Origin of the sequence: Pseudoalteromonas rhizosphaerae (assembly GCF_902498845.1) — a bacterium.
Taxonomy (GTDB): Bacteria; Pseudomonadota; Gammaproteobacteria; order Enterobacterales; family Alteromonadaceae; genus Pseudoalteromonas; species Pseudoalteromonas rhizosphaerae.
The window spans coordinates 57672-256072 of the sequence record NZ_CABVLM010000008.1 but is presented as its reverse complement, the minus strand read 5'-3'; the positions used below and the strand labels follow the sequence as shown (position 1 = coordinate 256072).

168 protein-coding genes, 1 tRNA gene and 4 pseudogenes (1 of these 173 only partly in view) are annotated in these 198401 nt (G+C 40.8%); 93 read left to right on the top strand and 80 right to left on the bottom strand.

What is annotated here, in order from left to right:
* Positions 1-188: 188 nt before the first annotated feature.
* From PSR9079_RS14295 to gpmM, 4 genes are read right to left on the bottom strand one after another with little or no spacing between them, the layout of a single operon-like run.
* Positions 189-953: a divergent polysaccharide deacetylase family protein gene (locus tag PSR9079_RS14295; protein ID WP_179959193.1), complete on the bottom strand. Its 765-nt coding sequence runs from the start codon at positions 951-953 to the stop codon at positions 189-191.
* A gap of 42 nt (positions 954-995) precedes the next feature.
* Positions 996-2255: a S41 family peptidase gene (locus PSR9079_RS14290; RefSeq protein ID WP_149982156.1), complete on the bottom strand. Its 1260-nt coding sequence runs from the start codon at positions 2253-2255 to the stop codon at positions 996-998.
* 35 nt (positions 2256-2290) lie between these two features.
* Positions 2291-3445, bottom strand: a complete 1155-nt coding sequence (locus PSR9079_RS14285; protein WP_149982155.1) for a murein hydrolase activator EnvC family protein — start codon at positions 3443-3445, stop codon at positions 2291-2293.
* A gap of 3 nt (positions 3446-3448) precedes the next feature.
* Entirely contained in the window at positions 3449-4993 is a 1545-nt protein-coding gene (gene gpmM / locus PSR9079_RS14280; protein WP_149982154.1) for a 2,3-bisphosphoglycerate-independent phosphoglycerate mutase, read from the bottom strand.
* Between the two features lie 200 nt (positions 4994-5193).
* On the opposite strand from gpmM, the gene PSR9079_RS14275 reads away from it, so the two are divergent.
* From PSR9079_RS14275 to gpsA, 4 genes are read left to right on the top strand one after another with little or no spacing between them, the layout of a single operon-like run.
* Positions 5194-5625, top strand: coding sequence for a rhodanese-like domain-containing protein (locus PSR9079_RS14275; RefSeq protein ID WP_149982153.1), 432 nt, complete (start codon positions 5194-5196; stop codon positions 5623-5625).
* A gap of 31 nt (positions 5626-5656) precedes the next feature.
* Positions 5657-5914, top strand: a complete 258-nt coding sequence (grxC, locus tag PSR9079_RS14270) for a glutaredoxin 3 (protein ID WP_145235234.1) — start codon at positions 5657-5659, stop codon at positions 5912-5914.
* 38 nt (positions 5915-5952) lie between these two features.
* Entirely contained in the window at positions 5953-6441 is a 489-nt protein-coding gene (secB, locus tag PSR9079_RS14265; RefSeq protein WP_145235236.1) for a protein-export chaperone SecB, read from the top strand.
* A 3-nt stretch (positions 6442-6444) separates the two neighbouring features.
* Positions 6445-7452, top strand: coding sequence for an NAD(P)H-dependent glycerol-3-phosphate dehydrogenase (gpsA, locus tag PSR9079_RS14260; RefSeq protein ID WP_145235238.1), 1008 nt, complete (start codon positions 6445-6447; stop codon positions 7450-7452).
* 73 nt (positions 7453-7525) lie between these two features.
* On the opposite strand, the gene PSR9079_RS14255 is transcribed toward gpsA, so the two are convergent.
* Both PSR9079_RS14255 and trmL read right to left on the bottom strand, forming a co-directional pair.
* Positions 7526-11371, bottom strand: a complete 3846-nt coding sequence (locus tag PSR9079_RS14255; RefSeq protein WP_149982152.1) for an EAL domain-containing protein — start codon at positions 11369-11371, stop codon at positions 7526-7528.
* A 162-nt stretch (positions 11372-11533) separates the two neighbouring features.
* Positions 11534-11998 carry a tRNA (uridine(34)/cytosine(34)/5-carboxymethylaminomethyluridine(34)-2'-O)-methyltransferase TrmL gene (gene trmL / locus PSR9079_RS14250; RefSeq protein WP_149982151.1) on the bottom strand — a complete coding sequence of 155 codons (465 nt, stop codon included), beginning with the start codon at positions 11996-11998 and terminating at the stop codon, positions 11534-11536.
* A 108-nt stretch (positions 11999-12106) separates the two neighbouring features.
* Here trmL and PSR9079_RS14245 point away from each other — a divergent pair, with 108 nt between their 5' ends.
* On the top strand, positions 12107-13018 hold the full coding sequence (locus tag PSR9079_RS14245; protein WP_149982150.1) for a cation diffusion facilitator family transporter: 912 nt from the start codon (positions 12107-12109) through the stop codon (positions 13016-13018).
* Here the strand turns inward: PSR9079_RS14245 and PSR9079_RS14240 are convergent.
* Genes PSR9079_RS14240 through PSR9079_RS14230 form a run of 3 tightly spaced genes read right to left on the bottom strand, consistent with a single transcriptional unit; the run spans position 12994 to position 16032 of the window.
* Positions 12994-13938, bottom strand: a complete 945-nt coding sequence (locus tag PSR9079_RS14240; protein WP_149982162.1) for an alpha/beta fold hydrolase — start codon at positions 13936-13938, stop codon at positions 12994-12996. The genes PSR9079_RS14245 and PSR9079_RS14240 overlap by 25 nt on opposite strands.
* An 11-nt stretch (positions 13939-13949) precedes the next feature.
* Positions 13950-15365, bottom strand: coding sequence for an ATP-binding protein (locus PSR9079_RS14235; protein WP_149982149.1), 1416 nt, complete (start codon positions 15363-15365; stop codon positions 13950-13952).
* A complete protein-coding gene (locus tag PSR9079_RS14230; RefSeq protein WP_149982148.1) occupies positions 15343-16032 on the bottom strand; it encodes a response regulator in 690 nt (229 codons plus the stop codon). Before PSR9079_RS14230 ends, PSR9079_RS14235 begins: the two co-directional genes overlap by 23 nt.
* Positions 16033-16204: 172 nt before the next feature.
* Here PSR9079_RS14230 and PSR9079_RS14225 point away from each other — a divergent pair, with 172 nt between their 5' ends.
* From PSR9079_RS14225 to PSR9079_RS24195, 3 genes and pseudogenes are all read left to right on the top strand, one after another.
* Positions 16205-16729, top strand: coding sequence for a Spy/CpxP family protein refolding chaperone (locus tag PSR9079_RS14225; protein WP_149982147.1), 525 nt, complete (start codon positions 16205-16207; stop codon positions 16727-16729).
* A gap of 438 nt (positions 16730-17167) precedes the next feature.
* On the top strand, positions 17168-17386 hold the full coding sequence (locus PSR9079_RS14220) for a hypothetical protein (protein WP_149982146.1): 219 nt from the start codon (positions 17168-17170) through the stop codon (positions 17384-17386).
* A 278-nt stretch (positions 17387-17664) separates the two neighbouring features.
* A pseudogene (locus tag PSR9079_RS24195) lies at positions 17665-17733 on the top strand (transcriptional regulator); the annotation flags it as partial.
* 32 nt (positions 17734-17765) lie between these two features.
* Here the strand turns inward: PSR9079_RS24195 and PSR9079_RS14210 are convergent.
* Genes PSR9079_RS14210 through PSR9079_RS14200 form a run of 3 tightly spaced genes read right to left on the bottom strand, consistent with a single transcriptional unit; the run spans position 17766 to position 20094 of the window.
* Positions 17766-18953, bottom strand: coding sequence for a vWA domain-containing protein (locus PSR9079_RS14210; RefSeq protein ID WP_149982145.1), 1188 nt, complete (start codon positions 18951-18953; stop codon positions 17766-17768).
* Between the two features lies 1 nt (position 18954).
* Positions 18955-19803 (bottom strand): AAA family ATPase, encoded by an 849-nt coding sequence (locus tag PSR9079_RS14205; RefSeq protein WP_145235255.1) that lies wholly within the window; start codon positions 19801-19803, stop codon positions 18955-18957.
* 51 nt (positions 19804-19854) lie between these two features.
* On the bottom strand, positions 19855-20094 hold the full coding sequence (locus PSR9079_RS14200) for a DUF1653 domain-containing protein (protein WP_149982144.1): 240 nt from the start codon (positions 20092-20094) through the stop codon (positions 19855-19857).
* 60 nt (positions 20095-20154) lie between these two features.
* Between PSR9079_RS14200 and PSR9079_RS14195 the strand changes: the two genes are divergently transcribed.
* The 11 genes from PSR9079_RS14195 to rpoS all read left to right on the top strand — a co-directional run bounded on the left by PSR9079_RS14195 (position 20155) and on the right by rpoS (position 27807).
* Entirely contained in the window at positions 20155-20637 is a 483-nt protein-coding gene (locus PSR9079_RS14195) for a DUF2947 domain-containing protein (RefSeq protein WP_149982143.1), read from the top strand.
* A gap of 90 nt (positions 20638-20727) precedes the next feature.
* Positions 20728-21357, top strand: coding sequence for a hypothetical protein (locus PSR9079_RS14190; RefSeq protein ID WP_145235262.1), 630 nt, complete (start codon positions 20728-20730; stop codon positions 21355-21357).
* Positions 21358-21418: 61 nt separating this feature from the next.
* Positions 21419-21709 carry a cell division protein FtsB gene (gene ftsB / locus PSR9079_RS14185; RefSeq protein WP_145235264.1) on the top strand — a complete coding sequence of 97 codons (291 nt, stop codon included), beginning with the start codon at positions 21419-21421 and terminating at the stop codon, positions 21707-21709.
* On the top strand, positions 21699-22400 hold the full coding sequence (gene ispD / locus PSR9079_RS14180; protein WP_149982142.1) for a 2-C-methyl-D-erythritol 4-phosphate cytidylyltransferase: 702 nt from the start codon (positions 21699-21701) through the stop codon (positions 22398-22400). The genes ftsB and ispD overlap by 11 nt, the downstream gene beginning before the upstream one ends.
* Positions 22397-22879, top strand: coding sequence for a 2-C-methyl-D-erythritol 2,4-cyclodiphosphate synthase (gene ispF / locus PSR9079_RS14175; RefSeq protein ID WP_149982141.1), 483 nt, complete (start codon positions 22397-22399; stop codon positions 22877-22879). Before ispD ends, ispF begins: the two co-directional genes overlap by 4 nt.
* Entirely contained in the window at positions 22876-23925 is a 1050-nt protein-coding gene (gene truD, locus PSR9079_RS14170) for a tRNA pseudouridine(13) synthase TruD (protein WP_149982140.1), read from the top strand. The genes ispF and truD overlap by 4 nt, the downstream gene beginning before the upstream one ends.
* Complete coding sequence (gene surE, locus PSR9079_RS14165) at positions 23906-24670, top strand: 5'/3'-nucleotidase SurE (RefSeq protein ID WP_145235272.1); 765 nt, start codon at positions 23906-23908, stop codon at positions 24668-24670. The genes truD and surE overlap by 20 nt, the downstream gene beginning before the upstream one ends.
* Complete coding sequence (locus tag PSR9079_RS14160; RefSeq protein ID WP_149982139.1) at positions 24660-25298, top strand: protein-L-isoaspartate(D-aspartate) O-methyltransferase; 639 nt, start codon at positions 24660-24662, stop codon at positions 25296-25298. The genes surE and PSR9079_RS14160 overlap by 11 nt, the downstream gene beginning before the upstream one ends.
* Positions 25299-25307: 9 nt before the next feature.
* Positions 25308-25886: a YqaA family protein gene (locus PSR9079_RS14155; RefSeq protein WP_145235276.1), complete on the top strand. Its 579-nt coding sequence runs from the start codon at positions 25308-25310 to the stop codon at positions 25884-25886.
* A gap of 40 nt (positions 25887-25926) precedes the next feature.
* On the top strand, positions 25927-26751 hold the full coding sequence (locus PSR9079_RS14150) for a peptidoglycan DD-metalloendopeptidase family protein (RefSeq protein ID WP_145235278.1): 825 nt from the start codon (positions 25927-25929) through the stop codon (positions 26749-26751).
* Between the two features lie 60 nt (positions 26752-26811).
* Positions 26812-27807 (top strand): RNA polymerase sigma factor RpoS, encoded by a 996-nt coding sequence (gene rpoS, locus PSR9079_RS14145; protein WP_145235280.1) that lies wholly within the window; start codon positions 26812-26814, stop codon positions 27805-27807.
* A gap of 104 nt (positions 27808-27911) precedes the next feature.
* On the opposite strand, the gene mutS is transcribed toward rpoS, so the two are convergent.
* The gene (gene mutS, locus PSR9079_RS14140; protein WP_149982138.1) at positions 27912-30482 is read right to left on the bottom strand and encodes a DNA mismatch repair protein MutS; all 2571 of its coding nucleotides are present in this window, start codon (positions 30480-30482) and stop codon (positions 27912-27914) included.
* A gap of 21 nt (positions 30483-30503) precedes the next feature.
* Between mutS and PSR9079_RS14135 the strand changes: the two genes are divergently transcribed.
* On the top strand, positions 30504-30992 hold the full coding sequence (locus PSR9079_RS14135) for a CinA family protein (protein ID WP_145235284.1): 489 nt from the start codon (positions 30504-30506) through the stop codon (positions 30990-30992).
* A gap of 68 nt (positions 30993-31060) precedes the next feature.
* On the top strand, positions 31061-32107 hold the full coding sequence (gene recA, locus PSR9079_RS14130; RefSeq protein WP_149982137.1) for a recombinase RecA: 1047 nt from the start codon (positions 31061-31063) through the stop codon (positions 32105-32107).
* A 198-nt stretch (positions 32108-32305) separates the two neighbouring features.
* On the opposite strand, the gene PSR9079_RS14125 is transcribed toward recA, so the two are convergent.
* Complete coding sequence (locus PSR9079_RS14125) at positions 32306-33469, bottom strand: DcaP family trimeric outer membrane transporter (protein WP_145235291.1); 1164 nt, start codon at positions 33467-33469, stop codon at positions 32306-32308.
* A gap of 307 nt (positions 33470-33776) precedes the next feature.
* Here PSR9079_RS14125 and acs point away from each other — a divergent pair, with 307 nt between their 5' ends.
* Together acs and PSR9079_RS14115 are read left to right on the top strand one after the other, a co-directional pair.
* Positions 33777-35717, top strand: a complete 1941-nt coding sequence (gene acs, locus PSR9079_RS14120; RefSeq protein WP_149982136.1) for an acetate--CoA ligase — start codon at positions 33777-33779, stop codon at positions 35715-35717.
* A gap of 97 nt (positions 35718-35814) precedes the next feature.
* Positions 35815-36468: a response regulator transcription factor gene (locus tag PSR9079_RS14115; protein WP_145235295.1), complete on the top strand. Its 654-nt coding sequence runs from the start codon at positions 35815-35817 to the stop codon at positions 36466-36468.
* A 75-nt stretch (positions 36469-36543) separates the two neighbouring features.
* Here the strand turns inward: PSR9079_RS14115 and purU are convergent, their stop codons facing one another.
* The 3 genes from purU to PSR9079_RS14100 form a co-directional block, all read right to left on the bottom strand.
* Positions 36544-37374: a formyltetrahydrofolate deformylase gene (gene purU, locus PSR9079_RS14110; RefSeq protein ID WP_149982135.1), complete on the bottom strand. Its 831-nt coding sequence runs from the start codon at positions 37372-37374 to the stop codon at positions 36544-36546.
* 82 nt (positions 37375-37456) lie between these two features.
* The gene (locus PSR9079_RS14105; protein ID WP_149982134.1) at positions 37457-38497 is read right to left on the bottom strand and encodes an AraC family transcriptional regulator; all 1041 of its coding nucleotides are present in this window, start codon (positions 38495-38497) and stop codon (positions 37457-37459) included.
* Positions 38494-39414, bottom strand: coding sequence for a GGDEF domain-containing protein (locus tag PSR9079_RS14100; protein WP_149982133.1), 921 nt, complete (start codon positions 39412-39414; stop codon positions 38494-38496). Before PSR9079_RS14100 ends, PSR9079_RS14105 begins: the two co-directional genes overlap by 4 nt.
* Before the next feature lie 335 nt (positions 39415-39749).
* On the opposite strand from PSR9079_RS14100, the gene PSR9079_RS14095 reads away from it, so the two are divergent.
* From PSR9079_RS14095 to PSR9079_RS14080, 4 genes are all read left to right on the top strand, one after another.
* Positions 39750-42521 (top strand): TonB-dependent receptor, encoded by a 2772-nt coding sequence (locus tag PSR9079_RS14095; protein WP_149982132.1) that lies wholly within the window; start codon positions 39750-39752, stop codon positions 42519-42521.
* Positions 42522-42569: 48 nt separating this feature from the next.
* On the top strand, positions 42570-43892 hold the full coding sequence (locus tag PSR9079_RS14090; protein ID WP_149982161.1) for a metallophosphoesterase: 1323 nt from the start codon (positions 42570-42572) through the stop codon (positions 43890-43892).
* Between the two features lie 203 nt (positions 43893-44095).
* A complete protein-coding gene (locus PSR9079_RS14085; RefSeq protein WP_149982131.1) occupies positions 44096-45460 on the top strand; it encodes a hypothetical protein in 1365 nt (454 codons plus the stop codon).
* A gap of 106 nt (positions 45461-45566) precedes the next feature.
* The gene (locus tag PSR9079_RS14080; RefSeq protein ID WP_149982130.1) at positions 45567-48218 is read left to right on the top strand and encodes a DUF2339 domain-containing protein; all 2652 of its coding nucleotides are present in this window, start codon (positions 45567-45569) and stop codon (positions 48216-48218) included.
* Positions 48219-48315: 97 nt separating this feature from the next.
* Here the strand turns inward: PSR9079_RS14080 and PSR9079_RS14075 are convergent, their stop codons facing one another.
* Positions 48316-51756 carry a PAS domain-containing hybrid sensor histidine kinase/response regulator gene (locus PSR9079_RS14075; RefSeq protein ID WP_149982129.1) on the bottom strand — a complete coding sequence of 1147 codons (3441 nt, stop codon included), beginning with the start codon at positions 51754-51756 and terminating at the stop codon, positions 48316-48318.
* A gap of 389 nt (positions 51757-52145) precedes the next feature.
* Between PSR9079_RS14075 and PSR9079_RS14070 the strand changes: the two genes are divergently transcribed.
* The 5 genes from PSR9079_RS14070 to PSR9079_RS14050 all read left to right on the top strand — a co-directional run bounded on the left by PSR9079_RS14070 (position 52146) and on the right by PSR9079_RS14050 (position 57206).
* The gene (locus PSR9079_RS14070; RefSeq protein WP_004586074.1) at positions 52146-52409 is read left to right on the top strand and encodes a DUF4212 domain-containing protein; all 264 of its coding nucleotides are present in this window, start codon (positions 52146-52148) and stop codon (positions 52407-52409) included.
* 10 nt (positions 52410-52419) lie between these two features.
* On the top strand, positions 52420-54144 hold the full coding sequence (locus PSR9079_RS14065) for a sodium:solute symporter family protein (RefSeq protein ID WP_149982128.1): 1725 nt from the start codon (positions 52420-52422) through the stop codon (positions 54142-54144).
* A 119-nt stretch (positions 54145-54263) separates the two neighbouring features.
* The gene (locus PSR9079_RS14060; RefSeq protein ID WP_149982127.1) at positions 54264-56102 is read left to right on the top strand and encodes a DUF294 nucleotidyltransferase-like domain-containing protein; all 1839 of its coding nucleotides are present in this window, start codon (positions 54264-54266) and stop codon (positions 56100-56102) included.
* A 35-nt stretch (positions 56103-56137) separates the two neighbouring features.
* On the top strand, positions 56138-56761 hold the full coding sequence (locus PSR9079_RS14055) for a 3'-5' exonuclease (protein ID WP_149982126.1): 624 nt from the start codon (positions 56138-56140) through the stop codon (positions 56759-56761).
* 184 nt (positions 56762-56945) lie between these two features.
* Positions 56946-57206 (top strand): hypothetical protein, encoded by a 261-nt coding sequence (locus PSR9079_RS14050; protein WP_149982125.1) that lies wholly within the window; start codon positions 56946-56948, stop codon positions 57204-57206.
* Positions 57207-57254: 48 nt separating this feature from the next.
* On the opposite strand, the gene PSR9079_RS14045 is transcribed toward PSR9079_RS14050, so the two are convergent.
* The 9 genes from PSR9079_RS14045 to PSR9079_RS14005 all read right to left on the bottom strand — a co-directional run bounded on the left by PSR9079_RS14045 (position 57255) and on the right by PSR9079_RS14005 (position 67294).
* Entirely contained in the window at positions 57255-57746 is a 492-nt protein-coding gene (locus PSR9079_RS14045) for a PaaI family thioesterase (RefSeq protein WP_149982124.1), read from the bottom strand.
* Positions 57747-57769: 23 nt separating this feature from the next.
* Positions 57770-59017 carry a phenylacetate--CoA ligase family protein gene (locus PSR9079_RS14040; protein WP_149982123.1) on the bottom strand — a complete coding sequence of 416 codons (1248 nt, stop codon included), beginning with the start codon at positions 59015-59017 and terminating at the stop codon, positions 57770-57772.
* Positions 59018-59062: 45 nt separating this feature from the next.
* Positions 59063-59884, bottom strand: a complete 822-nt coding sequence (locus tag PSR9079_RS14035; protein WP_145235336.1) for an ABC transporter ATP-binding protein — start codon at positions 59882-59884, stop codon at positions 59063-59065.
* 82 nt (positions 59885-59966) lie between these two features.
* Positions 59967-61217 (bottom strand): ABC transporter substrate-binding protein, encoded by a 1251-nt coding sequence (locus PSR9079_RS14030; protein WP_145235338.1) that lies wholly within the window; start codon positions 61215-61217, stop codon positions 59967-59969.
* Between the two features lie 96 nt (positions 61218-61313).
* Positions 61314-62387 carry a branched-chain amino acid ABC transporter permease gene (locus PSR9079_RS14025; protein WP_149982122.1) on the bottom strand — a complete coding sequence of 358 codons (1074 nt, stop codon included), beginning with the start codon at positions 62385-62387 and terminating at the stop codon, positions 61314-61316.
* A 68-nt stretch (positions 62388-62455) separates the two neighbouring features.
* A complete protein-coding gene (locus PSR9079_RS14020) occupies positions 62456-63349 on the bottom strand; it encodes a branched-chain amino acid ABC transporter permease (RefSeq protein ID WP_145235342.1) in 894 nt (297 codons plus the stop codon).
* On the bottom strand, positions 63346-65307 hold the full coding sequence (locus PSR9079_RS14015; RefSeq protein WP_145235344.1) for a long-chain fatty acid--CoA ligase: 1962 nt from the start codon (positions 65305-65307) through the stop codon (positions 63346-63348). Before PSR9079_RS14015 ends, PSR9079_RS14020 begins: the two co-directional genes overlap by 4 nt.
* Positions 65307-66113: an ABC transporter ATP-binding protein gene (locus tag PSR9079_RS14010; RefSeq protein ID WP_149982121.1), complete on the bottom strand. Its 807-nt coding sequence runs from the start codon at positions 66111-66113 to the stop codon at positions 65307-65309. The genes PSR9079_RS14015 and PSR9079_RS14010 overlap by 1 nt, the downstream gene beginning before the upstream one ends.
* 140 nt (positions 66114-66253) lie before the next feature.
* A complete protein-coding gene (locus PSR9079_RS14005) occupies positions 66254-67294 on the bottom strand; it encodes a DcaP family trimeric outer membrane transporter (protein ID WP_149982120.1) in 1041 nt (346 codons plus the stop codon).
* Between the two features lie 181 nt (positions 67295-67475).
* Here PSR9079_RS14005 and PSR9079_RS14000 point away from each other — a divergent pair, with 181 nt between their 5' ends.
* Positions 67476-71015, top strand: a complete 3540-nt coding sequence (locus PSR9079_RS14000) for a hybrid sensor histidine kinase/response regulator (protein ID WP_149982119.1) — start codon at positions 67476-67478, stop codon at positions 71013-71015.
* Here PSR9079_RS14000 and PSR9079_RS13995 read toward each other — a convergent pair.
* Positions 71012-71674: a response regulator transcription factor gene (locus PSR9079_RS13995; protein ID WP_145235355.1), complete on the bottom strand. Its 663-nt coding sequence runs from the start codon at positions 71672-71674 to the stop codon at positions 71012-71014. The two genes, PSR9079_RS14000 and PSR9079_RS13995, sit on opposite strands and share 4 nt — an antisense overlap.
* A 569-nt stretch (positions 71675-72243) precedes the next feature.
* On the opposite strand from PSR9079_RS13995, the gene epd reads away from it, so the two are divergent.
* The 6 genes from epd to PSR9079_RS13965 all read left to right on the top strand — a co-directional run bounded on the left by epd (position 72244) and on the right by PSR9079_RS13965 (position 79574).
* Positions 72244-73260: an erythrose-4-phosphate dehydrogenase gene (gene epd, locus PSR9079_RS13990; protein ID WP_145235357.1), complete on the top strand. Its 1017-nt coding sequence runs from the start codon at positions 72244-72246 to the stop codon at positions 73258-73260.
* Positions 73261-73329: 69 nt separating this feature from the next.
* Positions 73330-74505 carry a phosphoglycerate kinase gene (locus PSR9079_RS13985; RefSeq protein ID WP_145235359.1) on the top strand — a complete coding sequence of 392 codons (1176 nt, stop codon included), beginning with the start codon at positions 73330-73332 and terminating at the stop codon, positions 74503-74505.
* A gap of 230 nt (positions 74506-74735) precedes the next feature.
* Positions 74736-75800 (top strand): class II fructose-bisphosphate aldolase, encoded by a 1065-nt coding sequence (gene fba, locus PSR9079_RS13980; RefSeq protein ID WP_145235361.1) that lies wholly within the window; start codon positions 74736-74738, stop codon positions 75798-75800.
* A gap of 625 nt (positions 75801-76425) precedes the next feature.
* Entirely contained in the window at positions 76426-77115 is a 690-nt protein-coding gene (phoB, locus tag PSR9079_RS13975) for a phosphate regulon transcriptional regulator PhoB (protein WP_145235364.1), read from the top strand.
* 71 nt (positions 77116-77186) lie between these two features.
* Entirely contained in the window at positions 77187-78494 is a 1308-nt protein-coding gene (gene phoR / locus PSR9079_RS13970) for a phosphate regulon sensor histidine kinase PhoR (protein WP_149982118.1), read from the top strand.
* Positions 78495-78605: 111 nt separating this feature from the next.
* Positions 78606-79574, top strand: a complete 969-nt coding sequence (locus PSR9079_RS13965; RefSeq protein ID WP_145235368.1) for a PstS family phosphate ABC transporter substrate-binding protein — start codon at positions 78606-78608, stop codon at positions 79572-79574.
* 77 nt (positions 79575-79651) lie between these two features.
* Here PSR9079_RS13965 and mdoH read toward each other — a convergent pair whose 3' ends face one another.
* From mdoH to sfsA, 10 genes are all read right to left on the bottom strand, one after another.
* The gene (gene mdoH, locus PSR9079_RS13960; RefSeq protein ID WP_145235370.1) at positions 79652-81613 is read right to left on the bottom strand and encodes a glucans biosynthesis glucosyltransferase MdoH; all 1962 of its coding nucleotides are present in this window, start codon (positions 81611-81613) and stop codon (positions 79652-79654) included.
* Positions 81585-83249 (bottom strand): OpgD/OpgG family glucan biosynthesis protein, encoded by a 1665-nt coding sequence (locus PSR9079_RS13955; protein ID WP_246175569.1) that lies wholly within the window; start codon positions 83247-83249, stop codon positions 81585-81587. The genes mdoH and PSR9079_RS13955 overlap by 29 nt, the downstream gene beginning before the upstream one ends.
* Positions 83250-83584: 335 nt before the next feature.
* Positions 83585-83824, bottom strand: a complete 240-nt coding sequence (locus PSR9079_RS13950) for a hypothetical protein (protein WP_149982117.1) — start codon at positions 83822-83824, stop codon at positions 83585-83587.
* A 17-nt stretch (positions 83825-83841) separates the two neighbouring features.
* Positions 83842-84693, bottom strand: coding sequence for a pantoate--beta-alanine ligase (gene panC / locus PSR9079_RS13945; protein ID WP_149982116.1), 852 nt, complete (start codon positions 84691-84693; stop codon positions 83842-83844).
* On the bottom strand, positions 84693-85487 hold the full coding sequence (gene panB / locus PSR9079_RS13940; protein ID WP_149982115.1) for a 3-methyl-2-oxobutanoate hydroxymethyltransferase: 795 nt from the start codon (positions 85485-85487) through the stop codon (positions 84693-84695). The genes panC and panB overlap by 1 nt, the downstream gene beginning before the upstream one ends.
* A gap of 31 nt (positions 85488-85518) precedes the next feature.
* Entirely contained in the window at positions 85519-86004 is a 486-nt protein-coding gene (folK, locus tag PSR9079_RS13935) for a 2-amino-4-hydroxy-6-hydroxymethyldihydropteridine diphosphokinase (RefSeq protein ID WP_149982114.1), read from the bottom strand.
* 2 nt (positions 86005-86006) lie between these two features.
* A complete protein-coding gene (gene pcnB / locus PSR9079_RS13930) occupies positions 86007-87365 on the bottom strand; it encodes a polynucleotide adenylyltransferase PcnB (protein ID WP_246175570.1) in 1359 nt (452 codons plus the stop codon).
* Positions 87366-87752: 387 nt separating this feature from the next.
* Complete coding sequence (gene gluQRS / locus PSR9079_RS13925) at positions 87753-88697, bottom strand: tRNA glutamyl-Q(34) synthetase GluQRS (RefSeq protein WP_149982113.1); 945 nt, start codon at positions 88695-88697, stop codon at positions 87753-87755.
* Positions 88698-88714: 17 nt separating this feature from the next.
* Complete coding sequence (dksA, locus tag PSR9079_RS13920; RefSeq protein ID WP_145235383.1) at positions 88715-89158, bottom strand: RNA polymerase-binding protein DksA; 444 nt, start codon at positions 89156-89158, stop codon at positions 88715-88717.
* Positions 89159-89383: 225 nt separating this feature from the next.
* Positions 89384-90100, bottom strand: a complete 717-nt coding sequence (gene sfsA, locus PSR9079_RS13915; protein ID WP_149982112.1) for a DNA/RNA nuclease SfsA — start codon at positions 90098-90100, stop codon at positions 89384-89386.
* 90 nt (positions 90101-90190) lie between these two features.
* Here sfsA and pepB point away from each other — a divergent pair, with 90 nt between their 5' ends.
* Both pepB and PSR9079_RS13905 read left to right on the top strand, forming a co-directional pair.
* On the top strand, positions 90191-91486 hold the full coding sequence (gene pepB, locus PSR9079_RS13910) for an aminopeptidase PepB (protein ID WP_149982111.1): 1296 nt from the start codon (positions 90191-90193) through the stop codon (positions 91484-91486).
* Positions 91487-91720: 234 nt separating this feature from the next.
* The gene (locus PSR9079_RS13905; RefSeq protein ID WP_145235390.1) at positions 91721-92287 is read left to right on the top strand and encodes a phosphoribosyltransferase; all 567 of its coding nucleotides are present in this window, start codon (positions 91721-91723) and stop codon (positions 92285-92287) included.
* 72 nt (positions 92288-92359) lie between these two features.
* Here PSR9079_RS13905 and PSR9079_RS13900 read toward each other — a convergent pair whose 3' ends face one another.
* From PSR9079_RS13900 to PSR9079_RS13890, 3 genes are all read right to left on the bottom strand, one after another.
* Positions 92360-94516 (bottom strand): YjbH domain-containing protein, encoded by a 2157-nt coding sequence (locus PSR9079_RS13900; protein WP_149982110.1) that lies wholly within the window; start codon positions 94514-94516, stop codon positions 92360-92362.
* A 154-nt stretch (positions 94517-94670) separates the two neighbouring features.
* Complete coding sequence (locus PSR9079_RS13895) at positions 94671-96569, bottom strand: hypothetical protein (RefSeq protein WP_149982109.1); 1899 nt, start codon at positions 96567-96569, stop codon at positions 94671-94673.
* A 355-nt stretch (positions 96570-96924) separates the two neighbouring features.
* Positions 96925-97581 carry a Crp/Fnr family transcriptional regulator gene (locus tag PSR9079_RS13890; protein ID WP_145235393.1) on the bottom strand — a complete coding sequence of 219 codons (657 nt, stop codon included), beginning with the start codon at positions 97579-97581 and terminating at the stop codon, positions 96925-96927.
* Between the two features lie 268 nt (positions 97582-97849).
* On the opposite strand from PSR9079_RS13890, the gene PSR9079_RS13885 reads away from it, so the two are divergent.
* Positions 97850-98077 (top strand): YgjV family protein, encoded by a 228-nt coding sequence (locus PSR9079_RS13885; protein ID WP_145235395.1) that lies wholly within the window; start codon positions 97850-97852, stop codon positions 98075-98077.
* Positions 98078-98086: 9 nt separating this feature from the next.
* On the opposite strand, the gene PSR9079_RS13880 is transcribed toward PSR9079_RS13885, so the two are convergent.
* The 5 genes from PSR9079_RS13880 to PSR9079_RS13860 all read right to left on the bottom strand — a co-directional run bounded on the left by PSR9079_RS13880 (position 98087) and on the right by PSR9079_RS13860 (position 100945).
* Complete coding sequence (locus tag PSR9079_RS13880) at positions 98087-99751, bottom strand: amidohydrolase (RefSeq protein ID WP_149982108.1); 1665 nt, start codon at positions 99749-99751, stop codon at positions 98087-98089.
* A gap of 120 nt (positions 99752-99871) precedes the next feature.
* Positions 99872-100108, bottom strand: a complete 237-nt coding sequence (locus tag PSR9079_RS13875) for an EF-hand domain-containing protein (RefSeq protein ID WP_149982107.1) — start codon at positions 100106-100108, stop codon at positions 99872-99874.
* Between the two features lie 12 nt (positions 100109-100120).
* Positions 100121-100357: an EF-hand domain-containing protein gene (locus PSR9079_RS13870; RefSeq protein ID WP_149982106.1), complete on the bottom strand. Its 237-nt coding sequence runs from the start codon at positions 100355-100357 to the stop codon at positions 100121-100123.
* Between the two features lie 110 nt (positions 100358-100467).
* Complete coding sequence (locus PSR9079_RS13865; protein ID WP_145235404.1) at positions 100468-100695, bottom strand: hypothetical protein; 228 nt, start codon at positions 100693-100695, stop codon at positions 100468-100470.
* A gap of 22 nt (positions 100696-100717) precedes the next feature.
* Positions 100718-100945: an EF-hand domain-containing protein gene (locus PSR9079_RS13860; RefSeq protein WP_149982105.1), complete on the bottom strand. Its 228-nt coding sequence runs from the start codon at positions 100943-100945 to the stop codon at positions 100718-100720.
* A gap of 316 nt (positions 100946-101261) precedes the next feature.
* Between PSR9079_RS13860 and PSR9079_RS13855 the strand changes: the two genes are divergently transcribed.
* Genes PSR9079_RS13855 through PSR9079_RS13840 form a run of 4 tightly spaced genes read left to right on the top strand, consistent with a single transcriptional unit; the run spans position 101262 to position 105136 of the window.
* Positions 101262-102731 carry a sensor histidine kinase gene (locus tag PSR9079_RS13855; protein WP_145235537.1) on the top strand — a complete coding sequence of 490 codons (1470 nt, stop codon included), beginning with the start codon at positions 101262-101264 and terminating at the stop codon, positions 102729-102731.
* A gap of 1 nt (position 102732) precedes the next feature.
* Positions 102733-103275, top strand: a complete 543-nt coding sequence (locus tag PSR9079_RS13850) for a hypothetical protein (RefSeq protein WP_149982104.1) — start codon at positions 102733-102735, stop codon at positions 103273-103275.
* Between the two features lie 2 nt (positions 103276-103277).
* Positions 103278-104627, top strand: coding sequence for a sigma 54-interacting transcriptional regulator (locus PSR9079_RS13845; protein WP_149982103.1), 1350 nt, complete (start codon positions 103278-103280; stop codon positions 104625-104627).
* A gap of 8 nt (positions 104628-104635) precedes the next feature.
* The gene (locus PSR9079_RS13840; protein WP_149982102.1) at positions 104636-105136 is read left to right on the top strand and encodes a DUF1543 domain-containing protein; all 501 of its coding nucleotides are present in this window, start codon (positions 104636-104638) and stop codon (positions 105134-105136) included.
* A 28-nt stretch (positions 105137-105164) separates the two neighbouring features.
* Here PSR9079_RS13840 and PSR9079_RS13835 read toward each other — a convergent pair whose 3' ends face one another.
* The 4 genes from PSR9079_RS13835 to pdsR all read right to left on the bottom strand — a co-directional run bounded on the left by PSR9079_RS13835 (position 105165) and on the right by pdsR (position 108531).
* Positions 105165-105398 carry a hypothetical protein gene (locus PSR9079_RS13835; protein ID WP_145235415.1) on the bottom strand — a complete coding sequence of 78 codons (234 nt, stop codon included), beginning with the start codon at positions 105396-105398 and terminating at the stop codon, positions 105165-105167.
* Positions 105399-105448: 50 nt separating this feature from the next.
* A complete protein-coding gene (locus PSR9079_RS23670; protein ID WP_179959192.1) occupies positions 105449-105607 on the bottom strand; it encodes a hypothetical protein in 159 nt (52 codons plus the stop codon).
* Between the two features lie 102 nt (positions 105608-105709).
* A complete protein-coding gene (gene pdsS, locus PSR9079_RS13830) occupies positions 105710-107842 on the bottom strand; it encodes a proteobacterial dedicated sortase system histidine kinase (protein WP_149982101.1) in 2133 nt (710 codons plus the stop codon).
* Positions 107842-108531, bottom strand: coding sequence for a proteobacterial dedicated sortase system response regulator (gene pdsR, locus PSR9079_RS13825; RefSeq protein ID WP_145235419.1), 690 nt, complete (start codon positions 108529-108531; stop codon positions 107842-107844). Before pdsR ends, pdsS begins: the two co-directional genes overlap by 1 nt.
* Positions 108532-108755: 224 nt before the next feature.
* On the opposite strand from pdsR, the gene pdsO reads away from it, so the two are divergent.
* The 3 genes from pdsO to PSR9079_RS13810 are packed head-to-tail and all read left to right on the top strand — an operon-like array spanning position 108756 to position 112147.
* Positions 108756-109493, top strand: coding sequence for a sortase-associated OmpA-like protein PdsO (gene pdsO / locus PSR9079_RS13820; RefSeq protein ID WP_149982100.1), 738 nt, complete (start codon positions 108756-108758; stop codon positions 109491-109493).
* A gap of 39 nt (positions 109494-109532) precedes the next feature.
* Positions 109533-111554 carry a marine proteobacterial sortase target protein gene (locus tag PSR9079_RS13815; RefSeq protein ID WP_149982099.1) on the top strand — a complete coding sequence of 674 codons (2022 nt, stop codon included), beginning with the start codon at positions 109533-109535 and terminating at the stop codon, positions 111552-111554.
* Positions 111551-112147: a class GN sortase gene (locus PSR9079_RS13810; RefSeq protein WP_149982098.1), complete on the top strand. Its 597-nt coding sequence runs from the start codon at positions 111551-111553 to the stop codon at positions 112145-112147. Before PSR9079_RS13815 ends, PSR9079_RS13810 begins: the two co-directional genes overlap by 4 nt.
* Here the strand turns inward: PSR9079_RS13810 and PSR9079_RS13805 are convergent.
* Positions 112039-113001 carry a DMT family transporter gene (locus PSR9079_RS13805; protein WP_145235428.1) on the bottom strand — a complete coding sequence of 321 codons (963 nt, stop codon included), beginning with the start codon at positions 112999-113001 and terminating at the stop codon, positions 112039-112041. The genes PSR9079_RS13810 and PSR9079_RS13805 overlap by 109 nt on opposite strands.
* Positions 113002-113130: 129 nt before the next feature.
* Here PSR9079_RS13805 and proB point away from each other — a divergent pair, with 129 nt between their 5' ends.
* From proB to gltX, 3 genes are all read left to right on the top strand, one after another.
* Positions 113131-114234, top strand: a complete 1104-nt coding sequence (proB, locus tag PSR9079_RS13800; RefSeq protein ID WP_149982097.1) for a glutamate 5-kinase — start codon at positions 113131-113133, stop codon at positions 114232-114234.
* A gap of 261 nt (positions 114235-114495) precedes the next feature.
* A complete protein-coding gene (locus PSR9079_RS13795) occupies positions 114496-114855 on the top strand; it encodes a glutaredoxin family protein (protein ID WP_145235432.1) in 360 nt (119 codons plus the stop codon).
* A 75-nt stretch (positions 114856-114930) separates the two neighbouring features.
* The gene (gene gltX / locus PSR9079_RS13790) at positions 114931-116415 is read left to right on the top strand and encodes a glutamate--tRNA ligase (protein ID WP_149982096.1); all 1485 of its coding nucleotides are present in this window, start codon (positions 114931-114933) and stop codon (positions 116413-116415) included.
* Positions 116416-116671: 256 nt separating this feature from the next.
* On the opposite strand, the gene PSR9079_RS13785 is transcribed toward gltX, so the two are convergent.
* The 7 genes from PSR9079_RS13785 to lptD all read right to left on the bottom strand — a co-directional run bounded on the left by PSR9079_RS13785 (position 116672) and on the right by lptD (position 125592).
* The gene (locus tag PSR9079_RS13785) at positions 116672-118687 is read right to left on the bottom strand and encodes a methyl-accepting chemotaxis protein (RefSeq protein WP_149982095.1); all 2016 of its coding nucleotides are present in this window, start codon (positions 118685-118687) and stop codon (positions 116672-116674) included.
* A 133-nt stretch (positions 118688-118820) separates the two neighbouring features.
* On the bottom strand, positions 118821-119636 hold the full coding sequence (locus PSR9079_RS13780) for a symmetrical bis(5'-nucleosyl)-tetraphosphatase (protein ID WP_149982094.1): 816 nt from the start codon (positions 119634-119636) through the stop codon (positions 118821-118823).
* A 202-nt stretch (positions 119637-119838) separates the two neighbouring features.
* Complete coding sequence (gene apaG, locus PSR9079_RS13775) at positions 119839-120228, bottom strand: Co2+/Mg2+ efflux protein ApaG (protein ID WP_145235442.1); 390 nt, start codon at positions 120226-120228, stop codon at positions 119839-119841.
* The gene (rsmA, locus tag PSR9079_RS13770) at positions 120212-121021 is read right to left on the bottom strand and encodes a 16S rRNA (adenine(1518)-N(6)/adenine(1519)-N(6))-dimethyltransferase RsmA (protein ID WP_145235444.1); all 810 of its coding nucleotides are present in this window, start codon (positions 121019-121021) and stop codon (positions 120212-120214) included. The genes apaG and rsmA overlap by 17 nt, the downstream gene beginning before the upstream one ends.
* Positions 121018-122010: a 4-hydroxythreonine-4-phosphate dehydrogenase PdxA gene (gene pdxA, locus PSR9079_RS13765; RefSeq protein ID WP_149982093.1), complete on the bottom strand. Its 993-nt coding sequence runs from the start codon at positions 122008-122010 to the stop codon at positions 121018-121020. The genes rsmA and pdxA overlap by 4 nt, the downstream gene beginning before the upstream one ends.
* A 3-nt stretch (positions 122011-122013) precedes the next feature.
* On the bottom strand, positions 122014-123309 hold the full coding sequence (gene surA, locus PSR9079_RS13760) for a peptidylprolyl isomerase SurA (RefSeq protein ID WP_149982092.1): 1296 nt from the start codon (positions 123307-123309) through the stop codon (positions 122014-122016).
* 36 nt (positions 123310-123345) lie between these two features.
* A complete protein-coding gene (lptD, locus tag PSR9079_RS13755) occupies positions 123346-125592 on the bottom strand; it encodes an LPS assembly protein LptD (protein ID WP_149982091.1) in 2247 nt (748 codons plus the stop codon).
* A 103-nt stretch (positions 125593-125695) separates the two neighbouring features.
* Here lptD and PSR9079_RS13750 point away from each other — a divergent pair, with 103 nt between their 5' ends.
* The 3 genes from PSR9079_RS13750 to djlA are packed head-to-tail and all read left to right on the top strand — an operon-like array spanning position 125696 to position 128267.
* Positions 125696-126700, top strand: coding sequence for an aminoglycoside phosphotransferase family protein (locus tag PSR9079_RS13750; RefSeq protein ID WP_149982090.1), 1005 nt, complete (start codon positions 125696-125698; stop codon positions 126698-126700).
* Entirely contained in the window at positions 126700-127371 is a 672-nt protein-coding gene (gene murU, locus PSR9079_RS13745) for an N-acetylmuramate alpha-1-phosphate uridylyltransferase MurU (protein WP_149982089.1), read from the top strand. The genes PSR9079_RS13750 and murU overlap by 1 nt, the downstream gene beginning before the upstream one ends.
* Positions 127372-127394: 23 nt before the next feature.
* Positions 127395-128267: a co-chaperone DjlA gene (gene djlA, locus PSR9079_RS13740; RefSeq protein WP_149982088.1), complete on the top strand. Its 873-nt coding sequence runs from the start codon at positions 127395-127397 to the stop codon at positions 128265-128267.
* Here djlA and PSR9079_RS13735 read toward each other — a convergent pair.
* Together PSR9079_RS13735 and rluA are read right to left on the bottom strand one after the other, a co-directional pair.
* Positions 128250-129179 (bottom strand): DUF3530 family protein, encoded by a 930-nt coding sequence (locus tag PSR9079_RS13735; RefSeq protein WP_149982087.1) that lies wholly within the window; start codon positions 129177-129179, stop codon positions 128250-128252. The genes djlA and PSR9079_RS13735 overlap by 18 nt on opposite strands.
* A 76-nt stretch (positions 129180-129255) precedes the next feature.
* Complete coding sequence (gene rluA / locus PSR9079_RS13730; protein WP_149982086.1) at positions 129256-129909, bottom strand: bifunctional tRNA pseudouridine(32) synthase/23S rRNA pseudouridine(746) synthase RluA; 654 nt, start codon at positions 129907-129909, stop codon at positions 129256-129258.
* A 1485-nt stretch (positions 129910-131394) separates the two neighbouring features.
* On the opposite strand from rluA, the gene PSR9079_RS13725 reads away from it, so the two are divergent.
* Entirely contained in the window at positions 131395-132294 is a 900-nt protein-coding gene (locus tag PSR9079_RS13725) for a Dyp-type peroxidase (RefSeq protein ID WP_149982085.1), read from the top strand.
* Positions 132295-132313: 19 nt separating this feature from the next.
* On the opposite strand, the gene argR is transcribed toward PSR9079_RS13725, so the two are convergent.
* Positions 132314-132781 (bottom strand): transcriptional regulator ArgR, encoded by a 468-nt coding sequence (argR, locus tag PSR9079_RS13720; RefSeq protein WP_145235470.1) that lies wholly within the window; start codon positions 132779-132781, stop codon positions 132314-132316.
* A 224-nt stretch (positions 132782-133005) separates the two neighbouring features.
* Between argR and mdh the strand changes: the two genes are divergently transcribed.
* Positions 133006-133941, top strand: coding sequence for a malate dehydrogenase (gene mdh, locus PSR9079_RS13715; protein ID WP_145235472.1), 936 nt, complete (start codon positions 133006-133008; stop codon positions 133939-133941).
* 80 nt (positions 133942-134021) lie between these two features.
* On the opposite strand, the gene ispB is transcribed toward mdh, so the two are convergent.
* Entirely contained in the window at positions 134022-134993 is a 972-nt protein-coding gene (ispB, locus tag PSR9079_RS13710; protein ID WP_149982084.1) for an octaprenyl diphosphate synthase, read from the bottom strand.
* Between the two features lie 422 nt (positions 134994-135415).
* Here ispB and rplU point away from each other — a divergent pair, with 422 nt between their 5' ends.
* The 7 genes from rplU to PSR9079_RS13675 all read left to right on the top strand — a co-directional run bounded on the left by rplU (position 135416) and on the right by PSR9079_RS13675 (position 140503).
* Positions 135416-135727, top strand: coding sequence for a 50S ribosomal protein L21 (gene rplU, locus PSR9079_RS13705; RefSeq protein ID WP_006794538.1), 312 nt, complete (start codon positions 135416-135418; stop codon positions 135725-135727).
* 16 nt (positions 135728-135743) lie between these two features.
* The gene (gene rpmA / locus PSR9079_RS13700) at positions 135744-136001 is read left to right on the top strand and encodes a 50S ribosomal protein L27 (protein WP_064665557.1); all 258 of its coding nucleotides are present in this window, start codon (positions 135744-135746) and stop codon (positions 135999-136001) included.
* A gap of 141 nt (positions 136002-136142) precedes the next feature.
* Positions 136143-137297, top strand: a complete 1155-nt coding sequence (gene cgtA, locus PSR9079_RS13695; RefSeq protein ID WP_149982083.1) for an Obg family GTPase CgtA — start codon at positions 136143-136145, stop codon at positions 137295-137297.
* An 85-nt stretch (positions 137298-137382) separates the two neighbouring features.
* Positions 137383-137862 carry a type 3 dihydrofolate reductase gene (gene folA / locus PSR9079_RS13690; protein ID WP_404688085.1) on the top strand — a complete coding sequence of 160 codons (480 nt, stop codon included), beginning with the start codon at positions 137383-137385 and terminating at the stop codon, positions 137860-137862.
* Between the two features lie 79 nt (positions 137863-137941).
* Complete coding sequence (locus PSR9079_RS13685; RefSeq protein ID WP_145235479.1) at positions 137942-138319, top strand: DUF3718 domain-containing protein; 378 nt, start codon at positions 137942-137944, stop codon at positions 138317-138319.
* Positions 138320-138456: 137 nt separating this feature from the next.
* Positions 138457-139158, top strand: coding sequence for a DUF3581 domain-containing protein (locus PSR9079_RS13680; RefSeq protein WP_149982081.1), 702 nt, complete (start codon positions 138457-138459; stop codon positions 139156-139158).
* Positions 139159-139255: 97 nt separating this feature from the next.
* Positions 139256-140503, top strand: a complete 1248-nt coding sequence (locus PSR9079_RS13675; protein WP_149982080.1) for a DEAD/DEAH box helicase — start codon at positions 139256-139258, stop codon at positions 140501-140503.
* 198 nt (positions 140504-140701) lie between these two features.
* Here the strand turns inward: PSR9079_RS13675 and PSR9079_RS13670 are convergent, their stop codons facing one another.
* The 3 genes from PSR9079_RS13670 to PSR9079_RS13660 form a co-directional block, all read right to left on the bottom strand.
* Positions 140702-141370: a hypothetical protein gene (locus PSR9079_RS13670; RefSeq protein ID WP_149982079.1), complete on the bottom strand. Its 669-nt coding sequence runs from the start codon at positions 141368-141370 to the stop codon at positions 140702-140704.
* On the bottom strand, positions 141367-141864 hold the full coding sequence (locus tag PSR9079_RS13665) for a hypothetical protein (RefSeq protein ID WP_064665912.1): 498 nt from the start codon (positions 141862-141864) through the stop codon (positions 141367-141369). Before PSR9079_RS13665 ends, PSR9079_RS13670 begins: the two co-directional genes overlap by 4 nt.
* 240 nt (positions 141865-142104) lie before the next feature.
* Positions 142105-143061 carry a methylenetetrahydrofolate reductase gene (locus PSR9079_RS13660; protein ID WP_145235486.1) on the bottom strand — a complete coding sequence of 319 codons (957 nt, stop codon included), beginning with the start codon at positions 143059-143061 and terminating at the stop codon, positions 142105-142107.
* A gap of 247 nt (positions 143062-143308) precedes the next feature.
* Between PSR9079_RS13660 and PSR9079_RS13655 the strand changes: the two genes are divergently transcribed.
* The 4 genes from PSR9079_RS13655 (at position 143309) to PSR9079_RS13640 (ending at position 149349) form a co-directional block, all read left to right on the top strand.
* Positions 143309-146194, top strand: coding sequence for a M16 family metallopeptidase (locus PSR9079_RS13655; RefSeq protein WP_149982078.1), 2886 nt, complete (start codon positions 143309-143311; stop codon positions 146192-146194).
* A 180-nt stretch (positions 146195-146374) separates the two neighbouring features.
* On the top strand, positions 146375-147319 hold the full coding sequence (locus PSR9079_RS13650; RefSeq protein ID WP_149982077.1) for a sensor domain-containing diguanylate cyclase: 945 nt from the start codon (positions 146375-146377) through the stop codon (positions 147317-147319).
* A gap of 516 nt (positions 147320-147835) precedes the next feature.
* Positions 147836-148651 (top strand): serine O-acetyltransferase, encoded by an 816-nt coding sequence (cysE, locus tag PSR9079_RS13645; protein WP_149982076.1) that lies wholly within the window; start codon positions 147836-147838, stop codon positions 148649-148651.
* Between the two features lie 29 nt (positions 148652-148680).
* Complete coding sequence (locus PSR9079_RS13640) at positions 148681-149349, top strand: hypothetical protein (RefSeq protein WP_149982075.1); 669 nt, start codon at positions 148681-148683, stop codon at positions 149347-149349.
* Positions 149350-149355: 6 nt separating this feature from the next.
* Here the strand turns inward: PSR9079_RS13640 and xseA are convergent, their stop codons facing one another.
* Positions 149356-150690, bottom strand: coding sequence for an exodeoxyribonuclease VII large subunit (xseA, locus tag PSR9079_RS13635; RefSeq protein ID WP_149982074.1), 1335 nt, complete (start codon positions 150688-150690; stop codon positions 149356-149358).
* A 135-nt stretch (positions 150691-150825) separates the two neighbouring features.
* On the opposite strand from xseA, the gene guaB reads away from it, so the two are divergent.
* Both guaB and guaA read left to right on the top strand, forming a co-directional pair.
* On the top strand, positions 150826-152295 hold the full coding sequence (gene guaB, locus PSR9079_RS13630) for an IMP dehydrogenase (protein WP_149982073.1): 1470 nt from the start codon (positions 150826-150828) through the stop codon (positions 152293-152295).
* A 103-nt stretch (positions 152296-152398) separates the two neighbouring features.
* Complete coding sequence (gene guaA, locus PSR9079_RS13625; RefSeq protein WP_145235498.1) at positions 152399-153976, top strand: glutamine-hydrolyzing GMP synthase; 1578 nt, start codon at positions 152399-152401, stop codon at positions 153974-153976.
* Between the two features lie 162 nt (positions 153977-154138).
* Here the strand turns inward: guaA and PSR9079_RS13620 are convergent, their stop codons facing one another.
* Entirely contained in the window at positions 154139-155023 is an 885-nt protein-coding gene (locus tag PSR9079_RS13620) for a LysR family transcriptional regulator (protein ID WP_149982072.1), read from the bottom strand.
* 139 nt (positions 155024-155162) lie between these two features.
* Here PSR9079_RS13620 and PSR9079_RS13615 point away from each other — a divergent pair, with 139 nt between their 5' ends.
* The 4 genes from PSR9079_RS13615 to rimI all read left to right on the top strand — a co-directional run bounded on the left by PSR9079_RS13615 (position 155163) and on the right by rimI (position 157895).
* Complete coding sequence (locus PSR9079_RS13615; protein WP_149982071.1) at positions 155163-156518, top strand: MATE family efflux transporter; 1356 nt, start codon at positions 155163-155165, stop codon at positions 156516-156518.
* A 478-nt stretch (positions 156519-156996) separates the two neighbouring features.
* Positions 156997-157073 (top strand) — tRNA-Trp (locus tag PSR9079_RS13610).
* Positions 157074-157138: 65 nt separating this feature from the next.
* Complete coding sequence (locus PSR9079_RS13605) at positions 157139-157447, top strand: hypothetical protein (RefSeq protein WP_145235500.1); 309 nt, start codon at positions 157139-157141, stop codon at positions 157445-157447.
* Positions 157434-157895 (top strand): ribosomal protein S18-alanine N-acetyltransferase, encoded by a 462-nt coding sequence (gene rimI / locus PSR9079_RS13600; protein ID WP_179959191.1) that lies wholly within the window; start codon positions 157434-157436, stop codon positions 157893-157895. The genes PSR9079_RS13605 and rimI overlap by 14 nt, the downstream gene beginning before the upstream one ends.
* On the opposite strand, the gene PSR9079_RS13595 is transcribed toward rimI, so the two are convergent.
* Positions 157881-160562 carry a hybrid sensor histidine kinase/response regulator gene (locus PSR9079_RS13595; protein WP_145235502.1) on the bottom strand — a complete coding sequence of 894 codons (2682 nt, stop codon included), beginning with the start codon at positions 160560-160562 and terminating at the stop codon, positions 157881-157883. The genes rimI and PSR9079_RS13595 overlap by 15 nt on opposite strands.
* A gap of 262 nt (positions 160563-160824) precedes the next feature.
* Between PSR9079_RS13595 and prfC the strand changes: the two genes are divergently transcribed.
* From prfC to PSR9079_RS13575, 4 genes are all read left to right on the top strand, one after another.
* Positions 160825-162408, top strand: coding sequence for a peptide chain release factor 3 (gene prfC / locus PSR9079_RS13590; protein WP_145235504.1), 1584 nt, complete (start codon positions 160825-160827; stop codon positions 162406-162408).
* Between the two features lie 55 nt (positions 162409-162463).
* Entirely contained in the window at positions 162464-164206 is a 1743-nt protein-coding gene (gene argS / locus PSR9079_RS13585) for an arginine--tRNA ligase (RefSeq protein WP_149982070.1), read from the top strand.
* Positions 164207-164712: 506 nt separating this feature from the next.
* Complete coding sequence (pdxH, locus tag PSR9079_RS13580; protein ID WP_145235507.1) at positions 164713-165351, top strand: pyridoxamine 5'-phosphate oxidase; 639 nt, start codon at positions 164713-164715, stop codon at positions 165349-165351.
* A 6-nt stretch (positions 165352-165357) separates the two neighbouring features.
* Positions 165358-166131 carry a TatD family hydrolase gene (locus PSR9079_RS13575; RefSeq protein ID WP_149982069.1) on the top strand — a complete coding sequence of 258 codons (774 nt, stop codon included), beginning with the start codon at positions 165358-165360 and terminating at the stop codon, positions 166129-166131.
* On the opposite strand, the gene PSR9079_RS13570 is transcribed toward PSR9079_RS13575, so the two are convergent.
* Positions 166098-166718, bottom strand: a complete 621-nt coding sequence (locus PSR9079_RS13570; protein ID WP_145235511.1) for an AhpA/YtjB family protein — start codon at positions 166716-166718, stop codon at positions 166098-166100. The genes PSR9079_RS13575 and PSR9079_RS13570 overlap by 34 nt on opposite strands.
* A 134-nt stretch (positions 166719-166852) precedes the next feature.
* On the opposite strand from PSR9079_RS13570, the gene serB reads away from it, so the two are divergent.
* The gene (gene serB, locus PSR9079_RS13565; RefSeq protein ID WP_149982068.1) at positions 166853-167866 is read left to right on the top strand and encodes a phosphoserine phosphatase SerB; all 1014 of its coding nucleotides are present in this window, start codon (positions 166853-166855) and stop codon (positions 167864-167866) included.
* A gap of 5 nt (positions 167867-167871) precedes the next feature.
* Here the strand turns inward: serB and PSR9079_RS13560 are convergent, their stop codons facing one another.
* Positions 167872-170358 carry a PilZ domain-containing protein gene (locus PSR9079_RS13560; protein ID WP_149982067.1) on the bottom strand — a complete coding sequence of 829 codons (2487 nt, stop codon included), beginning with the start codon at positions 170356-170358 and terminating at the stop codon, positions 167872-167874.
* A gap of 374 nt (positions 170359-170732) precedes the next feature.
* On the opposite strand from PSR9079_RS13560, the gene radA reads away from it, so the two are divergent.
* The 4 genes from radA (at position 170733) to PSR9079_RS13540 (ending at position 175064) form a co-directional block, all read left to right on the top strand.
* Positions 170733-172118: a DNA repair protein RadA gene (radA, locus tag PSR9079_RS13555; protein ID WP_145235514.1), complete on the top strand. Its 1386-nt coding sequence runs from the start codon at positions 170733-170735 to the stop codon at positions 172116-172118.
* A gap of 170 nt (positions 172119-172288) precedes the next feature.
* Positions 172289-173221, top strand: coding sequence for a hypothetical protein (locus PSR9079_RS13550; protein WP_149982066.1), 933 nt, complete (start codon positions 172289-172291; stop codon positions 173219-173221).
* A gap of 569 nt (positions 173222-173790) precedes the next feature.
* Positions 173791-174003 carry a hypothetical protein gene (locus tag PSR9079_RS13545; RefSeq protein WP_149982065.1) on the top strand — a complete coding sequence of 71 codons (213 nt, stop codon included), beginning with the start codon at positions 173791-173793 and terminating at the stop codon, positions 174001-174003.
* A gap of 326 nt (positions 174004-174329) precedes the next feature.
* Positions 174330-175064 (top strand): hypothetical protein, encoded by a 735-nt coding sequence (locus PSR9079_RS13540; protein WP_149982064.1) that lies wholly within the window; start codon positions 174330-174332, stop codon positions 175062-175064.
* Between the two features lie 566 nt (positions 175065-175630).
* Here the strand turns inward: PSR9079_RS13540 and PSR9079_RS24010 are convergent.
* A pseudogene (locus PSR9079_RS24010) lies at positions 175631-175926 on the bottom strand (hypothetical protein); the annotation flags it as partial.
* 14 nt (positions 175927-175940) lie between these two features.
* On the opposite strand from PSR9079_RS24010, the pseudogene PSR9079_RS24270 reads away from it, so the two are divergent.
* Together PSR9079_RS24270 and PSR9079_RS13525 are read left to right on the top strand one after the other, a co-directional pair.
* Positions 175941-176180 (top strand): annotated as a pseudogene (locus PSR9079_RS24270) (transposase); the annotation flags it as partial.
* Positions 176181-176409: 229 nt separating this feature from the next.
* Positions 176410-176769 (top strand): hypothetical protein, encoded by a 360-nt coding sequence (locus PSR9079_RS13525; RefSeq protein WP_149982063.1) that lies wholly within the window; start codon positions 176410-176412, stop codon positions 176767-176769.
* A 68-nt stretch (positions 176770-176837) separates the two neighbouring features.
* On the opposite strand, the pseudogene PSR9079_RS13520 reads toward PSR9079_RS13525, so the two are convergent.
* A pseudogene (locus tag PSR9079_RS13520) lies at positions 176838-177184 on the bottom strand (group II intron maturase-specific domain-containing protein); the annotation flags it as partial.
* Positions 177185-177562: 378 nt separating this feature from the next.
* On the opposite strand from PSR9079_RS13520, the gene PSR9079_RS13515 reads away from it, so the two are divergent.
* A complete protein-coding gene (locus tag PSR9079_RS13515) occupies positions 177563-178039 on the top strand; it encodes a hypothetical protein (protein ID WP_149982062.1) in 477 nt (158 codons plus the stop codon).
* Positions 178040-178381: 342 nt separating this feature from the next.
* On the opposite strand, the gene PSR9079_RS13510 is transcribed toward PSR9079_RS13515, so the two are convergent.
* Positions 178382-181099, bottom strand: a complete 2718-nt coding sequence (locus PSR9079_RS13510; protein ID WP_149982061.1) for a TonB-dependent receptor — start codon at positions 181097-181099, stop codon at positions 178382-178384.
* A gap of 509 nt (positions 181100-181608) precedes the next feature.
* Between PSR9079_RS13510 and PSR9079_RS13505 the strand changes: the two genes are divergently transcribed.
* Positions 181609-182568, top strand: a complete 960-nt coding sequence (locus PSR9079_RS13505; RefSeq protein ID WP_149982060.1) for a pectinesterase family protein — start codon at positions 181609-181611, stop codon at positions 182566-182568.
* Positions 182569-182632: 64 nt separating this feature from the next.
* Entirely contained in the window at positions 182633-184717 is a 2085-nt protein-coding gene (locus tag PSR9079_RS13500; protein ID WP_149982059.1) for a pectinesterase family protein, read from the top strand.
* Between the two features lie 244 nt (positions 184718-184961).
* Here PSR9079_RS13500 and serA read toward each other — a convergent pair whose 3' ends face one another.
* The 5 genes from serA to PSR9079_RS13475 form a co-directional block, all read right to left on the bottom strand.
* Positions 184962-186191, bottom strand: a complete 1230-nt coding sequence (serA, locus tag PSR9079_RS13495) for a phosphoglycerate dehydrogenase (RefSeq protein ID WP_145241268.1) — start codon at positions 186189-186191, stop codon at positions 184962-184964.
* Between the two features lie 13 nt (positions 186192-186204).
* Positions 186205-186858 carry a ribose-5-phosphate isomerase RpiA gene (gene rpiA / locus PSR9079_RS13490; protein ID WP_145241270.1) on the bottom strand — a complete coding sequence of 218 codons (654 nt, stop codon included), beginning with the start codon at positions 186856-186858 and terminating at the stop codon, positions 186205-186207.
* 53 nt (positions 186859-186911) lie between these two features.
* On the bottom strand, positions 186912-187508 hold the full coding sequence (locus tag PSR9079_RS13485) for a 5-formyltetrahydrofolate cyclo-ligase (protein ID WP_149982058.1): 597 nt from the start codon (positions 187506-187508) through the stop codon (positions 186912-186914).
* A gap of 20 nt (positions 187509-187528) precedes the next feature.
* Entirely contained in the window at positions 187529-188083 is a 555-nt protein-coding gene (locus PSR9079_RS13480; RefSeq protein WP_149982057.1) for a hypothetical protein, read from the bottom strand.
* A 107-nt stretch (positions 188084-188190) separates the two neighbouring features.
* Positions 188191-189708, bottom strand: a complete 1518-nt coding sequence (locus PSR9079_RS13475; RefSeq protein WP_149982056.1) for a S10 family peptidase — start codon at positions 189706-189708, stop codon at positions 188191-188193.
* A gap of 265 nt (positions 189709-189973) precedes the next feature.
* Here PSR9079_RS13475 and PSR9079_RS13470 point away from each other — a divergent pair, with 265 nt between their 5' ends.
* The 5 genes from PSR9079_RS13470 to mrcB all read left to right on the top strand — a co-directional run bounded on the left by PSR9079_RS13470 (position 189974) and on the right by mrcB (position 196058).
* Complete coding sequence (locus tag PSR9079_RS13470) at positions 189974-191206, top strand: GGDEF domain-containing response regulator (protein ID WP_149982055.1); 1233 nt, start codon at positions 189974-189976, stop codon at positions 191204-191206.
* Between the two features lie 176 nt (positions 191207-191382).
* The gene (locus PSR9079_RS13465) at positions 191383-191721 is read left to right on the top strand and encodes a P-II family nitrogen regulator (protein WP_149982054.1); all 339 of its coding nucleotides are present in this window, start codon (positions 191383-191385) and stop codon (positions 191719-191721) included.
* A 9-nt stretch (positions 191722-191730) separates the two neighbouring features.
* Entirely contained in the window at positions 191731-192960 is a 1230-nt protein-coding gene (locus PSR9079_RS13460; RefSeq protein WP_149982053.1) for an ammonium transporter, read from the top strand.
* A 176-nt stretch (positions 192961-193136) separates the two neighbouring features.
* Positions 193137-193298, top strand: a complete 162-nt coding sequence (locus tag PSR9079_RS13455; protein ID WP_145241282.1) for a YqaE/Pmp3 family membrane protein — start codon at positions 193137-193139, stop codon at positions 193296-193298.
* A gap of 411 nt (positions 193299-193709) precedes the next feature.
* Positions 193710-196058, top strand: a complete 2349-nt coding sequence (gene mrcB, locus PSR9079_RS13450) for a penicillin-binding protein 1B (protein WP_149982052.1) — start codon at positions 193710-193712, stop codon at positions 196056-196058.
* A gap of 71 nt (positions 196059-196129) precedes the next feature.
* Here mrcB and hemL read toward each other — a convergent pair whose 3' ends face one another.
* A complete protein-coding gene (hemL, locus tag PSR9079_RS13445) occupies positions 196130-197410 on the bottom strand; it encodes a glutamate-1-semialdehyde 2,1-aminomutase (protein WP_149982051.1) in 1281 nt (426 codons plus the stop codon).
* Positions 197411-197439: 29 nt separating this feature from the next.
* On the bottom strand, positions 197440-198401 hold the 3' portion of the coding sequence (locus tag PSR9079_RS13440) for an aspartate carbamoyltransferase (RefSeq protein WP_145241288.1). 55 nt of this gene lie beyond the right edge of the window; only the last 962 of its 1017 coding nucleotides appear in the window; the start codon falls outside the window, past its right edge — the gene reads right to left on this strand; it ends in the stop codon at positions 197440-197442.

Below are 198401 nucleotides of genomic sequence, written 5' to 3'. Positions count from 1 at the left end.
GGGAATGGCGCCGAAATAAAGAAGGCGTCAGTATAAATTGGATGTTTAATGTTGATTCAGCACGTGAAAAACTAGAGAGAGCTTACGGTGCTCTCAACTAGTCAAAATTTGTGTGACGAAGTACTAGAACCTAGAACCTAGAACCTAGAACCTAGAACCTCGCTCCTTTCCCCTTGTAACTTTAAAGCTTACCTCGCACTCACTCCTTTATGCTCAGCTTGTGCGAGTTGTATATATTTACGCTCAACTAGTTGTGATAGCGGCACGAGTTCAAAACCTTGTTGTTCAAGTTCGGGTAGCATGCGCTGTAAAAATTCAATGGTTTCAGGGTAAGGGTGGGCAATCGCGATGGCGAAGTTATAACGTTCGGCTTTATACTTTAGTTCGTTGAGGCGAAATTGTAACTGTTTCTCATTGGGAATATTATCTAAAAACACATGGCGGCCGACATTTTCAACGCCATATAAGTTGGCAACATTTTGCGCTTGGCTTAAGCCTGTAGTGCGGCTATCTAAAAAGTACAGGTTGCGCTTTTTCAGCACCTCCATAGTCCATTTCATGGGCAGGCTTTCTTGAGTAAGTGCTGAGCCCATATGATTATTTACACCTTTCACCTGAGGTAAGGTTGCAAGCGCATTGCCGAGGGTGATTTGTAATTGTTCTTTACTCATATTGCTGGTGAGTGCGCCGGGGCCAAGTGCTTTGCTGCTGTCGAGTGCTTGCATGGGAATATGCAGCAGTAATTCTTTATTCGACTTACTGGCTAGGCGCGCAAAAACTTGCGAATACGGGGTATGAGGCAAAATCGAGAACGATATTTTACCTGGTAAATTTAGGATTTCGAGGTCGCGTTGATGATTGCCAATATCATCAATCACAATCGCTATTTGCTTATTTGCGGCAAATGTTGGCAAGCTAAAAAACAGCCAGAACAACCAAGTTAATTTTTTCACGTTTATAATTTTTATTATCTTTTTTATAGTGAGCTAAAAGCTTTATTTCATAGTTAATAGCTGCTGTGCTTTTAATAACAGTGGATCAGCTGAGTCTTTGCGTGACCATGGCCGATCGTCATTTCCTTGTTCGTTTTTTATTATAACTACTTTATCAATTTGCGAAAGGGTTGATTGATTAATCGCCACATCGGGGGTGACTCCAATCCCCTCAATAGATTGACCCGATGGGGTAAAGTATTTTGCAGTGGTTAATTTTAGTGCTGTATTACCATTGCCTAATGGGATCAAAGATTGCACCGATCCTTTGCCAAATGATTGGCTGCCAATTAGTGTGGCACGGTGATTGTCTTTAAGTGCAGCGGCTAAAATCTCTGCTGCTGAGGCCGAGTTTTCATTAATAAGTACGACGATTGGCGCACCATTTAAAATATCACCTTTTTTGGCGCGAAAGTGCTGGTTTGCATCATAAAAGCGACCTTTGGTGGTGACTATGGTGCCACTTTGTAAAAATAGATCCGATACCTCTACAGCACTTTGTAATGTGCCGCCTGGATTGTCGCGTAAATCGAGCACTAAGCCTGTAAGTGGATTACCGTAATGGCTTTGCAGTGCTGTTATTTGCCGCGCAACATCATGCAAGGTGTGATTGGTAAAGCTATTTATTGCCAAATAACCAATACCAAACTCTGATAATGAACTGGTGACACTCTCTAAGTTTATTTCTGATCTAGTCAGAGTAAAATAAATGGCTTGTGGTGAATTACCTCGTTCAATCGTTAAGGTAACCGTTGCTGTGTCACTCGCTTTAATCATTTGCGCAACTTGATTGATGTCTTTATGTGCGACCGTTTGCTGATTAACGGCAAGTAGTACATCATTCATTTGTACTCCGGCAATGGCTGCGGGAGAATCTTTGATCGTGTTTACAATAATAATTTTTTGTTGTTGCTGTTTTACTTCAATCCCAAGGCCTGTGTAGCGGCCGTTGGTGCTGCTAAATAGCGCTTCTAACTCGTGTTCATCAAGGTACTTAGAGTATGGGTCTAGCTGTGCAAGCAGGGCTTCAAATTGTTGGCTGCTTTCAAAGCTTTGTTGCAAAGCTAAGTCTTCAACATAATAGGCATGGATATTAAAGAGGATTTCGTTTTTTTGTTGGCTTTTTAAATCGCCCACCGAGGTCACTGCAAAGCTATTAAAACTCAGGCACAAAAAAACGCTAACGAGTAATAAATAGCTTATTAGAATGCGATTAAAAGCAGAGTATTGTAACCGCTGTATTTGTAATTGTGTATTTAGCATCAGCTGCTCCCAGTGGGGTGCAGCTGTTTAATCAATTAAATGCGTCTGCACCATGTTACAGGATTTACTGCGCGTCCTTTGTGGCGTATTTCAAAGTATAGACCAGAATTTGCTTGTCCGCCGCTTTGACCAACTAAAGCGATAATATCGCCTTGGCGTACTATATCACCTACGTCTTTTAGTAAGGTTTGAGTATGGCCGTATAAACTCATAAAGCCTTCACCGTGGTCAATAACAATAACCCAGCCGTAGCCTTTTAACCAATCAGCAAACACGACTTGACCGTTGTGGACGCTATGCACATTATTGCCTTCATTAGCGCCAATTAATACGCCTTTCCAGTCAATACCACCGTGCTTATGTTGGCCGAAGCTGTGCTCAATTTTACCTTTTGTTGGCCAGTTTAATTTACCTTTACTGGCTGATAGGCCCAGTAACTCAACCTTTTTAGTTTTTTCTTTTTCAAGTTCTTGCAAGGTAGCTACTAGAGTTTTTTCATTATCTTTTAAGTAATCAATTGAGTTTTTGGTTGAGCTAAGCTTGGTTTTTAATTCACTGATGTTGGCTTTTCGTTGTTGTTGCGCTGCAATGAGTGCTTGATGACGATTGGCTTGCTCTTTATGGAGCACAACTAAGTGTTGTTTGGTTTTTTCAAGTTCGGTTTGTACATCCGCTATTTCAATCAGGAGTGCTTTTAACTCATCAATTTGCTCAATACGCGCTTTGTTGAGGTAATTATAATAACTTAATGTGCGTTCAACCTGTGCAGTATTTTCTTGATTTAATAGCATTTTAGAGTAGTCATGTCCGCCAGACATATAGGCACTTTTAATTTGTGCGGCGAGTGCATGTTGCTGCTCTAGGCGTTTTTCCTCAAGTGCTTCAGCTTGCTGCTGTTGCTGCTGTTGTTGTTTTTCAGTATCGCGAATTGATTGCTCGGCAATATTCAGTGCCTTAGCATTTTTTGCGATCTCGAGTTCGTGCTGTTGCAGGTTCTTTTGCGATTTTTCGATGTCTTTACGCTGGGCGGCAAGTTCAGCTTGGCTTTGCTTTAATGCTGTTTGGATTTCGCTGAGATCTTTTTTAGTACGATCTTCATTAGCGACGGCAGGGGCCGTCACTAATGAAGTGAGTATTAACGCAGTAACAACGAGCGTACTAAAAATTAATGGGTTAATACTTTTGTTCATGGTTTATTTCAATGTCATGATTGGTGTGCCAGTCATCTCGCTTGGTTGTTCCATGCCCATTAGGTGCAACATGGTTGGCGCAACATCACTGAGGGCTTTGCCTTCGCTTGGTGTTGCATCACGACCAACATAAATGAAATGAACCGGTTCACTGGTGTGTGCGGTATGCGCTTGGCCAGTTTTAAGGTTAGCCATTTGTTCAGCATTACCGTGATCAGCTGTAATTAATGCTTCACCACCAAATTCTTCAAGGGCAGCAACAACACGACCAATACAATGATCGACTGCTTCACAGGCTTTTACTGCGGCTTCAAATACACCTGAGTGACCGACCATATCGCCATTTGGATAGTTACAAATAATTGCATCGTATTTACCGCTTTTAATCGCTTCGACGAGTTTATCAGTGAGCATTTCTGAATTCATTTCAGGTTGTAAATCGTAAGTCGCAACTTGTGGTGATGGGATCAGCTCGCGGGTTTCACCTTCAAATTCATCTTCACGTCCGCCACTGAAGAAAAACGTCACATGTGCATATTTTTCAGTTTCAGAAATACGTAGCTGTGTTTTATGGTGTTTTTCAAACCATTCACCCAATACATTAGTCAAAGGGACTGTGGCAAAAGCTGCTGGTGCGTCGATGTCTGCGGCGTATTCGGTCAACATAACAAAGCCGCTTAGTGCGGGGGCTTTTTTCTTGGCGAAACCGTCAAAGTCTTTATCAACAAATGCGCGGGTCATTTCACGAGCACGGTCGGCTCTAAAGTTTAAGAAAATAACCGTATCACCGTCATTAATTTGTACTGCGTCTTGGCCTTGTGCTGCTATGGTAGTTGCAGCAACAAACTCATCGTTTTCATCACGTTCGTAAGCCGCAGCTAATGCGTCAACACCATTTTCGTAGCTATGTTGTGCGATCCCACTGACCATTAGGTCGTAGGCTTGCTCTACTCGGTTCCAGCGATTATCGCGGTCCATTGCATAGTAGCGGCCAATGATCGATGCTAAGCGACCACAGTTTAATTTGCTAAACAGTGCTTCAATACGTTCAATTGACGCTTTTGCGCTACGTGGTGGAGTGTCTCGGCCATCTAAAAATGCATGAAAGTACACTTCTTTAGCACCGCGCGCTGCAGCTAATTCAATTGCAGCTACAATATGATCTTCATGACTATGCACACCACCTGGGCTTAATAAACCCATTAAATGCACCGCTTTATCGGCATTCACTGCTTTATCAATGTTTTCAACTAGTGTTGGATTATGTGCAAACTCACCGTCGTTTATTGCTTTAGTGATACGGGTGAAATCTTGATAAACCACTCGGCCAGCACCTAAGTTGACGTGGCCTACTTCTGAGTTGCCCATTTGCCCATCAGGAAGACCAACATCTAAACCTGATGCAGAAATTAGGGTGTGCGGGCGAGTTGCCCAAAGTTCGTCTAAAACAGGGGTATTTGCCGCTAAAATTGCGTTGCTTTGGGTATCTTCACGGTATCCCCAACCATCTAAAATCATTAATATGAGAGGTTTTTTATGTTGTGTCATTTTTGTTCCTGAAAATTAGCTCCTGCTTAGCCTTAGCATACCGTGTTTTGTGGTTATGATCAGCAATCAAAGGGACATATTAAAATATTTCACTCTCTGGTAATTTCTAATCAAGCACGTATACTTGCGTGGCTAGGGCATTGCCCTTACGTTTAACCCCAGTGCTACAGGCGCGGGACAATTTTCATAGTGGAAGACGCATGGATCAATATATTGAATTTGTCGGTAATCATCCGATATTAAGTTTAGCTTGGGTTGCTTTAGTTGCACTCATCGTGGGCGGCTGGTTTAAAAGTAAGTTTTCAGCAATTCGTCAAATAAATCCGCAACAATTAACGTTATTAATTAACCGTGAAGACGGTGTCGTTGTAGATATACGTGCACAAAAAGAATTTAATAATGGCCGTATTGCAGGCGCTGAGCATATTAGCCCTGAAAAAGCGAAACAATCTGACTTCTCAAGCCTTGAAAAGTCTAAGAGTAAACCCATTATATTGGTATGTACCACAGGCATGACAGCCTCAGGTATCGCAACTGCTATGCATAAAGCTGGTTTTGAATCGGTTTATGTTTTATCTGGTGGTATGGGTGCATGGCAAAGTGCTGGTCTACCAACGACAACAGGTCGCTAATTAAGTTAGTTAGGCCGATAGAGGAATTGTTATGAGTAATGTTGTTCTTTACACCAAAGCGTATTGCCCTTTTTGTCAGCGTGCTTTAGCGTTGCTAACAAATAAAGGTGTGCAATTTACAAATATCGACATTGGTGTACAGCCTGAATTACGTGACGAAATGATCGCCAAAGCAGGTGGCGCGAGCACAGTACCGCAAATTTTTATTAATGATGAGCATATCGGCGGTTGTGACGACATGATGGCGATTGAAGCCCAAGGCAAACTTGACGCTAAGTTAAACGCTTAAGCATTTATTATAAAAACGATTAAAAGTTAGGAATTATCATGAACGAAGAAAATCAGAACGTAGCAGCACAAGAAGAAACTGGCGCACAATTTACGATCCAACGTATTTACACAAAAGACGTGTCTTTTGAAACGCCTAATTCACCTGCTATTTTCCAAAAAGAATGGACACCAGAAGTTAAGCTTGACCTTGATACACGTTCTAATAAATTAGACGAAGGCGTGTTTGAAGTAGTATTAGCACTGACTGTTACTGCTTCTATCGGTGAAGAAACGGCTTTTTTATGTGAAATTCAACAAGCGGGTATTTTCACTATCGCTGAAGTTGAAGAAGTACAACTTGCACATATGCTTGGCGCATTCTGCCCGAACGTATTGTTCCCGTACGCACGTGAAGCGGTATCTAACTTAGTTAACCGTGGTACATTCCCACAGCTTAACCTTGCACCTGTGAACTTTGATGCGTTATTCGCTCAATACATGCAGCAACGTGCAGCGCAAGCTGAACAGGCAACTGCAGACGCATAATTTATGAGTACAGCCAATTCAGCTGTTACTGTATTAGGGGCGGGGTCTTATGGCACCGCCCTTGCTATTTGTTTAGCCCGAAACGGTCACCAAGTGACACTTTGGGGTCGCAATAGCGATGACGTTGCCACGCTTGCAGCTGAGCGGAAAAATCAACGTTACCTACCTGATGTCACTTTTCCTGACACTTTACACCTTGAAGCCGACTTACACACAGCAGTAACTGCAAGCCAAGTGATCTTGGTTGTTGTGCCAAGTCATGCATTTGGCGATACGCTACAGCAAATTAAGCCTTCATTACTTGAAGGGGCACAAGTTGCATGGGCCACCAAAGGGCTTGAACCAGATACAGGCCGACTTTTGCAAGAGGTTGCACAGCAAGAATTAGGTGATGATGTGCCACTTGCGGTGGTATCAGGCCCTACCTTTGCTAAAGAAATGGCGATGGGTTTACCTACTGCAATTTCAGTGTCGTCAACATCAACAGCCTTTGCAAAACAGTTAGCTGAACTATTGCATTGTGGTCGCTCATTTAGGGTCTATAACAATAATGATTTTATTGGTATTCAGCTCGGTGGCGCGGTTAAAAATGTGATTGCGATTGGCGCTGGTATGTCTGACGGCTTTGGTTTTGGTGCTAATGCGCGGACAGCATTGATCACCCGTGGTTTAGCTGAGTTATGCCGGTTAGGCTGCGCGCTTGGTGCTAAGTCAGAGACCTTTATGGGCATGGCTGGGCTGGGAGATTTGATCCTAACGTGCACCGATAATCAGTCTCGTAACCGTCGTTTTGGTTTAGCACTGGGTAAAGGTGAAAAGGTAGAGCAGGCGATAGCATCAATTGGTCAAGTGGTCGAAGGTTATCGCAACACCAAAGAAGTCTATTTACTTGCACAACGTACTGGTATCGAAATGCCGATCACTGAGCAAATCTATCAGGTACTTTATGAAAATAAAGACGTGAAAGAAGCCGCGATGGCTTTATTAGGTCGCGAGCAAAAATCAGAGTAACAGTGCCTTGTAGCTGCCAGCGTTTATGGGTTTGTATAAACGCTGGTAGTTAATCTTATAACTAACAAGGTACTTAGTCATTCATCAAATTAGATTGTTTTCTCAGATTGTTTTTTTCGAGATAAGTAGCTACCTTTTCAGCACAAAGCGGACGACTATAATAATAGCCTTGCATCATATTACAGCCCATAACATGCAGCATATAAGCCTGCTCTTTAGTTTCAACTCCTTCGGCAACAACATCGATATTTAAGTATTTAGCGAGGCGAATAATTGTCGCGGTAATATTACGATCCTGCTCACTATCGACAATATCTTTAATAAAAGAGCGATCAATTTTTAAAGTATCGATTGGAAAACGTTTTAAATAACCCAATGATGAATGACCAGTACCAAAGTCATCCAGCGCAATGGTAAAGCCAAGTGCTTTTAAGCGGTTCATTTGCTGTTGGGCAAATTCAGGGTTATCCATCATGGCACTTTCGGTTATTTCTAACTCAACACAGCGTGCAGGCACATCATAGTTTGTTAAACACTCAGTGAGGGTTTCGACTAAACTACTTTGCTGAAAGTGCAGAGCCGAAATATTAATTGCCACTTTACCAAAACTTACTCCTTCATTACGCCATAACTCTAGTTGTTTAAATAGCTGCTTCATTAGCAATAAAGTGAGTGGAATAATTGCGCCATTTTGTTCTGCAAGGGGGATAAATTCAGCCGGGCTAATGATGCTGCCATCAACTTGCGGCCAACGCACTAAGGCTTCAAAACCATGTATTTGATCTTTATCTGCGTTATATTTTACTTGGTAAAATAATTGAAAATCCTGATGTTCGATAGCCCGAAAAAGTGCGCTTTCTTTACTAAGTTCATTCATATCAATTGTGTGTTTAGATTTATCAAAAAATTGGTAATTATTATGACCCATCTTTTTAGCGTGATTGAGCGCACTATTGGCGCTGCGCATCAGTGCTTCGCTGTTATAACCGTTTTCTGGGTACCCGGCGATACCACAACAGGCAGAAATAAAGCTCTCTATACCCTCAAGCATAAACGGTGTTTGGAATTGTTTAAGAATATTATCGGCCAGTTTTTTGGCGAAAAAGACGGACATGCCTGAATATAAATAGGGCGGTACGAGTATAGCAAATTCATCTCCCCCTAAGCGGGCCAAGGTATAACCAGAATCAAGATTACGAGTGAGTCTGCCCGCAACTTCTTTTAATAGTTCATCACCGATTGCGTGACCAAGGGATTCGTTAATTTTATTAAAATTGTCTAAATCTATAAAAATAATCAGTAAATTAGGGAAGTTGTTATTGCAGCTGGCAATTGCCTTATTTACAGATTCAATAAAAATAGTGCGATTGGAAAGCCCAGTGACAGAATCTCGAGTGGTTAATTTAAGCATCGCACGTTCATTATTCTTACGTGCAGTTACATCTGAAAATAACCCAATATAATGCGCGCTACTGGTACGTAGGTTAGGGGTTTTTACTTTGGTTATCGATAAATCTAAGGCATAAGGTTGCCCGTCTTTACGCACATTCCAAATTTCACCAGACCAATAACCATCAACCTCTAGATCATTATAAATGAGGCTTTCTAATTTTTTATCGCGACCGTTTACAGTAAATGCTTTTGGTTTTTTACCCACTACATCAGCAAGAGTAAAACCACAAATAGTTGTAAATGCTTGGTTTATGTTCGTTATTTGAAACTGCTCATTGGCGATCCAAATGGCATCTTTTGATTGCGTCATTAACGCGTTGACCAAATTATGCTTAGCACCACTTTTTAATCTATAAACAATTAACAGCAGTAAAATAGCAAAAATAGCCGCTAAAACGAGGTGGTTGATCCAGTGAGGGAAGGCAAAAGCCGTTTGTTTAATCATTAACACTAACGGCTCGTTATTTACTTGATTAAGGTTTTTAACTTCAAGATAAATATTCTTTGCATTACTAGCCAGAGACAGCATGGTCTGAGCATTCGGCAGTGCTAGCCAATCGCCATTGGGATCGAGTCGGTAATTGAGCTGCATAGGTAAGAGGCCATTACTGCTAAACCAAACAGAGATGCCTTTTAGCGGTTGGCTGGTATTTACTGCGTTGGTTGCTAAGTGGTAATAGTCTTGGTCTTGCTCTTGATAGTGTAAAGTCAGATGACTGATTAAAAAAGAGCTGTTTTGAGGTGGTACTTGTGTTGAATGCACTTCTAATAAAATATTACCCGTTGGCGCAAACAACATTATTTTATCACGGTAGCTAACGCTAAAGAGTGATTTTGGAAGTTGCTCATAACTAATAGAATCATCAATATAAGCGGCAATACTATGAGTGGCATTTTCAACCCATAGGTTAGTGCTGGGTTTGTAGAGTTTTATCGCTTGAGAATCAACTATCCACAAAGCATTTTGTGGTGCTTCGTAAATGGCTGTGGTGTTAAATGTACTTACTTTATCAAAATTTATCTCAAGTGTTATTTGCTGAGAATTTTCAGGTGCTTGCCATTGGCTCTGCCATAAGCCGTTACTTGTCGCAAGCCAAAGCCTTGAAGAGTTGCGTTGATAATACATAGCATTGATCTGCCCGAGGGCTTCAGTTTCAAGCTCAAGGGCGGTGAGCTGTTGTTTAGCAATATAAAATAATTGCTCACCATCACTTGCGAGATATTGCTCGTCATTAAGGGATGTTAAAGCATTAATGTTACTAATTGGTAGTGTTTGGCTTTGTTGCTGCGTCGCAAAATCATATTTTATTAATTGCTTTTTGGTTGCTACCCACAGTGTTGTTGGGGCAGTTGAATGCAGCGCAGCAACTTGATCCTTTATTAATAAATCAAAAGTGAGGTTGCGGGCACTGTATAAATATAAACCAGTGTCGGTTGCAACAGCCCATTTGTCTTCGCGCAGATAAGCGATGGTAATAATTTTTTTATGTTGTGTAAAATTACCTAACTGCTCCAACATGTCAAAGTATTGCTGCATACGCGGAGCAGGATTATCGGTGATAGGGCTTGTGATAATTTGCATTGCAGGGAGCTTTAGCCAGCTTTTAGTGGCAGTTTGCAGCCACAGTTGTTGGTTGTTTTGTTTAATTGATAAAAAGCGTGCAGGAGCACTATAAAACAAAGGATTCGTGTTTTTGGTCGTTAAATCATGTTTATAAGCGCGATTTTTATGCAAATAATAGAGCTGATCATCAAAGTAATTTAGTTGTTGAATATGCGCATGCTGGAGTTTTATTTCTTGCATAGAGTGCGTGTTGTTAAACAGGTAATGTTGGTCGTTATTGGTATTGATAAGGATCGCTGCTGAGGTTTGACTTGGACTTAACTGCGCGATAGGCGCGGGGACGATGAGCTGAGCTGTAATTGCATTACTTGCTAAATCAAAGTGACTAACTAAATTACTACCTGAATGTAGCCATAGGCTGTTGTTAAATCCCAATGCGAGTTCGACGATCTGCTCTGAAAAGGCGAATGGGGAATGGAGTTTTTCGTCTTTTATAGTGTGGATCTGACCTTGGTACAGAAAGTAAAAGCCGAGCTCGGTGGTTAATATCGGCTGTTTTAGCGGTGTTGCGGTTAGTTGAATTAACTGGTTGTTAATTAAGTTGATTAAACTCAGCCCTTGCTCAGTGTTAATTAATAACCAGGATTTATAAGTCGCTACTTGTAAAATGGCTTGATTCGCAAATGATGAAAAAGGCGGTGCTTGGCCACTAAAAAGATGCACCGAGTCGTAGTTAAACAGCCCTTTATTAGTTGCGAGCCAAAACGCATTACTCGGGTCTTGAGTAAAGTCATTAATGGCGGGTAGCGAAAGCTCATTCGCATTTAATTCAGCTACACTCGCGTTTACATTTACAGTAGATAACATACTAATAAAACAGCATGTTTGAAGGATAAAACGCATTACAATCCGTTGAATCAGTTTAAAAAGAACTTATTTAGAATAGTGTAGGAATAGAAATAATGCGAATCCACGCAAGGCAAATTTATTGCGCTAGGCGGTGCTAAATTTTAAAGATAATTAGAGGGGAAAGCGCCCAATGGTATAGGCGCATTTTAATATCACTTACTGCGCGTTAGGAAAGCCTAACTGACGCCATGATTCATAAACAAAAACAGCCACTGCGTTAGATAAGTTCATGCTTCTACTGTTAGCTTGCATAGGAATACGCACGCGTTGTTCATTAGGTAGTGATTGAATTATATCATCTGGTAAGCCACGGGTTTCTGGGCCAAACACTAAACAATCACCCGCTTCATAACTTGCTTGATGGTGAAACTGACTGCCTTTAGTGGTACATGCATATACTTTTTTAGGTTGGCATTTTTCTAAGTAAGCTGCAAATGATGGATGGCGTTGCACATGGCTAAATTCATGGTAATCAAGGCCAGCTCTTTTCACGCGCTTATCGTCCCACTCAAAGCCCAAAGGCTCGATTAAATGCAAAGCATAGCCCGTATTTGCACACAGGCGAATAATATTCCCTGTGTTAGGTGGAATTTCAGGTTGGTATAAAACGATATCAAGCATAACGAGCCTTATTGGTGATCTACATTTTGACGTTCGAGAGTATACACGAAACAGATAAAAAAAATGATATACTCATTTTAAGTAAACACTTTAAGCATAGGCAAAAACGTGCATCAGCGCAGTTATGAGTTTTGGGTAAAAACAGCAAGTGTGGTCACTATGGTAATGGTGAGTTTAATGATTGCTGCTAAATGTTGGGCATGGCTTGCGTCTGGCTCTGCGTCTATGCTCGGATCACTTACCGACTCATTGATGGATATTACCGCTTCAGCAATGAGTTTTATGGTGCTCTTTTATGCACTGCGCCCAGCTGATGACGATCATCGTTTTGGCCATGGTAAAGCTGAAGCCTTGGCGGGTTTAGGGCAAGCGGCATTTATTGCCGGCTCTGGCTGTTTATTGGCGTTTCATGGCATTGAACGATTATTTAATCCTGTGGTACTAAATCATTCAATGCTCGGGGTATGGGTTAGTCTATTTGCGATTGCTTGCACCTTAGTGGTGGTTTATGTACAAACTCAAGTCATTAAGCATACCGAGTCCATTGCAGTTAAAGCAGACTCTGTGCATTACAAAGGCGATATAATTTTAAATGCAGCAGTACTGCTGGCCATACTGCTTGCGCAAAATGACATGCTGTACGCGGATCCTATTTTTGCCATTGGCGTGGCAGGTTATTTGCTTTATAACAGTTGGGATATTGCTAGGCAAAGCGCTGACCATTTAATGGATAAAGAGCTACCTGAGGACGAAAAAGCCAGTATCATATCAATCGCTAACAGTCATAACGATGTATTTGGCGTACACGATGTACGCACGCGACAAGGTGGTAAAATTAAGTTTATTCAAATGCATTTAGAGCTTGAAGATCAACTCCCCTTGATCCGTGCTCATTATGTAGCGGATGAAGTAGTGGCGATGATCCAACAAGAATTTAATTGTGAAATGGATATTTTGATCCATCAAGATCCCATGTCATTGAGTCATAGCCGCGCTCAAGTTAATGAATCACAAAACTGATAAAAACGGCTAAGCACAGCTTTGCGAATGGTGTCTTGTTCGAACAGTAACTCGTGCTTAGCATTCGTAAATGTTTGTAAAATAGCATTACTTTGACGGTGAACTAAGGCTAATTGGGCTTGGTTATCAACCACAGTATCGTGCTCAGCACTGGCTATAAAAAGTGGAATCGATAGCTGTTGTTGCTCAATAGTTGTCATAAAACCAAAAGCTTCATTCAACCAGCCGTAAGTCACCCCGCCTAATTGTAGCGCGCTATCCGTTTGGTAGGTCTGTCTAAATAAATCATAGCGAGTTTCGCTACTGGTAAGGTCGTTCTGTGTAAAAGCAATAGGCAGATAATCTGCTTGGCCAAATGCATAGTGTTTATTAAAACCAAATAAACAGGCAATACGAGCGGCAAGTTTAGCAACTGGTTTGGGAATACCTTTAGTGAAAATATCAAACATGGGCGAAGACAAAAATACACCACTGTAGTTATGTTCAAACCGGGTTAGGAAATCAAAAGCAATCGCGCCGCCCATTGAATGCCCGAGGATGACCTTTTTGCCTTGGTAGAGTTTACTGACAATTAAACGGTCAAACAGTGCTAAATCATCAGCATAATCACTAAATTTATTAACAAAACCTTTATGAGGGTTGGCTAAAGCGCGATAAGAACGGCCTTGGCCTTGATGATCAATAATAAACACCGCATAGTTATTTTTGTATAACTCCCAGATTAGCTCTTGGTATTTATCTAATCCTTCAATGCGTCCAGAGCAAATAACAATAGCGGCCTTGGCATGCTCAGGTATCACATAGCCATAATATAAATCGCCATTATCGGTAGTCAGCTGCGCTTTGTGCAACTGCTGCTGAAAAAACTCTGTGATCTCAGGTTGTTGGGAAAGTAAGTTTTGCTCTGTGCTGTAAAACATAATGGCCATGATTATTTTTGTTTATCCAGAGGTAAGGCGATACGCACACATAACCCACTTGGTTGTTTATTATGCAGCGTTAAACTGCCAGAATGGGCGGCAATTGCATTTTTAGCAATTGCTAAGCCAAGTCCTGTACCGCCGCTAGTTCTGTCTCGTGCATCAGATTGGCGAAAAAATGGCTCACATAATTTGGCTAAATTTTGCGGTTCGACGCCCGGGCCATCATCGCTGATCTCTATATAAATAGCATCACTTAAACTCAATGTTAGGGTGATTGTTTGCTCTGCATATTTTATTGCGTTGCGTAAAACATTCTCTAGCGCACTGGCAATGAGACTCTCGTCACAATAAATATCAACATTGAGTTGACCATTTATAATTAATTGCTTATTGGTCTGTTTAGCTTCAAATTGCGCATCATTCAAAACATGATCAATAATGATCTGTAAGGATTGTTGATGCAGCGATAGCGCCTGACTTTTCGCCTCTAAGCGCGATACTTGCAGCACATCAGCGATCATTTTATCGAGCTGATTTGCTTCTTTTTCAATGCGTAATAAATAGGTTTGGTTTTCTTCTGGGGTCTGCATTTGCGCAAGACCCGTAGCCATTTTAAGGCGAGTTAGGGGGGAACGCAACTCGTGAGATATATCAGCCAATAAGCGCTTTTGTGCAGAAATCAGTTGCTCTAACTGAGTTGCCATACTATTAAAGTCACGGCCAAGTACGCCCAGTTCATCTTGCCTGTTTGGATCAATTTCAGCGCGCGCGGTTAAATCGCCGTCAGAGAGCTTAATTGCAGCTTGCTTTAAGTGATTAATAGGTGCAATTAGGTTACGACTAAATATAAAACTTAAAGTTAATGAAGCCAGTAAAGCAATGATCACTTTTAGCCAAATCGGCATCAGCTTTAACCGTATAAAAAAAGGTGGTTGATGATTCTCATCAATTTCGTATAGGTAAAATTGCCCCTCAGGAAGGTTTATTTTTATCGGTCCGAATGCTTGATAATACTCGGTAAAAATAATTTGTGGCGGCATGTTTTTAGTGAAATTAAGTAAACTTAAATCAATCTCACTTGATGGTACTCTGCTACTGAGCGAGTGATCTGGCTGATCTGAATTTAAATATAGTAACTTTTGTTTTGCAAGCCGCGGATGAGTTAAAATTTCGGCAATCGATTTATTATGTTTGACTACCATACGTTCGATGCCTTTGGCCGTGTATTGCAAGTTTTTCTGCATGGGCCCATGTAAGTTCTCATAACTGACTTGATTGGTCGCAATGTTACTTAAAAACACCAATGCAGTTATGGTGCCTATTACTGTTAGCCAAAACCACACAAAAATTTTGAAAAATAAAAAGTGCTGAGGATGTTTTAGCCAAGAAAACCGAGTTTTATTACTCCCCTTGGATAAAGACATAACCAGTCCCTCGCATGGTTTTTATTCGTTCTGCATTGTTGAACTCGGCAATTTTTTTACGAATATTACTCACATGCATATCAATTGAGCGATCAAAAGAGGCTAGGCGTCTACCGAGCACCTCTTCACTTATTTGCTCTTTACTGACCACTTCACCTGCATGTTTAACCAGTAAGGCAAGTACTTCATATTCAGTACCGGTTAGGCTTAGCGGGTGTTCATCTACATACGCTTCGCGGGCAGCTAAATTTATAACAATATTATTAACGGTTAACTTATTACTGCTGGTATTTGCTAGGCTAGTAATATGTTCAATACGACGAGTAATCGCTTTAACCCGTGCGAGTAATTCACGATGATTAAATGGTTTAGGAATGTAATCATCAGCGCCTAGTTCAAGACCAAAAATACGGTCAAAGTCTTCACCTTTGGCGGTTAGCATGATCACCGGCGTTAATTTTGTTTGCCTAAGCTGTTTTAATACTTCAAAGCCATCTAGTTTCGGTAACATAACATCGAGTAAAATTAATGCGTATTCTTGCTCAAGCGCTTGTTTTAAGCCTTGTTCGCCATCATGGGCACATTCTATTTGAAAACCTTGCGCAGTTAAGTACTCTGAGAGTAACTCACATAAACCGGTATCATCATCAATCATTAATAGCTTCATTATTTGCTCACCTTAACCACGCTGGAATAACTTCATTTTACGCCTTAACGCACTTAAAAGTGAACCTTTACACAACCTTTACATTGCTTTGCGTTGCTTTGCACTTGGTTAGTTATAGTGAACATAACAACTGAACAGACACTAAGTTACAAGCAACTCAAAGGTAATGATTATGACTATTTCAAGTAAAGTTTCTAAACTAGTATTAATTTGTGGATTAGCGACAGCAACATTAGGCACTGGCGCCGTAATAGCAAAAGAGGGCATGGATCATAAACCAGGCCATTCTCAACAGCATAAACAAGCGCGCTTTTTACTCTCTGAGCGTGGCGTTAAAAAGCTTGATTTAACTGAGCAACAACAAACTCAGTTAAAAAGCATTTTTGATGCGCAAAAAGCACAGTTTAAAGCGCTACGTGGTAACGATAAACAGGTCATGAAGCAAGAGCGTGCTGCCCATAAGGCACAAATGCAAGCATTGTTAGATATGCCAACCTTTGATGAAGCCGCAGCGAAAGAGTTATTAGCGCAGCGCCAAAGCAAAGGCGAGCAATTTGGCTTAATTAACCTAAAAACGCAGCATCAAGTATGGCAAGTATTAAATGCTGAACAACGTGAAAAGTACCAAGAAATTAAAAAGCACATGCGTAAAAAAGGTGACAAAAAACGCAGCCGTGACGAACAAACGGCAGGCTAAGTAATTACCAAAATTACTAAAGCGAAAAATGAAGCGCGGGAGAGATCCCGCGCTTTTCTTTTTTAACGAGCCATGTGGCAGCTATTTTATATCGCGACAGAGTTTGCTCTGCAGCTGAGTTTTATCCAACGTCTAAATTATATATTTGACGGGGTATAAACCTGCGGCTACACACTGGTAGCAGGTTTATATCGCGTCATAGTGCTAACTTAATAAGTGTAAGTAATTTGCGTACATTTAAGCGCATGCACAAGACAAGCTAACCTTACTCACTTATGCTATGAATGATGCAAATAAGCCCGCCATTTCACCCGATGAAATAATCAATATTCGCGAAGCATTTAATATGTCACGTGGGGTATTTGCAAAGCTATTGCATACATCGGCAAGAATGTTACTAGATTTTATTATTTGATGTTTAATCTACAAGGAAGAAACATGAAATTTGATATGGCAATTACAGACAACTTTGCATCATTTTTTGATGAACAAAAAGGAAGTCATATTTTTATAGATAGTTTTGATAATGAAAATTTTGACGTGAGAATAGGAAGCTTAGATGATTCGAAGCCAGCCGGTAATATTGTTGCTTTTACTGATGATGAACTGAATTCGAAGTTATTGGAATTATATAATAAGCACATTGGAGGTGCATAAAATGATTACTGAAGCTGAAATATTTGCATTAGAATGTTCGGTCAATGAAATACTTCGTCAACATAATATGTCCTTTAAAATGTCAAAGTACTTTGTGAAAGACTTGATGAATGACTCCCGTAACACCCCCAATGATAATGACTGCTGAACTAAACAGTATATTCAACCGTTTAGCCGCTAGACACAAAGAGAGCATTCTAAATCTTAAACACAATAGTACATTTAATATTTGCTGCACAATTTCTCACATAGATATGCGTGCGCTGTAAATAAGATTCCAAGCAATTACTTTACTAAAACTGGTGCAGCGTTATCCAGAAACATTGAATCATATAGCTGAGTTGTAGAGTTAGTTTTCCTAGCCCCTATAATCTAGCACCTATGTTAGCTCTCTTATCGCATTACTAATCCCATCCAAACTCAGTGGGTACATGCGGTTATCCATTAGCTGCTTGATAAAATCAATTGATTGGTAGTAACGCCAGTGTTCAACCGGTTGTGGATTGAGCCAAGCGACTTTATCAAAGTGGTTGGTGATACGAGCAAGCCAGGCACTGCCGGGCTCTTCGTTGTAGTGTTCCACTGAGCCGCCGGCATAGGCAATTTCATACGGGCCCATAGTGGCGTCGCCAACAAAGATCACTTTATAGTCACTGGTGAACTTGTTGATCAGCGCCATGGTATCAATGACGTTTGAGTGGCGGCGTTGGTTGTCTTGCCAAACATGTTCATATAAGCAGTTATGAAAGTAGTAAAATTCTAAATGTTTAAACTCGCTATGCGCGGCGCTAAATAGCTCTTCGCAGGTGTGAATGTAATCATCCATTGAGCCGCCAATATCAAACAGCATCAATACTTTTACCGCGTTGTGGCGCTCTGGTGCCATTTTTACATCCAGCATGCCGCCTTGCTTGGCGGTCGCGCGAATGGTCTCGTTTAAGTCGAGAGTGTCACTGGCACCAGTGCGAGCAAACTTGCGCAGTTTTTTAAGGGCGAGCTTAATAGTGCGTGAGCCAATTTCACGATCGGAATCTAGGTTACGGTATTCGCGTTTATCCCATACTTTTACCGCTTGGCGATTGCGGTTGCCGTCTTGACCAATCCTTACGCCCTCAGGGTTATAGCCATACGCGCCAAATGGAGATGTACCACCGGTGCCCACCCATTTATTGCCACCAGCGTGGCGTTTTTGTTGTTCTTCTAGGCGCTCTTTGAGGGTTTTCATTAGCTCATCAAGGCCGCCCATGGCTTTAAGCTGGGCTTTTTCTTCATCGGTTAGGTGTTTTTCAAACTCTTTGCGCAGCCAATCTTCAGGTAAGTTGTGCTGCTGTTTTAAGCTTTCGAGTAAGTCCAGATCGGCAATGCCGCTAAAGTAATCAGCAAAGGCTTTATCAAACCTGTCAAAGTGGGTTTCGTCTTTAACCATAATGGTACGGGCTAAATAATAAAATCCGTCAACATCGGCAAATACCGCGCCTTTTTTTAGCGCGTTGATCAAATCAAGCAGCTCGCGCAAACTAACAGGTAAACGGTATTCACGCAGTTTGAAGAAAAACGCAATCAACATCTTAACGGCGACTCATAAAGGCAAGTTTTTCAATTAAGCTGATATCTTGCTCATTTTTAAGTAGTGCGCCAAACATTGGCATTAAACCGCCTTTTTGAGTTTTGTCATGCAGAGTTTTTGCATCGATGTCTTCAGCCATAAGCAGTTTTAACCAATCAAGTAACTCGCTGGTGGAAGGCTTTTTCTTAATGCCGTTGACTTCACGTAGATTAAAAAATACTTCTAGCGCTTGGCGAACTAAATCTTGTTTTACGTGTGGGTGGTGAACATCGATAATTTGCTGCATTTCGTCACTAGATGGAAAATCAATGTAATGGAAAAAACAACGGCGTAAAAAGGCATCGGGCAGTTCTTTTTCGTTGTTTGAGGTGATGATCACAATAGGGCGTTGTTTTGCGATTACACGCTCACCGGTTTCATAAACATGAAATTCCATTTTATCGAGTTCTAATAGTAAGTCGTTCGGGAATTCGATGTCGGCTTTGTCTATTTCATCAATTAATAATACCGGGCGTTTGTTATGTTCTTCACCATAGGTAAATGCCTGCCACAACTTGCCTTTAATAATATAGTTGCCAATGTCGTTTACCCGGGCATCACCTAATTGGCTGTCGCGAAGGCGTGATACTGCATCGTATTCATATAAGCCTTGCTGCGCTTTAGTGGTTGATTTGATATGCCATTGGATCAGTGTGGTATCTAAGCTTTTAGCTAACTCCTCAGCCAGCATGGTTTTACCTGTGCCGGGCTCGCCTTTGATCAAAAGTGGCTTTTCCAGCAAAATAGCCGCATTAACCGCTTGTTTTAACGCTGAACTTGCGATGTAGTTATTAGTAGAATTAAATTGCACGTAAATACCTATCTGGTCTGAGCAGTAAACAATATGCCTATCATGCCATAGTTAATCGGCTTCACCAAGGTAGCTAAAGCGTGGAATAATTTGGCCATCTTTCTCGACGGTTTCGCTAAACATACTCAGTGGTCGTGCCCACATGCCAAACTCACCATACAAGGCTTGGTAGATAACTAATTGTTCGTCTGTTTCACTGTGAATGGCGACGTATAGAACTTTGTACTTTGGGCCTTTGTAGTGTTGGTATATGCCTGATTTGAGGGTATGTGGTTTTATTGCTGTAGTCATGTTTTGATCTCTTGTATAATTTGTCTTTGCACTTTTAATGCTAACTAATTTGCCAATACTATGAACTATATTTCGTTAGATGATTACAAAAAAGCGTGGGTTTTTCGTCATAAAGATGCGCCAGTAACAGAACAAGACCTTGCCTTAATTAAACCTATGAGCCATGAGCGTGCCGCTGTTTTATGGAGCACCATGGTGAGCCGTGAACATGACCATCCTGATTTTTTTGAAAAAACAGACTGGTGTGGTAACGAAGACAATTTCTCGCAAACTATTCACTGGGAAGCTGCATGGGAAGCCGGCGCTGAGCAATTGCCAGCTGAGATCCTTGCGCACTTAGGTTGGCAAGCTAATACTACAGTGTATTTTTGTATCGCCCGCGATAATATTATCGAAACCAGCTTTGATGTGTTTAAACGCAATTGGCAAAATTTTATGTTTTTAGCTGATGGTAGTCTGTTATTAGGTAAGAAACGTGATGAAGTAGTGCAGTTTTTAGAAACTGGCGATGCTAAATTAGGTATAAAGTCACAAATTAAGTAACTTGAGCTTTGCTTTTGTAAATTGCAGAGCTTAAAAAGCAGTCAATACTGTGCTATAAAACAAGCAACTAGATGTTTTAGAGTATGATCGTTGGCTGCAAGCGACCCCTTTCAACAAGTCGATATTTGGCAATCAGATACACAACGTGTGCTATATGCGCAGTTGTGCAATGCTTTTTATGCGCGGGAAATAGGTCAATTAGTTGTTGAAGTGAATGAGCAGCGTTTACGCAAGCGATTAAAAAGTCTTCCTTATTATATAGAACGCGCAGCAACGGCCGTGGTAAATGGTCAAGTTCCTTTTCAGTTAGATCCGCACAATGGCTGTTGGCTTGATAAGCAAAAAGCTCAGCCTCCCAACGCAAAAAATAATGATGATTTTTATCAAACACATAAAAATGTAGGTTTAATTGTTCCGCTTTTACTCAATAGCGCAAATCAAACCCGTGTTGCAATAGACAGCATCGACCAAGTAAGCGACAATAAACTTCATTGTAATGAGCATGGTTGGTTTGACTGCCAAGGTCAGCCGCTTGAAGGGCAGTCGGTGGTGTTATTAAAGCCCACAAAGGCAACAATGGCCGCTGCTTGTTGTGGCCATCAGTGGTCTTTTGATAAACGCACGACACCGCGTATTTTATCACTGAGAGAAATGCTGCTAGCAGGCAATATCAATTGGCGTAATTTAAAACGTCCCCATGTTCGAGTTAAAAAAATATAATACCAGTAGCCTTAATCGCATTATAAATTTGTACTGGTAGAGTAAAATCAAGGAGTGTTTAATGCGACTGTTTCAATTCACGCTGCTGTGCTTAGCGTTATTTGTACAATATCGATTATGGTTTGGCCACAACGGTGTACAAGATTATAGTCGTTTAAAAGCTGCTGTTACTTCACATCACGATACTAATGCTCAATTGATCAAACGTAATAAAGTGCTTAAAGCCGATATTGAAGATTTAAAGCTTGGTCAAGAAGGGGTGGAAGAGCGCGCTCGAAATGAATTAGGGATGATCAAACCCGGCGAAACATTTATTCGTGTTTTACCTGGGCAGCAACAAAATGACAACTAATTATACCCTTGCAGCCATAGTCCCAGCCGCTGGCGTGGGAAGCCGTATGCAACATAGCGCACCGAAGCAATACATTCGCTTGGCTGGTAAAACAATTCTTGAACATACACTTGCTAAACTAGCGCAACTCAAACAATTAACGACTATTGTGGTGGCCGTCAGCGATGATGATCCTTATTTTGCTACACTGGAGTTTATTGATCAGCGCATTGTCCGTGCAAGTGGCGGCAAAGAGCGAGCTGACTCGGTACTTAATGGCTTATTAGCGCTTGCAGATAACCCGCCTGATTGGGTGTTAGTGCATGATGCGGCAAGGCCGCTGGTTACCTTGGCTGATATTGAGCGCTTACTTAGTGAGTGCATTAACGCTGACGAAGGCGGTATATTAGCAAGCAAAGTGAAAGATACTATTAAGCGCGGTGCAACTCATAGCCAACAAACAGTGCCACGGTATGACTTATGGCAGGCGTTGACCCCGCAATTATTTAAGTACCACGATTTAATGCAGGCATTGCAAACTGCGCTTGCTCAGCAGGTTACGATCACTGACGAAGCATCGGCAATAGAATGGGCGAATAAGCCCGTAAAGCTAGTGGCTGGGCGTAGCGATAATATTAAAATAACCACTCCAGAAGATTTAGATTTAGCCAACTTTTTACTCCAAAAACAACATAGTGAGAATGCATCATGATTCGTATAGGCCATGGCTTCGATGTCCATAAATTTGGTGGCGAAGGCCCGTTAACTATTTGTGGTGAAAAGATTGCCTACCCACAAGGCTTTTTAGCGCACTCTGATGGTGATGTTGCGATCCATGCACTATGCGATGCTATTTTAGGCTCATTAGCAATGGGCGATATTGGCAAGCACTTTCCTGATACCGCCAGTGAATATGAAAATATAGATAGCCGTATTTTATTACGCCATGTTGTTGATTTAGCTAAGCAGCAAGGCTATGTACTGGGTAATGCGGATGTAACGATAGTAGCGCAAGCGCCAAAAATGCTGCCGCATATTCAAGCCATGCGTGCAAATTTAGCCGCCGATTTAAACACTGACCTAGATCAGGTAAATGTCAAAGCAACAACCACTGAAAAGCTCGGTTTTGAAGGGCGAAAAGAAGGTATTTCAAGTCATGCAGTGGTTATCATGAGCAAGCAATCACTATGAGCGAGTTAAATTATTTATACGGTGCACCACTATCTAAAGCTGATTTTAAAACCTGCGCTGAAGATTTTATGGTGGACGAAGACTTAGGCATCGAATTTACTGGCAGTGGTGAACACGTCTGTTTACAGGTCGTTAAAAAAGGCGAAAATACCCAATACGTTGCTAAATTACTTGCCCAAAAAGCGGGGATTTCGCCACGTGATGTCAGCTTCGCTGGTATGAAAGATCGCCACGGAGTGTGTAGTCAGTGGTTTAGTGTGCCAGTACCCATTAAGAAAGACATTGATTTTACTGAACTAAACAGTGAATCACTGTTTATCATTGCTCAGCAACGGCATAATCGTAAGCTGCGGACTGGCTGCCACAAAGGTAATAAATTCAGCATTATTCTGCGTAATGTAACTCATCCGTTAGACATTCTTTGTCGTATCAACGCGGTACGCGCCGGGGTGCCTAACTATTTTGGCGAACAACGCTTTGGTCACGATGGTCATAATTTAGTGATGGCTAAAAAGATGTTTGCCGGTGAGCGCATTCGTGACAAAAAACTACGTGGTTTAATTATCTCTGCTGCACGTTCTTATGTGTTTAATCAAATAGTGAATTTGCGTGTTGCTGAGCACGGCTTAGCTAAAACCATGCACCGTGAAGTGTTTATGCTCAGTGGTAGCAATGCATTTTTTGAAGATGCCATTAGCGATGAAAATATCGCTCGTCTTGCCTCTGGCGATATTATGATGTCTGCGCCATTGGTCGGCACTAGCGAAAAAGGCCTCACCGAACAAGAAAAAATATGGCTAGAGCCGTATCAAGATTGGTGTGAAGGGCTTGGTAAGTTAGGGCTGAAAAATGAGCGCAGAATGTTGCGTTTGATCCCACAAGATTTAACCGTTGCAACGATTGATGAAACTACCATTAAATTGAGCTTTGGTTTACCCAAAGGCACCTTTGCCACGGCATTGTTACGTGAGCTGGTGGATTACACAGATGCAAGCCCACGAGTACATAAAGAACAGGACGCTGAAAATGAAAATTCTTCTAAGTAACGATGATGGTGTTAATGCAAAAGGTATTGCAGTGTTGTATCAGGCATTGACGCAAATTGCAGACGTAACGTTAGTTGCACCTGATCGCAATTGCAGTGGCGCAAGTAACTCACTGACGCTACTTAATCCACTGCGTGCTACCACGCTAGATAATGGGTTTATTTCGGTCAATGGCACACCAACTGATTGTGTGCATTTGGGTGTGAATGAATTACTTAATGAAAAGCCCGATCTAGTCGTTGCCGGTATTAACCACGGTGCAAATTTAGGTGACGATACTTTGTACTCAGGGACTGTTGCAGCAGCAACCGAAGGACGTCATTTAGGCTTGCCCGCAGTGGCGGTGTCTTTGTGCTCAAAAGAAGGTAATCACTTTGAAACGGCAGCAGCGGTGACTGTCAGCATAATTAAAGAGCTGGCGTCACATCCATTGCCAAAAGATCAAATCATCAACATTAATGTGCCAGATATTCCGTTATCTGAGCTAAAAGGCGTGCAAGTAACGCGTTTAGGTGCGCGTCATAAAGCCGAAACCATGACTAAACAACAAGATCCATGGGGACGAGACATTTATTGGTATGGGGTTTTAGGTGCCGAAAGTGATGCCGGAGAAGGTACAGACTTTTATGCTATCAATAATGGCTATGCATCGGTTACGCCACTAAGTGTTGATATGACAGCGAAAGATAGTTTGGCTGCGGTTGGTGAGTGGCTTAAAACAATGGAGATCAACGGTGCTGGCTAATTATACTCGAAGTGCCCGTGCGCTCGCTGACCTATTACAGCGTGAAGGTGTTGAAGATAAATTGGTACTCAGCGCTATTGCTGATATTCCACGTCATGTATTTGTTGATGATGTACTTAAGCATAAAGCGTATCAAAATACGGCGTTGCCAATAGGTCAAGGACAAACAATTTCACAGCCATATATTGTTGCCCGTATGACCGAGTTACTGCTTTTGGCTGGCGTGCGCGATAAAGTACTTGAGATAGGCACGGGTTCAGGCTATCAAACAGCGGTGCTGGCGAAAACCTTTTCAAAAGTATTTTCGGTAGAACGAATTAAAGCGTTACAATGGCAGGCTAAGCGCCGTTTACATAACCTAGACTTATACAACGTTTCCATGAAACATGGCGATGGTTGGCAAGGCTGGCAGTCACAAGCGCCGTTTGATGGCATCATTGTAACCGCCGCTGCATCGCAAGTCCCGCAGGCATTACTTGATCAACTCAGTGATGGTGGGGTGATGATTGCGCCAATCGGTAATGAAGATCAACAACTGGTTATGGTTGTGCGCGAAGGCGAAAAATTTACTCAACATGTTATTGCGCCAGTTAGATTTGTACCTTTAGTCCCTGGCGACATTGAATAGGAAGTCACTTTGAAATTGTTTACTAAGTTATACGATATGGCATTAGTGTGGGCAAAACATCGCCACGCAGAGCGTTATTTAGCTGGGATGAGTTTTGCTGAATCGGTTATTTTTCCTATTCCACCCGATGTAATGCTCGCGCCGATGTCGCTTGCACAACCGAGCAAAGCATGGCGCTATGCTACTTTTGCTACAGTTGCTTCGGTGCTTGGCGGTATTTTAGGTTATTTGCTCGGATTTTGGTTATTTGAACCTGTAGTAGAGCCATTAATAGCGCAAATGGGTTGGCAAGAAAAGTTTAATACCGCTTTAAGCTGGTTTAAAGATTATGGCGTATGGGTGGTGTTTTTAGCCGGTTTTTCGCCAATACCCTATAAAGTATTTACTATTGGTGCTGGGCTTTTGCACATGGCGTTTTTACCTTTTTTATTAGCTTCTGCTGTCGGGCGTGGTGCGCGGTTCTTTTTAGTTTCAGCGCTAATGAAGTGGGGCGGAGTAAAAATGGAGCAAAAATTACGTCAATATGTTGAGGTACTTGGCTGGGGGGTAGTGATTTTAGTGGTGGTTGCATACTTTTTATTACGTTAAGCATCTAAATAACTACTTTTAGCACAAGGAGCAAAACACCATGAATAAACAGTACGTCTTCTATGTTACTTTATTTACAAGTGTTTTGCTCAGTGCCTGCTCATCTCGACATGCCCCCGCTCCGGTCAGTAGTTTAAATACCAGTGTTAAACCTTATACTAGTAAAGTAAATATTAATGGTGACCGCTACACGGTTAAAAAAGGTGATACGTTATACTCGATAGCCTTTAGCGCCCAGCAAGATTTCCGCACGTTGGCAAAAAATAATGGCATACCAGCCCCTTACATAATCCAACCGGGGCAAACAATTTCTTTTAAAAATGTACCTGAAAAAATAAAAAAGCATAAAAAATATACGAAACCGAGTAAAAAGTCTACAAGTGGCATACAAAAAAATAACAAAAAATTAAAGAAAGAGCTTGATCAGCCAAAACAACGAGAGTATGTTCAAAAACAAGCCAATAGGAAAATTAGTAAAAATAACAGTTTGTCCTCGACCCAAGTTAAGTGGTCGTGGCCAGCTAAAGGAACAGTAACTCAGCGTTTTTCAACCAAGGAAAGCGGGTATAAAGGGTTACAAATTACTAATAAAAAAGGTGTCGCTGTTTTTGCCGCAGCACAAGGGACTGTAGTTTATGCGGGTAATGCACTTAGAGGATACGGTAATTTAATTATTTTGAAACATAATGATGATTATCTTAGTGCCTATGCACATAACTCTAAGTTGCTAGTTAAAGAAAAACAGGATGTGAAAGCTGGGCAAAAAATAGCCGAGATTGGCAGTTCAGACTCTGAAGTGACGGCATTGCGTTTTGAAATCCGTTACCGAGGACAAGCTGTTAATCCTGAGAAGTATTTGCCTTAGCTATCGGTCGGGTATTGATCATAGTGATATAAGATCACTTGTTTGCTTGAGGGTACGCTCATGGGTAACACAGCAAAAATAGAAAAAACGAAAGATGCGATTGATGATAAATTTGATGATATAGCTGTCGCTGATACAGACTCTGAATTATTAGATGACGTCGATAAAGATGATGACAAAGAAGATGAAATATTTGCCAAAGAGGAAATCACTAAGAATTTAGATGCGACTCAGCTGTATTTAGGTGAAATTGGTTTTTCGCCATTATTAAGTGCTGAAGAAGAAGTCTTTTTTGCTCGCAAAGCATTAAAAGGTTGTAGCGCTTCTCGTAAACGAATGATTGAAAGTAATTTACGTTTAGTTGTTAAAATCGCCCGCCGTTATAACAATCGTGGCCTTGCGTTACTTGATTTAATTGAAGAAGGTAATCTTGGTTTGATCCGCGCCGTTGAAAAATTTGATCCTGAACGTGGTTTTAGATTTTCGACCTATGCGACTTGGTGGATCCGTCAAACAATTGAACGCGCCATCATGAATCAAACCCGCACAATTCGCTTACCAATCCATGTAGTGAAAGAACTTAACGTTTATTTACGCACCGCACGTGAACTAACGCAAAAGCTGGACCATGAGCCCACTGCCGAAGAAATTGCAGCGTGTTTAGACCGACCAGTTGAAGACGTAACTAAAATGCTGCGTTTAAACGAGAAAATCACCTCTGTAGATACACCTATTGGTGGTGAAAACGATAAAGCATTGTTAGATATTATTGCCGATGAAAAAGGCTTTGGTCCGGAAGGCGAAGTACAAAATAATGATATCAATAAGCACATTGTAGACTGGTTAGGTGAGCTTAATCCTAAGCAACGTGAAGTGCTTGCACGTCGTTTTGGTTTGTTAGGTTATGAGCCATCAACGCTTGAAGATGTGGGTCGTGAAATCGGTTTAACGCGTGAACGAGTAAGACAAATTCAAGTAGAAGCACTGCGCCGCTTAAAAGATATTTTGCAGCATGAAGGATTAAGCACTGATAGCTTGTTTGATCAGTTTTCATAACACTGACTGATACAGCAATAGACGCAGCAACACAAACACACACAGAAAATAATTATTAAAAGCTGAAGAGCTAACTCTTCAGCTTTTTTTGTGCTTAAAGCATGCTACAGCAGCGATTTTAGCTTATATAGTAAATCTTGAGCTTGGCGTGGGCTTAAGTTATCTAGATCAACCTCAGCGAGTTGTGCTTCTACCTGTGATGGTTCAGCTGCAAACAATGATGGCTGTACTGCATTGATATCCGCAGTAACTGGCTGATGATTCTCCAGCATTTTAAGCTTTTGTTTTGCCTGTTTTATAACTGCTTTTGGCACCCCAGCTAAGGCCGCTACTTGCAAGCCAAAACTTTTACTTGCGGCACCATCAAGTACGGTATGCATAAAGGCGATTGTGTCGTTGTGCTCTATTGCATCTAAGTGAACATTCACCAGTCCCGCTTGTTGCTCGGCCAGTTCGGTAAGTTCAAAATAATGGGTTGCGAATAAAGTTTTAGCGGATATTTTTGATGCTAAATGATCTGCTGTTGCATAAGCTAATGATAGACCATCGTAGGTACTCGTCCCTCGGCCAATTTCATCCATTAATACCAGTGACTGCGCGGTAGCATTGTTTAAAATAGTGGCTGTTTCGGTCATTTCGACCATGAAGGTTGAGCGACCTGATGCTAAGTCATCACTGGCGCCAATACGTGTAAATATACGGTCGATATTACCAATCTTAGCGCTGTCTGCTGGCACAAAGCTACCAATGTGTGCCATTAACACAATCAGTGCAGTTTGGCGCATATAGGTTGATTTACCGCCCATATTTGGTCCCGTAATGATCAGCATTTTACGCTGAGCATTAAGCTCTACAGGATTGGCAATGAAAGGGTCTTTCATTACTTGTTCAACAACTGGGTGGCGACCTTGCTTAATACTAATGTCATCGTTATCGCACAGTAGCGGTTTTGCATAGTTCAATGCAATTGCACGCTCGGCAAGGTTATTTAGCACATCTAAATCTGCCAGTGCTGCCGCCATTATTTGTAGCTGTTCAATGTGCGGGGCAATAAATTCAAACAGTTGTTCGTAAAGTTGCTTTTCAAGCGCCAGAGCTTTTGATTGGCTACCTAACACTTTATCTTCATGCTCTTTAAGCTCTGGAATTATATAACGTTCGTTATTTTTAAGCGTTTGGCGACGAATATAATCAGCAGGCACTAAATGTGCGTTGGCACGACTTACTTCAATAAAAAAGCCATGCACACGGTTATAACCGATTTTAAGGGTGCTAATACCGGTGCGTTCACGCTCGCGCTGTTCGAGTTGTTCAAGAATGTCGGTAGCGCCTTGGCTGAGTGAACGCCATTCATCGAGTTCACTGTTGTAACCCGGTGCAATTACGCCACCATCACGAATAAGTACCGGTGGGTTTTCAATCACTGCTTGCTCAAGTAATTGCTGTAAATCAGGTAATTCAGGAGATTGCGCGATGATCTGACTAATGCGAGGATCGCTGGCATCGGTTAATAGCTCGTGCAGTGGAGCTAGGGCTTGTAGTGCGCTACGCAGACGGGTTAAATCGCGCGGACGAGCGGTCCACAATGCTAAACGAGCAATAACACGCTCAATATCACCTATTTGTTTTAACGACTCATGTAGCTCACCACACAGCTGTACATCGATAATGGCACTAATCGCATTAAGGCGAGCGTTAAGCTCAGGTTTAGAACGTATTGGTGTATGAATACGACGCTTTAATAGCCGTGAGCCCATCGCTGTTGCTGTTTTATCAAGTACTTGTGCTAAGGTGTTTTCAAAGCCACCAGAGAGGTTAACGGTCAACTCTAAATTTTTACGGGTGGCAGCATCTAAGATTACTGCATGTTCGTTATGTTCTAATGTGATGGCGCGAATATGGGGTAGAGCAATACGTTGCGTGTCTTTCACATATTGCATAAGGCAACCGGCGGCAACTAATGCAGCAGTTGCTTTATTAACCCCAAAACCGACTAAATCTTTAGTGCCAAACTGCTCGCATAACAAATGTTGTGCAGTGTCTAAGTCAAACTCCCATTCAGGACGACGGCGAATACCTTTGATATGCTCAATCAAATGAAAGTTGGCAAAGTCTTCGCTATAGAGTAACTCTGCTGGTGCTAAGCGTTGTAAAGTTGAACTAAATGCTTCTTCAGTATTTACTTCAACAATATTAAAACGGCCTGAGTTAATATCTAAGTAAGCAATGCCATACACGCCTTTTTTACTTTGCCAAACGCTGGTCAGTAAATTATCTTGGCGCTCTTGTAATAGTGCTTCATCAGAAATGGTGCCAGGGGTAACAATGCGTACAACTTTGCGCTCAACAGGCCCTTTGCTGGTTGCAGGGTCGCCCACCTGTTCACAAATAGCGACGGATTCACCCATTTGTACCAAACGAGCTAAATAGTTCTCTACCGCATGATAAGGGACGCCTGCCATAGGAATAGGATCACCGCCGGCTTTACCACGGTGAGTTTGTGAAATATCAAGCAGTTGTGCTGCACGTTTTGCATCATCAAAAAATAGCTCGTAAAAATCGCCCATGCGATAAAACAGTAAAATATCACGATGCTCAGATTTTATTTTTAGATACTGCTGCATCATCGGAGTTTGTTGACTTATATTGTGCGGTGCATAAAGATCGAACGACATGTATTTACCCAAAGGCTGAATATGGAATTACATCAAGAGATTAAAACACTTGCTGCGCAGTTAGGTGCTATTTTAACGGATAAACGCTTATGGATCACTAGTGCTGAATCATGTACTGGTGGTGGAGTGAGTTATGCGTTAACAGATACCCCTGGCAGCTCGGCTTATATTGACCGTGCATTTGTAACATACAGTAATCAAGCTAAGCAGGATTTACTAGGGGTTACAGAGCAAACCTTAACTTTATACGGCGCAGTGAGTGAGCAAACTGTTTTGCAAATGGCCGCGGGTGCGTGTAAGGCCGCAGGGGCAGATATTTCGGTTGCAGTATCGGGTATTGCAGGTCCAGGTGGTGGCAGTACAGAAAAACCAGTAGGTTTAGTATGGTTTTGTATTCAAATTGGCGAGAAACAGTATCCGAGCCAACAGATATTCGCAGGCGATAGAGCGCAAGTTAGGTTGCAAGCTATTGTTTACTCATTAAAAACCATTATAGAAAAGATAAATTAATAAAATTAGCTTGATACTGTGATTTCATACAGTATACTTGTCTGCATTAGCCGGATTTGGAGAGTAAAATGAACGATAACAAACAAAAAGCGTTGGACGCTGCTTTATCTCAAATTGAACGTCAATTTGGTAAAGGCTCAATAATGAAATTGGGTGACAATAAAGCGTTAGATATTGATGCTATATCAACAGGCTCTCTGGGCATTGATATCGCATTAGGCATAGGTGGTTTACCTATGGGGCGTATTGTTGAGATATATGGCCCTGAATCATCAGGTAAAACAACGCTAACATTACAAGTTATTGCTGAAGCACAAAAAGAAGGTAAAACCTGTGCTTTCGTTGATGCTGAGCATGCACTTGATCCAATTTATGCCCAAAAATTGGGTGTAAATATTGATGAGTTATTAGTTTCACAACCTGATACAGGTGAACAAGCACTTGAAATTTGTGACATGTTAGTACGCTCAAGCGCTGTTGATGTGGTTGTTGTCGATTCGGTTGCGGCATTAACACCGAAAGCTGAAATTGAAGGCGACATGGGTGATTCACACATGGGCCTACAAGCACGTTTAATGTCACAAGCATTACGTAAGCTAACTGGTAATATCAAACGTTCAAACACTTTATGTATTTTCATTAACCAAATCCGTATGAAAATTGGTGTTATGTTTGGTAACCCAGAAACCACTACTGGTGGTAACGCACTTAAATTCTACGCGTCAGTACGTTTAGATATTCGTCGTATCGGTTCTGTTAAAGAGGGCGACGAAGTGGTGGGTAACGAAACCCGCGTTAAAGTGGTGAAAAACAAAGTTGCTCCTCCGTTTAAGCAAGCTGAATTTATCATCATGTATGGTGAAGGCATCTCTAAGCATGGCGAGTTAATTGACTTAGGTGTTAAGCATAAGCTGGTAGAAAAAGCAGGTGCTTGGTATAGCTACAATGGCAGTAAAGTTGGCCAAGGTAAGTCAAATTCCATTAAGTTTTTAAAAGAGAACCCTGAGATCTCTAACGAGATTGAAGGTAAGTTACGTGATATGTTGTTATTAAAAGCAACAATTAAGCCTGACGATATTGAAGACACAGTGTTAGCAGATGATGCTGAGCTTTAAAAGTATTTAATAAGCGCGATTTGACCCGCACTTAACATTAAAAAAGCCGCTAAATAATATTTAGCGGCTTTTTTGTATTTGTAACAGCCAATACCTTAAGCCAATTGGGTGTAGATAATTTAACTTTGATAAGGTATATCACAGGCATAAAAAAGCGGCCAAAGCCGCTTAAGGAAGTAATATAATTTTAGTTTTAGCTTAGAACGCGTATTTAACTGAGAACTGCAGGCGATCTAAATCACCATCAACACCACTTTCTGTTTCGCGTTCTGCATGCTTTAACTCAGCACCAAACGTTAAACGTTTAACTGGTGAGTATAAAATATTAGCGCTATAGCTTTGGCTAGATTCAGTTGGGTCACCGGTAATCGTAAGCAAATCAGTGTTATTGTCTGCTGAGAAGAACGAGTAAAGGAATGTTGAGCGCCATTGGTTATTCCAATTGTGCTGGTAAGCAATAAACCCTGATGTAGAGTCAATTGCATCTAGCTCATCACCATTAAGCACTGCACCATGCGCAACATTTAAGCCAACGTAACGACCTAAGCCTTTACCTTGGGTAAGCATAAATTTAACGTTGTCTTGGCCAACTTTAAACATACCTGATGCACTAATGCCAATTGATGTTTCATCAGCGTCAAGGCCGCCCACTTTATAAGTAAGTTGACGAGCAAGCGCTGCAACCACTAAGTTACCCCAATCAGCAGTATGTGTGTAACGTGCTGTGAAATCCGGTAATGATGCATCATCGGTTACAGCCATACCATTTGAAGTTGTAATTGTACTTTCAGGGTTTTCTAGCGAGAAAGACCATGCGCCAGTTGTGTATTTAACTTGTGCTTGGCGAACAAATACCGTGCCTTCAGCTGGACCTACAAAATCAAGAGTTTCAGGCAGTGCACCAACATTTTGGAAGTTTGACCATGTTTGACCAAACAACCAGCCGTCGTAAGAAATAAATGCGTGGCGAATACGTGGCGCATATGAGTTAGATACGCGTTCATTACCGCCAGCAGCAGATGCTAAAAAGTCTATTTCGATTTTACTACTTATGGTTTTGCCGTTGTCTAGGAGTGTTGATGTGCCAAAATTAAAACGAGACTGACGTGCGTGCATATCAAATACAGCATCAGAGTTGTTGTCGGCACCGACTGTTAATGTACTTGGTACATAAAAGTCACGCCCTACATTTGTTCCTGCAGGCGCGCCAGCTGAATAATCACTCCACATTGCATCGAGTTTTATATAACCACCATAAGTAACATCAGTGCCACCAATCGTTGCGGCTTGTGCTGTAGCTGAGAGCGCGCACAATACGGCAGTGGCAGTAAGTGTTTTTAATACTGTTGATTTTGTTGTCATAGTCAAAGTCCTATTCGGGGCTGCTTGTTGCATCATGATACTTGTGTTGTGATACCACTTTTGATTAAGTATGCTTTTTACTCAATTACCTATTGGTCTATTAGACTAAGGTGGCAAGCTTGCTACCCTAGTTTAAACATATCATTAACATTTTGTATTAATAGCGTAAAATGATGAAATTTTAAAACAATTAGAGCGTTCAGTGAAATAAATCAAAGATAATACAACTAAGGTCTAATACTTTCGCCCGCTATGCTGGGTGATCCTAAAGATAAGCCTTAGGCAAGTAATTAAAATGGAGACGACTATGTCACAAAGTATCTATCCAGTTCCTGCACATATCAAGAATGCAGCCTTAGTTGATAACGATAAATATAATACACTTTACAAGCAATCTATTGATGATCCAGAAGGTTTTTGGGCAGAGCACGGTAAACGTCTCGATTGGTCAACACCTTTTACTAAAGTAAAAAATACCTCTTTTGATAAAGGCCATATCAGTATTAAATGGTATGAAGATGGTGAGCTTAATGCTTCGTATAACTGTATTGACCGCCATCTGGCAACTAAAGCAGATAAAACGGCATTGATCTGGGAAGGCGACGATCCATCGCAAAGTGAACATATTTCTTATCAACAGCTGCATGACGAAGTGGCAAAATTTGCCAACGGTTTGAAAAAACTCGGTGTTAAAAAAGGCGATCGTATTGCTATTTACATGCCTATGTCACCGCAAGCTGTTTATGCAATGCAAGCATGTGCGCGTTTAGGTGCAATTCACTCGGTGGTCTTTGGTGGTTTCTCACCATCAGCAATTGCTGATCGTATTAAAGATTCTGGTGCTAAAATTGTTATTACTTCTGATGAAGGGCGTCGTGCAGGCAATACAGTGCCGCTTAAAGCAAATGTTGATGAAGCCGTTGCACAACAGTCGGTCACTACCATCGAACACGTTGTTGTACATCAGTTAACGGGTGGCGAGGTACAATGGCATGAACATGATGTATGGTGGCATGATTTAGTTGCTGATCAAGCCCCAGACTGTGCACCAGAGCCGATGAATGCAGAAGATCCACTCTTTATTCTTTACACCTCAGGTTCAACAGGTCAGCCTAAAGGGGTGGTTCATACGACTGGTGGTTATTTAGTATATGCATCGATGACTCACGAATATGTATTTGATCTAAAAGAAGATGATATATTTTGGTGTAGCGCCGATGTGGGCTGGATCACAGGTCACAGTTACATTGCTTACGGCCCATTAGTTAATGGTTGTACGCAAGTCTTATTTGAAGGTGTACCCACTTACCCAACCGCAGGACGTATGGGTGAAGTAGTCGATAAGCATAACGTTACAATTTTATACACAGCGCCAACGGCAATTCGTGCACTGATGGCCAAAGGCGATGAACCAACAGCGACCTCAAACCGCGATAGCCTACGTATTTTGGGCTCGGTGGGTGAGCCAATCAACCCAGAAGCATGGACTTGGTATTACGAAAACATGGGTAAAGGTAACTGCCCAATTGTTGATACTTGGTGGCAAACTGAAACTGGTGGCATCATGATCACACCTTTACCAGGTGCAATTGATATGAAACCAGGTTCTGCAACCCGTCCATTCTTTGGTATTGCGCCAGCATTATTTGATGCTGAAGGTAACACTCTGGAAGGCGCAGTTGATGGTAACTTAGTTATTCTTGATAGCTGGCCATCACAAGCTCGTACAGTTTACGGCGATCATGAACGTTTTGAACAAACTTACTTCTCAGCTTATCCGGGTGTGTACTTTACTGGAGACGGTTGTCGTCGTGATGAAGATGGTTACTACTGGATAACCGGTCGTGTTGATGATGTATTAAACGTATCAGGACATCGCTTAGGTACTGCCGAGATTGAAAGTGCACTGGTTGCTCACCCTGCGGTTGCCGAAGCTGCTGTAGTTGGTTACCCGCACGATATTAAAGGCCAAGGTATTTATGTTTACCTAACGCCAAACGAAGGTGTAACGGTCAGTGACGAATTAACCAAAGAGGTACGTAACTGGGTTCGTAAAGAGCTTAGCCCAATTGCATCGCCAGATATGATCCAATGGTCACCAGGTTTACCTAAAACCCGCTCAGGTAAGATCATGCGTCGTATTTTACGTAAGATCGCTGCAAATGAGCACGAGCAATTAGGTGATACCTCAACACTTGCAGACCCTGGTGTGGTTGATGAATTAATCGAGAACCGATTAAATCGTTAAATATGCGTTAAAAACTTGATTAGAAGTTGATTCTAAACGTAGTATATCGGCTGTCAGCTATTTGATAGATGGCAGCCGAATTCATTAGGAGTGAACCATGAGTCAGTTTTTAATAGCGGATGACCACCCGTTATTTCGCGAAGCACTAAAAGGGGCATTAACGGCAAAGTTTGATGGTTTAGAGGTTTTTGAATCTGAAAATTTTGAAACTACATTGCAAGTGCTTAGTGAACAAGAAGATTTAGATATCTTACTACTAGACCTACATATGCCCGGCAGTGGCGATTTATATGGCCTAATTCGCATTCGTGAAGATTATCCAAGCTTGCCAATTGCTGTTGTCTCTGGCAGTGAAGATATCAATATTGTTTCAAAAGTTATGAGCTACGGGGCGATGGGATTCATTCCTAAGTCATCATCATCAGATGATATTGCCGGAGCAATTAATCAAATACTCGATGGCGATGTATGGCTACCACCTGAGCTTAAAGACAAAGTAGCGAGCGTTACCAATGAAGATAAAGAAATCGCCGCTCAAGTAGCCTCCCTTACCCCACAGCAATATAAAGTGCTGCAGTACTTGCACGAAGGTTTGTTGAATAAACAGATCGCTTATGAACTACATATTTCAGAAGCAACGATCAAAGCGCACATCACCGCGATATTCCGTAAGCTTGGAGTGTATAACCGCACGCAAGCGGTGTTGATAGCTGCAAAATTACAACTCGAACCTATCGAACAAACACATTAAGTACAATATAAAAGTGTCAATAATAATAAAAATAAAGAGGCGTTGCGCCTCTTCATTCTACTCTATTTCTAGAGCCTAGCTAAATACGACGGTTCTATTACCATTAATAAATAGCTTATGTTCTGATGCTAATTGCAGTGCTTTACAAAACACAGTTTTCTCTACATCTTTGCCCATTTTAGCCATCATTTCAGCGGTGTTTGCATGGTTTACATGGGTGACGTCTTGCATAATAATCGGCCCTTCATCAAGCTCATTATTAACAAAATGCGCCGTCGCACCAATGATCTTCACACCCCGTTCAAATGCCTGATGATACGGTTTTGCACCGATAAAAGCAGGTAAAAATGAATGATGAATATTGATAATTTTACCGTCAAAACGGCCTACAAATTCAGGGCTTAAAATCCGCATATATTTGGCAAGGCCAATGATATCGGGATTGTAGCTGGCAATTAAGTCACCCACTTGCAGGTCGTGTTCAGCGCGTGATAGCCCTTCATGGCTGACCACATGAAACGGCACATCAAAGCCCTTCGCCAATGGCGCTAAGTCAGGGTAATTAGCAATCACAGCCAATACTTCAATATTCAGTGCTTGCTCAAATTGCTTTAGCAATACGCCCCCTAAGCAGTGGGCTTCTTTAGTCGCTAGTAACACCACTTTAGTTTTCTCGTCAGTGTGCAGTGCTAATTGCGCGCCATCGGGTAACAAAGCTTGTAATTGATTTAAAAAATCTGGATGTGGTTGGCCCGTTAGTTCAGTGCGCATAAAAAAGCGCTCAGCATCTTTATCTACAAATTCATTATTGCGGGTAATATTTAAATTATGCTGATGACAAAGTCCGGTGATTTTCGCTATTAAGCCGACATCATCGGCACATTGCGTGGTTAGTATTGTGTTCATGTTTCCTCATTCTAATCCCGTGAACAGTGGCTCCATTATTTGTTAATTTGTCACAATAGCAAGGGCTTTATTGAATGATTGACTATAAATCACCTTGCTCGGAGTAATTAAGTTGACAACGCAAGTTACTGGGAGTCGTCCCAGTCCAGCGTTTGAAGGCGCGGCGAAAATTAGTTAAGTCGCTAAAGTTAAGTTCGCCTGCTAGGGTTTCGTTACTTTGCGCTAAAGTGGCGATATTAAACACCGCGGTTTGGCGATTGATACAATCTTGCAAGGCGCTAAAACGAGTATGATGTTGTTTCAGTTTTCGCTTAAAAGTGGCGGGGCTCATAGCGAAATGCTGGGCAACTGTTTCGAGGTTTTGTTGTGGTTGAGCACTAATATGATTGCGCACTAATTGCAACCAAGGCGCAGCGGGTAAAGGGTGCTGCTTTATGGTTGCTAATGATTGCTGCAGCAGGCTCGGACAGCTATCTATTAAGTGTTTGTTATAAAGTTCATCACTAATACTGACCATAAATAATTGTTGTGAAAACTTGCAGTTGGCTTGTAGGTTAGTTTGATATTGCTCTATGTGTGAGGGCTGCGCATAGGGAAACGAAAAACATAAATCACTGTTATTACCTATTCGCCATTTACATGTTGCAGCGATAAAACTGGCAAATAATTCGCAGCAAAATTGTTCAACGGCTGCATTTATAGCCCCAAAGCTGAGGTTGATAATGAAGTAATGTCGGCCTTGGTGGTATTTATGTTCGGCATTAAATAAGTTAAAGCCATGCAAAGGAGTGCGTGTGAGTAGTTTTTGCAGTGTGCGTAAACTTTCTGCTTGAGAAAATGCGCTATATAACGGATTGTGATTAAGTAGTTTTCGCCCTAGTAAAAAACTGAGTTGGTGTTGATTATCAAATTGACGACAGTTTTCTTGTAATCGATAAAATTGCTCAACACTGATCGAAGCCGTTCCAGCTGCAAAATCTTGATAAAATAATCGAGTTCCTTTGAGTAACTTATCAGGGTGTACCCCTCGGTGTTTGGCTAAATCAACTAATTGCGCCGCCCATGACTGTAAACCTTGATAAGGAGAGTCGATATAACTGCTGTTGCTAAGGCTTGCATTCACGCAGTATGTCCATGTAAGTTTTTGTTCGTTAGTAATTTTTGATGCAATTGACTGAGTAAACCAGAGGTCGAATCACGGTGTGTTGCGGCTACTAAACTAGTGTGTACTTTTTGTTTGTAGCTCACAGCTTTGTCGCTGCTATTAAACGAAAACGCTTCTAAAGCACTGACTAACGATACGCTTAGCTGCTCTGCGACAGCGAGTTCGGTATTGGGCAACATGACAATAAAGCAATCACTGGCGTAACGGCAGACTAAATCTTGTTCACGTACATTCAAGGTGATCACTTGAGCAAACTCTTGTAACAGCTTATCGCCTTCTGCATCACCGAATTGACGATTAAACCGATCAAATTGAGCAATATCTAACATCAGTAATGAAAATCCATGCAGGCTATGATGGAGCAAATTTAGCTCGCGGTTGATCTGGCTTTTCATATAATCGGCGCTAGCTAGGCCGCTGATAGCATCACTGAGTTGATGCTCTCGATAAAAGCGCTCGCGATTACGTAATTGTTGATTAATGGTCATTTGCTCTTGGTGCCAATGATACAAAGCGACGGTCATTAAAATCATCCCAAATGGTGCGGGAATAGATTCAATGGTACTGAGCCATGCTTGTTCATCGCTGTAATATACAAATTCATCAATAAAATCGAGGGTCATCGATAAGTTCATAATCGCAAGGCCTGAGAATAATAAGTTAGTTACTCGTCCCTTTGGCCTACTTAATAGAATAAAAAAGATCCATAGCAGGGTCATTGCAGTAATACCGCCTTCGCCACCGACATCAAACCAGTCGATCTGGCTATGGCCTTTGTAGTGGCCGTAGCTAAGTGTCAGGGTTAATACGCTGGTTAACATCACCACTAAGATAAGCAGTAATGAGCGATGTAATTTTAAAAACGATAAATTCATTGTCAGCTCAATAGGTATATTTGATAGGCAGAATAAGCAAACAGCTTAAACACCACTAGGGTCAGATTAGCTCACAGTGATGACATATTTTTTACGGTGGCAACTTTTCAAACGGATTATTGTTGATTTTTGAATTAAAAAACCACAAAAACAGGGGGTCAAATCAGCTCATTTTACCGTATTTAACTACTTAAAATGCTCATACAACGGCTAATTATCAAGGGTGTAACGGGTACTGACATATTTCTTTCATGATTGCCCTTTAGGGTGTTGCTGCGAGCCAAGCATGGCCAAGTAAACAATCAAAATCATTAGCAGCAACCAAGAGAACAATTATGAACCCTTTTATCAAATCGAGTATTGCATTAGCGTGTTGTGGTATTTTATATGCGACCCCAGCCTTAGCGGATGGTCGTGTGCAAGGTCGCATCACTGATGCCAGCCAAAGTGTGTATTTTGGCGGCGCGAAAGTATCGGTTAAAGAGTTAAACTTAAATACGGTAAGTAACCGCGATGGTTCTTTTTCATTTAATAAGTTGCCAGCGGGTGATTACACCCTAGTGGTTGATTACATTGGTGCACCATCGGTAGAACAAAAAATTACGGTGGTTGATTCACAAGTTTTTACACAACAAATTATTATTGGTGAGCAACAAGAAGCCATCGACAATATCATTGTTTATGGCCAAAGTGCTGGCCAAGCAGGCGCAATTAACCGTCAAAAAAACGCAACTAATTTAAAATCGGTAGTCAGTGCAGACTCGATTGGCCAGTTCCCTGATCAAAACGCAGCAGAAGCATTACAGCGTTTACCGGGTATTTTTATCGCTCGCGACCAAGGTGAAGGGCGATTTGTTGGTATTCGCGGTATTGATCCAAATTTAAACAACGTTACGGTTAATGGCTTAAATGTGCCGTCGCCTGAGGCCGGTGTTCGCTCTGTGGCGATGGATGTATTGCCAAGTGAACTAATTCAAAGTTTAGAAGTAAGTAAAACTGTTACCCCAGACATGGATGCCAGTGCTATTGGTGGCTCTATCGAAGTAAAAAGCTTAAGTGCCTTTGATAAAGCAGGTGAAAGCTATAGTTTTACTGCGCAGGGCTCATATAACGAATTAGAGTCAAAAACTAGCCCGAAGCTTTCAGGTAGTTACACTAATGTTTATGAGCTTGATGGTGGTCTTGATCTAGGTGTAGCAACAGCTATTTCGTGGTTTAAGCGTGATTTTGGTTCACGTAATATGGAGACCGACGGTGGTTGGAGTGAATTTGATGTTGAAGATGCAGCAACTGGCGACAAGGTCTCATTATTTGGCGCTGAAGAAATTGAGCAACGCCAGTATCAAATTACCCGTGAGCGTTTAGGTGCAGCACTTAATTTAGATTTACACAGCGGCGCCACTGATAAATATTATTTACGCACACTATATAGTGACTTTTCTGATGATGAGTATCGCCAACGTAATGAGTATAAGTTTAGCGATGGCAAACTATTAGATAGCAACGAGAGCGGTGCAAACTTTAGTGGTGCAGAAATGGACCGCGATACCAAAGACCGTTATGAAGAACAAAGTATTCTTTCACTGGTACTTGGTGGTGAAAATCAATTAGATAATTGGTTTGTTGAATATAATGTTGGTTATTCTAAATCAGAAGAAAAAGAGCCAAACCGCTTAGATGTGACCTTTGCTGGTAAAGATATTGATATGGGCTACATTGCGCGCGTTGATACTCCATTATTAAGCCAATCGACTAATGCCCACGATTTAAGCCTGTTTGAGATGGATAAAATTGAAGCGGCCAATAACCTTAGTGAAGACGAAGAGCTTAGCTTTAAACTCGACTTCAGCCGTGATTTTGTGTGGCAAAATAATAATGGTGAATTTAAGTTTGGTTTTAAACATCAAAATCGCGAAAAGCGTAATGATGTAAAGGTTGCTATTTATGATGGCGACTTTTTAGATGCTCTTGGTAGCGACTTTGCCGCGCCTGCACCTGACTTTGATTTGGGAAGTTTTGGACCGGGCCTTGATCGCGGCGCGATTCAAGCCTTTGTGAGAAAAAATAAAGAGGCGTTTGCTTTCAATAGTAATGAGTCACAAGTTGAATCTGATGGTCAAAGTTATGTAAGTAATGAAGATATTACCGCCGCTTATGCGATGGTTAGCATGGATATTGATAAGTTACATGTTGTCGCGGGCGTGCGTTATGAAGGTACTAAGTTTGAAACGCAAGGTAACCAAGTTGACTTAGTAGTCGATAAAGTAAGTGATACAGAAACTGTTACCACAACGCCTTGGCAAGTAAGTAAAGATTATGACTACTTTTTACCAAGCTTAAATTTACGCTATAGCATCAGCGATAAACTAGTTACCCGTTTTGCTTACACCAATACCATCGCGCGGCCAACCTTTAGCGATTCGGCCGCTTACCAATTAATTGAAACTGAAACAGTTGAAGATGAAGGTGTAATGGTTACAGAGCGTAAAGCTGAAGTTGGTAATCCAGCTCTCGACCCTTATGAATCAATGAACTTAGACGCATCAATCGAATATTATCCTGGTTCAATTGGGGTGTTATCTGCTGGTGTTTTCTATAAAGACATCGACAACTTTATTATTCAACAAGAAGTACAAGATAACGGTGATTGGGATGGTTTTGACGAAGTAGTGCAAATGGTTAATGGCGGTAAAGCGTCATTAACGGGGATCGAGCTAAACTGGAACAAAACCTTTAAATCAGGATTTGTGCTTGGTGCAAACGGAACCTTTATTGATGCGGATGAAAAATTACCAAATCAAGCAGACACAGTGGCAAATATCATTGTGGGCTTTGAAAATCATGCTATTAGCACTCGTTTAAGCGCATCATATAAGAGTGAGAGTTTCCAGTTTGATGATGCTGATATGGCGGTTTATGAAGATAGCCACATGCAATTGGATTTCAGCAGTAAATATTACTTAAACGATAATATCAACGTGTATTTCAATGCCACCAACCTAACAGATGAGCCAATGTACTTGTACCACGGCGAAAAACGTTACAACTACCAGTACGAATCTTACGGTCGTACATTTGAGCTAGGTTTTACGTTATCTTCTTTGTAAGGTGAACATATGAGCCTGCTTAACAGTAGGCTCATTGTTGAGGATATTATGATTAATAAAACTATTTTGTATATTGCACTAAGCGCTTGTTTAGCAACGGTTGGTTGCACAGCTCAAAGTAACAAACAAAGCAGTACTGACGTCGCAAGTACCAGTAAAAAAGCCTCCGACAAGATTGAGTTTTTAGCTTTTGGTGATGGTGGTTATCATGTTGACTATCCAAAAACTAAACACATAACCAACCCTAAAAACAAGCAACAGTTTATAGCCGCAGAGCTTGCTGATTGGTTAGAGGATTATCGCCCTCGCGATGAATTTGACCATGCACCAATATATATTTATCCAGGCACTGAGATTGCTACAGAGCAAGGGGGCGCTCAGGCTGTAGGGATCGCAATGGCAAAATTGTGTGAAACAAAAGCGTGCCAATTTGCTATTCAGCTCGGTGATAACGTATACCCTGATGGTGCCGATGCTAATGATGGTAAAGACGACCAAAAACGTTTACACGACTTAGTGTATGCGCCGCTTAAGCCATTATTTAAAGCTGAGCCTAATTTAGTGGTGTATTCCGCGTTAGGTAATCATGATTGGAAAAGCTCGCGCAAAGGCGTAGCGGTACAAACGCAATGGATGGCAGAGCAAGCGAACTTTCACCTAGACGAAAAAGGCTACTATAGCTACAAAATGGGTGAGCCGGGTAACGATGTGGAATTTTTTGTACTCGATACCAATATGTTACTGGCAGGGCAAAGTTATTATGATGTGCCGCTAAACCCAGATGGCAGCGAAGCAGATGAGCAACAAGCAATACGTGATGGCCGCGCAGATCTTGAAGTACACGACCCCCATGAAGGGCCACAAAATGATGAAGACCTAGCTCAGCTTATATGGCTTAAACAAGGCATTGCAAACTCGACTGCTAAATGGAAACTGGTTTATGGGCATCATATTTTATGGTCAATTGGGGGCACTAAATATAGTGAAGGCCACGTACTGCGTAAATTACTAATGCCAACTCTTTGCAAATATGCAGATGGTTATATTGCCGGCCACGAGCATGACTTAGAGTTACTAACCGATGATTGCTCAAAGTTTGATACCGGTAATAGCGTTGGCAAATTGCCGCTGATCATTTCTGGCGCTGCGTCTAAAATGCGTGGTAAACACACCCCGTTTGCACAGTTTCAAGAACGCCAATATCCTGAATATGATTTGCTTTGGTCAAAAAGCTTTGTATGGGGGTTTAGTCATATCAGTTTGGATAATCAAGCCAATAAGCTTGATGTGAGCTTTTATACCACGCCACGAGATTTAACGGGCAGTATTATTGATGAAGGTAGTTTTAGTTTTTCTAAACGCACTCGATAAACTTATATTTTGCATAAAAGCCAGTGTAACCACGCTGGTTTTTTGTTGTTTTAATGTGTAAAACTGTGCATTTTATTACATATTTGTACATTTATTTACGGTTACGTAAATATTTGTAAGTGGAGGTAATGCTTTGTAAATCATGGAATTATTGCTTTTGTTAATGGTCAAATTCAAACTATTAACAATAAGGAATTGATTACATGCGTGGCCCGTTATTTAAAACTGCACTAACAACCTCTTTACTTGCAACCCTTACTGCGTGCTCTGGCGATGACTCAAGCTCGAGTAAAAGTGGTTATATCCAATTATACAATGGCTCTTATAATAGCCCGTATACCCGTTTATTTATCGAAGATGCTGAGCGCTCAGGCACTGATTTTGGTGGCGTTACCACTCGTCATAATTACAGTACTAATAACTATGATGTGAGCTTTAAGTACCTTGATGCAAACGACAGCTATATAACGATCAGTGAAAAAGCAGTTTCGGTAAAAGATGACATGACCCAATTATGGGTGATGAATGGCGATTTTTCAGGGCCAACATTCAGTGAGTTAAGTTTACCAACCGGCAGTGATGAAGGGGCTGTTAATTTAGGCTTCTTTAATATTGCCGGAGAAGACATTAGTTTTGATGTGTATTTAGCAAATGATGATGGCTTATTTGAAACCGCTGAGTTAATTGCATCACCACGGTATTTAAACGAACTGGCACTGCAAAGCTTTGATGAAGGATATTACACACTGTATTTAACTCAAAGCGGCAGTACTGATGTGCTATTTGAGTCTGCTTCGATTTACCTAAATGATGATGCCAGTTATGTTGCGATGATCAGATCAAGTTACGCCACTGAAGAACATGGTATTACGCTAGATCTCGTTACTTCAAGCAATACCGTAACCACGCTCAAACATCAAAATGCCCAAGGGCAATTGCGTTTTATCAATACTATTGATGATTACCCGCAAACTAGCTTTAGTGCAACGCGGGGGAGCGCAAGCAGCACTTCGCAAGTAACCGCTAATGACAGCTACTCAAATTACATTGAGCTTGCTCCAAACAGTTACAGTATTGCTATGTTAGATGAGCAAGGAAATGCAATTGTTGATAACTTTTTACTAACCCTTGAGCGCGAGCAAAGTAATGTTGGTGTTTTTTATAAAGATAAAGATTACGGCCCGCGAATGATGACAGTAAAAGAAACCTTAACGCCAAGTAGCTACAGTCATAAGGTGACAGTCGTTAACTTAATTGATAGTTACGCGGGGCAAAATATTACTGACGTTGATGTAGTATTTACCCTCAATGGTGAAACCGTAGATGATGCTAAAAATATTATTGATGGCATCGATCAGTATGATCAAGAAGATCAGGTTGTCGATAATGAAATTTACACCACTTATGTGCTTTATGAAGATAATGGCCAGCAAATTGTACTCATGCAACAAGGCGATATGGACTTTAGCCAAGAAGGTAACTACATATTAATTCTTGAGCATGATGAAACAACCAGCACTGGCTATAAAATGACGCTAGAGCGAACGGTTACTGATTCGGTAGAGTAATCTTACTTTAATTTCAGCCTCGTAATAGCGAGGCTGAGATTTTTGGGTATATTTTCAATACACTTTACGTTATAAGGGAATATTAAAAGCAGTCAAGGATTGAAAAATGGACGATATTTTAGGGCTCATAGTCATTTTATCGTTAGTTGTAGTCGCAGGCTCTATTGCCGGTCTTATTGCTTTAATGCAAATAAGTACGTTAAAGCAAGATATTGCGATATTAAAAAAACAACTGCGTGGAGTCATGGTAGACAATACCGGGCAGCATCAAGTGTCGCGAGACATTGCTGCTAATATAACTGAGCCGCAAGTAGAGCATCCGGTTACGCTAGAACGATCATCCCAAGCTGAGGCAACTTTACATCAGCAACCACCGGTAAAAAAATACGTAAACACCGCACCGACTATAATAACAACTTCTCGCCAGAAACAAGCTTCTCCCTCAGTTATTGATATTTTCTTTAGTAAATTAAAAACACAGTTCCAAGAAAATTGGATGACCTGGATTGGCGGCATCGCGCTGGCCTTTGGGGGGATATTTTTAGCAAAATACAGTCTTGATGCCGGCTTATTATCACCAAGCTTACGACTCACCTTAGGGGGCTTATTTGGTGTCGCATTAATTGCCGGTGCCGAGTATTTACATAGAAAAGGTATTGTCTTCGAAGGCTTTAATAATTACGTGCCTGCAGCACTTGCAGGTGGCGGGTTTATTAGCTGCTTTGCATTAACGTTATTAGCTTATTCAAGCTATGCCATGTTAAGCCCAACCATAGCGTTTGTGATGCTGGCAGTAATTGCACTGGCCGCAAGCTCTATGGCGCTGCGTTTAGGGCCTTTATTGGCAGTGCTTGGCATAGTTGGCGCTTACAGCGTGCCGATTTGGGTTAATACTGGCAGTGGTAATTTAGCTGCTTTACTGATGTACATTGGCTTTATCACTTTTGCTGCGGTATTAGTGGCGCAAAAGGTAAAACGTAATTGGCTGTGGTATTTACTATGGGCTGGGCATATTGGCTGGTATTGGGTGGCACTGAGTGTCATCAATACGCAGCAATATTGGATTGTTGGTGGTTTTGCACTGCTCTCTATTATTGGTTTAATTGCCATAGCTCGATTAGGTTTAACTTTGCGTTTATTAGAATATCGCCCACATAGTTTACAGCGATTATTAAAATTACAGCCGGATCATCCGTTATTGTTAGCGATAGTAATTCCTTTATTGCTGGCGATAATGACAGAGGCGGTGAGCTTACAATGGCAAATAGTGATGGTGTGTTTAATCGTCATGCTGTTATTTTTAGTGCTGCAAAATAGTCGTTGGGATCTTTGGCAAGGTGTGGCGTTAGTGGTTGCGATGTTATTAGTCCTTAGCCAACAACGTTATAGTGTCGATAGCAATGATCATTTGTTTGTATTTAGGGAAATGTATGGCGTAGGGTTATTACTCGCGGTTGGGCTTTGTCTATACGGGCTTTATTTTGGCGCGCGTTACTATAAACGTTTAACGTTTCATTTAGTGGCTGCGTTTAGTGTGTTTGCCTTGATTGCAACGCTCTATACCATAACACCCGAGCAAGGCTTAGGCGTTGCGTATCCGCTATGGACTGTATTGTTGCTAGTAACGAGTGGTGTATTAATTAAACGCGCACAAACAGCTCACACTCAATGGCAGCAGTTTAGTTATTGGGTTGGCGCTAATGCTAATATAACTCTTTGTTTAACTATGTTATTAGCCGATAGCGGGTTAACCCTCGCACTGGCTGCTCAAGTGTTGGTTATTAGCTATCTGGTGAAACGCCATGATGTGCCTATGCCGTATTGGCCTATTAAAGTGCTGGTGGCTGTGGTGTTGGCAAGGCTAACCTTTGCACCGTGGACGGCACATTATTTTGATCTAACCATATTTTCAATGCATTGGAGCGCAATTGTGTATCCATCAGCGGTTGGGTTATTTTGGTTTGCCGCAAAACAGTGGCAACAAACAGATATGAAAATTTGGCTCGAAGGGGCTGCATTACATTGCTTAGCATTATTTATCACCACCGAGACCAGCTATCAACTAGTCGGGCATTATCCACAGCTTACTTCTTTAAGCTTTTATGAGCAGGTATTACTCAGTTGTAATTGGTTAGCACTTGGCTGCGTTTATTTGCATCGGTCACACAGCGCAGGGCAACTGGGTAAACTTTATCGCATTGCAGGGCTTGCACTTGCGGGACTCGCTGGCTTGTTGTTGATAAGTACAGCATTATATGAAAATCCACTATTTATACGCCTTTACGTTGGTGAAATACCATTATTTAATTGGCTGTTATTAACCTGGCTCGTACCAAGTATTCTTACACTGTGGTTGGCTAAATTAGTTAAACCACTTAATGCTAAGTTTAGTCAAATAGTAATGGGTGCATCAGGCTTATTAGCAGTGTTAGCTATCAACACATTGATCCGCCAATATTGGCAAGGCGGGTTCATTTATCTTGATAAAGCGACCAGTGACGCCGAGCTATACAGCTATTCGATCATTTGGTTATTACTTGGCGCGTTGGTGGTCATTACCGGGCATTTAAAACAACAATTACTACTACAAAAAGTCGGCTTAGGCATTCTCGGCGCGGTTATCGTGAAGGTATTCTTAATTGATATGGCAAGCCTAACCGGCTTGCTCAAAGCTGTATCATTTATTGGTTTAGGCCTGTCGCTCGTTGGCCTAAGCTGGCTGTTTCAAAAGCTCAGGAGTAAAGCACCAGCGGGGTAATTTAACTCAAGCAGTACACCCAATAAGATTGTTGGGTGTACTTAGTTATGTTGTTTAACGCCAATCTGTTCTAATCTTTTGCCTAGCGCCTTTCCCTTCACGTACTATGGTTTAGCAGTGCTTTTAATTTCCCTGGCTTGATTGGTTTAGACAAATAATGAATATCAGCGGCTTTAGTCGCTTGTTTTAGCTCTACGTCGCGTACTGCGGTGATTAAAATTGCCGGCACATTGGTTTGCCAAATTTCCCGCAGGGCTTTAATTAATGTAATACCATCGTGTTCATGGCCTAACTGATAATCCATTAATATCACATCCGGTGCGCTGTGTTCATTTGCGTATGCGAGTACGCCTTCAACTTGATCAAACAACTGATAATTAGCTTGCCACTTTTGTAATAAACTGGCCATGGCGTTTAGGTTTTCAGGGTCGTCATCAACGGCAACGATATTCATTGCAGAGCGCTCTTCAAACAAGCTATTGGTAATGTGTTTTTGCTGAACAAATTGGCTTTCGCCAAAAGGGACTTCAATACTAAAGCAGCTACCTTTTTGCGGGGTTGAGCGCACATCTAAGCGAATCGACAGTAAATCAACCATCCGTTTTACTACGCTAAGGCCAAGGCCAACGCCTTTATTGTCAGAGGCCTCTACGCGGTAGAAGTCGTTAAATATTTTTGCTTGCTCTACCTCGCTAATGCCAGGGCCGGTGTCCCACACTTCAATGCGCAGGTGATGTTTGCGTTTACGACAGGCTACTAATACTTTGCCCGTATTGGTGTATTTAACTGCATTTGATACTAAGTTCTGCACAATTCGCCGTAGATAGGTGATATCACTGTGGACAATATGCTGTCCGCTGCGCACTGTGAGCTTGAGGCCTTTTTCGCTTGTTAAAATGGCGTATTCATTGCGCAGTGGTGCGAGGATATCATCAATACTAAAATGGCGAGGGGTGGGGGTCATCGCACCTTGTTCAAGTTTGGCAATTTCTAATAGGGCTGACATTAAATGCACTGTTGAATCGAGGCTGGCACCGAGCTTTTCGAAGTTATTGATATTATTATCAGCGAGGGATTTTTCATCTATCGCAGCAAGGTATAAACGGGCGGCGTTGAGCGGTTGCAAAATATCGTGACTTGCTAAAGCTAAAAAGCGGGTTTTACTGTCATTGGCTTGCTCTGCTTCTCGTTTTGCTAAAGTGAGTGCTTGCTCTGTTTGTACGCGGCTTTCTATTTGTGCTTCGAGATCTTTATTGATAGTTCGAATTTCTTGGGTACGCGCTTCAATACGATTTTCCAAATCCATATTCACTTCTTCAAGTGCATTTTGTGTGGCAATGTGAGTGGTAATATCTGAAAAGCTAGTAACAAAGCCGCCATCAGGCAGTGGGTTACCGATCATTTCGTACACTAGGCCGTTACGACGGTGACGGATAAAGTGATGCGAACTACCATTTTTTAAATGTTGCACGCGCTTTTCTACTTGGCGTTCTATTTCACCAGGGCCACATTCACCGCGCTCGGCATTGTAACGAATAATTTGCTCAATCGGTTGACCTACTTCTAAAAATCCTTCGGGGTAATTAAACATCTCTGCGTAGCGCTTATTCCACGCAACAAGATTAAGCTCTTTATCAACAACTGAAATACCATGACTGAGATTCTCTAAAGAGGTGAACAACAGGTTTTGGTTAAACTGTAGTGCTTGCGTTGTTTCATCAAAAAAGTTAACCACTTCTTCAAATGCCATTCGCTTGCCCGATGCTACCGTGTGGATCAAAGCTTGCGCTGAAGAGGCGCCTAATACACCAGTCAAGGCGCGTTCGCAGTAAGCTATAAACTCAGGATCGGGGTGAGTGTTATTGTCTCCGAGTTGGTGAGTTAGTGAAAAATGCGTCAATACTTGTTGGCTACGCTGGACTCCTAAAAAGGTTTGTAACAGTACTTTAAAATCGTATACCGTGGCTTTTACGTTTTTGTTTAAACGTCTTGCAAGTACTGCTTGCTCCTTGGGATTAACGAATGCTGCTGCTTGAATTTTATCAATTAACCGCTCATCAGCTCCCAGTGAAAAACTAATATAACAGCCAATATTGGCAAATAAAGCGATCAGTGTGCCGCGGGTAATAAGGGTTTGTTGTAGTTCGGTGTCAAGTGTATTACCTGCATCTAAAATAGGTAACATTAAAAATAATATCCAACAAATCAATCCTGCTAATAAACCAGCATAAACACCGTAGGCATGACCTTTGCGCCAGTATAGGCCGCCCACAATGGCCGGTAATAATTGCGTTACCAAAGAAAATGCCACTAATCCCATGCTGGCAAGTGCTTTGCCGTGACCAAACCATTGCTGATAAAAATACGATAAGATCAAAATACCGGCGATGGTAAAACGCCTTACCAGTAATATTTGTGGCTTATAACTGCTGGTGATCAGGTTGCGTTTGAATTTACGTCGCAGCATCAGCGGTAATACCACATCATTTGAGATCATAGTACTTAGGGTCAAAGTGGCAACCACAATCATCGCAGTCGCCGCAGATATTCCGCCAATAAACACAAACGTGGTAAGCAATGCATTGTCATTCATTAATGGCAGTGCCAATACAAAACTATCAGGAGAGAAGCTATTGCCGATCTGTGGATGAATAGCTGCGGTGGCTATTGGTAAAATCATTGCTGCAGTCAGCAGTAAATACAGTGGAAATGCCCAACGAGCGGTAAATAGGTGACGTTTGTCTTGGTTATCAACCACAGTAACGTGAAATTGTCGTGGCAAACAGATGATTGCAGCAGCGGCCATCAGTGATTGGCCAATAAAGTTAAAGCTTAAAAAGTTAAAATTATTCCAATGTTGCCATAAAGATTCTTTTATTTGTCCTTCATTAGCACTGGGTAAATTATACAAGGTGTACACCGCCAAAGCCGCCACTGCTACTAGTGCCAGTAGTTTTATCATTGATTCAAATGCGACTGCGAGCATTAATCCTGAACGGTATTCGGTTACATCAACTTTACGGGTGCCAAAAAATATTGCGAACATAGCCATGATCAGGGTGGCAGAAAGCGCGACCATTGAACCCGATATTTTATTGTCACTTTGTAGTAGTAAGAAGCTGTTGCTCAGTGCCTTTAACTGTAAGGCGATATAAGGAATAGTTGCTAGTAGCGCAATCATAGTCACCATAATGGCGGTGGTTTGACGCTTACCATAACGGGCAGAGATAAAATCGGCTATGGTGGTGATATTTTGTTTTTTACTCACTAGTACCAGTTTGCGCAAAAATCCTTGTCCGAAAAAAAACAACAGTGCAGGACCAAGTAGAATGGGTAAATAACTCCAACTGCTGGTAGCTGCAGTACCAACAGAGCCGTAATAAGTCCACGAAGTACAGTAAATACCCAGCGAAAAGGAGTAAACAAAAGGGTGATGGCTAATTCGTTTTGCCAGCGGTGTGGTTTTATCGCCCCAGTTTGCTAGCCAAAACAATATGCCAATGTACGCTAAAGCGACAAAAATTAGTGCAGCAGTCATGTTTTTATTCAATTTTTATTATGTTATTGCACACCATACCAGAAGTTTTCACTATTTTGAGCTGTCAATTTTTGTGAGTATTCTGAAAATAAACATATTTATTTGATATATATGAGAAATTTAATGTTTTATTGATGTATTAGACTAATGTCGCAAGTGTGCAATATAACCTGGATGAATAGTTAAAATCACCGAGTGGAAATACTTAACATTATGATAAAAAACGTTTTTTACTTTTTTGTAACAAGCGCTTCAGTACAGTTTACGTAAACGTTAACCTGTTGTTACGACTATGGTCTCAATTCAATATTGTTCAGGCATTGCTAAGTTTATAGCCGAGAATAAATCGAACACATCACTTTTTACAGATGTTAAAGAGGAAATAAAAAATGGCTTTTAAAGATGAAGAACAAGCAAAAGCTTATTGGGCGGAAAACATTTCACTGCTGTTTAAATTATTAGCAGTTTGGTTTGTCGTGTCGTTTGGCTTTGGCATATTACTGGTTGATGTACTTAATGAAGTGCGTTTCTTTGGGTTTAAACTTGGCTTCTGGTTCTCCCAGCAAGGCGCGATTTACACCTTTGTGGCTTTGATTTTTGTGTACGTTTTCAAAATGAATACGTTAGATAAAAAATACGGCGTAGACGAATAGGAGCTAAGCAATGGATGTTCAAACACTCACGTTTATAATTGTCGGGTTGAGCTTCGCGCTTTATATCGGCATTGCAATTTGGGCCCGAGCAGGCTCAACAAAAGAGTTTTATGTAGCAGGTGGTGGTGTTCCGCCTCTGGCTAATGGTATGGCAACAGCCGCTGACTGGATGAGTGCTGCGTCATTTATCTCAATGGCGGGTATCATCTCTTTTGCAGGGTATGATGGCGGCGTTTACTTAATGGGGTGGACCGGTGGTTATGTACTACTTGCTATGTGTTTAGCACCTTACTTACGTAAATTCGGCAAGTTTACTGTGCCAGACTTTATCGGCGACCGTTACTATTCACGCACCGCGCGTTTAGTGGCAATCTTATGTGCCATCTTCATTTGTTTTACGTACATTGCAGGGCAAATGCGTGGTGTAGGCGTTGTATTCTCACGTTTCTTAGAAGTTGAAATTGAAACGGGTGTTTACATTGGTATGGTTATTGTCTTCTTCTATGCGGTACTCGGTGGTATGAAGGGCATTACTTATACCCAAGTAGCACAGTACTGTGTACTGGTATTTGCTTACCTTGTTCCTGCCATCTTTATCTCTATGATGATGACGGGTCACTTCTTCCCACAAACAGGCTTTGGCGCGACATTAATTGGCAGCGATGGTGTATACGTACTTGATAAACTGGACGGTTTAAGTGCTGAACTTGGCTTTGCACAATACACTGAAGGCTCTAAGAGCATGATTGATGTGTTTGCTATTACTGGTGCCTTAATGGTGGGTACTGCCGGTCTTCCTCATGTAATCGTACGCTTTTTCACTGTACCTCGCGTTAAAGATACGCGTATTTCAGCGGCATGGACTTTAGTATTCATTGCGATAGTTTACACAACAGCACCAGCGGTTGCAGCATTTGCCCGTGTTAACATGATTGATACCATAAATGGTAAAGACGGAAGTGGTACTGAATACGCTGAAGCACCAGTATGGGTAAAAAATTGGGAAAGAACGGGCTTAATCACTTTTAATGATAAAAACGGTGATGGCAAAATGTTCTACACAGCAGGTAAAATTGATGATCCAAACAGCGCTAACGAAGTTAACGTTGACCGCGACATCATGGTACTTGCTAACCCTGAAATTGCTAACTTACCAGCATGGGTCGTGGCACTTGTGGCCGCCGGTGGTATTGCTGCGGCACTATCAACAACAGCAGGGTTACTGTTAGTTATTTCGACTTCGGTATCGCATGATTTACTTAAGCGGACCTTAAAACCAGACATTAGCGATAAACAAGAGTTACTCGCAGCGAGGTTGGCAGCCATGGTTGCGATTGTTATCTCCGCTTACTTTGGTATTAATCCGCCTGGATTCGTGGCGTCGGTGGTGGCATTTGCATTCGGCTTGGCCGCAGCAAGTTTCTTCCCGGCGATCATTATGGGTATCTTCTCTAAGAAGATGAATAAAGAAGGTGCGGTTCTAGGTATGGTTACAGGTATTACCTTTACTGCGGCATATATCATCTTCTTCAAGTTCATCAGCCCAGAACTAAATAGCCCTGAGCATTGGTTCTTAGGTATTTCACCAGAAGGTATTGGTCTAGTTGGTATGCTTATTAACTTTGCAGTTGCTGCAATCGTGGTTAAGTTTACCGCTGATACACCGCTTGAAATTCAAGAAATGGTTGAAGGCATTCGTAATCCTAAAGGGTCTAGTGAAGCTCACGCTCACTAACAACGCTGATACTCTATTAATTAATATTGATAGATCCAAAAGCCCGACTTAAGTCGGGCTTTTTATTTACCGTTGATAGCAGTACAGTGATCGTACGATTGTTTTTTGCGAGTAGACAAATGAATAATGAGCAACAGGAAGTCGCCCAGTTTGTGCTAGCACAAATGCCATTTAGCGACCTTGATAGCAGCGCAACAGATTACTTTATAAAACATCTCGATGTTATTTATCTAACCCGTGAAAACCAAACGCAATGGCTGCAATCAGCCTCACCTAAGCTGTTTTTAATTCGCTCTGGTTTGTATGACTTAGTGGATGCAAAAGGCGATGTGATCACTCGTTTAGCACAAGGCGATTATTTTGGCTTTCCTTCACTGCTGACCGGCGAGGCAATTCAAAACCGTTTAGAAGTGCAAAAAGAGGGCATAGTTTATATGCTCAACCAAGATGCTTTCGACTACTTACGCCGTGAATATAAAACGTTTGAGCAGTATTTTGTTCGCGCGCATGCAAATCGGCTGCTTTCTTCACATTATAAAAGCCAAAACGATAGTTGGTCTGAACGTAAGATATCTGAACTGATGTCACGTAAAGCGGTCACTTTGTCGCCTGATGCAAGTATTCGCCAAGCAGCTAAAAAAATGAAAGAGCACGGCGTTTCGTCGATTATGGTGACAGAATTTGAACGCTTGGTTGGTGTGGTTACAGATCGCGATTTACGCAACCGGGTATTAGCCGATGAAATCGATCCCAAACAAGCGGTTAGCACTATCATGAGTGTCAAACCCAAGTTTATTTTTGAAAATAACCGCGTTTTTTCAGCGCTGCATTTAATGCTCAAACATAATATTCACCATTTACCAGTGTTGGATGAACACCATAAAGCGTTGGGCATGATCACCAGTACTGACTTATTACGTCAGCAAAAGAGCGACCCCGTTCAATTGATTGGCCGTATTTATAAAGCTCATAGTGTCGCAGATTTAAAGCGTTATGCGGCAGAAGTACCTAAATTATTGCGGAGCTTTTCTCATAATATTGATGATATATCGTTGATAGGTAAATTACTCAGTGGTTTAACTGATGCGTTAACCTCACGACTAATATATTTATTCCAAGAAGAGTGCGGTGCCGCTCCTACTAGCTTTAGTTTTATTTGTTTTGGCTCTCAAGCGCGTGAAGAGCAAACCTTGCATTCTGATCAAGATAACGGCTTATTACTGCCTGATGACTTAAGCGAGCAACATCAAGATTACTACCGCCGGATGGGGGAGTTTGTTTGTGAGCAGTTGGTCGAGTGCGGTATCAGGCGTTGTCCAGGTAACATAATGGCCAGCAGTGAATTATGCAGAATGAGTATATCTGATTGGTGTGAAAAGTTTTTTGCTTGGATAAAAAGCCCAACGCCGCAGGCTATGCTGAACTGTAAAATATTTTTTGACTTACGCTTTATTGAAGGCTCTACAGCGCTTTACACCGCATTTTGTGAGCAGCTAACCCGTATTTCTCGTAACGAATTATTTTACGCGGCAATGGCAACCGATATTAAATCTAACTCAGTACCAATTGGTTTATTTAATCAGTTTAAACTCGAAAAAGATGCGAAACAGCACAAATACATCGATTTGAAAAAACGTGGCGTGGTGATCATTAACGATATTGTTCGTCTATATGCGTTAAAAGCAGGCATACGCCGAGCGAACACCCAAGAGCGCTTAGATGCATTACTGAAACATTCATTGTTAAGTAATCACGATGTATATAATTTGAAAGACTGCTGGCGATTTTTAACTCAGTTACGTTTGCGCACGCAAATAAACGAAGAAGGGCTACCGAGTAACTGTATTAACCCAGATAAACTAAACTCCCTTGAACGTCATCAATTAAAAGAAGCCTTCTATTTACTCAAGCTCGCACAACAAGCTGCGGCATTTAAGTTTGCTCGTGGAAGTTTATAAATATGTGTTTTGCTATGAATAAGGTGACAAGCTAAGTGGTTAAACGTTGGTTGAGTCGCTATTTTGCGCGTAAGCAATTACTTGCTCAAAATGCACTAGTACAGCGCTATATAGTAATTGATTTAGAGCTGACTGGGCTTGATCCAAAACAGCATGAAATTGTCTCGATTGCATGGGTGTTGATAGAAAAGCAATGCATTAAATTGAGCCAAGCTCAGCACGCCATAAATAAAGATGTACTGCGCCTTGAGCAAAGCCCTGTTTATCATGGAATTGCCCAGCAAGATGTGGCAACAGGGCAAAGCTTAGCGGCCATTTTAGCTAAGCTAAGCGCTCATTTTTCGGACGCTATTTTGGTATTTCACAATGCGACTTTAGATTGGGGATTTTTAAAGCAGGCATTTCAAGCACATAATATTGATGTGCAGCCTTTATTGATCATTGATACTTTTCAGATTGAAAAAAAGCGCTTGCACCAACAAGGCCATGAAATCGGCTTGGATGATTTAACCCTTGGTGCTTGTCGGGCGCGTTATGAGCTACCTCATTATGGTTGCCATCATGCACTTACCGATGCCATGGCTACCGCAGAATTGTTGTTGGCACAATGTCATCAAATAAGCTGCGGTAAGGAATTGAAATTGGTTGCGCTGGTTTAAAGTGATGCTAGCTTGAGTATTGTCGTAATTTATCGTAGCTGAATGACTGCTATAATTAGCATCTAAATCAACTCATAAGTATTAATTTTTATTTTCAAAAATAGGCTTTTGTAGTGCGGTTATCCGGTACTGTGCTTGCTATTATAGGAGGCTGTTATTTTACTTTCTCGTTTGTTTTTTATCTATGAAAAATAATTTACTGCCATCTTTAGCTGGCGTTTTAGTAAGCTTGTTTGTTGTATGGTGGCTACATGGATTTTTATTGGTTGACCGCTGTTTAGACAGTGGTGGAGCTATTAATCATAAAACAAACTTATGCGTGGGCGCAAACGAGCAAATAATAGAACTTGCTACACCGTCAGGTATGTTAGTTATTTATGGTGTGGTGATTATGGCTTTGTCGCTATCAGTCAGTGTACTGCTGAAAAAGCTAGGTAAGCGCTAAGTTTTGAATTGAAGAGCGAACACGGCAGTTCGCTCTTAACTTTGAATGCTAACTGATAAAGCTCGCTGGCATTTTCACAGCAATTACGCTGCCTTTAACACAGATCACGTTGTTCGCTGATAGCGTGATGTCGACAATCACTTTGTTGGGTTTTACTTCAATGAAGCTACCTATTAGCTGCAGCTCTACCCCCATTGGAGTCGGCGCTAAAAAGTTAACATTTAAAGCCCCTGTAACAAAACGAAATGCAGGTTGAGTCCCCATCTCTCGCTCTGCATATCGATAAGCTATAGCAGCGGCACTGCCTGTACCATGGCAGTCAATCAGGGACGCAAGCAGCCCACCATAAACAAAGCCAGGGATTGCTGTATGGCAAGGTTGCGGCGTAAAGTGGGCGATAGTTTTATCGATATTGCCTTGATTTTGCTCATCCTGATACCAATAACTTTTTAATTGGTGACCCTGCTCATTGTTTTTGCCACAGCCATAACAATGGCTGAGCTCATCGGGGGAATAATCTTGAAAGGCTATATTGTTCATTAAAACTCCTAGTTCTAATTGGGTTATCCGATGACTCGTTGATCATCAATCACTTTGCCATCATCAGCTAAGCTGCCTAGCTCGACCAACTCAACACTGCCATTTAATTTTGTGTATTGTTTTAAGTTATCTAGCAATACGCCGGTGAGTTCCAGTTTAGTTAGCTCTGATTGGTCTTGATCGTATTCACACAATAGCTGCATTTTGTCTTGATGATCTTGTAGCTTGACCACTAAGCGCATTTTCTTTATCCCCTTAACACTGAGCCTAATTCGCTCTATTTGTTGAGGATGAACAAACATACCTTTTATTTTCGTGGTTTGATCGGCTCTACCTAACCAACCTTGAATGCGCATGTTAGTCCGACCACACGCACTTTGCCCTGGCTTGATAGCCGATAAGTCACCGGTTGCAAAACGGATTAACGGATAATCAGTATTGAAACTTGTAATAACCACTTCACCAATCTCACCATCTGCGACTGGAGTGAGGCTGCCTGGGCGCACAATTTCGACAATTAAATCTTCAGCGATAATTAACCCATCGTCAGCAATGGTTTCATAGCCAATTAAGCCTACATCGGCACTTGCGTAAGCCTGTAAGGTGTTGATACCTTGTTGTTTAAATAACTCGCGCAGTTCATGAGATAATGCTTCTCCAGTCACCAGTGCTTTTTTGAGGCTGCTAACGTCACGTTTAGTTGCCTGCGCTTTATCCAGTAATATTTTTAAAAAAGAGGGAGTGCCACAATAACCTTGCGGGTGTAAATCTTCTATTACGTCAAGTTGTTGATCTGTTTGCCCTGGGCCTGCGGGTATAACCACACAGCCACACGCACGCGCCCCTGAATCAAGAATAAAACCGCCAGGAGTCAAATGGTATGACAAACAATTTTGTACTAACTCACCTGCTCTAAACCCCGCAGCATAAAAGGCTTGGCCCATTCGCCACCAATCTTGCTGGCAATTTTCAGGATCATAAATAGGCCCCGGTGATTGAAAAATTCGATTTATATGGCCACTTTTAGATGCGAGACCGCCAAGCGGAGGCTGTTGCTTTTGTATGTCTAAAAGGTCAGATTTTCTGGTGATCGGCAAAGTCGCTAGTTGTGAGCGAGTAGTGATATTCGTGGCATCAATGTTCGCTAATATAGCCTGATAATAGGGGCTGTTATTTTTTGCATAGGTAATAAAGTCAGCTAAACGGGACAATAAATTTTGTTCTCTGGTTTCAGAGTGTTGATGTTCATTGGCATGATAAAAATGGCTCATAATAGCTCCAGTAACATAGAAAAAGTAGAGAGATAGATAGGTTGATTACAACCAGCGTTTGCGACGTTTATATGACTTAAGATCTTTAAAGCTTTTACGTTCTTCGTTACCTCCACCGAGGTAAAACTCTTTTACATCTTCGTTGTTTAAAAGCTGCTCTTGTGTGCCATCTAATACAACTTTCCCTGATTCAATGATGTAACCATAATTAGCCGCTCTCAGTGCATAGTTGGCATTTTGTTCTACCAACAGCATAGTAATACCTTGATCTTGGTTAATCTTTTTTATGATTCCGAACACTTCTTTAACCAATAATGGCGATAACCCCATCGATGGCTCATCGAGGCAAATCATCTTTGGACGTGCCATTAATGCACGGCCAATTGCCAGCATTTGTTGTTCGCCACCTGATAAATATCCAGCTAAGCCTGTGCGTTCTTTTAAGCGAGGGAAATAGTGGTACACCATTTCAATGTCTTGATTTATTTGTGCGTCTTTGCGGGTAAAGGCGCCGAGTTTTAAGTTTTCTAGAGAGGTCATATCTTCGATGATACGACGCCCTTCCATAACCTGAAACAATCCACTGCGCACCACATCTTCGGCATTTTTATTGTCTATTCGTTCGCCCATAAAGGTAATGTCGCCTTTAGTGACTTCGCCATTTTCAGTTTTTAATAAGCCAGAAATGGCTTTTAATGTGGTTGATTTTCCTGCGCCATTTGGCCCAAGTAGGGTGACTATTTCACCCTCTGGCACATCTAAACTAACACCACGTAAAACTTGGATGACTTCATCGTAAACAACTTCAATATTGTTAACGCTTAGAATTGGTGATGCAGGTTGTATTTTTATAGCTGCTTGTGACATAGCTAACTCCGTGAAAAATTAATAATTTATCAGCGGATGAAAATAACGAGATGCTTCATCCGCTGCTATGTTTAACGAGCTATTAAAAACCTAACCACGCATCACGGCGCTCAATGGTTACCAGTGATAACTCTTCAACGACGACATTGCCTTCGTTATAGTTGCCTTTGTAAATGTAAACTTGGTTAGTGCCACGGTGATCTTGTTCACTCCAGTTGCCCGCAAGGCATACGCCTTCAAGTCCTGCTGGTACCCAATCTTTACGGGCATACATGGCTTTTTTAATATTTTCACCGGTTATTCCGCCGTTATCTTTTGCCCATTCCATAGCCTCTTTCATAAAGAATGTTGAGCACACGCCACGAATGTAATGATGAACACGCTCTTCTTGGCCTGAAGGGTCTGATTGTTTTGAAATCTCCCTAACGAGTTTCATGCCAGGTACTTGATCAGTCCAAAACGGCGTCATAGCTGGAAATACATAATCTTTAATGCCTTCGCCCGCAGCTTGGAATATTTTTTTATCGCCCCCCCATATATTCGACATAAACTGAATATCGGTACCAACGGTGTTACATGATTTAACTAAAGACAATACTGAACCACCTAGATTGCCTATATATCCGTAATTTGAGCCTGAGCTTTTTAAGCTTAAACATTGCGCTTTAAAATCACCTGGTTTCATCGAAATAACAACCGCAGGTTGTACATCAAAGCCTAATTCGGTGGCGTACTCTGCACAGGCTTCTTTCGGTGCATTAGGGAAGGGGTGATTTGCACCAATATGAGTAAACTTAGGTTTGCCTTTGCCCCCCTTTTTTTGCCAGTCCTCAGCTGCCCACTGGACTAAACCGCGGCACGCATCTGAATAGGATGCGCCGTAAAAAAAGTTATAAGGAGCTGGTTTCTTTGTATGTGGGTTTTTACCCATAGGATCCGTTAAGTGGCCAGAGTAAGACGCTGAAAATACTGGTAGTTTATCTTTGGCTACAAATGAGATCAGTGCTTCGGTATCAGCGGTGCCCCAGCCTTGCATGGCAACCATGTTTTTACGCGAATGCCACTTTTTATAAGCGGCAATCGCTTGCGGCACTTTGTAAGCGTAATCAATTGTTTCATATTCGAGTTTAGTGCCATTGATGCCACCATTTTCGTTAATGTAAGCTAGGGAATCACGCACGCCGTCAGCGTAATTTTTACCAACAAAAGCTGTCGGGCCACTCATATCAGCTAGATGACCAACAAAGACTGAGTCTTCAGCGAATGTTTGTTGGCTGGTGCACAGCGCGCTTACTATTAATAGAGACGTTAATTTTGCCTTATGATTGTGCATAACTATTTCCTTTTTCTTTTTATGGCTAGATTGCCAATTATTTACGCATTAATGATGCTCATGTGTGTTGTATATGCTTAAGTTAGTGTCTATTGATTAGTACGAGAACGGGTAAAACTTCCAATAGTTTTTAATTTGTGCCCAGCGGTGTGCCATGCCTTGCGGCTCAAAAATAAGGAATAAGATAATCACTAAGCCAATGGCCATTTCTTTGATATAGGCCAGGCCATCAACCACCATAGGAATATTGCCCCAGTCGGTCATCTTCATTAAACCAACGCCGCTTTCGAGCACTTCAGGTAAAAACACCATAAATACCACACCCATTAAGGTGCCTTTAATTGAACCCAAGCCGCCGATGATGATCATGGCTAAAAATTGAATCGACATAAATAAGGTGAAGCCTTCGGCAGAAACATAGCCTAAGTAATGGGCATATAAGGCACCGCCAATACCGGCATAAAAAGACGATATACCAAAAGAGAGTAAGCGATATTTATTGAGCTTGATGCCCATGATCTCAGCTGATAGATAATGGTCACGTACTGCAACAAAGGCGCGACCATCACGACTGCGCATCAGATTACAGCCCCAAATATACATAATAACTAAGGCTGCTAAGGCGATATAAAAGAAGCTTTCATCGCTATTAAAAACAAAGCCAAATATACTAATTGGGTCGGCAGATGAGCCGGCAGAACCACCAGAAAACCAGTCAGCACGGGCAAAGAAGTCTTCTAAAATAAACTGCGCAGCCAGTGTGGCTATAGCTAAGTACAAGCCTTTAATTCTTGAGGCCGGTAAACCAAACATCATGCCTACAGCCATTGTTAAAAAACCAGCCAGTGGAATACACAGCAATACAGGAATACCAAAGGAGATATTGAGCCATGCTGATGCAAAAGCACCAAAGCCAAAAAATGCGCCATGACCTAATGAAATTTGTCCGGTGTAACCGACCAAAATATTGAGCCCTAGTGCGGCTATCCCTAAATATGAAATTTGAATAAATAGGGTTAAGTAATATGCATCGACTAAGTATGGCGCTGCACATAATAGGGCAATTGCGAAAATTGCCACATTTTTGATGGTTGTTGTTTCAAAAATTGTATTATCTTGTTTATAACTGGTGCGGAAATCGCCGCAGGGTCTCATGGTTAAACTCGACATAATAAACTCCTAAAATTTACCTTTATCTGCACTTGTTAGGCGCTATTGATGCACCTAAATCGGCTTGTTTAAATACGTTCAATATCTTTTGTGCCGAACAAACCGTATGGTTTGAACCAAAGGATGACGAGCAACACGTAAAATGGTGCGATGTCATACATATTGCCAACATGCAGATATTGGCTGTCGAAAAACTCAGCGACATTCTCTAATACACCAATGATCAAACCACCGACAATTGCGCCGATGATAGAATCTAAACCGCCAAGAATAACTGCAGGGAAAACTTTGATACCAATTAATGACAGTGAATTTGAAACCCCGTTTACCATGCCAATAACAATTCCAGCTGTGGCTGAAACCGTAGCAGCAATACCCCAGCTCATAGCAAAAACTTGTTTTACCGAAATACCTAAGCTTTGTGCAATCTGTTGATCAAAGGCTGTGGCTCGCATTGCTAAACCGTATTTTGAATGTTTAAAGAATAGATAGAAGGCAACCATAATTATTAAGGCGATTACGGTGCTCATTAAGTAAGCGGCTTCAATGTTCAAGCCAAATATTTGGATGCTATTAGTGGTAAATACTTGCGGGTAACTTTGCGCTGAAACACCAAAAATCCATTTCATCAAGGCTTGAAAAAAGATTGATAAGCCAATGGTGATCATGATCACTGAGATAATAGGTTCACCTATCATCGGGCGTAAAACAATCATTTGCAGCAGCACACCAAAGATTGCCATAAAGGCCATTGTCAGTAAAAAGCCCACTACAAAAGGCAGCTCTAAATAAATCAGTACTGCCCAGCATACCCAGGCACCCACTAATAAAAACTCACCTTGGGCAAAGTTTACAATTTGCGTTGATTTGTACACTAATACAAAGCACATCCCAACGACGCCATAGAGTAAGCCGACAATTAAACCATTGACGATTAGTTGAATTAGCAATTCAAAATTCATGAGACTCTCCGTGTTATGTTGATAGTGTTATCAGCAGCCGTGCAGGCTGTTTCGATCAGCGAAGTGACTTTAAGCTGGGTTTGAATACGGGTTTTAGTACCATCTTGAAATACCACCATGGTATCAATATCAACATTTTCCTTGTTGTCATAAATGGATGAAATAATGTCGCCATATTTATCCGCAATAACACTACGGCGAACTTTACGGGTTCGTGTTAATTCGCCATCATCGGCATCAAGTTCTTTGTAAAGTAATAAAAATTTATGGATTTTTTGTGATTCAGGAAGTGACTCATTGACGCGCATTATTTCTTCGCCAATTTTTTCGTACACTTCAGGCAGGGTTGATAAGTTGGTGTAGTTGGTAAACGACAGCCCTTGTTGCTCAGCCCATTTCGCAACAATACTAAAACGAATACAAATGATGGCTGATAGATAAGGCTTTGCTTTACCTAAAATAACGGCTTCGCCAATAAATGAAGAAAACTTAAGTTTGTTTTCTATATATTGAGGAGAATATTGTGCGCCGTCGCTGGTGCAAGCGAGATCTTTGATCCGATCAATCACCACTAAATGGCCAGACGGTTTAAAGTAACCGGCATCACCTGTTTGCATCCAGCCGTCAATCACGTCTTCATCATAGGCTTGTTGATTATTAAGGTAGCCACTAAACATTCCGACTGTTTTAGCAATAACTTCGCCAATACCGGCTTTATCGGGATTAATGACTTTAATTTGTGCATTATCAAACGCGACGCCAACACTGTCGTAGTCAACATCGGCTTCATGATGGATGGTGTAAGCTCCGCACATTTCTGTTTGGCCGTAGAGTTGGCGTAAAGGCACACCAATGGTTTGGAAAAACTTAAAGGTGTCAGGCCCCATCGCAGCTCCGCCGGTGGCAGCCGATTTTAAGAATGAAAAACCGAGTCGATCACGAAGTGCTTTTAGCAGTAGAATTTCAGCTAGCCATGATTTTTTGCCTGTTACTTGGCTTTGCTCAGCCAGCTTCATGGCAAAATTAAATAGCTTTCTTTTAAAAGGTGTTGAATCCATCATACGGGTTTGTACGTCAGCTAAAATGCCTTCCCATACCCGTGGTGCTAATAGTACAAAGCTGGGGCCAATTTCTCGTAGGTCAGCCATGAGTGTTTCTTGTTCTTCAACAAAATTTACAATTTGACGGGCGATCAGTGCTTGGCCAATTGCATAGACTTGCTCCATGATCCAAGGTAAGGGCAATACAGATACATAGTTGTCGCCAGCTTGACGCGGGTCAGCACGTAAATATGAACTACAGTGCTTAATAAAATTGCCACCATTGAGTAGGGCAATTTTGGGTTTTGATGTGGTACCTGAAGTGGTGCAGTAAATAGCAATGTCGTCAGGGGCTGAGGCATCTATCATGGCTTGATAACGATCAGGGTATGCTTGTTCGAGTTCTTGGCCCAGTGTGTATAGGGTATTGATATCTATAAGTCGCGAGTCGTTGTATTTGCGCATACCTCTTGGGTCGCAATAAACAATGAATTTTACTTGCTCTATGCCATCACCTAAATCAAGTAATTTATCGCATTGCTCTTCGTTTTCAGCAATCACAACGGTTGCGCCACTGCTAGCGAGTAAATAGATTACTTCGTCATGCATTGAATCTTGATAAATACCTAATGAATGGCAACGTAAAGCGTGAGCAGCAATTTCGCCCCATATCCATTCTGGGCGGTTATCACCAAGTAAGGCAATGGTATCATCTGTATTCACGCCTTTGTTACTCAACGCGAGCGACAACCACTTTACTTTATTGTTATATTCGGCCCAGCTGAACTCGTTCCAAATACCAAACTCTTTTTCTCGCATCGCCACCATATCAGGCCAATGCGTGGCATTGTGTTGTAGAATTTTGGGGAAGGTATTCAGTTCACCCATCTCAAAATCTTGATTGATTTGGCTAGTCATTAGCTTACCTCCTCTAAGGTGTCTGGCTCTGCGTCGTCTTCAAGACCAAGGTAGGCACGTTTAACATAGGGGTCAGCCATGACTTCGTGTGGTAAACCAGAAATTAATTTTTTACCAAAATCCAGCACCATAACTTCATGAGAAATATCCATTACAACTCCCATATCATGTTCAATCATAACGACCGTAATACCGAATTCTTCATTTAAATCGAGGATGTATCTGGCCATGTCTTCTTTTTCTTCCAGATTCATTCCAGCCATTGGTTCGTCAAGTAAAATCAGTTTTGGGTTTAGAGCCATTGCACGAGCTAATTCAACGCGTTTACGAAGCCCGTAAGACAAGGTGCCAGCGATGGATTTTCTGATATGAGAGATCTCAAGGAAGTCGATCACTTCTTCTACTTTTCTTCGGTGAGCGAGTTCTTCTTTTTGCGCCCCAGAAGCCCAATATAACGGCCCTGTTAACCAATTGTTTTTTAATAAGTGATGGCGACCAACCATAATATTATCGAGCACTGACATATGGCCAAATAAGGCTAAGTTTTGAAAAGTACGGCCCATACCTAAGTCTGCGCGGTCATTGGGTTTTAAGTGGGTAACATCTTGATCTGCAAAGGTGATTTTTCCACTGTTAGGTTGATAGCGGCCAGAAATGCAATTGAGCATTGATGTTTTACCAGCCCCATTTGGGCCAATAATTGAAAATACAGAGCCTTTAGTCACCGAAAAACTAACATCTGTTAAGGCTTTAACACCACCAAAGGCTAGCGATATTTGCTCTATATTGAGTATCGATGTTGTCATACTCATACTCCTAAATTTAACTGAGAATAAAAATGAATAACGAATGCGTTGAAAAATAAGAGGGGGTGAACCCTCTTTAAAATGTATTAACGGTTGGGGTCGTTATTACACACAACAAACATTAGAAAGTGTTCTGTCAGCTAGAGGATGTATCTCATTGTGGCTTGTAGGTAATTTGAATCTTTATCTAACTCATCAATTGAAAAGTTACCGACTTCAATACCCACTTCGAGTTCTTTAGTTAAGTTTTGAAAGAGGTTTATACCCCATTGCGTACACTCACGATTGGATACATCTCCATCAACTTTGCCGTACAGCACGCTTGAACGCAGTGAATCATTCCAAAAATGACGATAGGCAACTAATACAGAGGTAATATCTTCAACTTCTTCACCATAGAGATCTTTAACAGCCGCAGCCCCTACATAGCGGCCTAAATCACCTTTATGAATTTGTAGGCGTAAGTCATCTTTTCCTGTTGTTTTAATTCGTGCCGCAACAGATGCGCCAAAGGCGCTTTCAGTGTTACCTGATAAGGTATGTAATTGCCGTGCTAAGCCAGAAATAGAGACATTGCCCCAATCACCTTTGATGTTATAGCGTGCGATTAAATCAGGAATATTATCGTTTGCGGTATCGCCCCCCCAGCTCTCAGGATTTTCAATGGATACTTGGAAGTTGCCCATGTTATAACGTACTTGTCCTTGACGAATAAATACTAGACCTGTTGTTGCGCCAGCAAAATCGGCAGTTTCAGGAATTGCGCTAGTATTCATAAAGGTTGACCAAGTTTGGCCAACAGTGAGATCTTTGTAGTTTATAAAAGCATGTCGGATGCGCGGGTTAGCTGAGTTAGAGACAATTTCATTACCGCCGCCGCCCCAAAAATCCATTTCGATGAAGCCTGTTATCTCGCCGTGTTGGTATTTAGTATTGAAACGGGTTTCGTTAGCAAAGATACGAAACTGGGATGCGTCTTCTTCTAAAGCAATGCCATCACCAATCCAGTAATCACGATAGGCAATGTCACCGTCAACGTATCGTGCATCAATTTTAATGTAGCCACCGAAGGTTAATTTATCGTTTTCAGTTATGTTGATCTCGTAGCCTGCCAGTGCGGATGTACTGGCAGTAAGAAAAGCAGATGTAAGCAGTAATTTTTTATATTGTGTGTTGAACATCGACCAAATTCCTTTGTTATTATGTGTGATTCATACTAGGTGAGTCGAAAAAATCAACAATTGTAAATAAGGGCTAGTACCTTGCGCTTAGTCCTTTAGTCCAATGTTATATGCTGTGTTTTACGGGCAAAGTAAGCATTGAAAATAATAATAAATACAATTTGATACAAAGAAGAGCGCGATGTTTTCTAATTGGTTGTTGGTTAGTGTAAGTATTGGTTACATTAGTTTGTTATTTCTAATTGCCCACCTTGGGGGCAAGTATCGACATAAGCTAGTTGCCAAACAGCATGCTATTATTTATGCCTTATCATTAGGGGTTTACTGTACGTCTTGGGGGTTTCTAGGTACTTCAGCGCAGGCGGCAAATAGCTCTTTTTCTTATATTTCGGTTTATTTAGCCCCTATTTTATTATTTATATTTGCTTGGCCTTTTATTCAGCGGATCATAAAAACCTGCCTCAAACTCAAAAGTACTTCCATTGCTGATTTACTTTCGGCTCGGTTTGGTAAATCACAAAGCTTAGCCTTGTTGGTAACGTTAGTGGCCATGATTGGCACCTTGCCTTATATTGCTTTGCAGCTTAAAGCGATTGTTTACTCTTATAAAATTTTACAGCAAAGCCAAGATTTTCCGATTTGGCAATTAGGTTTAATCGTTAGCCTGATTTTAGCTGGATTCACCATTATCTTTGGCATTCGAACTATCGATGTAACAGAGCGTCATCCCGGCGTCATGATAGCGATTGCCTTTGAATCGTTAGTTAAACTGATCGCTTTTTTACTTGTTGGCTTATTTGTATCATTTGTTATTTATGATTCCCCCGCTGATATTTGGCAAAAGTCACAAGATTACGTGTCCTTATCGCAGCAGTTTGAAAGCTATAACCTAGTAGGTATGGTGGGTTTATTGATCATCGTTATGTCGGCTTTTTTATGTTTACCAAGGCAATTTCAAGTTATGTTTGTTGAGATTAAAGAACAAAAAACCAGTAATTTAGCGCGCTGGTTATTACCTCTTTATATTTTGGTATTCGCTTTTTTTGCAGGTCCCATAGGCCTTGCTGGCACATTAAATTATGGCCAGTCTTTAGACCCTGATGCTTATGTTTTATTTTTGCCCGCCTACAACGGCCAACAGTGGCTGTCGTTATTTGCGTTTTTAGGGGCGGTTTCTGCGGCAAGTTCAATGGTGATTGTATCGACCATTGCATTGAGTACTATGCTCAGTAACGAAATTGTTTTTCCGTTAATTTTTAAATTAGCGCCTCGTAAGCACCATGACTTTTTACACTTTCAATCCCGATTATTATTGATCCGTAAAATCTTAGTCGTTGTAGTTATTGCGCTTAGTTATTGTATGTTATTAGTTTCTCCACCTGATACGCTGGCATCACTTGGTGAGGTTGCGTTTGGCGCGATTGCGCAAATAGGGCCTGCATTGGTTGCTGCTTTTTTTTGGCGAAGAGCGACTCAAAAGGGCGTTTTTTGGGGCATGTTTTGTGGTTTCTCTATTTGGGCACTGTTTAATTTATTACCACAGCTTGGGTTTTATGCACACCCGTTAAGCAATACAAATTGGCCTGCTACAACGGTGGCTACCTTGTTTGGCTTGGCTATTAACCTTATTGTGCTGTTTATTGTTTCACAGCTTACTCGGCAAAATATTCGCGAAGAAATGCAGAGTAAATATTTCTATGAAACCGATAATAAACAAGATTCACATCTGCCTAAACAACCAAAAATAGATCGTCAGGAACTCGAGCTGTTAATTGCTCGCTTTATTGGTCAAGACAAAGCAGCCGAGTGCTTTGCTGAATTTAATCAATCAAATAAAATTAAAAAGCATAAAACCTATAATGAGGCTTTATTACTGCATGCAGAGCAGACATTAGCGAGTGTAATGGGCTCGGCATCAGCCAAATTGGTGATTTCTTTTGCTTTGGCTGGGCGTGATATCGCATTTGATCAAGTTGCTAAAATTGTTGAGGATAACTCTACTCAACAACTTGAATTTAGTCGTTCAGTATTGCAAGGAGCGATTGAAAATACCAGTGAAGGGATCTCTGTGATAGATGCTAATTTGAATTTAGTAGCATGGAATAAGCAGTATCTAGATATTTTTAATTACCCTAAAAATTTAATCTATATTGGTTGCCCAATTAGCCAGTTGATCCGCTTCAACCTTAGCAATCAAAATCGCTATATACATAATATTGAGGGGCAGGTTAATAAACGTCTTGAGTACTTAAAAGCCGGTAGTAAGCATAAATCAGAGCGAAAGTTAGCCAATGGTAAGGTGCTGTTAATTGAAGGGAACCCAATACCTGGTGGAGGATTTGTGATGATTTTCTCAGATATTACGGAGTTTCGCCGAGCAGAAAATTATTTAAAAGAAGAAAACACCGATCTTGAAAGTCGTGTTCTTGCGCGCACGACAGAATTAGAACTAGCAAACTTAGAGCTTGAAAAAGCCAATCGAGAACTCGCTGATGCAAGGTTAAAAGCAGAGCAGGCTCATTTGAAAAAGAGTCAATATTTAAGAGCCTGTAGTCATGATCTTTTGCAACCATTGTCGGCTGCTCGGTTGTTTTCTTCTGCGGTATGTTTGAGCCCTAGAGTGTCAATACAAGAGCGTGAGCAAATTAAGAAAATTGATAATTCGTTAGAGATAGCAAATAACCTATTACTTGATTTAAATGAAATTGCGCGGATTGAAAGTGGCAATATCACCCCTGTTTTCAATGACATTGCACTGGAGCGGGTATTTAGTATGTTGCATTCGGAGTTTTCTGCCTTGAGTAAAGATTATAAAATTGATTTTCGCTGTCACTCAAGTCAATTATTTATCCGCACAGATCTAACTTTGCTAACGCGGATTGTGCAAAACTTTTTAAGTAATGCATTTCGCTATGCAAATAACGGTAAAGTATTGCTGGGTTGTCGTCGTAAGGGCAATTACTTAAGTATTCAAGTGATTGATAACGGACCTGGCATCCCCGAAGATAAGCAGCAAGAAGTATTTGAACAATTTACACAATTATCGACGCAAATGATTGGCCCTAAAGGCTTGGGGTTGGGTTTAAATATTGCACAAAGCCTGGCTAATATTCTTGAGCATAAGGTTGGCTTGGTATCAGAGCCTGAGCATGGCTGCTTGTTTAGCGTTGAAGTACCGATTGTAAACCGTGTACAGCAAACAAAGCCGACACTTGCCCCTAAGAATATGACTTTGCAAGGAGTTGGGGTGCTATGTATTGATAACGAAAAAGATGTTATTGCAGGTATGACCGAGCTTTTAACAGCCTGGAAATGTCGTGTATTTACCGCGACAACCGCAGCTGAGGCGTCTGCACTTTATAAAACACATGAAGATGAAATTGATATTCTCTTAGTTGATTATCAACTTAGTGCTGAACCAATGTTCCCCGCTAACCCTTTGCATATTGTAACAGTAGACTACTCTGAGCGACAGGAGCAAAAGCCTCACTCGGAGCATCTTGATGGCTGTAATGGCATTGAATTAATCAAGCGTATTCGAGCAATCAGCCAGTATCCATTACCTGCGATTTTAATCACCGCAACAACTGATGAGTTAGTGCAAGTACAGGCAAAGCAAGCCGATATTGGCTATTTGCGGAAAATCATCAAGCCCGTCGCATTACGGGCGTTGATGAGTGCTTTATTAACTAAACAGCTAGAAAAAAATTATAATAGTTAATGGCGATGAAAAGGTGAAAGAGATGCTTGTGCCAGTTGCTGCTCGTTTAATAAAATCACGGCTTGAGTTCGACTTTTTACCCCAAGTTTTAAGTATATTGTGCTGGCATGGCTTTTGATTGTAGATTCAGACAAGCTAAGTTCGTAGGCGATTTGTTTATTTAACAAACCATCGGCAAACATGTGTAATATTTTATGCTGTTGGGGCGTTAATGTTGCTAACTTTTCTGCTTGCTGTTGCTCTGGCGTATTTTTATTGTGATCATCGGTGGGTGTCCATAGTTTGCCTTGTAGCACATCTTCTATTGCTTTTATCATCTCAGGGACGGGAGTTGATTTAGGTATAAAGCCTGCTGCACCCAGGCTCATCGCTTTGCGTATAGTATCAGGCTCTTCAAAACCTGATACTACAATCACCCCTATTTCAGGATACAGCTCACGTATATTACTCAGCGTATTAAAACCCTGTGCACCCGGAATATCAAGATCGAGTAAGATCAGATCAACATCTGTGGTGTTTGCTAATTTGTGCTCTAATTCGGGAATTGTTTCGGCTTCAAGTAGGCAAGCATTATTAAAGCTTGATTCCAGCATAAGTAATAGTGCTTGTCGAAACAGCGGGTGATCATCTGCAATTAAGATTTTTGTGTGTGTTGTCATTTTATTTCTAACCTAATGTTTAGATTAATGATCTTTTAGTTTCATCAATTGTTTTTTGATTGAATAGTGTTCGTTGTCTTGAATAAAGTAACGCTATTATAAAATAATTCAATAATAATAAACCTAAATAGCATAAATTGACTAAAATTCACTCGTGAAAATGAACCTATAAGCGCTGTTTTATTCTATGTTATGAGTAGATATCAGGAAGAAAGGAGAGGGAGTAAACATTTATTTAATCTTGCCTTTTATATTCAGATTAAAGGTCGATTACCAAAATTGCAGCATCAAAAGCAGGCTTAACACATTTATTTAACTTTCCCTCTTATAATCAAGACAAAAGTCGATTACCAAAATTGCAGCATCAAAAGCAGGGTTAACACATTTATTTAACTTTCCCTCTTATAATCAAGACAAAGGTCGATTACCAAAATTGCAGCATCAAAAGCGGGCTTAAAACATTTATTTAACTCTCCCTCTTATAATCAAGACAAAGGTCGATTACAATACGCGCATCTAAAAGGCAGGTTGCCTTTATCTGCAAGCAACTAGAGTGGATTTTCTTCTTCATGGCAATCAAACTTGCAATCAATGGTTTTGGTCGAATTGGTCGAAATATTGTTCGCGCTCTTTATGAATCGGGCTTAAGCGACGAGATCAAAATTGTTGCGATTAATGAACTTGCTGATCCTCAAGGGATCGCTCATCTTCTTAAATATGATACGTCTCATGGCCGTTTTGCGTTTCCAGTTACTTTAGGTGAAGACACCTTATCGGTAGCGGGCGATACAATTGCTTTATTTGCAGAACAAAACCCGCGTGAATTACCTTGGCAGTTACTTGATGTTGATGTGGTTTTAGAATGTACTGGTGTGTATCACTCTCGTGAACATGCGCAATTACATCTTGATGCTGGCGCAAAGAAAGTCTTATTTTCTCAGCCCGCAGATGCGGATGTTGATGCCACGATTGTCTATGGTATCAATGATGATGAACTACTCGCTGAGCATACGATTGTCTCTAATGGATCATGTACCACAAACTGTATAGTACCGGTGATTAAAGTACTTGATGATGCCTTTGGTATAGAATCAGGGGCGATTACGACTATTCATGCGTCGATGAATGATCAGCAAGTAATTGATGCTTATCATCATGATTTACGTCGTACCCGCGCTGCGAGTCAGTCGATTATTCCCGTTGATACTAAATTAGCTCGCGGTATTGAGCGTATTTTACCTAAGTTCCATGGCCGCTTTGAAGCTATTTCGGTGCGAGTACCTACTATCAATGTTACTGCGATGGATTTGAGTGTGACTGTCAACGCCGATGTTGATTTAAAAGCGGTAAATAAGGTATTAAAAGCAGCAGCGAGAGATCGCCTAGAAGGTATTTTAAGTTATACCGAAGAGCCATTGGTCTCGGTTGATTTTAATCATGACCCACATTCTTGTATTATAGATGGCACACAGACACGAGTCAGTCATAAACGACTGATAAAGTTGTTAGTGTGGTGTGATAATGAGTGGGGGTTTGCTAATAGAATGCTCGATACAGCACGAGTGATGATGGCAGCAAGTAATTAATATAAAAGTTCAAACCTAAAAATAAAACCTATATATTTCAAGTCAGTATCGTTAACTAAGGAGAAGTCCATGTCGGTCATAAATATGGCGGATTTAGATTTAAACGGCAAACGCGTGTTAATTCGTGAAGATTTAAATGTACCAGTAAAAGCAGGTAAAGTGACCTCAGATGCACGTATTCGTGCTGCATTACCGAGTATTAAATTAGCCCTTGAAAAAGGCGCTAAAGTAATGGTTATGTCACACCTAGGCCGCCCTACGGAAGGGGAATATGATGAAGCGTTTTCTTTAGCGCCAGTTGTTGATTACCTTAATGAAGCACTTGAACAAAATGTACGTCTTGAAAAAGATTACTTAAATGGCGTTGAAATTGCTGATAATGAAGTGGTCGTTTTTGAAAACGTACGCTTTAATGTTGGCGAAAGCAAAGATGACGAAGCGTTATCTAAAAAGCTTGCTGCATTATGTGATGTGTATGTAATGGATGCATTTGGTACCGCCCATCGTGCTCAAGCGTCTACCCATGGCGTTGGTTTATTTGCAGATGTTGCTTGTGCAGGCCCACTATTGGCGGCTGAATTAGAGGCATTAGGTAAAGCACTTGATAACCCAGCTCGTCCATTAGTGGCGATTGTGGGCGGCTCTAAAGTATCAACTAAACTAACAGTACTTGATTCACTTTCAACGATTGTTGATCAATTAGTCACTGGTGGCGGTATTGCAAATACCTTTATTGCTGCGGCAGGCTACCCGGTTGGTAAGTCATTATACGAAGCTGACCTAATTGATGAAGCAAATAAGCTAAGTGCGGCTGCTAAAAGTAATAATGGTGAAATACCAGTACCTACGGATGTGGTTGTTGGCAATGAGTTTTCAGAATCAGCCGTTGCAACATTAAAAGATGTTAGCGAAGTAACAGACACAGATATGATTTTTGATATTGGCCCAGATACAGCGAGCAAACTTGCAAAAATTATTGCTAATGCAGGTACTGTTGTATGGAATGGTCCGGTAGGTGTATTTGAATTTGACCAGTTTGGTAATGGCACCCGTGCTATTGCTCAAGCAATCGCTAATTCAAATGCGTTCTCAATAGCTGGTGGCGGTGATACGTTAGCAGCGATTGATAAATACGGCATTGCCGATAAAATTTCGTATATTTCAACTGGCGGTGGTGCTTTCCTTGAGTTTTTAGAAGGGAAAAAATTACCAGCAGTTGCTATGCTTGAACAACGCGCTAAGTAATTAGCGTTTACTCAATGTAGTTAGCAATCGTTAGTTTAGGCTGCTAACTACACTGAGTGTGATCAGATATTAAATACCTCTCACCCTTATTTAATAGCTGGTTTTGTATAACGGTAGATTTGGCAAGAGCCAATACTATCGAGGTGCAGTGATTGCACCGAACTCAACTATTCCGTTCGAACTAGGTAGTTTTGCGCGTGCGCAGCTATCGACAATTTGGAGAATACCAAATGGCTTTAATCAGTATGCGACAACTTCTTGATCATGCAGCTGAACATGGTTATGGCGTACCAGCATTTAACGTTAATAACCAAGAGCAGATCCGCGCTATTATGATGGCGGCTGACAAAACTAACAGCCCAGTAATTGTACAAGGTTCAGCTGGCGCTCGTGCCTATGCTGGTGCCCCATTTATACGTCATATGATTTTAGCTGCGATTGAAGAGTGGCCACATATTCCAGTGGTAATGCATCAAGATCACGGTACCTCACCTGGCGTTTGCCAACGTTCAATTCAATTAGGTTTTTCATCAGTGATGATGGATGGCTCGTTAATGAGCGATGGTAAAACACCATCATCATATGAGTATAACGTTGATGTAACACGTAAAACTGTTGAACTTGCACACTCTTGTGGTGTGTCTGTTGAAGGCGAGTTAGGTGTGCTAGGCTCACTTGAAACTGGCGAAGCTGGCGAAGAAGATGGCGTTGGTGCTGAAGGTAAACTAACCACAGACCAAATGCTAACCGATCCAGAAGAAGCGGCCGATTTTGTAAGTAAAACCCATGTTGATGCCTTAGCGATTGCGTGTGGTACTTCACACGGCGCGTATAAATTTACACGTCCGCCAACGGATGATATTTTGGCGATTGATCGTATTAAAGCGATCCACGCACGTATTCCTAACACTCACTTAGTTATGCACGGTTCGTCATCAGTGCCGCAAGAATGGCTTGAGATCATCAACCAATATGGTGGTGAGATCCCAGAAACATATGGTGTGCCAGTTGAGCAGATCGTTGAGGGAATTAAGTTTGGTGTGCGTAAAGTAAATATCGATACAGACTTACGATTAGCATCTACAGGGGCTATTCGTCGCCATCTTGCGCTTAATCCAGCAAACTTTGATCCACGTAAGTATTTAGCTGAAGCGACAAAAGCAATGACAGAGATCTGTGTTGCACGTTATGAGTCATTTGGTACAGCGGGTCAAGCAGGTAAGATCAAACCAATCTCACTTGATGAGATGCACCTTAAATATTTAACGGGTGAATTAGATCCGAAAATTAAATAATTTAATTTATTAAGTTATAAAACAGCCAGTAGTGTTAAAGCTACTGGCTTTTTTATGCCTGATCGTAAAAGATCATTATTTTACCAAGCAGGGGCTTTGGGATCATTGCTTTACTAACTGTGCTTTGTTGGGATCAGATTTTTACTAAGGATCAACTTGATTGGCAGAGGTTTTGTTATAAAAATAGCCATTTCAAAGCTTTGTTGTATAAATGATCAACAACTTATGGCTTTGGCTAGGTAAAACACTGATCCCAGATCTAACTCGGTTGGTAAACGAATGATCCCTGAAATGAAACTTGGTAGGATTTTGATCTCTGTTAATGATCGCCGATGTTAATAGGCGTTTTAATTGAGTTAGAGTATGAAGATGCTTTCGTGGCTTACATCGTGATACTGTATAGTTGATTATTGAAAGGGGAATTTAATACAAAGTAGTAATGTAGCAATTATAAAGTATGATTTTTAAATGTGAAATTTGATAATGCATGCTAATTATGTACCTTAAAAAGGTTTATTTTGCATTTTTTACCCCGCATTTCGATTTACACGTTACACTTTCATAAAAATGTCATACTTAGTCATAATAATGAAAACTAGTTCGATAACGAAAGAGATAAATTGGAATGTCACGTAAAGTACTTGTCGTCGATGACGAAGCACCGATCAGAGAGATGCTGGTTTTTGTATTAGAGCAAAATGGTTTTCAAGCAATTGAAGCGGAAGATTACGATTCAGCCATTGCAGCGATGGTAGAGCCTTATCCAGATATGGTGTTATTAGATTGGATGCTACCAGGTGGTAGTGGAATTCAAATTGCTAAAAAGTTTAAGCAAAGTGAATATACTCGCCAAATTCCTATTATTATGCTGACTGCTCGCGGCGAAGAAGAAGATAAAGTTCGCGGTCTTGAAGTCGGTGCTGATGATTATGTTACTAAACCATTTTCACCAAAAGAATTAATGGCGCGTATTAAAGCCGTTATTCGTCGTGTGTCGCCTACTTCATTGGAAGAAGCGATTGATGTACATGGTTTACGTCTTGATCCTATTTCACACCGTGTTACCTCTGAAGGTAGCGAGTTGGATATGGGACCGACAGAATTTCGCTTATTGCATTTCTTTATGACTCACCCTGAACGTGTTTATAGCCGTGAACAGCTACTAGATAACGTATGGGGGACTAATGTCTATGTTGAAGATAGAACCGTAGACGTGCATATTCGTCGCTTACGCAAAGCGATTGCACCGCTTGGTCATGACCGTTTAGTACAAACTGTACGTGGTGCAGGCTATCGTTTTTCCAGTAAATTATAAGTGTCATGGAGATGACCAAGCCAATAACTAATTTTGGCTTAAATTTACTTACTCTAAGGTAAAGTGAGTGTATGTATCGAGTTGTTAATAAGCAGGCGTTAGCAAAGCGTCTGTTTATCTATTTCCTACCTTTATTATTAATTGGCGTGCTTATTGGTGCGCCATTTTTGCTTTTATTTTTAGGATCTTTTTCACTGCTTGTTTGGCATTATCATCAACTCTATCGGCTCAGTGATTGGCTATTGAATCAACGTAGTTTTAATCCACCTGAAGGCGAGGGGGCATGGGAGCAAGTATTTGAAGGGATCTACCATTTACAACATCGCAACCGTAAAAAACGCAATGAATTAGCTGATTTGATCCGTCGTTTTCGCGATGGCGCAGAAGCAGTGCCTGATGCGGTTATTGTTCTACAACGTGATTTAAGTATTGTTTGGTGTAATCAACTAGCTTTAAAAGTACTTGGATTACAGTGGCCAGCGGATCATGGTCAACGGCTTGACAACCTTATTCGCGATCCTAAATTTGCGAAATACATGCAAACGGAATTGTTTGATGAAGCATTAGAACTTGAAAGTGGTCACAGTGTTGAGCAAGTTTTAGAGTTTCGGGTAATGCCATATGCCAGCTCACAATTAATGGTTGTTGTGCGTGATGTCACGCGGCTGAAGCAACTTGAGCAAATGCGCAAAGACTTTGTGGCCAATGTATCTCATGAGCTACGTACGCCATTAACCGTTGTTACAGGTTACTTAGAAATGTTTGATGGCGATATGGTGCCACCACCGGCAATGTGGAATAAAGCACAAGGTACTATGCTTGAACAGTGTAAACGCATGGATAGCTTGGTAAATCAGCTATTGTCGTTATCACGTATTGAAGGCGCTCGACGTCAAGATAATGATAAAGCGATCAATGTACCACAGTTACTTAGCTATATTAGGACTGAAGCACAATCATTAAATCAAGACAAAGGGCATGAGTTGATATTTGATATTGATGCTAACGTCGATATAAAAGGCGCTGAAGAGGAGCTGCGCAGTGCCTTCTCTAATTTAGTGTTTAATGCCATTCATTACACCAAGGCGGGCGGTAAAATAACCGTAAGCTGGCAGCTAAAAGATAATCAAGCGTACTTTTCAGTAGTTGATAATGGCGATGGTATTGCACCAGAGCATATTAATCGTTTAACTGAGCGTTTTTATCGGGTTGATAAAGCACGTAGTCGTACCACCGGTGGCTCAGGGCTGGGTTTAGCCATCACCAAACATGTATTAACTCGTCACGATAGCCAATTGATAATTAAAAGTAAATTAGGCGAAGGATCATGTTTTTCGTTTGCTTTTAGTCGTGAAAAAACAGTGCTATTAAATAATTGAGTCAAAAAGCCAAAGTCATAAAAGTGTCATTTTAGAGTAATCTAACTGTCATCTATTCTCTTTAGAGTAGACGACAGTTAAGAAATGGACGAACAAAATCGGAGCAACCTAATGAGATTTAAAAACCTAGTAGCCGCAATGGGTGTGGCAGTAACAACATTTGTATCTGCACAAGCAATGGCAGTAGATACAGTTATTCCTGAGTATCAAAAAACCAGTGGTATTTCAGGTAATTTTTCATCTGTGGGCTCTGATACTTTAGCCAACATGATGACCTTTTGGGCTGAAGAATATAAACGTATTTACCCAAATGTGAACATCCAAATTCAAGCGGCTGGTTCATCTACTGCGCCACCGGCATTGACAGAAGGCACAGCAAACTTTGGCCCGATGAGCCGCAGAATGAAATCAAAAGAAATCGAAGCGTTTGAAAAACGTTACGGTTATAAACCTACTGAAGTACGTGTAGCGATTGATGCATTGGCAGTATTTGTTCATAAAGACAATCCAATTGAAGGTTTACGTATCGACCAAATCGATGCGATTTTCTCTTCAACTCGTAAATGTGGTGCTGATGCAGATGTGACTCGTTGGAGTGATGTAGGTTTAACGGGGAATTGGGCTGCAAAAGACATTCAGCTTTATGGCCGTAATTCTGTATCTGGTACTTACGGATACTTTAAAAACAAAGCGCTATGTAAAGGTGACTTCCGTAACAACGTGAACGAGCAACCAGGTTCAGCATCGGTAGTGCAATCAATTTCTTCATCAGTGAATGCAATTGGTTACTCAGGTATCGGTTATAAAACATCAGGCGTACGTACTGTACCACTGGCGAAAAAAGGCGATAACTTTGTTGATGCAACACTTGAAAATGTAGCAACAGGTAAATACCCACTGTCGCGCTTTTTATATGTTTATGTGAATAAACACCCGAATAAACCGCTTGCACCTATTGAAGCAGAGTTCTTAAAAATGGTGTTATCGCAAGATGGCCAAAAAATTGTAGAGAAAGATGGTTATGTACCACTTTCTGGCAAGATGGCAATGGGCGAACTTAAGAAGCTAGGTCTTCTTTAAACTTAACGCCAACTATGAATTAATAAAAAACCGCGCAATGTAAATTGCGCGGTTTTTTTATATCAACTAGGTTCAGGTTAGTTAAATAGCTTCTTTTTGAGCTGTTGATGGGCATTTAAAACGCGTTTACGTTTACTTAAACCTTGGCGCTTAAAGCTCTGAATTGGCATTACGCTAGGTTGCTCTTGCCCCAATGTAGGGATTGTAAAGTTAGCAACATCATCATTCGGTAATGCTATTTCTTGCTCATGTACACGTAATGCTGCAAGGGTGTCGTTATTATCAACTTCACTCGGGCAAATAAATATGCCCATTTTACGTAATTTAACCCCTAAGCCTATGCTACTTGAATATCGTACAATTGGGGCTGCTAAGATCAATCCAACTAAAATCGGCGATAACCACCAAAAGAATACAGGCGTAAAGTAATAAGCAATACCGCCCCAAGCTAAGGCGATTAAGGTTGATAGTAATGTGTAACCTATCGCTTCTTGCCACGGAACCATGCGGCCTGATCGAGGCTGGGCGTCCCACGTTACTTTTTTACCTAAAAATACACACACCACAAAGTAGCTATGAAAAACCATCATCAGCGGGGCGATAATAATGGCAAACACGGTTTCAATGATTGAGCCTAAAATTAATTTAAATGAGCCGCCAAATTGTTTATTACGATGGATCAGTGTGACAATAATCCCCATTAATTTCGGTAATAATAACAACACAATTGTGACAAAAAGCAACGAGTTAATTAATTCTGTTTTTGCTATTTGCCAAGTCGGAAATAATTGATACGCCTGATTAAAATAGACATTACTGTTTAGTGCGCGGGTGACCGCATCTATGGTACTTAGCACTAACATTGATAACCAAATTAATGATGAAATATATGCCGTTGCACCTAATAAAAAGTGCAGCTTGCTGATTATTTTTAAACCCGACGCAGGTAACAAACCTAAATGTTGAATGTTGCCTTGCACCCAACGCCTGTCGCGAATAGCGTAATCTAAAATATTACTCGGTACTTCTTCGTAGCTACCTTGTATATCACTGAGTAATAATACATCCCAGCCAGAACGATGCAGCAACGATGCTTCGACAAAGTCATGGCTTAAAATTTCGCCGCCGAAAGGGGCATTACCTTTGAGCACCGGTAAACCGCAGCAATCAATAAACGCTTTAACCCGAATGACGGCATTGTGTCCCCAGTAATTAGCGTGATTAGTCTGCCAAAAAGCTGAACCGGTTGCTAGCATTGGACTATAAAGTACTGACGCAAACTGTAGAAAGCGACCAAAGAAGGTATCTTGCCTAACAGGGATCGGAATCGTTTGAATAAGCCCTGCTTGTGGATTGTTGATCATGCTGCTGGTGAGCTCAAGCATACACTGACCCGTCATGATACTATCTGCATCAAGTACAATCATGTGCTCGTATTTACTGCCCCAACGCTCGCAAAAGTCAGTTAAGTTACCTACTTTACGGTGTTTGTTATCTTCACGGCGGCGGTAAAAAGTTTGTTTGGCAAAATCACCTAGGCGTTCGGTCAAGGCATGCCACGCTTTTAGCTCATTGTTAGCTATTTCTTTATCTTGTGTATCACTTAATAAGTAGAAATCAAAATGCGCAAATTGGCCTGTTTTTATCAGTGAACGTAAGCTCACTTCAAAACCTGCGATAACTCGCTGCGTATCTTCATTGTAGATAGGCATAACGACAGCAGTTCTGGTTTTACTCAATGCTTGCTGATCAATTTCGATTGCTTTTTGGCGCGTCAGTGTCAGCGGGTCAATTCTAAATAATTGTAAAATAAATCCCATACAGCCACTGCAAAATGCGGTCACAATCCAAGTAAAGGTAATTGAAAACAGCGCAAGTAATGCATACTCAAGCGGAGTCATGCCATTTGAATTTAAAATATCAAACATGATCCACATACCATAAGCTGAGATGGCTAACACTAACAGTGAAAAAAGCCATACACGAGTCTTTTTAAAAGGCATTGTGCTGTTACTCGACGTCATTTGGATACCAGACATAACTCCATACCTCGCTAACTTCTTTGTCACGTAGTGTTAATGATAAGCGCATGTCTACAGGCTTACCGCCCTCTGGCGCGACTTTAAAAGCAACACGCCATCCTTCATTATTTGGTAATTGTTGAACTGTTTTATCGCTTATTTCACCTGAATTTAGGGTCAAATTAGCAAGCAATTTTAGTTTGGCTGACAAGTTGTTAATATTGTCACCAGTGAAGTCAACCGTAAATTGGCGATGACTTTTTGGTGGTGGATTTTCTTCACCGGGTAATGCAGCACTGCCAATGCGAGTGCGTAAAACTCGGGCTTTATCTTGGCTTGCAAGCGCCGCGTTAAATGTTGACAATTTATAACTAAAACTAAGTGTTTCACCTGCTTTAAGTGGTTGCTCTGGTACCCAATAGCTAACGATATTGTCATTGGTCTCGGTATCAGTCGGTATTTCTACTAACTCAACTCGACCATTTCCCCATTGTCCTTGTGGTTCAATCCACAGGCTTGGGCGGGCATGATAATGTGCCTCAGTATCGAGATAGTTATTAAACTCACGGTCGCGCTGTGCTAGTCCAAAACCTTTTGGATTGTCATAACCAAATGACGTTACACTAAGCTGTTTAGGGTTATTTAGCGGACGCCACACCCATTTATTGTCTTGTGATTGCATTAGTAAACCATCAGAGTCATGTACTTCTGGTCGGTAATCATCAAAGAATTTAGTGCTATTTTCGCCGTGGTAAAACATGCTTGTAAGCGGTGCTATACCTAGTTTTTTGATATCTTTTCGGGCGAATATTTGCATTTTAGTTGTTACTTCAGTTGCTGTTGATGGACTGATCTCAAAACGATATGCGCCAGTAACAGAAGGACTATCAAGTAATGCATATAACACAATGTGAGTGTCTTCAGGTTTTGGCTTAACTAACCAAAACTCTTTAAATACTGGAAACTCTTCACCAGAGCTGAGTGCTGTATCAATCGCCAGGCCGCGTGCTGAAATACCATACACTTGGTCAGGGCCCACTATGCGAAAATATGAAGCGCCTTGAAATACCGCTACCTCATCTTTGTACTCATTATTATTGAGTGGAAAATGTACTCTAAAACCAGCATGCCCTAACTGAGTGGTGCCTAAAGCTGTGGTAATTTCCTGCTCAAGTGGTGCTGCGGTGCCATCATAGCGGTAGTAATCAGTTTTAAATGGTAGATTTTTTACCTTCGCATCAGCATCAACAGTGTTAATCGCGATAGGGTTTTTATAGAGAAAACCTGGATGGAATAACTGTACCTCATATAAACTTTCATCTTTCCAGATCGCATGATCTTGACGAAAACGAATCGCTCGATAGTCCTGATAATTAATATTATTTAACGCATCAACAGCAATTACGGGAGCTGCTACGTAGTCTTTGGCAGCCAGTTGTTTGGCTCTAGCTGTTACCACCGCAAATAATTTTTCAGAAGGGATTGTAAGCAAAGTTGGCTGTGTAGTTGGTACAGCATCAGCAGTATCCGCATCAGATTTTGTTATTGGTTGTTCTGCCGCACTGACATTACATGCACACAAGGCTAATAATGCACTTAATAATGCCCTCTTTTTAAATGATGGATACAGAGCTGCCCGCGTTATCGTTTCCATGAGGTTTTTTCCTTTAGCCGTTATCTGGTTAATTTTAAAATGCTTTAGTTAGTTGAATTCAAGTTTGCAAAAAACGAACCTAAAATAAACTTATATATTTCAATGACTTTATATTTATTAGTATCGTAGAGGGTGTACTTTCTTTGTGTAAGCTGGAAATAATTACACGCAATGTATGACTACTTCTTACTAATATAAGTAGATATTACTAAACTAAACCTTGCTCTAAGGTGAATGGCAGAAAAATCACGATGGTTGGATGTAGAAAGTTTGCCTAAAGTAGGCGCAGGGGCGAGGAAACTTGCCAATCATGATAATTGGCAAGTTAATATCAGTTATTGCACATTACCTAAAGCTTGAGCATTTTCTTTGCATTGGTTATAGGCTTCAATACATTTGGTATTACATACTTTATATACCATGCCTTCGCCGGTACTTTGCTGTTCGCAGTTCACTTCACATTGATAATTCTGTTGTGCGCATTGCTGCATTTCTGGGTTTTCTATTTGGTTTTGACACCCAGCTAATATGCCTATACACAGCGAAATGCTTGATAATTTTAATAATGAATTCATGCTTATCCCAATTATTGTTATGTAATATCAACGAGCAGATTGTCTATTAGCCTTACTGGCCCTAAGAAGGCTGCCGCCAAAATCACTAGTTGACTATCATTGAGTGTAGCTTTTTTTAAGGTATCGCGCTGAGCTATTTCAAAGTAGTCAATTTTGAGCCCTGCTTGCTCTAGTTGCTGCTTTGCTTGTCGGCATATGTCGTCAAAATCACGCTGCCCCGAGTTTAACTGTTCTGCGCTCCAATTAAGGGTTTTAAATAGCACTGTCGCTGTTTCTTTTTGAGCTTCTGATAAGTAGCCATTGCGAGAGCTCATCGCCAACCCTGACACTTCACGGCTGGTTGCAACGCCAATAATTTCTACTGGAATTGACAGGTCATGAGCCATGGTTTTAATCACTTGCAACTGTTGATAGTCTTTTTCACCAAAGCATGCATAGTCAGGCTGTACTAAGTTAAATAATTTAGTAACCACCGTTGCTACACCGCGAAAATGACCTGGACGTGATCCGCCGCAATAACCCATTGATATATTTGGTACATCGACAAAGCTTTGCGCATCTAAACCGTTAGGGTAAATGGCTTCCACACTTGGGGTAAATACAATATCAGTACCAAGCTCTGCCAGTCCTTGTTTATCCGCAATGAGGGTGCGCGGGTAGTTATCAAGATCTTCGTTGATACCAAATTGCATTGGGTTTACAAAAATACTAACCACGACTTTATCAGCCATGTTTTTGGCTTTCTCAACGAGTGAAAAATGCCCTTGATGTAGATTACCCATAGTTGGCACTAGTGCTACACTAAGCCCAGCTTGGCGCCATGCTTTAATTTGACTACGTAATGATTTTATTTCAGTGATCGACTGCATTATTTAAACTCATGTTCCGTGCTTGGAAAAGCACCACTTTTAACGTCGCTACAATATTTTTTAACCGCATCCGGCATATTGCCTGTTTCGAGTAAAAAGTTTTTAGAAAATTTAGGGATGTAACCTGCTGAAATGCCAACTAAGTCATGCATGACTAGAATTTGGCCATCAGTTTGATTACCTGCACCAATACCAATGGTAGGAATATTAACCGCGTCAGTAATTAATTTGGCAAGTTCAGATGGAATACATTCAAGAACCAGCATTTGTGCGCCTGCCGCGGCAAGCGCCTGAGCATCGCTAATCATTTTTTGTGCTTGTTGTTCACTACGGCCTTGGATTTTAAAACCACCAAACACATGTACTGATTGCGGTGTTAAGCCTAAATGTCCACATACCGGTATACCTTGTTGAGTCAGCGCAACAACTGAGTCATACAGCCATTCGCCCCCCTCAAGTTTGACCATGTTAGCGCCAGCTCGCATTAACTCTGCTGCATTTTTACAGCTCTCGGCTGGGCTTGAATAGGTCATAAATGGCATATCTGCAATGACGAATAAATCACGGCTCCCGGCGCGTACGCTGCGAGTATGATAGGCAATATCTTGATTGGTGACAGCCAGGGTATCGTCGCCACCTTGTAACACCATGCCTAACGAATCACCGACTAAAATAACGTCTACGCCGTTATCATGAAATAACTTTGCAAAGCTGGCATCGTAGGCCGTTAATGCCGTGATTTTTTGTTGGTCTGCTTTCATTTTATTAAGCGTAGAAACGGTTATTTTAGACATAGTATCCTCGTAGGCAACAGCCTGAAATTAATTACAGAGGTAATTGTTGTAATTCGTTTAGTGCCAAATTAGTGCTAATACTGTGAAGTAATGTACCATTTGGCAGCGTAATATTTGGGGCTATTTCAAGTAGCGGGTAAACCACAAACTCGCGTTCAGTTAGACCATAATGTGGCACAATTAAACGCTCGCTATTAATGACTTGATCACCAAATAATAAAATATCAATATCTAAGGTGCGCGGCCCCCAGCGCTGTGCTTTTCGTACTCGACCGTGTTCAAGTTCTATCTGTTGTGTTAAATCAAGCAACTGCTCAGGTAATAGCGTGGTTTTTAGCGCCGCAACAGCGTTAACGTAGTCAGGTTGATCTTGCGGGCCCATTGGTTTGCTCGCGTAATAATGCGATACACCAATAAACTCGCAATCAGCCAATGCACGAAGTGCTGCAACAGCATGATCTAGCTGAGTACGAGGGGCGTTTAAATTAGCCCCTAAACCAAGGTAGACGGTTTCCATGATCATTCAGCCGCTGGTTTTGGGCTGCGTCGGCGAGTACGACGACGGCCTTTTGTTGCGCCTTGCGTACCTAACGCTTTAACTAGCTCTTTTTGACCATTGATGTCTTGTTTTAAATAGTCAGTCCACCAGTTAACTAATTGCTGATGCTGTTTTTCACCGGCCTGTACGCGCAAGAGTAAAAAGTCATACGCAGCTTTAAAACGTGGTTGCTGTGTAAGGCGATATGCACGTTGTCCTGAGCGTTTATCTAAGCGGTGTTGAATATGCCAGATATCACGAGCGCCAAGAGTAAAGCGTTTTGGTACGGCAATATGTTGGGCATTATCACTGAGTACTTTGTTCATACCTTGAGCGAAGGCATCGTATTCAGATAGTTGCTCTTGTTCTTGCAGTGCTTTAGTGATCTGCAATAATGGGAACCATAACAATGCAGCAAAAATAAATGCTGGAGTTACTTTTTTCTCCGCATTAATACGTTCATCTGTATTACGGAACATCTGTTGAATTAAAGCGAACTCTAAGCCATCAGGATTACTATCTAAAATACTATCAAGAGCTGGAAATAATGATTTAAAAAGGCCATATTTACGTAGCATTAAAAAGTTTGCTTCGGCCTTGCCATTTAAAAACAGTTTCAGTGTTTCTTCAAATAACCGCGCTGCAGGTATATTATCTAACAGGCTTGCTAATTCATTTAATGGTTGCTCTGTTGCCGGTGCAATCGACATATCGAGTTTGGTTGCAAAGCGAACTGCGCGCAGCATACGTACAGGATCTTCGCGGTAACGGGTTGCTGGATCACCAATCATCTCGATTTGTCGAGCGTTAATAGCGGCTAAGCCATTAGCATAATCATGGATTGAAAAATCATTAATTGAATAATATAACGCATTGATTGAAAAATCGCGGCGTTCAGCATCTTCTTCAATACTACCAAAAACGTTATCGCGCAGCAGTTGTCCTTGGTCACTCGATTGGCTAATTTGGTTTTTATCTTCAGGCGCTTCGTGATGACCACGCATAGTGGCCACTTCGATTATTTCACGACCAAAAACAATGTGTGCTAAACGAAAACGACGGCCAATTAAGCGGCAATTACGAAATAGCTTTTTAACCTGATCAGGAGTGGCATTGGTGACTACATCAAAATCTTTTGGTTGTTGACCTAACAAAATATCACGAATGCAACCACCAACAAGGTAGGCATCAAAGCCTCCGTCTTTCAGGCGATATAATACCTTGATTGCATTTGGGCTAAATTGTTTGCGAGAAATACCATGCTCATTGCGTCCAACTATTAAAGGCTGCGCAGAGACTTGGGTATGTTCGGCTGTTACAGAGGCGGTTGGGCCAATAATTTGCCGACAAAATTGAAAAAGCTTGGAAATAATAATCTGTCTCCTACAGAATTCGGTTATTTGATGGACGCCATCAAAATCAAACCAAGTATAGCTTCACTTTGCTATTAACTGCACATGTGTTGCGTTTACTTGGTAATACCTATGGTATTAGAGTCTTGTTCATTCTAGTCAGTTAAACAGTCATTGCTAGGGTTAAAATTTTCTAGCATCACGATGCTGAAAATTATTATCCTGTTATTGGGCTACTTGACTGCTGAATCGTGTACAACCTTAACGCAATTGGTATTAATTAAATGAATTGCACATTTAAGGTGGGCTATCATATACCAGCACAGCTTAAAAATTAAGTTGAAGGCCTTAAAATTAGCCTTTTTTAGTGAATTTTTATTTGTTTAAATGCGTAAAGGCGGTTGTATGGCTGTGTGGGTTTTGCGAAATTTGAATTTGTGTCATTTTAGGGACGTTTTGCAAGCTGTAATTGTCGACTGCCCAAGCTAGCATTTGCTCGATATTTAGTTCAAGTAATTCATCTTTGGGCGCCAACCCTAAAAATTCGAATGCACTCAGCAAAGCCGGTTTGGGGTTACTTTTGCTAATAGCTGGGGCATAGTTTTGTTTTGATAATTTAAACCCAGGTTTAGCAACGGCTAATGGTAAATGTGCGTAATGGGGGGCCGTGGCAGCTAATTGTTTAAATAAACTCAATTGGCGTGCGGTTGGTTCAAGCAAGTCTGCGCCGCGTACGACATGAGTGATACCTTGGGCAATATCGTCTGCGACCACCACTAGTTGATAAGCAAATAGCCCATCACTGCGCTTTATTAAGTAATCTTCGTGGGCGAGATCATGAGCTACATTTATCTCACCTTGAATGAGATCATGGTATTGGCATGTAGCATGTTGCTGAATTAACCGTAGTGCGCTGCTGTTCTGACTATGCTTTAAATGACGACAATGGCCTTGATAAATACCGCCAAGCGCTTTAATTTCTTTGCGCGAGCAGTGGCAAGCATAAATTAGCTGCTGGTTATTTAGATTATTAATGGTATGCGCATACAAGTCATGGCGTTGAGTTTGATAGACTACGTCTTCATCCCAGTACAAACCATAGGCTTCTAAGGTATTGAGAATATCTTTAGCGGCGCCGTCTACAACACGTGTGGTGTCGATATCTTCAATACGGACTAACCAAGTGCCTTTGTTGCTTTTCGCGTCAAGGTAGCTGCCCACAGCCGCCACAAGAGAACCAAAATGAAGTGGTCCAGAAGGTGACGGCGCAAAGCGACCGCGATAGTTGCGCATAGGCGCAGTAACGGCTGTGGTAGACATTGATTAATTACTAGTAACTAACCACGTCCAGATTGTTTTTCTTTGATTTCCGCAAGCGTTTTACAGTCTACGCATAAGTCAGCTGTAGGACGTGCTTCTAAACGGCGGATACCAATTTCAATCCCGCACGAATCACAAAAACCAAAATCATCTTCTTTGATTAATTGGATCGTTTTTTCAATTTTTTTGATCAGTTTACGTTCACGGTCACGAGTACGAAGTTCTAAAGAGAACTCTTCTTCTTGTGCTGCGCGGTCAACTGGATCAGGGAAGTTAGCTGCTTCGTCTTGCATATGCGATTTAGTACGGTCAACTTCATTGCGTAAATCGTTGCGCCATGCTTCCAAAATAGTTTTGAAATGAGTGCGTTGTGCATCATTCATATACTCTTCGCCCGGCTTTTCCTGGTATGGTTCTAATCCGGCCTGAGCCAATAACCCTAATTTTTTTTGGTCTGGCATAACTTTCTCCTAAATCCTTAATATAATGCCCAGCATGAGCCGGCGGCTATAAATAACAGAATCCTATGGCCTAGGCAAATTTATTTTTCATTAATTAGTCTTACTTAAACCGCATCAATAAAATTAAAAAAGGTACGATAAGTGGTTTTTACACCGATTACTTTTAAATAAGTGCTTAAAAACTTGCCTTGTTATATGGGCGAAAACCTTAAAAACAAGTCGCTTTTAATTAAAAGTAAGCTTTTCTGTTAGTGTAATTTCAGCGCTCGAAATATCGGCTTTATAAGCAACTACTTCGACACCTTTAGTTATTGCTAAATCAACTAGTTGGGCGTACTTTTCGTCAATGTGGCGCGCCGCACTAACTTGCTTAATCCCTTGATGTAATACAGCAAACAGCAGCACTGCACGGTGGCCTTGTGCAACCATTTCAATTAATTCACGAATATGTTTTTGACCGCGAAGAGTTTCGGCATCAGGGAAGTAGCCTTGGCCACTTTGTGGATCATTTTGACTGAGTAAAGTGACAGATTTTACTTCAACATAGCAGTCTGGGCGTTGGGGAGCTGTCAGTAAAAAATCGATACGGCTATTTTCATCACCATATTTAACCTCTGGCTGTATTTTAGTGTAGCCGTTAAGCTCGCTGATTAGCGCTGCGTGCAGTGCTTCTGCAACGATTTTATTCGCGATTGCCGTATTTACACAGATCAGATGGCCAAACTGGTTTTGCGTCAATTCTAATGAATGAGGATATTTTCTTTTTTGATTGTTACTGGTGGAATAAAAGGCTGCAAAATCAGGCTCCGCGCAACCAGTCATTTTACCTGTGTTGGCACAATGGGCAGTAAACTCTGAGCCATCGCTAAGGCGTAAATCGGCTAAAAAACGTTTGTAGCGTTTGATCAAAGTAGCGTGTTGGAGTGGTGTTGTATATTTCATTATTTTAGTTATTTGGTCTCAAGCAGTTGGGAAGTTGTTGTGGCTATAGTAAACTCATTGTCACAATTTTAGCGCAAAGAGTATTCTATCATGTCTGAAAAATTTGTTGTTCAATTAAGCGAGCAGGGTGCTGCATCGCATTGGGGCGAAACCGCCACGTTATCTTTTAATGAGCACGGTGCAACGGTTCATTTATCTGAACAAGAAACATTAGTAAATGTACAAAAAGCCGCGCGCAGTATTGCCAATCAAGGCGTTAAAAATGTCGTGCTAGCTGGTGATTGCTGGTGTACAGAAACACAGTGGGCTTTTTATCAAGGGTTTGTATCGCCTAAGTCATTACACGGTGTTGAATTTGCTGAAAATGCTAAAACAGATAGCCAAGAGCTTGCTTCATTACTTCGTTCTGCTACTTGGGCGCGTGAAATGATCAATGGCACGGCGGATGACATTTTCCCTGAAAGTTTAGCTGGTAAAGCTGCTGAATTTATTCAATCACTAGCTCCTGAACACGTGAGCTATCAAATCATCAAAGGTGATGCGCTACTTGAGCTGCAGTGGATTGGTATCCATGCTGTTGGTCGCGGTAGTGAGCGCCCACCTGTATTACTTGCACTTGATTACAATCCAACTGGCGATGAAAATGCGCCTGTGGATGCAGCGCTTGTTGGTAAGGGGATTACTTTTGACTCTGGCGGTTATTCAATTAAAGCCAGCGAAGGTATGTTAGGTATGAAGTGCGACATGGGCGGTGCTGCAACGGTTACCGCAGGTTTGGCATTGGCTATTAGTCGTGGTATTAATAAACGTATTAAACTGTTTTTATGCTGTGCTGAGAATCTTATTTCAGGCCATGCATATAAGCTGGGTGATATCCTTACCTATAAAAACGGCACGACAGTTGAGATTGTTAACACTGACGCTGAAGGACGCTTAGTACTTGCTGATGGCTTAATGGCTGCAGCTGAAACAGGTGCTCCTTTAATTATTGATGCGGCGACACTAACAGGCGCTGCGCTAGTTGCTGTTGGTCAAGAGTACAATGCCTTATTTGGACTTGATAAAGAGTTTGTACGTGAAGTTGAAGGCTTTGCTGGACAAGAAATGGAAGGCGCGTGGCCACTACCACTTGAAAAGTGGCATCAACAAAACTGTCCTTCACCATACGCTGATACAGCTAACAGCCGTGCCCAAAAAGGCGGTGGTTATGGTGGTGCATCAAATGCTGCTGGTTTCTTGTCACGCTTTGTACCAAACGACGGCAAAGGCTGGGTGCATATGGATTTAGCGGCAGCGTTTAATATGGGTAGCACAAGTCAATGGGCTGCCGGTGCGACAACAGTCGGGATGCGCACAGTTGCACGTACTTTACTAGAAAAAGCGTAATCTTGAATATGTTTAAAAAAGCGCTGTTTTAGGCGCTTTTTTGTTGGCTATAAAAATGTAATTACAAACAGAAACAAGCTTTTTTAGTTTATTTGCGCTAAAATCTCGCCCCACTTTTGCATTTCAAGTGATTAAGGTTTGAAGTTATATTTCTTACATTAAAAGCGCTGCTTTTATTTAAGTCGTATTCATAAACTATACTTGAATGATCAACTCACACTGGGAATTCTAATTATGTCAGATAAGTGCTACATCACAGCGCAACAATTGCTTGAAGATTCATTTCGCGTTGCGGCGCAAGTATACCAAGATGGTTTTCGTCCTGATTTTATTATTGGTATTTGGCGTGGTGGTGCCCCAATTGGGATTGCAGTGCAAGAGTATTATGATTATAAGGGCATAGAGACAGATCATATCGCGGTGCGAACTTCATCATATTACGGTATCAATAAGCAGTCGAAAGAAATTAAAGTACATGGCTTACACTACATTATTGAAAATGCTAACGCAGGTGACTCCTTATTGATTGTTGATGATGTATTTGATTCAGGGCGTAGTATTTTTGCACTGAAAGAAAAGCTTTCGGAATTGATGCGTTTAAACTTACCTAAAGATATCCGCATTGCATGCCCGTATTACAAACCAAAAAATTCTAAAGTAGATATGAAGCCTGACTACTACATTCATGAATCAGAAGAGTGGTTAGTATTCCCGCATGAATTATCGGGTTTAACACCTGATGAGATCATCGCTGGTAAGACAGATTTAGTAAAAATACACGATATTTTATTAGCAAAATAAATCTATCGAGTAAAAATAAAAAGGCCTTAACTAGGCCTTTTTTTATTTATCAATTAGCTGTCTAAACTAATATTATTTATAGATTTCAAACGCTTCTTTTAATCGTGCTAAATGAGCATATACGTAACTGCTTGACATACGATCTTGGTTTAAGAAAGTATTATCGAGGTCGATTGACGATTTGAGTATTGTCGCACTACTGGTGTTTATCAAATTTACTTTTTGATTAATTATAGTATTTACGCTATGTGTCCAGCTTTTAGTCCCTGTAACTTGCCAATTACCTGCATCCATATCTTTGCGTGGTGATAATGGAATACTAAAACCAATCCCCACTTTCTCTACGTCAGTGTCGCTATACATTACGGTTATATTTGCATCACCAAACCAGAACTTAGTTTCAAGTTTATAGCCGGTATCTTCATTCCAGAATTGTCCACCAGAGATATGGAAAGAGACATCCTTTTCAGCCCATAAATAACGGTATGAATAAACCGAGTAGTCGCGTTTATCAGTGTCATAATCTTTATACTCAAAGTAGCCTAACTTTGCTTGTATCTTGTGGCGGCCTGCGGGGCTTTGCCATGCAGTTTCGTTGGTAATACCTGTATAATCAAAGTAATCTTGGAATAAACCGACTTGAGTCTGGTTATATATGTTAAACGGTAAAGCGAATGTTTGATATACAACGGCACGTTTAATCCCCGTTTCTTGGCGTGAATTACTAAATACACTACCTTTTTCAAAGTGATCTGTATTAGCTACATTAACTTGCCCAGTAATATTTACACCTGCACCTTGCCATAATGGTACATGTAAATCGGCTTGTAGAGCTAACGAGTAATCATAAACACCTAATTCAGTTGCATATCGTGATGATAACGATGGTGAAAATGAAACTCTAGGTACAAAATAAGGGCTCGTGCTTTGGGTATTTCCGGCCCATTTTACACCCACAGCATCTTTATCACTAAATTGAGTGCTGACCATTAAATCAGGAGTGATATTTTCATCAATAAAGCGACGGTAATTATCTAAATACCCATTGACTTGTAACAGTGGGATATCTTGTTTTGCCAAGCGAACAATAAATTCATTATTGCCAGTAGCAAAGCTTTCAGTTATGCGGCCTAAAACAAGCCCCAACGCATCAATTTCATTACGATTAAATACTGAGTTTTCAAATTCAACAATGATTTGTTTGCTCTCGCTAATACCAACACGGATATTTTCAAAACCATCGTTAACTAAGCTGCTTTTTAAGCTGTGAATTTGTTGATTGTTATTTTGTGCAGTGGAAACTTGTTGATTTTGTTTGGTCGCTGTTAATACTTTTACTGGTTCCGCAGATACTACTCGACTAACAGACTCTTCCGTTTGATTTGGGGATGTAGCAAGAGTTGCTCTCGTACGCTGATTTGAACTCTTAGATAACTTTGCCGCTGCAACTGGTTGAGGTGCTGGTTTTAGATTGTGGTAGTTATCTTGTGCTTCATCACTGAGCGGCATGCTAATATTGACACCCCAATAAGTATCATCACTAGCAAGTTCTGTATTTGAGTAAAAGCGGCTATTAAATGAAACCGTGGCAATATCATAAAGCCACTCTTTTGGAACTGTAATACGGGCGCCTAAATTAAATGCTTCTGCATCATGCTCAGCGAGTACTGAAAGCCAAGTGTAAGGTTGATATTCAATACCAGCAAACGCGCCGTCTAGTTGCCCTGTAAGCGTGTCAGATGCGCCAATACCGGCACTAAAGCGAAAATCCCACCACTGTTTAGAAGCAACAGCATAAAACGCTTCATACTGATTGGCTGCGCCACCGAAATCTTTAGCGCCAACAGCGACACTAAACCAGTCTTTTGGAATGAATGGAATTTGGTATTTGGCATTAAATGATAAGTCGCGGATTTGGCCTTTATTTTCATAGCTAAATGTTATGTCGTGCATCGACGATGAGGTAATCCTACCACTGACTTCTAAACCTTCAAAAAGTCCAGCTGAAAATGTAAAGTTATGACCGTCGGTGTACTTTCCTCTAGCTTCTAGCTGGTTACTGTAACCTATATCAATATTACCTTTGTCGATTACAACAGCGGTAGGAGTGTTGAAAATACCGGTAAATCCATTATATGCAATACCATGATTAATGTTTTGATCAGCAAAAACGGAGGTACTGGCACTGAGTGCGCAAAGTGTCGCGAGGGTTGTTTTATTATAAGTCACGTGATTAACCAATTTAGATTAGAGTTAGGTTTTAAACTTTTAAAACCCGATAATTATTTTAGCTATAAATACTATAAACCAAAAATAACTTAATAACGAGATAAACAAAAGCCGCGCAAATGCGCGGCTTTAGGAAGTACAGTTCTACCTCAGATTAAGAACCTGAACCTGAACCAGAACCAGATACTGGTACAGTATCAACTTCACACACTACTGGGATATCAAATGTAGCTGCAGTTGTGTTTGCCGCTACTGGAGTAGATGTCCACACATTAGTGTTGTAGTTAAGGTAACTAGCAGAGTAAGTGCCACCTTGCTCTAAGTTCAGGTTGAAAGTACCTTTCGAGTAAATAGTTTGCTTGAAGTTGCCATCTTTAAACAATCTGACTAGCGCAGGTGTTGCAACCGGTGGAGTACCTATTTCAAAATCTCCGGTATTGCTACACACTAGCTGTGTTGTTATTTTTTTAGTTACAATTGTTGGCGGAGCAATTGTAAGTGTTAGATCTTTATCATTTAAGTCACAGATATTGCTTACAGATAATGCCGATGCAGTGCTATCAGTGTCAGTTGACAAGCCATCTAAAACGTTAACACCATTGCGCAATACTTTAACTTTAACCGGGAAACCTGGAGGGTTGTTAAACGTTGCTGATCCATAATTACCGTTACGGCTAGTGAAAGATCTTCTATAGCCATTAATTTCAAGTAAAATAGTTGTTTCAGCTATATTAGCGTCACCATTTCTATCTAAAATATCAAATTTTACACTTGAACATTTATTGTTGTTGAAGTAATCAAGGTTCCAGTAAGATAGGTGATTTACATCTACTGATACATCAAATGTTGATGCATTACCGCTATCAGTTACTTCACCGTAGCTTTCGAATCCCCATTTACCAGCTTCTTCATCGTAACTCCAAACTGGGAAGATATCACCAACCGCAATTTTACGAGCTACAGGAGCTGCAACAGTACATACACCATTTTTGAAGCCATTTGCTTCGGCGTATGCTTTGATATCAGTAGTACCGGCAGGTAAAGTTACAGGACAAGGGTTTGAAGTCTTTTTGTCGACCTGCATTGCAACAGTGATTGAATTGCCTGCACCAAAAGATTTCACTTTATTACCAGCATCATCAACTAGCTCGATAGCAACAAAGCCACCTGAAGTAAATGAACCTTGCACTTGATCAGTACTGTTAGGATCAGAAGCTACAGATAGAGCTAAACCTCCAGGGAACGCATCTAATGACGACGAGGTTGCAGCTGCAGCTTCGCCTTCTTCATCATTACGTGTTGCTTCATTCGCAAAGTAGGCAACAGTAATTTTTGGAACTGTCGTTAACGGTTGATTATCTTTATCTAAAAATTGCGTGCCGCTTTTGATTTTAACGGTTGAACCGCCAACAGCAACACCTGCTTTGTTAATTGCTTGTGGTAATGTAATCTCTGTTTTATCGCCAGAAATTGATAACCCTGAAGCTGGGTCATACGACACAGTTGTATTTTCGCCAGTAGGTACAAGCTCAGCTAATGTTTTAGTGTCAGCAACAATCGCTACATCAGAATCTGCTAGTGTACGTGGTGTTAAACGAATTTCTTGTGCTACAACGTTATCAGTTGTTGATAACGTTAAAGTACCAGAGTTGTTTAAATATCCAGCAGCAGAAATAACATAGTCATAGCTAACACCATTAGCTGGGATAGAGTCTACTGTGTATGCAAACGAACTAGCTGTTGATGATTTGTCGGTATCAGCTAAAGCGTTGCCTGCAGCTGTTAAAAGGCCGTCTTCAGAAGAAGTAAAGCTAATCGTTGCTGTAACCGTATCAGCTAAAGCAGCACCCTTTACATCTACGATATTAACAGTAACTGAACCTGCTTGAGCTTCAATTGCTACTGGTGGTACAGCAACATCAACGGTTGGTTCAGGTGGAACTGGTGGCTTTACATAATCATTGTTGTCGTTATCGCTAAAACAGCCACTTAAAGTTGCTGTCAGACCAAGTGCAAGAGCTAGCTTGGTGAGCTTGAATTTATTATTTCCCATAATCGTTACCTTTCTTTCCTTTCTCTTTAAAGTAAACAGACTTAATTGCAGTTCTATAAATGTACCGAAGCGCGCACCAGGTCAGGCTTGCACCTATAATACAATAATTTGTTCATCAAGGATAAGCGCACATTATATATACGTCAAGTGAACATTATATATACTTTTATTAATTAAATAAGAAAATTGTTACCCTGTTATGTAATAAATCTCTTATTTAATTTTTACGGATTTAGCGCAGCTTCGTTATTAGCTTACTATGCTAAAGTAGTAGGCTGCGGTTGTAAATGTAAATAGTTGCATTTTAGGCAGTTAAACGTTGTTTTTTTCGGCTGAATTTTAATGTGAGTCAACTTCATAGCTGCGAAAAACTATCCACGTAATCGCTAAGTTTATCTAAATCAACCGCTTTGAGTCCATCATTTGAGCGTGCGACTAAACCTCTTTCCACCAGTTCCGATACTACGCGGCGATAGGCTCGCTCTGTGGTGGCAAAACGCTCAGCTTCAGCATTTACCGTTGGGTATGCGCGCAGCAGGGTGGGGTTATTATTTTCGGCACGTAATAAACAGTCTTTGGCGATATTGTAACCCAATGGCAACAATAGTTTATCTAAATTAATTTTTTGGTTTTCTTGAAACTTAGCGGCAATAGTTTGTGCTGTGTATAAACTCAGTTCTGGCTTTTCAAGTAACAGGGCACGCCAGTGCTTTAGCTCTATTAGGTTGTAGCTAACGTCACTGAAGCAGGTAACTGTATAAATGCAGGGATTATTGTTTAGCGCTTCAATTTCACCAATTAAGGTGTTGTTGCAATCAAGTTGGCCCAGCAGTAAGCGGCGGCCATTACCGACATCATAACTAAACGATACGGTGCCACTTCTGACTAACACTAATTTTGTAAGAGGTTGATCTTGGTGGATCAGTACTTCTTTTTTAGATTGTTGATAACGGCTGCCAGCAAAGGTTAGTAGCTGGTCGACGAGATAACTAGAAAAATGATATTGAAACATCAACAATGCCCTTCGGACAATTGTCCTATTTATTACATCTTAATGACGTTAGCATTAAGATTCTAAGAATTTACGCTAACTTACTAGCTTAGTTAACTCGGTTAATTAAGCTTAATACCTGATATCCCGTGTAATGATTATTAAAGTGTGCTTTTAGCAGCTTTGGGTTTTTAGTAAGTTAGCCTTTTTATACTATTGCTATATTGTGGAATAACTTTGCCTAAACTACAACATTTGCAATGCTAACCTAAAGTACCGGAGAGAACAAATGAGTTGGGAATATTTGGGGTATTTTGCCTCAGCTTTACTTATTGCCTCTTTAACTATGAGTGATGTGAGCAAACTTCGTTGGTTTAATCTTGCCGGTTGTATTGCTTTCACTGCTTACGGTATTGCGATTGCTGCATGGCCTGTGGCTATCACCAATGGTTTGCTAACCTTCGTAAATATTTATCATTTAATTAAGCTCAAACGTCAACAACAAAAACCGCAATAATAGCGTGATTTATTGCGCCTTACTCTGGTTATCAGTTTGCGCTTTTTGGTAGCGTAATTCACCGCCAATCCATGTTTGATTTACGACAATGGTAAAAATTTCTTGTACTGGCACTTTAAAATAGTCTTTGTCGATTAAAATAAAGTCAGCCCACTTTCCTTGCTCTAAACTACCTAATTTAAATTCTTGATGTGCGGCATATGCAGCACCTAACGTGAATGCTCTGAGTGCATCTTCTCTGCTCAGTACTTCGCTGACACGCCAACCATTGGCAGGTAATTGGTTATGATCTTGACGAGTGATTGCTGAATATAGACCATCAAATGGATTGGCCAGCTCAACAGGATAATCAGAGCCTGCAGCCACTACCGAGCCTTGCTTTAAAAAAGTTTGCCATGCATAAGCACCTTGTAATTGAGCCTCATCAAGACGTTGCTCTGCCATGTGCATATCAGAAGTTGCATGTACCGGCTGCATTGATGGAATTATTTTCAGTGTTTTAAACCGAGGAATATCAGCAGGGGCAACTATTTGTGCATGCTCTATGCGATTGCGTAATAAAATACCGCCGGTTTTTTTAAATACGTTTTGATAGGCATCTAACACAATATGATTTGCCTTATCGCCTATGGCGTGAGTATTAGCGCTAAAACCGTGGTTAAAGCTCAATGTGTACAGCTGCTCTAGTTTTTGTTGAGTTTCGAGCATTAAACCTTGGTGATTCTTTCTATCTGCGTAATCGGCCTGTAGTGCGGCGCCACGGCTACCTAGCGCACCATCAGCATATATTTTTACACTACGAATAGACATGAAATCGTTAAGATCTTTATAGCGACCGGCTCTGAGCATATCTTCAAGGGACGGATCTGTTGCACTTAGCATTGCAACAATACGCAGTGGGAGCGTGCCTTGCTCAGCTCTTTGCTTATAAATTTGCCATGTTTGTTTATCAATACCGGCATCGTGAGTTGAGGTTATACCTAAGCTGAGCAGATGTTGGCCAGCTTGATTTAAGGCATTATTTACGTCTTGATCAGATGGCGTTGGAATATGTGCAGTAATTAAACTTTCGGCTTTATCGACAAAAATACCGCTAGGTTGACCTGCTTGGTTGCGAATAATTTCACCACCTGCGGGTGACTGTACTGAGGGTGTTAATTTGGCTAACTCCATCGCTTTGCTATTAACCCAAATCGCGTGGCTATCGACACGAGAAAGCACCACCGGAACATCTTTGACAACTTTATCTAAGTCAGCAGCAGTAGGAAATTGCTTATTAGGCCACAGTTCTTGATTCCAACCGCGGCCAATAATCCAGCCCTGGTTATTGGCCGCAAATACAGCGAGCTTTTTTTGTATTTCAGCAATTGACGTACTGCCACGTAAATCGAGTTGCGCTAAATTATTACCAAGTCCTATCACATGACCGTGGGCGTCAATTAAACCAGGTAATAAGGTTTGTTGCTCGGCATCAAATATTGCAGCATTAGGGAAACTCGCTTTTAGTTTATCGTCTCCTACTTTTACTACTTTGCCATCTTTAATAACCAGTGTAGAAAATTGCTGTAATTGGCCACTGTAAGTTGGAGTGTAACCATTAGCATTGTAGATCACCGTGGTATCAGCTAGCACAGGTAAAGATAAAGTGATTAAACAGGCGAGTAAGCATCTCATTGTTAGAATTCTTTTTCTGCTTTTGTTAGTTAAACAGTAACAGAGAATACTGAGTCTGCAAATTAAATATAATAAATTATTTATCGTTGTGCATTTCAACTATGCTGATGAATTAGCTATTCATTTATTTGCATATAGAGTAAATTCAGACAGTGATAATCTACCATCTTTATCGCTGTCATAGTTTTTAAAACGAGACCACAGGGCAGGATCTTTTGCTGACTCTGAACGCGTGATAAGACCGTCTTTATCGCGGTCTAAGTTTTTGAATTGTTCTGCTATATTATCAGTTGTTGCAAAACTGCAACAGCTACTGACAAATAACAAACTTAGTCCCAGTTGTGTACAAAATTTCATTGGGGAAACTCGTTAATCTAGATTATTAGTTAAAAAACGCTTAAATTCAGATAGGGAAATTTTATTGTCTTGGTTTTTGTCCCAACGTTTAAAGTTACTCAACAATTGTGGTTGTGGTTCAAGCTCATTATGCGTTAAATAGCCATCTTTATTGCTATCTAAATGATCAAAACGTTGCTTTACATCCAGTGCCATTGCGCTAAAACTGGTGGCTAGCGACACACTTAATATTATTAATATGCTTTTCATTATTTACATCCTACCAACAAAAAGAATAAAGCATTTGCCATAATTTAAATCCCAACATTAAATCCGTTTACACATTCCCTCCGGGATTATGGCAAATACTTTAAAGCCTTTTAAAATTTAAACTTTGCGAACTCTTGCTCAGATAATTGCTCGTCGTTATTATCATCAAGATCAGTAAACTGCTTTAATAGCGTGTTGTTTTGCTTGGCTTCAAGCAATGAAATTTGTCCGTCAGAGTCGGTATCTAATTGCGCAAACTTAACGTTTAATTGTGATGCTAAAACAGTGGCGCTAATGACTAAAAACATCAGTGAAAAAGCGGCGATAAGTTGTTTCATAGCAGTGTTTCCTTAGGGGAATTTATTGCAAAAATTGTTTAAACTCAGCAAATGAAATTTGACCATTTTGATCTTTGTCAATTTGCTCAAAACTTTCGTGTAATACCGCATCTTCAGATGCTTCTGCTTCACTCAATGTGCCATTATTGTCTTTATCAAGTTCTGCGAAGGTGGCCTCGACATCAATGGCAAAGCTGTTAAAGCTAAGCAGTAGGCTGATGCATAAGCACAGCGGTGTTAATATTTTCATATTATTTCCTTATAAACAGTCGTTGATACGGATATTACAAGAACGATGCCAATTGTTTTTATTGTATAAATATCAATGGTTTAATGTTTTGGCATGATAATAAGTGGGAAAAAATGACCGGGCAGTGTGTCTTTTTTGCAACAACTTTTAACGGGTATTCATTAAGTTTTTAAAAAACAGTTGGTTAAGTTGTTTCAATTTAGCGTCAGTCGCTTTATATAGCGCTACACAGTTCGCCTTATTCATTATTCTTATTGATTCAGCTAGTGTATAAGTAACACCTTCCATAATCAGACTTTTAACTAAAGGAGTGGCGATAGTGGCCTCATTCGCTAAAAAGTACAGTGCATTACTTAGTTGGCGACCCAATTTAATAGGCCAGTTTTTGTTTAGTACTTTGTTATCGCTGCTGCCATTATCACTGGTAGTGATTGTATTTTTAAATGCGCTGAATAAACAGCTAGCAGTAACTCAACAAATCGTCAGTGAAAATTATCAAATTACCAAGTCATTTAATAATCTTAAGCAAGACCTCAATAGCTTAGAGCGTGCAACGCGACAAAACTGGGTGCTGAAAAGCGAATCACTCGATGAATTGATTGTTGATAAGTGGCAATCATCACTACAAAGCATTGATGAACTAACTTTTATAAGTTCTACGGGGGAGTATATTAAGCAATGGCAGCAACTCGCACAGGTATTGCAATTAGCGCATACTCAACTCGTTACTGAAGGACAACAAGATGCGCAATTGTTTATTCCTGTGAGTGAATTAATTGCGCGTCAAACGGTGTGGCTAAGAGATCAAAATGAGCTGCAAATAACTAAAAATCAGCAACAGTTAAAAGCTTTGCAAAGCTCATTTATCAATTGGTTAATAGCACTTATCCCATTAACTTTACTAGTAGGTGGTGGTTTTTTATGGCGTATAAGTGGTCGCTTAAAAGGATTAACGTCGGTTATTGATAAGCTTGGGCAAGGTCATTGGCAACAAAAAATAGCTGTACAAGGCTCTGCTGAGTTGGTTGAACTAGGAAATAAATTACAATGGGTGCAAGAGCAGTTGCATCAATTAGAGCAACAAAAAGATACTTTTTTACGTCATGTTACCCATGAATTGAAAACTCCATTAGCGTCAATGGTTGAGGGAACTGACTTACTTGCCGATGAAATCGTTGGGCCAATTAACAAAGAGCAGCAAGCGGTGTTGGCGTTAATTACTCAGAGCATGGTGCGTTTGCGCGCTATGATCGATAGTTTACTTAGTTACAATGCGATTCGCAGCAGCAAAGAAGACTTAAGTGAGCTGGAATTCTCGCAATTAATAACCAAGATAAACAGCCATTTTGAACATCGTTTAGTGGCGCGTAAGCAAAGCTTATGTTGGCATTGTGAGTTACCCGAGCAACCACTGGAAATTGCTGCAGAGCTTGTTGAAATGATCTTAATTCAGTTGATCTCTAATGGCTTAAAGTTTTCACCAGCAGGACAGGCGGTCAATATTGCTCTGTCATTAGCTGGTCGTACTTTGACTATGAGTGTGAGCGATCAAGGCACCGGTATTAAAGAGCAAGAGAAATCACATATATTCAGTGCCTTTTATCAAGGTAAGAATGCTAAAGATGTAACCGCTCAAGGTAGTGGCTTAGGGCTTACCATTGTAAAAGAGTCTGTTGAGCAATTGATGGGTACTTTACACGTTGAGCATAATGAACCACAAGGCTGTCGTTTTATAATTCAAATCCCAATCATCCCTCCAACCAATAAAAACCAAGGAGTTAATTAGCATGGGCGTGCGTTTAAATGCCATTTTAGTGGTTTGCATTACAACCTTAGGGCTCGCAGGGTGTGAGTTAACTGAGCAGCCAGTAAATAAAAGCAACCCTGAAGCTGAACAAGCGGGTAAGGTGACTACACCACAAGGGGATAGTTTACCGAATCCGAAACCTAGGCCGAAAACCGATCCTATGTATGCACCTGCCGAAACGGTCATTGGTTGGCATGCAAAGTCGTGCGGTGGTTTTCAAGTGGCAGCGAGTAAAACGGTTTATATTGGTGCTAAAGAGCTTCAGAATTATTTTGATTTTAGTTGTAAAAATAATGTATTAGCACCGGAAAAAGTATTAACGCAGCTGCTAAAACTGGATCAAGCTTATTATTGGCCAGATGATATAAAACAGTATTTATGGCTGCAAAAACAACAAATAAAACAGCAGATCAACGCTAAAGAACAGCAGCAAGCGCTGAATAATAAAATGCAAGAAACCCTGTCATCACTGGCAGCCATCGAGCAGCAACTATTACTACGCGAAGAAACTAAGGAGCAGTAATTATGTCAACAGAGCAAAACCAAGGCGCGCGAATTTTACTGGTCGATGATGATGCAAGTTTATTAAAACTATTGGCTATTCGCATAGAATCTAAAGGCTATCAAGTGACTACCTGCGAAAGCGGTATCGCTGCGCTACAGTTATTAAAAAATAATGTGTTTGATGCTGTGGTTACAGACTTACGCATGGATGAAATGGATGGTATGGCATTACACCGTCAGTTACAAAATCGCTACCCAGCGCTGCCAGTGTTGATGATGACAGCTCATGGGTCTATTCCTGATGCTGTTGAAGCGACGAAGCAAGGTATTTTTGCCTTTATTACTAAACCGGTAGATAAAGATGAGTTATTTGATAGTTTAGCAAAAGCGATTGAAATTCATGGTCTCAGTGCCGATGAAAGCGCATCAAACAGCAATATCGTGACCCGCAGTGGTGCTATGCTGCATTTACTTGAGCAAGTTAAATTACTAGGTCCGACTCAGGTCAATGTGCTGATCTCGGGGGCCAGTGGTACAGGTAAAGAGCTACTAGCTAATGCTATTCATCAACATAGCCATGTTAGTAAAGGTCCGTTTGTCGCAATAAACTGTGGTGCGGTACCGGGTGAATTACTCGAATCAGAACTATTCGGTCACAAAAAAGGGGCTTTTACGGGCGCGATTAAAGACCACCAAGGGTTATTTCAGCAAGCGCAAGGCGGTACTTTATTTTTAGATGAAATCGGTGATATGCCACTTAATTTACAAGTTAAGTTACTGCGCGTATTACAAGAAAAAACTATTCGCCCTGTGGGCTTTGAAGAAGAAATTCCAATTGATGTGCGGATTGTATCAGCAACTCATAAAAACTTGCCTGATGCGATTGCTAATCAGCAATTTCGCGAAGATTTATACTATCGCTTAAATGTTGTGAATCTTAAATTACCACCACTGTGTGAGCGCAGAGAAGACGTTAGTTTATTAGCGCAGTATTTTAGCGCTACCATTGCTAAACGTATGGATCAAAAAGAAAAGCGTTTTGCCAATGATGCAATGCATGCATTAGTACGTCACGATTGGCCGGGTAATATTCGCCAGTTACAAAATGTAGTAGAGCAGGTTGTCGCACTTACCCCAGGTGAAGTAATATCAGCACAGCTGGTTGAAAGTGCGCTTAATAGTAATACCAACAATGTTGAGCCGCTTTCACTTAACGATGCTAAAAAAGAATTTGAGCGTGATTATGTGATTAATGCTTTAAAGATGGCTGGCGGTAACGTGGCTGAAGGGGCAAAACTAGCTAAGCGAAATCGCTCAGATTTTTATAAGTTGATCAAAAAACACAACATTGACGTTGATACTATTTGTTAGGAGAGAAAATGCAGTTATTTATGGTGTATTTAGGTGGGCGTATTCAGGGCTGCCATATTGAAATGCATGATGTTCGTTTTGTTGTTGGGGAATTGATTGAACAAACTTACTCAAAATTAAAAGCGCAGTGGGTCGGTGATAAAAGTAGCGTGCACATGGACAGCTATATGGCGGTAAATCACATTGATGGCTTTGCAGTAACCGTGGTTGATGAACCCGTGGCCCAATCGCAGCAGTTATACTTTGTAAATTTAGGAGCGTATCGTGCTGATAGCTTAGCTGAGCAGCATGACTTTGCGTTATATGTAGCTAGTAGTAGCGACGAAGCTAAACAAAGAGCAAAAGAGGATTTACTAGCAGGTTTAAGTCATATTCATAAAGATGACTTACATGATGTAGATGATTGCTTTGCAATTGACTTGCTCGACAGTCAATTACATATCAAGCTAACCCCGAGCGAGCAATCTCAAGCGATTAAGCCCGATTGGTTTGGTTACCATATATTATAAATAATCAAGAGAGTGTGTGGTACAAGCGTTAGCCGTTATCACTTTGTTCTGCACGCTCTTTGTCTTCACTGTTACTGGCAATTTTAAAAGCGATAATCACTAAGCCAAACATAGCAAAAGGTAACGCAGCAAGCATATACTCGGTAACATTGCTATCTTGGAAGCTGGCTTGTAGTAAAAAATGCCCAGCAATACACAGTAAAATAACAATAAGTAAGATCGGTAATAAAATAAGTTCTTTTTTAGCAGAATGAGTTTTCATTATTAGGCAGTACTTTTACAAGGTGCGCCATTGTAATGAGCAAACCGCTTTTAGGTCAAACAACTAGGCTGATAAATTACTTTTGATTGCGTTATGTCATGTTTTTCAGTATCAGAGTTAGGTTCGCTACTGTTTAACTCATCACTATCTTCATAGCTGTATAAATCAAAAATAAAATCAATTTCTTCACGTTTCAGTATCGCTTGCATATTGCCTCCTATCTTATCAACTTAGTTAAGTAGTAAGCATATGTCTGCGCGACTGAATTGTAAGTGAACATTAACCGTACAAAATGTGTATAAATGTAATCCTTAATTATTATTAATAGGCAGTCGAACGGTAAAAGTCACACCATCAGCTTGTTGATTATTAGCCGCGCTAACTGTGCCTTTATGGTATTCACACACTAAACGTACTATATAAAGCCCTAAACCCAAGTGTGGTTGCTGCTGCAGTTGTTGACTACGTACCGACACCATTGAATCAAAAATATGCTCTGTTAATCCCTCGGGTAAAAGTGGACCTAGATTACTGACACATAACAGGGCTTCATTATCATGTTGATCAAGGCTGACACTTATAGCGCTATCTTCAACACTAAACTCTAAGGCATTATTGATTAGTTTATCTAGCAACTGAGCAATAAACTCAGGCGCGCCGCTAAGTAGTAATGGTTGCGGACAAATATTAAGGCTAAATTGTTGCTGTGCATAGGTTAGCTGGTAGCCTTGCATACAGCCATTGATCACATTTCGCAAATCAAATGGTTCAGCTTCAGCGCTTTGAATACTTTGCTCAAGGCGAGTTGCTTCGCTCATGGTGGTGATTATTTTACCTAAACGCTCGACCCCTTCACTGGCACGATCAAGGTATTTTTGGCTCAGCTCACTTTGTGGCTGCATTTGTAAGTTTTCAAGGGAACTACGTACGACCGCAACGGGTGTTCTGAGTTCGTGAGATAATCGCGACGACATGGTTTCTAAATAGTTAGTGTAACCACCTAAGCGACTTACAATATTTGCAAAACTGCGAGATAAATCGCCAATTTCATCGTTTGAATCGCTGTAATTAATAGTGCCAGTTACTCGCCCTTGAGCATCAATGGCTTGCTCTGCGGTATCTCTTAAGCGACGAATACGACTGGAGATCCTTGATGCAAAAAAGAATAACGTTACTGTGCCTATTAGCATCACTGCTAAAATCACATTAAATAGTTTCTCTAACGATTTGTTGCGTAATGTGCGAACACCATTGGTAGTCTCTTCGGCCACTACAGCACCAATGACCTTATCTTGGATCCAAATAGGATATGCGGCTGATAAAATAACCGCTTTGTTATCTGGAGTGAGTCGCCAAGACGATGCTGGTGTGCCACTGAGTGCTTTACCTATATGTGTGCCTTGCATTGCTGCGACATCGTGCAATGTATCTAAAAATTCATTTTCAGGGCGGGTAAGTACTTTATAGTAAAGTGGATGTAAGTAGTTTTTCTCAAATCGTTGCCACCAGGTTTTTGCTGGCTGGTCATTAAGTCCATCAGCCCAAACGCCGTCGGCATGATGAATTGATCCCGACTGCGCTAACACGCGGTGATGATTATCAACCACCCAAATTCGGCTGCCGCTGTGACCCATACCTTTTAATATACGATTTATTTCAGGGGAGGGCACCAGCACTGAGCCAATATCATTGGGGTTTTGTAAGTTTGAAGTCGACATAGTCTGTGGCTCAGGCTTGCCTTGATCCCAATCTTCAATTGCAAAGCCGAGCTTATTGCCAAGCATCGTTAGCGGAAACCGCAACTCTATGTTGTAGCCAGTCTCTGTACTGACAAAATAGCCTTGAATTTTTGTTATTGGGGTTTTGCTTTGTGCGTCAAATGCGTTGATCCAGCCATCTTGGCGAGCGGCAACAATATAGTGCTTAAATTCCCCTTGTGGGGTTTTTAACATGATCTGTAAGTGATCATTACGGGTTAAACTTAGGGTGTTTTTAGCGCGATAAACCACCGAGTCATCGGTAACTTTAAATACTGCATATAAAAAGTTTTCATATTTGCCAACCATATGCTCAAACGATAAGTCTTTAAGCTGATGATCGGGTTTATTGGTTTGTAAATAGCGCTCATCGTAATGCCAAAAAAGACTTTGATAAGGCTGCCAGTCCGACAGTTTGCCATCAAGTTGAATGGGGTTGCTAAGGTTATAGGCGTAAAGATCACGGCCTTTTATAACCTGATCTAAAAAATTGGTTTGCGAGTCAAATAATGCTGGGCGCTCATGCAGGGCCGTGGCGAGTGCTCGGGTAGTGCCGACTAAGGTTTTTTCTTGACCTTGGCGCAGAAATTTTTCCATTTCCCACACGTATTCATAGCCAAGCCAAGGCAGTAAAAATAAAAAACACGACAGCAATATAAATTTACTGCGCAAACCAAAGCGCAGCATTACACTTGCTCCCAGCGATAACCCATACCGTACACGGTATCTATACAATCAAAGTCAGTATCTAAAGCGATAAATTTTTTGCGAATACGTTTAACATGAGAAGTGATAGTGCTGTCATCAACGTAAATCTTTGCATCACTCATTAGTTCGTTACGGCTTTTTACATGCCCAGGGCGCTGTGCCAGTGAATGCAGCATCCAAAATTCAGTTACGGTTAAATCGACTATTTGCTGCTGCCAAAATACTTGCATGCGTTTAGTATCAAGCGTGAGCGGGCCGCGATTGAGTAAAGCATTTTGATCAGCGGGTTGCTCGAGTGCTTCCATACGTCGAAACAGTGCACCAATACGAGCCGCCAAATGCGCCATGCTGATATCTTTAGTGAGATAGTCATCAGCGCCCATGCGTAGGCCACACACTGTATCTATTTCGCTGTCGCGGGCGGTTAAAAAAATAATCGGCAAGGTTTTAGAAAGCGAACGCAGAGTTTGGCATAGTAAGAAACCGCCATCAATTTCATGACCTAAACCAATATCGACAATCGCTAAGTCTGGTAGTGCGTCATTAAAAGCATGCTCTGCACTTTGACGGTTGCTATAGCCGCTGACCAGATAACCCTGCGCGCTGAGCATTTCCATGTAATTTTCGCGGATCGCGGGTTCGTCTTCAATAATTGCAATCTTCTTCATTTACAGCACCTTCTTATATTCTAGTTGCACTATACCTAATTTTTTTGCTTTCGCACTGGCGAAAAAGCAATTGCCATTTTTTTGCCACAATTGCTCAGCAGTTTGCCTTTTTTGCTCCCCTTTGTTGCCACTTGAGCTTGCTTTAATAGCGTTATACCAAATCGGGCAGCTACCAACCCATGAGTTGCCAACTATTAAGTAATTAAGCAAAAAAGGATTACACCATGAAAAAAATGATTATCGCTTGTACTGTCGCGACTATTTTTGCAGCACCTAACTTAGCCCACGCTGACACAGTTGCAGTTAAAGCAAAAGAAACTCATAAAGAAACGGTGATAGGTTTAAGTACGGGGGCAATTGTTGGCGGTATTGTTGGCGGCCCAATTGGTGCCTTTGTTGGTGCATTTGCCGGAGGCTTGATTGGCGAGCAAGAAGTGGCAGAAGATAAAATTGCCGAGCAACAACGTGCGTTAGTTGTGCTGCAAGATAAAACCGATGATTACCAGCATGTACTTGCTCAAAATGCGCAAATGAGTGAGCAGCTCGATAAGCTTGAGAGTAATAACGAACGACTTGCATTAGCAAAAATGCACAACCTAATGGCAATGACCATTCAATTTAAAACCGGTTCAAGTGAGATTGCCCCGCACTTTGCCAGCCAACTTGATCAACTAGTGAATTTACTACAAAGCCAGCCAGACTTGCAGTTGGATTTAAATGGCTTTGCCGATCAACGTGGTGATGAGCTCGCTAACTTAGTGCTTTCAAAACAGCGAGTCGCAAATGTACAAAGCTACTTAATAAAGCAAGGTATAAGCCATACCCGCTTAACGACTACCGCATTTGGTGAGCAACAAACTGTGGCAGATAGCGATAATTATGAAGAAAACATGTTTGACCGCCGTGTAACGTTAACAACTCGTCCAAGCACGCAGCCGTATAACCAAACCGCGAGTAACTAATCGCCATTTTGCCAAGTAGCCGCCAAGGGAGTGATTTTTATGTTGAGTAAACCAAGCAAAGTGCTGACCCGTAGCCATTTATGGTTACGAGGAAGCCTTTTTACCTTCATCGCGTTTGTTAGTTGTGCGAGTAACGCCAGCACATCGCCAGAACTAACTATGTTCGACAGCAATGGTGCAAAGGCAGCGCCTGGCGTTATCTTAAAAAGTGATGCCACCATGACAGTCACCGGATTGATAAACCATGTCGTGGTAACTCAACATTATCGCAATGAAAACCCGTTTGCTGTTAATGCACGCTATGTCTTTCCGCTGCCCGATGAAAGTGCGGTTCATGCTATGACTATGCACATTGGTGAGCGAGTGATCAAAGGTGAAATTGATAAAAAAGCACAAGCCGAGCTGCGTTTTCAACAGGCGCAACAAGCGGGTAAACAAGCCGCTTTAGTGCGCCAGCAGCGTGCAAACATGTTTGTCACTAATGTGGCAAACATAGGCCCTGGCGAAGAAGTGCAAATAGAGCTGCAATACCAAGAAGTGATTGATTATCGCAGTGGTACATTTGCACTACGATTTCCAACCACGATAACGCCGCGTTACCATCCGATTAATGGGGTATTAAATGAAACAGCAGAGGATATGATTGACTCGCAGAGTAATGAGTTATCATCAGCGAGTATTGCTGCCACCGGTTGGATAGCACCGATTTACATGGCCACTAAAAATGCAGGCTCGGTTCAAGGCGAGTTTAAGCTAACGGTTAATATTGATGTTGGCCTAGAGCTGGTGGATATTCAGTCTAAATATCATCGTATTAATACTGAAAATCTGGCATTTGGTCAGTATCAAGTTACTTTAAATGAACAACGTGCCGTGAATCGTGATTTTTTACTGGAGTTTAAACCGCTGCAAAAAGAGCAAGCGCAAGCCGCATTTTTTACTGAGCAGCTCAGTAATGGTGAACGTTATGGATTATTAATGTTGCTGCCGCCGGATGATCATTTTACGCAGACTCAGCGTCTAGCAAGAGAAATGATTTTTGTAGTCGACACTTCCGGCTCTATGCACGGACAGTCAATGGAGCAAGCCAAAAGTGCACTTCATTATGCGTTATCGTTACTTGATAGTAACGACAGCTTTAATATTGTCGGCTTTGACGATCAAATTATGCCTATGAGCGATAAACCTGTGCCGGCTAATGATTTTAATTTACGCCGTGCTGAGCGCTTTGTATATAATTTACAAGCTGATGGCGGCACTGATATTAAAGGGGCATTAGATGGTGTACTAGATGCTCGTGAGCATCTAGGGTATGTGCGTCAAGTGGTATTTTTAACCGATGGCAGTGTCAGTAATGAAGATGCATTGTTTAACCATATTAGTGCGCAACTAGGTGATAGTCGTTTGTTTACGATTGGTATCGGTAGTGCGCCTAATAGTTACTTTATGCGTCGAGCTGCAGATGTTGGACGCGGAACGTTTACTTATATTGGCAGCAGTAGTGACGTGCAACCAAAAATGCAGCAACTATTTGATAAGTTAGCTCATCCTGCAATTACTCAACTTGCGCTTAGCAGTGATTTGGCAAATCAAGCTCTTGAATATTGGCCATCGCCGTTACCCGACCTGTATTTTTCAGAGCCGGTGATGGTTGCTATAAAGCTTGATAATAATGCCGGCGTTACTTTAGCGGGGAAAACGGCGCAAGGACCGTTGTCGATAAAGTTAAATACACAACAAGGGCGACCGGCTCATGGAATTGCAAGGTTGTGGGCACGGCAAAAAATTAAATCATTATTACTTTATAACGAGCAAGAGCAGGTTAAAGCACAGGTTGAGAGTCTAGCGCTTGAACATCAATTACTTAGTCCGTTTACCGCCTTTGTAGCGATTGAACAGACACCATCGAGCACTGTTGCTGAGCAGAATGTGCAAGTGGCTAATCAACGACCTCAGGGTCTAGCAATGAGTTTGCCACAAACTGATGGGCAAAGCAGATTACATATTTTACTCGGTTGCATGCTGTTGGCTGGATTTGCAGTGTCGAGACTGAAAAAATGAAAGCAGTGATTGGCGCTATATTGTTGATTGTTGGCTTGGCGTTGCTTGGTCATGGTAGTTATATGCAAGCTAAAGCGTGGCTGGCACAACGCCTTATAGAGCAGGCTTGGCAAGTGGCACTGACAACGCCAGAGCAACAAGTTAACCCCTGGTTCTATGCTGATAGTTATGTAACTGCACAACTGAATTGGCCAAGCCAAAAGCAAACCTTAACAATATTAGCAGGAGCCAGTGGCCGTAACTTAGCGTTTGCCCCGAGTCACTTTTTAGCTAGTGCAGAGCTAGGCTCTGAGCAAGCAGGCGTGTTAATTGCTGGACATAATGACACTCACTTTGCTTTCTTACAAAAAGTGAATGTGGGTGAGCAATTTAGCTTACAAACGCAAAATGGCCAAATTGATCGCTATCGAGTGCGTGGGATTGCGGTTATTCATCAGTCCCAGTACGATTTTTTAGCGCATAAAGGCTTGTATTTATTAACCTGTTATCCGTTTGACTCTTTAGCCTCCGGGACTGAATTACGATTATTAGTCTCTGCCGATAAATTGCCATCACCTGCATCGGTGTTATCTATGTCTACTACCAATTCTTGATGACGCTGACTTATCATTACACCTACAAATACCACGCCAATGCTGAGCCATTGGCTAAGAGAGAGCACTTCTCCCAAGATAATTGCTGATAATATTAGGGTGAAAATCGGTATTAAATTTGAATAGGCAGCGGCAGTGAGCACCGACACCTTACTAATTGCGTAATTATACAAACCATAGCCGCCTAAGGTGACGCAAGAGCCTAAATATAAAATACTTAATAATGCGCCAAGGTCGTGTTGATTTTCACTGGGTAAATCAATAAACAGTAAAAATGGCGCAAAGAACAGACTACCGCTAAAACCTTGCAGTGCAATTAAGGTTAATGGTGAGTAGCGAGCAACTAAATGTTTAACTGAAATAGTATAAAATGCAGCGCAGACCATTGCCATTAACTCCAAAAAGTTACCCAGCAATGGATTGGGAGCCTGCTCTGAGCTTGGTGACATTAAAGTTAATAAGATACTGCCGCCAATACAAAAAGTGAAACCAATAACAATGGCCTTACTGATGTACTCTTTGAGCATAAAAAACGCTAAAAGTGCTACGATAATCGGTAAGCACGATACAATAACCCCCGCTTGAGAAGCTGAAGTATATTCCATTGCATGGCCTTCAAATAAAAAATACAAACAGGGCTCAGCCAGCGACATCCCCACCAGATATTTCCAGTCACCTTGATGATATTTAAAGCGAATAACGTAACGCCATAAGCACAATGCCATGACTAAGGTGGTTAACATGCGTAAAAAAATCACCAGTGCAGGGTCATAAATGGCGATCGCGTATTTTAGCGCGATAAAAGAACTGCCCCATAAAAAGGTGGCGATTATTAAACATAAACTGGCTGGCATGAAGGTCGCTTTAAAGTGAATTAAAACACGATCCTAGCACGTCAGCACCGTGATTGAATATTTTTAACTTGTTCAAAAATCGATAACTGGTATAAATAAATCCTTCAATATTTTTGTGTAGTAAAAAGCATGCAAAGGGCACAGGTAATAGTGGTTAAGCTGGGAACGAGTGTACTCACTGGTGGAACCGATAAACTCGACAAAGCACACATGGTTGAATTAGTTCGCCAATGTTGTGAATTAAAAAAGCAAGGTCATCAAGTTGTGCTGGTATCAAGTGGCGCGGTGGCTGCTGGCCGAGAGCAACTATTAAAACCCTGCGGTCGTTCTTTGATTGATAAACAGATGCTTGCCGCGATTGGTCAAGGTCAGCTTATCCACATTTGGCAAAGCTTATTTGCTTTATATGGCGTGAATGTAGGGCAAATGCTACTGACTCGCGCTGACGTTGATGACCGAGAACGCTACCTCAATGCCCGCGATACTTTAACTGCATTATTAAGTTATGACGTGGTGCCAATCATTAATGAAAATGATGCGGTCGCAACTGCTGAAATTAAAGTAGGTGATAACGACAACCTCTCAGCACTGGTCGCTATATTAGCTAATGCCGACAAATTATTATTACTAACCGACCAAGAAGGTTTATTTACCAGTGATCCACGTACTGATGTTAATGCGCAATTAATTGACGAAGTGGCACATATTGATGATGAGTTACGCCAGCTTGCTGGTGGCAGTGGAACTAGTCTAGGCACGGGTGGTATGGCAACGAAATTGCAAGCCGCTGATATCGCTCGTCGAGCCGGGGTGGAAGTGATTATAGCCAAAGGCGCTGGTAAAAATGTGATCCTTAATTGTATGAGCGAACAGTTACCAGGCACACGCTTTGTAAAGCTAACAGCGCCAAGAGATGGCCGTAAAAAATGGCTGTTAGCTGGACCTAAAAGTAGTGGCCAAATAGTGATTGATGATGGCGCAGTAAATGCTTTACAGCAACAAGGCGCTAGTTTATTAGCCAAAGGCGTACGCGGTGTGCACGGGCAGTTTGAACGTGGCGATTTGATTGATTTAGTCACCAGCGATCAACAATTAGTGGCCCGTGGATTAGTACGTTTTAGTAAAGCTGAAACCGATACTATTAAAGGTTGTCATTCAAGTGAAATAGCTAAGTTACTAGCTTTTGATTGCGGTAGTGAAGTGATCCATCGAGATGATTTGGTGTTGTTTTAGATTATCAAGCTACTACATTGTAAAACATTAAAGTCATCCCTTGAGGATATAAATGAATAGTTTAATAATACAGCAAGACTCAAGCTTTTATTCTTTGATGCCGGCCTTTTCACTGCGGTATTGAGTTTTGCTTTATATTTTTAAAATAACGTGGATTGCTTTACCTTTTAGGAGATGGATTCGCGTTCTTTGATGCTATTTTAGCTTTATATTCTGTGCTAAAATCTGTGCCCTTAAATTGTTGTAAACAGGGCCCAGTTGATGAAATTAGTTCGTTGGTTATTAGGTAGTTTGATCTTATTTTTTGATTTTGTTTTTACACCACGTAGTAAAAAACGTCCTGCGGGAGAGCAAGCTCAGCTTGATCAACTCACTGCACAATTTAAACTATATCAATTCAAAGCTTGCCCATTCTGCGTAAAAGTGCGCCGTGCAATTAAACGCGAAGGGTTAAAAGTTGAAACGCGCGACGCGAAAAGTAATGAACAGTATCGTCAAGAATTGCTCGAACAAGGCGGAAAAATAAAAGTACCGTGTCTACGTATCGAAAAAGATAACCAAGTCACTTGGTTATATGAATCAAACGATATCATTGCTTACTTAAATAAAGCTGCAGCTTAATATTCATTTTTCAAGCGCATTTGCTGTGTTAGCATTTAGCGCATATTTTATTGCCCATAGAAAGAGAACATAACCATGACAATTCGTACACGTGTTGCGCCGTCACCAACCGGTGACCCGCATCTTGGTACCGCTTATATCGCCTTATTTAATTACTGTTTTGCTAAGCAGCAAGGTGGCGAATTTGTACTTCGTATTGAAGACACAGACCAAGTACGTAGCACTTCAGAATCAGAACAAGCGATTATGGATAGTCTTCGTTGGTTAGGGCTTGAATGGGATCATGGTCCTGATGTCGGTGGTGAGTTTGGTCCTTATCGTCAATCAGAGCGTAGCGATTTATATAAAAAATATGCGTATCAGTTAGTTGATGATGGCAAAGCATTTTATTGTTTTGCAACTAGCGAAGAGCTGGACCAAATGCGTGAAGAGCAAATGGCTGAAGGCCTGCGTCCTAAATACGATGGCCGTGGTTTAAACCTTACGGATGACGAAATTAAAGCCAACTTAGCTGCCGGTAAGCCTTACGTTATACGTATGAATATTCCAAGCGAAGGTACCTTTAAATTTAACGATTACTTACGTGGTGAAATTGAGATCCCGTGGGAAAACGTTGATATGCAAGTGTTACTTAAAGCCGATGGTTTCCCAACTTACTTTTTAGCTAACGTGGTTGATGACCACCATATGGAAATTAGCCATATTTTCCGTGGTGAGGAGTGGATCAACTCTGCGCCTAAGCTGCTAAAATTATATGAAGATTTTGGTTGGCAAGCGCCGGTGCTTGGTCACTTACCACTATTACGTAATCCAGATAAGTCAAAGCTATCTAAGCGTAAAAATCCAACTTCTATTAATTACTATAAAGAAATGGGTTACTTACCTGAAGCGGTACTTAACTACCTTGGACGCATGGGCTGGTCAATGCCGGATGAGCGTGAAAAGTTCACGCTTGCTGAAATGATTGAACATTTTGATATGAAGCGTGTATCACTCGGTGGCCCAGTATTTGACGTTGATAAACTAAGCTGGTTAAACGGCATGTGGATCCGCGAAAACTTCAGCAACGAAGAGCTGATCCAACGCTTTGTAGATTGGAAGTTTAATGGGGCAATGCTTGCTAAAGTATTACCCGAGGCGAAAGCCCGCATTAATACCCTATCAGATATGGTTGATTTAGCCGGTCATTTTGTCGGTGGTATTCCAACTTACGACCCTGCGTTACTGACCGCTGGTAAAGCCGATGAAGATGTAATTCGCCAAGCTTTACAGTTTTTTATCTGGGAGCTTGAGGGCTTACGAAGCTGGGAAAAATCAGCAATATTTGCTATAGCTAAAGCGGTGTCTACTTTCCATGAGCTGAAGATTAAAGACTTTTTAGAGCCGATATTTGTCGCTATTACTGGCAAAACGTCATCAACATCAGTGCTTGATGCAATGGAAATATTAGGCTCAGATCTATCGCGCGCACGTTTACGTGTAGCACTTGCGCATTTAGGTATCTCTAAAAAGCAAGCGAAGAATATTGAGCGTGCGTATCGAGAGTATCCTGCTGCATAGGTAAAGTAATCTAGCTAAGCTTGATGATCATTAAAAGCCGAACTTTATTAACGTGGAGTTCGGCTTTTTTGTGGAAAAATAATGGAGTATTGCCAACAAGCAAAGCTAGTGTGTGGACGATGAAATTATAACAGTTGGCTGTTCTCACGCAATTTGTTAGCTCAGCAGTGAAAAGTGGGGTATCGGTGGTTTATTTTTTCGAAAAAAAAGCCGTGTTTTAAATCAACACGGCTTTGTTGTTTTAATTTGCTTTGCCCTAGACTTTGAACTCATCTACAGACAAGCGTAACTCTTCGGCAAGTTTAGCGACCTCAGAGCTTGATATATTAGTCTGATTAGCTCCTTCAGCGGTTTGTTCAGCAATGGCTACAATAGACTCAAGGCGCTCGCTAATCTCTTGTGAGACTTGTTGTTGCTCTTGTGCTGCTGTCGATATTTCTTCACTCACATCATGTGCTAAAGCAACCGCTGAGGTGATTGAATCCAGTGCTGCGTTGGCTAGGTCTGATTGTTCAACACAAGAATCAGCTTGTTGCTTGCCTTTAGACATTGCAGTTACGGCTGCTTCCGCGCCTGTTTGCAATGATTCGATCATGGCTTGAATTTCTTGAGTCGAGGCTTGTGTTTTACTAGCCAATGAACGAACCTCATCAGCAACAACGGCAAAACCACGACCTTGTTCACCGGCACGTGCTGCTTCAATAGCTGCATTAAGTGCTAGTAAGTTAGTTTGATCCGCGATACCACGAATAACATCAAGAATACTACCAATCGAGGCGCTATCTTGATGAAGCTTATTAATGACTAGTGAGGCTGATTCAACTTCACGAGCTAGCTGCTCAATGGTCGATTTATTCTGGCTAGAAATACCCTTAACTCGTTCAGCTTCTTTATCGGCATTTTTGATTTCTTTAAGTGCCTGTTGTGCGCTATTACTCACCGTTTGTGAGGTACTGCTCATTTCTGTTGTCGCTGTTGCCGCTTGTTCTACCTGTGCTTGTTGATTACGAATTGCTTGGCTTGATTCACCGGTAATAGCAGACGTTTCTTCTGAGGCCGCAGCAAGTTGTGTGGAACGAGATATAATGCCTTTGATCAAGCTGCGTAAGCTGGCGATAAGTGTATTACAACTACGCGATAGCTCACCAAATTCATCTTTAGCCGTATCATCAAGACGTTGTGTCATATCGCCACTAGCAACAATATCAAGAATGCGGTTAACTTCTGCAAGTGGTTTAGTAATGCGATTAACTGTTATATAAGCCACGATTATAGCTAGTAAGGTAGCACTTATCATACCAACCCAAGTCCATAAGTTGGCTGAGTCGACGTCGATCCTAACTTCTTTTTGTAATTCAAAAGCTACATTACTCGCTTGAGCGACTAGCTCGTTGAGTTGTTTTAATGCAGTTGCCGTAGCTTGCTCGGCCTCAGTAAGTTCCGTTTCAGTCATTGCGATCACATCAATTAAACGTTTTTTATTAGCTGAAATACTATTGTTGCCGAGAATGTTATCGCGAATAGAGACAAAGTAGTTGTTTAGATCGTTATATAAACCCGGCTCAGCGGCTTCAACAACCGGTTTGAGTAGCTTTAAACTACGCTCAATTTCTTCTAAATAATAAAGCTGCTCATTTTTGACGATATCTAAGGTATTTTGGGTTTTAACTGTCAGCATGTCAGTGCTGTTAGTCACCAAAGATAAAAAGTTATTTTCTAATTTATTAGCTGCTTGATAGGCTCTGCTATCACTGCTTTCTAAACCATCAATATCGATAATATCCAAAACCACAGAATTAGCATCTTCCGCAGCAAGCTCAATAGTTTCTAACTGTGCTCGTAATGATTTATTGAGTTCTAATTGAGTTTTTTTATCTTTTAATAAATCTTCTACTAATTTAATAAAACTTTTGTAAGTTCGTTCCACGCTTTGACTACTTTGATTTAGTTGAGCATTGTCACTGACAACTTGTCGTAATTGCGAGTAAGATTTATCAAAGCGTTGTTTTTGTTCGAACACTGATTTTTCAATTGGCGCAAGCTCTGCAGCTGAAGTGGTATAAAAGCTTGCTTGGGCAGCTTTACTCATTAAGATAAACTCAACCTGAAGTTCAGAACTTTGTTCCAGTGCAGGCAATGATAATTGATTTACTTGCTGCGCTGAATTATTAATATTTGCGATTCTGAACAGTGAATTACCCCCAATTAAAAGAAGTAATAAGGTGATACAAATAAAACCACCCCAAATACGCTGGCTGACAGTTAAGTTCATATAAAAATTCCATAAAGAGAGTAGCAATTAGACTTTATCGGCTTTATTGCGGATAAGTTAAGTAATTAAATTTAATTACTTTTAACATTTATAACTTTAAATCTAACAGAAGATGAGTTTTTTTTCAGGTTATTTAGATAGAATTAGCTGAATTAATGCTGAATAATTGTTTGTTTTTTAATTCTAGCAAGGTCATAGCTCCACCCCACACACAACCAGTGTCTAAAGCGTAGATATTTTCATGATCTGTTACACCTTCAAGAGCAGCCCAATGACCAAAAACAATATATTGTTTAAAAGTTGTAAATCTTGGGTGCTTGAACCAAGGGATCATTGCAGTAGCGTTAGCAATACCACCTTTATAGCTTAACTCTAATTGTTCATCAAGGGTTAAAAATCGCATTCGAGTAAAGTAATTTATAATATAACGAAACCGCTCAAAGTCATTGAGTTGTTCACTCCAAAGGCTAGGGTGCTGCTCATACATATGTTTGAAAAAATCGCGCGCATTCTCACCTTGATAGCAGGATTCAGCAAATTGTGCATGTTGTAGAGCCTGTTCAATTGACCATGCAGGGTTGAGACCGGCGTGGCTAATAAATACCTGTTCTTCTTCAAGCCATAAAGCAAGTGGTTGCTGCTGTAACATGGCTATATAAGCAGGTAGCTTTGTGGAATCAAGCAGGGCGGTGAGCTTGTCTTTAGGATTAGCGGGTTTATCTAACATGTAATTGGCAATCAGGTGTAAGTCGTGATTACCCAAGGTAACGGTGATGCTATCTTGATGTGTATATATATAATCTAGGCAGGCAAGTGAGTCGGGGCCGCGGGCGACAATATCGCCCACTAAATAAAGGTGATCTTTGCTTGGTTTGAAGTCAACTTGCAGCAACAAAGCTTGAAATTCTTTATAACAACCTTGTAGATCACCTATCGCATAATTTGCCATTATTTAACCTAAATTCGGGAGAATAAATCTATCTCCTGTGGCTATTTTCAACGCTAACTGCGTTGAATCTACTTGCAATAGGCCAGCTATTGACGCGTAAATTCGGCTTGTTATCTCTGAAAATCTCCGACAGGACAGCTTAAAGGCTAGTTATATCATTAAATCAATGCGTTAATAAATATCTCACCCGATTTCAGGTTATTTAATGTAAAATATTAGGCAGTGATAAACGAAAAACATTAATAGGTGCATCAAACTCTGTACCGAACTCATTCTTCAAGGTGTAATAACCTTGCATCGTTCCTACGGGAGTATCTAGCACTGCACCACTGGTATATTTATAGCTTTCACCAGGACCAATAGTTGGTTTTTCACCGACGACGCCTTCACCTTGTACTTCGATTTCTTTACCATTTGCATCAGTGATCAACCAATAGCGGCTAATTAACTTTGCGCTGCATAGACTGTGATTTTTAATGGTAACGGAATAAGCAAATACATATTTATCAAGTTCAGGTTGTGATTGACCCTCAACATAAAATGTTTCTACCGATACTTTGATGGGTGAGCCCAAATTACTGCTTGTTGTCATAAATCCAATTAGCTATATCAATAAATTGTTGTAACGAAAGGCTTTCAGCACGCAACGTGATATCTATACCAATGCTAGTTAATTCATCTGCGGTGAGTAAATTAGCTAAGCTGTTGCGCAGTGTTTTGCGGCGCTGATTAAAGGCCTCTAAACACACAGTGTTAAGAATTTTAGTACTTTTTGCTGTACGTTGCTCTGGCTTTTTCGGTATTAAACGAATAACGGCAGAATCAACTTTCGGTGCTGGTTTAAAACACTCTGGTGGTACTTCGATGACAGGCATTGCATTACAGTAATACTGTGTCATTACACTCAAGCGACCAAATGTTTTACTACCAGGTCCTGCTACCATGCGTTTTACCACTTCTTTTTGTAGCATAAAATGCATATGCTCAATGTTGTCGGCAAACTCGAATAAATGGAACAGTAACGGTGTTGAAATATTGTACGGTAAATTACCAAACACTTTTAGTTTGTTGCGGTCAGCTTTGATCAAACTTGAAAAATCAAATTTCATTGCATCACCTTGATGCACAGTAAGCTTAGGCCCTAAAAAAGGATGCTCAGTTAAGCGCTGGGCTAAATCTTTATCTAGCTCAACAACCGTTAAGTGGCCACTTAGCTCACTTACCGGTTCAGTGATAGCACCTAGACCAGGACCGATTTCAACTAAATTATCTTCAGGTTTAGGATCAATCGCGGTGACGATTTTATCGATGATCATCTCATCACATAAAAAGTTTTGCCCAAAACGTTTGCGGGCGCGGTGTCCTAAATGTACTTTATCTGTCATTGATTTTGTGCTTTTTCTTGGGCGAGCTTAATTGCTTCGCGGATCGCTAATTCAAAACTACCAACATCAGCATCACCAGTACCGGCTAAATCGAGCGCCGTACCGTGATCAACTGAGGTGCGTATAAACGGCAAACCAAGGGTGATATTAACCGATTTGCCAAAACCTTTGTATTTTAGCACAGGTAAACCTTGATCGTGATACATTGCCAGCACAGCATCAGCTTGTGATAGATATTTGTCTTGGAACAAGGTATCAGCAGGCAATGGCCCGATTAAATTCATACCTTCACTATTTAGCTGTTCAATGGTTGGGGTGATGGTGTCAATTTCTTCACGCCCTAAATGGCCATCTTCACCCGCATGAGGGTTAAGCCCACAGACTAGAATACGTGGTTTTTCGATACCAAATTTAGTTTGTAAATCATGGTTTAAAATACCCGCAACTTTACTTAAACGCTCACTTGTAATAGCACGTGATACATAAGCTAGTGGTATGTGCGTGGTCACTAGTGCAACTCTTAAGCCTTCAGTAGCTAACAACATCACCACATCAGGGGTGTTTGATTGCTGGGCAAAGTATTCGGTATGGCCGCTAAATGAAATGCCGGCTTTATTGATAATACCTTTATTAACAGGGCCAGTTACAACCGCAGCAAACGTACCATTCATATTTTTTTCGCACGCGATACGTAAAGTATCGAGTACGTATTGGCCGTTGGCATCATTTAATACACCCATTTCAACTTCGGCACCTAAATCAACTTGGTGCAGATAGACACTCCCTGCTGGGGCGATTGCTGCTGCTGCGTTTTCATCAAATGGAATTAAATTGATTGTTAAACCAAGCTGTTTGGCTCGCTGTTGTAATAACTGCTTATCAGCAATCACAACCAGCTGCGCAGGCCAATCATGCTGTGCAAGTTGCAACAGTAAATCTGGGCCGATCCCGGCAGGTTCGCCGGGAGTAATTGCAATACGTAGAATCATTGGTTATTCATCAATTGGGAAAATTTCAACATGGGCTTGCTCACGCATTTCTTGCTGCCAGTTAAAGCTTTCTTCTTTAAATTTACGATTAAAGAGCATGCCATGAGCACGGTTACGTTTAGCTAGTTCGGTTTTATCAGCAATGCGTTTGTCTAATAGCTGCACTATATGCCAACCAAATGTGGTTCTAAACGGGTCACTGATCTCATTTTTATCAAGTGATAGTAGGGCGTCTCTAAACTGTGGCACATAGGTTGTAGGATCTGTCCAATCGTACTCTCCACCTTTAAGTGCAGAGCCTGGATCTTCTGAATACTCTTTAGCAAGCTCACCAAAATCAGCTGTACCTGCGCGTAACTCTTTGGCAAAACCATTTAGCATATTGCGGGCTTTTTCTTCACTTAAGATAATTGACGGCTTGATTAGGATATGGCGAGAACGAACTTCAGTTGTTTCAACAACCTGGCGACCACGAATATCTTGCACTTTAATGATATGAAAACCAGCGCCAGAGCGTAGCGGGCCGATAATGGCATCTTTTTTAGTGCCTTTCACTGCTTCAGCAAATAATGACGGCATTTCATTGATACTCATATAACCTAGCTGACCACCTTCAAGAGCTTTTGAACCACTTGATGATGAAATAGCGATGCGTTTGAATTCTTTACCTTCTCGTAAAAATTCGATGACTTTATCGGCACGAGTTTTTGCGCTAGCAATTTCATCCGCAGTGGCATTATTTGGAATATCAATGAGGATATGACCAATGTCATACTCTTCCGTATTTTGACCTTGGCTTTCCATTATTTTTAAAAGGTTATCAACTTCTTGCGGGCTAATATAAATACGACGATCTACGTTTGCGCGCATCACTTGTTGAGTAGTAATTTCTTTACGAATTTCTTCACGATAAGACTGGAAACTCTCGCCTGACGCTTCAATCGTACGGCGCAAGTCTGCAATTGTTCCGCCTTGCTCTTTAGCCATACTAACCAAAGTTTGATCCAGTTGACTATCAGATATTTCTAACCCCATACGCTCGGCTAATTGCATCATCAGCGCTTGATTTACTAAGCGCTCCATTGCTTGAATGCGTAGCGTATCATCCGAAGGTAATTCTTGTCCTTGCTCTTTAGCTTGGGTTTTTACACGGTTAACTATGGTGTCAACTTCACTTTGTAAAATAACTCCTTGGTTTACAATACCAACCACCTTGTCTATTTCAACAGGGGCTGCGAAAGCGCTTTGGTATAAACCAAGCGTCAAAAATGCTGATGCTAATAATTTTTTTAAATTCATACTTTTTCTAATACTCTTGCTAATAGTACGGTAATACTAGTTATTAAGAAAATACGGTCTACGATAGCCAAAAATACCTTGTTGTAATAATTTTTGTGCATCATAACGGCTTTTACTACCTAACCCTTTTAAGACAATATTAAACCCAATGCTTGAATCAAAAGTGGCTTGTTCTTGGCCTATCGCTTGATTTAAATCAGTTGCGATTTGGCGACGACCGGTAATTTGAAAGGCCCAACAGCAGGATTCATATTGCAATCCGCTGAACACCTCGACACTACGACCGCTTTCTAAATCGCGGTGATAGCTACTTACAAACTGCCATTGATCACTGAGCGGAATGCTAGTAAAAAAGCCAACTTGTTCGATTGTATTGCCTGAGACATCATTTGCATAGCGATGGTTCAATTGTACCAGCTGATTATCGTCACCTTTATAATCTAAAGTCACATTTGACTGGATAATCTGCTTTCCATCGGTGTCATACTGAATTCCGCCTGATAAATACCAGCGGCGGTGCCAATGTAACATGGTTTGTGCGGCAAACAAGGCATTATAGTTGGTATCTGAGTTTAACCCTTGTGATGTCGGCTTGGCAGAGTCACTTAAATAAAATATTTGACCAGCACTAAAATTAAACAATTCTTCGCTTTTATTATTAAATAAACGCGTGGTTGCACCCAATGTAAATTGATTCGCTGCGGCTATACGATCAACGCTTGAGAAGCGACTATCACGGAATAAACCAAAAAAATCATCTTGTAGTTTTGTCGTATCGTATAAACCTATATCGGATTGATCTTTATTTGGTGTATACAAATATTGCACTTGTGGCTCTAAGGTTTGAATCCCATCATCAGCGAAGATAGTGGTATCACGCTCAAAGTTTAATTGGCTGTATAAACGCACTTTAGGCAAGGTACGTGAAACTGATTTAGCATAATCGGTATTAGCTAAATCACCTTCTTGCTTATAGTTAGTGTGCAGTACGCTAAATTCAGATAAAAACGACCAAGCATGCTCTTGATAACCATAACTTACTTTGGGTTCGATGTGCACCCGAGTGGCTTTTTCTATGATTGCCGTATCATTAGTAAAGTGGCTCAGTTCACCGTCTAGGGTCAGTTCAATATCCTGAAAACTAAATGGTGCTGTTTGTGAAAAGCTAATTTGTGGCCATGCCGCATACGATTCAAGATGATCACCGAGCACTTCAAAGTTTTGTACTTTAATATCTGTACGCCAAGTATCACCTAAGTGTGATAACGAGCCAGTACGATACAGTTGGGTGTCAGTACGTGTTGCGTAATTAGAACCCAAATCAGTGAGATAGTTATCATCGCTGACGTTGGTTATATCAACATTTGCACGCCAGTTTTCGGCAAAATAACTTTGTTGTTGCCAGTGAAATAGAAAGCGCTCTTTGAGTTCTGGTTCGGAGTCGTCTTTGTCAAGGTATTCAAGTGCTACGAGACCTTCATTGCTATCACTTAAATAACGAAACTCGGTTTGCAGCTGTAAGCCTTTTTTAGACATATAGCGAGGTGTAATCGTGGCATCAAAGTTTGGTGCAATATTCCAATAATATGGAGTAACAGTTTCTACGCCGTAGCGATCTGAACTGGAAATATTGGGTGTTAATAAGCCTGATTTTCTTCGATTATCAATTGGGAAAGTGAAATAGGGTAAATAAAGTACTGGCGTATCCATAATACGTAATACCATATCATGGGTTTCGCCCCAGCCTTCTTCACGGGATAATAAAATTTGTTCAGCTTGAATTGCCCACACGGGCGTATCGCTTGGACAGGTAGTAAAGCTTGCGTTCAGCAGATCTAAGCCAGACTTATTAATGGTGAGCTTTTCTGCACCGCCGTGTGCTTGTTGATCCGTCAGCTTATAATCGGCACCAAGTAGGCTGATTTCAGAACTATTTAAATCAGCATTAAGACCTGAGCTATTTACTTCACTGATAGTGTCACGGTAAGTAATAGGGCCAGTTGCATTAAGTAACCCACGCTGTTTGTCAATTAGTGCACTTTGTGCGGACAAACTCATAGTAAGGGTGTTAATATCAACATTACCGGTAAATTCTGCGCTTTGGGTGCCAAGCAGTTCAATATCATCTGAACGGATATCGATCATGCCTAAGTCAAGGCCAGCAAGCGGTTGCCAAGCTCTGGTTTGCATTGAATTGCCACAAAAGTTGTGTGTCAGTTCAGTTTCGGCGAACGATGGTGCGCTGATCACACTTAGCATCATCATGCCCCAGGTTTTGCTCATTTATTAACCTTAATATGCTGTCGTTGGATGTAAGAATGACATAATAAAGGAAAACAATGGCAAATACAGTAATTGACTTAGTGAAAAATAGATATCTTGTAAAATGAATCGTTATAAAAGTTTACAGCAGTTTTTAAATCCGCACTTCGAAGATGAAGTATACCAGCTAGCTGCGATCACCGGAGACGCCAGCTTTCGTCGTTATTTCCGCCTAAATCGCGGTCAAGATAGCTATATAGTTATGGACTCAGATCCAGCTAAGCTCGATAACACTCCTTATATAGAACTCAACAAAGTTTTTTCTGAGCATGGTTTCAAACTACCAAAAATATTACATGCTGATGAAAAGCAAGGGTTCTTCTTATTAAGCGATTTAGGCAACACACATCTTGCTGATATGCTGGATGATAAAGAACGTATCAATCACTATAAACACCTTATAAAACTTAGTGCACAATGGGCAAAAATGCCGCCTGTTGAGCACATGAAAGATTTTGATCGGGCATTTTTAGAATTAGAACTAAGTATTTTTTTAGAATGGTTGGTAGAGGGATTTTTAGAGCTAGAAGTTACTGCTGCAGAACGTAATTTATGGCAAACGAGCTGTGAGTTATTAATTGAAAATATACTCGCGCAACCTAGCGTCACCGTACACCGTGATTTTCATAGCCGTAATATTATGCACAGTGAACAGCAATGGGCAATTATTGACTATCAAGATGCCGTGCAAGGCCCGGTATGTTATGACCTGGTATCGTTACTGCGTGATTGTTATTTTAAACTTCCTCACGATGAACTTGAATACTTACTTGAGCATGCATTTGCTGAGTTTGAGCAACAGGGCTTGCTCAGTAACATCAGCTTTGCAACCTTTAAACAATGGTTTGATTTAACCGGTATTCAACGCCATTTAAAAGCGGCGGGTATTTTTTGCCGGTTAAATTTACGCGATGGTAAACTCGGTTATATGGATAATGTATTACCGACACTGCGCTACATTAGTGATGTGGCGCAAGATCATTCATCGTTGGTGGAGCTGGGTAAATGGATCAACAGTAAGATTATTCCTGCTACCTTAGTCGCACTTAATAAAGTGCCAACTAAATAATGAAAGCGATGATTTTAGCCGGGGGTCGCGGTCAGCGAATGATGCCACTTACCGCAGAATTACCTAAACCTATGTTAAAGGTGCAAGGAAAACCATTAATCGAGCATCATATTGAGCGACTAAAAACAGCAGGGATCACTGATTTTATTATAAACCTTGCTTGGCAAGGAGATAAGATCCGTGCTTACTTTGGCGATGGTAGCCAGCTTGGAGTACATATTGAGTATAGCCAAGAGCCTGAGCAGGGATTAGAAACTGCAGGTGGTATTATTCAAGCATTACCTTTGCTTGGTGAGCAATTTATTGTTATTAATGGCGATATATTTACCGACTATGATGTTAGTTCATTACTGCATATTCACTTAGATGCGGGCGAGGCACATATTGTGTTGGTTGAAAATCCAGCCCACAACCCAAATGGTGACTTTACGTTGCGTCATCTAAGCGCAGATAGCCCCAAGTATACATTTTCTGGTATTAGTCGCTTTCATCAGCAATTTTTTGCAGGAATTACAGCGGGTACTCATCGCTTAGGGCCATTATTAAAAAGTAAATTGGCTGAGCATGTTGTCTCTACGGAGCTTTACATAGGTAACTGGGACGATATCGGAACTCCAGAACGATTAGCTCAATTGAATGAGTTGTTGATAGAGCAACAACTCATTAAGTAATTCACATATAATAGGAGCGCCTCATGTGGGGTAAAATTTTAGGTGCCTGCTTTGGCTTTATGTTTGGGCGCATTATAGGCTTATTTATAGGCTTATACCTGGGCCATATGTTTGACAAGAGTTTAAAGCAGAACTTTGATAAAGCCGGCGGCTTTTCAAGCTTATTTAAAGGCGATGATGATATTAATCAGCGCCAAGCGTTATTTTTTACTAGCTGTTTTGGAGTAATGGGGCACATTGCTAAGTCAAATGGCCGCGTAAGCGAAACCCACATCCGTGCTGCCAGTTTATTTATGGATGAAATGGGACTCACTGGTGATGATCGCAAAGAGGCACAAGATGCGTTTAAAGCGGGAAAAGACGCTGATTTTTCATTAAAAGAAACTGTTTTCGATTTTAAAGAGCGTTTTGCTCGTCGCCATGATTTATTACAACTGTTTTTAGAAATTCAAATCCAAATGGCGTTTTCTGATGGGGTGTTAGCTGCGCAAGAAAAGGAGCTACTCCAAGAGGTAAGTAAGTTATTAGGGATCTCTAAAACTCACTTTGCATTTGTACTTAAACGTTACCAAGCTGAATTTTCATTTCGTCAGCAACAACAACGCTATCAACAGCAGCAACAACGTCAACAAGGGCAAAGCAGTAGTTATCGTGAAGGCTCAGGGCATCATGTACCGCCAAATAGTGGCATGAGCCGTACTCAAGCGCTGGCTTTGCTGGGGTTAAATAATGAGGCGAGTGAACGAGAAGTAAAAGTAGCGTACCGTAAATTAATGGCGCAGCACCATCCTGATAAATTAGTTTCTCAAGGTTTACCTAAACATATGATGGAACTGGCAGTCAAGAAAAGTCAAGATATTCAAGCCGCTTACGAATATTTAAAAAAGGCGGCGTAAAAACCCGTCTACTTCTTTGGTCAAGCGCTCATGTTGCTCAGGCTCAGAGCGCAAACCAAACAGCTCACGTTGGCGGTAATCATATTTACTGTGACGTTTAACCCAGCGTTTTCTATCCGCCACACTCAGCAGTAAGTCCGGGTTATCTATGTTGTAGTAAATATCCAATAACGGCGGGCTAATAGTCGATATAATCGCGTTAAGTTGTTGGTTACGTTTACTGTTTGGTAAATAACTGCTAAGGCTGACAAATGCATCTATGTTGGTATTTGGATATTCGCCATAGTGTTCGAGCAATACTCCCGCAGAGGCACCTTGTGCAATAACAACAATTTTCCCATCTTCATCCAATGCACTTTGATACAACGCATTAAAGCGTGCAATTAAGTTGAGTTTATAATTATCTATTATCGCATTGCTTATATGAGCGATAGCATCAACATGTACAACAGGAGTGGCTGTGTCAGCTGATGGTTCGCCATTGTCTGAACTTGTAGTTTGCTTAGCCGCTGCAGGTTCAGTTGTTTCACTTTCATCCGCAGGTGGCACTGCTTGCCAATCAATATCGGGTACCGTCATAGCAATTGTGGCATAGCCTAAATCGTTAAGTTGCGTGCGTAAAAAGTTGAGCCCGTTGTTATTGGTAGGTAAGTGTTGCCAATCAGGGATAATCAATACCACACCGCGCTGCTGGGCACTCATGTGTTGGCGATATAAACTTAAAAACTCAGTATCACCAGCGAGTAGCGGTTTTAGTTCATCTTGCGGCATTAGGCGTGATAAATCATTACTGCTGATTGTTGACCATGGTGTGGGTGCAATAAAGTCGGCTGCTTGGGCTGGCATGGCCAAGAAAGTCGCGTAAACCAAACTAATTAATTGCCATACTTTAAACTGTTTGCCGATAGCCATATAAACCACCACGATGAATCAATAAGTTGTTATCGGCGTGTACAGCAAAAAGTTTAGTGTGATTTTAAGCTCGTAATCAAAACTCTGGCTCAGCTTCAAAAGTCATAATTTGTGCTGTTCCCGGATGAGTGAGCTGTAGCATTTGTGCGTGCAATTGCAAGCGCGGGGCAGCAGCCAGTGCATCAGGGTGAGCATAGAGCCTATCGCCTAAAATAGGGTGCCCCAATGACAACATATGCACACGTAATTGATGTGAGCGTCCGGTAATAGGGGTAAGTTCCACACGAGTGGCGTGCAACTCATGCTCCAGTACAGTGTAATGAGTTAAAGAGGGCTTCCCCTTGTCATGATCAACCATTTGCTTAGGGCGGTTTGGCCAATCACAGATCAGTGGCAAATTGACTGATCCCGTTAATGGCTCTAGTTTACCGTACACTCGTGCAATATAGCGCTTTGCAGTTTGGCGTTCTTGAAACTGCATACTTAAATGACGATGAGCCGCTTTATGCATTGCTAAACAAATAATTCCAGAGGTTGCCATATCTAAGCGGTGAACTATTTTTGCCGTAGGAAAAACACGGTTAACGCGAGCTATCAAACAATCGGCGTGTTTAGGATCTTTTCCCGGCACAGTCAAAAGTTCACTGGGCTTGTTGACGATCAGTAAATCATCATCTTGAAATAAAATGGTTAAATACGGATCTAATGGAGGATTGTAGTTAATTAACACGGCCGACCTCAATGATTTATGAGCGCGCTATTTTAGAGAAGTCATCGCTTATACACAATCAATAACGTATTAGATTAGACGCGAGAGTATTAATGAGCGAGTTAATTGGCAAGTAGTCGTTAAGCTGAGGGTATTTTTGGGTAAAAGAAAAGCGCGAACTATCTCTAGTCGCGCTTGCGGAATCTTCTAATTTTTTGCATCCTGCAATTGAACTTAATCAACTCCTAAACTTTACTAATCCATGTGATCACACTGTTACTTGTTCGTTCTGCGTGATATAGGCTATCCGTGCCTCTGTCCTATGTGCTTCCTTTTGATCCTTTTTGGTAATCTCTATTACCGGTCCTTTACGCATCGTCCTGATGCTATCCCTTAGTTAACAGTTCCATTGTGATACCCTTTAGGGCCTGTCCATCTGTCCGCTTTTATAACATCCTGTCTAACAACTCTCTTGCGAGCCCTGTTGTTATTCCTTTTCGCATCATCTTGACGCTGTCCGTATATTTACTATCCTTAGTGCTACTCATCCTGAGCCTGTCCGTGAATCCATTTTTTCCTAACGTAACCTTTAATTCGAGGTTTATGAGTAATCATTCCTTGTCCGTTTACTCATTTAAGCGTCACTGCTTAACCGATGAAGTAAGTATAGAGAGTATCTGCAAACAAAATAGGCTAAAAATAGTAACGAAAATACAGTCATTATTTTGAAATTTAATAATAGTTATTATATTTCATGTGGTTAGTTTATTTTTAGACTTTTTTTATGATGCTTTATACTCAATAGCTGTCATAACCGTGAGATATATCGCACAAGTGATTTCCATTATGGGCGTGGTTGCCTTTAATAGTGGATGTAATTGTAGTGTTGCTTAGACGATTTCTAATCGTATATGGTTTAAGTTTATTGCATATATCCCTTAAATGATTAAAAACCAATATGTATTAAGGCGCTTTGTAATTCTTTAAAATAAATGCGACTTGCCGATAAATAAGCGGCTATGAATTGTGGGGAAATTGCTCAACAAGACACGTTTGAGCCGCTATTTAGCGCTTCAAGCTCAAAGGTAGTTGCAGAATTTCTTGGTCAGGGCATATACTTAGGTGCAGATGTATTAACAGCAACTGAATATAGTAATGCTTACGGGGGCTGAGTCATTAGTTACTTATCGTCGAGTAAAGCAAGTTGGGTAACTTTATGTTCGCCCATGCCATCTTGAGTTAATACCTTTTCAATCACAAGGCTGTAGTGCAAATACGGTGACTATTTTAAACCGTCGTTTTGTTGTTCTGCATTTTGTGTATAAGGTTATGATCGATGGACAATAAATTGAAGTTGCTGTTTAGTTGGGCCAATCATTTTAGCAAATGAGTAGGTGACAATAAAAATAACACCACACACGGTTAACTTTTTCGCAGATTAAGTGTTTTAGTATTTTTAATTTCATTAAAAACGCCGTGTATGAGACTTTGAGTTAAGGAAATACCATGGCGCAAGCGCAATCTGGAATTTGTGCTGAAGCAAACTTGCACGGTTTACATTTGTTTTTTAATGTATTTGATGGCCACGATGAGTCATTACGCAAAAAATTAAAATACGTTAGCGCTATCCAAGATGAGTTTTCAGATCAGTTTTCTGAATCTATGCTCTCCAGCCTAGTTGCAGTAGGGGCGCAGTACTGGCCGCACATTCTGCCTGAATTTCTGCCTAGTGAATTACAGAGCTTTCCTAATATTACTCATAATGATCATATTATGGGGGCTCAGCCTTTTGATTTATTTGTCCAAATTCGTTCCGATAGGGAAGATGTAAACCATTTATTTGCTTTGCAAATTCTCAAGTTATTTGCCCCCGATGTTGAATTGGTTGAGCAAGTGAGAAACTTTCGATTTTTAGATGGTCGCGATTTTAATGGTTTTATACTCGGTGGTGACACTCCTCATGGTCGCCAAAAGCGCATCACAGCGTTAATCAATAAACCCAACCATTTTGAAGATCAAGGCAGTTACGTACATATACAGCGCTATAAGCATGATTTAAGTGTGTGGCAAAACCTACCACTGAGTGAGCAAGAACAAATAATGGGACGCACTCGCTTAGATAATACCTTGATTATGCCAGCGACTGAAAATAGTCATGCTGTACGCACTGAGTTAAAAGATGAGCAAGGGCAACCACTGCAATTAAATCAAAACATGCCTTATGGTGACGTTTACGAACAGGGTATATTAGCGATTAGTTATGCAGCACAGGGAAATGCATTTGAGCAAGTATTACGAAGTCGATTAGGTGATGGCGATTGCTACGATCATTGGCTTGATTTTACTCAAGCCGATATGGGGTCTGCGTTTTTTGCCCCATCAATTAACTTTTTAAAGCAGCTGTAAAAAGTTTGAATCGGTAGACTTATACCGTATCAAATAAAATACGCACGCGTTCAAGAGTTACATCAATTTCAGATACTTTAGCTGGAGCGATAAAAATAGTATCGTCACCAGCAATGGTGCCTAGTACGCCATCTGCTTTACCTAATGAATCTAATAGCCGAGCAATTAATTGTGCAGCTCCTGGGCTGGTTCGAATAATGATCATCATTTCGTTATGCATTATATCAATCACTAACTGACGTAATGGGCTTTTCGCTGTAGGTACGCCCATTTCAGCAGGCAAACAATAGACCATTTCTTGTTTGGCATTACGAGTGCGTACCGCGCCAAACTTGCTTAACATCCGCGACACCTTACTTTGACTAATATTATCAAAGCCTTGCTCTTTTAGGGCGTCAACAATCTCACCTTGTGAACCAAAGTTTTCTTCTTTTAAAAGTGCCTTAAAGGCCTTTACTAATGCTTCTTGTTTATCTTGTGGTTGCATATTATAGGTTCTTATTCATAAGTGATGCGCTAATTGTACACAATATTGCATACTTATGCAGTAGTTGTTTGCTTTTGCGATGGATTTTAGTGCTGTAAACCAGCAAGTTTACAACTATGGTCTAAATTATATGTGAAATAAGCAGGATAAATTTGTCTTTAGTCGTTAATTTCATTATCTTTAGAGCCACAAATATTTCCTACCTCAAATTACGGAGAATTCCAATGAAAGTTGCTGTATTAGGTGCTGCTGGCGGTATCGGCCAAGCGTTGTCTTTATTATTAAAAACAGGCTTACCAGCTGGTTCTGAATTATCACTTTATGATGTTGCTCCAGTTGTTCCTGGTGTTGCTGTTGATCTTTCTCATATCCCAACAGACGTTAAAGTTGCAGGCTTTGGTGTTGATGCACTAGATCAAGCGTTAACTGGTTGTGATATCGTTCTTATCCCTGCTGGTATGCCACGTAAGCCTGGTATGGACCGCGCTGATTTATTTAATGTTAATGCTGGTATTATTAAAACATTAGCAGAAGGTATTGTTGCTAACTGTCCAAAAGCATTAGTGGGTATTATCACTAACCCAGTAAATGGCACAGTGCCAATTGTTGCGGAAGTATTCAAAAAAGCAGGTACTTACGACGCGAAACGTGTTTTTGGTATTACCACTCTTGATGTGATCCGTTCAGAAGCATTTGTAGCTGAGCTTAAAGGTGTTGACGTTGCAACTGTGAAAGTACCAGTCATTGGTGGTCACTCAGGCACAACAATCCTTCCGTTACTATCTCAAGTTGAAGGCGTTACTTTCACTGATGAAGAAGTTGCTGCGCTTACTCCACGTATCCAAAATGCAGGTACTGAAGTAGTAAATGCAAAAGCGGGCGGTGGTTCTGCAACATTATCAATGGGCGCTGCTGCTGCACGTTTTTGTATGTCTTTAGTTAAAGGCTTACAAGGTGAAGACGTTGTAGATTACGCTTACGTTGCTGTTGAAAATGGCGATGCTGCATACTTTGCACACCCAGTACGTTTAGGTAAAAACGGCGTAGAAGAAATTCTTTCTTACGGTGAACTAAGCGCATTTGAAGAGCAAGCTAAAAACGACATGCTTGATACGCTGAAAAAAGACATCCAAGAAGGTGTTGATTTCATCAACGCTTAATTGCTAAGTCGATTGATACAAAAAAGCCTGCATTTGCAGGCTTTTTTATGCTCGAAGGATTTTTATACATTAGGTATTTATTAGTGATTACGATCAACGGCAATACGAGCCAAGCTAACGAGTGCTTCTTTATACGGTGATTCATCTAATACAGATAAACACGCAATCGCTTTATCAGCTTCTTCGTTGGCTTTATTCATCGTAAACTCAAGTGCTTTGGTTTCATTGAGGGCACTTAGAATCGCTTCTAAGTGGTCCATACCATTACTGTGCTCAATGGCATCACGGATCAACTGTACTTGCTCAGCATTACCGTGGCGCATAGCATAAAGTAGTGGCAGGGTAGGTTTGCCTTCGGCCAGATCATCACCGATGTTTTTACCTAACTGCTCAGCATCAGCATTGTAATCAAGCACGTCATCCACTAATTGAAAAGCGGTTCCTAAATGCATACCGTAAAGATTAAGCGCTTGCAGCATAGAGTCGTCTTTTTCGGTAATAATCGCAGCAAGGCCTGTTGCAGCTTCAAATAATTTAGCTGTTTTAGAGTAAATCACCTGCATGTAGCTATCTTCGGTGGTATCAGGGTCGTTACAGTTCATTAATTGCAGTACTTCACCTTCGGCAATCACGTTGGTTGCATCAGCGAGTATTTGCATAACTTGCATTTTACCAATACCAACCATTAGCTGAAATGAGCGGGTGTAGATAAAGTCACCAACAAGTACGCTGGCTGCATTACCAAACTCAGCATTTGCCGTCGGTGTTCCTCTGCGTAAATTTGATTCATCAACGACATCATCATGCAGTAATGTAGCTGTGTGAATAAATTCAACAATAGTTGCTAAAGTAACATGATCTTTGCCTTCATAGCCAAGTGCTTTAGCCGCTAAAATAGCCAACATAGGGCGAACACGCTTGCCGCCGCTGTTTACTATATATAAGCCTAGTTGATTGACTAATGCTACATCAGAGCGCATTTGCGCGTAAATTAGTTGATTGACGTCATTCATATCGTTTTCGATTAACGCCTGGATAGCTTTTATATCCATTGATCTCCGAGCCAATTTTAATGGGTATACGGGGCTGATTGTACAACAAAAAACAGCTTTGCTCGACAGTTTGTGACGATTCACTGAAAAAACACGGTTAAGCAGCTTAATTTAGCCTTAATTTGGAAAGATAACTTTTTTATTTGAGAAAATTTACGGTAATTCAACATGGTTGTTTTTTATTCTTAGCGCGTGTTTGTTCGTGGTGTAATTTATTTGTCATGAAACGCTAAAAAGGCTTGGCATAATGCCAATTTAATATAAAATAGGTGAAAATATTGAATCGCCTTCAATGCAGCTATTTTTTATTCATTTAATTAATAAAACAGGCTTGCTAGTTTTTGCACATTAGCGTAAACTTCGCGCCCTATTGAATAATATTTTAGTTGCGTCGATTTGAGGGCGCACAGACGGAGTTAATTATGTACGCGGTTTTCCAAAGTGGTGGTAAACAGCACCGTGTGACTGAAGGTCAAACAATTCGTCTTGAGAAATTAGACGTTGAGACTGGTGCAGCAGTTGAATTTGATTCAGTACTTTTAGTTGCTGATGGTGAGAAAATCGAGATCGGTGTACCGTTCGTAAACGGTGGTAAAATAACAGCTGAGGTTGTTTCACATGGTCGCGGTGAGAAGATTAAGGTTGTTAAATTTAGACGCCGTAAGCATTCTCGTAAGCAAATGGGCCATCGTCAATGGTTCACAGAAGTTAAAATCACTGGCATTAGCGCTTAATTAGAGGTACTTAGAAATGGCACATAAAAAAGCAGCTGGTAGTACTCGTAACGGTCGCGATTCAGAAAGCAAACGCCTTGGTGTTAAGCGTTTTGGTGGCGAATCAGTTCTAGCGGGTAGCATCATTGTTCGTCAACGTGGAACTAAATTCCATGCTGGCACAAACGTAGGTATCGGTAAAGACCACACTATCTTCGCAAAAGCAGATGGTAAAGTTCAGTTTGAACAAAAAGGTCCTTTAAACCGTAAATACGTAAGCATCGTATCTGAGTAATCAGAATCGGTTCTTAAAAAACCCCGCCTTTGCGGGGTTTTTTGTTTTGAAAATAAATATATACCTAAGCCAAGCCTGCAATCAGCTTGGCTTAGGTATATAATAGTGAAATTAACAAGCCAATCCCTAAAGTGAGTAATCATGAAGTTTGTAGATGAAGTAGAAATTCGCGCAGAAGCTGGAGACGGTGGCAGCGGCATCGTATCTTTCCGTCGTGAAAAATATGTCCCAGATGGTGGACCAGACGGCGGTGACGGTGGAGATGGTGGTAGTGTTTATCTACAAGCTGATGAAAACTTAAATACCCTTATCGATTATCAGTTTGAGCGTTTTCATAGAGCTGAACGTGGTACTAATGGCCGCAGTCGTAACTGTACCGGTAAAAAGGCTGATGACTTATATGTGATGGTGCCTGTAGGTACTCGGATCATGGATGTTGATACCCAAGAAGGTCTTGGTGATTTAACTCAACATGGTCAAAGAATTTTGGTTGCAAAAGGCGGTTTCCACGGCTTGGGGAATGCGCGTTTTAAATCAAGTACTAACCGAGCGCCTCGTCAAAAAACATTGGGCACACCAGGTGAAGTACGTAACCTTAAACTAGAGCTATTATTATTAGCTGATGTTGGTTTATTAGGTTTGCCAAATGCAGGTAAGTCTACTTTTATTCGTAGTGTATCGGCAGCGAAACCAAAAGTAGCTGATTACCCATTTACTACGCTGATTCCAAATTTAGGTGTGGTACGTCCAGAAGCAAATAAATCATTTGTTATTGCAGATATCCCAGGGTTAATCGAAGGTGCCTCTGATGGCGCTGGCTTGGGTATTCGCTTCTTGAAACATTTAGAGCGTTGCCGTGTATTACTGCATATTATCGATGTAATGCCTGTCGATGGTTCAAACCCAGTAGATAATGCATTTGCAATCATCAATGAGTTGCACCAGTACAGTCCTAAGCTTGCTGAAAAACCACGTTGGTTAGTATTTAATAAAATAGACTTATTACCTGAAGATGAAGCTCAGGCGCTATGTGAGCAAATTGCTGAAGAGTTAGGCGAGACTGAAAATATTTATCATATTTCTGCAATTAATAAGCTAAATACTCAACCATTAATTCATAACATCATGACGCTACTCGATAGCATGCCAAAAGAAAAATTTGTGCCAATTGAAGATGAAGAAGTTGAATTCAAATGGGATACTTATCATAAAGATGCCACTAAGAAGAATGATGACGACGACTGGGATAGTTGGGATGATGACGATTATGACGTTGAAGTTGTCTATGAGCGTTAGACTAAAGTAAATTATTTTAAAAGGAGCTGGTGCTCCTTTTTTCTTGTTTAATAAAAAAGTATTAGGTTTTAATGTGAAGATTTCAATGATTGCAGCTATGGCTAAAAATAGAGTGATTGGCCAAGATAATAATATGCCATGGCATTTACCTGCTGATTTACAGCATTTTAAAGCGGTTACTATGAATAAACCAGTAATTATGGGGCGCAAAACATTTGAGTCAATTGGTCGCCCTTTACCTGGTCGACGCAACATTGTTATTAGCCGAAACACTGACTACACTGCAGCTGGAATTGATGTTGTAGCATCCCCAGAGGCCGCTATTTCATTGGTGTGTGAGTCTGATGAAGTAATGGTGATTGGTGGCGGAAATGTCTATCAACAATTTTTAAAAAGTGCCGATACACTTTATTTAACGTTTATTGATCTTGATGTTGCAGGAGATACACAGTTTCCTGATTACGAACAATCAGCAAACTGGCAAGTTGTAGAAGAGCTGTATAATCAACCGGATGATAACAATATTTATGGTTATAAATTTGTCACATTAGATAAAGTTAAGTAACATTATTGCGGTTAGGCTTATAGGTTGATACAATATTAAACAACTAAGGTAGTTATAAAGTATTACACAAGGGTCTACAATGATAAAATTATCAACACTCGTTATTGCTGCAGCTGTTATTTCTGGTTCTGTTGCTTTTAGCGCGCCAGTAAAAGCGGATGATCAGTTAGCTGTTTCAATCTGTGAATACATAGCTGCGGACGATAAAAACCGTTTACGTGATAAGTTAAAAAGCTCACGTGTAAAAATTCGTAATATTTATGATGCAGTACAATGTAATGGTCTTAACTTGCTACGTCATGCAGTTGCCAGTAATGCCGTAGATACCGGTGAATATATTGTGAAAAACTTATCTAAAAGCTCTTTAGAAGATGGAGCAGATATAGCATGGGCCGAAGCAAATGGTCATGGCGGTTCTGCATTAATACCAGCAATTAAAGAACGTGCTGGTTTATAAGTTATAATAAATCATTAAAAAAGCCGCGATATCGCGGCTTTTTTGTATCTGAAACAAAAGTTTAACAGATTCGACCTCTATTGTAATTTTATCTGGTAGAATAGGCAGGTTATAAGCAGTTTAAGCAGTGAACAACTATGTTAAGTCCTTTTTATCAGCAACATGCTGATTATGTCTCTATTTCTCGTGAACAAGGGTGTCGTTTCGCAAAGTGCGTTGCTGATGATTACAATCCACTTCATGATAAAGATGCAAAACGTTTTTGTGTGCCTGGAGATTTATTATTTTCATTGGTATTAAGTCGTTATGGCATCAGTGAAAAAATGGAATTTACCTTTGCCGGCATGGTTGATGAGAATACCAAACTCAACTTCCCTGAGGGCGCAGATGAGTTTGATATTACCAGTGGCGATAAAGTCATGCTGAAGGTTAAGCGCGAAGGTAAAACTAGCCAGTGCCAAACACTCACCGATAGTCTAATAAAAAATTATGTTGAGTTTTCAGGTACAACTTTTCCGCATGTTATTATTCCACTTATGGGCAAACAAGATGTCATGATCAACCCAGCTCGCCCTATGATTATCTATGAGTCAATGTTGATTAATCTCGATACATTAGAGATCCATGCACCGACGTTAGAATACGCAGAGCCGAGTTTTGAATATACAGGCAAGCGTGGGAAAATCACTTTGCGCTTTAACTTGTTAGAAAATGGTGTAAAAGTCGGCTGTGGTGAAAAGCACATGTTGGTATCAGGTATTCAACAATATTGCCAAGATACGGTGGATGATTTAATTACCTTCTATAACCAGCGTAAAGAAACCCTCAAACCAGCTTGAACATTTAGCAAGCTTAAAAAGGCGCCGCAAAGCGCCTTTTTTGTTATTCGCTTTGGGCGTACAATAACGCCATTATTTGTTACACAAAGCTAAACTTATGTCTGCGACTACTTTCTCTGAGTTAAAACTCGATCCTATACTGCTTAATGCACTTGAACAAAATCAATATCATACCCCTACGGCGATACAGCTAAAAACTATTCCGCTGATTTTAGCTGGTCATGATGTTATGGGGAGTGCACAAACAGGAACAGGTAAAACAGCTGCTTTTGTATTACCTCTGTTACATAAATTACTTAATACACCAAGTAAAGATGAGCCAGGTACTGCTCGAGTACTTATTTTGACACCAACTCGAGAGCTTGCTCAGCAAGTCTTTGCTAGCTTTGAAAAATACGCGCAAGGTACTGATATTAAAGGCGCGCTTGCTTATGGTGGTGCCAGTATTGGCCCGCAAATTAAAGCCATGAAAGATGCACAAGTTGTAGTGGCAACGCCAGGGCGATTGCTGGATCACATAATCAAAGGCAGCATTAAACTATCTAGTGTTGATTCACTGGTGTTTGATGAAGCAGACCGTATGCTTGATATGGGCTTTATTGACGAAATTAAACGTATATTGCGCCATGTTCCCAGTGATCGTCAGACCTTACTATTTTCAGCGACCTTTGACGATAGTGTATTTGAACTGAGTAAAAAGTTATTAAAAGATCCAAAACTTGTTGAAGTCAATAAACGTAATTCTGCGGCTGTAGAAGTTGAGCAAATCATTTACGCGGTTGATGAAGACCGTAAACGTGAGCTTGTCTCGCACATGATTGGCATGAAAAACTGGCGCCAAGTACTGATCTTTACTCGCACAAAGCAAATGGCCGATCAACTCGCCAAAGAAATGTGTAAAGATGGCTTAAAAACACAGTCAATTCATGGTGATAAATCTCAAGGTGCACGTGATAGAGCACTGCAAGATTTTAAAGAAGGTACCACTCGTGTACTCGTGGCAACCGATGTTGCAGCTCGGGGTCTAGACATAGCGTCGTTAAAGTATGTGATTAATTTTGAATTACCCTATATAGCTGAAGATTATGTCCACCGTATTGGCCGCACTGGGCGCGCTGGCGAGCAAGGCTTAGCGATGTCATTAGTCAGCCTTGACGAGCAGTGGTTACTTGAAGAAATTGAAGTGTTGCTTGATACTCGTCTAACGCCGCAGTGGTTAGCGGGCTATGAACCGGATCCAAATAAAAAGCCCAAAGATAATCGCAAAAACTCTAATAAGTCGCGAAAAGACCGAGATAAAAAACGTATTACAGGGCAAAGAGCACCTAGTAGACGCCGTAAATAAAAGCTTTCAGTTTTTAGTTATCAGCTGTCAGTAAAGCTCTAGCACGGCGCTAAAACGAGCGCCGTAGCTTTATTGTTTTATATGCTAAATTCAGTAGTCAATAGTATTAATAATAAAGCGCGATATAACTTTACTAAGCTAGAGTGCCCTCTAAAAAGATAAATTTTTAAATTAAAATCGCAGCTAAAGGTTCTTACTTCAATTTAGTGTAGTTATTTCATATGGTTTATCTGCGGATTTTTTCGTAACCATAATAAGCTTAAACCCTTTACCAAATGCATCAATTACCTGCCAGTCAATACGAACTAATGCGTCTTGAACTTTATCAGCATTGAAATCGCCTGTGGCAACAACGTAGTAAAACATCTGATCTGTTTCTGTCTCAACCTTTATTGCTCCACTAATGTCCAATGATGTATTAAACTTTTTATGGTATTCACTTAGTGTTTTACCTCGCCTTTGGCTTTTATCATGTTTATTAACATAAGGGGAAGCTGTAGCAGGAAGATTGCTAATATCCTTTTTATCAAGAATTTCCTGTAAATAACTGACGTTTGAACTTTTAGCTTGGGAGTACTGTTTTAATGCGGCACAGTTCGCTTTCAACATCTGTAACAAATGAAATTCGCTCACTGCTATATCATCAGAAGCGGTTTCTTCTACTTGTTTACAGGTAGAAAAGTGTACATTCTTCTCTGAACGTAAAGTTAAATCATAATTTAATTTAATGCTCTGGTAATCCATCACAATTTCAGATTCTAAACCTGTAAAATAATTAGTAAATAATTTAGGTTTTATTTCATTAGCAGATAATTTTGAGTAGCTAACACAGATAAATATCGATAATACTAATGATAAGTTTTTCACGGTGTCGTTACCTTTATGCTGTTAGCCGCAGATAGCTTTGCTCTTACGTAGTTATTTCTTTCTGCGCTGAGTTGAGGACGATAGCTTTCTTTAGCTGCTTTAATCCAATCTCCAGTTTTGATTGCTTTATCAAACTCAGTAAACTTCGTGACAATTTTTACTGCACCTAAGTTAAAAATCATATCAAATAATGCGACTTGTATATTTTTGTCTAATTTATCAAAATCATCATAATAACCATTAGACTTTTTATATAGAGTAGAAAGCTCTCTGTAAAAAGAATCCATATGTTTGTCTAGTTGGCGTGTAATTTCTACATCTTTAATTATGAGTGTAGTAAATTGCTTATACCATTCAGCTTTATAATTTCTTTTTTGTTTAGCTATTGTTTCAAATTCTTTTTGCTTTTCTAGAGGAGTTGCAGGAGGACCCGGTTGATTGTTAACTACTTTATTCATTGGGAGCAGGGTTGCAGCTTGTTTGTTTTTTATCATATGACCTACGCCTGTGGTTACATAGCCCTGAGAGTCTAGATAAAAGTGATTAATTTTTTTCTCATATTTTATAATGTTTTTAATTACTTCTTATTTCACCTGTGGATTTAATGGCATTTAAAATTCCTTTTAATAGTATTACCTAATTAGCATACAAGAATACTTAAAATTACCTAAAAAAACAACAATCATGAACACTAGTTCACTTAAAAATAATGGGCAGGCTCAAGTTTAACTCTATTAAGCAATCTGTTTTTCAGCAAGATTTAATTCCATTGTCGCTTTTAATAAGCGGTAAAGATTAATTGATGCATCAATTTCTTCTTTACGGTTGGTTAAACTTTCAATATTTAACCCCAGTGGCACGTCTAAATGCGCGCAACTTCTTAGTATTAAATCTAAGTTTTCACGGCAAATACGTACAGATTCACTCAGTGGGTTTTGCGAATCAAGCATCCGCCATTTAGTTGCATCAGGTACGGAAATTCCTAACCATTGCATAAACTCTAAGGTTTTTTCACTGCCGCAGGGCGTAAAGGTTAGAATAATACGTTTAGGTTCGATACCTTGAGCTTTACAGCTGCGCGCATAACTGGTGATCAAATCCACGGTTGCTTGCGCGTTATACACAGCTTGTGAGATAAAAAATTTACAGCCTTGCGTGGTTTTTTCAAGTAAGCGTTCATGTTCATTACGTTTACTTGCGTGGCGCTCGGCAATGGTAACGCCTCCTAAAAAGAAGTCTTGAGGCTGTTCGCTTAAGACTTTATAAGCATCAGGCAGGCTTAATTTAATATCCCCGTCAGATGATGGACTACCGACTAATACTAGGTTTTTTAAATTAAACTGGTTTTTAGTTTCGCTTAACCACTGTTTAAATTCGGCCACACCGCGCTGTGCAACACTTTTATAAGTGATCACTTCTTGATGCGATAAATTACGTAGTAAGTTACTGTATTCTCGAGGATCTACTGTTTGCTTGAACGGAAAAGGGCGAGGCATCTCAGTGCGACTACTTTCATCTTGGATGTCATAAATAATCACGCCATCGTATTCAATTTCATGCAAACGAGCTAAGAGCTTTTGGGCGATAATTTCAAGCTGCGCTTTATCAGTACCAATACGTGGTGGGGTGGTACCAATTAAGTACACACCCTGATTGGTGTCTTCAATTTTCTCTTGTAGTGATAAAGCCATAATCCTCATTCCAGCTAAGTTAGTGTCTATGGCAAATAATATAGCAGCCATTTAGACGTCTAGATAGATTTTTTTAGTGAAACTTTTTCAACGAAGGTGAGTTTTATTCATGTTGCTCTGAATGAAGAGTTCTGTGTTACACAACTGTTTACATAATTAATTGCCTCAGGGGTCTTATATTGACTTGCTTTGTTGCATAATCGGATGACTAAAAACAAGAAATTTATTCAACTAACAAGGGATAGCAATGAAATTTAAATTATTAGCAACCAGCCTTGCGATAACGCTTGCACTGGGCGGCTGTGCAAGTAACAGCGGCTCAAACATGGTCAAAGAGGTTGAGATTGAGCAGTCAACGGTTGCCAGTAGTAATGATCGGGTGTTCTCACAAGATTATTTATTAGAAGAGCTTGATAACGGCTTACGCGTTATGGTGGTGAAAACTGATTACCCTGATGTGGTATCACTACAAATTCCAGTGTCTGTCGGTTCTCGTAATGAAGTCGAAGCAGGTAAAACCGGTTTTGCACACTTTTTTGAACATATGATGTTTAAAGGCTCTGAAAAATATCCGCAAGATGTGTATTCTGATATTCTAAAAAATTCTGGGGTTGATAATCGCGCTTATACAACCAATGATTACACTAACTACCACTTAAACTTTTCAAAGCAACATCTTGATAAAGTACTTGAAATTGAAGCGGATATTTTTCAAAACCTGACTTATTCAGAAGAGCAATTTCGTACCGAAGCATTAACAGTTAAAGGTGAATACCTTAAAAATAATGCCAGCCCGGTTCGTAAGTTACTTTCTGCAGTACGTAATGAAGCATTCGAAAAACATACTTATAAACATACCACCATGGGCTTTTTTGCAGATATTGAAGCCATGCCGGATCAAATGGCATACGGTAAAGAGTTTTTTGCTAAGTTTTATAAACCTGAATATGTGTCATTAGTGATTGTAGGCGATGTTGATCCAGCTGAAACTATGGCTATGGTTAAAAAACACTGGGGCCAATGGCAAAAAGGCGATTTCGTTGCTGATATACCAACCGAACCAAAACAGCAAGCGGCGAAATATATACATGAACAAAACGAAGGCTTACCAGGGCATTGGTTATTAGTATCTTATAAAGGCACAGCCTGGCAGCCAAAGCAAAAAGACAGAGCCGCGCTTGATTTACTGTCACAGCTTTATTTTTCAACCAACTCAGAGCTTTACCAAGAGTTAGTGGTTGATAAACAAATTGCTAGCCAAATGTTTAGCTATAACCCTGATACCAAAGATCCCGGCTTATTACATGTTTTTGTGAAAGTTGAAAATGAGGCTGATTTAGCGGTTGCTCGTGATGCAATTAATAGCACCTACGCAAAAGCTCGCACTGAGTTGGTTGATAGCCAAAAGTTAGCTGATTTAAAATCCAATCTTAAATACAGCTTTATTAACGGCCTAGACTCCTCACAAGCTATAGGTTCAACTCTTGCCAGTTACATGCATTTTGAACGCGACCCAGAAGTCGTCAATCAATTATATGCAACGGCTGACAGCATCAGCGCACAAGATATTCAAGATATTGCTAATAAATACTTTGTCGATAGTAGCCGTACTACCGTGACTATGTCAGCGCTTGACAAAGTGGCAGACTTTGAGCAAGAAGTGGATTTAAATAGCCTTGTTGCTAGCAAGCACACAGTGCAACAGCGTCATTTTAAAGTGCTAGATAAAACCAATAGTTCGCCATTGATTGATATTAACTGGTTATTCCATACCGGTGCTGCGGCTGATCCTAAAGGTCAAAAAGGCGTAGCTGCACTCACTGCGGCCATGCTTGCTCAAGGTGGTTCACAGGCGAAGAGCTACAACGACATTAAACAGGCACTTTATCCATTGGCAGGTAGCTTTGGTTATCAGATAGATAAAGAAATGATTTCGCTACAAGGGCGTGTCCATAAAGATAACGCTGCACAATGGTATGCACTGGTTAGTGAGCAGTTACTAAATCCTGGCTTTAGAGAAGATGACTTTAAACGCCTTAAGAAAGAGCTCATCGACGGCATAAAATCTGGCCTAAAAGCCTCAAATGACGAAGAGCTAGGTAAAGAAGTGCTTTATCATAAGCTGTATCAAGGTCACCCATATGAGAGCTATAACTACGGTGATCTATCTGATTTAGAAGCATTAACACTTGATGACGTGAAAGCGTTTTATGCGAAAGAATTTACTCAAGCTAAACTAACTGTCGGTTTAATTGGCGCAGTACCTGAATCACTTAAAGCAACCATGTTTAGCGATTTAAGTGCTTTGCCTAAAGGTCAGCAAAGTCGTTTATCGATTCCTGATGCACCAGCGCTAAAAGGTCATCACGCTACAATTGTAGAAAAATCAGCGCAATCGACTGCGGTATCGTTTGGCTTCCCAATTGATACCATTCGTAGCGGTGAAGACTGGACGGCACTGTGGTTAGTTCGCTCATACTTTGGTGAGCACCGCAGTTCAAACTCATATCTTTATGAGCGCATTCGTCAAACTCGCGGTATGAACTACGGCGATTACGCGTATATTGAGTATTTTCCACGAGGTATGTTCCAGACTAAGCCTGACGCAAACTTAGGCCGCTCTGAGCAAATATTTCAAGTATGGCTTCGCCCGCTGCGCTCGAACAATGACGCTCACTTTGCAACGCGTACCGCTTTATTTGAACTTGATAAGTTAATCAAAAATGGCATGACAGAAAAAGACTTTGACGCAACGCGTAACTTCTTAATTAACTTTGTGCCGCAAATGGTAGCAAGCCAAAACCGTCAATTAGGATATGCACTAGATAGTGAGTTTTACAACACCGATACTTTCGTAAAGTATGTAACGAACAAGCTTGAAAAACTGACAGTAGCTGATGTAAATCGTGTCATAAAAGAGAACTTACAAACGGATGATATTCAGTATGTGTTTATCACCGGCGACGGAAAAGATATGCAAAAGCGCCTAGCGTCAGAGCAAACATCCCCTATGGTATATAATGCAGAGAAACCAGCTGAATTAGTTGCTGAGGATAAAGTAATCGCTGATTACAAACTGGCAATACCAGCGAAAAATATTGAAGTACTTGCTGTAGATAAAATATTTCAATAAATAATTAGTCTAAAGGTTCAAAGCCCGCATATTATTAATATGCGGGCTTTTTTATGTTGTTAGTAAATAGTAACTTTATTGTTGCTTAGTATAACTTAGCTGTTTAAGTAGCTGGGGATAGAGAGAAATGCTACATTCTATCGCTGGGCAAGTAATTGCTAATATAATCTTGGAGTTAATGTGTTTGAAACTAAAGAGTTTCTAAAGCTGATACTGGACACTGTTTCAGAACATATTGTTGTGATAAATGAGTCCGGAGATATTCAGTACATTAATCAAAGCTGGCGAGCGTTTGGAAATCAAAATAACGGCTCATGCAACTTAGATTGGTATAGCCAAAATTATCTTCGGGTTTGTGAACTTGCAGCCAAAGATGATGAATATGCATATACCGCACTAAAAGGGATTAAAAGTGTTATCACAAAACAGCAAGATGAATTTTATTTGGAGTATCCATGTAACAGTGATACTGAGCCTCGCTGGTTTATGATGCGCGTTGTGCCATTGCAAATCAAAGAGCAACGCTTCATTGTGATCAGTCATTTAAATATTACCGAACGCATATTGGCTGAGCAGCAAGTACATAAGTTAGCTCGTATTGATGGTTTAACACAAATAGCGAATAGACGTTGTTTAGATGACTTCTTACTCGAAGAGTGGAATCGATGTCAGCGACTCTCTTTGCCATTGTCATTTGCAATGATAGATCTTGATCACTTTAAAATGCTTAATGATAGCGCAGGGCATCTAGTCGGGGACGAGTGTTTACAGCAAGTTGCAAAGTTGCTGAACTCATTTTCACGCAGAACCAGCGATTTATGTGCACGTTTTGGTGGTGAAGAGTTTGCACTGGTGCTTGGTAATATTAAATTCGATGAAGCCACCGTGCTGCTGAAGCGCTTTAAAAGTGAATTAGCCCACTTAAAAATTAGTAATAATGGCGCAAATGCGAAAAATATTTTAACTGTTAGTATTGGCTTAGTCACACTGATACCTACAGCTAATAGCAGCCCAACAAAATTAATTGAAAAGGCTGACTCCTTACTTTATGAAGTGAAATATTCTGGCCGCGATGGCATGTTGGCGGTAGATGAAAGTTGTACTAGCGATAACCAAGTTCATTAATTATCGGTAGTGGTTACTTTGTTCATACTGGTAGTCGATTAATAGTTGAAGTTATTTTACAAAAACCAATGCACAGAATAAAAAACGAACATGTAAGTCTACATTTCAGTATATTTCTCATTGTAAATTCAACGATGTAAGTATTTACTGCAAACTAAAATATATGCTCACTTTGTACTTTATTACTACGGTTTTTACTTACCAACTCATCATTTATATAGACTTATTCTTCACTGGTGAAGTAGCTGCCAAGGGAGGCTATTTTGTCATATGACAGGATAACTTTCATTGATGTTTAGTTATTGAGTTTTAAAATTTATATTTTTTATAGCGACGGGTTAATTTTATCTACTGTCGTAACTCATTGTGTAAAACTATAATGAGATTATTAAAGAATGATTTTGAAATTTAGTTATATCTAATAACCAGAACAAATAATCGCAGCGTTAACACATCTGACTTGAAATCCGTTAAACTGCATAAAAGCTTATCTTCGTATTAATTTAAGGCCGTCCTATGCGTCATGAAATTTGGCAACAGCTCCGCACCGAAGCAAATGAAGTCGTTACCCGTGAACCTCTGTTAGCAAGTCATGTGTATTCATGCATTTTAAATCATGAGTGCTTAGGGTCTGCGTTGAGCTTTATTGTTGCTAATAAGCTGGCAGACGCAGTGGTATCTGCATTTACTATCCGGGAGTTATTTGATCAGGCTTTTGTTGAATGTGATCGAATGCTTACTCATGTCGCCCATGATATAAAAGCCGTTAAAGATCGTGATCCCGCTGCCGATACATATTTAACTGTGATATTAAATTTAAAAGGTTTCCATGCAATTCAAGCACATCGACTCGCCCATTGCTTATGGTTACAAAACCGTAAAGAGCTCGCTCGCTTTATTCAAAGCCGTACCTCAGAAGTATTTGGCGTTGATATCCATCCTGCTTGTAAAGTCGGCCATGGTATTATGTTTGACCATGCAACTGGTATAGTCATTGGTGAAACAGCTGTTATTGAAGATAACGTCTCTATTTTACAATCAGTTACTCTAGGTGGTACTGGTAATGAAAAAGGCGATCGTCATCCGAAAATTCGCGCCGGTGTTTTAATTGGTGCTGGGGCTAAAGTGCTCGGCAATATTGAGGTCGGCGAGGGCGCCCGAATTGGCGCAGGCTCAGTGGTATTGAGCGCCGTACCACCTCACACCACGGTAGTTGGCGTGCCAGCTAAAATTGTTGGTAAACCAAATTGTCCCTGTCCAGCGCAAAGCATGAATCAAAACTTTTTAGAAGTTGAAGCTGAAAACGAATCGCACACCAGCGCAATGCTATAAATCAAAATTAACCATAAATGGAATTATAAATGAGTAATAATGGTTTGTTTTCTCGTGTGCTGGCGTTTGCTGCTGGCGTGGTTTTAACTTGGGGTTACTTTCAGTTGACCTCAAGCAAGACAACACCTGTTCATACACTGCTAACACACGAGGTTGAGCAGCAACGCAATATAATGGCGACGGACGAAACAGCTGTTGCTAATCAAGCTGCAAATTTTGCACAAGCGATTGATAGCAAAAAAATGGCCATTGCACCACAACAGCAAACGGCAGAAGAGCAACCGCTTGAGCAACAAGTGCAACAGCTCAAGCGTGAGTTACTGCAACAGCAAAAATTAGTAAAAGCTTACGAACAACAATTGCAAGCACCGTCCGATTTTGAACAAGCTTTGCTAGACAAGTTTACTGAGCAAAGTCGCAATGAAGAGTGGGCTTATCGTACCGAGACTGCCATGAAAGACTTTTTACAGATTGCTGATCTTGGCATCACCCCTGAATTGGTTAGTGCGCAGTGTAAAAGTTCGGTATGTAAATTTGAACTTGCAGCGCCAAAGGATGTAGATGATTTTGATCATACCCAATGGCGCGAACTCAACGATAAGTTGGTACAACAAGACTTTTGGCAGCAATTTAAAGTCAGTACTTCAAAATCAAGCGATCGCGATTTTTCATTATTATTAAGTACTGAGTCAGAATAACGAGCCTCAGCTGACACGAGCTTGAATTACGCCATCAGCAAGCTCGGTTACAATTAAATCACCTTGAGTTACTTGCTTAATAGACTTAATCACTTGCCCTTGCTCATTTTTAGTGATGCTATAACCACGAGCGAGTACATTGAGCGGACTTACAGATTCTAATCGGCTAGCCTGCATTGCGAGGGTATTTTGGGCACTGTGTAATTGTTGCTGCATGGTTTGTGTTAAACGCCCTTGCAGTTGCTGTAATTGATGACTTGCCTGAGTAATTTTGCGATCTGGTGAGCGCTGCATTAGTCGCGGCGTTAGATTATTTAAGCGGCGCTCATATTGATAGAGCCGATTTTGTATCGCCTGCTGTAATGCCACTGTCAATTCATCTAAACGTTGCGCTTGTTGATTTAGCTGATTACGCGGATGACATAATGTTAAACGGTGCTCAAGTGCTGTTGCAATGCTTTGCTTTGCAGATAACTGATGTTTAAACGCATTGGCTAAGCGATTTAATTGTTGTTGGATTTGATTATAAAGTTCGCTGCTATTGGGGCTAACAAGCTCTGCAGCCGCGCTGGGCGTTGCGGCGCGCACATCGGCAACATAATCGCTAATGGTGGTATCAATTTCATGACCGACAGCACTGATAATTGGTAGGGTACTGGCAAAAATAGCGCGTGCCAGTAGCTCATGGTTAAAGCACCATAAATCTTCTAGTGATCCACCACCGCGGCCTAGAATAATTACATCAACTTCATTGCGGGCATTAGCAATATTGATTTTATCAATTAATTGTAGGTGCGCGTCTTTACCTTGCACCATAGCAGGGTAGATCACGACTTCAAGTTGTGGTGCTCGACGCTTAAGTACCGTTAAAATATCTTTGATAGCCGCTCCTGTGGCTGATGTAATAACACCAACACGATGCACAACCCCAGGCAATGGTTGTTTATGGGCGGAGCTAAATAAACCTTCGGCGGCTAAGCGCATTTTTAATTCATCAAACTGTTGCTTTAGTTGCCCTTCGCCAGCAGCTTCCATGTGTTCAACAATCAGCTGATAGTCACCACGCGGTTCATATAGCGATACTCGGGCTCGAACTGTCACTTGTGCACCATTTTCAGGGCGATAGCGTTGGCCTCGATTGTTGCCTCGCCACATCGCCGCTTTTACTTGAGCGCGATCATCTTTGAGCGTGAAATACCAATGACCAGAGGCTGGTGTAATGAAATTTGATATTTCGCCGGTTAAATTTAACGATGCGAATCCTTGTTCGAGTACGGTTCTTATTTCTCTATTTAACCTAGAAACGGTATAAATCGTTTGCTGCTGGGATGTTACGGCCATAAAGCGACTCTAAAAAGCGATGATGGGGGGATTTTATCATAAATAATTGTGAAATCTTATTTACTCGTGCCCACAACGCTGATAAAATTTGGCCGCAATTCCTTAAACAAGATCCACATGTGAGAAGTTGCCAAAATGCTTAGAATTGCTAAAGAAGCTCTTACCTTTGATGACGTACTTTTAGTACCCGGTCATTCTACTGTTTTGCCACACACGGCAAACATTTCAACTCGCTTAACGCGTGGTATCAAACTTAACTTGCCGCTAGTTTCAGCATCTATGGATACTGTTACCGAAGCACGCTTAGCGATTGCGCTAGCGCAAGAGGGCGGTTTAGGTTTTATCCACAAAAACATGACAATTGAAGAACAAGCCAAAAACGTACGTAAAGTTAAAACGTATGAAGCGGGTATTGTTTCTTTCCCTGTTACTGTGACAGCGGATTTAACCATTGCAGATGCAATTGTACTTGCTGAAGAAAAAGGCTTTTCAGGTTTTCCGGTAACGGACGCTGAAAACGGCCTTGTTGGTATTGTTACCAGCCGCGATATGCGTTTCGAAACCAAGCTTGAGCAACCGGTTTCAACAGTGATGACTAAAAAAGAAAAGTTAGTCACTGTAAAAGAAGGTGCTGCGCGTGATGAAATCTTAGGATTAATGCACGAACACCGTATCGAAAAAATCCTTGTTGTTGATGATGCGTTTAAATTAAAAGGCATGATCACAGTAAAAGATTATCAAAAAGCACAAGACAAACCACATGCATGTAAAGATGAACAAGGTCGTTTACGTGTAGGTGCTGCTGTTGGTGTAGGTCCAGGTACTGATGAGCGTATTGCTGCATTAGTCGAAGCGGGCGTTGATGTATTACTAATTGATACCTCACATGGTCATTCTCAAGGTGTTATCGACCGTGTTGCACAAACTCGTCAAACTTACCCTGAACTACAAATTGTAGCAGGCAATGTTGCAACAGCTGAAGGTGCGATTGCGCTTGCCGACGCCGGTGTTGATGCAGTTAAAGTAGGAATTGGCCCAGGTTCAATCTGTACTACGCGTATTGTTACTGGTTGTGGTGTACCACAAATCACTGCAATCTCTGATGCTGTTGATGGCCTAAAAGGTCGTGACATTCCAGTGATTGCTGACGGTGGTATTCGTTTCTCAGGTGATATTGTAAAAGCACTTGTTGCTGGTGCATCATGTGTGATGGTTGGCTCAATGCTAGCGGGTACTGAAGAAGCGCCTGGTGAAGTCGAGCTTTACCAAGGCCGTTACTACAAGTCATACCGTGGTATGGGCTCGCTTGGTGCGATGAACCAAAAAGAAGGTTCATCAGATCGCTATTTCCAAAAATCAAATCAAGCAGACAAGCTTGTGCCAGAAGGGATTGAAGGTCGTGTGGCTTATAAAGGTCCAATCGCGACAATCATTCACCAACAAGTTGGCGGCCTGCGCAGCGCAATGGGTTTAACCGGTTGTGCCACGATTGAAGAATTAAACACTAAACCTCAGTTTGTACGTGTTACTTCAGCAGGTATGGGTGAGTCACATGTTCATGATGTGCAAATCACCAAAGAAGCACCTAACTACCGCTTAGGTTAATAGCTTCAAATCTATTAAAATTACTGGGCTAGCTTCGCTAGCCCTTATTTATTATAGTCATTCAGGTAACCTGAGTGCTAGTTCTTGACTAACGAGACCCTCAATGAGCAAAGACATTCACGATTCACGAATTCTTATTTTAGACTTTGGTTCGCAATACACGCAATTGATCGCCCGCCGTGTGCGTGAAATTGGTGTTTACTGTGAACTGTGGGCATGGGACGTAACGGAAGAGCAGATCCGTGAGTTCAATCCACAAGGTATCATTCTATCTGGTGGCCCTGAGTCAACAACCTTAGAAAACAGCCCGCGTGCCCCTGAGTATGTATTCAATGCAGGCGTACCTGTACTTGGTATTTGTTACGGCATGCAAACAATGGCTACTCAGCTTGGCGGCAGCGTTCACAGCTCTGATAAAAAAGAGTTTGGTTATGCGCAAGTTGAAAAAGTCGGTAACTGTGCATTATTTGATGCCATTGAAGACAGCATTACCGATGGCGGTGAAGGCATTTTAGACGTGTGGATGAGCCATGGTGATAAAGTAATGGAAATTCCAGATACTTTCAAAACCACAGCTAAAACATCTACTTGCCCACATGCGGCAATGTCTAACGAAGAAAAGCGTTTTTACGGCGTACAATTCCACCCAGAAGTAACCCACACTCATCAAGGCCAACGTTTGCTAGAACGCTTTGCGATTGATATTTGTGGTTGTGAAAAACTGTGGACTGCTGCAAAAATCATTGATGACGCCATAGAGCGCATTAAAGATACTGTGGGTGATGACGAAGTAATCTTAGGTTTATCTGGTGGTGTTGATTCATCAGTGGTGGCTATGCTTATTCACCGCGCGATTGGCGACCGTTTAACCTGTGTATTTGTTGATAACGGTTTACTGCGTTTAAACGAAGGTCAGCAAGTAATGGATATGTTTGGCAATAAGTTTGGCCTAAACATTATCAAAGTGGATGCCGAGGAATTATTCTTAGCGGATCTTGCTGGTAAATCAGACCCAGAAGACAAGCGTAAAGCGATTGGCCATACATTTATTAAGGTATTTGATAGCGAATCTAAAAAGCTTAAAAATGCAAAATGGTTAGGTCAAGGTACTATCTATCCAGATGTTATCGAGTCAGCAGCGTCTGCAACTGGTAAAGCGCATGTGATCAAGTCTCACCATAATGTGGGCGGCTTACCAGATGACATGGAAATGGGCTTAGTTGAGCCACTGCGTGAATTATTTAAAGATGAAGTACGTAAAATTGGTTTAGAGCTCGGTTTACCGTACGACATGCTTTATCGTCACCCGTTCCCTGGGCCTGGTCTAGGTGTGCGTGTACTTGGCGAAATCAAAAAAGAGTACTGTGACTTATTACGCCGTGCTGACGCTATCTTCATCGAAGAACTACACAAAGCCGAGCTTTACCATAAAGTAAGCCAAGCATTCACGGTATTCTTACCGGTGAAGTCTGTAGGCGTTATGGGTGATGCACGTAAGTATGATTGGGTTGTAAGCCTTCGCTGTGTTGAGACTATCGACTTTATGACTGCACGTTGGTCACATTTACCGTATGAGTTCTTAGGTCTGGTTTCAAACCGCATCATTAATGAAATCGACGGTATCTCACGCGTTGTTTACGATATTTCAGGAAAACCACCTGCGACAATCGAGTGGGAATAATTTTTAGGCCTGAAACGTCTGGCACTAACAGGCATTAAATCTTAATTAAGTCCGCGTAATTGCGGACTTTTTTTGTTCGGAACATCACTGAAAAAATGTTGTGACACTTTGTTCTATAAGTCAAAATATAAGAGCAGAGCCTTTCGATTGCGCAGGAAGATTTTATATAGCGTGATTGTTCATTAAGTGGCGCATTTGCTCAGTAATCCAATCTGTTAATTTATTGCTTGGGCTATCGAGTCGTTTTACTATGCCTATTTCAATTAATTGATCCGTTAAGAAGTCGGCTTGAGCTATTTTTATTTGTTCAAAAAACCAATGCGCCTTGGCTATATGCTCAGGCACGATGGCCCAGCCTTGATTCTGCGTTACCAATTCACAAATCAAATAATAACTGTCTAAATCCCAATGATCTGGGCTTAGGGCATTTTCGCGGTTTTCTCCTGAGCGGTTGCAGAGTACGAACTGACGATATTGTTGAAGTTGCGCAAGGGTCAATACATCTTCTTTAGCGAGAACGTGCTTGTTACCGACAATCAGGATTTTTTTAAAATATCCTAAAGACTGTAAGGTTAACTTGGGTGGCAAAGCACTGTTGCTAATCATAAAACCAATGTCGGCCTTTTGATTAGCAATGGCATTGGCAATGTCGTCTTGTGAGCCATTGGTAATAACCAAATGAGTGTTAGGAAACAAATCGCCTACTTGAGAAAAAATAGAATGGATGGTTTCCAGTGGTAAGGCTTCATCCAGGGCGATTCGTAACGAAATGGGCTCTTTGTTCGCAGCTGTAAGTGCTCTTGAATCTAATCGAAGGCATTGGTTAAGCACGGCTCGCGCTTCGGGAAGCATCTCTTTACCCAGAGGCGTTAATACGGGGTATTTAGAGCTGCGATCAAATAACTCAAACCCTAAATCCAATTCTAAATTGGCTATGGCGCTACTAATTCGTGATTGTGCCTTTTGTAATTGCCTTGCTGCTGCAGAAAAAGAACCCTGCTCGGCGGCAGTAACAAAAGCCAGTAATTGATCCAATGTCCAACTCATTCCTATCTCCGAAACGGCCATTTAGCGGCTAGTTAAGCTTTTTAATCCATCTCTAAAGCGGATGGTAACTGACTTTATGATATCTCAATTCAGTATATTATGCCTGCATTATTACATTATTACCTTCTGGATATTTAAGATGCAAGCAGCTCCACAAATTCAACCGTCACAATCCGTCGCAGGCACGTTTTGGCGTTTCGCCATTCCTTCCATCGTCGCTATGTTAGTCAGTGGTTTATATCAGATCATTGATGGTTTCTTCGTTGGTCACTATGTTGGTGCAAACGGACTAGCAGGTATCAACATGGCAATTCCATTGCTTGGTTTAATCATGGGTTTTGGTTTGCTTGTTGGTATGGGAGGCGGCAGCGTGTTGTCTAAATATCGTGGCGAGAATAACCTCGTAGCCACTCAAGCAACACTCATCACAGCGCTTTTCTTGATTATTTTGATCGGCTTATTGGCCACAGTTGTGTTTATCGTTTTTGGTCAGAGCCTGCTCAATATTCAAGGCGCGACCGGCGTCACCTTAGAGATGAGTTGGGGTTATGTGCAGATCATGTCGTTTGGGGCGCTTATTTCGATTGGTGCTAGTGCCATGCCGATGTTGGTTAGAAATGACGATAGCCCAAACCTTGCGACGGTCTTCATCATTGTTGGTGCCTTGACCAATATTGTCTTGGACTATGTTTTCTTAGGCCATCTTGATATGGGATTAAAAGGTGCAGCTATTGCTACCTTAATTGCTCAATTAACCACTTGTATATTGTGTTTACGTTACTTTACGTCGTCAAAAGCTAAAACCAAGCTATCGGTCAAACAACTTGATAAGACCATCGCCGCTCGTATCGTGCAATTAGGGTCGTCAAACTTAGTGATGTTTATCTACTTCAGCTTCGTCATGGCGTTCCATAACATGCAATTTATGGCCTACGGAGACACCACGCAGTTAGCCGCATTCGCGATTGTTGGCTACTTAGTGAGCTGTTATTACTTCTTCGCTGAAGGCTTAGTCAGCGGCTTGCAGCCACCAGTGAGTTACTACTTAGGCGCCAAGCAATACAAACGCATTAGCGAAACCGTAAAACTGGCTTTTTCTGTTACCGTTGGGTCCGGTATAGCTTTGGTAATACTGTTTAACATTTTTCCAGAAATCTTTATCAGCATCTTTACCACAGGCAATGATGCATTACTTGAAGCAAGCAAAAACGGTATTCGTTTACACTTAATGGCATTGTTTTTAGATGGCTTCTTATTCATGGCGTCCATCTACTTCGTCGCCGTTGGTAAAAGCGGACAAGCCCTTTTTGTTTCCGTCGGCAATATGTTGATACAGTTTCCTTTCCTATTCATCTTGCCGAAATACCTAGGTATCGATGGTGTTTGGTTAGCCGTCCCTTTATCTAACATTGCCTTCGCATTGATCGTACTGCCGATGCTATTAAGCAACCTGAAAGGTTTTATGTACATGCATAAACAACAAAGTTTCGTTTAAAAAACAATAAGAAAAAAATAGTAAGGATATTTTTATATTGACGAGCGTTAAATAACTTTTAGGCAAAAGCGAGTTATGTGTTTTAACAACAAGAGTCTGCACCACTTACTATGATTTGATATGTAGCTGGTCGCTCATGTTTTGATACGCTTTAAAAGTGGACAACAAGTTGAGTATAAAAAGTGAATAGAATTGAACTTAACCGCGCTTACTACTGAAAAGAAGCATGGGCTTCGTTGTGATATGGCCGAATCCTCAGTCTGGGCCAAAGCTGAACTAAAACGTCGACGAGCAGCATAAATGTAAAAAGTTCTGAGCATGGATATATGAAGGCTTATCCTAGTTTAGGTAAGTAATTATAAAAACGGCGAATTAGTTGGCTAATTCGCCGTTTTGTTTATTTAAAAAGCAGTTAAACTAAAAGAGTGATTTTTTTCTTTACCTTTAGCGAAACTTCTCTATAATTCGTCGTCATTGCAGGGGCGTAGTTCCAATTGGTAGAACAGCGGTCTCCAAAACCGATGGTTGGGAGTTCGAGTCTCTCCGCCCCTGCCACTTCTTCTTTACATAGCCTTGATTACTTCTTATATTGTTCCAGTGTTTAAATCTACTGAGTTTTTATGCATCCACGATACGCAGCTATTTTTGGTATAGAAAACCTCGAACTAAATCAGCATTTCCGATTACAGCCAGTCGCTGAACAACGTTCTGATGCACCAAGTGCAGCGCCGCAGGTAAATATAGAGCTAAGTACAACGCTATTGGCTGATTTAAATCGCGCTATTGCCCCATTAAAAATTAGCCAAGTAGTGCAAAGCGATAAGCTTGCATGGCATGATGGTCAATTGAGCTTACCAACCCAGCAGCTTAATGCTGATAATAAACGCGCGCTATGGGCGCTGATGAGCACACACCTTGATAACCTTTGAATCTGTTACTGAATTATCCATTGATGCGCTGATGCGTGTTGAGAACGCGTGTCACACTCATCCGTGGACAGTAAACACTATGCAATCATGTCTCGCTGGGCGTTACTTTAATTTAGCTGCGTTTAATGAGCAGCAACTTATTGGTTTTTATATCGGTGAAAAAGCAGGGCCTGACTTTACTTTAATGGATATCTGCGTGGCACCTGATTTTCAGGGGCAGGGGATTGCCAAACAATTGCTTGCAGCGTTTATTGAATACGGCGAAAAGCATCACGCTGAAAACTTATTTTTAGAAGTACGTGAAACCAATACTCGTGCCATCGCCTTATATGAGCAGGCAGGCTTTAGTGAAATGTCGGTACGTAAAAATTACTACCCAAGTAGTGACCCATCAAAAAATGGCCATGAAGATGCTATCTTAATGGGAATGACATTACTTTTTGGTTAATGACTGTTCTTGTTGCAAGGTATATTTTATCGCTTCAATTAAGCTCAGTGCTAAATAATCACGGCGGTTGTGATCACGGCCACGTAAATTATCTTCAAGTGTGGCCGCCGCATGGTGAATATTACTAAAACCAAAACAACCAGCACTGCCTTTTAAACTATGGGCCAGCGCTCTGAGCTGCTCCCACTCACTATTATTGTATAGCTGCGTAACGTCGGTTAAATAACCTGGCAGTTTTAAGCGATAGTTGTCGTTGATCTGTTGAAATTTTTCGCTGTTTAGCAAGCTATCCCATTTATTTTGGCTGTCTTTTTCAATATTTAAATAGCTAACAAGCACACTTTCTAAGGCATCTTTATCGATAGGCTTAGCCAGTGCTTCGTCGCAACCGGCTTGCAAATAAGTGTTTACGTCATGTTTCATTACATTCGCGGTAAGTGCAATGATCGGCCCATCGTAGGCTGCATGGCGGAGCATTTGTGTGGCTTCTAAGCCGCCCATTACCGGCATTTGCATGTCCATAATGATTAATTGATAGTCATTCACCAGCGCCATTTCAACAGCTTCTGCACCATTATTGGCTATATCAGGCTCAAGCCCCCATGTTTGCAGTAATAACTTGATTAGTACTTGGTTGTCAGGGTTATCCTCGGCGACTAATATATTGGCATCAAAGCTATTTTCTGCGAATGAAAGCTGTAAGTCCTTAGCGGGAGTTAATTGGCTTAACTCAGTCAGCATTGGCACTGTTTGTTGTTTATCTGCAGGTAAGTTACAGGCAATTTGCACGCAGAAACAGCTTCCTTGGCCTGGCGTGCTTGTTACATAAACATCACCACCGAGCAATTGTGCTAAATTTTTAGAAATACATAAGCCTAAGCCAGTGCCGCCAAAGCGTCGTGTTGTTGTTGTATCAGCTTGTTCAAAAGGTTTGAATACCCGTTCAACTTCTCGCTCTGACATGCCAATACCGCTATCTTTAATGGCAAATTCTATGAGTTGTAAATCACTGTTATAGGTAATATCTAATTCAATTAAACCTTGCTCGGTAAACTTCACTGCATTGCTGGCAATATTAATGAGAATTTGCTTTAAACGAGTGCTATCACTATTAATTATACGCGGTAATGGTAAGTGAAAATTGATATTGCAGTTAAGTTTTTTCTCTTGTGATAAAGGACGAATAATCGAATCAATATCATGAACTAACTGCACAATATCTAGCGGTTCTTTTTCAACAGCTAATTTTTCGGCTTCGATTTTCGACAAGTCTAAAATATTATTGATGAGTTCAAGTAAGTGTTTAGAGTTACGTAATATAGTATTTAGGTGCCAAGCGTCGCCGGTTGTATTTTGGCTGTGTAATAGCTGCTCAGTAAAGCCCATGATGGCGGTTAGTGGTGTACGTATTTCATGACTCATATTGGCTAAAAAGCGGCTTTTTAATTGGTTCGCTTGTTCCGCTTGGGCAATGGCCACCTCGAGTTGACTATTCATGGTTTCAAGTGCCTTGGTACGGCTTTCGACTTTATCTTCTAAGTGATGTTTATATTCTTCAAGTTCGTCTTGATAATGACGAATTTGGTTCACCATGTGATTAAAATCATTAAATAATACCCCCACCTCATCATTATTATGGGCAGGCAAATATACCGACAAATCGCCGTCACCTACTCGATGGCTGGCTGCCCCAAGTAACTCAATTGGGTTAAGTAGTAAATTACGTACCACAATAAAAATCAGCATCGGCAGGGTGATCACTGAAATAATCACAATCAAGGCGGTGATCAAACTGATCGCTTTGCCGGATTGATAAAGCAAGGCTTTGGGGATGGTCGAGACATAATAATAACCGCCGCTCATTTGGATGGCGTAAATCATCCGTTCAACCTTATCAATACTCGATAACTCTATGGTTGAGAGCTTACCTAGATCGGCTAAGTCGTGAATTTGTTGCAGCTCATATTCGCTAATATATTGACCGCGCTTATTGTAGTCTGAGCTAAATAATATTTTGCCATTGCTGGTCAGTAATAAATTTAAGGTATTGTTATAGGGCGCTTCTAAAATGCTGGTATTTAAAATCGATGGCTCAACATGCAACACAATAAACCCTAGTTGTTGCGGGCGTTTAAGGTAGTAATCAGCACTGTAAATACGTTGAATAAAATATAAGCTGGTAGTGCCATCTTGTTTTTGCACCATAAACTGTTGTTGGCGTAAGTTACTTTGTAAAACTTGTGAGAAAAATGGATAGCTGGTTGGAGCGGTATTTAAATTACTGGAGTAATAGGCGTCGCTTTGACCATCCGGAGAGACTAAATTTACGCTAACAATATCGGGGTAAGCTTCTGAATAGCTTGCAAATACATCCATTAGTGCGCCTAGACGACGGGTGTAATTGCCGTTATCGCGTAAGTCATCTGCTAAAAAGTCACTTAGTACAGGGGAGGCCGAGAGTAACTTTGTAGTAGAGTGGAATGAATCGATGTAATTGAACATTTTTTGTTGTTGCTGTTCAACAAAACGGCTAACAATGAGCTCGGCTTGTTTTTGTGTGGAGCTGGTAACGTTGGTGAGAGTAAAGCCACCTAAAAACAATAACGGTAAAATCACCAAAGGCGTGATATACCATAATAATCTTATACTTAACTTACTTGTTCTCATACCCAAACAAAATATCCTCCATGTAATCTATCAATAGTATGCGTTAGCGTAAAATTACACAAGTTTAGTGCGTTCGCTGCAGCAAACGGGTTGAGCTGATTCTAAACCAAGTTATCGGCTAATTACTTGCAATCGTTGCTTTTTTGGCTAAGACAAACAAGGTATAATGTAACTAATTCTATTTTATATTTACAGTGCGTAGCGAAGACCTGTGCTTAGGTTTGTTTTTAGTTGCGCCTTGTTATGACTTAAAGCGGCTTACATGTCTAATTTATTAAACGAAATCAATACGCGACGCACGTTCGCGATCATCTCGCATCCGGATGCTGGTAAAACTACCATCACCGAAAAAGTACTGTTGTTCGGACAAGCTATTCAAAAAGCGGGTACCGTTAAAGGCCGTGGCTCTAATCAACATGCCAAGTCTGACTGGATGGAAATGGAAAAAGAGCGTGGTATCTCGGTCACGACCTCTGTAATGCAATTCCCATACAATAAAGCGCTAGTAAACTTACTTGATACCCCAGGACATGAAGATTTCTCTGAAGATACTTATCGTACCTTAACTGCGGTCGATTCATGTTTGATGGTGATCGATGCGGCTAAAGGTGTTGAAGATCGTACTCGTAAATTAATGGAAGTAACGCGCTTACGTACCACGCCAATTGTCACATTTATGAATAAATGTGACCGCGATATTCGTGATCCGATGGAGTTGTTAGACGAAGTTGAAACAGAGCTAAATATAGCTTGTGCACCGATCACATGGCCAATTGGCTGTGGTAAAGAGTTTAAAGGTGTTTATCATATTCATCGCGGCGAGACCTTATTATACAAAACCGGCCAAGGTCATACTATTCAAGAAGTACGCAGCATTAAAGGGCTTGATAATCCTGAGCTTGATGCAGCGATTGGCGATGAGCTTGCTGGGCAACTGCGTGAAGAGTTAGAACTTGTTATTGGTGCATCGCACGAATTTGATTTAGAGCTATTTTTAGCGGGTGAGTTATCACCAGTGTACTTTGGTACTGCGCTTGGTAACTTTGGTGTTGACCATGTGCTTGATGGCCTAACTGAGTGGGCACCAACGCCATTACCGCGTGAAACAGAAGACCGTACTGTTGTTGCAACAGAAGAGAACTTCACTGGTTTCGTATTTAAAATTCAAGCGAATATGGACCCAAAGCACCGTGACCGTATTGCGTTTATGCGTATTGTGTCGGGTAAATACAGCCAAGGCATGAAAATGAACCATGTGCGTATAGGTAAACAAGTCAGTATTTCTGATGCGGTAACCTTTATGGCGGGTGATCGTGAGCGTGCAGGTGATGCTTTTGCAGGTGATATTATTGGTTTACATAACCACGGTACGATCCAGATAGGTGATACCTTCACACAAGGTGAAAAGCTTAAATTTACTGGTATTCCAAACTTTGCGCCGGAATTATTCCGCCGCATTCGTCTGCGTGATCCACTTAAGCAAAAGCAATTATTAAAAGGCTTGGTACAGCTATCTGAAGAAGGTGCAGTACAAGTATTTAGACCGCTTATTAATAACGACTTAATTGTAGGCGCGGTTGGTATATTGCAGTTTGATGTGGTTGTAGCGCGTTTGAAAGCAGAATATAACGTAGATGCTTTATACGAAAGCGTAAATGTAAATACCGCACGTTGGGTAAGTTCGACTGACGTTAAAAAGTTTGAAGATTTTAAACGTAAGTGCGAAAGCAACTTAGCGCTTGATGGCGGCGATAATTTAACTTACATAGCGCCGAGTCGTGTAAATCTTAACTTATCAATTGAGCGCTATCCAGAAGTGACATTTAACCACACGCGTGAAAATTAGACTCAAATTTTAATTTAAAGCCCGCTAACGCGGGCTGGTAAAGGTAATAAATTACATGAATATTCGTACCCTACTAATTGAAAGAGCCATCGCAGCCATGACTGGCGCTGGCTTACCAGCAGATACTAACCCTGCGGTAACACAGAGTACCCGCCCACAATTTGGTGACTACCAAATTAATGGTGCAATGGGCGCTGCTAAAAAAATGAAAAGCAACCCGCGAGAGCTTGCACAACAGATTATTGATCACTTAGATGTAAGTGATATCGCAGACAAAACAGAAATTGCCGGCCCTGGTTTTATCAATATTCACCTAAAACCTGAGTTTTTAGCGCAAAGCTTAAAAGCGGCAAACCAAGATGCAAAGCTGGCTGTTGCTGAGCATGCACAACCGCAAAAAGTAGTGGTTGATTACTCATCACCTAATCTTGCTAAAGAAATGCACGTTGGGCATTTACGTTCAACGATCATTGGCGATGCAGTAGTACGCGCACTGGAGTTTCGTGGCGACACGGTTATTCGTCAAAATCACATGGGCGATTGGGGCACGCAATTTGGTATGCTGATTGCACATCTGGAAGATCAAATCAGCCAAGGTGTTGATTTAGATTCTGTGGCACTTGCTGATCTAGAAACCTTCTACCGCGACGCTAAAAAGCGTTTTGATGATGAAGAAGGTTTTGCAGATAAAGCGCGTGATTACGTAGTAAAACTACAAGGTGGCGACGCGCATTGTGAAAAACTATGGAAGTTGTTTATCGCAACCTCGGTAAAGCATTCTGAAGAAGTATACAAACGCTTAAATGTAACGCTTACACCAGACGACATCATGGCTGAAAGTGCTTATAACAGTGAACTGAACAATATCATTAAGTTATTACAAGATAAGAATATTGCCGTTGAGTCACAAGGCGCACAGGTGGTGTTTTTAGATGAGCTGGCAAATAAAGATGGTGAGCCATCAGTGTTTATCGTGCAAAAGTCAGGTGGCGGTTTCTTATACGCAACCACCGATTTAGCCGCCTGTGATTACCGTTCAAACAAGTTAGGCGCAGCCCGCATTTTAATTTTTGTTGATGCGCGTCAAAGCCTACACTTCAATCAAGTAGAGCTTACTGCACGTAAAGCCGGTTTACTACGCGATGAAACTAGCTACGAATTTTGCCCATTTGGCACCATGATGGGTGAAGACGGCAAACCATTTAAAACGCGTACAGGTGGCACGGTAAAACTTGCTGATTTACTTGAAGAGTCAATCACTCGAGCTGCTGCTAAGCTTGCTGAACGTGAGTCTGACTTAACTGATGAAGAGCGCAGTGAAATTGCCCGTAAAGTAGGTATTGGCGCAGTTAAATATGCTGACCTTTCTAAGCACCGTACCAGTGATTACATTTTCAACTGGGACAGTATGCTTAGCTTTGAAGGGGCAACAGCACCTTATTTACAATATGCTTATACTCGTGTACGCAGTATTTTCCGTAAATCAGGCGTAGACGCAGCAAGTTTAAACGCAGATGTCGCTATTGTTGAGCCGCAAGAAAAAACCCTTGCGCTTAAACTACTGCAATTAGAAGAAGTACTTGATCAAATGATCAGTGAGGCAACACCGCACGTATTATGTAGTTACCTATACGAGCTTGCCAGCCTATACATGACCTTCTACGAAGCTTGCCCAGTACTTAAAGAAGGCGTAGAGCCAAGTGTACGCGATAGCCGTTTAGTGCTGTGTAATTTGGTAGCGGATACACTGCGCACAGGCTTAGATCTACTAGGCATCGAAGTCATGGAGCAAATGTAATCTGCTGCGTGTAGTTCGCTTTAGCTTCGTTAATGAGTTTATTTAGCCTAAGTCACATACAAAATACGTATGCTCCTTGGCATAAATAAACTCACTGCCTTGCTAGCGCTCCTACACTTGCAGATGTGTAGTTTGGCACTTAGTTACTGACCCTAATCACATACAAGAGCGTATGCTCATAGGGATAAGTCGAGTGTCCGCCTTATCTTAGACTAAACTACTTAGGTGAACGTCTGCTGTGTGTAGTTCGCTTTAGCTGCGTTAATGAGTTTATTTAGCCTAAGTCACATACAAAAGTGACAAGGTACTAGGAAGAAATAGGCCCTAGGTTCTAAGAATAGTTTGACACACAGATAGTTGTTTATAAATTTTTGAAGAACCTAGAACCTAGAACCTAGAACCTAGAACCTAGAACCTAGAACCTAGAACCTAGAACCTAGAACCTAGAACCTAGAACCTAGAACCTAGAACCTAGAACCTAGAACCTAGAACCTAGAGGGAATTTTATGAAACTTGAAGATATCCGTCGTGAGTATTTGCAAGATGCTCTGAGCGAAGAGAATTTACTTGATGATCCATTCAAGCAATTTGAAACCTGGCTTGAGCACGCGGTAGCAAGTAAACTGCCAGATCCAACGGCGATGGTGGTGGCAACGGTTGATGAAACCGGTCAGCCTTCGCAACGTATTGTGTTGTTAAAGCATCTTGATGATAACGGGTTTGTGTTTTTTACCAATACCGGCTCGCGTAAAGCACAAGAGCTTAAAGGCAATAATAAAATCTCTTTGCATTTTCCGTGGCACCATATGGAGCGCCAAGTGATTGTTTATGGTGAAGCACAACCACTGCCAACTTCAGCGGTTGCCAAGTACTTTTTGTCACGTCCCAAAGAAAGCCAGTTAGCTGCATGGGCTTCAAAGCAAAGCCGTCCTGTATCATCGCGTAAAGTGTTGATGGAAACTTTTGCTAATATGAAAACCAAGTTTGCTAAAGGCGAAATACCATTGCCAGATTTTTGGGGGGGATACTGTGTTGTGCCAACAAAAATTGAGTTTTGGCAAGGTGGTGCACACCGCCTGCATGACCGTTTTATATATCAGCGACAAGCTGATAACAGCTGGCAAATAACACGTTTAAACCCATAGTTTATTATGGCGTTTATTGATTCCCACTGCCATTTAGATTTTACTGAATTTGATGCCACCCGCACCAAGCTAATTCAGCAATGTCAGCAGCTGGGGATCGAAAAATTGATCGTGCCGGGGATCACTTTGGCACAATCTCTTTCTTTATGCGCTTTTGCTAAACAGCATTCTGCAGTGCGCATCGGTGCAGGTTTACATCCTTACTTTTTAGCAGAATATCACCACAGTCATTTAGCCAAACTGACTGAGTTTACTGTGCAACATCGCCAGCAATTGGTCGCTATTGGCGAGTGTGGTATTGACCGCAGTATTGACGATATTGTTTTGCAAGCGCAGATATTTGAGCACCATATCGATCTTGCTAATCAGCTTGAATTGCCATTGATTGTGCATCATCGACAAAGCCATGACCTTATTGCACAGTCATTTAAGCGCTGTAAGCCAAAATGTGGTGGTGTTATACATGCTTTTTCAGGCTCATTACAACAAGCACAGTATTATATTAAACAGGGTTTTAAACTCGGGGTGGGCGGGGTGATCACTTATCAGCGAGCACAAAAAACACGTTCCGTTGTTGCTTACATAGCACCGGAGCACTTACTACTTGAAACAGATGCACCTGCAATGCCGTTAGCGGGCTTTCAAGGACAAATAAACACGCCGTTACAGTTATCCTTGGTGTTTGAGCAGTTATGCCAATTAAAGCAGATCACAACGCCTTATAAGGCTGGTTTTCAAAAGCAGCTTTATGATTCGTGCTCAGAACTTTTTCGGATATAACGATTTACTTGCCAGCGCTTTAAACCACGGCCTAATTGCCAAGTAAAAATACAGGTTATCACTAGCATCAGTAATACTTGGCGGCCTAAGTCATGAAAGCTGCTATGACTGGTTGCTACTGCTGAGCGGGTCAAGTAAGTTATTGCAACAAATCCTAGTGGGCGGTCGTCATCACTGATTATCGGTTCAACAAACGGGGTTTTAAGTTTACTAATACCCGGAGTGGAGTTGGGCAGCTTACCTAAAATATGGTGAGCTTGCCAATTATCACTACTGGCGATAAGTATGCCTTGCTGATCATAAATCGTTGCAGCCAGTACAAACTCATCTTTGCTTATGCTGTTACATAAGGCTGTTAATTCAGGTTTGTTTTTTTCAAGTAGCGGCGTTTTGGCATTGAGAGCCATAAAACGAGTTAAGCTTTTTGCTGTGCTGTCGGCACTATCATAAAGCAACTGGTGGCTTTGAAAACTACCATTAACAGCAACCCAAGTCAGCAATACAAAGCATGCCGCAGCAATACTTAATCGCACTAGGCGTTGCCTAAGAGATGCTGAAATAGGGTTTTTAAGATGGTTATTTTTCATAGTCACCGTTTACGCTGCTGACAGCTTTTGTTTTTGATGTTACAACTAAGCGTAACTATAACCTTAAATCCCCCTTTATGGCGAATTAACTGTTATTTTACAGGGGAGACATTAGTATCATTTTTGGAGTTATCATGACATTGGAGCGCTTTGCGAGCCTTTCATCAGAGCAGTTATCGGCACAGTTGTCGTTAGGTATGTGGTATCACTATCAAGATGCTTTATTAGTACCAACAAGCTTACCAACTGATCCGCAAGGAATGTTTAGTATTGCTTTTGCAGGAGACTTTAGCGGCCAACAACTAGCTAATATAATTAACTTTTTAGCTCAGCAACAGTTTATTGTCAGTGCATTTTGTCGTTATCAACCAGAGCCAAACTTAAGCCCCGCACTGTGTTTTTACAGCGAGACACTAAGTCCAAGCATTAATCCTTTGGTACTGAATGAATTTGCCCATCCATTGGGATTTCAACTTGTACAAGTTAGTAAGCCACCGATTTTAACTAAGCCCGGCTTATTAGTCATGGATATGGACTCAACCGCCATTACGATTGAATGTATTGACGAAATCGCAAGGCTTGCTGATGTATATGATGATGTCGCTGCGGTAACCGCACAAGCAATGGCTGGTAAGTTAGATTTTAGTGAAAGCTTACATCAACGAGTCGCTAAACTTGCGGGTATTGAGCAAAGCTTAATTGATGAACTAAAAAATAGTTTACCATTAATGCCAGGGATCAAAGCGCTATGCCAAGTGCTAAAGCAGCATAATTGGTATTTAGCCATTGCCTCAGGTGGCTTTGTGCCGTTTGCTGAACAAGTGCAAAAACTGCTTGAACTAGACGAAGTACATGCCAATGTTTTGGAATTTAAAGATAATAAGTTAACGGGTAAAGTGCTAGGCACGATTGTTGATGCGCAGCAAAAAGCCGTGGTGTTGAGCCAATTACAGCAACGATTAAATTTACCTACGCAACAAACAGTGGCGATTGGTGATGGTGCGAATGATTTGACCATGATGGCTGCGGCAGGACTCGGTGTTGCCGTACACGGTAAACCTAAAGTTGTTGAACAAGCCCAAGCTGCAATTTGCCAAGGCTCGCTATTACAACTGTTATATTTACTAACTATTCCTGCTGTTAAGTAACAGATTTACGTTAGCCGTTTAAGCCAAATCTGTTTGCGCTTATTCATTTGTTCTACCAGCTCTGCGGTAAAGTCCAAATGACTAAGCGTTTCATCTGTTACATCAACCATGTCACCAACACCTGTGACTGCCCACAGTGCCTCTTCAAGATCTTTTGCTTTATGCAATGCATATTGGCTTACGTATTTTAGTTCGTTAGATAAATAATCAGTATCAGGGCGGCCAGTGCGTGAAATATAAATACGCATTATAAAGAGCAACTCAGATTTAAGACCTTTCTTTAAAAAGAGTAACTGTGGGGCATAATCTTCGCCAGCACTGCACTTGCTTTTTATAGCGTCTTCAATGGTTGATTTTTTAGGATCAAAACGAATAAATAAAGTGAAAGGTAACGGTGGATCTTGACGGCTGCGATCTTTTATAAGCGGTGTGATCACGTCATTGAGCTGCTCTGGCGATAAAAAAGCATCAATACTGGTGGTATTATTAAGCAAGCCATAGTTTTGTAAAATGACATGCAATGGGCTAGGGTACAAGCCTTGACCGATAGCTCCTGTTTTAAAATGTGTAGCTTCTTTATGTAAATAAAACGGAAATTGACAAACACTTTTAGTTACCATATTTCGCAGCGCTGTCGATAATCCTGGCACCTTTGGCGCTTCTTCAGATACTTTTAATTTATCTTTATTATTTTCAATTAATTGCGTAAAAAACTTTACCCCTTCGTGTGGGTTATCAGCAATACGTAAGGCTTTTAAGTTGATAGTGGTGAACGATTTACTGACCGCCATCACTTCGTACTTTAATTTACTCAGCGTGTGCTTCTTGGTTATTTTTTGCAGCTCAGGCAAGCTTAATTCAACAACTTCACCTTTTTGAAAAGTAACCGGTTGGTCACACTCAATTTGCAAACCCATTATCGAAAAATCACGACTATGAGCGGTATGTGTTTGCCCATCCTGAGTTGTTAATACTACATCTGTTTTATACAAGTAGCGTTTATGTGAGCGAAGATTTACATACTCTAAATCAACGGTTTCAAGCTTTGGTGGGGTTTTATGTTTACCGTGACCAAAGCGCTTGAGCTGATTAACTATACTTTTGTCGTAACTAAAGCTTTGGTAATGGGTTTGTTCAGCGTCTGTTCCTACAGCGGTTAAAATCACAAGATATTTTACGTCTTTGATCATTCCTTGTACGCGAGGCGTTGGTGGCTTGTTCAATTTTTCAATATCTTTGCCGGCGGTATTTGGCAAGCTCAACGGAATATATGAATCTTCAGGATGGCTTGGCATTAACTGTACTTTAAAGCATTGCCAGCTTTCTTTTTGACTACCAAAACCAAAAAATAATGCGCTTAACTGCGGCTCTGCAGTCAACTCAGTGCGTGTTGCTGAGTAATAATATACCTTTCCAGCAACCACATGCGTAAAGGTATATAAATACTCTTCTTTAACTGGGGCTGGGTTACTTAATAACTGAGCTAAGCGTTGTTGATTTAAAATGGTGTATAAACATGACAGCTTTCGCTCATCACAAAAATAACGCTGAATAAAGATATTGTTTTCAGTGGTCAGCACTAAACTTGGGTAGAGTTTATCGTTTTGCAAACTAAAAAAAGTAAATAACGAAGTCACCCGTGGAATATAGTACTGCTCATAGCCTTTTGAGACGACGGCATCTAAAGTATTATCTAAATTTACTTTATAACGACGCTTATTGCCGTGAATAAAACTTTCTAAAAACTCATCAAATTTTTCGTTATTTTCTATAAAAGTACGTTTTAAGCGAATGTGATTAAATTCCGCAGAGATTTTCTCAACTGCAACAACTTCATATTGAATACCGTTTTTTAAACCCAATTCAAAATCTTGCTCAAGACCGACTAGGCGCAGTCCTAATAACTGCCCTTTTTTGACTTGATAGCGCGGTGAGAGCTTTATTTTTGCGCCACTTAAAGAGATGTCTGAGGTGGTTGCTGCAATGGTGTTATCTTTGCTGAGTTCTACAGTGATTTTGATTGAATAGTTCATCCGTTCTTCACGGCGACTTTCATAAGAGGCAAATTTAATAACTTGGCAATCTAATTTTTGTTCATTCTGTAATTCAGGTTGCTTAGCTTGTTCAGCAGCTTTTTTTTGCATTACACGATGGTTATTATCGGTGTTCATTACTGCTTCGTAAACAGCAAGGGTATAACCACCATGACGTTCTATGGCTTGTTCAAATACCGCAATGGCGGTTTCATCCATAAAGTGTTGTTTGCCTTCATACTCATAAGGTTTAACTTGGCCTGTTACTTGGCCGCGTAAATCAATAAAGCGGGCGATAGGTTGTGACAAGCGCGACATTTCCATCTTGATCAAGAACTGCTCAGGTTTTGTTAAACCCGCTGTCTTCGATTTAAAGATCGTGTCAAATTTGGCATTACCTAAATATGATTTAAGCTCATCAACTAAACTTTCATATTTAAGCAGAGTGTCTTCAGTCATTTATAAAACCATCACCGTCTATTCTAAAAAGTTGGTATACTGCACATGTATTTACACACTCACTTGGTTGCTGGTTCGCAGCATGTGGGGTGTAATGAGTTACCATCTTTAATTTTTATTATTATGAGATTGCCAAATAAATGGCTCATTACTTTAGTTTATTAATCAAAAAAGCCCAAGCTCAAAAGATTAAGCAAAAAGTATGCCCTAAAGTAAAAGTGATAAACCTTGCTTTTTTATATATCTCGATTGTGGCGTTGAATTGCCTTATTGGCAAGGTCAATATTCAGCGCACCATAACGCAACCAATAAATTAAAGATCATCCTAGTATGGACATAAATGATTTCAAAATGACGAAGGTAGGCAAAAGTTAATGGCAAAAGCGGCAAAAATAGAGTTTGTTTGCACCGAATGCGGAATGAACTACCAACGCTGGCAAGGACAGTGTCGCTGCGGCGCATGGAATACCTTAGCCGAATTTAAGCCCTCAGCAGGGCAAACTAAAAAAGCAGCAACGCGCAGCGTTGTTGGCGGCTATGCTGGTGGCGTTGGCGGTGGCTCGAAAAAAATTAATGACATCGCAACCACCGAAGCCGAAAAGCAACTAACCGGTATTGGTGAACTTGACCGAGTATTATCAGGTGGCGTGACCACAGGTTCTGTGAATATTATTTCTGGCGATCCCGGAGCAGGTAAAACGACTTTATTATCGGATTTAGTCGCGCGCATGTCACAGCGTATGCCATCACTTTACTGCACCGCAGAAGAGTCGTTATCGCAATTTAAAAACCGTGTTAATCGCTTAAAACTCGATTACAACCCAGACGAATTGTATTTATTATCAGAAACCAGTGTTGAAACCATTATCGAAGAGCTTGAAAAAAATAACATCAAGTTTGCAGTAATCGATTCTATTCAAGCAGTTGTTACTGATACCGCAAACGGCAGCCCAGGCTCACCGTCACAAGTTAAAAGTGCCGCGCAAGCGCTTACACAGTACTGCAAGCAAAATGACGTCACTATGTTTATTATTGCCCACGTAAATAAAAATAATGAAATAGCGGGGCCGCAAACCTTAGTGCATATTGTTGATGCGTTATTACATATCGACACTAACGATGGGCAAATACGTACCTTGCGCGCCAATAAAAACCGCTTTGGTGACATTGATACTGTGGGCATTTTTAGAATGTGCGAACGCGGTATGTTAAGTGTTGATAACCCCAGTGAAATATTTTTATCGGGATCAAGTACCGACTCACCCGGTTCAACCATTACTTGTATTCGAAAAGGTAACCGCAACTTGTTGCTCGAAATACAATGTTTAACCACCGAAACCGAGGCGGAGTTTCCACAGCGAGTGTGCGTAGGTTTAAATATGAACCGAATAAAAATGCTCACTGGTATTTTACGCAAGCACACTAAAACCAAAATCTTTCATGATACGTTTTTTAATATTGTTGGCGGGCTGAGAATTGATGAAACCGAAACCTGTATCGATTTAGCCTTAGTGACTGCCTTACTCAGTAGCTTAAATGAGTTTGTAGTGCCACGGACTACCTGCATAATGGGTGAGTTGAGCTTAAATGGCGATGTACGGCCAATCGATAGTGGTGTGCCGCGCGTTAAAGAAGCTGCCCAACATGGTTTTACCGAAATATTTATTCCATTTCGTAATTACCATAAATCAATGGAAGGGCTGGGCGCTAAAATAACCCCAGTTAAAACAGTGCATGAACTGCTAAGTTTAATTAATTAGCCACGCTCAAAAAAGTGCAAATCAATTTGCACTTACTTATGCTAGGCCTTATCAAAGGCCTTATCAAAGGTATTATTGAATGATACGCTTAGCAAAATCTTAAGTCTAAAGCCGTTAGAGACTAAGCTAAATAACAACGGTGATAATAGAAATTGTAATAAGGAAATAGAATGAAAAAACTCGCAATTGTTGCTGTTGTTGTCGCTGCGGCTATCGGTGGTGTTAGCTATGCAAATCATGCGTTGACTCAAGAAGTTAAAGTAGAGGTTGATCGTCAGCTTGCATTAATGAGCCAGCAAATGGGTGTAACAGCCAGTTATGAAGATATTTCGGCCAGCGTGCTTGGGCAAAGTGTTGAAATATCAAATATGCAAATCACTGGGTTTGATCAGCAGCCGGTTGCTAATATTGCGAGCATTGAAGTGGCGGGATATGAAGTAGATAAAATTGCTCCTCGTACCGAGTTGAGCATAAAAAACTTTACCTTCAGTGAGCATTTTTTAGCGCAGTTACCACCAGACGCTAACAATAAACTCGCTGCTGCTAGCTATGATCTCCATACATTGATGAACTATGATGAAAAATCAGGTGATAGTGATATCGACTTTGCGCTTAATGCTAAAAATATTGTAGGCCTTAATTTTAACCTCGGTCTAGCAAAATCAACCGCATTGATGAATGCTTCATTGGCGCTGAGCAAAATGCAGCAACAACTAGGTAGTCAACAGCCGACTTTAGAGCAGCAATTACAGCAACAAACCTTACTAATGGAGGCGCTTGCAGAGCTTGAACCACGCAGCATCGAAATTGCCCTCAATAACGAAGGTGAATTTAAAGCACTCGTCGAACAAACGCTTGAAAAGCAAGGTATGACGCTGGAGCAAATGCAGCAAATGGTCAACATGCAGCTACAACAAGCGCCAGTCAGCGAGGCGCTGAGTGAAGCGATTAAAAACTTCACGCAAGGCTTAAACTCATTAACCGTGTCAGCAAGCTTGCCAGAAGGGCAAACCATGACCGAAATTAACCAACAGATCTTCACCCTAATGGGGCAACCAGAAGAATTGGCAGAGTTTATAAATTTAAAAGCGAAGGGCGAATAGCTCGTAGAGCTATAAGTTGTAAGTCTTAAGCGGTAAGTTTAAGACAAAATACAGTTTTGAGTTATTTTAAAGCGCGAGTTAATCTCGCGCTTTTTTATTGGCGATTCGGGTTAGGGACTAGTATTTAGGCGCTAGGTATTAGGAACAAACCAAAGCAGGTCGGCGTAAAATTTATTATCGTAGGTTGTGGTTCAGAGCAACGAAACCCAACGGTGAAAATTAAAGTTTAGAGATTGTTTCAAGTGGGAAACTGACGTTGATATAGGTTTAGGATAATAACTCATTGAATTATCAAGCTGTTGTTTGCTCCCATATTCAGGAAAATGAGCGACACGCGTATCTTTATCTGCTTTATTTTCCTGTATTCATAAACAAACAGTTTTGAGTTTTTTAACAACTCGCGGGTTTATTTCTTGTGATTTACAATAACAAAATAACAACAAAGATAAATCCCTTTATTTACATTTAGATACAGAGTTAGACTGAAAGTATTAAAAAACTCAAAGGATTTTCTGTCTGCAACTTGTGGGTTTAGATCCTTTGAATAAGCTGTATGTTCTTGGAGATTTATGGAAAACTTCAAAATTAGCAGAATCTACACAAAGTTAGGTATTTTCCGACTATCTGGAATCATCAACAATGAAAGAGGTATTAAAAATATCAGCTATATTTCTGCTGAATATATGGGAACTGATGGCTGGTACGAACTTAATTTACAGTCGGAGCATACTCAAAACTTACTGAGAGACATTCAAATTGAAGTGTTGCAGCACCTAGCTTGAGCAAGTCTGTTGCATCGACCATACCTAGTTTTGTAAATATCAGTGGTTTCAAATAGCTACGAACATACAAGGCGCTTAAGTCGGACTGCAAACGCATGGCGGTTTTAGTTCAAATTGGCTAGTGTGCTTAAGGTGGTTATTTTGAGTTTGGTTGTGGTTTGCAGCCACTTAGCTTAGCGTTTATATGCAATATAGGGTTTGGTGGATATATGAAATATACAGAGAAATCGGTTACAGTTTTACATGACCAAATCCAAGTTCATTCTGAGCGTTTATGGCACAGGTATTACTCTTGAGTAAGTTTCACATAGTGTTAAAAATGAAAAATGATAATTCTTGGAAGTGTATATAAAGATTTGTCAGAAGTGCAAGTAAGGGATGATTTTATCGAACCTTTTAAAAGAGGTAAAGTCATCGTGAATAATGAACTTATTTCTACTAAAGATATTTATCATGTAGTTATTTCAAAAACAAATATGACCCATCGTGACGAATTGAAGAAAGTACAAACAGATAGCTATCAAAAACTCCAAGAAATGAATGAAAATGGTTCTGCTATTAACGTAGAGGCTGGCAGGTATGATTATGAAATTAAGGATTGTGGCAAAGATATTACCTCAAATTACCTTTATGGAGGTGCAGAAATGGGGGAAGAATCAAATATATTCAAAAACCCAGTGGTATTTATATTAACTGGTGGTTTTCTGGTCGCTATTCTTATAGATTTATATAGCTATTTCTCGCTCAAGGGATGGAACAATGCAAAAATGGAAATTTTACACGATCTTATCTATCCAACACTAGACATTTTAAATTATCTTATCTATCCAATTGCAGGGTTTCTGGTTTTACTTGGGCTATGTTCGATACTAGGGAGGTTAATTACTAAAGATAGTAATGATTCTATTATAGTCACTACATTTCACATCACTACGTCTATTGCTTATCTTTGTCTACACGTTTACGCACTATATGCATTTATTTGGTGGCCGATCATGGCGAGTATTGTAGCTAGCATTATATTACAAAAAATAGTAGGAGAACCAGAATCACCTCAATAATAAGCGTCTCCTATGTGGTAAACTCATAATTTGCATTCTTTCTTAAAAACGAGAAATTTTTTAAATCTTGACTATTATGCGGTCGTTTTCATAGGTAAACTGAATTTAAATGCTTTTTCAGGTTTTGGGGAGGCATGGTTTAACATAGATGAAATAACGAAGTTTAGTCCAAACTTTAAACAACTTGCATCTGAAATGGTTGGAAAAGTAAAATTATTAGGGTCTAAATCTAACAGCAGTGAATACTTAGAAACATTTTTAATTAGATGTTATGTACTTTTACCTACTAAAATAAATGAATTATTGGTGTTTATTTATAATTAGCCGATTATCCATATACCATTACAGAGAAGAATAAATTCGAAAAATATTGGGTGAACACCAACTAAGAAACCATAAAGTAAAATAGTTCTCTGATAGTTTTTTGTAACTATTAAATAGCAACGAGAATGAAATTATCCTGCATGGTGGTGCAGGCATATAATCGGGTAGCCGGAGGTCTCTAACCTCCAGCCCCCACACCACCCATCATGCGCTTTTTATTAGCAGGAAGTGCAATGGGCGGTTCATCTCCCGTAGTGAATATTGATCCAAATATCTCTTAATGACGCTAACCCTTGTGACGCTAAATAGTCATTGCCTAGCGCAATGTTAATTCCTTTTGTTTTTGAGCTTCTACAAGGACCTTCGCTTCCAAGTGCCTACTTTTGGTACTGGTGATACCACATGCAATGGCGAGTCGTTCGCTAACACCCAATTTCATTAAACTGCGTACTTTGGTGCGTGCTATTCCTTATAAATAGTGCCATTGTCGCCAGTAGCACATTTTTATCCTACGGCGGATCCAGAGATCTAAATCCACCGTTAGCTATAATAATCAAAGTCAAAATAGACAGCCCAATGGGGCGACGGCAGCTTTTTATTGAAGGAATGGCAAACGACTAGGCTGTATAGAGCCTGCATTCCTTTAAATAAACAGCGGAATATTACAGTCAATAAAGGCATGAATAAGTTGACCTTACGCGGTCAAATGAAAGTGAATGCTTTCACTTCATACTGCGGCAACTGTATTGCTTAGTTCATAATATAGAAAAGCTGCAAAACACGATGCATTAATAAAGGTAAGCTGCTACCTCTCCAAATAAGCCACTTAAACACCTGTGATACCTTCCAAAACGCCCATTAAAGCAACAGTAAATCCTCTTTTTATATTTCACGTAAAAGTCAGTTGTCGATTGAATCAAAATAGGAACTCGGCTATGGTTAATGCATCAATAAAAATAAATCAAAAACGAGTTATTCTACAGCCTCGTTAGCTATTCATCAAATCTGCATTGGAGTCATAATGAAAGAAGGGAAATCAATATCGGTATACGCAGTAAATGCAACGGTATATAAAGACGTTACTCCAACGGGTAAAGACAAATATATTATTAAACTAAATAGTAATGCTGGTGACGCTGTTGATCGCGTACAAAGTTGCCATGACTATGATCAACGCTTGCCTTTATCATTTACCTTAATTACTGGGACAAGAGTATTTAAAAGTGATTATAAGTACATTACTTTTGCTATGTATCCTAAAGACAACAACTCTAATTATTTGGTAACTTGTCGCTGTGCTCATCAAGAGCTATCCCAAGATAAAGCATTAGAGTTAATTGAAAAGGGTATGACTCAAGCTATTAGTGAATTGAATAGCTAATCGGGTAGCCGGAGGTCTCTAACCTCCAGCCCCCACACCACCCATCATGCGGGTCCGCAATGGGCGGTTCATCTCCCGTAATGAATATTGATCCAAATATCTCTCAATGACACTAACCCTTGTGAAGCTAAGTAATCATTGCCTAATGCAATGTTAATTCCTTTTGTTTTTGAGCTTCTACAAGGGCCTTCGCTTCCAAGCGCCTACTTTTGGTACTGGTGATACCACAGGCTATGGCGAGCCGTTCGCTGACACCCAGTTTCATTAAACTGCGTACTTTGGTGCGTGCTATTCCTTATAAATAGCGACATTGCCGCCAGTAGCACATTCTTATCCTACGGCGGATCCAGTGATCTAAATCCACCGTTAGCTTATAAGCATTGGCTGTAAGGTAATAGTATACCCAACCGCGTAAAGACTTCATGGATCTAGTATCAGTATTACTCTAAAGCGCAGCGTCTCTTAACCTCGTTTTGAATAATTCAATTAAAGATCTTTTGCACAAAGAGCAGAGAAAGAGAAGTAAAAGAGGTTTAACTTGAAAACTAATTCGCACATGTAAAACACACTACATTAATAAAGGTAAGCTGCTACCTCTCCAAATAAGCCACTTAAACACCTGTCATACCTTCCAAAACGCCCATTAAAACAACAGCAAATCCTCTTTTATATTTTACGTAAAAGTCAGTTGTCGATTGAATCAAAATAGGAACTCGACTATGGTTAATGCATCAATAAAAATAAATTAAAAACGAGTTATTCTACAGCCTCGTTAAATGCCACAAGGAAGCGTATGCGTATATTTCTAGTTTTATTATTTATTACACTCCCATATGTAAGTCATGCTAAAGAGGGAGATTGGATAACTCGTATTGAAATGAAAAATATGCGGACTACAGATTTCGTTTGGTTAAATAGTGATGGTGACATTTTTTGGAATACTGACTTATACGCTAATGCAATGCCGTGTAAATCAAAAATAGCAGATGATGTTCTATTAGAGTTTGAAACATTAATTCATAGTATTCCTAGAAACAAATATGAGTATCAACGAGATTCAAATAATCAATGTAAAGACGGCTTACGTCATGATGTTTATGTATCCTTTGAGCAGTCTGATGGTTCATTTGAAGTAATTCAAAACAAATTCCCTAGCTCTGCCCACTGCCAAGTCAGAAAGGTAGGTTTATCTTGGGTAAATTTAAGTAAAAAAATATATATTTACACTTCAGAAAAATTCAAAGAGTGTAAAGAAGAAGTATGGCGATAGTGGCACTCAACACATATGAGCCTTAACTCGGTCAATAGGCACTAGTATTTTATTTGACCGTTTTTATATAGTGACGGTCAATTCTAAATCAACTCTAATTCAATAAGCAAATTCGTTTACTTCGTATGTCGATGTGGCTGTTAAGCAAGTAGCTTACGGCAAACACATATAGGCGCGTTACGCAGTAATCGATTATTGCGAGCTCATCGCAGTCTACTTTTTGCATATCTTTATGGGTTTTTACAAACATTACATAAAAGCTAGATACAAAAAAGCCCGCATATTTTATGTATCTGCGGGCTTTTTTATCAGTTCAAATAGACACTGATTCGTTGCAGTTTACTAAAATGTATAACTTGCGCCGATAAAGTATTGTGTACCGGTATGGCTGTATTCTCTCGTTAAGTTGAGATCTCCGTCTCCGGTACCATATATACGTTCAACTTCGTCTGTTAAATTAATAATTTCTAGTGAAAGCGAAATGTTTTCATTCACATTATAAAATGCAGATACGTCTACATGAGTCGGACCAAACTTACGCTCTTGAGCATGGCCGTTTCCGGCTGGCTCTTGAAGTAGGTAATCATCGCGTTTGTTTAATGATATACGAGCGCCATAGTTTTCTTCATCATAATACAATGTTGCATTATAAGAATTGGGTGACAAGCCTGTAGAGTCTTGTGCGCTTACATGTGTGAAGTTAGCAACCACACCAAAGTTAGACAGCCAACCGTCTAAAAAGATAAAGGGTTGTTGATACATTAGCTCATAACCAGTTACGCTATAGCCGTCGTTATTATTGACTGGTATGCGGTGTGTATAGGTTTGCGATGCAGGGTCACCTAGGGGGGCTGTGGCTATATACTGAGGATCAGCGTAAATAGATGGCCAAAACTCTTCGTCTACCAGTTTTTCTACTTCTTCAGTATCAAGAGAGGTCACTATGTCTTTATTAAAAACATTAAAAGCAACAACAGCTTCTTCTGCGAAATACCATTCAACACTCAGGTCAACATCATTTGATTCATAAGGGTTGAGTCCAGGATTACCTAAGTTACCTACAGTAAAAGTCGTATACCCAAACTGCGGTGAAGCAATATTTAAACTACCTAGACTTGGGCGAGTCATGCTGCGAGCATAAGCAAAACGCGTCACTATATCATCGGTGACTTCAAGTGCTAAATTCATCGATGGTAAGAAGTTATTGTAATCGCGCGTAACCGACAAAGGACTATTGTTTATAATGGCTTCAGAAGTGACCTCAGTGTTGACATAGCGCACGCCAAAGTTAGTACGAAGATACATATCACCAATTTCATGATCACTGTTTAATTCAAGGTAAAGGGCTTGTGTTTTCTCACCTACCACCCAGCCTTGAGCTGCATTATTGGTATAATTATGAGTAAGAATACCGTCGGCCTCTAGCTTATCAAAGTCAGCAACAAGAAAAGGAGCCAAAGTAGCGCCATCTAAGCCTTTACCAAAATCCGAATACGGAAATGGGGTTGTATATTTTGAAGGATCAAAGGGAGTAAAGTCACCATCTGCCGTTCGATATTCTACTTCTCTGTCATTAAAGGCAAGTCCGGTTTTTATATCAAAGCTATCTCCGGCATAAGCGAGATCCAGTTTCACTGTGGTATTTGATTTTTTAACATCGTCACTACGATTAGAGGCATTGACTGCATCAAGGTAGTTATTAGGATCGGTCGTATCGTAATCGCCATAATCTACTGTCGCTGCATTTCCACTGCTGTAATCATAGGAGTAGAAGTGGGGAACCGATCGGTAGTAATAACGAATTTCTTCTCTGTCAGCGTCGTTTTTAGCCATACCAGCCATAAGGTCAAGCGACCAGCGATCATTAAGTTGAATATCGCCAGATAACACATACTGGTCAAATATCGAATCTGACACCTGGTATCGGCTTTCGTACCATGAGGTGACATTTTCAAAACTGCCAGCAATAAGGACTTTACCCGACTCATCGACCGTAAACGAAACGGGGCTTTGACCTTGGAAATCACCCGGAGCACCACGATTAACTAGCCACTCCATAGAGTTGTAGTTTCTGCGATCATTTTCTAACTCAGAATGCAATATATCCAATGTGAATAACATGTCGTCATTAGGCTTATATTGCAAAGAACCGGTAACCCCAATACGTTTTTGCTCATTCCCGAAAAAATCAGCCCGCGGTAACCGAGGTACCCATAAACAGGATATAGCTTCTTCAGCACCACAGTAATTACTAGGCGTTCCGTTGATGGTCGCCAGCCCAGAAGTGTCACCCCATGTGCCATTACCAATTCGATTTGTTGGCTCCCAGCGCACGCTGCCAAAGCCTTCTTGACGCACACTTCTATCTGATACTGCAACCGAAAAAAGTGCACCAAAGGTATTATCAGCAAATGTATTACTGGCTAAGAAAGCAAACCTAGGGTCAACTTCACTGGTTAAATCATTATAGCCACCTTTAAGTGACAGGGTCGAATTGAAGCCGGAGTTATCAAAAGGGCGTGCAGAGTACATATCGACTGTACCAGCAATACCACCTTCTTCAATCGAGGCTGTTTGCGTTTTTTGAATATCTATACGGTTGAAAAGCTCTGATGCAAATACATGGAAGTCAAAGGCTCGACTATTGTTAACAGTTACGCCGCCAGAATCGAGACCATCACTTCCTGCGGGTACTTCCATACCGTTAAGCGTAGTTCGGGTAAAACCCGGGCTAAAACCTCGTAGAACAATATTACGACCTTCACCACCTTCGCGCGATATTGCCACTCCAGGAACTCGCTGAATGGCTTCTGCCACATTCAAGTCTGGAAACTTACCAATATCTTCAGCCATAATTGACTCACGAGTATTAGCTGCATCTCGTTTGGCTTCTAAGGCTTTAATTAAAGAACCACGAAAGCCTTTTACTTCAATGACCTCAACATCCTCAGATGCTGCTGGTTGAGATTCTTGAGCGTTACTAAAGAATGAACTTACGGTAAGGGCGGCAAGCACGTTAGTAGCAATTAAGCTTTTTATAAATGTGTGTGTGAGTTTCATTATTGCTCCCTTGGAACAAAGAAAGATTAAATTGCGCACTATTTGATAAAGTAGCGCGTTAAATAAAAAGTAGAGATGCTGTTAATTTGTTTACATAAGTTACCACTAATAAAATTTATTTTAATTAGGTTGCCACCGGTGGCAGTTTGGGTCAAGTGGTTTGTTAATATAATGTATCATTAGATCTGCGAGCTTTATTTTTGTAAAAAATAACACGCTGATTTTTTAGAGAATGATATTTAAATAAATTTGCCACCGGTAGCATAATTTGTTAGAAATAAGTATTGAAGAAGATTTTTTGGATAAATACCAGTCCAATTAGTTGGAATTGCGCTACATACTAACTTCGCTCACAGAAAATCAGCTATGTTGCAAACTGTGACTGCTATGTAGAAGTTATGGCTACAGGTGTTCAGTCATTGTCCCCATAAGATGAGAAAGATTGTGATATCAATAATAAAAGGGTGGTTACGACAGTGATTACACTAAACAAAAGAACAAGTCCTTTAATGCTTTTAATTACATTGTTGCTTGTATTATTTGGGACGCGAGCGGTAGTGGCTCAAGAGTACGCCACAAACATGGTAGTCTCCAAAGATGGTACGGGCGATTTTACTTCCATTCAGGCAGCAATCAATGCAAGTAAAACTTACCCTTGGCATGACATAAGTATTTTCGTTAAAAATGGCGTTTATGCAGAAAAGGTAGAAGTTTACTCATGGAATACACGAATAAAACTAATAGGTGAAAGTAAAGAAAATACAATTATTACCTATGGCGACCATTTTAATAAGATAAATTTAGGTCGAAATAGTACCTTTCACACATATACATTAATGGTGCGAGGGAATGACTTTAGCGCCCAAAATTTGACTATTATTAATAGTGCAGGCGCGGTTGGGCAGGCTGTTGCTTTGCATATCGAGGCTGATCGAGTAAGCATAAATAACGTAGCTATCAAAGGCCATCAAGATTCCTTGTACCTAGCTGGCGAAGGGTTTCGCTCGTATTTCAAAGATTGTTATATCGAAGGCACCACAGACTTTATTTTTGGTGAAGGCACAGCAATGTTCGAAGACTGTGAAGTTAAGTCACTTAGTAACTCTTATATTACAGCTGCTTCTACCCCTAAAAATCAGGCATTTGGATTTGTGTTTAATCGTGTAAAGCTAACTGCCAGTGCTGCTGTTGATAAAGTTTATCTTGGCCGTCCTTGGAGACACCACGCTAAAACTGTGTTCATTAACTCTGATTTAGGTCAGCATATTGCTCCTGAAGGTTGGCAAAATTGGGGGGATGTTAGTAAACAGGAAACCGTTTTTTATGCTGAGTTTAATAACTCAGGGCAGGGGACTAATAGTATTAAGCGAGTGGCTTGGGCGCATCAACTGAGTCAAGTCGAAGCGCAAGACTACACCATTAAAAACGTGATGCGTGGCTGGCAGCCAAATATAGTTAGTAAAAAATGATCTTACTTACTCGCCACAGGCCTACTTTAAACATGCTATTTTTACTATGTAAGGAAAACTTCACATGCAGTTACATGGTCGGTTAAAAACAATAAGCGGTACTATTCAGGGCTTATTATTTTTCTTTGGACTTATATGTCAAAGCTTATCTGCGAATGAACTCGTATCACCACGAGTTGATGCAATTGTTGATAAAAACAATGAACACGCTTTTGCCACCATTGCACAAGCTATTGAGCAAGCACCTAATAATTTATCTCAGCCCTATATTATTAAAATAGCCCCAGGTGACTATTATGAAAAACTCGTTATTAACAAACCTTTTATTACGTTATCAGGTGCAGGGGCTGATACTACTCGATTATATTTTGATGATTATTCAGGCAAAGTAACAGAAAATGGTGGTAATCTAGGAACATCAAATTCAGCCACGTTAACTATTAAATCGCCTAATTTTAGTGTTGAAAACTTGCATATTGAAAATAGCTTTGATTTTCCATATTACGATGCAATGAGTAAAGATGATCCGAAACGCGTATCAGGTTTACAAGCCGTGGCCGTATTGACCGACTATGGTAGTGATAAAGCATTGTTTAATCATGTAAAAATCAGTGGATATCAAGATACTCTTTACACGAAAGCAGGGAGATCTTTATTTCTCAATAATACTATAAGTGGTCATGTTGACTTTATTTTTGGGGGCGGAGCCGCCGTTTTTTATAAGTCGAACATAGTGACCCGCAATAGACCTAACAAACAGTTACCCATAGGTTTTATTACTGCACCAAGTACTAATATTGAGCAAGCATTTGGTCTGGTTTTTATTGATTGTGCACTTAGCGCAGAGGAAGGAGTGCAAGACAATAGTATGGGGTTAGGAAGACCTTGGCATCCAACTACTACTTTCCCTGATGGAAGGTATGCAGATCCTAATGCAATAGGACAAACCGTATTTATAGATACGTGGATGGGAGCGCATATTCAACAACAAGCGTGGCACCCAATGGGGGGGACGGCTAGAACAGGCGGTAAAAAGGTGTTTCGAGCAGAAGATGCTCGCTTTTTTGAGTACAATTCTTCCGGTCCTGGGGCATTTATAACAACGAATAGAAGACAGCTAAATGACAGTAAAGCAGCATCTTTTACTTGGGAAAATATCTTGGGTGAATGGTATCAATCTCCCCGTATTCAACAAGCAATACAGCTGGTATTTACGCGTGAGGTGGTCAATTCACTCAGTGGTGAAATGGCTGAGTACACCATTGAAAGTGAGTATCGAAAAAACAAGAAACAGTTTCCTTTTATTAGTCCGATCAACAAACCGGAAAATATCGAGCAAACAGCACAGTCCATCAGCGAACATTACAACTTAGCTTACAAAACGGTGGATGGCTCAACGCTGCACCTTGACTTATTTTATCCTAATAAAGCAGAGCAGGCGAAACCGTTGGTCGTAATGATCCATGGCGGCGGATGGAGGACTGGTAACAAGTCTCATCAAACGCCAACGGCACGCTGGTTAGCTGGCCAAGGTTTTGTGGCGGTAAGTGTCGAATATAGAACCTCTAAAACGGCGCTCTATCCAGCTGCAATGGCAGATATCAACGATGCGATTAAGTGGCTAAAACAACATCATAAATTATATATGATAGATACCAAAAAAATCGCGGTGTTAGGGGCGTCTTCTGGTGCTCATATGGCCACGTTATTCGGGGCCATGAGTACCAATCACGATACAAAATCGCCTTACGAAGCAGTGCAAGCAATCGTGAACATTGACGGCGTGGCTGATTTAACCTCAACAGCGGCTAGGATGTTTGAAGATAAACCTGGAAAGATTTCTTATGCAGCGCTTTGGTTAGGTGGGCGTTATGCACAAGAGCCAAAACTTTGGCATGCGGTTTCGCCGGTAGAATATTTAAGTAAACATACTCCAGCAACGTTATTTATTAACTCTTCCCATGACCGCTTTCATGTTGGCAGAGATGCTTTTGTAGCGCAGCTAATTAAAAACAACGTCCATCAACAAGTGTATACCATACCCGATACACCGCACACCTTTTGGCTATTTCACCCTTGGGTAGACGAAATGCGCAGCGTACTTGCGTCGTTTCTCAATAAGGTTTTGGTAGAGGAAAACCCTCGCTAACGCCTCCATTGAGGCATTTAGTAATAGAGAAGTTTTTGACAGAGTTGTTGAAATATATACTTAAGAGCGAGCCGTTAAAGCAAATACAGTAAGATGTAACTTAAGTGAAGCTTGTTTAATACAGACAATAAAACTGGCAATATTTCATCGGCTAAGGTTGAAAAAACGTAGTATTCTTCATCCAAATAAAAGCCGTGCTTGATTTAACAAGCACGGCTTTTATTTTTTGACCAGCTGACAGCTGTTAGTGAAGAATACGTGCTCTGATCGTACCTTCTACTGCACTTAGTTCTTTTAGTGCTATTTCAGAGTGGTCGGTATCTACGTCTATTACTACGTAGCCAATCGCTTCGTCTGTTTGCAAGTATTGCGCGGCGATGTTGATGCCGTGCTGGGCAAACGCTTGGTTAATTTGGGTTAACACACCAGGGCGGTTGTGGTGTACGTGTAATAAACGGCTACGGTTAGCAAGCTCTGGCAGTGATACTTCAGGGAAATTAACAGCAGTAATAGTTGAGCCGTTATCTGAGTATTTTGCTAGTTTACCCGCTACTTCTATACCAATGTTTTCTTGCGCTTCTTGAGTTGAACCACCAATGTGTGGTGTTAAAATTACGTTGTCGAATTCGCGTAGTGGCGATACAAATTCTTCATCGTTTGATTTTGGCTCAACTGGGAATACGTCGATGGCAGCGCCGCTGATTTTTTTATCACGAAGTGCTTCTGCTAGGGCGTCAATATCAACTACAGTGCCGCGTGAGGCGTTGATCAAAATTGAACCTTGCTTCATCACTGAAATTTCCGCGCTACCAATCAGGTTTTTAGTCTGCGGTGTTTCAGGTACGTGTAAGCTAATAACATCAGCGCGTTGCAGTAGCTGCGTTAGGTTATGTACTTGTGTGGCATTACCTAGGGTTAGCTTGTCTTCAATATCGTAAAATTCAACGTTCATACCGATATTTTCAGCCATGATACCTAGCTGCGTACCAATGTGGCCATAACCAATAATACCTAGAGTTTTACCACGGGCTTCAAATGAGCCATTGGCGGTTTTTAACCAGCCGCCACGGTGAGCAATGGCATTACGCTCTGGAATACCACGGAACAATAGTAAAATTTCACCAAGTACTAATTCAGCAACAGAGCGGGTATTAGAAAACGGTGCGTTGAATACTGCAATACCGCGCTTGCGTGCGGCACTTAAATCAACTTGGTTAGTGCCGATACAAAAACAACCAACGGCAACCAGTTTTTCTGCCGCTTCAAGTACAGCTTCAGAAATATGAGTACGAGAACGAAGGCCTACAAAATGCACATCTTTAATGCGCTCAATTAGTTCGTCCTCAGGCAATGAGGTTTTTACATAATCGATATTGCTGTAGCCGTTACGTTTTAGCGTTTCTACAGCGCTTTGATGTACACCTTCAAGCAAAAGAATTTTAATTTTGTCTTTTGCTAACGATACCTTACTCATATCCTCATCCTATTTATCTAATTTGCGGCCCATTTTTGGTACCGATAATCACTTTATCTGCGCCACGGTGGGCAAATAAGCCGTTGGTTACTACGCCAACAATTTGGTTAATTGTCAGCTCTAAATCTTTTGCTTGGCTGATCGACAAGTTATGTACGTCTAAAATAACGTTACCATTATCTGTTACCACGCCATGGCGATAAACTGGATCGCCGCCTAGTTTAAGCAATTCACGAGCAACATAACTGCGTGCCATTGGAATAACTTCTACCGGCAGTGGAAATTCACCCAAGGTGTCCACTATTTTTGTTTCATCAACAATACATACAAATTGTTTTGCTACAGCTGCGACTATTTTTTCGCGGGTTAGTGCTGCGCCACCGCCTTTGATCATTTCGTTCAGCGCATTTATTTCATCTGCGCCATCAACGTACACGTCAAGGGCATCAACATCATTGAGTTCAAATACTTCAAGACCGAGTGCTTTTAGTTTTTCGGTTGAAGCGTCAGAACTTGATACCACACCGCGTATGGTGTCTTTTACTGAGCCTAATGCATCAATAAAATGGTTTACAGTTGAGCCTGTGCCAACACCCACAATGGTGTCTTTTTTTACAAATTCGAGTGCAGCCCAAGCAGCTGCTTTTTTTAATTCATCTTGTGTCATGATTATGTGCTCAATAGGTGAGAGGGATTGCCATTAGTATATAAATAAATTGCTTACCAATGGTAGATTTTCTGTGGTGTGATTATGTAATTTAATGGTACATCCCACGATTCAACCGGTAAACTTGGAACATGTTGGCATTGATGTGCAAGGCCAATCAGTTGTGGTTTTTGCCAGTTTTCTTTTTCGTAGCGCGCCAAAGTTTTATCATAAAAGCCACCCCCCATCCCTAACCGGTTACCGTTATCATCAAATGCAACTAATGGCATTAGCAGATAATCAAGCTCCGCTAGTGGGCATATCTGACTACAATTTAACTTAGGCTCCAAGATACCATAGCGATTTGCCCTCATGGGTGAATTTTCTTCATAGCGCTGGAAGTATAAAGTAGTGCCGTTAAATGGGTGGATTACAGGTAGGTAAAGGGCGTGGTTTTTAGTCCAAAGATCTTTTATTAACAATGAGGTATCTAGCTCTGCGTCATTGCTAAAATAAATGCCAATATGGGCGTTTTTAATGGTTTTTTGCTGTTTTAAGTGTTGAGTAAAATTCACTTTAAGCGATTCTGCGGCAATTTTTTGCTCGAATTTTGACAGTGAATTACGTGCTTTACGGATTTTTTGGCGGATCAGTGCTCTTTTTTCGCTCATATTTATTTTTGCTTTATCTGTTAATTATCCATAAAACTGAATAAATCAGGGAATGCAAACGACAATCCTAGTACTACAAGCAAGACAACAACCATAGCTATAAGTGAATACAGCAGCATGTTACTGCGTTTTTTGATCGGTGTTGTCAGCTCTTCATCTAGCAATAGGTCGTCAGTTTGCCACTCGTCGCCTTCATCAGGATCTGGTTGTTGGGTTGAGGCTGGTAAGCGTTGCTCTAGATCGTCGAGCTTTTCTTCGATGCGAATTAAACTACTGGTGATGTAATCAAGGGCGTTAAAAATACGCTCATCTCGCTGGCTGGTTGCATCGCTGCTACTTACCGCTGGTGCATTGTTTATTGGTTGCAGTTTACTTTTGATGCCTACGCTGGCAAGTAGCTTTGCTTGCTTGAGCGCTTTTTCTTTTTCACAAGGGGCAAATAGGGGTTTGTTTTCAAAAAATGCAGCTACTTTACTTTCAGAGGCTTTGAGCTTTACAGCCAGTTGTTTAATCGCATTCGATCGCTCAATATCTTGAGCTAGACCTGCATACATAACACGGAAGTTTTCAGTCATCTGTGTTTTCCAAAAACGTAAAATCAATAGTTTGAGTATATCCGAATTATCGATAAACAAAAGCCCGTAAAAACGGGCTTTTTTAATCCTATGGTTTTAAGCGCTGTTTAATACTTCGCAGCTTCACCTTCTTTTGGTAGTGACTGTAAAATAAAATCACGTAAATCGTTATTTGAGGTTTCTAAATCTGCATGGCGTAAATACATCATGTGGCCACTGCGGTAGCCTTTAAAGCTTAGACGATCACGCATTTTACTACTTGGATCTAGTTGCCATAAAGTGTATTTAGCATCAAAGTAGTTAGTGGCACCATCATAGTAGCCTGATTGGATCATCACATTGAGGTATGGGTTTTGCGCCATTGCTAAACGCAGATTTTCACCAGTGTTATTATTGCTGCGATCCCACGGGTGTACATTACCAAACAGGTTATATTTTACGTCAGTTTTATAGTTAAGCTCTTCACGTAAGTAGTGATTGATGGCTGGTGTAAATGAATGCAACCATGATGTTAGCTCTGCCCAGTAGTCTGGAGATTCGCCAGCGTCACGCTTGTCCATGCCTAAATAACGCGAATCTAGACGGCCTAACGTTTGACCGCGCTCACGTAGTAGTTCTTTCCAAAAGAAGTTGGTAGGAATATCAAGGTTGTTTTGCGCAACAAACTTTTCAGATACACCGGCATACAGTGCCATTTGTTTAATGATCGCGCGTTTTTCTTGATCATTAATAAAGCCACCTTTAGCAAGTGCAGGAATTAGCTTGTTAACGGTAAAGTCTTCAACTTCTGGCAGTAATTCATCTAAATCTTTAGCTTGCAATGCTGGGCTTAAAGCTTTGTGATACCAAGCCGTTGCAGCAAAGTAAGGTAGACGGTTAGCCGCTTTTATTGGACCGTCGCGTTTAATACCAATGTCTGTTGGTGAAACCAACACAACACCATTGATATACATCCATTGACTGTTTTGTAATTCATGGGCAAGGCCTGATACGCGGGTTGTGCCGTAGCTCTCACCAATTAAAAATTTAGGTGAGCGCCAGCGCTCAGTGCGATTTACAAAGGTGTTTAACCATTCAGCTAGGTATTTTATGTCGGCATTGACACCAAAAAACATGCTTTTTTGCGCCTCTTTACTTGGTAATTCACCTTTATCGTTTTCAAGAATACGCGAGTAGCCAGTATTTACTGGGTTAACGTAAACAATATCAGCAACATCAAGCACTGAGTATGGGTTGTCTTTCACGCCATACGGTTGAATAGGGTAGCCTTCGTCATCAATTTTTAATACCCGTGGTCCAGTATAGGCTAAGTGCATCCATACAGATGCAGAGCCAGGTCCGCCATTAAACGAAATTAACAATGGGCGTTTAGTGCGATCGTCAACTTTATCGCGTTCATAATAAGTGTATTGCAATGTTGCAACGGCATCGCCTTTGTCATCCCATACCGGTTGTGTGCCTGTGGTTGCGGTATATGAAAAACGCTCGCCATTGATGCGCGCTTTATGTTCGGTGACAACTTTACTATCGACATCGATACGACGTTGATTTTCTGCATAACTGGCTGTGCTTACACTTAAAGTAAGTATGGCCACAGAGACACTAATGATACTGATAAGCTTCATGGTGGATCCTTTAAACAATAGTTAACCTATTAAAGATAATTTTTTTGTAAATAACAAAGGGAATGAGACTAGACGACGATATTAATCGGTGAGCATTAGACATAAATATTATCAGTAACGTAAATACTCTATTTTATGCGTATATATTCAGCAATATATTTTGCTCAAGCTGATAATAAAGTATATTACTGCCTATTATGACTTTTAGTTTTTACTCGTAAAAAGTTTACCCTCGCAATGTCCACCTGAAGTGTAGAGAAGATATATGCAAAGAGTTTTAGTTGTTGAAGATAGTAAAGTGGTCCAGCAGGTTTTGCGGCACTTATCAGCTCATTATCTTGATGTTGCTGTCGATTTTGCTTGGTCACTTGCCGAGACCAAAGAGTTCATTGCAAAACATCAGTATACGCTTGCTTTGGTCGATTTAACCCTGCCTGATGCGATGAATGGCGAAGTTGTTAAATATACTTTAGACCAAATGATCCCTACCGTAGTACTAACATCTACCATTGATGAATATAAACGCCAGCAAATATTAGAGCTTGGGGTAGTCGATTATGTAATAAAAGATAATCGTGATTCTTATCATTATGCGGTTAAATTAGTCGCTCAGCTATTACGTAACCAAGGTTGCAAAGCCTTAATTGCTGATGATTCTCGTTTAAGCCGTTCATTAATGAAACAAATGCTCGAAAAACAGCTATTTGATGTACAAGATGCGCATGATGGTGAGCAAGCTTTAAAAATACTGAAAAATGATCCAGAGATTAAATTATTACTAACTGATTATGCGATGCCGACAATGGATGGTTTTGAGCTTGTTAAAGCGGTGCGAAATTTTCGTGGTCGTGATGATTTAGCGATTATTGGCTTATCAGGTGCGGGTAAGCATGGTTTATCAGCACGGTTTATTAAATTCGGCGCGAATGATTTTTTAACCAAACCCTTTATGAATGAAGAGTTTCATTGTCGTGTATTACAGACTATGGAGCAGCTGTCACTGATCGCAGATATTAAAGAAAGTGCCTTTCGCGATGATTTAACCAACCTTTATAATCGCCGTTATTTTTATCAATTTGCTGAAAAACGGCTAAAAGAAACCTCGCGTAACAATAGTTTAGCATTACTTGATATTGATTTTTTCAAAGCAATCAATGATAAATTTGGCCATGAAGCTGGAGATCAGGCATTAAAGCAAGTGGCGTCTTTATTACGTAGTTCGTTTAAAGATTTTACCGTTGCACGCGTGGGGGGGGAAGAGTTTGCCATTGTATTAACTGATGTAGATTTAGATCAAGCTTACCAGTTACTTGAAGCGTTTAGAGTGCGGTTGTCTGAGTATGATTTTGTGATCAATGGTGATGCATTTACAATTACGGTGAGTATTGGTTTAACAAAATTTCAAAATGTTACGTTAACAAGTGCCATGCGCTTAGCTGATAAAGCTTTGTATCAAGCTAAAGAACAAAGTAGAGACTGTGTCGTCAGACAAAACTAGATTGCTGCACCAGTACAGTTAAGATGTTAAAAAAATGCACCTATATGGTGCATTTTTTATGCGGGTAATTTGTTTTTAATATGTAATTTGTTGTTTTTAAAACGTTAAAAATAGTGGCACAAAGGTTGGATTGTCTTAGCAAACAGGATAACAATAAGCGTCCGAAGGGGGCCACTATGAAAATGATTAGTGCAATAATAAAGCCATTCAAATTAGATGATGTGCGAGAAGCGCTAGCTGATTTAGGCATTGAGGGGATGACGGTTGTTGACGTCAAAGGTTTTGGTCGTCAACGCGGTCATACAGAGTTGTACCGTGGAGCTGAATATCAAGTTGATTTTATTCCTAAAATTAAACTGGAAATTGCTACTCGTACCGAAAATTGTCAACGGGTCGTTGAGACCATTACCAAAATTGCAGCAACAGGCAAAATTGGCGACGGCAAAATTTTCGTTTACGACTTAGATCAAATTGTCCGTATCCGTACGGGTGAATTAGATGAAGAAGCAATTTAAGGGGGCTTTATGGAAAACACGATCGTAGAACTCAAGTTTTCGTTAGATACATTTTATTTTTTAATGTCGGGTATTTTAGTAATGTGGATGGCAGCAGGTTTTGCCATGCTCGAAGCGGGCTTAGTGCGTTCAAAAAATACCACTGAAATTTTAACTAAGAACGTGGCGCTCTATGCCATCGCATGTACCATGTTCTTACTAGTTGGCTACAACATTATGTATGTAGACAACGCTGAAGGTGGCTTCATTCCATCTCTAGGTGGGCTTATTGGCACTCAAGCCGCTGATGCTAATCATTCTTTAGAATCTGACTTCTTCTTTCAAGTCGTATTTGTTGCAACCGCTATGTCGATTGTATCGGGTGCGGTTGCTGAACGCATGAAGTTGTGGGCTTTTCTAGCCTTTGCGGTAGTGTTAACTGGTTTTATCTACCCAGTTGAAGGTTACTGGACATGGGGCGGCGGTTTCTTATCTGAAATGGGTTTTGTTGATTTTGCAGGCTCTGCCATTGTTCACGGCACAGGCGCTGCTGCAGCACTTGCCGGTGTATTAATGCTCGGCGCTCGCAAAGGAAAATATGGTAAAAATGGTGAAATTTATCCAATTCCAGGCTCTAACTTACCATTGGCTACATTAGGTACATTTATTTTATGGATGGGTTGGTTTGGCTTTAATGGTGGTTCACAACTACTTATCTCTGATGCTGAAAACGCGACTGCAGTTGGTAAAATATTATTAAATACTAACGCTGCTGCGGCAACCGGTGCCATTGCTTCACTGTTTGTTTGTAAAGTGTTATGGGGTAAAGCAGATTTAACTATGGTACTTAATGGTGCGCTTGCTGGCTTGGTTGTTATCACCGCAGATCCATTATCACCGTCGCCTTTACTTGCTTGTTTACTGGGTATTTTAGGTGGTTCATTAGTGGTGTTCAGCATTGTAGCACTAGACAAAGTTAAAATTGATGACCCTGTAGGTGCTATCTCAGTGCACGGTGTGTGCGGTATCTTGGGTATTATCTTAGTGCCAGTATCAAATACTGATGCAACCCTAGTTAACCAGTTAATTGGCTTAGTATGTATCTTAGGTTTTGTATTTATTGCTTCACTTATTGTGTGGACAATACTGAAGAAAACCATGGGTATCCGGGTAACAGAAGAAGAAGAATTAAACGGTATGGATCAACACGATTGTGGCATTGATGCTTACCCTGAGTTTGTTTCGGTACGCAGTAACTAAGTAAAAGTAAAAAGTTTTAAAATCATTGTGTGTTCAAAGCAAAGCCCTAATTTAGATTAGGGCTTTTTTTGTATATACGCAGAGGCTAAATTTTTTTAATTAAAGTTTATTAAAACAGCAAAAATCACAATAAGTAACTATGCTTAAAATTAGTCCAACTACAAATAAGGTTAAGCATGGATAACAAACTATTACTGATTATTTTGTCTATATTCTTACCACCTGTTGCTGTGTTTTTGAAAGCGGGTGTGGGTAAAGATTTGATTATTAATATTGTCTTGTGCTTTATATTTTTTATACCGGCAATGATCCACTCATTGTGGTTGTGTACACGCTAAAATTAAGCCACCGCAACTGAGGTTAAAAAATTTAATGCCCAAAGTTCGGGGCAAGTAGTTTCAGTCAAGGTTAATTTTGCAGGTGTAATATACCCAAACCACCTCAAGAAGCGAGTTTCAGTTGGAATTAAAAGCGATTTAGGTAAGGCATTGATTGCAAGTAATAGTGGTTCTATTGCTAAAATCAATAACGCAGTATAAATCGCATTTAAACCAACCCCTTGGGCGTTTCACAGGAACTTACTCTCAGCGTTGTTACTTCTTAAAAGGGATTACCATTCTTGCAAAGTAACGCCTTGATATTAAGCCCCTGTGAAACGCTGAATTCTGCATCTTGAGGTGGCTTGGGTATATAGCTATATGCTAAGCTCGCACCTGTAAATTTAACTCTGGAAATAAATAGCAACGTCAATGGCTGATAAAAAAGACTCCCGCTCCACTAAAACTCCATCAAAACGCCCGGCAAAGAAAGCACCAAGCACAGCGTCTAAGTCGGTGAAAAAAACTTCGACTAAAAATACGTCTGCAGCGAATATAAAAAAACGTGGAATTGGTCGCAAAGTCTGGTCTATTTTTTGGAAACTAAGCTTAGCTGGCATTGTTGCGATGGGCTTATATTTAATTTATCTGGACGCCAAAATTACGCGTCAATTTGAAGGCAATAAATGGCAATTACCAGCACAAGTTTATGCACGAGCAATGGGTTTTTACCCAGGACAATTCTTATCTATTCAAGAAGTGGTGTGGGAACTGGATAGGCTAAACTATTCATCAGTCAATCAGTTAAGTCGTACCGGTCAGTATGTAAAGACGGGCGATAGTATTAAAATCTTCCGTCGTGAATTTGAATTTTATGATGGCTTAGAGCAAGCACAGGTTATTGAGTTACGCTTTGCAGGACAAAAACTCGCGAGTATTAAAGATAAGTTTGGCAGGCGTTTAAACAATGCTCGATTAGAGCCAGTACAAATTGCGCGCATAGGCAATGATTCAAAACAAGATCGAGAGTTTGTGCCGTTGGATAAATTCCCGCCGATGCTTACCGATACTTTGCTAGTGGTTGAAGATCAGAACTTTTACCAGCACCACGGTGTATCCGTGTTTTCGATTATGCGGGCTTTATACAGCAATATTAAAGCAGGGCGTACAGTTCAAGGCGGTAGTACGTTAACCCAGCAGCTGGCAAAAAATATTTATTTAACCCGTGATCGTACGCTGGTCCGTAAATTTAACGAAGCGTTGATCGCGTTAATTTTAGATTATCGCTATTCAAAAGATCAAATTTTAGAAGCTTATCTAAACGAAGTATACCTTGGTCAATCGTATAACCAAGGTGTGCATGGCATGGGCTTAGCTTCTGAGTTTTACTTCTCTAAGCCTGTTGATGAGCTTGAATTCGATCAAATTGCACTACTCGTTGCGATGGTGAAAGGCCCTTCATATTATAATCCACGCCGTTATCCTGAACGCACTATGGAACGTCGTGATTTAGTGCTACGTTTGATGGTTGATAATAAATTAATTGATACCCGCGAATACCGTGCTGCATTAAAGCGGCCAATTGATATTGCACCTATGAAAGACAGCTTGCCTAAATCGTATCCTGGTTATTTAGAGCTGGTGGATCGTGAGCTGAAAAAATTACTACCGGACCAAGAAGTACTCGATGCGGGCGTGCGTGTATTCACTTATTTTGATCTCCAAAAACAAGCGGCAATGGAAGAGGCAATTGAAAAAAGCCTACCTTATCTTGAAAAACGCGCCACGACAGAGCAGCTTGAAGCGGCGATGATCTCAGTGAATGTAGAGAAAGGCGGTATATCTGCTTTAGTTGCGGGACGCGATCCGCGCTTTTTAGGTTTTAACCGCGTACTTGATACTAAGCGCAACATAGGCTCGTTAGTTAAACCGGCTGTGTATTTAACAGCTTTGGGTTTACCGCACTATAACTTAGCTACTTTGTTAGATGACTCGCCAGTACAAGTGACTAATGAGCAAGGCAAAGTATGGCAACCAGAGAATTTTGATCATCGATATCGCGGTATGCTGCCACTATATAAAGCGTTTAGTCAAAGTATCAATATTCCTGCGGTCAACTTGGGACTTGATGTCGGGGTTGATAAAGTAGTGAATACACTCAATAAACTCGGCGCTAAAGAGCAAATATCACATTATCCATCATTACTGCTTGGTGCCGTTGAAATGTCGAGCTTTGAAGTCGCACAGCTTTATACCACGTTGGCGGCTGATGGCGAATACCGTCAATTAACATCTATTTCGGCATTAACCGACTCTGTTGGGCGTGTGCTTTATCAGCACCAAGTTAGTTCTGAACCGCGTTTTGATAAAGCCGCTGTTTATATGACTAAATACGCGATGAAGCGAGTCACTAAAGATGGCACTGCTAAACGTTTAAATGCCCATTTCCCATCAATTCAGCTGGCTGGTAAAACGGGCACCAGTAATGATCTACGTGATAGTTGGTATGCAGGGTTTGATCAAAATACAGTAACCGTTGCTTGGCTTGGTCGTGATGATAATAAAAGTACAGGGTTAACGGGCAGTGTTGGTGCATTAGAAACGTATATTCGTTATCTTAAGCCGCTCAACCCTGAGGCAATAGCAGATACTCGTCCGCCTTCAATTCGCTGGGCTTTTATTAATGAATTAACGGGTAAGCAAGCGCCACCGGGCTGCGGTAAAGTAATTCAACTGCCACTTAGAGCCAGTGAATTTGAGCCAAGGCCAAGCTGTCAGTAAAGTAATTACTGGAGCAGGTATTTATTTTAGACATAAAAAAGCCCTTGCGGGCTTTTTTTATGTTTAATAGTTTAAAGCTTAGCAAAAGCTCTTTTTGCTGCTGCAATTGTATCGGCAATTTCTTGCTCAGAGTGTTCAGAGCAAACAAAACCAGCTTCAAATGCTGATGGCGCTAAATACACGCCTTCTTCAAGCATCAAGTGAAAGAACTTTTTAAAGCGTTCTAAATCGCACTGAGTTGCTTGTTGGTAAGTGGTTACTTTCTCTTGTTCAGTAAAGAAGAAGCCATACATACCACCGGCATAGTTAGTTGTAAGAGCAATCCCTGCAGCTTTTGCTGCGGCTTCAAAACCTTCACAGATTGCTTTACTTTTTGCTTCAAGATCAGCATGTAGTCCTTCAACGCACAGTAACTCTAGCGATTTTAGACCCGCAGCCATAGCAATTGGGTTACCTGATAAAGTGCCTGCTTGGTAAACTGGGCCAACAGGAGCGATGTAATCCATGATCTCAGTTTTACCGCCGAACGCGCCTACTGGCATGCCGCCGCCAATCACTTTACCTAAACAGGTTAAGTCTGGAATGATGTTGTAATAGGCTTGTGCACCACCTAGTGCTACGCGAAAGCCGGTCATTACTTCATCAAAAATAAGCACTGATTTATATTCATCACATACTGCACGCAGGCCTTCTAAAAAGCCCGGTACTGGTGGAATACAGTTCATGTTACCAGCAACTGGCTCTACGATAATACAGGCGATTTCGTCAGCGTATTTGGCAAAAATAGCTTTTACTTCATCAAGGTTATTAAACGAAACAGTTAATGTATGCTTGGCAAAATCTTCAGGGATACCTGGCGAGTTTGGTACGCCCATAGTCAATGCGCCAGAGCCAGCTTTCACTAATAATGAATCAGCATGTCCGTGGTAACAGCCTTCAAACTTTAAAATTTTATCGCGGCCAGTAAAGCCGCGAGCAAGGCGAATTGCACTCATGGTCGCTTCTGTGCCAGAACTTACCATACGAACTTTTTCGATTGATGGTACTAGCTCTTTTACTTTTTCAGCCATTAGAATTTCAGCTTCTGTTGGCGCACCGTAACTTAGGCCATTTTCTACCGCATCAAGCACTGCTTGTTTGATAGCTGGGTGATTATGACCCATGATCATCGGGCCCCATGAGCCAACATAATCAATATAACGGTTGCCGTCAGCATCAAATGTAAATGGGCCTTGGGCTTTGGTAATAAATAGCGGTGTGCCGCCAACGCCATTAAATGCACGTACTGGAGAGTTAACGCCACCGGGAATTGATTGCTGTGCGCGGGCAAATAAATCTTGGCTAATTGTCATAAAAAATCCTATTAGTTGTCACGTTAAAATTAACTATCGCGTTTACGGCTAAACCAAGGCACAGCAACTTCGTATTGCTCTACTTTATCGGCAACATCGAGTGTCAATGCAAACAGCGCCATGCGAATTAACACGCCATTTTGTACTTGGCGGAAAATAGCTAAATTGTCATTAAGGTTTAAATCGTTATCAAGCTCATTGGCTTCTATACGACTATCGCGTGGTAATGGGTGCATTAACACGGAGTTTGGTTTGCAGTGGGTGTTATAAATTGATTGGCTAATTCTAAAACCACCACGGTATTTATTGGCTTCTTCTTGCGATGGGAAGCGTTCTTCTTGGATACGGGTTTGATAGACGATATCGGCGGCTAAGTTACCTTCCATTTTATCGACGATTTCAATTTTATGGCCCGCATTATCGACGGCATCAAGAATATAGCTAGGCATTTGTAAGCCATCAGGTGCCACCATCGAAAATTTTATATCTTTATAATGACATAATAATTTTGATAATGAATGCACGGTACGGCCGTATTTTAAATCACCAACAAGGGCGATATGCATACCATCTATTTTTTGATCGAAGCGATGTAACTCACGCTCAATTGTCAATAAATCAAGTAATGCTTGAGTTGGATGCTCGTTAGGGCCATCGCCACCATTGATCACTGGCACTGAGCAGCCAGTAGCAAATTCAGCCACTGAGCCTGCATCAGGATGGCGCATAGCGACCGCATCGGCGTAAGCTGAAATAACGCGCGCGGTATCGTATAAAGACTCGCCTTTGGCTAATGCAGAGCTTTGCATCCCCGTTGTTTCACGAACCAAACCACCTAATAAATTAAAGGCTGTACCAAAGCTTACGCGGGTACGGGTACTTGGCTCAAAGAATAAGTTTGCTAAGATTGCGCCTTCTAATACATTGGTGCGTTTTTGCTTTTTAGCATACGGCTCCATTTTTTTGGCTACTGCAAAAATACGTTCAATAC

What these genes read in the sequence shown, in the direction of transcription:
- PSR9079_RS14010 (WP_149982121.1), bottom strand. Translation starts at nt 66,113, where the DNA reads ATGACAACATCGATACTCAATATAGAGCAAATATCGCTAGCCTTTGGT.
- PSR9079_RS14015 (WP_145235344.1), bottom strand. Translation starts at nt 65,307, where the DNA reads ATGACTAGCCAAATCAATCAAGATTTTGAGATGGGTGAACTGAATACC.
- PSR9079_RS13860 (WP_149982105.1), bottom strand. Translation starts at nt 100,945, where the DNA reads ATGAAAATATTAACACCGCTGTGCTTATGCATCAGCCTACTGCTTAGC.
- PSR9079_RS13550 (WP_149982066.1), top strand. Translation starts at nt 172,289, where the DNA reads ATGAAAAAACTCGCAATTGTTGCTGTTGTTGTCGCTGCGGCTATCGGT.
- PSR9079_RS14225 (WP_149982147.1), top strand. Translation starts at nt 16,205, where the DNA reads ATGACTATTTCAAGTAAAGTTTCTAAACTAGTATTAATTTGTGGATTA.
- PSR9079_RS13995 (WP_145235355.1), bottom strand. Translation starts at nt 71,674, where the DNA reads ATGACAACACACACAAAAATCTTAATTGCAGATGATCACCCGCTGTTT.
- PSR9079_RS14070 (WP_004586074.1), top strand. Translation starts at nt 52,146, where the DNA reads ATGGCTTTTAAAGATGAAGAACAAGCAAAAGCTTATTGGGCGGAAAAC.
- truD (WP_149982140.1), top strand. Translation starts at nt 22,876, where the DNA reads ATGAGCGAGTTAAATTATTTATACGGTGCACCACTATCTAAAGCTGAT.
- PSR9079_RS13655 (WP_149982078.1), top strand. Translation starts at nt 143,309, where the DNA reads ATGAAATTTAAATTATTAGCAACCAGCCTTGCGATAACGCTTGCACTG.
- guaB (WP_149982073.1), top strand. Translation starts at nt 150,826, where the DNA reads ATGCTTAGAATTGCTAAAGAAGCTCTTACCTTTGATGACGTACTTTTA.
- PSR9079_RS13850 (WP_149982104.1), top strand. Translation starts at nt 102,733, where the DNA reads ATGGGCGTGCGTTTAAATGCCATTTTAGTGGTTTGCATTACAACCTTA.
- sfsA (WP_149982112.1), bottom strand. Translation starts at nt 90,100, where the DNA reads ATGAAATATACAACACCACTCCAACACGCTACTTTGATCAAACGCTAC.
- gpsA (WP_145235238.1), top strand. Translation starts at nt 6,445, where the DNA reads ATGAGTACAGCCAATTCAGCTGTTACTGTATTAGGGGCGGGGTCTTAT.
- acs (WP_149982136.1), top strand. Translation starts at nt 33,777, where the DNA reads ATGTCACAAAGTATCTATCCAGTTCCTGCACATATCAAGAATGCAGCC.
- PSR9079_RS13560 (WP_149982067.1), bottom strand. Translation starts at nt 170,358, where the DNA reads ATGACTGAAGACACTCTGCTTAAATATGAAAGTTTAGTTGATGAGCTT.
- PSR9079_RS14135 (WP_145235284.1), top strand. Translation starts at nt 30,504, where the DNA reads ATGGAATTACATCAAGAGATTAAAACACTTGCTGCGCAGTTAGGTGCT.
- mdoH (WP_145235370.1), bottom strand. Translation starts at nt 81,613, where the DNA reads ATGTCTGGTATCCAAATGACGTCGAGTAACAGCACAATGCCTTTTAAA.
- recA (WP_149982137.1), top strand. Translation starts at nt 31,061, where the DNA reads ATGAACGATAACAAACAAAAAGCGTTGGACGCTGCTTTATCTCAAATT.
- PSR9079_RS13570 (WP_145235511.1), bottom strand. Translation starts at nt 166,718, where the DNA reads ATGAAAAATAACCATCTTAAAAACCCTATTTCAGCATCTCTTAGGCAA.
- PSR9079_RS13615 (WP_149982071.1), top strand. Translation starts at nt 155,163, where the DNA reads ATGCAAGCAGCTCCACAAATTCAACCGTCACAATCCGTCGCAGGCACG.
- PSR9079_RS13905 (WP_145235390.1), top strand. Translation starts at nt 91,721, where the DNA reads ATGTCAGATAAGTGCTACATCACAGCGCAACAATTGCTTGAAGATTCA.
- PSR9079_RS13480 (WP_149982057.1), bottom strand. Translation starts at nt 188,083, where the DNA reads ATGACTGAAAACTTCCGTGTTATGTATGCAGGTCTAGCTCAAGATATT.
- PSR9079_RS14240 (WP_149982162.1), bottom strand. Translation starts at nt 13,938, where the DNA reads ATGTTTTACAGCACAGAGCAAAACTTACTTTCCCAACAACCTGAGATC.
- PSR9079_RS13525 (WP_149982063.1), top strand. Translation starts at nt 176,410, where the DNA reads ATGAAAGAAGGGAAATCAATATCGGTATACGCAGTAAATGCAACGGTA.
- PSR9079_RS13500 (WP_149982059.1), top strand. Translation starts at nt 182,633, where the DNA reads ATGCAGTTACATGGTCGGTTAAAAACAATAAGCGGTACTATTCAGGGC.
- PSR9079_RS13895 (WP_149982109.1), bottom strand. Translation starts at nt 96,569, where the DNA reads ATGGGAAATAATAAATTCAAGCTCACCAAGCTAGCTCTTGCACTTGGT.
- PSR9079_RS13510 (WP_149982061.1), bottom strand. Translation starts at nt 181,099, where the DNA reads ATGAAACTCACACACACATTTATAAAAAGCTTAATTGCTACTAACGTG.
- phoB (WP_145235364.1), top strand. Translation starts at nt 76,426, where the DNA reads ATGTCACGTAAAGTACTTGTCGTCGATGACGAAGCACCGATCAGAGAG.
- secB (WP_145235236.1), top strand. Translation starts at nt 5,953, where the DNA reads ATGAACGAAGAAAATCAGAACGTAGCAGCACAAGAAGAAACTGGCGCA.
- folK (WP_149982114.1), bottom strand. Translation starts at nt 86,004, where the DNA reads ATGGAAACCGTCTACCTTGGTTTAGGGGCTAATTTAAACGCCCCTCGT.
- gltX (WP_149982096.1), top strand. Translation starts at nt 114,931, where the DNA reads ATGACAATTCGTACACGTGTTGCGCCGTCACCAACCGGTGACCCGCAT.
- epd (WP_145235357.1), top strand. Translation starts at nt 72,244, where the DNA reads ATGGCAATCAAACTTGCAATCAATGGTTTTGGTCGAATTGGTCGAAAT.
- PSR9079_RS13950 (WP_149982117.1), bottom strand. Translation starts at nt 83,824, where the DNA reads ATGAATTCATTATTAAAATTATCAAGCATTTCGCTGTGTATAGGCATA.
- PSR9079_RS13805 (WP_145235428.1), bottom strand. Translation starts at nt 113,001, where the DNA reads ATGCCAGCCAGTTTATGTTTAATAATCGCCACCTTTTTATGGGGCAGT.
- PSR9079_RS14065 (WP_149982128.1), top strand. Translation starts at nt 52,420, where the DNA reads ATGGATGTTCAAACACTCACGTTTATAATTGTCGGGTTGAGCTTCGCG.
- PSR9079_RS14020 (WP_145235342.1), bottom strand. Translation starts at nt 63,349, where the DNA reads ATGAATTTTGAATTGCTAATTCAACTAATCGTCAATGGTTTAATTGTC.
- PSR9079_RS14150 (WP_145235278.1), top strand. Translation starts at nt 25,927, where the DNA reads ATGAATAAACAGTACGTCTTCTATGTTACTTTATTTACAAGTGTTTTG.
- PSR9079_RS13665 (WP_064665912.1), bottom strand. Translation starts at nt 141,864, where the DNA reads ATGATAAAAAACAAACAAGCTGCAACCCTGCTCCCAATGAATAAAGTA.
- PSR9079_RS13455 (WP_145241282.1), top strand. Translation starts at nt 193,137, where the DNA reads ATGGATAACAAACTATTACTGATTATTTTGTCTATATTCTTACCACCT.
- PSR9079_RS14100 (WP_149982133.1), bottom strand. Translation starts at nt 39,414, where the DNA reads ATGAATTTATCGTTTTTAAAATTACATCGCTCATTACTGCTTATCTTA.
- PSR9079_RS13640 (WP_149982075.1), top strand. Translation starts at nt 148,681, where the DNA reads ATGAGTAATAATGGTTTGTTTTCTCGTGTGCTGGCGTTTGCTGCTGGC.
- PSR9079_RS13985 (WP_145235359.1), top strand. Translation starts at nt 73,330, where the DNA reads ATGTCGGTCATAAATATGGCGGATTTAGATTTAAACGGCAAACGCGTG.
- PSR9079_RS13475 (WP_149982056.1), bottom strand. Translation starts at nt 189,708, where the DNA reads ATGAAGCTTATCAGTATCATTAGTGTCTCTGTGGCCATACTTACTTTA.
- grxC (WP_145235234.1), top strand. Translation starts at nt 5,657, where the DNA reads ATGAGTAATGTTGTTCTTTACACCAAAGCGTATTGCCCTTTTTGTCAG.
- PSR9079_RS14085 (WP_149982131.1), top strand. Translation starts at nt 44,096, where the DNA reads ATGCGTGGCCCGTTATTTAAAACTGCACTAACAACCTCTTTACTTGCA.
- PSR9079_RS13605 (WP_145235500.1), top strand. Translation starts at nt 157,139, where the DNA reads ATGCATCCACGATACGCAGCTATTTTTGGTATAGAAAACCTCGAACTA.
- serB (WP_149982068.1), top strand. Translation starts at nt 166,853, where the DNA reads ATGACATTGGAGCGCTTTGCGAGCCTTTCATCAGAGCAGTTATCGGCA.
- phoR (WP_149982118.1), top strand. Translation starts at nt 77,187, where the DNA reads ATGTATCGAGTTGTTAATAAGCAGGCGTTAGCAAAGCGTCTGTTTATC.
- PSR9079_RS23670 (WP_179959192.1), bottom strand. Translation starts at nt 105,607, where the DNA reads ATGCAAGCGATACTGAAACGTGAAGAAATTGATTTTATTTTTGATTTA.
- prfC (WP_145235504.1), top strand. Translation starts at nt 160,825, where the DNA reads ATGTCTAATTTATTAAACGAAATCAATACGCGACGCACGTTCGCGATC.
- pdsO (WP_149982100.1), top strand. Translation starts at nt 108,756, where the DNA reads ATGAAAAAAATGATTATCGCTTGTACTGTCGCGACTATTTTTGCAGCA.
- PSR9079_RS13870 (WP_149982106.1), bottom strand. Translation starts at nt 100,357, where the DNA reads ATGAAAAGCATATTAATAATATTAAGTGTGTCGCTAGCCACCAGTTTT.
- pdsR (WP_145235419.1), bottom strand. Translation starts at nt 108,531, where the DNA reads ATGAAGAAGATTGCAATTATTGAAGACGAACCCGCGATCCGCGAAAAT.
- cgtA (WP_149982083.1), top strand. Translation starts at nt 136,143, where the DNA reads ATGAAGTTTGTAGATGAAGTAGAAATTCGCGCAGAAGCTGGAGACGGT.
- xseA (WP_149982074.1), bottom strand. Translation starts at nt 150,690, where the DNA reads ATGGCCGTAACATCCCAGCAGCAAACGATTTATACCGTTTCTAGGTTA.
- PSR9079_RS13840 (WP_149982102.1), top strand. Translation starts at nt 104,636, where the DNA reads ATGCAGTTATTTATGGTGTATTTAGGTGGGCGTATTCAGGGCTGCCAT.
- PSR9079_RS13595 (WP_145235502.1), bottom strand. Translation starts at nt 160,562, where the DNA reads ATGAGAACAAGTAAGTTAAGTATAAGATTATTATGGTATATCACGCCT.
- rsmA (WP_145235444.1), bottom strand. Translation starts at nt 121,021, where the DNA reads ATGACAGATAAAGTACATTTAGGACACCGCGCCCGCAAACGTTTTGGG.
- ispF (WP_149982141.1), top strand. Translation starts at nt 22,397, where the DNA reads ATGATTCGTATAGGCCATGGCTTCGATGTCCATAAATTTGGTGGCGAA.
- hemL (WP_149982051.1), bottom strand. Translation starts at nt 197,410, where the DNA reads ATGACAATTAGCCAAGATTTATTTGCCCGCGCACAGCAATCAATTCCC.
- surA (WP_149982092.1), bottom strand. Translation starts at nt 123,309, where the DNA reads ATGAATTTAAAAAAATTATTAGCATCAGCATTTTTGACGCTTGGTTTA.
- PSR9079_RS14005 (WP_149982120.1), bottom strand. Translation starts at nt 67,294, where the DNA reads ATGTTCAACACACAATATAAAAAATTACTGCTTACATCTGCTTTTCTT.
- rpiA (WP_145241270.1), bottom strand. Translation starts at nt 186,858, where the DNA reads ATGACACAAGATGAATTAAAAAAAGCAGCTGCTTGGGCTGCACTCGAA.
- PSR9079_RS14025 (WP_149982122.1), bottom strand. Translation starts at nt 62,387, where the DNA reads ATGTCGAGTTTAACCATGAGACCCTGCGGCGATTTCCGCACCAGTTAT.
- gluQRS (WP_149982113.1), bottom strand. Translation starts at nt 88,697, where the DNA reads ATGTCTACCACAGCCGTTACTGCGCCTATGCGCAACTATCGCGGTCGC.
- PSR9079_RS13780 (WP_149982094.1), bottom strand. Translation starts at nt 119,636, where the DNA reads ATGGCAAATTATGCGATAGGTGATCTACAAGGTTGTTATAAAGAATTT.
- PSR9079_RS13575 (WP_149982069.1), top strand. Translation starts at nt 165,358, where the DNA reads ATGGCGTTTATTGATTCCCACTGCCATTTAGATTTTACTGAATTTGAT.
- pdxH (WP_145235507.1), top strand. Translation starts at nt 164,713, where the DNA reads ATGAAACTTGAAGATATCCGTCGTGAGTATTTGCAAGATGCTCTGAGC.
- PSR9079_RS14115 (WP_145235295.1), top strand. Translation starts at nt 35,815, where the DNA reads ATGAGTCAGTTTTTAATAGCGGATGACCACCCGTTATTTCGCGAAGCA.
- fba (WP_145235361.1), top strand. Translation starts at nt 74,736, where the DNA reads ATGGCTTTAATCAGTATGCGACAACTTCTTGATCATGCAGCTGAACAT.
- PSR9079_RS14290 (WP_149982156.1), bottom strand. Translation starts at nt 2,255, where the DNA reads ATGCTAAATACACAATTACAAATACAGCGGTTACAATACTCTGCTTTT.
- PSR9079_RS14000 (WP_149982119.1), top strand. Translation starts at nt 67,476, where the DNA reads ATGTTTTCTAATTGGTTGTTGGTTAGTGTAAGTATTGGTTACATTAGT.
- PSR9079_RS13875 (WP_149982107.1), bottom strand. Translation starts at nt 100,108, where the DNA reads ATGAAATTTTGTACACAACTGGGACTAAGTTTGTTATTTGTCAGTAGC.
- PSR9079_RS13885 (WP_145235395.1), top strand. Translation starts at nt 97,850, where the DNA reads ATGAGTTGGGAATATTTGGGGTATTTTGCCTCAGCTTTACTTATTGCC.
- pdxA (WP_149982093.1), bottom strand. Translation starts at nt 122,010, where the DNA reads ATGATTCTACGTATTGCAATTACTCCCGGCGAACCTGCCGGGATCGGC.
- rplU (WP_006794538.1), top strand. Translation starts at nt 135,416, where the DNA reads ATGTACGCGGTTTTCCAAAGTGGTGGTAAACAGCACCGTGTGACTGAA.
- PSR9079_RS14230 (WP_149982148.1), bottom strand. Translation starts at nt 16,032, where the DNA reads ATGAAGCTATTAATGATTGATGATGATACCGGTTTATGTGAGTTACTC.
- PSR9079_RS13660 (WP_145235486.1), bottom strand. Translation starts at nt 143,061, where the DNA reads ATGGCTTTATCACTACAAGAGAAAATTGAAGACACCAATCAGGGTGTG.
- PSR9079_RS13795 (WP_145235432.1), top strand. Translation starts at nt 114,496, where the DNA reads ATGAAATTAGTTCGTTGGTTATTAGGTAGTTTGATCTTATTTTTTGAT.
- radA (WP_145235514.1), top strand. Translation starts at nt 170,733, where the DNA reads ATGGCAAAAGCGGCAAAAATAGAGTTTGTTTGCACCGAATGCGGAATG.
- PSR9079_RS13965 (WP_145235368.1), top strand. Translation starts at nt 78,606, where the DNA reads ATGAGATTTAAAAACCTAGTAGCCGCAATGGGTGTGGCAGTAACAACA.
- panB (WP_149982115.1), bottom strand. Translation starts at nt 85,487, where the DNA reads ATGTCTAAAATAACCGTTTCTACGCTTAATAAAATGAAAGCAGACCAA.
- panC (WP_149982116.1), bottom strand. Translation starts at nt 84,693, where the DNA reads ATGCAGTCGATCACTGAAATAAAATCATTACGTAGTCAAATTAAAGCA.
- folA (WP_404688085.1), top strand. Translation starts at nt 137,383, where the DNA reads ATGATTGCAGCTATGGCTAAAAATAGAGTGATTGGCCAAGATAATAAT.
- PSR9079_RS13810 (WP_149982098.1), top strand. Translation starts at nt 111,551, where the DNA reads ATGAAAGCAGTGATTGGCGCTATATTGTTGATTGTTGGCTTGGCGTTG.
- lptD (WP_149982091.1), bottom strand. Translation starts at nt 125,592, where the DNA reads ATGAGCAAAACCTGGGGCATGATGATGCTAAGTGTGATCAGCGCACCA.
- PSR9079_RS13955 (WP_246175569.1), bottom strand. Translation starts at nt 83,249, where the DNA reads ATGGAAACGATAACGCGGGCAGCTCTGTATCCATCATTTAAAAAGAGG.
- gpmM (WP_149982154.1), bottom strand. Translation starts at nt 4,993, where the DNA reads ATGACACAACATAAAAAACCTCTCATATTAATGATTTTAGATGGTTGG.
- PSR9079_RS13465 (WP_149982054.1), top strand. Translation starts at nt 191,383, where the DNA reads ATGAAAATGATTAGTGCAATAATAAAGCCATTCAAATTAGATGATGTG.
- PSR9079_RS14235 (WP_149982149.1), bottom strand. Translation starts at nt 15,365, where the DNA reads ATGTCTTTATCCAAGGGGAGTAATAAAACTCGGTTTTCTTGGCTAAAA.
- serA (WP_145241268.1), bottom strand. Translation starts at nt 186,191, where the DNA reads ATGAGTAAGGTATCGTTAGCAAAAGACAAAATTAAAATTCTTTTGCTT.
- PSR9079_RS13890 (WP_145235393.1), bottom strand. Translation starts at nt 97,581, where the DNA reads ATGTTTCAATATCATTTTTCTAGTTATCTCGTCGACCAGCTACTAACC.
- PSR9079_RS14050 (WP_149982125.1), top strand. Translation starts at nt 56,946, where the DNA reads ATGAAAAATAATTTACTGCCATCTTTAGCTGGCGTTTTAGTAAGCTTG.
- rpoS (WP_145235280.1), top strand. Translation starts at nt 26,812, where the DNA reads ATGGGTAACACAGCAAAAATAGAAAAAACGAAAGATGCGATTGATGAT.
- PSR9079_RS14195 (WP_149982143.1), top strand. Translation starts at nt 20,155, where the DNA reads ATGAACTATATTTCGTTAGATGATTACAAAAAAGCGTGGGTTTTTCGT.
- PSR9079_RS13545 (WP_149982065.1), top strand. Translation starts at nt 173,791, where the DNA reads ATGGAAAACTTCAAAATTAGCAGAATCTACACAAAGTTAGGTATTTTC.
- PSR9079_RS14255 (WP_149982152.1), bottom strand. Translation starts at nt 11,371, where the DNA reads ATGCGTTTTATCCTTCAAACATGCTGTTTTATTAGTATGTTATCTACT.
- PSR9079_RS13750 (WP_149982090.1), top strand. Translation starts at nt 125,696, where the DNA reads ATGAATCGTTATAAAAGTTTACAGCAGTTTTTAAATCCGCACTTCGAA.
- PSR9079_RS13880 (WP_149982108.1), bottom strand. Translation starts at nt 99,751, where the DNA reads ATGAGATGCTTACTCGCCTGTTTAATCACTTTATCTTTACCTGTGCTA.
- PSR9079_RS14285 (WP_149982155.1), bottom strand. Translation starts at nt 3,445, where the DNA reads ATGAACAAAAGTATTAACCCATTAATTTTTAGTACGCTCGTTGTTACT.
- PSR9079_RS14095 (WP_149982132.1), top strand. Translation starts at nt 39,750, where the DNA reads ATGAACCCTTTTATCAAATCGAGTATTGCATTAGCGTGTTGTGGTATT.
- cysE (WP_149982076.1), top strand. Translation starts at nt 147,836, where the DNA reads ATGCGTCATGAAATTTGGCAACAGCTCCGCACCGAAGCAAATGAAGTC.
- PSR9079_RS13620 (WP_149982072.1), bottom strand. Translation starts at nt 155,023, where the DNA reads ATGAGTTGGACATTGGATCAATTACTGGCTTTTGTTACTGCCGCCGAG.
- mdh (WP_145235472.1), top strand. Translation starts at nt 133,006, where the DNA reads ATGAAAGTTGCTGTATTAGGTGCTGCTGGCGGTATCGGCCAAGCGTTG.
- rpmA (WP_064665557.1), top strand. Translation starts at nt 135,744, where the DNA reads ATGGCACATAAAAAAGCAGCTGGTAGTACTCGTAACGGTCGCGATTCA.
- PSR9079_RS14035 (WP_145235336.1), bottom strand. Translation starts at nt 59,884, where the DNA reads ATGTCACAAGCAGCTATAAAAATACAACCTGCATCACCAATTCTAAGC.
- pepB (WP_149982111.1), top strand. Translation starts at nt 90,191, where the DNA reads ATGTCTGAAAAATTTGTTGTTCAATTAAGCGAGCAGGGTGCTGCATCG.
- purU (WP_149982135.1), bottom strand. Translation starts at nt 37,374, where the DNA reads ATGAACACAATACTAACCACGCAATGTGCCGATGATGTCGGCTTAATA.
- PSR9079_RS14210 (WP_149982145.1), bottom strand. Translation starts at nt 18,953, where the DNA reads ATGTTGATTGCGTTTTTCTTCAAACTGCGTGAATACCGTTTACCTGTT.
- PSR9079_RS13460 (WP_149982053.1), top strand. Translation starts at nt 191,731, where the DNA reads ATGGAAAACACGATCGTAGAACTCAAGTTTTCGTTAGATACATTTTAT.
- trmL (WP_149982151.1), bottom strand. Translation starts at nt 11,998, where the DNA reads ATGCTTGATATCGTTTTATACCAACCTGAAATTCCACCTAACACAGGG.
- ispB (WP_149982084.1), bottom strand. Translation starts at nt 134,993, where the DNA reads ATGGATATAAAAGCTATCCAGGCGTTAATCGAAAACGATATGAATGAC.
- PSR9079_RS14040 (WP_149982123.1), bottom strand. Translation starts at nt 59,017, where the DNA reads ATGAGCCATTTTTATCATGCCAATGAACATCAACACTCTGAAACCAGA.
- PSR9079_RS13865 (WP_145235404.1), bottom strand. Translation starts at nt 100,695, where the DNA reads ATGAAACAACTTATCGCCGCTTTTTCACTGATGTTTTTAGTCATTAGC.
- PSR9079_RS14090 (WP_149982161.1), top strand. Translation starts at nt 42,570, where the DNA reads ATGATTAATAAAACTATTTTGTATATTGCACTAAGCGCTTGTTTAGCA.
- PSR9079_RS13675 (WP_149982080.1), top strand. Translation starts at nt 139,256, where the DNA reads ATGTCTGCGACTACTTTCTCTGAGTTAAAACTCGATCCTATACTGCTT.
- dksA (WP_145235383.1), bottom strand. Translation starts at nt 89,158, where the DNA reads ATGCCAGACCAAAAAAAATTAGGGTTATTGGCTCAGGCCGGATTAGAA.
- argR (WP_145235470.1), bottom strand. Translation starts at nt 132,781, where the DNA reads ATGCAACCACAAGATAAACAAGAAGCATTAGTAAAGGCCTTTAAGGCA.
- surE (WP_145235272.1), top strand. Translation starts at nt 23,906, where the DNA reads ATGAAAATTCTTCTAAGTAACGATGATGGTGTTAATGCAAAAGGTATT.
- PSR9079_RS14275 (WP_149982153.1), top strand. Translation starts at nt 5,194, where the DNA reads ATGGATCAATATATTGAATTTGTCGGTAATCATCCGATATTAAGTTTA.
- PSR9079_RS14200 (WP_149982144.1), bottom strand. Translation starts at nt 20,094, where the DNA reads ATGACTACAGCAATAAAACCACATACCCTCAAATCAGGCATATACCAA.
- ftsB (WP_145235264.1), top strand. Translation starts at nt 21,419, where the DNA reads ATGCGACTGTTTCAATTCACGCTGCTGTGCTTAGCGTTATTTGTACAA.
- apaG (WP_145235442.1), bottom strand. Translation starts at nt 120,228, where the DNA reads ATGACAACAAGCAGTAATTTGGGCTCACCCATCAAAGTATCGGTAGAA.
- murU (WP_149982089.1), top strand. Translation starts at nt 126,700, where the DNA reads ATGAAAGCGATGATTTTAGCCGGGGGTCGCGGTCAGCGAATGATGCCA.
- PSR9079_RS14125 (WP_145235291.1), bottom strand. Translation starts at nt 33,469, where the DNA reads ATGACAACAAAATCAACAGTATTAAAAACACTTACTGCCACTGCCGTA.
- PSR9079_RS13735 (WP_149982087.1), bottom strand. Translation starts at nt 129,179, where the DNA reads ATGGCTATCGGCAAACAGTTTAAAGTATGGCAATTAATTAGTTTGGTT.
- ispD (WP_149982142.1), top strand. Translation starts at nt 21,699, where the DNA reads ATGACAACTAATTATACCCTTGCAGCCATAGTCCCAGCCGCTGGCGTG.
- PSR9079_RS14060 (WP_149982127.1), top strand. Translation starts at nt 54,264, where the DNA reads ATGAATAATGAGCAACAGGAAGTCGCCCAGTTTGTGCTAGCACAAATG.
- pdsS (WP_149982101.1), bottom strand. Translation starts at nt 107,842, where the DNA reads ATGCTGCGCTTTGGTTTGCGCAGTAAATTTATATTGCTGTCGTGTTTT.
- PSR9079_RS14220 (WP_149982146.1), top strand. Translation starts at nt 17,168, where the DNA reads ATGAAATTTGATATGGCAATTACAGACAACTTTGCATCATTTTTTGAT.
- proB (WP_149982097.1), top strand. Translation starts at nt 113,131, where the DNA reads ATGCAAAGGGCACAGGTAATAGTGGTTAAGCTGGGAACGAGTGTACTC.
- PSR9079_RS14045 (WP_149982124.1), bottom strand. Translation starts at nt 57,746, where the DNA reads ATGAACAATATAGCCTTTCAAGATTATTCCCCCGATGAGCTCAGCCAT.
- PSR9079_RS13785 (WP_149982095.1), bottom strand. Translation starts at nt 118,687, where the DNA reads ATGAACTTAACTGTCAGCCAGCGTATTTGGGGTGGTTTTATTTGTATC.
- PSR9079_RS13540 (WP_149982064.1), top strand. Translation starts at nt 174,330, where the DNA reads ATGATAATTCTTGGAAGTGTATATAAAGATTTGTCAGAAGTGCAAGTA.
- PSR9079_RS13470 (WP_149982055.1), top strand. Translation starts at nt 189,974, where the DNA reads ATGCAAAGAGTTTTAGTTGTTGAAGATAGTAAAGTGGTCCAGCAGGTT.
- PSR9079_RS13835 (WP_145235415.1), bottom strand. Translation starts at nt 105,398, where the DNA reads ATGAAAACTCATTCTGCTAAAAAAGAACTTATTTTATTACCGATCTTA.
- PSR9079_RS14080 (WP_149982130.1), top strand. Translation starts at nt 45,567, where the DNA reads ATGGACGATATTTTAGGGCTCATAGTCATTTTATCGTTAGTTGTAGTC.
- PSR9079_RS13505 (WP_149982060.1), top strand. Translation starts at nt 181,609, where the DNA reads ATGCTTTTAATTACATTGTTGCTTGTATTATTTGGGACGCGAGCGGTA.
- djlA (WP_149982088.1), top strand. Translation starts at nt 127,395, where the DNA reads ATGTGGGGTAAAATTTTAGGTGCCTGCTTTGGCTTTATGTTTGGGCGC.
- PSR9079_RS13485 (WP_149982058.1), bottom strand. Translation starts at nt 187,508, where the DNA reads ATGAGCGAAAAAAGAGCACTGATCCGCCAAAAAATCCGTAAAGCACGT.
- mutS (WP_149982138.1), bottom strand. Translation starts at nt 30,482, where the DNA reads ATGTCGTTCGATCTTTATGCACCGCACAATATAAGTCAACAAACTCCG.
- guaA (WP_145235498.1), top strand. Translation starts at nt 152,399, where the DNA reads ATGAGCAAAGACATTCACGATTCACGAATTCTTATTTTAGACTTTGGT.
- PSR9079_RS14075 (WP_149982129.1), bottom strand. Translation starts at nt 51,756, where the DNA reads ATGACTGCTGCACTAATTTTTGTCGCTTTAGCGTACATTGGCATATTG.
- PSR9079_RS13515 (WP_149982062.1), top strand. Translation starts at nt 177,563, where the DNA reads ATGCGTATATTTCTAGTTTTATTATTTATTACACTCCCATATGTAAGT.
- PSR9079_RS13815 (WP_149982099.1), top strand. Translation starts at nt 109,533, where the DNA reads ATGTTGAGTAAACCAAGCAAAGTGCTGACCCGTAGCCATTTATGGTTA.
- PSR9079_RS14030 (WP_145235338.1), bottom strand. Translation starts at nt 61,217, where the DNA reads ATGCACAATCATAAGGCAAAATTAACGTCTCTATTAATAGTAAGCGCG.
- PSR9079_RS13685 (WP_145235479.1), top strand. Translation starts at nt 137,942, where the DNA reads ATGATAAAATTATCAACACTCGTTATTGCTGCAGCTGTTATTTCTGGT.
- mrcB (WP_149982052.1), top strand. Translation starts at nt 193,710, where the DNA reads ATGGCTGATAAAAAAGACTCCCGCTCCACTAAAACTCCATCAAAACGC.
- argS (WP_149982070.1), top strand. Translation starts at nt 162,464, where the DNA reads ATGAATATTCGTACCCTACTAATTGAAAGAGCCATCGCAGCCATGACT.
- PSR9079_RS13680 (WP_149982081.1), top strand. Translation starts at nt 138,457, where the DNA reads ATGTTAAGTCCTTTTTATCAGCAACATGCTGATTATGTCTCTATTTCT.
- PSR9079_RS13845 (WP_149982103.1), top strand. Translation starts at nt 103,278, where the DNA reads ATGTCAACAGAGCAAAACCAAGGCGCGCGAATTTTACTGGTCGATGAT.
- PSR9079_RS13725 (WP_149982085.1), top strand. Translation starts at nt 131,395, where the DNA reads ATGGCGCAAGCGCAATCTGGAATTTGTGCTGAAGCAAACTTGCACGGT.